The organism is Paraburkholderia sp. BGA-UO-ETr-F21, from assembly GCF_059567925.1.
In genome coordinates this window covers 227,973-455,750 of sequence record NZ_JCAQOY010000040.1, presented here as the reverse complement: position 1 = coordinate 455,750, position 227,778 = coordinate 227,973, and the positions used below count along the sequence as shown (strand labels likewise).

Here is a 227,778-nt window from a genome sequence, read left to right as displayed (position 1 = left end):
GCGCCGCCGACAGCCAGCGCTGCGTATACGGCAGCGGCCACGGCATCCGGGTTCAGGCGCGCCGCAAGATCGTTGAAGTCCGTTCCAGCCGAAGGGCGTTTCTCGCCGAAGTCAGGGACGGCCACCGTACCCCCGACTGCGTCGGCCGCCGCGCGCGCCTTCGTCAGCCCCGGATTTCCCTTTGTCCTGTGATCGTCGTCCGCACACAGCACAATGCGGGCGTGAGGGTACCGCGCACGTAGCGCCGTGGCGACGGCGAGCAGACTGCCGGCGTCGAACGCCACAGCGGCTGGAAAGCCGGTCGCGGCTGTAAGCGTCGCGCACGTCGCATAGCCTTCTGCAATCAGCAGCGTTGAGGTGACAGCGCCGCCCACCCAGCTAAAGCAACCCGCCTTGCGACCATCCGGCAGAAAGCGCTTCTGTCCATCTGGCAGGATGAACTCAAGCGTCCAGAGCTTGCCGGATTCGTCCCGAGCTGGAACGATCAATGCGCCATCGCACGCGGCCTTGCCAATTACCAGCTCGCCGCTAAACACACGCAGCTCGCCAGCGCCTACGCCTTTGCGATCAAGGTAGGCGTGATCGGCTGGCGCAGGCGCGGCGGCCTCCCAGATCTGCAGTGCAACCAGTGCCGCGGATTCATGCTTCGCCGCATTGGCCTGCAGTTCGGCGGCTTCACGGGCCGCGCGTTCCGCTTCGCGGCGCATACGTTCGGCCGCATTGACCGGTTTCGCTTTATGGGCGCGCGGATCGAAGCCGTATTTCTTGGCTTCGAAAAAGAGTGTTGCCAGCTTTGTTTTACCGATCTTGACGGACTTCCACACGTCGCGCGTGTCGGTCTCGTTGTAACCCTTCGCCTGTCGGCTCCAGTCGCTCCAGAGGGCGAATGCTTCATCGCCAAATTCTGCCTTGAGCGCCATCGCCATCCTGACCCAGGTATCACGGTCGTCAGGCGGGATATAGCCGAGCGCGATTCTCGCGCGCTCGAATTCAGACATGGATTTATCGCTCATAGATTCCCTGTATGCGCGGGCCCGCGTCCACCTGCGGCCCGCCATGCGTCCGGCCAATGCCACGCGATTAGTAGTGCAGATCACACTGATATCAGCACGGCGTGTCAATCGTTTAACTTCGGTTGCCGTTACACGCCTTGCGGAGGCGGGCTTTGACCTCTGTTGCGCGCTTTGTGGGCGGCTTCGTACAATGCCATTGCGTCTGACATCAGCACGGCGAGCGCGCCCATCGCGCCAGCCAGAATCTCAGTACCGCCCTCATGCGCGTCAACAAGGCAGAATGCCTGTGCAAGTGCCCTCGCCGTGTCCAGCCGCAATTCAGCCTCGTTGTGCATGGCGTTTGCGTCGCCGCCCATCGCCCATAGCACCTGATCAACGCCAAGACACGGAACGGCGGTAGCGTCAGCGGGGCGCATTGCTGACCTCCGTCGAGTCCACACGAACCTTCATAGCGTGATGCCGCAGCATTGCGACCATATCTTCAAGATCACGGGCAAGAAACTGCGCCATCTCCGGCTCGACGCCCGCAAATGAGCGGTGCCTTGTGCCGTCGTCACACAGGAAAAGAGTCACGCTGGCGACGGGAGGGGCTGCGGTGTCCAGCACGATGCCCAGCACCTGATTGCGCACACGGCTTTGACGCCTTGCGATGTTCTTTGCACCATGGTCCGGCATTGAAATAACGTGGGCCGCACCTGACGGCGGTGTGAGCGGCCGTCCAGCACGTTCCCGGAAGGCCGACAGCTCGACTATCCGCATGCCCGGTGCGGTCGTTCGTGGAGCAGAAAGGAACTCGGACACAGGCAGGTTGTTCGTTGTTTTTGCCATGGTCAGCGCCCTCAGTGCGTGGTGCGCCGATCGCGCATAACGAGGCCGAGAGCGGCGAGCAGGTGTTGCTGCACCCGTCCCATGAGTCCAGCCGCGAATGCCTGCCGGCTGACGGTCAGTCTGTGCGGGTCGAACGTGCCCTCATCCTGCATGCCTGCCGTGAGGCCGCGTGAGAATGCGTCGGTTTGATGAGCCGCATAGTTGTGCAGCAACACAGCGCCCTTCAGCTCCAGCCAGGCATCTGCGCAGATCGCGCCGAGGTTGACGGCGAATTGCAGCTCGATAGGAGCGCCGGTATCGAGCGGCGGCGCATTGTCGAATCCTTCAACGATCGCGGTACGGGTCGTTCTATCAACCATGGCGCACCTCACCACGGACAAGGGCCGAGATAGCAACGAGCGCCGCGCCGGTGACATCGAGCGCGGACTGATACGTGTTGGCTGTCACCGCGGCGCGCAACGCCTCACGGATGATCGATTGAATGAGGGGGGAGTTTTGCCCGGTAGGGGCGAGCGTGGACTGGCGCATGATGCGACCTCTTACGTGAGCGGTTAACCCGCTCCCCACTGCTAAATGGGGTGGACGGGCGCAAGGCAGGGTTAGCAGACCGGTCACGTAAGCACCCGGCGAGCCCGAAGGCTCCCCCACCAAGGCCCGCCCATTGAAAGAGGCGCGCAGAGGCGACACGCACAAAAAAGCCGCTCTGCGCGGCTGTGCGCTTACATGGATCGGGCCGCTAAACCCGGTCGCTTTTGTTTCAGCGACGATCGCAGGATACTGCTCGCCGCCGACACACGCAAGACCCTGTTCAACTCTAACTTCAGACAACGCGCCGCGAGGCGTGCCGGCGGACACTGCCGCGACGAACAACCCGGCGGCAGCGCGGCGAAACTTTCTGACGCAGGCATGCCGCATCGCTTCAAAGTAACTTTGTGCCCCGCTCATGTCGATGCCCTGCCAAGCATGTGCAGCGCGAGCCGCATCGCATCGACGGCCCAGCCAATACCCGTGGGAGAGCCCGCAGCCTGTTTCTCGAAGACTGACGCTACCGCATAAAGGTTTCGTGCCTGCTCGCATCGCGAGCCGTCCTGACATTGGCCGAACTTCTCTGCGTAACCGTCTCGAAGTTGCGAAAGCGTTTCGAGTCGAAGGGCCGCCGTCGCTGCGCGCTTTTCCCGCTTCGCCGTTCGCAATGCTTCGCGCGCCTCTTTGGCGGCGCGTGTCGCGGGTGTTGAGGGGGGCAAGGTGGCAAGGGTCATTGCACACCTCGTTGTGTCAGCGAATCGAGCCATTCATCGATCGACGATGAAACAAAGCCGATTGCACGAGGACCAAGCTTGACCGGAGCGGGAAATGTGCCGGCCTTGATCCGCCGCCTTACTTCGCTTTCGCTCAGTTGCACGCGCGCCAGTACGGACGGCATCCGCTCGATGCGCTTCTGCTGAGTTGTTTGCGGTTTTGCTTTTGCTGTCATGTAACCTCCGTAGATACCCGCAAACAACTTCGCGGGTTCGGAAGCATTCTTCTATTTTCGGGGTTTACGGTCCACGGAGTCTTCTGCTTGCTTTTTCAGTTCGAAGTTTCCAGGTAGCCAACAAGTAGCCACAAAGGTGGTCAGGCTTCGAAATCACTCACCCTACCGGGCTCGCGAGCCTTTCGTATGCGATCGTTTAAGCCATCCATCGGATAAGGAAAACCGAGAGCCACGGCGCATTGGATGGCTAGGAGTCGATCGGGAATTCTGTGGTGATCGCCAAATACAGGCGTCTCAATCGAAGACATGCCGGACGCTAGCTGTTCGCCGAACGTCCACCCATGTACCGACATTTGCTCGTCGAACCATCTTACGTACTGAGGAACGGCCATCGCCTGGCGCGATGACATGGCAGCCTCTTCCGCCGGATTGCTCCAGTTGGCGTCCGCTGCGTCTAGCCAACTGGAGGCCAAACCTGCCAAGTATGCAGCAGATCTGACGCGTTTGGAAAATAGCGAAGGTCATAGGGGAAAACAGCTTTCGCGACCTTCGCGCCAACCTCTTCATACCGTAAGGCGACGCGTCCGCGCGTTGAGTCTTGAGCAGCGCGACCAACTAGCCGGAACGGGTCGGAGAATTCAAGCAGGCCATCTAGCGGCGAGTCTTCGCTAGCATCACGCGCTAGGTCCATGGCCTGCGCGGCGGCTTGCAAATGCAGCCGTAGGGCCTTCATTGCCTCAATGTGTTTTCGCCTGGCATCGCGGCCGGCGTTATATTCATACGTGGACGCATGCCAGGCGTAGTCAAACCAGATGCTCCAGCAACTGGCGTGCTTCCACTTTTTAAACCAGGTATCCGTGAAAAAATCTCGCATCGCGTCGTTAAAGACGAGGCGGCGAGCTGCTCCCAAGTCACTTTGCGAGTAGATGGATGGGGCACGCTCCATAAGCCTCAGTTCATCGAGGACAGACGGAGGCACCCACGGCGGAGTGTCGGTTTCCAAAGCGCAGCCTTCGAATGCGCCCTTCCTGAAGGAGTCAAGCCAGCCGGTGAAGGAATCCGGTTTTCGGGTGGCCGCCCTAGGCTTGACCATCGTTAGCTTATCGGATTACCCGCGCAACGGTATATCAATCATCCTCGAAATTCTCCTCGACGAATTCGGTTTCGGCGAACCCGATTGCCGTCCTGCGTAGATGTGGATATAAAGATTCCTTCATATAGTCTCGCTCGTTGAATCCGACAAGTCCGGAGCAAATAGCAAGCACGGTACAACTGATCACCAAATCTCCGTTGTCGCGATCAATGTCTTTAATCTGGCAGAAGCTACCAACGACATGCCTGCCAGATAACCATTCAGTGCGTGCGGAGCTTGATGTCGCGAGCCATCGGTCGAATGTGTAAGTTACGCGGACACGGTTAGCTGATCGCGTTCCACGCGTTGTTTGCCCTGGTCGACGCTCGAAGTTGAGAACTGTCCGCTTGCCGACGAGTGTGCAACGGGAGGCGCCAGGTCGAAACCTGCGGCGGAATAATCGGAAGGCGGCTGTCAAAGGAACCGCCACCCCGCCGCCATTTGGTGCACCCGGCCCTAGTCGACGCAATTCATTCGTTTAGCTAAAGACCGCGAACGTCTCCAGTTCGACACGGTTCGGGGCTCCTCGTTGCTCCTTCCTCGGCGCGAGACGGCGACGCCATTTCGGACAAACTCGTCTCTGGGCGCCGGCAGTTCACGGCACGCTACTAAACATCTGCTCCCACGTCCTGGGCCTATTTCCGCTGCGTCAAATTCCGGTCGGTTAGCCGAATTCGAGGTGGATTCCTCCGGAGGCAGGCATAATAATGCCTACATGGCATTGCAGGTTGGTTACGAGTCGTTGCCCAATTATTATCGCCCGAATCGACGGAACGTGATCGATGGATATGTTGCAGGCTATCCGTGCCTTTGCTCAAGTTGCATCAGTTGGCAGCTTTACCACGGCAGCGCAAAAACTCAACCTCGTTACGTCTCAGGTTTCACGCGCTATAGCAGACCTTGAGGCGCACCTGAACATACGTCTATTGCATAGGACAACTCGGCGCGTAGCATTGACTGAAGCAGGTGAGCGGTATCTTTCACACTGCGAAGCAATCCTCATACATTTAGCACAGGCAGAAGCCGAGGCGATGGGTGTGAGCGCAGAGCCTTCCGGGACGCTTAGAATCGGCGTATCCGCCAGCTTTGACCGGTATCACCTACCGAATCTAATCTCAGGCTACATAGAGCGTTTCCCGCAGGTTTCGGTGAGCGTGACACTCGTGCAGCAGATAGAAGAAGCGAAGCTCGACGATCACGACGTCGTCCTTCTTTGCTCATCAAAACCGCCCGAGTCCGGTATAAGCTCTGAGTGTCTTGGTGCGATGTCTACCATCCTCTGTGCATCACCTGTGTATCTGGCGCGTTACGGGACGCCGAAGACACTCTTTGATCTTAAGCAACATCAATGCATTGATCTCGCCGGGGACCTATCATCCGGGCAATGGCAATTTGACGGGCCATTTGGTGATGAAACGTTCTCGGTAGAACACACAGTTCTTCAGAGCGACCTATGCGACGTACTCAAAGATGTGATTCTGGCTGGCCTTGGAATTGGCCCATTGCCCTTTCGGGTCGGAATGCAAGAACTGCGTGCTGGGTCGGTAGTCCGCGTCCTGCCTGAGTACAGGATGAAGGCGCGTAATGTGCACTTGATTTACTTGTCTCCTGCGGATCTCGATAAAAAAATAAGGTCATGGGTCGAGTTTCTACAGGAAGCGTTGCCCCGACGTCTTGCTAGTGACGAGGCCGTGTTCGCGCCTCTTGCGGCGGTGTTGACTGACAACGGCATAGTGCCCGCAAACGACACAGAAAACTGAGGTGCTCAGGATACCTCGAAATAAGCACGACTTTTCGATCAGAGGACGCAGAGCTAATAAGAGTCGAAATTTGAGGAGCGGTTGCCGCTCACGGGGACGCGCCCTTCTTTAAGTGCTCAAGGAGCATGACAAAAGAAAAAAGCCAGCCTTCGGCTTGCGCCTCTGGCTGGCTTCGGGGTATGGCTCGACGTCTCGAGTCGTACGTCATGTTTTTCTATTAGAACTTGTGACGGATACCCAAACTGACGATTTCCTGGCTGGTCGAACCGGCCTGGTAGCCATACGATCCAACCGATGCGCCTGCATCGACCACCGAGCCGGTGGCTGCATCGCGCTGGTGGCCGCTTGCGTGCTGGTATGCGCCGATCAGGTACAGGTCGGTGCGCTTCGACAGCGAGTAGTCGCCGCCTAGCGAAACCTGGTGATAGTTCGCCGACGTGTCGCCCGCGCCGTGCGTGTACGTGTAGCCGAGGCCGAGCAGCATTGCCGGCGTGAGCTGGTAGCCAGCGAACGCACCAGCAACGTGGTACTTTTCCTGCTCGGTAAAGCCCGAGAATGCGTCCGGCTTGTACTGTGCGAAGCTGTAGCGGACGTTGAACGTGAACGGGCCCGTCACATACTGTGCAGCCAACGACGTGATGTCGATCTGCTTGGCCGACTGGTATGCGCCATTGATGTTCGAACCATCGAACGTGCCGTCTGACGTCCCGCCCGCATTCCACGTGCCACCCACATTAGTCGGGGTCACGCCACGGCTTGCTGCCGTGTTGCCGTTTTCCATGCGGAAGTAGCCAGCTGCAACGCTGAACGGACCGCCCGCCCACGTTGCTGCGCCTCCCCACGATTGGCCTGCGCCCGTTGCGCCAGCTACACCGCCCAGAGCATACATGCCTTCGACCTGGAAGCCGCCCCACACCGGCGAGACATACTTGATCGCATTGTTCGTACGAGAGCTGTTGTCGTTGTTGTCCACGTCGCCCGGCGTCGCGAACGTGCTGCCGAAGTAGTTGTCAGCCGTCAGCGGCTGGACCAGGTCGACGAGCGGGTCATACTGGCGACCCAGCGTGAACGTACCGTATGCGTCCTGCGTCAAGCCGACAAAAGCCTGGCGCCCGAACAGTTTCGTGCCCGTGCCGTATGAGCCCATCTTGCCGTTGTTCGGGTTGAAGCCGCTTTCCAACTGGAAGATCGCCTTCAGGCCACCGCCTAGGTCTTCCGTGCCTTTCATACCCCAGCGACTGCCTTGCAGGTTACCCGCGGCGAGCTGCCACAGGTTGTTATCAGACGGGTTGGCGTTGTGAACGTACTGGATCGAGTCATCGATCAAGCCATAGAGCGTCACGCTGCTTTGCGCATGTGCTGCGCCTGCAGCGCCGAGCAATGCCAGCGAGAGAGTCGACAGTGCGATTCGTTTCATCCATTTCTCCACGCAGAATGATTACGTTGTTGTTGCTGCAACAGGCAGCGTAACTCCACATTGTTGGATATCCGAAGCAAAACAAAATAGTGTGTCGCGAAATTCCGACACGTTGTGTAACCCATTTGGCTGGGACAGGCACTCGTTCTTGCAAATCCGTGACGAGTTTTGCCTATTCTTTCTGTGGCCGCCCGCCTATCTCGATGCGGCTCACTGGCCAGTTACAGGGGGACAGAAGCGGAACGAGAGCGGCGCGACGCTTAGGTTGGCAATGGCCGGAGCGCGGAAGTGATGATGGCGTCGTCGTGGTCTCCCGTCGATCCGCTAACGTACGTCCGCAAATCTTCTTTTGGCGGCCGCACCTGGCCGCACTAAGAACCTACCTTCGGCCACCACTACCGCCGGATTGCCCTTCTCAGGTGGCACAATTATTTCGCAGCTGAAAACTCTTGCAGGACCGTCAGCGCGATCCGGTCGTGAATTGGCACATTTATTGTGTCCAACGTTGACAGTAATGGGATGGTCCCTCCCGCCCTCGCCGAGTGCGCTACGCTTGCGGCATCAATTCCGGATTGGAGACTGTCATGCAAGACGTCACGATAGTTGGCATCGATTTGGGAAAGAACACCTTCCACCTCCACGGTCAGGATAGAAGGGGCAAAGCGGTATTTCGCAAGAAGCTCGGACGCAGGCAACTGGTCGAGTTCTTCGCGACTTTTCATGCATCCACGGTTGTAATGGAGGCTTGTGCCGGTGCCCATCACATGGCTCGCCTGCTGACGACGTTCGGACATGAGGTCAAATTGATCTCGCCGCAGTTTGTACGTCCGTTCGTAAAGAGCAACAAGAATGACTTTGTAGACGCCGAGGCTATCTGCGAAGCTGCCTCCCGGCCTACCATGCGGTTTGTCACCGCGAAAACCGAATCACAGCAGACGCTCTCCGCCCTACATCGCCTACGGGAGTCATTCGTGCGGGATCGCACGAGAACCATCAACCAGATGCACGGCTTATTGCTCGAATTCGGCGTTAGCTTGCCAGTTGGAAAGGCTTCCGTTGCCCGTCTTCCGGCCTTCCTCTCTGAGCATTCACTGCCACCGCGCCTGATCGCGATCCTTCAGCGTCTGCACGAGCACTACAAGTACCTCGACAGCGAGGTTGGCCATATTGAGAAAGAAATTAACGCCCAGCTCGCAGACGACGAGCTCGGCCAGCGCCTGCTGACGATCCCGGGCATCGGCCCCATCACCGCCAGTGTTCTGGCCGCAGAAATGGGAGACGGCAAGCAGTATAGGTGCGGTCGCGATTTTGCAGCGTCGGTCGGTCTCGTTCCCAGGCAGTACAGTACCGGTGGGAAGGCGACGTTGCTTGGTATCAGCCGACGTGGCGACAAGAATATTCGGCGGCTGCTCGTCACGTGCGCTCGAGCCTACATGCTGCGGCTCGAGGGACGGACAGGCCAACTCGCGGACTGGGTTCGTGCCATGCTCACCCGACGACATTCAAACGTTGTAGCGTGCGCGCTGGCTAACAAGCTGGCTCGAACTGCGTGGTCAATGGCAGCCCACGGCACTCCGTACTGTGCGGGATTGACGGTCGCTGCGGACTGACTGCGCGGCTCAACTTCTGGCCAATCACCCAACTGGTTTTGCGACGACTGAAATTTGATGACATGAACGGCACATCGGCCTGAAGGACAACCTGGGTATTAAATAGGCTTTCACAAGCCGAGACAGTTTTTAGGACCTTCAGGCGCGAACCTCATCGTGGCGCGGGGCATGATCCCCACAATCGACGCCGGATAGATTTAAGCGAGCCTGCAATGACATCGAAAATCGTGGTTGCAAAAATGGGAGGGACCATAGATTTAATACGCTCTACGCCACGTGAGTCCGGTGCTTTGTCGATGACGAAATGCACGTACTGCCTGCCGCGCAGGATCACACCCGGCAAGGCCTGTACCACTCCACCGTCGGAGGCGCGGTTGACAATCAGCGCCTGTGCAAATTCCCGCCTTTGAGGGTCAGTCTTGAAGCGAAAACGCTAGACAGATGGGCCCGGTCGACCCGCGGCGGCAGGGACCGCGACACGTTTCAGCACGGACATCGGACCGAGCCGTCTAATGACTTCCATCTGAGCTGCGTCACGCACGAAGAGCGATCCGGCAAACCCCAGAGCATTCACCGAAATGCCTTCGACGCATTCCGAATGCCGTGGTACGAGCAGCATCCATCGGCGGGTGACAAGCAGGTTGTACGGTGCCGACTGATGCAATTCGCCATTCACCTTGATCGCTCGTAGGCCCGTAGCTTCGAGCAACGCGTGGTAACAATCGATCGCGGCGTTTGCTGCGTGCGGCGACGCGGCAGGAGCCAGTTCCAGACGACCAAACGCGTGCAGGAAAGGCAGGCCAGGTACAGTGCCGATCAGACCTTCTATGCCCCCGGGCCTAATAACGGATTCAATGGGGAGCGGCGGACCTGATTCTCCGAGCGGCAACGGCACGATCTGCAGATGCTTGTGGCGTTGACTCGCGCCGGATTCCGCTCCGCCATTGTAGAAGCCGAGGCCGTCGAACTCGGCCATGCAGGCGGCAAATGCAACAAAGTCCGCGAACTCGAGCAACGCTTCCTGCGGTTTGAAGCAACGGGTGACGATCAGTAGATGATGGTCGATGACGTTGAACTTGTTGAGCAAGGCGACGTGAGTGTCCGAAAGATCGGCCACAAAGAGGTCGGGGTCGTAAGGAAGGAACGGGTTCACCGCGCTGCACGCCCCCGCCTCGACCTTGCGCGACTGTCGGGTTTCCTCCTTGCGCGCGAGGCTGGAGACCTGACGGACGAGAAAGCATATACCGCGTTCTTCGAGCAGCGTCTGGATTGTCTCGATCGGCCGCAGTGCGCCAACACGCAGCGCATGCTCAGTCTGACGCAGGATGGCCGGCCACAGCGTGCCGGGGTGCAGATGGAGATGTTCCATGGTTCGATGGGCACGCGGGTCGCGCGGGGAGAGCAGCCGCACCTATGCTTTGTAACCGATAGCACGTAACAGATCCTTGCGCCATTGAACGTCCTCCTCGTTTTCCACGCCGAGCGGCGGGAACCCGTCAACCACACCCAGGATGCCGCGCCCCTGCTCTGTCTCGGCAACCAGAATCTGCGTGGGATTCGCCGTCGCACAGAATATCCGGCATACCTCCGGCAGAGCTTTTATCGCATTCAGAACATTGACGGGGTAAAAACCATCGCCGAGAAAAATCACGAAGCTGTGGCCCGCACCGATGGCCGTGGCATTCTGGCACGCCAACTCGACCAGGTCGGCGTCGGTGCCAGACCGGCGCACGAGGCGCTTACCTGACGCTTCACGAAAGGCCAAACCAAACTTGATACCCGGAACGGTTCCGACCATTGCCTCGTGCAGATCCTCGACAGACTTGATGAAGTGGCTTTGCCCCAGGATGAAGTTCATCGCTTCGGGTTTGATGATTGTTACCGTGAGCACTTGCATATGGGACCTCGCTCTGTGCCGCCAGGAACACCGCGGAGAGGCGGTATTCGCCAGCAGGCGGGGATCGGGTTCATCACGTCTCGCGGGACCGCGACCGCCCTGACCATAATCAAGCCTAGTACGAACCGAACACGCATGCTTGCGCATTTCCTGCACTAGAATGGATTTTCATAGTGCCGGACAGTGTTGGTGAGGGGTATTAGCCCGGCTAGGTGGATTCATGTTGGAGAAGTGCAAATGCCAACGTATCAATATCGTTGCGAGAAGTGTGGCCATGTGTTCGAGCACGCTGAACATCTCGCCGAACACGAGAGCGCCCACACGCGTTGCCCGAAGTGCGCCAGCGAGAAGTGTCAGCACGTACCGACGCCATTTATCGCAAAGACATCAAAAAAGAGCTGAGATCTCACCTCGCGTCAGTTCGTCCATGGAGCGGATGATTAATTGCCGGCGCGATTTTGTCGCGACGAGAGGCAATGATGACCGTCTCAGGTCGCCCCGTTTCTGCCACCCGGCCCAAGATTTCAATCATCCCGCTTTCGAACGGCATGAGAGGTTCAAAGATGGCGCCGATAACCTCTGATGAATAGCGCTGGCCTTCTGTCCGGTCGGCCCGTCGCCGATCAGAGCCGGTCAGGACACCTTTCGCGTTGTTAGTCACTGCGGCTTCGCCTATATGACCCCAACGCAGTCTAGACCACGCATGCCCACATTCGAAGGCGGGAAGATGTAGTCGATAGCGAGTTGTCGTTTGGAGGGGTGCCAGCCGTCGACTTCATCTCTCTTCGAGTCAGATTTAGCGGCAGAGTTGGAATGATCGGAGAGGTCACCCATGCCAACCCGCCGTATAGGACCAAAGTCTGATTGAATCAGAGTGCCCGCGTAACACAATGTGCTGTCGGTCCACGAGCGCTGCGAGCCCGTGATGCGATTGCGTGACCTAGAGGTCGGCACAACGGCCAATCGAACTGGAGGTGCGATCGCGATACTGCACGATATAGAGGCTCCATATGCTGGATGACTGCAGAGAGTACTCGACGCAATCGCGCCAATTTACACGTTGGGCAGTCAAAATTCATCTGCGGGCGCAGGCGGACCAGACTCTTTCGATACATCAGGAACAGTCTGGGCTGTCAAAGACGTACGGGACGGCGCCCGCGTCACTTGTCAGATCGACGCTGCCCCACGGTCGGCTGGCGAATTGACTTGTCTTGAGTCGCCCATGCTTTGCGGGATCTAATGCGGAGCCACTAACATGGAATATCCCTTGATTGTGTTGGGCACTGCAGTCTCCGCGTGCGCCAGTCAATCATCGCCGGACCTTCAATCCGTCGGCCAAAGCCAGCTTGCCCCCAAACCGGTCGCTCAATGCGTCGCTGTGAAATGGGCGAACAACTCTGGGCAGACGGTCTATCTGCAGTACATGCTCGCCAACGAACAGGCATTCGATGTCTACGTTCCTGGCCAGCAACCACTAGGCGGCGCGTCCGCCATCGTACGTCGGTCCACAAGCGGACCTGGTTCATCGGTAGGTTTGCGCGGCGTTGACAGCAATGCGGCCAGCACCGTCAGCTAGTGCCTGTGAGTCGGAGAACCAGCGTTATTTAAGTACCAACGCCGCACTCCATGAGCATCAGGGGGCTATCATGAACCGTCGCATACTGATGCTTGCGTTGGCCTGCTCAATGGTCTCGCCGGCCATCGCGCTCGCCGCAAGCAAGGCACAAAAGCAAGCGGAGGTACGCAAGGCGGCGCAAGGCGCGCTAGCTGCGCTCTACAGGGCCCAACCATCGGCGCGCAAGGCAGTAGAGTCAGCTGCGGGCTATGCGGCCTTCAGCAACTTCGGCATGAAGATCCTCCTTGCTGGCGGAGGCTCGGGCGAGGGCGTCGCGGTCAACAACAAGACCAAGGCCATGACCTACATGAAAATGGCCGAGATCCAGGCCGGCTTGGGTATGGGCATCAAGAAGTTCCAGTTGGTCTGGGTGTTTGAGAACGTGAGCGCCCTGACCGATTTCATCTCGTCCGGCTGGGCGTTTGGTGGGCAGGCGACTGCCGCCGCAAAAACCGGTGACACGGGCGGCGCGCACCAGGGAGCAATAGCCGTGGGGCCTGGCGTCTGGCTCTATCAGATTACCGACACAGGTTTAGCGCTCGAACTCACCGCTAAAGGGACGAAGTATTACAAAGACGAGAACCTGAACTGAGCCTGGACGCGCAGTGACCCCGGTGAATTGCAGCCGGGACTATACGCATGTGTCGGCCTGCGCAAATGCGCGAGAAATAGTGTGCTGCCTTTTGCCATTCGGACAATACGGCAAGTTGTTTGCATGTCGAGGACGCCGACCTCAGGCGCTTGTCACGCTTGAAGTGGGGCGGAAGATACCTGGAGGTTTTCGAGCGCTGCATCACGCCCGGTCTTCGCGGCCGCGACCCCACGTCCGTCACTGGGGAAAGATGAACGCAGCGCTACAGAGTTCGCCGTAAGGTCCAGTTGGCGCATGCCCACTGACAGGAGCGCCGCCCTGGCTTGCGGCCATGAGGTTACGCGATGAACCCCATCGTGAATCGACTGCTTGCCGCAATTGTCATCACCTGCGTCTTGTCTGGTTGCGCCACAACGCCGCCTTCCACGGAGGCGCCCGCTTACAGAGCCCGCGCAGTGACACGCTCTAACGGCGGGGTGCGGGTGTCGGCGGCAGTACTTTCGGCTGAAGAAAGCGAGGCGGTTTATGGCGTACCGCTGGCAAAGAAGATGATTCAGCCCGTCTGGATCGAGGTCCAGAACGACAATGCGCACAGCTACTTTCTGATGTCGCCCGGTCTTGATCCAAATTTCTTTCCGGGCTCGGAAGCGGCCGAGGCGTTTGCCCGCAACGATTCACCTGGTGTGAGCGATGAACTCGACCGCCGCTTCCGCCAGCTTGCGTTCCACAACCCCGTCCTGCCCGGCCAGACCATATCGGGGTTCGTGCTGACAAACCTTAGCGAGGGCGCGAAGCCGGTCCAGATAGACCTGATTGCGAACGCGCAGGCAAGAACATTCTCGATCCTCATCGTCGTGCCTGGTTTCTATGCGGACTACCACGTCAGCGAAGTTTTTCGCCGGGAAATCTATTCGCCTGAAAAGATCCTCGACTACACGGATGACGACGCGTTTCGCGTTGCACTCGAAGCTCTTCCTTGTTGCGCAACGAATGAGGACAGTTCGAAGAACGGCGATCCACTCAATCTGGTCATCGTCGGCGACCTTGACGACGCCTTTCCCGCACTGGTGCGCCGCGGATGGAGCCCGACCGAGCAAAGGTGGTCGGGCGCAATCATGAAGACGATCACCTCCGCAGTTTCCGGCGAGCGTTACGTCAACGCGCCGGTGAGCGATCTATTCCTGTTTGGCCGGCCTCAGGATCTCGCGTTGCAGAAAGCACGTGACACGATTCACCAGCGTAATCATCTGCGACTCTGGCTAAGCCCTATGCGCTACCGGGGCAAGCGCGTATGGGTGGGTCAAATCAGCCGGGATATCGGCGTCCGTTTCACGTTTCACTCACCGACGTTTACAACACACAAGATCGATCCGGATGTAGACGAGGCACGCACAGCGCTAGCGGAAGACATGGCGTATTCCCAGAACCTCGCAAAGATCGGGTTCGTAACGGGAGTCGGCGCCGCCCCGCAAAGCGCCCCACGCGAAAACCTGACGACTGATCCGTACTACACCGATGGATATCGCGAGATACTCGTATTTGATCGCTATCCCTCCTCGCTTTCAGAGATTGAATTCTTTCTTGTGGAGGCGGGCGCCAGGCACAAGCGCGTGCCTGTGGGAGAGAAACGATGAGCGGGCTGCCTGTGTTACTACGTACATTGAGAAATTCTGCAGGCGGTGTCATGCTCTCGCTGGCTTTCACCGGCTGCGGAACCTGGTCGGCCCCGAACAGCCGCAACGATGCGCCGTTACGTGAGCGTGCGGTCAGCGCGTCCAGGCAGGACGTGAAAGTGAGTGCTGCCGTGCTGGGATCTGAAGACGATAAACGCATGTTCGGCGCCGACATCAGTAAGAATAACGTACAGCCGTTATGGATCGAAGTTCAGAACCGGACTTCGCAACCATTATGGCTGCTTCAATCAGGAACCGATCCGGATTACTATTCGCCACTCGAAGTAGCTTGGTCCTTGCACACGCTTCTTGGTGGAGCCACGAACGAGAGCATCGACAAATACTTCAACGCGTTAGGCTTCAAGAACCCAATTCCGCCGGGCGAAACGCGGGCGGGGATTCTATTCACCAATCCGGATCGAGATCCCAAACTCGTGAATATCGATCTGTTTGGGAGCAAGACGCTAATTCCCTTCACCCTCTTCGTGAACGTGCCGGATGACGTCGCGGACTCCCGCCTCGCACTGAACCTGGTCCAGTATCCCGATTCGGTAGTCACTAACTGCCACGACCTTGCTTCGCTACGTGCCGCGCTCGAACGGTTGCCATGTTGCGCCAGTGACCAGCACGAAACGACCGGCGCCGATCCGCTGAATGCCATCGTCGTAGGCGAACTTAGAGACGTCGGGGCGGCAATGGTGCGACGAAGTTATCACCGCGACTTGCGTGAGAGCGATCTCGCACAATGGGTCTTCGGCCGGAAACCGGACGTCGTCCTGCGCAAGGAAGCGCAAGCTGGTGCGCCCGCAACCTCAATACGCGCGTGGCTCGCGCCCATTCGTTTCAACGACGATAACGTGTATGTGGCTCAAGTCGGACGGCCAGTCGGCGGCCGCTTCGCGCGCCGGGGAGTTGGCGACGAAGTGCTGCACGGAGACGTCGATGAAGCAAGAAATTTTTTTGTTCAGGACATGATGTATTCCGGTGGTCTGGAAAAACTCGGCTTCGTCAACGGCGTTGGTTCGGTGCCGCAGGCGCGCTCCCGGACAACGTTCAGCGGTGCACACTACTTCACCGACGGGCTGCGCGCTGTGATGTTTTTCGCGAGGCGTCCACTGAGTTTTTCGAACGTGGAGTTTCTCGACTGGGCGCCTTACCTGGAAGGGCGCGAATCCACTGTACGTGAGGGGAATGGCGATGCCGGCAAATAACCGGGTGACAGCATTGCGCGGTAGTCTTGCGCACCGGGTAATTCGTTATCGTTGCGCGTGGCGCAATCGCGGCATCAAGAGTGCTCTCGTCGCGACCTGTCTCGCACTGGCGGCATGCGCGACGAAACCTCTAATCCCTTACTCGACCGACACGCCCCCGCTTGTTCTCGTTCCAGCATTTCAGGCAGGCGTTCTGGACAAGAGGGCGCGATTCCGCGAGATCTATTGTGCGGTGCTGGAAGCGCGCGGCGCGACGCTTCCTGATTCCCGCCCCTGCGAAGACGCGCTGACACGTGTCGGCGCCGAGCCTGCCGGCACCAACATGCCTGTCGATCTAGGGCAATCCCGGCGCCATCTCATTGCGGTAGTGGTACCAGGCATTGGATACGACTGCTTCAAGACGTGGCTGAATTCACCGGGCACCGTCACTAAGCATCTTCAGCAATTTGGATACGACGCAATCATGCTTGACGTTAGCGGGTTGTCGAGTTCCGCGCACAATGCACGCCAGATTCGCGACGCCATCATGGCCATGCAATTGCCAACGGGAGCGTCGCGGCTTGTGCTGGTCGGTTATTCCAAGGGTGCCCCGGACATCCTGGAGGCGGTGGTCGCATATCCGGAGATCCGTAGCCGCGTGGCGGCGGTAGTCAGCGTGGCCGGAGCAGTCGGCGGCTCGGCGCTCGCCAACGACGCCGAGCAATACCAGGCTGACCTCCTGAGGCACTTCCCTGGCGCGACCTGCACCTCGGGTGACGGAGGCGCCGTGCAAAGCCTGCGACCGGCAACACGCCAGGCCTGGATGGCGCAAAACCCGCTTCCCCCCGCACTGCACCTCTACTCGATCGTGACGTTCCCTAAGCCGGAGCGCATTTCGTCGATACTCAAATCGAGCTATGACAAACTCTCTCGCGTCGATGCGCGCAACGACAGCCAGGTGACCTTCTATGATCAGGTCGTGCCTGGGAGCACCCTCGTCGCCTACGTCAATGCCGACCACTGGGCACTCGCGGTGCCTGTTGCCCGAACCCACACGACAATCGGCTCACTGTTCGTCACGCAGAACGCTTACCCTCGCGAGGCGCTGATGGAAGCGTTTCTGCGCTTTCTGGAGGAAGATCTAGCCATGTCTTCAAAGTGACACGGCGCACGCGCTTGACTGCGAACGTCGGCCATTGGCCTCGAAGCTGTCAACAGCAGCTATATCGCGACAGTCTCTTCATGGCCCAACAACTGACCGACGCAACCGGTGACGGCGGCCATTAGCTGCCGCTCGGCTAAGCTGCGCCTTATGGGAACTCTCTATTAAGGCCAACATTCGCGAATATCGTCGCGCGGGTTATGCGCCGAATGAGGCGGGATTTCGCTCGATTCGGCGTTAGCGACCGAATGGCATCGAGTTCGAATCAATTGCAGACCTCGGATTAAAAGCCGTGCCGAACAGAGAGCGTCGCGCCCGTATCGTGTGAATGGAGAATAGCGAGACGCGCCGTGGCGGAAAATACCCAGTCATTGACTGTTAGCGACAGCCTTCGTTGCGGTTGCGCACGGAGCGTCAAAGCCGTGTTCGACAACTGGACGATCGAGAGTTGCGGCGCGGGTGACGGACCCGGATGGAGAAACTCTGACGCTTGCGGGCGCGCCGGCTCAAGTGTCGGTGTGGCTTTCCCGGCACCGAATCGAAAGTTGTGCGTCACCTGCGCGCTATAAAAGTCCTCGATTTGCGCGTAAAACGGCTTGCCTTGATTCGACTGAAATTCCATTTCATGCCGCTGCAGAAAGCGTTGCAGGTTCGGAATGGGCGGAACAGACGCCACGGGCAGACGCTCGATGCTCGCAAGCGTCATCTCTTCGGGCGAATCGATGACGAGGCTCCCCGCGAGCGCATATCCGCTCAGCATACAAAGTATTACGCCGACAATCCTTTCGTTCAGGCACGTCATGGCATGCCTCCAATGAAGGAATCGAAACGTCACAGTACGGACCAATATTTCTGACCAAACCGCCTTTGTAGCTTCGCTTGCACCCACGTATTGTAGTCAGCCCTTCGAGTCTGGCTACCCCAATGCGTGCTGCGACCGCCATGCTCCGGAGATCGATGCGTGAGGGGAAACGGCGCATCGAGCCGCACAATAACGCGTTCTAATATGACGAGGCCGACGACGAGGCAACTGACTTATCGGTTGGCGCGCAGGCTGGCCACTTGGGGCTATGTAGCACTGCTCGTTGACAGCTTTGGTCCACGCAACGCCAAGACGTTATGTAACCGTGGACGAAAGGTGCCGCCCGAGTTCCGTGAGCAGGACGCGATTGGCCGCCCCCAAATTATCTGAGCACACTGCCGGGCGTGCGTAGCGATTCTGGCGTTGAGGTCACGTGCCCCATGAACGCGGACACGCTGACGATCGGCAGTGCCGATGACTAGGCGCCCCTCTTGGAGATGCGGGCGCTGGCGCATTACCGTCGAAATGCGGACTGCCAGTCGCGAAGCCGACGCCAGCATGTCATGCCACTGCCGAAACTCATTTCCTGCGGCAAGTCATTCCTATGGAATGCGTGCGCAGCGAATACATTTTACTGGCTCATGCCGCGGTGAGTGACCTCAACCGCAGCGTCGCGCTTCTTTTTCGCTTCCGCTTTCTTGTGGTCATAGACCCTTTTTGCAGCCGCGACTTCCCTATCATATTCGCGATTCGCCGCAGCAACCTGCTGGTGCATTCTCACGATCTCATCCGGGTGTTCAGTTGCTGGCGATGGGTTCGCTCCGGGATTGCCTTGCGCCCAAACGCACGAAAAGGATGCGAGTGCGAGGGATACGGTCATCACGGCCGCAATCTTGTTCTTCATGACGAACTCCCGATGTTGAGTCTGCGTCAATGGTCTGTCGGTGCAAAGCTCGCGAACTTCCAGCCTATACACGTAAAAACATTCGGTGTATTGGACCTTGGTCCTATATGGCTGCTCGTGTGCCTTTTGCTACGTTAGACGGCTCGACCGGCCGCAATCCGCGCCGCTTTCTGGTCGAGCCGTTAAGAAGGGAGGTCTTCAAGGTTGCACGGGCGCTGAAGCTGCGCGTGATCCATGCAGGGTCCGGTCGCAGAGCACTGTTGCATGGATGTATGTTCGTGACCTCATGGGCGACGAGCAGTTGATGTCTGGCATCGACGGCTACCCGAGCGTGGCAGACAACCCAACGCCAATAGCATCGTAGGTGGGTCGACCAGCGGCTCAGACAGCACAGTGGTTATTGCTTGCTGGGATTTGCGACACCGCCAGCCGCCCGGCGCGCAGCTTCCTGCACGCCCCGCACGGCTGCGGCAACGATCAGCCCCGTGAACACCATGCCGATCAGGCCCAACAATATCGCATCAATCCGGCCAAACGTTGAGGTGGGGACCACGTCGCCGTACCCGATCGTCAGCGCCGTGATCGCGCAGAAGTACCAGGTTTCCTCCATCGTCGAAGGCGTTCGCTTCACCGTCTCCACGGGGCCCCCCATGTAATACATTGCGACCGTTAGCAGCACAAACAGCACTAGCAGGCTAGCCAGGACTGCACGCAGGTACCAAAGGGTCCGGCCTGATTCCTGCAAGATCTCACGCGCCCGCAGGCGGACGACCGCGTCGCTTGTCGCATTTCCCATTTGCAGGTACCTCCTACATTGTGCTCACCCCGTTACACGTGGGTGAATGTCGGTCCCACCCCGCTTTCGGCATCACATCAGCAGGGACTCCAATAATTGCGTTGGGCTGAGGCACGGCTGCGCGCGGCGTCATCACGCGCGGTGGCTTCGCTCGAAAATCAGCAACATCAGACAGGCGTAGACCGTGACGGCCACAAAGAGTCCCATACGTACCGCGAACGCCGTGTAGACGTCCTTTCCCGCCGCGCTGTCTTGCACCGATTGGCCTAGCAGAATGATCATGGTGACGAGGCTGTTCAGCCAGAAACCCGCTGAGTAACGCGTTATGTTGATGCGATAGAGCTTGCGACCCACCAACAGGCCAAACAGCAGCATCCAAAGGAAGAGCATCCACAGGTCCGCAAAGAGCCTGAGCGCAAGCCAGAACACGATCGCCAGCAAGCCACCTAGCAACGTGGAGCCGATCAGATCGCGCGCTGCGCTACGGGCTGTCGTGGTACAGCTTTGTCGACCGAGGCTTACGGACTTCATGATGATCGGCATGTAGCTCGCGGGATCGGCGATGGCGAGCAGATATGCTGGCATGACAACGAGTGCGGCGCGCAGCGCGATGCGTGCCGCCTGCCCGTCGGGCATGGCCTGAGCGGCAGGTTGTGGCCCCGTGCTCACGGGCTCGGGAAACAGCATGTGAGTCAATCCTGCCACCAGCACGGCTAGCACAAGTCCCTTCACCAGCGCGCCAACAACCGTCACGGCCGACTGGAAGTCAGTGGTTCCGGCAGCGGAGATCATCGTCAGGCCGGCCACCAGAAAGGTCGAGACCAGATTATTCCCGCCGCGCAAACCATAGCGAAACGCGAGGAAGAGCATGAGGCCAACCACCATCACGCCAGCGAAAGCGTAATGGCGAAGCAACGGCACAAGGAGCAAGCCGCTGCCCGTGGTCAATGCCACGATCAGCGCGAACGCTACGCCGGCCTTGAACGACAGTGGGCGGTTTTGCGTCGCGAGAAGAAAGACGGCGAACACCGGCGCGATGACGGGGACCGACAGGTCCAGCGCGAAGCTGATCGTCAGGCAAAGTGCCGTCCCTGTGGCAACGCGTAGCGTACGTGGACCGAGAAGCTGAAGCCTGTGTCCCATAGATGCAGTAGTTAGCCATTCAGTAAAGGTACGAGACCCAACTCATCACGCGCAGAAACAAGCGACCCAGCGGATTGAGCGGATTACCCGGATCTGGAAACCCCATCACCTCTGCCTGCCCACCGACACGAACGTTGTGAAGGCGCGCCCTCTCACCCGGGTCGAACTCGACGACGACCGGAAAGCGTTGCGCGGGGCGCAGCCAGTCGCGGCTGTTCTGTACGGTGGGCAGACCTCCGGGCGGCGCGCTCTGCCCCACACTCACGCCATAGCCGATACTGCGAAGCCGTCCATCGAAAACTTCGCCCGGCAGCGCGTCCAGCGCAATCATCACGGGCGTGCCGGGCCGTAGATGCCCCAGGTTGTTTTCGGTCATATCCGCACTGACCCACACGTCGCGGATTGCAATCAGCGTCATGACCGGATTGCCCGCCGCTGCGAACTGGCCGATCTCCGTGCGCAGATCCGTGATGACGCCATCTGAGCGCGCTTTGATTCGCGTATTCGCAAGATCGAGTTCCGCCTTTTCGAGCGCTGCGGCAACGGCGCGCAACTGCGCGTTCTCCTCCCCATTGCCGCCCTGCTGCTCGCGAGCGCGTTCCACTTCGGCACGCGCAGCGGCAACCTCGCTCTGGGCCTGCTCGTGCGTCGCTCGCGCCACCTCGAGGCGCCGCAGCGAGACGGTGCCCTCATCGTCGCGATACAGCCTTTCGAGGCGCTCGCTGTCCTGGCGTGCCTTGACTTCATTCGCGACGGCCGCGCGCAACGATGCGAGCGCCGAATCGACCCCGGCCGTGCTCGCGCCGACCTGCCGGCGCGTCGACTCGAGCTCGGCCCGCGCGCGATCGACGGCGATCCGGTATTGCGCGCTATCGACCTCGAAGAGCACGTCGCCCGGCTTGACTTCCTGGTTGTTATGCACGAGGACGCGGGTCACCCGCCCCGATGCTTCCGCGGCGACGGATACGACGTAAGCCTGAACGCGTGCCTGTTGCGTATAAGGGGTGAAGCGATCGGCGAACAAATACCAGATCAGGCTGACGACGATCACGCAGACGACCCACTTCACCGCTCTGCCGGACGGGTCGGCGACAGGCGCCGGCGCCTCCCGCGGCGTCACGGGGGTGGGCTCGGGCTTGTCGCTCATGGGGACGAACCTCTAGGCGAACTGGCGGCAGCGGAAGGAACATCCGACTCGTTCAGCAAGTCGCCCCAGTCGGTGCGCTGCTGCATCTGCTGGCGCGTCGCGGGATCGACGAGCGGCTGTTCCGAGTACCAGCCTCCTCCGAGCGCCTTATAAAGCGCAATCAGACTGCCCACCGCGTTGCCGCGGTTGACGATGTACGCGTCCTGCTGCGCGAACAGGGTCCGTTGCGCGTCGAGGACTCGCTGGAAGTCCGAGTACCCTTCCCGGTAGATCGTATTGGCGAGCTTGAGCGAGCGCCGCGCAGCCCCTTGCGCGTCGTTCAGGATCGTGTCGCGCTGCAACGCAGCGATGATTGTTGTGGCGGCGTCGTCGGCCTCACTGGCCGCCTCGCGCACGGTGTTCTGGTACGCGACCGTCAGCTCCTGCAGCCGGGCGTCCTGCACGCGCACGTTGTCGGTTATTTTGCCGTGATCGAACAGGTTCCACGTGACGCTCGGGCCGCCGACCAGGGCCAGCGTGCTCGGTGCGCCAGTGAGCGAACTGGCGCTCCAGACAAGGGAGCCCAGCAACGACACGGACGGATAAAAATCGGCCTCCGCCACGCCGATGAGCGCGGACTGCGCGGCCATCTGCAATTCGGCAGCGCGTACATCCGGGCGGCGCAGCAAAAGATCCGCCGGGACATCCTGCAACACGGCCCGATCCACGAGCGGCACCACTTCCTCTTTGCCCGCTCGCACATTCAGTTCCGGCAATAGCCCGGGCGGCCGTCCGATCAGCACGGATAACGCATGATGCGCGAGCACGATCTGGCTCTCGAAATCGGGAATGCTGCTCAGCGTGCCGAGATACTGCGTCTTTGCCTGCTGGAGGTCGAGTTCATCGGTCTCACCGCTTTTAAAGAGCTTTAGCGCGATCTCGTAGCTGCGCTTTTGCAACTGGGCGTTCTCGCGCGCAATGCGCAGGCGCGCCTCAGCAGTGCGTAGCGCGAAATAGGTATCGGCGACCTGTGCGTGCAGCAAGACCAACGCGTCATCCCGGTTGGCTTGCGCCGCGAAAAACGCGGCATTGGCAGATTCGATTGCGCGGCTGAAGCGCCCCCAGAAATCCAGCTCCCAGCCGACACTAAAGCCCGCCCCGTACTGCCAGAAGCCACCTGAGCGCGGGTTGAATCCATCCGAGCGCTTTTGCACCGAGTACAGGGCGTCGGCATTGGCCTGTTGCACCTGCGGATAGCGGCCCGCGATCGCGATGCCCAGTTGGGCGCGCGCCTCGAGCACACGCAGGCCGGCAATCTTCACGTCGCCGTTGTTGGCATCGGCCTGTGCGATCAGACTCTCGAGGTTCTGGTCCGCGAATACCTGCCACCATTGCCGGATGTCAGGCTGTGTTGCCTGCTGTGTTACCTGCTCGATTGACGCGCTGCTCCAGTGCTCAGTCCAGCTCTCATGCTGCGGGTGAAAGTCGGGGCCGACGCGCATGCACGCGCTCAGGCAACTGGCGGCGAACAGCAGCCAGTACCAGCGCGCGTGCAGTGCTGCAGAGAACACGATCGTCCCCGGAAGCATCAGACGTGCTGATCTTCTTTTAACTGCTTCGGCTTCGGCTGGTCTTCTACCCATCGCCAGAACAGTTGATACCCGACCGCGAGCATGACAGGTCCTATGAACAGGCCAATGACGCCGCCTGTCACCATGCCTCCGAGCGCGCCGATCAGAACCACTGGCATCGGCACGGCGACGCCGCGGCCCAGCAGCAAGGGCTTGAGCACGTTATCGGCAAGCCCCGCGACGAACACATAGACCGCGAAGATGATCGTGATTGCGCTCACACCTTGCGTGGCAATCACGAAGATAATCACCGGAATGGTGATCAGGGTGGCGGGCAACTGCATGATGCCAAGCAGCAGCACCGCGAGCGCTAGCAGACCCGCTCCTGGAATACCCTTGACGACGAACGCGACACCAATTAGTAGCATCTGGATGAACGCGATCCCAACCACCCCTTGGGCGACCGCACGAATAGTGGATGTGCAAAGTTCGGCGATTTGCGGGCCGTTTTCCGGGCCGGAGATGCGCGAGGCGATCTCCACCGCACTTTTATGGCCTGTCTCGCCATGGGCCATGAGTATGCCGGCGACAATCAGGGCGGCGAAGAACAGCAACAGCCCGGCGCCGAGACCGGTCACCGTTCCGAGCAGAGCGAGCCCGGTATCCTTGAGTTGTGGAGCAAACTTCAGCACAAGACCAGTAAGGTCGAGCGAGGCCCGCTGCCAGAAGTCATGCACACGCTGCCCAACCACCGGCCAACTGGCAACCGAATCGGCGGGAGGCGGAATGCTGAAGCTGCCGCTTTTGAAAATGGTCATCGCGTTATCGATCGATTCGGCTACCGCAACGCCCAACAGATACGTCGGCACGAGGATGACACCAAACGCGACGAGGATGATCAGCGTGGCGATCAGACCGTCCTTGCCGGCGAGCGTGCGCCGAAGTCTGACTTGAAGCGGATACAACGTAATCGCGAGGATCAACGCCCAGACCATGAGATTGAGGAATGGGACGAATATCCGGAAACAGAAAATGGCCAGAACAGCTACGAGTCCAGCACGGATCAGTACATCGAGCAACTCTCTGGACAACACCCGTTGGGTAATCGGTGTGAGCAGCATAACTTGTCTCCCGGCAGGTCACCTCGAGGATCTGCCGGCGACAATCCTGGGCACGCCCCCAACCATGGTTGCCGGCACAGAACCATGCCACTGCGTCCGTCGACTTCCGAAAGAAGTAGATTCATCGACCCGCTACTTGTTCATGCTGGGCGTGACGGATATCGCAACCGCCTCCGTGTACACGACCTCAACCTGATCTCCCTTGCGAATATTCGTCACCTGCTCAGGGTCCTGCACCGTTACAGCCACCGTGTCGCCTTGCGGTCCCTTTAAGGTGACGGTTTTCGCCTTTGCATTCACGGCGACGACATCTGCCATTACCGTTATTTCCCGACTGGTCGTGCCGCCGGGCTTGGCACCCGGAGCGGCCCGCTGTTCTGTCAGGCGCTACGTGGCCGAACGCGGGCCGCTCGTTTTCGTGAGACTCAGCGACATCGCTTCCCTGTATCCGGTCGTGACCACATCGCCAACCTTGAGCTGGGCAAAGTTGCGCGCCTCTTCGCCCACCTCCACCTCGATGACCCGGCCTCTCTTGTCCTTCAGGGTGGCGGTCCGGGGAGCCGGATCAATTGCGACAACCGCGGCCGTGACAGTTGTCGTTCCAACCACGGTGGCCTTATCCGTACCTTTTTTTTGTGACCTCCACCGACGTCTGTGGCTGGGCAACTGCCGGACGCGCCATCATGGCGACGGCGGCCACCATAAGGAGAGTCTTGATCTTCATTTCAGCCCCTGATCATCTGTGTGCATGCGCGCGTGATGGAATGGACGCCTCGATAGTCGTGCGGTGCCGTGCCGGTATTAGATGTCGAGCTTGCTGACCTTCGTGCCTTCGAAGCTAAGGTTGGCCATCAGGCCGGAGTTCGTCAGCACGAAACCGACGATCGGCGCACCCGTCGTTGCGGTGTCGAGTGCACCGTTGGCGCCCGTCTTCGCCACCGCAACCGAGCCATCCACGCCCGCTGTCCAGCCCTTGTCGCTCGTCCGGAATTTATCAAGCGCGTCCTGGGTCATAAACATCAGGAACACCGCCTTGGACTGGGCGCCAATCTGCAGGCCAAACGAGGCGGTACTGGTCTTGTAATAGCCGACGGACGCGCCTCCCTCGCGCAGCGCGCCTTCGCCGTATTCGCCACCGACCACCAAGCCTGCGGCGAGCACCGACGGGAAGACGAGAATGCCCTTGGCCGTGCTGGCCTGCGCCTGCGCGCCCGGCGTCGAACTGTACAGCTTGCTGAGAGCGCCATCGACGCCGGCATCGATTTCATGACGCTTGCTGGCCGCTTCCGTCGGATTCGAGGTCGTGCCGCAAGCGGCGAGCGAGCTGGCCAGTGCGATGGCACTCAGCGAAAAGAAGGTACGACGGTTCATGAGCCTCTCCTCGATTGAAGTGCGGCAGATTTGCGCCTGACTCACCTGAAATTGCGATCCATATCCGTCGAAGCAACGAGGTAACGAAGTAACGCAGAGTGACGCGCCGCCTAGAGGCAGCCTCCAACATCTCCGCTGGTGTTGCTGCCGCCCCCGCTGCCCGCGCGGAAGCCGACCCACGTTTGGCTGTTACCCGTCCACGACGGCCGCACGACGGCGGCTGCACCACTCGGAGGCTGCTGACCTGGAACATAGACATCCATCGCCTGGTTGTTCGCCACAATCACCTGCGATATGACTTGCTGTTGCGATTGGTCTGCCCATTTCTGAGCAATGCATTGCGCGACTGCGGAGGCCGGCCGTTGACTTTCTCCGAGCGATTGCGCGCTTGGCGGCATAGGTTGGCTTGCACAGGCTGACACAGCAACGGTCACGGCGAAAAGCAATAACGGTTTCATTTTTCACCTCAAGTTGATTTCGCGCGTCGAAGCGCAGGCGCGTCGATCTGTACGCCGCAGCGGGAAACGTGCCGGCTCTGGGAAATGTGATGAAGCGGGCTCGAGATCGAAGGTAACGGCCAACCAGCCGAAGGGACCATGGTCGTCAAAAGGTCCGTTGACGTTGTCATGGCAATCTCCGAACGGGAGTACATCAGGTCAAGAATAGGCCTGACGCACACTGGCAGATATAGGACCTTGGGCCGATGTCACGCGGAGCGACAATCAATTACTGTGACTAAGGAACCGAGCCTGTTTTCACCAACGGTGTGTGGACCGCTGGCCTACGAGACGACGACGCGATTGGCACGCTAAAGGCGTACTGTCACCATCTATGCCTCTCATGCGTCTGTAGGTGTGAACCATGCGGATCGACAGTCGCATTCGCTCGGGGCGTGGCACATAAAGCGCACAACGATGCCTTCGCTCGTTGCCCGGCATTCAGGTCATTAAAGGGTATCAGGCAGGCTGCCGAAGGATCTGGCCGCAGGCCTAGTGCTGACCACGATGTTAGTGCCGGTCGGCACCGCTTACGCGGAGGCATCGGGCGCTCCAGGAGTATGCGGCCCATACGCGACGATTGTTCCGCTGCTCGCCGGGGCAATATTCGGGCCAAGCCGAATATTGGTGCTCGGGCCGGACTCTGGGCTCGCTGCACCCATTTTGGCGGTGGTTGCGCAGGTCGCCTGCCGACGATCCCTCTCGCACGATCGCGATGGCCAGCATGATGGCCATCGTGTCCGGTGTGGTCTGCGTTGTGATGGGAAGCTTGCGGCTGGGCTTCATCGCCGAATTGCTGTCCAAGCCGATCCGCTACGGCTACATGAACGGCACTGCGCTCGCGGTACTGATCAGTCAGTTGCCCAAGCCGTTCGCCATTTCAATCGAGGAGCAAGGACCGCTGCGCGATCTCGTCAGCCTTGCGCAGGCCATCGCCGTGGGCAGGGCCAATTGGGCCAGCTTCGCAGTGGGCGTAGCAAGCCTCATGCTCATCCTCTTTCTGACGCGTTTCGGAAAGCTTCCGGGCATTCTTGTCGCGGTCGTGCTGGCGACGCTGTGTGTCAGCGTATTCGGCCTCGACGGTCTTGGCGTCAAGGTGCTCGGCAAGGTTCCGCAGGGTCTGCATATGGCCGGCTATCGCCCCACGATCGAGCCTCCGACCGCCGCAGATACGGCCTTTCATGCAAAGGGCCGAAGCGGTTATGAAAGCGATGCGGGCGTGAAGCCCATGGGGCTTGTTGAGCCATCGCGATGAGTGCGGCTGTGATTTGGCGTTCGGCTTGCTGTAATCCACAAGCGGCGTCCTACGCCGGGCCTGGTTTCGGCAATTCCCTGTGTCTACGCGTTTTGACACGGTCTGGGCCGATCCGCGCCTCATGCCACTGCACGTGATCGGCCCCCTTTGAGCCTTCCTGAAACGGCTCCTGAGCGGTCATTGCTGACTCAACATGAGGCAATTTTCGATGTCATCTGATTAGCCCGGTACACACAGGGCAATCATCGCCGCAAAACCCGGCATCAAAATACCTGCGAGCGTCGATGCTGTTGCCATAAACCGATTCGAGACGGTCTATAGCTCGATCCGAGGACACACCAAGGTCGCGTTGTTCACGACCGAGCAGGTTTGCACAATATTGATCGTAGCTAAGAAGGGTATTCATATGCACGGCTAATTTCCTTGTCGCGGCCCTTCGATAAGTCCCTCGTAAAAAGCGAGCCCGAGCGAACCGGGATCAACATGCTAGTCCTCGGGATGCCCCGCCGCGTACAAAAGCTATTCCGTCGCCGCGCACCCACCCTTGCGATAGATCAAGGCGTCGTAGTTCGGGAGAATTGAGGGAAGGCGCCCTATCAGCCCGACCGGAAGAGCCGCCTCCGCAGGTAAACCCTACGCCATAGTTGTACCGCTCTCGACCCTGTGCAGTCTGGCGTCTTTCTCAATTGCAGACGTCGGCAGAAACTTCAGTCAGGTACCGGTCCACCTTGGGATTCCGCGATCTCATAGCGGTTTTTCCGGCTTTGGAAATCGCGCTTTCGTGGGCGTTAAGTGGTGCCAAATTATGGATTCTTAAAAGATCTAGAAAATCGACCCTGCTTTCCCTGAGTGCGCAAATCCTAAAAAAAAGCCTACCGTGAGAGTCGGCAGGCTACGAAAACACACGCCGGGAAGTGAGGACATCCATCCCGGACCGACCAAGATATCCAGATATCATTTCCGAGTCAACGTGAAACGCTGTTGGATGACAAAACAAACTGCCGCAGGAAAAATCTACGAGTCTGGGTGTTTGCTCACGAGGTGAAACAGTCTGATTTTACAGTGGGAGCGGCCAGTTCACCCCCGGCCCACCGATATTTTGCGCGTTCCGAGCCGCGCGCTCCGCCATGCAAAGGGCAGACAAAAACGCCCTGCAAAATCTCCGTGCGCTATCGGCATGGCGTGACATTCAGCGCATAGACAAACTTTCCGGCGGCGCTGTCGCAGTCCTGCAACTGCCAAAGAATGTCAGCGCCCCATTCCCATCTCCGGCCGTTATGCCCGTCATCCCTGCTGTATCCGACACGTCGCCCTTCCACGTGAGTGCCGCATCGTCGCGGAAACGAGTCAGAAAAATAGGCTAACGGAAGGGGAAGTCCATCGCGATAGAGACACAGGAACCATACGACATCTGCAACGCTTTCATTGTAAAGATCGGCGCGCACGGGACTGCGCACCAGCGCACTCCATGCCACTTCGAGACTGTCAGGTTCGGATGAACGAATTTCAACCTGGAAATCCTGCAACGTCGTCATCCAGCGGTTGCCGGCAAGTGCGATACGGCCGAACCTGAACAGAACGCCTGTCGGATCGCTCAGCCGGATTGGTGGGCCGAGGGAAGCGACCGGATAGTCCCTGGTCGCAACGCCACCACTTGCAAACCCCGCCCCCTTGATGTTCCGGCCATGTGTCATCGTCGTACCCGAGGTCCATCCAGCATTCGAGAGTATCCCCGGATAACCTAACCATGATGATGCATATCAATGCGGCAGCTTGCGCCCAGCCAGATCGGCCGAGCACGCGATCACCGGCGAGATCTCGTGCCACCCTCCGTTATTCAGCCGGGGAATGCGATGGTAGCCTGACGACCGAACCTGGAAATCCGCAGACCGACACAGTGCCGCCATCCAGCGTCGATCGTTCAGCTAACGCGGCCAATGCACTTCTGCCTCGCAGAGCCAGGATGCTTCCCGCCGCAATCAATATCGCGAGCTTCCGCGTTGCCTATCGTCATACTTAAGCAGCTTATGTGGAAAGGTAACAGTGACCACAAGCGAAAATGACGGCATTACAATATCCTTTCATATTAGGTGTTGTCAGTTCTTTCGCGTTGTTATGAGACGTACGCCGGGTGGGCGGCTGCAATGCAGTGGACGAAGCGTCCCCTGAGCAAGAAAAAATTACATCAGTAGCGAATTTTTTGCACTCTCCAAACCTAAGCTAGTTTTCCGTGACGCTAGTCAGGCGTTAGCCTAACCTCCTGCCGGGTGCTCATTGCCGGCGGTCGGCCGACAATGTCCAGTCTGCCCGGCGCAGCAGTCCTCGCATTGCGAAGCAAAGGGCGCGCCACCTCGACCTTCCACTGCGGTTGAGATGTGTCTTGCAAAAGCTGGAGCGACATAAGCCAACGTTAGTGCTTGAGGGCCGCATTGCATCCGTCAGCCGCCATTCGGCGGCAGGGCGCGACCGTCGCCTTCTGGCCGGTTTGCGAAGATCGCGGCGCCCCGGGTACGACCCAATCAACTGCCCTGTAGGTCCTTTCAAAGTCACTTTTCTAGGCCTTGTGGCCCGATCTAATTTGGCGACGGAAGATGGGTGGCGCGGGAGTCTTTTGCGCGCAACGTTCCAGAGCAGCGGCATTTGAGCGAAGAGCAGAGCTAGCCGTCCTCGTAGGCAAGTCTCAGTGCTGGCGACGCGCAGTGGTTGACTGGCATCTGTCTCCAAAGTGTCTCCAAGAAAATATGTGTGTTGGAGACACACTCGGAGACAGCCAAAGCCTTACCAAATAAGGGTTTCGGGAAAAAATTATACCTATCTCCATGTCTCCACGGCTTTCTTGCGTGGGAGTGATATTGCCGCAAAGAGCCGAGGACACTTGACGAGACGCCACATTCGCAGTCGAGTAGATTTTCGATATTTCGTCTGAGAGCCGCGTGATATATCGGTGTCTGGCGCAAAACTAGGCGGTGTGGCTCGACCGACCTTGCCAAAGCCTCATCTGACGAAATACTCTCGGAATTCGGGTACTTTTCCGGGTACTTTTCCAACAAGAATCCACGTAACTCAATCAAATAAAGGTCTGTAGGCGGACACCGCCTCCGCCAGGACATCAATGAAACGGGCCTTTGGGCCCGTTTTCATTTGTACCGCATCTGCACGGTCCTGGCTGATCAGCCTTCGTTGCACGAGCGCTGCATGCGCGACAAGCGCCACCAGAAGGTCTAGACTTCACAAAATCCGATTTGCCATCCAGCCCGCCTTGAGCGGGCTTTCGCACATTCAGCTATCGAAATTGAGGTGCGAAATGGCAGGTACAGCGCGGCGCCGGGCAGACCGGGCGCGAATCATGAAAAATCGGCGCTTCTATTGGTGGGGACGTCGCCTGACTTCCGAGGAACTCGGTAAGGTCGTTGATACACCTACCCCATGCAGTTGCTGGATGTGCGGCAATCCGCGGCGGCGTCTGAAAAAAGACAGGCTCTCCGTATGGGAGAAACGGTGGTTTCAGGAGGTTGAGGACGTGTCTTAGCAAACAGAAATCCGATCCTTGGGATAACCACTGCGAACACGGAAGCCGCAGGGAAAGCCAGATGGCGGTTTGAACCGGGCCTTTCCTATAACGCCACAATGACGCCACAACGCAACGGAAGTTGAACAGTGATGTGACGTGAACTAGCCTTAACGTCTACCCGGAAGCAAGACTGCCGCGTCGAACCTGCGCAAGAGGTCCGAGCCCTCGCAGCGAACGTTCGACCCACGTGGTCTCAGCCCGCGCTCCGGGACGCTGACAAAGGAAATCCATTCGATTCAGGATGTCCGCAGTGCCGCGCTCCCCTGGATTCCTTCGCGCCGGCACTTCAGCAGGCGAGGTCGTCACCTTGATGGCGAGATAACGGAGGCAGCATGTCACTGGACAACATCAAGACCATCATCGTCGTGATGATGGAGAATAGGTCGTTCGACCATGTTCTCGGCTACCTGAGCCTCAAGGAAAAGGACGTCAACGGACTCTCGGCCGATCCCGCCTGGCAGCAGAATTTCACGAACCTCTACGACGGCAAGACCTACCCCATCCATGCTCTTTCACCGTCAACCCAACTCATCCCCGACCCTCCGCATGACCGCACGCCGATTTCGACACAAATAAACACCCCCTGCGCGAACGGAGGCTGCCCGGAACTGGGCGGATTCGTCGCGAGCTACGCGACACGAAATCCTCCGCCAGCCGACCTTTCGATGGTAATGGGCTACTACGCCGCCGACGCACTGCCTGTTTTCGATTTCTTCGCCAGGAATTTCATGGTGTGCGATAGCTGGTTTGCGCCGCTTCCCACGGGAACCCAGGCAAATCGCCTGATGGCAATGTCGGGAGAGAGCGCGATTAGCGACAACGTTTCGGGTTTTCTTCCTGAGCAGTCCCTGGTTTATGACTGGCTGACCGCACACGCTGCGAGTTGGTGCGTCTACCAGTCGGGAGGGTTTTTCCCGTTCTTCAGCCTGATGCCCAAGTGGCTACCTGAAATCGTGACTTCTCTCGCCTTGCCGCTAAAAGGCAACGGAGGCAGGTTCAGGCGATACTCGCGCTTCAAGGCAGACTGGACGAATGGTGCGAACGTGCCTCAGGTCATTTTCATCGAGCCGGAATACACCGATGGCCCGCATCTCGCACCGAATGACGATCACTCACCCACCGGCGTCGCTCCGGGGCAAGCGTTCCTTGCGGGCATTTATCAAACCATCTCCGCGTCCAAACGCTGGGATGAGACGCTGATGATTGTCACGTATGACGAGCATGGGGGATTTTTCGATCACGTCAGTCCCCTTGCGATTCCCACCGACGTCGCCGGCTATCAGTTCCAAACCACCGGGCTGCGGGTGCCGGCGTTCCTGATCTCGCCCTATGTGACACCAGGCGGCGTCTATTCCGGCAACCTGGACCATACGTCGATACTTCAGCTTCTCGCGGACAAGTTCAATGCGGGTGGCACGTACTCCGCTCCAGTCAGCGCGCGCACACAGCTTTCGAAACTCAGCTCCGCGCTTTCTGAAGTAAAAACGCCGGGCCCTGCTCCCAAACTGAATCTGCCGACACCAAAGAGCTCGCCTGTCGCGCCGCCCGTCACGCCGCCAGCCGACCTCTCCGCATGTGCGCAAGCCTTTCGCAGCGTCGCGCTGAAGGTTCAACAGGACCATCCGGAGCTGCTGTCTTCGCCGAACTGGGGAGACCTTGCTGGCGTTGTTGCAACCTATAAAGGCGGGTCGTGAAAGAAGCTGGCGCCGACTATTGATTGATCACACAGAGCAACCTAGTCCCGTGGATGGCGCTGACAGTTTGCCGCAATGCGCGCAACCAATGGCGCCACGCGAGGATTGAATACCGGGATTGAACTGCCACGACATTCAGCGCGTGCAACGATGGCATCGATCGTGACTCGTGCGACCGCGCGTTGCGCCCGTCTCGCGAAGTGCTTCAAGCGACGGTCGCTGACTGGATACCGCGCCCACACCAGCGCAGCGAACCAACCGATCACCGTCCACCCGAGCAGGATATTCACCATGGTTACCGCGAACGCATATTCCCGATCTCTGGCGTCCGCAATCATGGATGGAACCAGATAAAGCATCAGCGCACCCAACAGAGCCGCACCTTCAATAAACTTCAGCATTTCGACACCTCGCTACAGCCTTGGCCAGCAAACCACGCTCAAGTTAGTGACGTGAGTACACGCCACCAACCGCCACGTCAGGTTGACGACTGCCCGACGCGAATGTTTGCGCCACCACACCGCCATACGAATCACTGACAGAACCGAGCGCATCGTTGCGTTCCACTGCAATGGTTTGCGCGCTCTGGCCTCGTTGTGAAGCAGGAGCCCCGACTGAAGGACGATAGGAAGGTGCCGGCCCGTAGCCGCTGGCGAACGCGGGCGCAGCGATCGCGCTGGTAACGGCGATCAGCAACGCCGCAAGAAGTTTGCTTTTCATGGTGAATCCCCAATCCGGTTTCAAGAGCGCCGCACGCCGGTTAAGACGCGCGCCGCTGACAAGATTGAGTTTAGTTGGGACCTATCTTTTTTCTATGCCGATAGCGTGAAATCACAATTGCTACCAGCCGAACAATGTGGCGCGGGCCTTGGCATGTGGAGCGTGCGGGTATGACCAGGCGGTTAGCCGATTTGCGCAAGCGTTTTGTCGATTTCGTCTGCTTGCGGGACCCGTTGCAGGTCCCGCTTTCACGCGCACGGTCGAAAGATTCAGCGACCACGCGGCTTGATATCGCTCATTGCCGATGTTTTGCCGTCACCTAAACCAGCGCGGTCGCCTCGACCTCGATCTTGAAACCGTAATGCAGTTGAGGAACCGGCACGACAGCACGTGCGGGTCGAGCCTCGCCCGCCCACCGCGCGTAGATCTGATTGAAGCTCATCCAGTGCTCGACATCGACAATGTAGACGCGCACCTGAACCAGTTGCGCGATGCTACTGCCCGCGCTTTCGAGCGCAGCTCGCACATTGGCCAACACCTGTTCGGCCTGAACCTCGAACGAGGCCTCGGAGAGCTTGTCGCCTTGCGCGGTGATCGGCAGTTGTCCCGAGACGAACACGAAACCATTCGCGATTGCGACGTGGCTGTAATGACCGCCCGGCTTGGAGAGCGTAGCGGGATTTTCTGTATGCGGAAGATGCGAGTCGTGTTGACTACCAGACATGAAGACCACTCCAGATGTGACGGCGCATGACGTTGCACGCGGCACATTCGCGCGAGAGCATGCCATTACGCCTAAGCGATGAAGCGACGACGCGAGAATCATGCGACGTGCAAGCGCTGGCCGTTTCCGGCACAACACCTCACACGATTGGCACACCTCGATGCGAGAGCCGCTCGACCGCGCACGTCACGCGTTGGACATCACACGCCGAGCATCTCGAGTTTCTCGCGCGCATCCGCGCAACGGCGATTCAGGTCGCGATGCATCAGTTGGCTGTCGAGCAGCGCTGATACATCAGACAAACCATAATCAAAGCGCAAGACGTATTCGATGTCCGTGTAATCGTGATAGGCGCCGCTGTCTGCCAGCTTCTGCGCTTCAGCGAAAGCAGCGTGTTGCCGTTCGCCGTTCATCAAATCTCTGATCGCCATGATTGCCGCTCCGAGGAACAGTGGCTCCATCATAGCAATGCAAATTGAAACGCACGGTCGCGCGCACGCAACACCTGGTGTTTTCCGTAGACGCCGCGCGGTTCGCGCCTCATTGCCCTTTAAACGGCCGCAACAGGCGCCTTGGTTCCATGCCACCTGACAACCAGGATCCGGCCGAGATAACAGAGCAGCCCTGCCACTCCCACCGTGACGCCCATGCCTTTGGGCGAGCCGTCCTGCCAGAGTCCGACCGCGAGGCTCGACAAAGCGCCGAGCGCCAACTGGACGGCGCCGAACACGGCCGCCGCGGCGCCGGCATTCACAGGATAGCGATGCATCAGATCGGTCGTGCAGTTGGCCGACAGAATACCAACCACGCCGACCACGAAGAACAGGCCGAACACGATCGACCACAGACCGCCCCACCCGGTCAGCGATACCAGACAGACAAACAGCGAGGCAATGCAGCTCACGGTTGCGGCGAACGATATGATCGGCAGCGAACCGAGCCGGCCGACGAGTCGCGTATTCATGAAGTTGCCGAACATGATGCCGACGATATTCAGCGCGAACAAAAACCCGTAGTGCTGCGCGGACACATGGAAATATTCGATGTAGACGAACGGCGTCGCCGTGATGTACGCGAACATCGACGCGAACGCCATGCCGCCGCACAGCATGAGCCCCCACGCAACCGGATCGCGCAACAACTTGCCATACGCGCCGAACGATTTCAGCAGCGCCGACTGGGCGCGCTTCTCGCGCGGCCACGTTTCCGGCACCTTGAGAAACGCGGTGACCGCGCACAACGTGCCGAACAGCGTGAGCACGACGAAGACGACACGCCAGCCGCCGAGCAGCAACAACTGCCCGCCGATCAACGGCGCAAGCAACGGCCCGATCGACGTGACGATGGCGAGCATGGACAGTACGCGGGCGGCATCGGTCGGACCGTGGGCGTCGCGTGCGATGGCGCGCGCCAGCACCGAAGCCGCGCCCGCGCCCAGCGCCTGAACGAAACGGAACGTGACCAGGGAACCGATCGAGAAGGACATTGCACAGGCCACGCTGGCCAGCGCATACATGACGATGCCGCCGAGCAGCACCGGCCGGCGGCCATATGTATCCGACAACGGACCGTAGAGCAGCATGCCGATCGAAAAACCGAACATGAAGCTGGTGAGCGTGGTCTGCGCGGCGCCGGTGCTGATAGCGAATGCCTGCGCGATAGTAGGCAGGCTCGGCAGATACATATCGATCGAAATCGGCCCGCACGCGGCGAGCGCACCGAGCAACAGAATCAGCCGGCCATCGGGCCGGCTTCTGGTGACGTGAGACATGGGATTCCAGATGAAGCGCCGCGCCGCCATCGGCAGCGCAACAGGTGAAACGGGGACAGCAGCAGCTTGACGGTCTCGATTGTACTCGACGGTTAACCGCCTGCGGCTTCGGGGACGATGGCGACGGTGGGCGCGGGTCGGGTACGGCCGCGTCGAGGAAGCGGTCGGTTACGTCGTTAGGCGGACCGGGGGACTTCTCACGACGCAGCCCGCCGCACATCGGCCACGCACGGCAGGCGCACCGCCGATCGGCTATGCTGCCGCCTGAACGGCTGCGGCCAAATTCCAAGTGTTCGCGGCGCTCTTCCCCACTATTCCGCTCATTCTGCGATGACCGCATTCCTGCTGATCTGGAGCCCCAAAAAATGGCCTTGGCCCGAGTTGCCCGACGTGGCTAAACGCGTCTCTACTGGCGTCGCGGTGGCTGACGTGTGGGGCTGCGGATTTGCGCGCAGCATCCTGCCAGGCGACCGAGTCTTCCTGCATCGGGTCGCGCAGGAACCAAAGGGCATTTTCGGCTCTGGTTATGTGACGCGTGCACCGTACGAGGTTCCGGATGCGGCGACGAAACGGGGCTACCGTTTATGCATCGACTTCGTATACGACTGGCTGGTCGATGCACACGAAGGCGTGGTGATTCCGCGTGAGACGTTGCGCACGCATCCTTTCTCGGTACAGACGTGGGACGCACAGAGTTCGGGCACCGTGATCAAGCCGATCGCCGAAGGCGCCTTGGAAAAGCGCTGGGCGGAGCTGACCGGCAAGCGCAAACCGCCGAAGTTCGATACGCCGGCGGGCCCAACCCATTCGAGCAAGGTCACGGCTCACGCGGCAGCGAAAAAGCGCACGGCCACCAAAGGCCCGCGTACAAACTGAGTGAGCGGCACGCGCCACGAGCGCGTGCGGGAAACCTGTTCACGCTGACTCCGGTACAATTTCTCCACTTATCCCAGCGCCGCGCGACTCGCCGACAGGCGATCTGCGCCGCTGCGCAACCCCAATTCCAGTCATCGCCATGTCCAAAAACGAAACCCTCTTCGAACGCGCGCAACGCACCATTCCCGGCGGCGTGAACTCGCCGGTCCGCGCTTTCCGCTCGGTTGGCGGCACGCCTCGCTTTATCGAACGCGCGCAGGGCCCCTACTTCTGGGACGCGGACGGCAAGCGTTATATCGACTACATCGGCTCATGGGGCCCGATGATCCTCGGCCATGTCCATCCGGAAGTTCTCGAAGCCGTGCAGCGTGTGCTGGGCAACGGCTTTTCGTTTGGTGCGCCGACCGAATCGGAAGTGGAAATCGCCGAAGAAATCTGCAAGCTGGTGCCCTCCATCGAACAGGTGCGCATGGTGTCGAGCGGCACCGAAGCGACTATGAGCGCGCTGCGCCTTGCTCGCGGCTTCACGAACCGCAGCCGTATCGTCAAGTTCGAGGGCTGCTATCACGGCCATGCGGACAGCCTGCTGGTGAAGGCCGGTTCGGGCCTGCTGACCTTCGGCAATCCGACTTCGGCGGGCGTGCCGGCGGATATCGCCAAGCACACTACCGTGCTCGAGTACAACAACGTCGCCGAACTCGAAGAAGCGTTCAAGGCGTTCGGCAACGAGATCGCCTCGGTGATCGTCGAACCGGTGGCCGGCAATATGAATCTGGTGCGCGCCACGCCCGAGTTCCTGCAAGCGTTGCGACGCCTGTGCACCGAGTACGGTTCGGTGCTGATTTTCGACGAAGTGATGTGCGGCTTCCGCGTCGCCCTGGGCGGCGCGCAAGAGGTCTATGGCATCACGCCCGATCTGACATGTCTTGGCAAGGTGATCGGCGGCGGCATGCCGGCGGCGGCTTTCGGCGGCCGGCGCGACATCATGGCCCACCTCGCGCCGCTCGGCGGCGTCTACCAGGCGGGCACGCTGTCGGGCAACCCGATCGCGGTGGCGGCCGGCCTGAAAACATTGCAACTGATCCAGGCACCGGGCTTCTACGACACGCTCGCCGCGCGCACCACGCGCCTCGTGCAAGGTCTCGCGGGTGCCGCGCGTGAAGCCAAGGTGCCGTTCGCAGCCGATTCGCTCGGCGGCATGTTCGGCCTCTACTTCATGGAGTCGATCCCGACGAGCTTCGCCGAAGTCACGAAAAGCGACGTGCCGCGTTTCAACACGTTCTTCCACAAGATGCTGGACGCCGGCGTGTACTTCGCGCCGTCGGCCTATGAAGCGGGCTTCGTTTCGATCGTTCACGACGACGCGATCGTCGACACCACGATCGAAGCCGCTCGCGGCGCGTTCGCCTCGCTTGTGGCCTGAGCGCGGCGAGACGACGCATCGTTAAAACTGCAGCTCATGACAGCCTAGTCACCGTACCCGACCGGACACCGATGTTTTCGCAAACCGATTTCGTCCATATGGAACGCGCGCTCGCGTTGGCCAAGCGCGGCATGTACACCACCGACCCGAATCCGCGGGTCGGCTGCGTGCTCGTCAAGAACGGCGAGGTGATCGGCGAAGGCTTCACCCAACCGGCCGGTCAGGATCATGCCGAGATTCGCGCATTGAAAGATGCACGCTCGCGCGGCCACGATCTGCGCGGCGCCACGGCTTACGTGACCCTTGAGCCATGCAGTCACTTCGGACGCACACCGCCGTGCGTCAACGCACTGATCGAAGCTCAGGTCGCGCGCGTGGTCGCGGCGATGGAAGATCCCAATCCGCTCGTATCCGGACGTGGCCTCGCCATCTTGCGCGACGCCGGCATCGAAGTGCGCTGCGGACTGCTCGCCACCGAAGCATACGAATTGAATATCGGCTTCGTCTCGCGCATGACCCGCGGCCGCCCTTGGGTTCGCATGAAAGTCGCGGCCTCGCTGGACGGCCGCACCGGCTTGCCTTCAGGCGTCAGCCAATGGATTACCGGCGAAGCGGCACGCGCCGACGGCCACGCCTGGCGCGCTCGCGCGTCGGCGATCCTGACCGGCATCGGCACCGTGAGAGAAGACGATCCGCGCATGACGGTGCGCGCCGTCGACACGCCGCGCCAGCCACAACGCGTATTGATCGACAGCCAGCTCGATGTGCCGCCGCAGGCGCAGATTCTGGCCGGTGCGCCGACGCTGATCTTTTGCGGCAATCTCGATCAGCGCCATGCCGAGCGCGCCACCGCGTTGCGTGAGCGCGGCGCCGAAATCGTGCAACTGGCGAACCCGGCCGGCAAGGTCGATCTGCCCGCAGTGCTGAAAGTACTCGGCGAGCGCAACGTGAACGAGTTGCACGTCGAGGCAGGCTACAAGCTGAACGGCTCGCTGCTGCGCGAAGGCTGTGTCGACGAACTGCTGGTATATCTCGCGCCGAGCCTGCTCGGCATGGATTCGATGAGCATGTTCAGTCTGGGCGCGCCCGAAACACTCGAGGCCCGCGTCAAACTGAACTTCCACGCGGTCGACCGGATCGGCGACGATTTGCGGATTCTCGCGCGCTTCATGGCCGAGCCCGCGCCGGAGGCAGCACCCGAACCCGAACCCAAGCCCGGCGGCGATCCCGCGTCCCAACCCGTTTCGAAATGATCAAGGATTAGCACGATGTTCACAGGAATCGTCGCGGCCGTGGGCCGCATTGAATCAGTCAAGCCGCTCGGCACGGACGGCGACGCGGGCGTGCGCCTGAACGTCGAAGCCGGCGGCCTCGATCTCGGCGACGTGCAGCTCGGCGACAGCATTACGATCCAGGGCGCCTGCATGACCGTGGTCGCCAAGACCGGCCATTCGTTCGAAGTCGACGTGTCGCGCGAAAGCCTGAACTGCACGGCGGGCCTCGGCGAAACCGGCGAAGTCAATCTCGAGAAGGCGCTGCGCGCGCACGACCGGCTCGGCGGCCATATCGTCTCCGGACACGTGGACGGCCTCGGCACGGTCACGCATTTCGCGCCGGTCGGCGAATCGCACGAACTGCGCGTGCTGGCGCCGCGCGAGATCGGCCGCTATCTGGCGTACAAAGGTTCTATCACTGTCAACGGCGTGAGCCTGACCGTCAACTCGGTTAAAGATCGCGACGACGGCTGCGAATTCTCGATCAACCTGATTCCGCACACGGTGGAAGTGACCGCGCTCAAGCGACTGCGTGAAGGCACACAGGTGAATCTGGAGATCGATCTGATCGCGCGCTACGTGGAGCGCATGCTGAACGCGCCCAAATAACGGCCACAAGCCCGGCCACGCATGGGCTGGCGGCGGCGCCCTGCCGCTTTCAGCCGGTTCATGCGTCTATCGTTTTCAACGAGCATAGCAACGGCGGACGGCTCATCGCCAGTCGGCCAAACGGCCTATGCCGTTCGGCGGAGGCGACTTGGGCTCGCGCGTGGCGTAAAATACGCGCTTTCTTCGAAACTCTCGCCAACATGACGCTCGCCTCCACTCCAGAGATCATCGCCGAACTGAAAGCCGGCCGGATGGTGATCCTCGTCGACGAAGAAGACCGCGAAAACGAGGGCGACCTCGTGATCGCCGCCGAATTCGTCACGCCGGAAGCGATCAACTTCATGGCCCGCTACGGCCGTGGCCTGATTTGTCTGACGCTCACGCAGGAACGCTGCAAGCTGCTGAACCTGCCGCTCATGACCTACCGCAACGGCACTCAGTACGGCACCGCGTTCACCGTGAGTATCGAAGCGGCTGAAGGCGTCACGACCGGCATCTCGGCGGCCGACCGCGCCCGCACGATCGCCACCGCGGTCGCGCCGGACGCCAAGGCCGAGCACATCGTTCAGCCGGGCCATGTGTTTCCGATCATGGCCCAGCCCGGTGGCGTGCTCGTGCGCGCGGGCCACACCGAGGCGGGCTGCGACTTCACCGCGCTGGCAGGCCTCACGCCGGCCGCTGTGATCTGCGAAGTCATCAACGACGATGGCACGATGGCGCGCCTGCCGGACCTGCTGGAATTCGCCAAAGAGCACGGCCTGAAAATCGGCACGATCGCGGACCTGATCCACTATCGCAGCCGCACCGAGTCGATCGTCGAACGGATTTGCGAGCGCACCATGCAGACGGCGCACGGCGCGTTTCGCGCGGTCATGTATCTCGATCAGCCGAGCGGCCAGCCGCATATCGCACTGGTGCGCGGCACGCCCTGCGCGGATCAGGACACGCTGGTGCGCGTGCATGAGCCGCTGTCGGTGCTGGATCTGCTCGAAGTGGGCGAATCCACCCACTCATGGACGCTGGACGCGGCCATGAAAGAGATCGCCAGACGCGACTGCGGGGTGATCGTACTGCTGAACTGCGGCGACTCGAAGGACCATCTGATCGACGTTTTCAAGGCGTTCGACTCGAAGGAAAGAGCGGAAGCACTCAAACGCCGGCCGGTCGACTTCAAGACGTACGGCATCGGCGCGCAGATTCTGCGCGAGCTCGGTGTCGGCAAGATGCAGGTGCTGTCGAACCCGCGCAAGCTGGGCAGCATGTCGGGCTACGGTCTCGAAGTCACGGGCTTCGTACCGATGCCGGGCAGCACCGCGCAGGCTACGCAACAAGGCTGATCCGACCATTCACGCGCTTTGCGCCCACTCAAAACACTACGGAATTCTCATGGAAATCGGACAATACCAACCGAATCTCGACGGCGACGGACTGCGTATCGGCATCGTCCAGGCGCGTTTTAACGAACCCGTTTGCAACGGCCTCGCGGACTCCTGCATCGAAGAACTCGAACGCCTCGGCGTGACGGGCGAAGACGTGCTGCTGGTCACCGTGCCGGGCGCGCTGGAAATCCCGCTGGCGCTGCAAAAGCTCGCCGAAAGCGCGCAATTCGACGCACTGATCGCACTCGGCGCGGTGATTCGCGGCGAAACGTACCACTTCGAACTGGTTTCGAACGAAAGCGGCGCGGGCATCACCCGTATCGGGCTCGACTTTGGCATTCCGGTCGCGAACGCCGTGCTGACCACCGAAAACGACGAACAGGCGGTTGCACGCATGACCGAAAAGGGTCGCGACGCAGCGCGCGTGGCCGTCGAAATGGCGAATCTCGCCGTCGCGCTCGAGCAACTCGGCGGCGACGACGAGGAAGAAGAAGACGAAGAGGAAGAGGCATGAAGAGCGCACGCCGACGCTCCCGCGAACTGGCCACGCAGGGGCTTTATCAGTGGCTGCTGTCGGGCTCGCCCGGCGGTGAAATCGACGCGCAACTGCGCGGCGCACAAGGCTTCGACAAGGCCGACCACGAGCATCTGGACGCCATCCTGCACGGCGTGATCCGCGATTCGGAAGCATTGTCCGCGGCCATCGCCCCGTGTCTCGACCGTCCGATCGAGCAGCTCTCGCCTGTCGAACGCGCCGTGCTGCTGGTGGCCGCGTTCGAGCTGAAGAATCACATCGATATCCCCTATCGCGTGGTGATCAACGAAGCGGTTGAACTCGCCAAGACTTTCGGTGGCTCGGACGGCTATAAGTACGTGAACGGCGTGCTGGACAAGCTGTCGGCGCAACTGCGCGTGGATGAAACGCAGGCGGCTCGCAAGCGTTGAGCGCAAGGCGCATGGCTTGCTGTCTGAGTCTTGCCGTGCGCCCTGCTGAACGCAGCGAAACAAAACCGCTTGCAAGGACGACGTATCGCGCGTGAATACACGCGCAATACGTAGTCCCGTTTTTTGCTCCTGAACTGGATTTGATCGTATGAACTCCGTGACCGAACCCTTGGTACGGCTTGCCGCACGCGTGGACGCCATCCAGCCTTTCTATGTGATGGAGCTGGCCAAGGAGGCCGCGCTTCTCGAGCGCGACGGACGCGACATCATTCACATGGGAATCGGCGAACCCGATTTCACGGCGCCCGAGCCGGTCATCGAGGCCGCAGCGAGCGCGCTGCGCCGCGGCGTCACGCAATACACCAACGCGCTTGGCCTGCACGCGCTGCGCGAAGCGATCTCGGCGCATTACGCCGACTTCTATGGCGTCAGCGTGGATCCGGCGCGCATCGTCGTCACTGCCGGCGCCTCGGCAGCGTTGCTATTGGCTTGCGCGGCGCTGGTCGATCGCGACGACGAAGTGCTGATGCCCGACCCGTGCTACCCCTGCAACCGTCATTTCGTGATCGCGGCCGAGGGCAAGCCGGTGATGGTGCCGAGTGGTCCCGCAGAGCGTTTCCAGCTAACCGCCGCCGACGTCGAGCGGCTCTGGAACGAGCACACCCGTGGAGTATTGCTCGCGTCGCCGTCGAATCCGACCGGCACGTCGATCGAACCGGCTGAACTGGAACGCATCGTCAAGGCCGTGCGGGCGCGTGGTGGCTTCACTATCGTCGATGAGATCTACCAGGGCCTGAGTTACGACGCCAAGCCCGTCTCGGCGCTCTCATTCGGCGACGACGTGGTGACCGTCAACAGCTTCTCGAAGTACTTCAACATGACGGGCTGGCGCCTGGGCTGGCTGGTGGTGCCGCCCGGCATGGTGAGCGCATTCGAAAAGCTCGCGCAAAATCTGTTCATCTGCGCCTCTGCGCTCGCCCAGCACGCGGCGCTCGCCTGCTTCGAGCCGGAAACGATCGCGATTTACGAAGCGCGGCGCCTGGAGTTTAAGCGTCGCCGCGACTTCATCGCGCCGGCGCTGCAATCGCTCGGCTTCTCGGTACCTGTCATGCCCGACGGCGCGTTCTACGTGTACGCCGATTGCCGCACGGTCGCGCATCCGGCAGCCGGCGACAGCGCGGCTCTCACGAAGGCCATGTTGCACGATGCCGGCGTGGTGCTGGTGCCGGGCATGGATTTCGGTACGCATGCGCCGAAGGACTACATCCGGCTTTCGTACGCCACCGCGTATCCGAAACTGGAAGAAGCGGTCGAGCGATTGGCGAAGCTTTTCGGAAAAGGCTGAGCGAAGCAACGCGCTTCTCAATCAGCAGACGAAAAAAAGGACACTCAACCGAGTGTCCTTTTTTGTTGCGGCTGCTGCGTCGAGCCGCCAGCGCTGCCAGAGTTACGCTGCCAAGCTTCGGCCCAACCTCAAGCGCCCAACTCCGAAGCCGACGCCACGTGCTTCGTGACGTTGGAGCTCGCATCATCCTGCTCGGAGGAAACCGGCGTCTTCACCGAAGTCGCCGCGCTCAACGGATGGCTACCCTCGAGTGTCACCTGCACGCGCCTGCCGCTGCTGGCAGCCGCGCCGCTGCTGGTCGACGCGGTCAGAACCGGCGCCTGCGGTGCGTTGATCGGCACCTTGCGGCCACGCGCCACGTCGCGCAGACGGCCACGCTCGGCCATCACCTTGGCGCCGTAGCCGCCGTCGTCCTGCGAGGTCGAGCCGACATACAGGCGCAAGCCGCCCGGCAGCGAGCCGCCGCGTGCGATGCAATCCTTCAGCACCAGTGCGCCGACCTTGATGTTCGCGACCGGTTCGAGGGCCGCGCTCTGGCCGCCGAAATACTGAAATTTGTCCGAGTGCACCTTTGACATGACCTGCATCAGGCCTTGCGCGCCGACACCGCTCTCGGCGTACGGGTTGAAACCCGATTCGATCGCCATCACGGACAGCAGCAGCAGCGGATCGAGACCAACTTCGCGGCCGGTGTCGAACGCGGCTTTCACAAGCTCGCTGACGGGCTCCTGAGCGACGCGATAGCGCCGTGCCAGATACGATGCGACCAGATCCTGCTCGCGGGTCGAGACCAGCACGCGATCGTCACGCGCGTCGGCCGACACGCGTTGCGACGGAATAAGCCGCGCCAGCGCGGTGACGCTTTGCATGGTGCGCGGGTCGAGGCCGTTCAGCGCCGCAACGCCCATACCGGTCGAGCCGGAGGCGTCGAACGCGCCGTCAAAACCGGTGTTGCTCGCAATAACGGCCGTGTTGCCGTTGCTAGCGTTGTTCGTGCCGCTGGCGGCATCCGAAACGTTCGAGCTGGCCGACAGCGAGTCGTCAGAGGGCGCGCCCGCGGGCGGTCCGAAAGCCGGCAGCGGGTTGCCCTGCAGCAAACGGGCGGGACCGGCTTGCACAGCGGCGGAGATGACCGGCATCAACTTGGCGGCAAGCGTGCCGCGCAGGGCCGGCATCAGCCACAGTGCGACTGTCAGCACGACGGCGATACCGCCCACGATGCTGAACAGGTGATGACTCATTCGCGTCCCGCGACGCAGCACACCACGCACAAATTGCGCAATACGCTCATCGGGACGCCACGATAACCAGGCGTTCATTCAGATCTCCCATGTTGCATGATCCGCGAACCCCGCCAGATAAAAAGGCGGTACAGCACATTCGCAGAGTCAAGACATCGCGTGCTCTGTCTGGTTAGGGCAGCAGCGACGTCGGGAAAACGGCAAATACCGTTTGTGGGGAGCCATCCTGAAACGGGTCCGCGGCATGTCAAAAAAGCATGCGGGCGGTGGCTCCCACGCGAAAAACCAGCGTCAGTTGGCGCTGGCGAGGACTTCAATAAGGCCGTCAGATACCGTGCAGGGGTTCGGTAAACGGTGACGCGTTGCGTCTGGTGGGACCGGGGGCAGTGGTAAAAAGGTTCACGCCCTGCAACCAATGTGGACGGATTCTATGCAGGGTTTTATAGATCGTCAACACTATAGATAGGCAAAAGTATAACTAATTGTAATAAAGAACGGCGTTCAGCCGGTCCAGAACCACGCGGCATGCGCCTTTTGAGGCATCGCCGGTCCTCCGTCTCGCCTAGCCCGTTTAGCCGAGCTACGTGCGCCAGCCAACACAGGTAAAATCGACAATCGTTCTGGCGCCGCAAAGCCTGCCGCGCCCCCCTTTTCGCCGCCTGCGCGGCAATGAACCGCACCAGATGAAATACAAAGACCTGCGCGATTTCGTCGGCCGTCTCGAGACGATCGGGGAACTGCGCCGCATCTCACAAAACGTCTCACCTGTCCTGGAAATGACCGAGTTGTGCGACCGCGTGCTGCGCGCCGGCGGTCCGGCTTTGCTGTTTGAGAGCAAGGCGCAGCATGGGTTCCCGGTGCTCGGCAACCTGTTCGGCACGCCCCGGCGGGTCGCGCTCGGCATGGGTGTCGACGCGCAGGCGGGCGAAGGTGACGGCGCCGCGCTCGAGTCGCTGCGCGACGTAGGCCGGCTGCTCTCCGCGCTGAAGGAACCGGAGCCGCCGAAAGGGCTCAAGGACGCCGGCAAACTGTTCTCGCTTGCGAAGGCGGTGTGGGACATGGCGCCTAAGACCGTGAGCGCGCCGCCCTGCCAGGAAATCGTCTGGGAGGGTAACGATGTCGACCTCGCCAAGCTGCCAATTCAGACCTGCTGGCCGGGCGACGCCGGCCCCCTGATTACATGGGGCCTGACCGTGACAAAAGGTCCGAATAAGCCCCGACAAAATTTAGGCATATATCGCCAGCAACTGATAGGGCGCAACAAACTGATCATGCGATGGCTCGCGCATCGCGGCGGCGCGCTCGATTTCCGCGAGTTCGCACTACAGAATCCGGGCAAGCCTTATCCTGTGGCGGTCGTTCTGGGCGCCGATCCGGCAACCATCCTCGGGGCGGTCACGCCGGTGCCCGACACGCTTTCCGAATACCAGTTCGCCGGCCTGCTCCGTGGCGGCCGCACGGAACTCGCGAAGTGCATCACGCCGGGCGTCGACGGATTGCAGGTGCCCGCGCGCGCCGAAATCGTGCTGGAAGGCTTCATCTATCCGCAGGAAGGCACGCCTTCGCCCGCTCCGGCAGGCGCGCCGCCGCGTCCGGTCAAGGGCGCGTCGGCGGCCTACGAGCATGCGCTCGAAGGCCCGTACGGCGACCACACCGGCTACTACAACGAGCAGGAGTGGTTCCCCGTCTTTACGGTCGAGCGCATCACCATGCGGCGCGATGCGATCTATCACTCCACCTACACCGGCAAACCGCCTGACGAACCCGCCGTACTCGGCGTCGCGCTCAACGAAGTGTTCGTGCCGCTGTTGCAGAAGCAGTTCACCGAGATCACGGACTTCTATCTGCCGCCCGAAGGCTGTAGCTACCGCATGGCCATCGTGCAGATGAAGAAGAGCTACCCCGGTCACGCCAAACGCGTGATGTTCGGCGTATGGAGCTTCCTGCGGCAGTTCATGTATACGAAGTTCATTGTCGTGGTGGACGAGGACGTGAACATCCGCGACTGGAAGGAGGTGATCTGGGCGATCACCACGCGCATCGATCCGGCGCGCGACACCGTGCTGGTGGATCGCACACCGATCGACTATCTGGATTTCGCCTCGCCCGTCGCCGGGCTCGGATCGAAGATGGGTCTCGACGCGACCAACAAATGGCCGGGCGAAACCGATCGCGAATGGGGCCGCCCAATCGTGATGGACGAGGCGGTCAAACACCGTATCGATATTTTGTGGAACGAGTTGGGCCTCTAAGGCAAGCCGTACAACAAGACTGAAATAACAAAGCTAACGGAGCAGTTGCGCGGATGCATGCCTTTTCAATGATGTCGGATGGATTCTTTCTGTCGTTGTCGCTGTGCCTGGATATCGGTCTCGTGAACGTCGCCATGATTTCGCTGACGCTCTCGCATGGCTTCAAGCCGGGCTTCTGGCTCGGCCTCGGCTCGTGCATCGGCGATCTGATTTATGCGGCGCTCGCGCTCGCGGGCATGGCGGCCCTGCTGCAGTTCGAATCGGTGCGCTGGGTGGTGTGGATTGGCGGCGCCGCGATTCTGCTCTTCCTGACCTGGAAGATGGCGCGTGAAGCCATGTACCCGGCCACGGCGCCGGCGGTGGCCGGCGAGGCGGACGCCAATGCGCCGCATCTGTCAGCGTGGCGCGGCTTTTTGCGCGGCGTCTTGCTGGCGGTGTCGTCGCCTTCGGCAATTCTCTGGTTCGCTGCAGTGGGCGGCGCGCTAATCGCGAAAGCGGGCGCCACGAGCGTGAACACCGCGCCGGTGTTTCTGGGCGGATTCTTTCTCGGCGGTCTGTGCTGGACGATCTTTATCTGCGGGCTCGGCAGCCACGGACGCAAGCGCGCCGGCACCGGTTTGCTGCGCGCCTGTCACGTGCTGTCCGCGTTGCTGTTTGCTTACTTCTCGTACAGCGTGATCGTCAACGGGTATCGCGATCTGATCGTGCAAACCGCGCACGCGGCAAGCTGATGCAAAAACGGCTCGCATTGTGCGAGCCGTGTTCGATCAGATATCACGCACCACGTTCGGCAAGCGCAACGACCGGCCGACGCGCTCTATCAGGCCAGATACTGCGCGAGCTTTTCCAGGTCGACGTTGCCGCCGCTCACCACCACGCCGACACGCTTGCCCTTCACAGGCACGATGCCATTGAGTACCGCGGCCGCGGCGAGGCAGCCCGTCGGTTCGACCACGATCTTCATGCGCTGCGCGAAAAAGCGCATGGTCTCGATCAATTGCGCGTCGCTAACCGTTTCAATACGCGCGACCAGCTTCCGGATGATCGCGAACGTATAGTCGCCGAGATGCGTGGAAGCGGCGCCGTCGGCAATTGTGCGCGGCGTGTCGATATGCACGATCTCACCACGCGCGAGCGACTGCTGGCCGTCATTGCCCGCTTCCGGTTCAATGCCGATCACCGTGCAAGCCGGGCTCAATGCCGACGCGGACAACGCGCTGCCACCGATCAGTCCGCCGCCGCCGAGGCACACGAAAAGCATGTCGAGCGGGCCCGTTTCGTCTATCAGTTCTTTCACGGCCGTGCCCTGCCCGGCGATCACATGCGGATGGTCGTACGGCGGAATCAGCGTCATGCCGCGTTCCTCGGCGAGCCGCCGGCCGATTTCTTCGCGATTTTCCGTATACCGGTCGTAGGTGATCACCTCTCCGCCGTAGCCTTTGGTCGCCGCGACTTTGGCCGCGGGCGCGTCGTGCGGCATGATGATCGTCGCGCGAATGCCGGCGAGGCGCGCGGACAATGCAATCGCCTGAGCATGGTTGCCCGACGAATACGTCAGCACGCCGGCTTTGCGTTGCTCCGCGTCGAAATGCGAGATCGCGTTATAGGCGCCGCGAAACTTGAAGGCACCCATGCGCTGAAAGTTCTCGCACTTGAAAAACACCGACGCACCCGTTCGTTCGTTGAACGTGCTCGAGGTCAGAACGGGGGTGCGGTGGGCGACGCCTTCGAGATGCGCTGCGGCGTCGAGTACGTCATCGAAAGTGGGAGCGGGAAGCGCTTGCATCGGCGAAACTCTCCAGGAGCGGTGGCGAAACAACCATTCTCCCAGCTTCGACCGAGGTTTGGAACGTTGGCAGCGAAGCGAAAACACAAACGGCGTAACCCGGCATTCAAGCCGGCGTTACGCCGTCGATACAGCTACCGCCCTGTCTTCCGCAATTAGCGGCGATAGTAACCGTGGCCGTAGTAACCGCGATAATAGCCGTGGTGATAATAGGGACGGCCGTAGCCATATCCACCCACTACCACTGCGGGAGGCGGCGCGTAATAAACCGGCGGCGGCGCATAAACCGGCTGCGGCGCGTAATACACGGGCGGCGGCGCAGCATAAACGGGGTAGGCGGGCGCAATCGGCACACCAATGCCGATCCCGACAGAAACGTGCGCCTCAGCAGCACCGGCAAGTCCCAAGCCGAGTGCTGCGGCAACGACAAACGGAACGATCTTTTTCACTTTATTCTCCTGGCGCGGCCTACCGAGGTCGCCGACTTCGCATGCCCTGCATGCCATGAAATCAATGTATCGAAAAAGATCAGGCCTATCTGTTCGCATTTGTTGCAAATTGCAATCGGCCAGAAGCGTTCGTAATTTTCGCCGAGGCAATGCGCCGCGCACGAGCTTCGCAAAGCGCTGAAAATTCAGGGATTCACCGGCTCGAACGCATGGCAAACTGGCGCGATCTTGGCTTGCCGCCAAGACGCATTCGCGTTCCAGTAATCTTTGATTACAAATTAGATTCAATCCTGACGGCATCGATTGATGCCTCAAAATGAAAAATGCCCGGCCAACGGACCGGGCATTCGTTATTGGCGAAGGGCGCTATGTCAGCCGACCTTCACGTAGGCAAATTCGCGGGACACACTCGGCGGCACGTAGGCACCGCTGATCCGCACGCGCGGCGTCAGGCGCTTTTTCTGGTCCCACCAGCGGCGGCGTTGTGCGTGCGTCAGGAACCGCAAGTGCTTTCGGTAAGAAAAAATATTCATCGTGAACCTCCCGAATCTAACTGCGAGACGAAATACCCAGAACAGCAACTGCCAAACCGGCTAACCAGACTAATGCAGCAATTGTGAGCAGCTTTCAAGCCTGCGGGGCGCATCGCGGCGGATGACCGGCCAAACGCGCCATATCGCGCTCGCACCGAGCGGAGCAAAGTCGCCGCCAAACCGCGCCGCAGGCGTAATGGATGCGCGATACTTCAGCTTTCCCGGTTAAATATTCCGTCTGGAGCAGGCAACCATGACCCAGTCCTCTTTGCCGCGCCTCGGTTTCATCGGCGCGGGCCGACTCGCGCGTTGTCTTGCGCTGAGCTTTTCACGGGCCGGTTACCCGGTCACGGCGGTAGCCAGCCGCTCGGCGGCCTCGGCCGGCAGGCTTGCCAGTCAAATCGAGCATTGCACGGCATTCGAGAACCCTCAACAGGTGGTCGACGCCGCCGACATCATCTTTTTAGCCGTTCCCGACGACAGCATCGGTACGTCAGCGCACACACTCCGGTTCAGTCCGGACAACGCGGCTGGCCCGCACGGTAAGGCGCTCGTTCATTGCAGCGGCGCTTCGTCCATCGAACTGCTTGCCCCGGCGCGGGACCAGGGCGCCGCGATCGGCGGCTTTCATCCACTGTACCTGTTTAGCGGCGACCTCGCCGATCTCGAGCGCATCGCAGGCTGTTCGGTGACGATCGAGGCCGATAGCGCGCTCAAGGACGAGCTCACGGCGCTGGCCGTCGCGCTGCGCTGCCATCCGCTGTCGATTCCGGCGGGCGGCCGCATGCTTTATCACGCGGCGGCCCACTACGCCGCCAGCTTCGCGCTGTGCAGCCTCGCGGAATGCGTCGCGCTGTGGCGCACGCTGGGCTTTGCCGAAGACGACGCGCTGCGTGCTTTGCTGCCGATGCTCTCCGGCACCATCGAAACCGCGCGCGACAAGGGTCTGCCCAATGCGCTCGCCGGCCCCGTGTCGCGGGGAGACACGGGCGTCGTGCAGAAGCAGTTGGCGTTGCTGGAAGGCCTCGGGGGCGACCACGCGGCACTCTACGGATTGCTCACGCGGCGCGCGGTGGGGCTGGCGGAACGCCGCGTCACGCCGCCCATCGCGATCGAGGCGATCTCCGAGGCCGTGGAAGAATCGCTCAACCGGTCGCTGAATCAGGCCGCAGCAGGTGCAAGCGTCAAGTAAGCCGTGATAATGTGACGTCCGGCGCCGCGCGCAATCCGCCAGCGCCGCGCATCGGGACCAACAGACGAGAACGCACAATGATCAAGGTCAGCATCCTCTATCCGTATCGGGAAAACGGCCATTTCGACGTGGACTATTACTGCGTCACGCATATGCCGCTCGCGGCCAGGCTGTTCGGACCGGCCCTGAAGGGCTGGTCGGTCGATGTCGGCATCAACGCCGGGCCGCCCGGAACGCCGCCGCCGTACGTCGCCGCGGGTCATTTCCTGTTCGACAGCGCGGACGACTTCTACACAGTCTTCAAGCCGGCTTCCGAGCAACTGTTAGCCGATATTCCCAACTACACCGACGGCGGCAACGGCGCGATTCTGATCAGCGAGATCAGGATTTCCGTGTGATGCCCAGCGGAAGCGGAACGAATGGCGGCCTTTAATACTGACAGGCGTCGTCGAACGTGAAGCCGCAGCCGCGCACGGCTGCTCGAGACAACGCATCACGCGCTCCACAGCGGCAAGGGCGCGGGCAATCCAGATGAAACCGCCGGCGCGCCGCTCGGAAAGCGCCGGTATCCTGCGGCCGATCGGCGGCCGTCATACGAAGGAAAAGGACACGAGATGTTTGGCGATATCGCCCGTTTTCTGCTCAATACCGTCTTCACGCTGTTCGGCGCGGCGCTGTTGCTGCGCGCATGGCTGCAGGTCGTGCGCATGCCGCCCTACAACCCTGTCACGAACGCCGTGCTGCAAGCCACCAACTGGATCGTGCTGCCGTTGCGGCATATTCTGCCGAGCACGCGCAAGATCGATTGGGCGAGCCTAGTCGCGGCGCTGCTCGCGGCTATCGTGTATGTAGTGCTGATGGTGGTCCTGACCGGCGCCGATCCGCTCACGCTGTTGCCGACACTGCTGATCGTGGCGGTGCTGACGCTGATCAAGTGGGCGCTGAATCTGATCATCTGGATGACGATCCTGATGGCGCTGCTGTCCTGGCTCAATCCGCGCTCGCCCGCCATGCCGATTCTGTACCAGTTGACGGCGCCGTTTCTGAATCCGTTGCGCCGCGTGGTGCCGCAACTCGGCGGCATCGACCTCTCACCGATCCTGCTGTTCGTGATCGTGCAGGTACTGCTGATGGTGGTCACCCGCGCGGCCGTTCAACTGACTTACTTCGTGATCTGAACCGCCCGTTGCAAGCCGCAATCAGCCGCCGCCACCTGGAAAGGTGGCGGCGGCTTTGCTTTCTGCGTAGCTTAGGCGCCCTGCATCACGCAGACTCTCTGGAGCAAGGCGGCCGGCAGGTTGGCAGAGATTCATCACGTGGTCGGCGCCGAACAAGGTATTCACCTCACAAGTGTTTCCTTGGCGAACACACTCCTCGGCAGCGCATCAATCTCTCCGGTTTGCCAAACCGCGCGAATCCCGCGTAGAATGGCGTGCTCTGCGGGCGTCGTATAATGGTAATACCCTAGCTTCCCAAGCTAGAGCCGTGGGTTCGATTCCCATCGCCCGCTCCAGATATCTTCCATTCGCCCTGTGAACAATCGGGCAACTCCGCGAAAGTATCTGCCTTTATCGCTCCTCCGGTCCGGCCCGCCTAACAAAGCTTTTTCCTCATCATCCCATTCAACAATTGATTCGCTTGCCATAGGGGGCGAGCAGACGCGGAAGCGCAATGACGGCGGCGATCGGAATTTCACTCGTCCAGATAATCGTCCTGCGAAAATACCTTACACAATTATTAAATTGATTGGACCGGGCTCTTTATTATTAAAACGTACTGTTTTAGCCTGTTTCCCTAACCCACCGCCGCGCGCTTCGTCTGGACGCACCCTTTTCGGGTGTGCTACCTTACGCGCACTTGCAACGCCCGCTCCACTTTCCTGCTGATGCGTTCAGCGGAAATCCAGCACGAGCCGCCTCCATGAAGGCGGCTTTTTTGTCGTGGCGGCGGCCCCGCGCTGCGCTTCTTAGGCGCTGCGTGTGCCGGTCGCGCGTGCGACTCGCGCCCACTGCCACGCGAGCGCTTACAAGCGCCGCGCGGCACGCCAGGCAAGCCGCATAGCCCTCACCCTTGTAGCAGTATCGAAGATGATCCACGATCCAAACGAAGCCGCCCCGCCGGACGAACTCCCGACGCCGTCCACCGAAGCCGAAGACGCACTCGCCGGCGAAGCCGCGCCGCAAGAAGAAGCCTTGCATCGGCGCCGCATCCGCAGCTTTGTCACGCGCGCCGGCCGCGTCTCGACCGGCCAGCGCCGCGCGATGGACGAACTCGGCCCGCGCTTCGTGGTGCCCTTCGCGCCGCAGCAGCCGGACTGGAACGCCGTGTTCGGCCGTAAGGCGCCACGCGTGCTCGAAATCGGCTTCGGCATGGGCGCGACCACGGCGGAAATCGCCTCGCACCGTCCCGACGATGATTTCCTCGGCGTCGAAGTGCACGAGCCGGGCGTGGGCGCGCTGCTGAAACTGATGGGCGAGCAGAACGTGTCGAACATCCGCATCATTCAGCATGACGCGGTCGAAGTGCTCGAGCAGATGATCGCGCCCGACAGCCTCGACGGCGTGCACATCTTCTTCCCCGACCCGTGGCACAAGGCACGTCACCACAAGCGCCGGCTGATCCAGCCGAAATTTGTCGCGCTGCTCGTATCGCGGCTGAAGCCCGGCGCCTATCTGCATTGCGCGACCGACTGGCAGAACTACGCGGAACAGATGCTCGAAGTGCTGGGCGCCGAGCCGGCGCTGGAGAACACCGCCGACGGCTATGCGCCGCGTCCCGAATACCGTCCGGTGACGAAATTCGAGCGGCGTGGGCTGCGGCTCGGCCACGGCGTGTGGGATCTGGTCTACCGCAAACGCGGCGCCGAGTAAGACTGGCAATCCGCCTGATCCGGCGATAAGGAAAGGTCCGGGAAGGGTCCGCAAAGGCAAAGGTCCGCGAACACGGACCTTTTTTCATGGCGCGAGCAAAACGAAGCGGCTCACTCCGTCCAACTCAACGCGCCGCTATAGCCGACCAGCAGAATCAGCAATCCGAAGGCGATCCGATACCACGCGAACGCGGTGAAGTCGTGCGCCGCGATATAGCGCAACAGCCAGCGCACGCAGGCAAAAGCACTGACGAACGCGGCCAGGAAGCCGAGCGTGAAAGTGCCGAGTGCGTCGACGGAAAGCAGATGCCAGTCTTTGTGCAACTCGTAAGCGGTCGCGCCGAAAATGATCGGAATCGCAAGGAAGAACGAAAACTCGGTGGCGACGCGCCGGTCAAGACCGAACAGCATCCCGCCGATGATCGTCGAGCCCGAGCGCGACATGCCTGGAATCAGCGCGAAACACTGCGCGAGGCCAACTTTCAGCGCGTCAAGCGCGCTAAGGTCGTCCACGCTCTGCACGCGCGCCGCCGTCTCGCCACGGGTGCGCTGACGCGCTTCCGCCCACAGAATCACCACGCCACCCACCACCAGCGCGAACGCGACCGGCACGGGCGAGAACAATGCGGCCTTGATGGTCTTTTCGAATAGCAAGCCAAGCACGATCGCCGGAATCGTGGCGATGATCACGTTCAGTGTGAAACGGCGCGCATCGGGCCGGCTCGGCAAGCCCGCCACCACACTGCCGATGCGCCGGCGAAACTCCCAGCACACGGCGAGAATCGCGCCGAGCTGGATCACGACATCGAAGGTTTTCGCGTGCTCATCGGTGAAGTTCAGCAGACTGCCCGCGACGATCAAATGCCCGGTGCTCGACACGGGCAAAAACTCCGTCAACCCTTCGACGACGCCCAGAATCAGCGCCTTGCAAGCCAATAGCCAGTCCATCCCTGCCCCTTTATCGCTGTTTATAGTCGGAACGAACAGGGCCGACACGGAATGGCGCGGCCCTGCCGGCCGCGCACCGCGTCATTTTTCGACGATTTGTACGCGTATGCCGTTTGTAAGGATGGTAATTGTACCGGGTTCGTAATTCACACCGGCAAATTGCAGCTGTTCAGGCTTGAAGGTGTAGATCGGATAGTTGGCCAGCAACTGCGTGGCGAGCAGCCCCGCCGCGGCATTGATCTGCTGCGTATAGGCCTGCGCCTGCCCGCTCACGCTGACGTTGTCGACGTTCGGCGACCTGAGCACGACCGATTTGCTGGCGGCGTCGTAGGCCAGTTCGCTCGACAGCATGAACACGCCATCCACCGGCTGAGGCATGAAGGGACTGGCGAAACGTGCGTCGAGCTTCACCGAGACGCGGTTTGCATCCGGCAGAAAACCGACCACAGGGTTGGCCAGCGCGACTTCGAACACCTGCGAGACGGTGCGCTGATACGGGAATTTGCGCTGCACCGCGTCCTGCACCTGCTGCTGCGAGAACGTGTAGTGCGAAGGGATGAACGGAAAAGTCGGCGTTGCGCAGGCCGTAAGCGAAACGGTGATGCCGAGCGCGCTGGAGCCTGTCAGCGCGGCAAGCAGGAAGCGGCGCCGGGCCGGCGCAGCGGGTCGAGTCATGCGAAATCTCCTGTGGAAACCCTTTCGGACATGCGATTGCGTGGTTCGTTTTCGGCATGCGGCGCTTCGCTCATGCGTGCGCTCGCGCACGTTTATCAGCGGGCCGACGGTTGAACGTGCGGTTGAGTCTGAGCTTCGAGTTGCGTGAGCCACGCGAGTGCGTCGCCGCGACTCGTGCCGCACATTTCCGTCTGCGGTTGCAAACCGGAACAGCACGCCGGCCGCTCCGGCCGGCCGAAGATCGCGCAGCGCAGGTCGTCGCCGAGTTGTACGCAGCGCACGCCGGCCGGCTTACCGTTCGGCATACCCGGAATGGGACTCGAAATCGACGGCGCAATACAGCACGCACCGCAATCGGGGCGGCACGCATGATCGGCCACATGGAACGCGGACTCGCCTTTCACCGCCTTTTTCGAGATTTCAGACACTTCATTCACCGCATTCTTCCTGAACCCGACAACGGGCAATGCATTATCAGACCCGCATTGTGCCACCGCATTCCATGCGACCTTTTTACGCAATCGCGCGCGTGCGCGCTCACGTACACTCGAGGCATCCTAAAGGCCATGTTCAAGAAGCGTCCGCGCTGTTCGATCCGGTCTCGCGAATCACACCGGTTCCGCCTCTTCCTCGATGGCCGTCTGCCCTCGAGCCCCTCATGTCCACCGACAACACGCTGTTCCGCCCCGACCTGCTCGCCAAATACAGCGCGAACGGCCCACGGTATACGTCCTATCCCACCGCCTTGCAGTTCCGCGACGATTTCGATCCCACCGACTATTTGCGCGCCGCCGCGGACCCGGGCGCATCGTCGACGGATCTCTCGCTGTATTTCCACATTCCGTTCTGCGACACCGTGTGTTTCTACTGCGGCTGCAATAAGGTCGCCACGAAAAACCGCGCCCACGCGCGTCCGTACCTCGATCAATTGAAGCGCGAGATCGCGTTGCAGGCGGCCTGTTTCGACACGCGGCGTCCGGTATCCCAACTACATTGGGGCGGCGGCACGCCGACGTTTCTATCGCACGATGAAACGGCCGAACTGATGGCCGCCACACGTGAGCATTTCACACTGCTGCCCGACGCCGAAGCCGAGTATTCGATCGAAGTCGATCCGCGCGAAGCGTCACCCGAGACGATCGCGCATTTGCGCAAGCTCGGTTTCAACCGTTTGAGCCTCGGCGTGCAGGATTTCGATCCGGTCGTGCAGCAGGCCATCAACCGTATTCAACCGCTCGAGATGACCGCGTCGGTCATGCAGGCCGCGCGCGACACCGGCTTTCACTCGATCGGCGTCGATCTGATTTATGGGTTGCCGCATCAAACGGTCGAGAGCTTCAGCCGCACGCTCGACACGATGATCGAACTCGCGCCCGATCGCCTCTCGGTATTCGCCTATGCCCACATGCCGCAACTCTTCAAGATGCAACGGCAGATGGACCCCGCCACACTGCCCTCGCCTGATGCCCGGCTCGCGATCCTGCAGCGCGTGGTCGAACGGCTGACGGGCGCGGGCTATGTGTACATCGGTATGGATCACTTCGCGCTGCCCACCGACGAACTCGCGCGCGCCCAGGCGCAGCGAACCTTGCATCGCAACTTCCAGGGCTACAGCACGCGAGCCGACTGCGATCTGATCGGCTTCGGCGCATCGTCGATCGGCAAGGTCGGCGACGTCTACGCGCAGAACGCCAAGGACCTGCCTGGCTACGCGGCGGCGGTCGATTCAGGCAAGCTCGCCATCGCGCGCGGTGTGCGCCTGACCGCCGACGACCGATTGCGCCGGGACGTGATCACCCAATTGATGTGCAACCTGGAGTTGCGCTTCGATGAATTCGAAGCGGCGTATGGCATCCACTTCGCCAACGCGTTCGAGCCGGAGCTGGAGCGTTTGCGCGGCTTCGAAGAGGACGGCCTGGTGTCGCTCGGCGCGCATAAGCTCGAAGTGCGAATGGCCGGCCGCATGCTCGTGCGCAACATCGCGATGGTGTTCGACCGTTACCTCGGCCAACAGGCACTCGAACGGTTTTCGCGTACGGTGTGAACGCTTTGACGCGGATGAAAGCAACTGGCTTGCCCGTCGTCCAATTTTCGGCCATAATCTGCGTCTTCGCCGCGTGCCAGCTTCTGACGCGTGCGCTGCAAGACCTGCCCAGGTGGTGAAATTGGTAGACGCAGGGGACTCAAAATCCCCCGCCGCAAGGCGTGCCGGTTCGATTCCGGCCCTGGGCACCATAGAATTCGAAACCGCAGCGAAAGACCGCAGTTTCAGCATCGCCTCGAACCCCGCCAGCACATGCTGCCCGCGGGGTTTGTCGTTTCTGGCCGGCATGAAAACCTTGGCTGGCCTCGACAAAGACCTCGAAGAATTTCAGTGGCGTGAGCGCGACCATCGCCTCTCACGCCATTCGCCCACTTTATCGCCCCACGATTCCCGCGCCGCCGTGTACCGCGGCGCGCCGGCGCTTGAACACATACCCGGCCCACATCACCACGAGCCACGCCGGCACTAGCCACACGGACACGGAAAGACCCGGCGTCATCGCGAGAATTACGAGGATCAACGCCATGAACGCGAGGCAGATCCAGTTGCTGACCGGGAACCAGAACGACTTGAACACGAGCGTCTCGCCGGCCGCGACCATCGCCTTGCGCGATTTGAGATGCGTCAGGCTGATCAGCGCCCAGTTGAGCACCAGCGCCGCCACCACCAGCGCCATCAGCAAGCCGAGCGCTTCGGCGGGAATCAGATAGTTGACGATCACGCACGTGAACGTGGCGAGCGCCGACAAACCGATCGCCATATAAGGCACGCCGCGCCGGTCGACCTTCATCAGCGCGCGCGGCGCATTGCCCTGCTCCGCGAGACCATAGAGCATGCGGCTATTCGCATAGACGCCGCTGTTGTAGACCGACAGCGCCGCAGTCAACACCACCACGTTGAGGACGTTCGCGGTCAGCGTCGAACCGATCTGCGAGAAGATCATCACGAACGGACTGCCACCGGCCGCCACCTCGTTCCACGGATACAACGACAGCAGCACCGTCAGCGAGCAGATGTAGAAAATCAGAATCCGGTAGATCACCTGATTCACGGCCTTCGGAATGCTCTTCTGCGGCTCGTCGGCTTCCGCCGCCGTAATGCCGATCAGCTCCAACCCGCCAAATGAGAACATGATGACCGCGAGCATCATGAACAGGCCATGAAACCCGTGCGGGAAAAAACCACCGTGGCTCCAGAGGTTGGCGATCGACGCTTGCGGGCCGCCGTGTCCGCTGATCAGCAGATAGCCGCCGAACACGATCATGCCGATCACCGCCACGACCTTGATGATCGCGAACCAGAACTCGGTTTCCCCGTAGGCTTTGACGTTGGTGAGATTGATCGCGTTGATGCCGGCGAAGCAGACCAGCGCCGACACCCAGGTCGGCACGCCCGGCCACCAGTAGTGAACGTAAGTGCCGACGGCGGTCAGCTCGGCCATACTCACGAGCACATACAGCACCCAGTAATTCCAGCCGGACAGAAAGCCCGGGAAGTCGCCCCAATACTTGTAGGCAAAGTGGCTGAACGAACCGGCCACGGGTTCCTGCGCCACCATTTCGCCCAACTGCCGCATGATCATGAAAGCGATGATGCCGCCGATCGCGTAGCCGAGAATCATCGACGGGCCGGCAGCCTGCAACACGCTGGCGGAGCCGAGAAACAAGCCGGTGCCGATCGCGCCGCCCAGCGCGATCAGCTGGATATGGCGATTCTTGAGCCCCCGCTTCAGGCCGTCTTGCTGCTGTGCACTATTCAAATTGCGCCCCAGTGTATGGATATCGATCACCCGATCGGACTTATGGTCCGGCCCGGCAGAACCTGAAATTTTAACGTGGCCGATATTACCTAAATACTGGGAGCAACCCGCGCTTGGTTCTGCGCCGCACGCAACGTCGAGGATAGTGATTGTCACTGGCGCAGGGCTTCTGTATGTTGCCCTAGTCGAGCTTTCAGCCTCCGGAGATTCAACATGTCGCCCAAACGCCTGCTTTGCGCCGCTGCTGTGTGTCTCTGCTTTCCGTGGGCTGTTGCTCTCGCCCAGACCAACGCACCGGTCACGGCACCCACTGCCGCGCCCACGGTGGAACCCGCTGCCGAGCCGCCGAGCCAGCCGGGCATGGAGACGGCCGCACCCGAAGCGCCGGCGCCTGCACCCATGGCGCCTGCCGCCCCGCCCGCCAAGGCCGCCGCCGCACCGCCTTCCGCCGCGCCCATGACCGGCCCGGTGCGCAACGTCGTACTGGTGCACGGCGCGTTCGTCGACGGATCGAGCTGGAATGGCGTGGTCGCCAAGCTGCAGCAGAAGGGCTATCACGTGAGTTCGGTGCAGAACCCGCTCACCTCCCTCGCCGACGATGTCGCCGCGACCCGCCGCGTCCTCGCGCGCCAGGAAGGACCGACCATGCTGGTCGGGCACTCGTGGGGCGGCGTCGTGATCACCGAAGCGGGCGCGAACGCGCCGAACGTCGCCGGCCTCGTCTATATCGCGGCGATCGCGCCGGACCTGCACGAGTCGGCCGTCGATCTGATGAAGCGTGCCGCGCCGATGCCCGCGGGCGCAAGCATCATCAAGGATCCGAGCGGCTTTCTCTGGCTCGACCGCACCAAATACCACGCCGACTTCGCGGCGGACGTTCCCGAGAACCTGACGCGCGTGCTCGCCACCGCGCAGGTGCCGATCGCGGCGACGGCCTTCAGTGAAACGGTCAGTCAGGTCGCATGGAAAGAAAAGCCGTCGTGGTATGTGATCACGACGCGCGACCGTGCGGTCTCGCCGGAAGTCGAGAGATTCATGGCTGAGCGGATGGGCGCGAAAGTCGTGCCGATGGCGTCTAGCCACCTGGCTCCGGTGTCGCACGCAGGCGCGATTGCCGACGTGATCGATCGCGCGGCGCGCGAACTGAGCCGGCAGCAATAGGTCTGTTCAGGCGTATGCGCGACTGTTCTCGCCCATACGCCGGCTCGATGCGCTCCGGGGATTTGGTTCGGATTCCGTAGATTCCCGCGCTTAGCGTAATCAGCGCGCTCAGCGCAACATGAACGACATCGCCGACAGGCAATTCAGCATGCGCACCACGTGTTCCGCCGACGCCGCGCTAAAGCGCAATGTGACCGCGTCGACGCGCGTGAGCGTCGGCCATTGGCAGAACAGATCCGCGAGCCCGCTGGTTTGCACGCGCAACTCGCATTCCACCGGCTTGACTTCGGCGCGTGTGGATTCCCGCGCATGCCCGTCGGCCAGATGCTGCTGAACCACCTCACGCGCGGCACTTTCTATGGCCGTGCGAGCGCTTGCCGGCGATTGCGTGACGCCGCTTGCCTGCCCCGTCGCGTGCTTGGTGACGACAAAACGCGCGCCCGGAAAACGCGGCGCGGTTTCTTGCGCGAACACATCGTCACCGGATAACAGCGCGACGCGTGCGCCATATTCTTCCGCCAGCGCGCCATATAGGCCCGCCTCGCCCACCTCGACGCCGTTCAGCGAAACGCGCGCGAACGCAAAACTGTTGATCGTGTGCGCGAGGATGCCGTGCGTTTGCGACATGGCGTGATAGCCGATCATGAAGACCAGCGCCGCGCCGTATTCGAGCCCGGCCATCATGCCGAGCGTGCGCGGCTTGCCGAGCACCACCTGAGCGCGTGCATCGAGCAGGTCCGGAAGCAGATTGCGAAAGCCCCCGTGAGAATCGTTGACCCACACCTGTGTCGCGCCGCCGGCGAACGCGCCTTCGATTGCGGCGTTGGCTTCGAGCGTCATCCAGCGGCGCGCGGCTTCGTATTCGCCGTTGCCCGCGCGCGTTTGCTCAGGATGAAACACGCCGGCAATGCCTTCGATGTCGGCGGAAATGAGGACTTTCATCAGGGAGTGCGCTTGAGTAGTTGAGCAAGATCGGGAACGCTGTCACGCAGCGACAGCCGCCGATGGCCATCGCGCCCGGTCACGGACGCGGCACGCCACAAGGCGTCGAGAATCGCCTGCTCGACGCTGTCCGCGCAAGCGCGAAAGAGCGGATCCAGACGCTCGTCCGCGAGCAACCGTGGCGGCGTCATGAAGTCGGCCCCGTGAGGCACGGTATGCGCCGTTGAAAACGCCAGCGCGATATCGCCGCTGCCGTGGCCGTACACCGAGCCGGTGCGCGCGAGACCCGCTGCCGCGCGCAACGAGAGGCGCTTGAGCTGGCGCGCGTCGAGCGGCGCGTCGGTGGCGACGATCATGATGATCGAGCCTTGCTCGGGTTTCGTCGCCGGCGTGGCTGACAATGCCGTGGCCTCCGCTTTGGCCGCGCGTTCGGCGAGCACGCGGCCGAGCGGCGTGCCGTCGATGGTCAGCATCGGCAGGCGGCCGAAGTTCGCCAGCACGAGTGCGCCGACGGTATAGCTGCGGCCTGCCGCGCTCGCCACACGCGACGCGTTACCGATACCGCCTTTCAGATCGAAGCACGACATGCCACGGCCCGCGCCGACCGAGCCGCTCGCGACATTCGCGCTGGCGGCCGCATAAGCGTCGTCGAAATGCTGTGCAGTGACGGCCAGCGCCTGAATGTCGTTCAGGTAGCCGTCATTGCATTCGAACACCACCGGATTGACTGTCGACCACTCGCGTCCGATCCGCGGATTCGCGCGCACGGCCGCGCGAATCTGCGCCTGCGCGACGGCCGCGACGCCGAATGTATTGGTCAACGCAATCGGCGTTTCCAGCGTGCCGAGTTCCTCCACTTGCACGAGCCCGATGCTTTTCCCGAACCCGTTGATCACCGACGACGCCGCGGGCACCTTGTCGAGAAACGGATCGCCACGATGCGGGCGGATCACGGTCACGCCGGTTTGCACGGCGCCTTCATCGAGCGTGCAGTGTCCGACTGTCACGCCCGGCACATCGGCAATCGTGCCGAGCGGACCTGCCGGCAACGTGCCGATATGCGGCGCGTTTTCAAACTCGGGCGAATTCATGGCCGGTCGAGCTTCGGATCGAGCGCGTCGCGCAGACCGTCGCCGAGCAGGTTGAACGCCAGCACGGTCAGGAAAATCGCCAGACTCGGAAACAGCGCGATATGCGGCGCCGTCACCATGTCGGCGCGCGCTTCATTGAGCATCGCGCCCCACTCGGGTGTCGGCGGTTGTGCGCCGAGGCCGAGAAACGACAGGCTTGCCGCCGTGATGATGGAGGTGCCGATACGCATCGTGAAGTACACCACCACCGAAGAAATCGTCCCCGGCAGAATGTGCCGCACGATGATCGTCCAATCCGACGCGCCGATGCTGCGCGCCGCTTCGATATACGTGAGTTGCTTGAGCATGAGCGTATTGCCGCGCACGAGCCGCGCGAACGCCGGAATGCTGAAGATCGCAACCGCGCAGATCACGTTGATCATGCCGTTGCCGAGAATCGCCACCACGCCGATGGCGAGCAGAATGCCGGGAAACGCGAACAGCACATCGGCGACGCGCATCGTGATGCGATCCCACCAGCCTTCGTAGTAGCCGGCCAGCAGGCCGAAGAACGTGCCGATCACCGCACCGATCGCAACGGACAGAAAGCCCGCTTCGAGCGAAATGCGCGAACCCGCCAGAATGCGGCTGAAAATATCGCGGCCCAGCGAATCCACGCCGAACCAGTGCGCCGCGGACGGCCCCGCGTTCAACGCGTCGTAATCGAAGAAATTCTCCGGATCGTACGGCACGATATGCGGCGCAATGATTGCAACCGCAATCAACAGCAGCACGAAGATGCCGGCGGCAAGCGCTACATGCTGCTTACGGAATTTGCGCCAGAACTCGCTCCACGGCGTGCGGATCGCGCGTTCGGCTTTGACGGTGCTGGCCGCATTCGGCTCGGTGGCGGTCGTGCTCATGCGGGCCTCACTTGAAACGGATAGTCGGGTTGATCACGGCGTACAGCACGTCCACGACCAGATTGATAATGATGAATTCCAGCGAGAACAACAGCACTTCGGCCTGAATCACCGGATAGTCGCGCATCGACACGGCATCCACGAGCAGGCGTCCGAGGCCCGGCCAGTTGAACACCACTTCGACCACGATCGAGCCGCCCAGCAGAAAGCCGAATTGCAGGCCCATCATCGTAATGACGGGAATCATCGCGTTACGCAGGCAATGTTTGACGATCACGAGGCGTTCGGGCACGCCCTTGGCGCGCGCGGTGCGCACGAAATCTTCATTCATCACTTCGACGAACGACGCGCGGGTGAAGCGCGCCATCACCGCCGCAACCGCCGCGCCGAGCGTGAGCGACGGCAGCACGTAGCTCTGCCACGAACCGTCGCCGACAATCGGCAGCCAGCCGAGCTTCACCGAAAAAATTTCCATCAGCAGCATGCCGAGCGCGAATGCGGGAAACGAAATACCCGACACCGCGAGCGTCATGCCGAGCCGGTCCGGCCAACGGTTACGCCACACCGCGGAGACGATGCCGATGCCCATGCCCAGCACGACCGCCCACACCATGCTGGCGAGCGTGAGCAGCAGCGTCGGCATGAAGCGCTCGCCTATTTCCTGGCTGACCGGGCGCTTGCTGCGCGTCGAGATGCCGAAATCGCCGTGCGCGATCTTCACGAAGAAGTTGGCGAACTGCTGCGGCATCGGCTTGTTCAGGCCGAGGTCGGCACGCACCAGCGCGACCGTCGCCTCGTCCGCATCGGGACCGGCGGCGAGCCGCGCCGGATCGCCCGGCAACAAATGCACGAACAGGAACACCAGCACGGCGACGATGAAGAGCGTCGGCAGCAGGCCAAAGAGACGTTTGACGAGAAAGTTCAGCATGAAACCCAATCCGGCAATGATGCGGGCAACGAAAGATTCTGTGCGGCGGTCAAGCGACCGCGCGTGGCGGCGTGCCAGTGAAACACGGCACGCCGCCACGCACGGTCAGCTCATCACTTGATCGCGATTTCGTCGAAGTTGAATGAACCGTCCGGCGCCACGTAGGCACCCGACAGACGCTTGCTGCGCGCGTACACCACCTTCTCCTTGACGAGGAAGATCCACGGCGCGTCGGTCCAGATGCGTTTTTGCGCGTCGGTGTAAAGCTCGGCTTTCTTCGCGCGGTCGGTGGTTTCGAGCGCCTGCTTCAGATCGCTGTCGACGGTGTCGTTCTTGTAGTAAGCGGTGTTGACCATCTTCGGCGGGAACGAGACGGACGCGAGCAGCGGCGTGATCGCCCAGTCGGCTTCACCCGTCGACGACGACCAGCCCGCGTAGTACATGCGCACCGGCGCGGTCGCCGCGTCCTGCGCGCTTTCCACCTTGGCGACGCGCTGACCTGCTTCGAGCGCTTCGACCTGCGCCTTGATGCCGACCTGCGCGAGTTGCTGCTGCACGAACTGGATCACCTTCTGCGCGGTCGAGTAGTTATACGCGGACCACAGCGTGGTTTCGAAACCGTTCGGATAGCCCGCTTCCTTCAGCAGCTCACGCGCCTTGGCCGGATCGTACGGCCACGGGCCCTGCTTCACCGCATAGTCGACGCCTTGCGGCACCACGCCGTCGGCCGGCGTCGCATAACCGGCGAACACGACCTTGGTGAGCGCGTCCTTGTTGACCGCATAGTTCAGTGCTTCACGCACCTTCGGATTGTCGAACGGCTTCTGGTTCACATTCAGGCTGATATAGCGCTGAATGATCGACGGCGACGCGATCAGATCGACCTTCGGGCTCGCCTGCAATTGCGCGGCCTGTTCGAACGGCACCTGGAATGCGAAATCCGCTTCGCCGGTACGCATCAGCGCTGCGCGCGTGTTGTTGTCGACCACCGGCTTCCAGTCGATCGCGTCGACCTTCGGGTAGCCCTTCTTCCAGTAGCCGGCGAACTTCTTCACCGTCAGATCGCCCGCCGGGTCCCACTTCACCAGTTCGAACGGACCCGTGCCGACCGGATGGAACGCGATGTCCTTGCCGTACTTCTTCAGCGCGTCCGGCGAAATCATCACCGCCGACGGATGCGCGAGCACGTTGACGAACGCCGAGAACGGCGCCTTCAGCGTGATCTTCACCGTGTACGGATCGACCACTTCGGTCTTCTCGATACGGTTGAACATGTTGTAGCGCTTGAGCTTGTTCGCCGGATCGGTCACGCGGTCGAAGTTCGCTTTCACGGCGGCGGCGTTGAAGTCGGTGCCGTCCTGGAACTTCACGCCGTGGCGCAGTTTGAACGTGTAGACCTTCGCATCCGGGCTCGCTTCGTAGCTATCGGCCAGCACGTTGACCAGCTTCATGTCCTTGTCGAAGCCGAAGAGTCCCTGATAGAACGACTTCGCGACAGCTTGCGAGAGCGTGTCGTTGGCGTCGTACGGATCGAGCGTCGTGAAGGTCGAGGCGACGGCCATCACGGCCGTGGTGTCGGCGTGCGCCGCATTGCCCGCGAGCATCGCGAACACCACCGCGCCGCCGCTGATCAGCGCGCGCAAACGAAACGGAGAAGACGGGACCAGCAGGTTCATGAGGTTGGCTCCAGGCTGCGAAATGAAAACAGGTTGTGATGCTGCGAGAAGAAGTGTGTGGCTGGGGTTTTCTGTATTGCTCTTTGGTAAGGCTCTTTGGTAAATCTCTTTAATACCGCTCTTTAGTACGCACCGCCCACGCGATGCTGGGCGACGAAATGATCCGGCCCGACCGCGACGAGCGGCGCCACGACCGGTTCATCGCTCAGCGCGCGGATCGGGCTCGGAATCTCGTCGGCGGCGAGCATGCGTTTCGCGTGACGGCGCGCCGGATCGGCGACCGGCACCGCGCCCATCAGCTTGCGCGTGTAGGGATGCTGCGGCGCTTCGAACACCGCGCGGCGCGGACCGATCTCGACGATCTGGCCGAGATACATGACCGCGACGCGATGACTGACGCGTTCGACCACGGCCATGTCATGCGAAATGAACAGATACGCGACGCCCAGTTCACGCTGCAGATCGAGCATCAGGTTGACGATCTGCGCCTGCACCGAAACGTCGAGTGCGGAGACGGATTCATCGGCGATCACGACTTTCGGGTTCAATGCCAGCGCGCGTGCAATCGCAATGCGTTGCCGTTGACCGCCGGAAAATTCGTGCGGATAGCGCCGCGCGGCTTCGGGCGGCAGGCCGACTTTTTCGAGCAGCCAGGCCACGCGCGCCTGCGCTTCGGCGCCCTGCGCGACGCCGTGCACGAGCAGCGGCTCCATGATCGAAAAGCCCACTGTCAAACGCGGATTCAGCGAGGCGAACGGGTCCTGAAAAATAAACTGGATGTCGCGACGCAGCGCCTGTAACGCGGGGCCCGACAGCGAACTGATTTCCTTGCCGTTGAATTCGATCGACCCGCTTTGGCTTTCCACGAGGCGCAGCAGCGAGCGGCCCGTGGTGGATTTGCCGCAACCCGATTCGCCGACCAGCGCCAGCGTTTCGCCGGGCCGCAAATCGAAGCTGACTTTTTCCACCGCGTGCACGCGGCCCGTTACGCGTCCGAACAGCCCGCTCTTGACTGGAAAGCGCGTAACCAGATCGCGCACGCGCAGAATCGGCGGCGTGGTTTCCCGCACCAACGGTTGGGTTTCTTCGGCGACGGCGGCAGCGGGACGCACGGCTTGATCGGCGCCGCTCAAACTGGCCTGCTCGACAGTCAGGATCGGAAATTTGGCCGGCTGATCCGTGCCTTGCATCGCGCCAAGACGCGGCACGGCAGCGAGCAACGCCTTCGTATAAGGATGCGACGGCGCGGCGAACAGCGCGTCGGACGCGCCCTCTTCCACCTTCTCGCCGCGATACATCACCAGCACGCGGTCCGCCACTTCGGCGACCACGCCCATGTCGTGCGTGATGAAGATCACGCCCATGTTCATCTCGTCCTGCAAGCCGCGAATCAGTTGCAGAATCTGCGCCTGGATCGTCACATCGAGTGCGGTGGTTGGCTCGTCGGCGATCAGCAACGCGGGCTTGCACGACAGCGCCATCGCGATCATCACGCGCTGGCGCATGCCGCCCGACAGTTGATGCGGGAAACGCGCCGCCACGCGCCGCGCTTCCGGAATACGCACGAGTTCGAGCAGGCGCAGCGTTTCCGCATGCGCGGCGGAACGGCTCTTGCCCTGATGCAAGGCGATCGCCTCGCTGATCTGATCGCCCACCGTGAAGACCGGATTGAGCGAGGTCATCGGCTCCTGAAAGATCATCGCGATGTCGGCGCCGCGAATCGAGCGCATCGTGCCCGACGACGCTTTCGCGAGGTCGAGCACGCTGCCGTCGCGGCGCCGGAAAGCGATGCTGCCGCCGGCAAGGCGCCCACCGCCGTGCTCGATCAGCCGCATCAACGCGAGTGAAGTAACTGATTTGCCCGACCCCGATTCGCCAACGATCGCGAGCGTCTCGCCGCGCTCGACCGTCAGCGACAGATTGCGCACCGCGTTGAACGTGGTCTCGCCGCTGCGAAAGGCGACTGACAGATCGTCGACCGCGAGCACGCGCTGCGGCGGCAAGGTGTCGATAAGCGGACGGGCGGTGTGCGATGGAGTCGGCACGGTGGTTCCTTTGAATTCGAACGCGGCTGACGAAATGTCAGGCGAAGGGTCAGGCGCCAAGCGGACGCACGACTAGCGGTAAATCGCCGTCACCGGCGTTTCACCGAGCCGCGCAAAACCGCGATACATGCCTTCGGTATTGAACGGCAGCGTGACGTTGCCGCGTGCATCCACGGCGATCAGTCCGCCGCGGCCGTCGATTCTCGGCAGGCGGTTCATCACCACGTCGTCGGCCGCTTCCTGCAGCGACACATTGCGGTAGGCCATTTGCGCGGCGACGTCGTACGCCGCGACCATGCGCATGAACATTTCGCCCGAGCCGGTGGTCGAGACGGCGCAGGTCGCGTCGTCCGCATAGCAGCCCGCGCCGATCAGCGGCGTATCGCCGACCCGGCCGACCTGCTTGTTGGTCACGCCGCCCGTCGATGTCGCCGCCGCCACGTGGCCGTGCTGATCGAGCGCGACCGCGCCGACGGTGCCGAACTTGCGGTTCGGGTCGATCGGTTCATGCGGTGTCGGGTCGTCGTCATTCGCCGACGGTGCGGCGGCCAGCGTCGCGCCGTCGTGATCCAGCATGGCGCGCTGCTGATCGCGCGCGAGCAGCCATTGACGATGGCGCGCTTCGGTATGGAAATACTCGGGCTCGACGAATTCGAGCCCTTGCGCGGCGGCAAATGCTTCCGCGCCTTCGCCTGTAAACAGCACATGCTCGCTGCCTTCGAGCACGCGCCGCGCCGCCAGAATCGGATTGCGCACGCGCTTCACGCAGCAGATCGCGCCGGCGTCGAGGGTGCGGCCGTCCATGATCGCGGCGTCGAGTTCGTGCGTGCCCGCCGCCGTATAAACGGCGCCGCGGCCCGCGTTGAAGAGCGGACAGTCTTCGAGCAGGCGCACGGCTTCGCTGACGGCGTCGAGCGCGCTGCCGCCGTCGGCGAGCACGCGCTGGCCGGCGCTCAGCACGGCATGCAAGGCGGCGTGGTATTCGGCTTCGGCGTTAGCCGACATCGACGCGCGCAGGATCGTCCCTGCCCCGCCATGAATGGCAATGACTGCGTTGGAGTTCATCGTTTGGTTTTGCTTGTGCGAGTAGTACGGGCGGTCCGAGTGGTCCGAGTGGTTCGCGTCGCGTTGCGCGCGGGCCGTGCGTTCGTGCCGGCGGATTCGGCTTGCGGGTCGACGAGCCACGGCAGCAGGAATTCGCTGACCTCGGCGGCGGCTTTCACCGAGCGTTTGGCCCGATACGCCACCGCGTCGCACAGCGCTTCGATGACGGCGAGCACGGCCGAATCGGCGTTCGCCGCAAGCCGCCGATCCGCGCGGATGTAGAGCGAAAGGTCGGCGAATTGTGCGAGCGGCGAGCGCGGACTGTCGGTCAGCGCGAGCACGCGAGCGCCACGGCCTGCCGCACGGTGAGCGAGCTCGATCGTGTCTTCGACGTAGCGCGGAAACGCGATGCCTATCACCAGATCGCCCTCGTTGCAGGCAAACAGACGCCGCGCGGCATGCGAAGGTCCGCCCATCAGCGCGAGCGACTGCACGTTGTCGTGATACGGCATCAACCCGTGTTCCATCAGGCCCGCGAGGAACGCGCTCGCGCCGTAGCCGAGCACGAATACGCGGCGCGCGGCGATGATCGCTTCGACGGCGGCTTCGGCCGCGACGCTGTCGATTGCCGTGCGGGTGGCGTGCAGGTTATTGGCGGCCTGTTCGAGCGACGCGTCGACCACGTCGTCACCGGCTGCGAGCGACTCCTGCGCACTGCGCAAACGCTCGACCGGCGCGAGCGTTGCCTCGAAGCCGCGAACCAGCCCCTCGCGAAACTGCGGATAGCCATCGAAACCGAGCGCGCGTGCGAAGCGATTCGCCGTCGCCACCGACGCGCCGACCACGCTGGCCAGTTCGTCGATCCGCATGGTCGCCGCGCGAAACAGATTGGCCAGCACGTATTCGCCCATGCGCCGATGAATCGGCGTCAAGGTCGGCATGGCGGCGGCGATACGCGCGGCGATGGCCTGCTCGGCGGGATTGGTGGCCACGGACGGTTGATGAATCATGCGAGCGGTGCGGTGTCCCCGGCAGGACTTCCCGCCGGGCGTAATGAAAATGAATGAAAGTATATTTACATAGAAATCCCATCAGAAAAAATTCATTTTCATTTTTGAGGGTTTTCACGGATGAACCGCGTCCGAAAGACGCATCCCATCCACGCAGGCGCGCGGCCGCCTGAAAATCGGTTTTCAGCAAACCGCGGCGCTTTGCTCTGGAATGCGCGCGAGCCGCGCCGCCGGCGACATGAAGATGATCAATGCCTGCGCGAGGAAGGCTGCCGCCGCCGCGACCAGACACGCGTCCATGCCCCAGCGCGAACTGATCGCCGCGCCGAGCAATGCGCCGAGCGGCCGCGCGCCGTACGTCGCGGTACTGTTGAGCGCGGACACGCGGCCCATCATCCGTTCAGGCGTGATCGCCTGGCGCAGGGTGGTCGAGCCGACCACCCACAGAATCGGTCCCGCGCCGAGCAGAAAAAAGCTCGACATGGCCAGCCAGAACGACAGCGCAACGAGCGTCGCCACCATCACGAGCGAGGCGAGCAATCCGCACGACGGCCCGATGATCAGCACACGGCCGAACGCAAGGCGTCGCGCAATGGCGGGTGCGGCCAGCGCGCCGCACACCATGCCGACACCGTAGGCGCCGAGCGTCACGCCAACCGCGGAAGCGGTCAGCCCCAGCCGATGCACCGCGTAGGGCACGTACACCGCTTGCAGTACGAAGAAGCCGAGGTTGAAGAACACCGCCGTCGCGAGCATGGGACGCAGCAGCGCATCGCGCAGCACGAAACGCGTACCGTCGCGCAGTTCCAGCATGAAATGTCGCTGCGGCGCCACCACGCGCGGCGGTTCACGCAAGCCCGCCAGCAACGCGACGGCCAGTGCGGACAGCGCGGCCGCGCAGCCATACGCCCAACCCGCGCCGATCCAGCCGACCAGCAGCCCGCCGAGCGCCGGCCCGGCCGAATACGCCACGCTGCGCGCGAGTTCGAGCCGGCCGTTCGCGCCAGCGTACGCTTCGCGCGGCACGAGCGCGGGCACCAGTGAAGGCGCGGCGACGTTGTAGGCCACCGTGCCGGTCGCGGCGATGAAACCGAGCGCGGCGAGAAGCGGCAGGCTCAGCGCGTGAGTCATGACGAGCAGCAGCACGCACAGCATGGCGAACACGCGCACGCTTTCGGCGAGCGTCATCAGCGTGCGGCGCGAGCGGCGGTCGGCCCAGACGCCGAGCGGTATGGACAGCAACAGGAACGGCAACGTCTGCGCGGTTTGCAACAGGCCCGTGTCGCGCGCGTCGGCGCCGAGTGCGAATACCGCCACGAGTGGCGCGGCGGCGAGGCTGATCTGCTCGGCGGATTGCGCGACGAGGTTCGACCACGCGAGCCGCCTGAATGCGGCCGGCAAACGCTGCGCGGATGAGGTGGAAGAGGTAGCGAGCATCGATGAACTCCGGCGACGTGAGTGAAGTGAAGCAAAGGCGTTCATCGTGGTCCGACTCGCGCAGCGGGGCGCTCCGCTTCTTGCGGTGTTATTCTTCGCTCGCCATGAATCTCGAAAGCATTCTCTTCACTCAAGGGTTCGGCTCGCGCCGTCAATGCCGCGCGCTGATCGCCGACGCGCGCGTGAGCATCGGCGGCGCAGTCTGCACCGATGCCGACGCCGATTTCCCCACCGGCGACTCCACGTTTTCCTTCAGCGTGGACGGTGTGGTTTGGCCGTATCGCGAGCACGCCTATCTGCTTCTGAACAAGCCGGCGGGCTACGAATGTTCGCGCGATCCGCAGCATCACCTGAGCGTGTTCAGCCTGTTGCCGCCGCAGTTCGCCGAGCGCGGCGTGCAATGCGTGGGACGGCTGGATCAGGACACGACCGGCCTGCTGCTGCTCTCTGACGACGGCAAGTTCGTGCACCTGTTCACCTCGCCGAAACGCAAGGTGCCCAAGGTGTATGTCGCGACCACGCGCCATCCAGTCGACGACGCGCAATTGAGCGCGCTGCGCGACGGCGTGCTGCTGCACGGCGAGGCCAAACCGATTGCCGCTGTGGACGCCCAGGCGCGCGGCGCTCACACGCTCGCGCTCACCGTGATGGAAGGCAAGTATCACCAGGTCAAGCGGATGATCGCGGCAGCGGGCAATCGGTGCGAGGCGCTGCATCGCGAGCGGATCGGCGGCCTCGCGATGCCCGAAGCGCTCGCACCGGGCGCATGGCAATGGCTCGACGAAACCGACCTCGGATCTTTACGGAGCGGGTAAACCGGTAGTGGCCCTTTAAGGCCTTGATGCAACAGGAAAACGCGTGCGCGTCTGTGCACTCAGCGTGCATGCCGCGGGCCCAGGCGCTGCGCCGCAGCATGATCTTGCTTACATGTCGCCCTATACTCGTTTAAACAAAGACTACAAAGAGTTCAGGGAGGGCACCATGGTCATCCACGACAGCTTTCAGATTTCGTCCGTGATGGTTGCTTTTCTGTGCTTCGGGCTGGTCCTGATCGGCGGATTGCTGGTCATGATGCGACTGCGGCACAACTATCAGCCGAACCTGATCGGCGCACTGATCGGCGCGATGCTCTGTTTCGTGCTGCTGGAAGCATTGCCTGCGCTGACGTAGGCATCGCGAAGCCGCGCGGCGCCGAGGCAGCGCGCACGGCGCGGGCGGAATTGTCCGGGCGATGCCTGGGAGGATGGCTTTTTGCCGTGCTTTTCTTCCTTCTGTTGCGTGCAGGCTGTCACGCCTTCACGCCTTCACGCCTTCACGCAAAAAATCTTCGACGCTCGGATAGCGTAAGCGCACCCTCAATTCCTGTTTGAGACGCCGGTTCAGGAGCCGCCTCGACTCACGCATGAAAGACAGCAAGGTCGGCTCGATCTGCCGCTCCGCTTCGGCCCGCGTAATGCGCGGCGCGCGCGGCAGGCCGAACGCATCGGCCACCTCGTCGAAGTACTCGCCCATTTTTAGCGATGAGTCGTCAGACGCGTGGACCACCCGCCCCGGCCGTCCGTGCGTGGCGAGTCGCACGAGGATCGCAGCCAGATCGTCGGCGTGAATGTGATTGGTGTAGACGTCGTCGGCATCGATCAGGGCCGGCGTGCCTCTTTCGAGCCGCGCGAGCGGCAGACGATTGCCCGCATAAATACCTGGAATTCGCGCGATGCTCGCCGCAACAGCGCCGCGCGCCGTCGCGCGCCGCAATTGCCGCTCGGCCGAGACACGGCGCTTGGCGCGCGCGTTGGCCGGCTGCGTCACACGCGTCTCGTCGATCCACGCGCCGCCGCAGTCGCCATAGACGCCCGTCGTGCTCGCGTACACCAGGCGCACGGGTGCGTGCGAACCAGCGGTCCGGCGCACCCCGTCGGGTACAATATCGGCTGTTTCAGATCCCGCCCACGAGGCACGAACGCGGCGCAACCGCCCAACTGGCGCCACCATGCCACGCGCGGCCCGTAGCGCTGAAGCGCGGCGCGCGCCTAGCGTAGCGAGCAAGGCGCGGGTACGGCGGTCGTCGTCGCCGGATTTCTGCGGCGGCGCGAGATGCAGCACCGTCGGCGCGAGGCCCGCGAGCCGTTTCAGGCTGCGGCGCACATCGAGATCGCCGACCAGCGGCGTGACGCCCGCCGCGCGAAGTTCGGCGCTGCGCCCGGCATGACTGGTCAGTGCAAAGACGTGCGCGCGCGGTTGCAGCAAGGGCACGCAGCGCATGCCGACATCGCCGCAACCTACGATCAACACTCGCGGCCGGCGGAAGTTTCGTGTCGCTTTCATGGTGGACGCATTGTAGCCGTCAAGCGCGACAGGTATCGCGTGGTGGATACGGCAAGTCCGATAACGATTACCGACTTTTCGATTTCGAACACTCTATGGCATTTAACGTCACGCTCCGGCAAAGCGGCCGGCAGTTTCAGGTGGAACAGGACGAACCGGTGCTGAGCGCCGCCTTGCGCCAGGGCATCGGCCTGCCCTACGGTTGCAAGAACGGCGCCTGCGGCTCATGCAAGGGCACTGTGGTCAGCGGCGAAATCGAGCAGCGCGCGCATTCGTCGTCGGCTTTGTCGAACGACGAAAAGACGCGCGGCATGGCGCTTTTCTGCTGCGCGACCGCCTGCACCGATCTCGAAGTGGATATTCGCGAAGTGGCCGGCGTCGGCGACGTGCAGGTCAAGAAACTGCCGTGCCGCGTGAACGCAATCGAGCGCAAGGCCGACGACGTCATCGTGCTGAAGCTGCAATTGCCCGCCAATGAGCGTCTGCAATATCTCGCCGGTCAATACCTGGAATTCATTCTGAAAGACGGCAAGCGTCGCAGCTATTCCATGGCAAATGCACCGCACGCGGAAGGCCCGATCGAATTGCACATCCGTCATATGCCCGGCGGCGCTTTCACCGATCACGTATTCAACACCATGAAAGAGCGCGACATTCTGCGCTTCGAAGCGCCGCTCGGCACGTTCTTCCTGCGCGAAGATTCGGACAAGCCGATCGTGCTGCTCGCGTCGGGTACGGGCTTCGCGCCGCTGAAGGCGATCATCGAGCACGCGGTGTTCAAGAACCTGAACCGGCCGATGACGCTTTACTGGGGCGCACGCCGCAAGAAAGATCTGTATCTGCTCGAACTCGCCGAACAATGGGCGCGCGAGATTCCGAACTTCAAGTTCGTGCCGGTGCTGTCGGAGCCGGACGCGAGCGACGCATGGACGGGCCGCGTCGGCTTCGTGCACCGCGCGGTGATCGAAGACTTGCCGGACCTGTCGGCGTATCAGGTGTATGCGTGCGGCGCGCCGGTGATGGTCGAGTCGGCGCAGCGCGATTTCACGCAGCATCATGGACTGCCGGAAGACGAGTTCTACGCGGATTCGTTCACGAGCGCGGCGGATCTGGCCAATCCGGTTTGATGGGAGGTGCGTCGGCGCGTGAGCGTCGGTGCTCGCCGTGTGCGTTTCTGGAAGCGCGGCTATGCAGACAGCCGCGCTTCGCGCAAGGATGCCGCGCACCGGCACAGGTCTCGATTCTGATTTGCAGAGCGCGCGCCTGATTCTCAAGCGCGGCATGCTCGATCCGCAACATTTTATGCAATGCGGTGCAGCCATCGCTGCCGGCCGCACCCAGCCTTGACGCCAGAAAATCCACCGCGTTCAGCGTGTCGAATAGCCTGTGGCCGTACACAGGTTCATGGTGCGCGACTCGATTGCGTGTCTGATAGATTCGCTCCAGTTGACCAGCAATAGCCGAACGGTCGATCCGCTTGTCCGGGAAAATCGATTTCAGCGCTGGTTTCCATAGGGTCTGTTCGTAATCGCGGGAAAAGAGGCGCTTCCAGAAATACATCGTCAGTTGGGTAATTACTTGCCCGCTTCGAACAGCGATCGCTTTCTGCCGTGCGCCGACGCGAAACTCATGCTCCAGACCAGGCGGCACGCCGCCACGAAACGCGGCCTGATCGAGTGCACGCTTGTCAGAAGGTTTCAGCTTTGCATACGCCGCGCGTTGCGCACCGCGAACCGCCGCTTCGATCTTGCCCCGCTCCTCGTCCTTCCAGGCGAACGGCTCTGGCGGACGACGCAACCAGCCGTCCACGCCGAAGTGCTCGCGCAGCTTGTCGCACACCGCGTTGCGCAGCGCTATTTCGACGACTGCCGTGACGCTCATCAAGGCCCCAGCGAGTTGCAACATCTGCTGATGAAGCGTGATGGCCGCGCGAGTCGTACCCACCATCGCGTGAAAAGTACTAAGGCGCTCTCCGGAAAGCAGCGTTGCGATGGCTGAAATTTCCCCGTCTGTGAGATGGTCCATTGACGTATGCCTCCTCGGCTTTTAGAATCGTTAGCGATAAGTCGGGATCAGCGTCGGCAGCTATCTTCGGATGGGCGGACCCCCGGCTTCCTGCTTCAGAATGGGCGCTCATTTGAGCGCCCATTTGCATTTGGTGATTGTTCGTTGCATGCCGCCTTGTCCGCCCGACAAGCGGTTCAAGCGATCACCGTCGCATCATGGCCGTCACATTTTAGTCAGCCAGACATCTCACAATTGGCGATCAACACGGCTTTGCACGGCAGAAAATATCCGCCCGACGCAAATTCATGGTTTACACCAGCGCTTTCCTTGTCGTATTCTTTCGCGCATGAACCGCATCCAGTCCGAACTTCGACGTCGCCGCTCGCCGCTTCCCTAGGGACGCCGCTGGCTTCGTCACGGATTCGCGCCACACAAAGGCGCAAGCTGTTCGAATCATGAAAGCCACGGCATGCCGTGGCTTTTCTGTTTTTCCGGCTCTTATTTCGTAGTTGGCCAACTTCATCCACCCTTTACCCCCGCTGTCTGGAGCCTGCCGTCATGAATTTCAATGAGTATCCGATCGAGTCGCTGATGTACATCACGAACCGGCCCGAAATCGTTTTCACGCACGGCAAAGGCTCGTGGCTCTACGACAACAACGGCAAGCGATATCTGGACTTCATCCAGGGCTGGGCGGTGAACAGTCTCGGTCACTGCAACGACGGCATGATCGAAGCGCTGAACAAACAGGCGCAATTGCTCATCAACCCGTCGCCGGCCTTCTACAACGAGCCGATGGCAAAACTTGCCGGCCTGCTCACCCAGCACAGCTGCTTCGACAAGGTGTTCTTCGCGAACAGCGGCGCCGAAGCCAACGAAGGCGCAATCAAGCTCGCGCGCAAGTGGGGCAAGAAGTTCAAGGACGGCGCGTTCGAGATCATCACGTTCGACCACAGCTTCCACGGCCGTACGCTGGCCACCATGTCGGCCAGCGGCAAGCCGGGCTGGGACACGATCTACGCACCGCAAGTGCCTGGCTTTCCGAAGGCGGACCTGAACGACATCGCGTCGGTGGAGAAGCTCATCAACGCGAAAACCGTTGCCGTCATGCTCGAACCGATCCAGGGCGAAGGCGGCGTGATTCCCGCCACGCGCGAGTTCATGCAGCAACTGCGCGAACTGACGAAAAAGCACAACCTGCTGCTGATCGTCGACGAAGTGCAAAGCGGCTGCGGCCGCGCGGGCACGCTGTTCGCGTACGAGTTGTCGGGCATCGAGCCGGACATCATGACGCTCGGCAAGGGCATCGGCGGCGGCGTGCCGCTCGCGGCGCTGCTCTCGAAGGCGGAGGTCGCCATTTTCGAAGCGGGCGACCAGGGCGGCACCTACAACGGCAATCCGTTGATGACGGCAGTCGGCTACTCGGTGATCTCGCAGCTCACCGCGCCGGGCTTCCTCGAAGGCGTGCGGGCGCGCGGCGAATATCTGCGCTCGAAACTGCTGGAGTTGTCGGAAGAACGCGGCTTCAAGGGCGAACGTGGTGAAGGCCTGCTGCGCGCGCTGCTGCTCGGCAAGGATATCGGCAACCAGATCGTCGAAAAGGCGCGCGACATGCAGCCTGACGGCCTGCTGCTGAACGCGGCGCGTCCGAACCTGCTGCGCTTCATGCCGGCGCTGAATGTAACCACCGAAGAAATCGACCAGATGATGGCGATGCTGCGTTCGATTCTCGACACGCTGTAATCGACCAGGACCGCGTATATGACGTCGAGCGCAACATTATCGATCCGGTGCTTCGACGCGAGCGACACTGATGCCGTGGTCACGCTGTGGCAACAAGCCTTCCCTGAGTATCGGGACGTCACGAAGCCGCAGCGCAATCCGCATCTGTCGATCGCCAACAAGCTGGCGACGCAGCCGGAGCTGTTCTTTGTCGCGGCGCTCGGCGAACGCATCGTCGGCACGGTGATGGGCGGCTACGACGGCCATCGCGGCTGGCTGTATTCGCTCGCGGTGGATGAGTCGCTGCGCCGTCATGGAATCGGCACGCGTCTCGTCGCCCATGTCGAAAACGCGCTGACGCAGCGTGGCTGTCCGAAGCTGAATCTGCAGGTTCTATCCGCGAAGGCCGAAGTGCGCGCGTTTTACGAGGCGCTCGGTTATCGCGCCGACGCGGTAATCAGTCTCGGCAAACGCCTGGGTGAATTGGCGGATCCTGTGGCCGCCAGCGCCTAGATTAGCGTTGCGCCCAATGAAAAAGGTCGCATGCGAAAACGCATGCGACCTTTTTTCATATGCACGGCAAACTAACCAGGCTTATTCACCCAGATAAGCCGCCCGCACCTTCGGATCATCGAGCATCTGCTTCGCGTCACCCGACATCGTGACCAGACCCGAGTCCATCACGTAGCCGCGATTCGCCGCCTGCAACGCCAGGCGCGCGTTCTGCTCGACCAGCAGCACGGTCATGCCTTCAGCCGAAATCGCCCGCACCACTTCGAAGATCTTCTCGACCATGATCGGCGACAGACCCATCGACGGCTCGTCCAGCAGCAACAGCTTGGGACGCGAGATGATCGCGCGCGCCATGGCCAGCATCTGCTGTTCGCCGCCCGAGAGCGTGCCCGCGTATTGCGTGGCGCGTTCTTTCAGACGCGGGAAGAAGCCGAACATGCGATCCACGTCTGCCTTGATGCCGTCCGTGTCGGTACGCAGATAAGCGCCCATCTGCATGTTCTCGACGATCGACATGCGCGCGAAGATGCCGCGCCCTTCCGGCACCATCGCGAGACCGCGCTTGAGCAACAGATGCGGCGGAATGCCCTTGATCGACTCGCCCATGTACTCGATGTCGCCGATCGTGTACGGCTTAAGACCCGTGATCGCCTTCATCGTCGTGGTCTTGCCCGCGCCGTTCGCGCCGATCAGCGTGACCAGTTCGCCCTGCGCGACTTCGAGATCGATGCCCTTGACTGCCTGAATGCCGCCGTAATTGACCTGCAGGCCCTTGATTTTCAACATTGCCGTTGCCATTAGTGGACCCCCGCACCCAGATAAGCTTCGATCACCTTCGGATCCTTCTGCACGTCCTGCGGCAGACCTTGGGCAATCACCTTGCCGTAGTCGAGCACCGTCATCTGGTTGCACAGACCCATCACGAGTTTCACGTCGTGTTCGATCAGCAGGATCGTCTTGCCGTCCGCGCGGATCTTGTCGAGCAGCTTGGTCAGCTCGACTTTTTCCGTCGCGTTCATGCCGGCAGCCGGTTCGTCCAGCGCGAGCAGCTTCGGATCCGTTGCCAATGCGCGGGCGATCTCCAGACGGCGCTGGTGACCGTACGACAGATTGCGCGACGTGTAGTCCGCGTACTGCGCAATGCCGACGTACTCCAGCAGTTCGATCGCGCGTTCCTTGATCTCGCGCTCTTCCTTGCGCTCGGCCGGCGTCTGGAACACCGCGCCCAGCAGACCGTGCTTCGTGCGCACGTGGCGCCCGACCATCACGTTTTCCAGCGCGGTCATGCCGCCAAAGAGACGGATGTTCTGGAACGTACGCGCAATGCCCGCCTTCGCCACCTGATACACAGCGGTCGGCGTGTACGGCGTGCCGTCGAGCTTGAACTCGCCCGAATCCGGCGTGTACAGACCCGTGATCACGTTGAAGAAGGTGGTCTTGCCGGCGCCGTTCGGGCCGATCAGACCGTAAATCTGGCCCGACTTGATCTCGAGACCGACATCGGACAGCGCCTGCAAACCGCCGAAGCGTTTGTTCACGCCTTTGACGGACAGTCGAATGTTATCGCTCATATTTATTCTCCCAGTCCGTTAGGCCCGCACCGGCTTCTTGCCGTTACGCTTCGACAGTTTCGCGATCTTGTCTTCATGCTTGGGCGACGGCCACAAGCCTTCCGAGCGGTACAGCATGATCAGCACCATGGCGAGTGCGTAGACCAGCTGACGGATCACTTCCGTATCGACGATTTCGTGGCCGAAGATCATGTTCTGCAGCGGACCCATCGTCGAGCGCAGGAATTCCGGCAGCACCGCGAGCAGCACCGCGCCGAGAATCACGCCCGGGATATGGCCCATACCGCCCAGCACCACGCACGCCAGCACCACGATCGATTCCGGCAGCGTGAACGATTCCGGCGACACGAAGCCCTGGAACGAACCGAACATCGCGCCCGACAGGCCGCCGAACGACGCGCCCATCGCGAAAGCCAGCAGCTTCACGTTACGGGTGTTGATGCCCATTGCCTTGGCGGCGATTTCGTCTTCGCGGATCGCGGCCCATGCACGGCCGATACGCGAGTGCTGCAAACGCGTACACACCCAGATCACCAGCAGCGCGGCGAGCACGAACAGGTAGTAGTACGAGTAGACCGACGGGAACTGGAAGCCGAACAGCGAGTGCGTCTGCGCGAGGCTGAAGTCGCCCACGTGCACCGGGTCGATCGCCGTGATCCCCTTCGGACCGTTGGTGATGTTCACCGGACGGTCGAGGTTGTTCAGGAAGATCCGCACGATTTCCCCGAAGCCCAACGTCACGATGGCGAGGTAGTCGCCCCGCAGACGCAGCGTCGGTGCGCCGAGAATCACGCCGAAGAACGCGGCAACCGCCATCGCACAAGGCACGATGATGAGGAACGGCACATGCAGGCCATTCGGCGCGAGATGCGCGATCCACTCGAACTGCGACGCCAGGTGCGGTGAGCTCAGCAACGCGGACGTATAGGCGCCGACCGCGTAGAACGCGATGTAGCCCAGGTCGAGCAGGCCGGCGAAGCCGACCACCACATTGAGGCCGAGCGCGAGCATCACGTACAGCATCGCGAAGTCGAGCACGCGGACCCAGTAATTGCCGCCTGCCGCGCCGATGATCATCGGCGCCGCGATCACGAAGATCGCGGTGATGATGCCGACCGTCAGCGTCTTGGTGAGGTTCTTCTCAGGGATGAGCGTCGTGGACGGCTCGATCGGTTGAATTGAGGTCATGTTTGCTTTCTCCCAGGATCAGGCGCGATCCGCAACGCGTTCGCCGAGCAGGCCCGACGGACGGAACACCAGCACGATGATCAGCACGATAAAGGCGAACACGTCCTGATAGTTACTACCGAACACACCGCCGGTGAGGTTGCCGATATAGCCGGCGCCAAGCTGTTCGATCAGGCCCAGAATCACGCCACCGACCATCGCGCCGCCGAGATTGCCGATACCGCCGAGCACTGCCGCGGTAAAGGCCTTCAGGCCGGGGATGAAGCCCATATAGAAGTGTGCGTTGCCGTATTCCGACGCGATCATCACGCCGGCCAGAGCGGCAAGCGCCGAGCCGATCATGAAGGTAGCCGAGATCACGAAGTTCGGGTTCACGCCCATCAGCGACGCGTTACCCGGGTTCTCGGCGATCGCCCGCATCGCACGGCCGAGCTTGGTCTTGTGAACCAGCAGCAGCAGGCCGCCCATCACGAGGAACGCCACCACGATGATCACGATTTCGGTCATCGAGATCACGGCGCCAGGCGTCGTGTCCGTGGCCTTGATCACGTTCAGCGGGTCGGTGGGCAACAGCTGCGGGAACGGCAGCGGATTGCGCGACCAGATCATCATGGCCAGCGTCTGCAGCAGGATCGACACGCCGATCGCCGTGATCAGCGGGGCGAGACGCGGTGCTTTACGCAACGGCCGGTAGGCCACGCGCTCGATCGTGTAACCGACCGCCGCGCACACAATGGCCGCGATGATCAGTGCGATGACGAGCGTCGGCACATTGCCGAGGCCGGGGAAGTGGTTCTGCAGCACGCCTATGGCTGAGAGCGCAACCATCGCGCCCACCATCAACACATCGCCGTGAGCGAAGTTGATGATGCCCAGAATGCCGTAAACCATCGTATAGCCCAGTGCGATGATGGCGTAAACGCTGCCAAGCACCAGCCCGTTGAGAACCTGCTGGATGAAGATATCCATTTAATGCTCCTTAGCCCGTGCGACTGGATTCGCGTTCTTCATCAGCCGGTGGGCGGTGATGCGGTACGCCAATCTCAACGGCACTGCGGGTACTGATGTAAAAGACCGGTAAGGGTTATCCGCTGCCGGTTCGCCTTGGCGACTGGATGACAGTCGCGGGCTCGCCTTGGGCGGATGCAAAAACGGCACCGTTGGGTGGTTTCGGTGCCGTCAGGCTGAACGTCCCGTCATCACATCTTCACGACGTCGAGGACCGTTTTTTTACCGTCCTTGAAGTCGTAAAGCGTAATGGCGCCCTCTTTCAAATCACCCTTGTCGTCGAACGCGATGTGACCGATTAACCCGTTGTAATCAGTCGACGGCATCGCAGCCAGCACCTTGGGCGCCTCGATCGAATTAGCGCGCTTCATTGCATCGACAATCACGTACACAGCGTCATACGTGAACGGTGCGTAAATCTGCACCGGTGTGTGGAAGCGGTCCTCGTACTTCTTTTCGAAGTCCGCTCCCTTGTCCATCTTCGAAAGCGCGAGGCCCGCTTCCGAACAGACCAGGTTTTGCACGGCGGTTCCCGCCAGCTCACCCACCTTGTCGGTACACACACCGTCGCCGCCAAGGATTTTTGCCCTGATACCGAGCGCTGCCGCCTGCTTCGTGAACGGCCCGCCCGTCGCGTCCATGCCGCCGAACATGATCACGTCCGGCTGAACACTCTTGATCTTTGTGAGGATGGCCCGGAAATCCGTGGCCCGGTCGTTCGTCGCTTCCCGCGCGACGATCTTCGCTCCGCTCGCCTGTACGGTCTTCGCGAATTCGTCCGCGAGCCCCTTACCGTAGGCGGTTGCATCGTCCACTACCGCGATGCGTTTGGCGCCCAACGCCTTCGTGGCGTAATCGGCGAGCGCCGGACCTTGCTGCGCGTCGGTGGCGACGACCCGGTAGGTCGTCTTGAAACCCTGCTGCGTGTACGCCGGATTCGTCGACGACGGCGAGATCTGCACGATGCTGGCATCGCTATAGATCTTCGAAGCCGGAATCGACACGCCCGAATTCAGGTGACCGACCACGGCCACCACATGATCGTCGACCAGCTTTTGCGCGACCGCCGTGCCCGTTTTCGGGTCAGCGGCGTCGTCTTGCGCGTCCAGCACCAACTGGATCTTGTGGCCGTCAATGGTCAAACCCTGCGTATTGATTTCCTCGACCGCCAGCCGTGCGCCGTTTTCGTTGTCCTTACCGAGATGCGCAATCCCGCCCGTCAAAGGGGCCGCATGACCGATCTTCACGATAGTCGCTTCAATAGCGGGTGCCGATACCGCCTTCGCCGCCGATGCACCCGCTCCCGCCTCGCCATCCTGTTTCTTGCCGCACGCAGTCAACAACACGACCGCGGCCGCGATGGACACGGCGTAAGCAAACTTGACTCGCATTAAGTAGGTCTCCTGCGCCTTGCAAAATCTATTGTTCGGGGACCCTAAGGCCTTGAGAACGCGCGCATTGTAACTCCAATTTTGCGACGGGCAATATTGTTGAACCGGTGGGGTTTTCCTGCATTGCAACCTTATTTTGAGAACGAAACCCACTAAAAGGCGCAACCCGGTTGCGACTGTTTTTCGTGCATCAGTTGCACCATCGTCGCACCCAATGGCATCAACTGTTGCGGCGAATTTCCTGCACGCCCGATTTCACCGAGCCTCGCGTTAGGTATTACGTTTCTACCGATATCGAGATACACGCACTATCTTAGTGCGTCAAAAAAACACGCAGTCCGTTTGGCCTCTATAAAACGGGGCCGCATCACAGTTAAAGGTATAAAAATTCGGATCACATTTCAAAGAAATTTGTGTGAGAGGACACCAAAACAGGTTGAAACCGATGATCTGACACCTTTATTCTTGCGTGCTGTCTGAGGTTCGGACATAAAAAAAGCGCGCCCTTGGGCGCGCTTTTCTTTCAGCAGTCAGCGGATTGTCAGGCTGGCAGACCCAAACCACGCGGCAGCGGAAATGCGATGTTCTCCTCGATGCCTTCCAGCGCGCGCACGTTGCGCACGCCGAGCTCGCGCAGACGGGCGATCACTGCCTGCGCCAGCACCTCCGGCGCCGAGGCGCCAGCCGTGACACCAATGCGGCGCTTGCCTTCGACCCACACCGGGTCGATCTGATCGGGCGAGTCCACCATATAAGCAGGCACGCCGAGCTTTTCGGCCAACTCGCGCAGCCGGTTGGAATTCGAGCTATTCGGGCTGCCGACCACGATCACGACGTCGCACTGCGGCGCCATGAACTTCACCGCATCCTGGCGGTTTTGCGTGGCGTAGCAGATATCCTGCTTTTTCGGTTCGCGGATGGACGGGTATTTGGTCTTCAAGGCGTTGATGATCTGCGCGGCGTCGTCAACCGACAGGGTGGTTTGCGTAACGAAGGCGATCCGCTCGGGATCGGCCAACTGCAACGCCTGCACGTCTTCGATGTCTTCCACCAGATGCATGCCCTCGCCCGCCTGGCCCATCGTGCCTTCCACTTCAGGATGACCCTTGTGGCCGATCATGACGATGTCGAAACCGTCCTGGCGCATCTTCGCGACTTCGATATGGACCTTGGTCACGAGCGGACACGTAGCGTCGTACACACGCAGCCCGCGAGTCTCGGCCTCGGAACGCACAGCCTTCGACACGCCATGCGCGCTGAAAATGACCGTATTGCCGGCCGGCACTTCTTCCAGCCGCTCAATGAAGATCGCACCCTTCTTGCGCAGATCCTCGACTACATAGGCGTTATGGACGATTTCATGACGCACGTAGATCGGCGAGCCATGGAGCTTGATAGCCCGCTCGACGATCTCGATCGCCCGGTCGACGCCGGCACAGAACCCGCGCGGCTGCGCCAGCAGGATCTCGGTTTCAGCAAGAGTCGTGTCCGTGATGCTCATGTTTACAGAATCCCGATGATTTTCACTTCGAACGCCAGCGTCTGGCCGGCAAGCGGGTGGTTGAAATCGAACAGGGCCGACGTTTCGCCGACTTCTTTCAGGACGCCCGCGTAACGACCGCCACCCGGCGCGTTGAATTCGACCAGATCACCCGGCGAAAAATCCTCGCCGATCATGCTGTTTTCTCGCAGCGTGGCGAGAGAAACGCGTTGGATCAATTCCGGATTGCGGGGACCGAACGCTTGGTCCGGCGCTAGCTGAAAGGTCGAATGGTGGCCCACCTTCAAACCCAGCAGAATGTCTTCCAGCGGCGGCGCCAACTGGCCGGCGCCGAGCAGCAGCGTGGCCGGCTTGTCGCTGAAGGTACTGATGACTTCGGCGCCATCGGCAAGGGAAAGCCGGTAGTGAAGCGTCACGTGTGAACCGGGTTTCACTTCGGAAATGTCGATGATGCTCATGCAATGCTCGCTCAGTCGAAGCGCGCTGCACGCGTGCGCCGCTGGCGCAGTCGACGCGTGTGGCAAACCGTCGGGGTGCCGTGCGCAAAGCGCCTATTGTAAGCCACATAGCGGGCGGCGGCTTGCGCGCGTCGCGCGCATTGCCGCGCGGCCGCAGCGCAGGGCCATACCCCAAACCCCAAGCGGAGGGCACTATATATATGGCAGATCACGCCACCCTGATTGACGATGCACCCGTTGTCACGACTGCACCCAACCCCGAACTGCCCGACCCGGAGGCTTGCGGCGCGCCTGCGGCGAGGCCGCTAGTGCGAGGTAAATGGCTTAAAAACGACATGCCGCGCGAGCGACTGATCGAACAGGGGCCCGGCGTGCTGTCGGATACCGAGATGATCGTGCTGATACTGGGCTCGGGACTGCCGGGCCACGACGTTTTCAATGTCGCGCGTGCGTTGCTGGATCGCTTCGGCTCGCTGCGCGCGATGCTCGATGCGACCTACACGGACTTCGACGGCCTGCGCGGCATTGGCCCGGCGAAAAAAGCACAGCTGCTCGCCATCATGGAAATGGCGCGACGCTCGCTAGTCGGTAAAATGCGCACGCGCTCGCTAATGAATTCGCCCGAAGCCGTGGAAAGCTACCTGCGCCTGCTGATTGGTGGCCGTGCGCAGGAGGTTTTCGTGTCGCTTTTTCTCGACGCCCGGCATCGGCTGATTCGCTGCGAAGAAAGCGCCCAGGGCACGCTCACGCGCATGGCGGTGTATCCGCGAGAAATCGTGAGGCGCGCACTGTGCCTGAATGCGGCCAGCCTGATCGTCGCGCATAATCACCCCTCGGGCGCCGTCCAGCCAAGCGCAAGCGACTGCCGGTTGACGCACACGCTGCGCGACGCCCTCACGCTGATCGATGTGCAACTGGTCGATCATCTGGTGATCGGCGCCGACAGCGTCTACTCCTTCGCCCGTGCTGGCTGGTCGTGACACGACCCGAACCGGGTCGCGCAGAGGTCGCGCCATATGCGGCATCGCAAATAAGGTTTGATTTTGCGGCTTTTTTTCTGCTAGAATTCCGGTTTGCCTATTTCCAACCCCCTGTTCCGAAGCCACCAAGGCGTTCCGGAAAGGAAACGTGTCTAAAGTTGTATCAACAACTCGGCGCGGCTCTTTTCGGGAAACTTTCACGGCGTTCGAACTCAGAATTAGCGTATTAGGAGTGCTCTCATGGCACGCGTATGCCAAGTAACTGGGAAAGCGCCGATGAGCGGCAACAACGTTTCCCACGCGAACAACAAAACCAAGCGCCGGTTCCTGCCGAACCTGCAAAACCGCCGCATTTGGGTGGAAAGCGAAAACCGTTGGGTGCGTCTGCGCGTTTCGAACGCCGGCCTGCGCCTGATCGACAAGAACGGTATCGACGCTGTGCTCGCAGATCTGCGCGCACGCGGTGAAGCCTAAGGAGTAAATCATGGCGAAAGGCGCACGCGACAAGATCAAGTTGGAATCGACCGCAGGCACGGGTCACTTCTACACCACGACGAAGAACAAACGCAACATGCCGGAAAAGATGCTGATCAAGAAGTTTGATCCGGTCGTCCGTAAGCACGTTGAGTACAAGGAAACCAAGATCAAGTAAGTCTTGGCTCCTGCCTGACGAAGGCAAAAGATATGCAGAAAAGCCTCGCACTCGTGCGAGGCTTTTTTGTTTTTGGCAGCCGTCTTTATCCTTGTCTTTGCGTTGCCGCATCTTCATTTGCGTCGCCGTCTCTCCATATTCTCCCACGCGAACAGTCTTATGCCGTTCGGCCAGCTTTCCCTCGTCCGTCGCGGCGCGTATCCTTTCTCGTTTTAGCGGCGAGCGAATCGCACGCCGTCAACGCAAAACGAAAGACGGAGATGTAGGCAATGGAATTCGATGTGGCGATTGTCGGTAGCGGTCTGGCGGGGTTGAGCGTGGCGCTCAATCTTGCGCAGAACCGGCGGGTTGCAGTGGTCGCCAAGCGATCGATGACCGAAGGCGCGAGCGACTGGGCGCAGGGCGGCATCGCGGCGGTTCTGGACTCGGCGGACAGCATTGAGAATCACGTGAGCGATACGCTGATCGCCGGTGGCGGCCTGTGCGACGAGGCGGCAACGCGTTTTATCGTCGAACATGGGCGTGCCGCAATCGAATGGCTAATCGCGCAAGGCGTGCCGTTCACCAAAGACGACGCCGCCGAGCTCGGCTTCCACCTCACGCGCGAAGGCGGCCATAGCCATCGCCGGATCATTCATGCAGCGGACGCCACGGGCCATGCGGTAGTGGCCACGCTCAGCGAGCGGGTGCGCCGTCATCCGAACATCACACTGCTCGAGGATCACTACGCAATCGACCTCATCACGTCCGACCGCCTCGGTTTGCCAGGACGGCGCTGCCACGGCCTTTACGCGCTCGATCTGCAAAGCGGCCGCACCGTCACGATCGAGGCGCCGCATACCGTGCTCGCCACTGGCGGCGCCGGCAAGGTTTATCTCTACACCACGAATCCCGACACCGCGACCGGCGACGGCATTGCGATGGCGTGGCGGGCCGGTTGCCGCGTGTCGAATATGGAGTTCATCCAGTTCCATCCGACCTGCCTGTTTCATCCATATGCGAAGTCGTTTCTGATTTCGGAAGCAGTACGCGGCGAAGGCGGCATTCTCAAACTGCCGGACGGCACGCGCTTCATGCCGAACCACGACGAACGCGCCGAACTCGCGCCGCGCGATATCGTCGCGCGGGCGATCGACTTCGAAATCAAGAAGCGTGGCATTGATTGCGTGTATCTGGACATCAGCCATCAACCGGCGGAATTCCTGCGTGAACACTTCCCGACAATTCTGGCGCGCTGCCTGGAATTCGGCATCGACATCACCAAGGAAGCGATTCCGGTCGTGCCGGCCGCGCACTACACGTGCGGCGGCGTCGTAACCGATCTGGCAGGACGTACTGACCTGGCCGGGCTCTACGCGGTCGGCGAAACGTCGTGCACGGGCCTGCATGGCGCGAACCGGCTTGCCAGTAATTCGCTGCTGGAGTGCCTCGTGATCGGACGCTCCGCAGCACAGGCTATCGAAGAAGAAGGTTTTAGCGCCGCCGTCCATGCGCCGCTGCCGGATTGGGACGAGAGCCGCGTGTCCGATCCCGACGAAGAAGTCGTGGTCGCGCATAACTGGGACGAACTGCGCCGGCTGATGTGGAATTACGTCGGCATCGTACGGACCGACAAGCGCCTCGCACGAGCCAAGCACCGGCTCGCCCTGCTGCGTGACGAGATCCACGAGTATTACGCGAACTTCAAGGTGAGCCGCGACCTGCTCGAATTGCGCAATCTGGTCGATGTAGCGTCGTTGATCGTCGAGGGCGCGCGTTCGCGGCGTGAGAGCCGCGGCTTGCACTTCAGCCGTGACTGGCCGGCGACATTGCCCAAGGCGCTGCCGACGGTGCTCTCGCCGGAGCATGTCCGCAACCGCAACGTGTGACTGGGGTGAGCTGAAACGAAAAGGCCATCGCCGGCGTGATGCGGCGATGGCCTTTTCGCGATTCACTACAACCGGCTACTTTTGAACGTCAGACGATCCGCATTGAGTAATCCGTTGCGCGCACGTCTTTGGTCAGCGCGCCGATCGACACACGATCAACACCGGTTTCCGCAATCGTGCGCACCGTATCGAAGTTCACTCCGCCCGACACCTCCAGCACCGCTCGCCCTGCCGTAATGCGCACTGCTTCGCGCATCGCATCGAACGAAAAATTGTCCAGCAGAATGGATTGCGCGTGATGTGACAGTGCGGATTCCAGTTGCTCGAGCGTCTCGACTTCGATCTGGATCGACACACCGGCATTCAGGGCCAGCGCCGCGTCCATGGCCGCGCCCACGCCGCCAGCCGCGGCAATGTGGTTTTCCTTGATAAGAATGCCGTCGTACAGCGCGAGACGTTGATTCGCCCCGCCGCCCACGCGAACCGCGTATTTCTGCGCGAGCCGCAAGCCCGGCAACGTCTTGCGCGTATCGAGTACGCGCGTTCGCGTGTGAGCGATGGCGTCGACATAACGGCGTGTCGCGCTTGCCACGCCCGAGAGCAATTGCAGAAAGTTCAGCGCGTTGCGTTCCGCCGTCAACAATGCGCGCACGGGTCCGCGCATTTCACAGACCGTTGTATCGGCCTTCATGGCGTCGCCTTCACGATAGCGCCACTGGACTTCGATACGCGGATCGACCTGGCGCATCACCGCGTTGAACCACGGCACGCCGCATAGCACCGCATCCTCACGCACGATGATGCGCGCGTCGCGCACTTCTTCCGCGGGGACGAGCCGGCCCGTCTGGTCGCCCGCGCCGACGTCTTCGGCCAGTGCATCGGCGACGTTGCGCGCCAATGCGGCGTCGAATGCCGCACCATACTGCGCCTGAATTTCAGCGAACAGCGGCGACACCGCGTCGACTTGATTGCGCTCAACCGCCCCCATTACGCTGCTCCCACATTCGAATACAGTTGGGTGTCGCGTGCAAGATCGCCGCTCGCCTGCACGCGCTTCTTGTGACGCGCCGCGAAGTCCAGCATCCGGTCGATCGGCAAACGCGCCCGCTCGCCGATCGCACGATCGACGAAAATCTCGTTGTGCCCGCGCTCGAGCACATCGGCCAGATTGGCGAGGCCATTCATCGCCATCCACGGGCAGTGCGCGCAACTCTTGCAGGTCGCGCTATTGCCGGCGGTCGGCGCGGCAATCAAGGTCTTGCCGGGCGCGGCGAGCTGCATTTTGTGCAAGATGCCGAGATCGGTCGCCACGATGAAATGCGTCGCGTCGAGTTTCTGCGCGGCGTCGATCAACTGCGTGGTCGAGCCGACCACATCCGCCTGCGCAACAACGTTGGCTGGCGACTCCGGGTGGACCAACACTTTCGCGCCCGGATATTCGGCGCGCAGCAAATCGAGTTCGATGCCCTTGAATTCGTCGTGCACCAGACACGAACCTTGCCACAGCAGCATGTCCGCGCCAGTCTTGTTCTGGATATAACTGCCGAGGTGGCGGTCTGGCGCCCAGATGATCTTTTCGCCGCGCGCGTGCAGATCGGCAACGATCTCCAGCCCGATCGACGACGTCACCATCCAGTCAGCGCGCGCCTTCACGGCAGCGCTCGTGTTCGCATAGACGACCACGGTGCGATCCGGGTGCGCGTCGCAAAAAGCCGAGAATTCATCGACCGGACAGCCCAGATCGAGCGAGCAGGTCGCATCCAGGTCCGGCATCAGAATGCGCTTATCCGGACTCAGAATTTTCGCCGTCTCGCCCATGAATCGCACACCCGCGACGACGAGCGTTTGCGCCTCATGATCACGCCCGAAGCGCGCCATCTCCAGCGAGTCGGCCACGCAGCCGCCGGTCTCGTCGGCAAGCTCCTGTAATTCCGCGTCGACATAATAGTGCGCGACAAGCACCGCTTTCTCGCGCTCGAGCAATGCGCGGATGCGTGCCTTCAGCGCCGCCTTCTGTTCCGCCGACGGCATGTCGGGCACCTTCGCCCACGCCTGCCCGATTCCGCAGGTTGTGCCCTGCGCCTGCGGCCGGTCGTATTCGACGGTCCTGATCGCCTGCTGATCCATGATCTCCTCTGCCTTCGCTCTGCCGCCGCGGACTTTCAATCGCGTGTCGTCGCAGTTTCCACGGCCCAAAAAGCAAAACCCCGCCAACGCGGGGTTTTGTGACGTACTGAGATTTTAATGGATTTCGCTATCAGGCATAACGGCGCAATCTCATCGCGAACTCTTGCAGCGCTTTAATGCCGCTTTGCTCAGCGCGATGACACCAGTCCTGCAACTGGATCAGCAACTGATCGCGCGATGCATTGGAGCGTTCCCACATGGCGGCCAGCTCATTGCGCATGTCGATATACGTCTTGAGTTTCTGGCTGCTCGCGAAAATTTGCGGCAGTTGGCGCTTCTGCGGTTCGTCGAGACCGGCTTCTTCTTTGTGGAACCAGCTACGCGCACCGCGCATGAGCTGATATTTTTCGCGCGCACCGACTTCCTTCAAATGCGCCAGCTCCTGACGATAGGCGCGCTTGAGCGCCTTGCCGTAACGCGCCATGACTTCGTAGCGGTTGGCCAGCACGGCTTGCAGCGTGTCCTGATCGAGCACCAGCTTACCCGTGGTCAGGCGCGGCGTAGGCGCAACCTTCTTCACCTTGGCCAGACGGAACGCCGACAGGATACGGATGTACATCCAGCCGATATCGAACTCATACCATTTGTTCGACAGCTTGGCCGACGTCGCATACGTGTGATGATTGTTATGCAGTTCTTCACCGCCGATGATGATGCCCCACGGGAAAATGTTGGTGCTGGCATCCGACGAATTGAAGTTGCGGTAGCCCCAGAAGTGCGCAAGGCCATTGACCACGCCGGCAGCCCAGAACGGGATCCACACCATTTGCACGGCCCAGATCGTCAGACCGACGACGCCGAACAGCGCGACGTTCAGCACCATCATCAGGCTCACGCCGAGGATCGGGTACTTGGTGTAGACGTTACGCTCCATCCAGTCGTTCGGCGTGCCGTGACTGAACTTGCGCATCGTTTCTTCGTTTTTCGCTTCGGTGCGATACAGTTCCGCGCCTTCGAGCAGCACCTTCCAGATGCCGCGCGTTTGCGGGCTGTGCGGATCTTCTTCCGTCTCGCATTTGGCGTGGTGCTTACGGTGAATCGCAGCCCATTGGCCGGTCAACATGCCCGTGGTCATCCACAGCCAGAAACGGAAAAAATGACTGACGACCGGATGCAGCTCCAGCGCGCGGTGCGCCTGGCAGCGATGCAGATAGACCGTCACGCCGATGATCGTGATGTGCGTCGCGATCGCCGTGTACAGCACGAGTTGCCACCACGAGAAGTGCAACAGACCGTGGGCAAGAAAATCGAGCAAAGAATTCAACAAGGCAATTTACCTGTGGAACGAGAGGTACGAGATACACGCAAATTGCGCGTGTCAAGAAAGTGAAAGCATACAGCGGGATTGGACGATATTCTACTGGAACCGTTCCAAGTGTTTGTAACAAATAGGGATTTTTTGTGCGGCATCAACAGAAGCCGCGCCCCCAAGGTCTCTCAAGGACCCGGCGGCGCGCTCGAAGTGCCCGTCAGTGGGCGCTGTCCGCCTTACCGACCGACGAGTCGGTCATTGTTACCGGATGCGGCATGCCGTCGCGTACGTTGCCGACGATTCGCACTTCGCGCTGAGCGAACGGAATCGAGATGTCGTGCTCGGAGAACAGACGCCAGATATTGCGATTGATGGCCGAGCGCACGCCCGAGGTCCCGGTGGCCGCGTCCTCGATCCAGAAACCCAGTTCGAGGTTGATGCCATCTGCACCGAAGCTCGCCAGATACGGGGTCGGCGCCGGCTCCTGCAGCACCCGCGGCACGTCGGCGGTGGCCTGCGCGAGCAGCGCCATGGCCTGCTCGACATTGCACGTGTACGCGACCTGCACCGCCACCTTCGCGTAGCCGCGCGTGAGGTATGACGACTGGTTCTGCACCACGTCGGTAATCAGTTTCTCGTTCGGGATCAAGGTTTCGATGCCGTCGAGCCCACGCACCACGGTGTAGCGTGTGCGGATCTGCGTGACCATGCCCTGCAGGCCGCTCACGTTGATCGTGTCGCCAATGCGCAGCGACCGGTCAATCAGGATGATGAATCCCGACACGTAGTTGCTGGCGATCTTCTGCAGACCGAAGCCCAGTCCAACACCCAGCGCGCCGCCGAACACGCCCAGCACAGTGATATCGATGCCGACCAGCGACAGACTGATCAGCACAGCCGCCAGCACGAATGCCGCCCGGCCGACCCGCGCCACCACCACTTTCAGATTGGCGTCGAGCGTTTTCGAGCGCATCAGGCGGTCTTCGAACGCGGATCCGAGCCACATCGCGACGATCATCGTCACGCACACCCACAGCAAGCCCGTGTTGAGCGAGAGCAGCGTCATGTGCGCGTTGGCGACGCGAAACTGGACGCTCCCCATCCACGCGATCACGTCGTCCTGGATGCCGATGACGGTCAGCACCATGCCGACCCAGACGATCAGCGAGACGATCTTCTCGACGAGGAAGAGCCACGGATGAGTCTCGCCGTCATGGCTGAAAACCCGCCGCGCGAAGAAAAACACAATGTAAATCAAGCCGATGCCGAACAGGGGCACCAGGGCCAGATCCAGCAGCGCCGTGTGCATGAACTGGCCGGTGATCGAGCGCGCGAGCCAGACGAGGCTCGCGCCAATCAACGGAAAAAAGGCGCGGTTCAGGCTTTCCGCGCCGAAGCGCAGGGTCTGGTAACGCGTCTGGCGACGCAGATCCAGCGCGCGGCGCAGCAGGCGGGCGAGCAGCCACGCGATTGCCAGCGTCCCGAGCAGGACGCCGACTTGCCACAGCATGACCGGCTGACCGAAGTCGCGCGCGAGGTCGCTGAACATATGAGGAAAAAGACGGTTTTGCATGATGTCGCTGAACTCGCCGACGCCCTGCCGGGTTCAGGAAACGAACCCGCGAGCGCCGGCAAAAGCCTCTTGCGCTTAGCTCTGGCGTTCCAGCACGGCGGCGAAGAAGCCGTCCGTTGCGTGGCGGTGCGGCCACATGGAAAGGTAATCGCCCATTTCCAGATCGATGCGCTGCTCGGCCAGCACGTCGCGCGCAGGCACCAGAGCGAAATCCGGATGATCGGCGAGGAACTGCTGCACCACCGCTTCGTTTTCTGCTTCCAGAATCGAGCAGGTCGCGTAGACGAGACGGCCACCCTTCTTCACCAGCCGGGCGGCGCTCGCCAGGATCGACGCCTGCTTCGGCGCCAGCTCGGCCACCGATTCCGGCGACTGGCGCCACTTCAGGTCGGGGTTGCGGCGCAGCGTGCCGAGGCCGCTGCACGGCGCGTCGACCAGCACGCGGTCGATCTTGCCCGCAAGGCGCTTGATCTTGGCGTCGTGTTCGCTGTCGATCAGCACGGGGTTCACATTCGACAAGCCGCTGCGCGCGAGGCGCGGCTTGAGCTTGGCGAGACGCCGCTCGGAAATGTCGAACGCATAGAGCCGCCCGGTGGAGCGCATCGCCGCGCCCAGCGCGAGCGTCTTGCCGCCCGCGCCCGCGCAGAAGTCGACGATCATCTCGCCGCGTTTGGGCGCGACCAGCGAGCACAGCAGTTGGCTGCCTTCGTCCTGCACTTCGACCCAGCCATGCTGGAACGCGTCGAGCTTGGTGAGCGGCGGCTTGCCGACCACGCGCACGCCGAACGGTGCGAACGGCGTCGGGCCGGCCTCGATACCGGCCTTCGACAGCGCGTTCAGCACGTCGTCGCGGCTCGCCTTGATCGGGTTCGAGCGCAGATCCAGCGGCGCCGGATAGTTCAGCGCCGCGGCCAGTTGCGCCAGCTCATCGGGTTCGAAACGCTTGCTGAGCGCCTGATAGATCCAGTCGGGCAGATTCAGGCGAATCCGCAGCGGCAGGCTTTCCGGGTCGATCTTCGCGACGTGTTCGAGCCATTTCGACTCGGACTCGGACACGAAAGGCTTGAGCGCCGTGCGCCCCGCCGTCTGCATCAGGCCGAGCAAAGCCATACGGCGCGCCGGGCTGCCGGCGCCGCTTTCGGCCAGATGAGCGAATTCCATCCGGCGGCGCAGCACCGCGAAAACCGCCTCGGCGATCACGCCGCGTTCGCCGTGCCCGAGCTTCGGGTGAGCGCGGAAGAAACGGCTCGTGGTGGCGTCGGCCGGGCCGGTGAATTTCAGGACTTCAGCCAACAAAGTCTCAGTTTGTCCAATCAGAAAACCATGCAATCTCATGCGCCCTCTCCGGCGGTGTGACCGGCAAAGAGCCATTGCGGCTCCGGCGGCGTAAGCGTGACACGCAGGCCGTTCAGAGCAAGGCGCCCTTCGACGAACCAGCGCACCGCGCGTGGATAAATGATGTGTTCGGTTGCCAGCACGCGTTCGGCGAGCGTGGCGGGGGTATCGCCCGTCTCGACGGGAACCGCCGACTGCACGACGATCGGCCCGTGATCCAGTTGCGACGTGACAAAATGCACGGACGCGCCGTGCAGCCGCACGCCAGCGTCGAGCGCCTGCTGATGGGTTTTCAGACCCGGAAAGCTCGGCAGCAGCGAAGGATGCACATTCAGCATGCGCCCGGCGTAGCGGTCGACGAAACCGGCTGTCAGCACGCGCATGAAACCGGCGAGCACCACCAGATCGGGCGCGAAACTGTCGATTTGCCGGGCCAGGTCGGCGTCGAAGCTGTCGCGATCGGGAAACTGGCGGTGGTCGACCACCGCCGTGGCAATGCCGTGCGACGCCGCGAACGCAAGGCCCGCGGCATCAGGACGGTTGGCAATCACGGCGGCGACTTGCGCGGGCCAGGCCTCGTCCGAGCAGGCTCGAACGATGGCTTCCATGTTGCTTCCCCGTCCGGAAATCAGGATGACGAGTTTTTTCATCCGCGGATTTTATCATTCGGGGACACCGAAACCGTGACGCGCCGCCGTCCACTGCGCTGAACGTTTATAATCGTTTGTTTTGCGGCACCCCGGCCGCGTCACCTCAAACCCGCTATCGTGAGAGTCTTCCGCGGTCTTCCCAATGCTGAAAGCCGTGCGCCCTGCGCACTGACCATCGGCAACTTCGACGGTGTCCACCGCGGCCATCAGGCTCTGCTCGCCCATGTGCGGGCGGCTGCCGATGCGCGCGGCCTGCCCGTCTGCGTGATGACCTTCGAACCGCACCCGCGCGAATTCTTCAACCCGGCGGGCGCGCCGCCGCGTATCGCCATGCTGCGCGACAAGCTCGAGGCACTGCGCACCAACGGCGTCGACCGGGTGGTGGTCGAGCACTTCAATCACACGTTCGCGAGCCAGTCGCCGGACGCGTTCGTCGAGCGGATCATCGTCAACGGGCTGCATGCGCGCTGGGTGATGATCGGCGACGACTTCCGCTACGGCGCAAAACGCGCGGGCGACTTCGCGTCGCTCAAGGCCGCGGGGCGGCAACACGGTTTCGAAGTCGAACAGATGGCCACGGTGGCCGATCCGTCGGGCGCGCGCATTTCCAGCTCGGGCGTACGCGCGTCGCTGGTGGCGGGCGACCTCGACTCGGCGCGCGCCGCGCTGGGCCGTGACTATGTGATCAGCGGCCACGTCGTGCACGGCATGAAGCTCGGCCGCGATCTCGGCTTCCCCACGCTGAACCTGGCGATCGCCCACAAGCGCCCGGCGCTCATGGGCATTTTCGTGGTGCGCGTGCATGGCGTCGCGGACGAACCGCTGCCGGGTGTCGCGAGTCTCGGCCTGCGTCCCACGGTCGACGATTCCGGCCGCGTGCTGCTCGAAGTCCATCTGCTCGACTGGCATGGCGACGCTTATGGCAAACTCGTGCGCGTCGAATTTCTGAAGAAGCTGCGCGACGAGGAAAAGTACGTCGACCTCGAAACGCTGACCGCTGCCATCAAGCGCGACGTCGTCAACGCCCGCGCGTGGTTCGCGGCCGTCGGCGCGGGCACGCCGGGCAGCCGTTCTACCGGCTTCGCCACCTCGGCCACTGACCGAATTAGATAGCCGCCGCGGTACCCGCGGGCGCACCGAGTGCCCAGGGTACCCTCGCCGCGCGCATCGAAGGGCGTCCGTGAATCACGCGACATGCCTGCCGGGCGCGCCCAACGCCCTCGCGCATCGTGCGCATTCCGCGCCTTGGCGCGCATAGAAAGAATTCACCGCGACCTCATCATGAGCAACAAGAAAGCCGATTCGAAACCGCAGTCACGCTACCCGGTCAACCTGCTCGACACGCCGTTCCCGATGCGCGGCGACCTCCCCAAGCGCGAGCCGCAATGGGTCAAGGAATGGCAGGAGCGCAAGGTCTACGAGAAGATCCGTGCCGCCAGCAAGGGCCGCAAGAAGTTCATCCTGCACGACGGCCCGCCGTATGCGAACGGCGACATCCACCTCGGCCACGCGGTGAACAAGATCCTCAAGGACATGATCGTCAAGGCGCGCAATCTGGCGGGCTTCGACGCGGTCTACGTGCCGGGCTGGGACTGCCACGGCATGCCGATCGAAATCCAGATCGAAAAGCAGTTCGGCAAGTCGCTGCCGGCCGCTGAAGTCATGCAGAAGGCGCGTGCCTACGCGACCGAGCAGATCGAGAAGCAGAAGGTCGGCTTCCGGCGTCTGGGCGTGCTTGGCGACTGGGACAATCCGTACAAGACCATGAACTTCACGAACGAAGCCGGCGAAATCCGCGCGCTCGCGAAGATCATGGAAAAAGGCTACGTGTTCCGCGGCCTGAAGCCGGTGAACTGGTGTTTCGACTGCGGCTCGGCGCTCGCCGAAGCGGAAGTCGAGTACAAAGACAAGACCGATCCGACCATCGACGTGCTGTTCAGCTTCGCCGAGCCGGAAAAGACCGCGCAAGCGTTCGGCCTGAACGCGCTGCCGCGCAACGAAGGCGGCATCGTGATCTGGACCACCACGCCGTGGACCATCCCCGCCAACCAGGCGCTGAACCTGCATCCAGAAATCGTCTACGCGCTGGTCGACACGCCGCGCGGCCTGCTGATCCTCGCCGAGGAGCGCGTTGAAGCCTGCCTGAAACTGTATGGCCTGGAAGGCAAGATCGTCGCCACCACGCCGGGCGCGAAGCTCGTCAATCTGCGCTTCAATCACCCGCTTGCGTCCGCGCACCCGGGTTACAAGCGCACCGCGCCGGTCTATCTCGGCGACTACGTGACGACCGAAACCGGCACGGGTGTCGTCCACTCGTCGCCGGCATACGGTGTGGAAGACTTCGTGTCGTGCAAGGCGCACGGCATGGCGGACTCGGACATCATCAATCCGGTAATGGGCGACGGCCGCTATATCGAATCGCTCGCGCTGTTCGGCGGCCTGTCGATCTGGGCGGCCAATCCGCAGATCGTCGAAGCGCTGCAAGGCGCGGGCTCGCTGATGCGCACCGAGAAGTACACGCACAGCTACATGCACTGCTGGCGCCACAAGACGCCGATCATCTACCGCGCCACGTCGCAATGGTTCGCGGGCATGGATGTGAAGCCGAACGATACCGACAAGACGCTGCGCGAAACGGCGCTCGAAGGCATCGAGAACACCGCGTTCTATCCGGCGTGGGGCAAGCAGCGCCTGTTCAGCATGATTGCGAATCGCCCGGACTGGACGCTGTCGCGCCAACGCCAATGGGGCGTGCCGATGGCGTTCTTCGTGCACAAGGAAACCGGCGAACTGCATCCGCGTACGCTGGAATTGCTCGAAGAAGTCGCGCAACGCGTCGAGAAGGCCGGCATCGAAGCGTGGCAATCGCTCGACCCGCGCGAGCTGCTCGGCGACGACGCCAACATGTACGAGAAGAACCGCGACACGCTGGACGTATGGTTCGATTCGGGCACCACGCACTGGCACGTGCTGCGCGGCTCGCATAAAGACGAACTGCAATTCCCGGCCGACCTGTATCTGGAAGGCTCGGACCAGCACCGCGGCTGGTTCCACTCGTCGCTGTTGACCGCCTCGATGCTCGACGGCCGTCCGCCGTACAACGCGCTGCTCACGCACGGCTTCACCGTGGACGGCGAAGGCCGCAAGATGAGCAAGTCGCTCGGCAACGGGATCGATCCGCATGAAGTGGCGAACCGCCTCGGCGCGGAAATCATCCGCCTGTGGATCGCCTCGACCGATTACTCGGGCGAACTGGCGATCTCGGAAGAAATCCTGAAGCGCGTGACCGAAGGCTATCGCCGCATCCGCAACACGCTGCGCTTCCTGCTCGCGAACCTGTCGGACTTCGACTTCGAGAAGAACGCGCGTCCGGTCGAAGACTGGCTGGAAATCGATCGCTATGCGGTGGCGCTGTCGGCGAATCTGCAAAACGACATCCTCTCGCACTATGAGAAGTACGAGTTCCACCCGGTGGTCGCCAAGCTGCAGACGTTCTGCTCGGAAGACCTCGGCGGCTTCTATCTGGACGTGCTGAAAGACCGTCTGTACACGACCGCCGCGGACTCCGTGGCGCGCCGTTCGGCACAGACCGCGCTGTATCACATCGCGCACGGCCTGCTGCGTCTGATGGCACCGTTCCTGTCGTTCACCGCGGAAGAAGCATGGAAGATCTTCGAGCCGAACAGCGAGACGATCTTCACCGAAACGTATCACGCGTTCCCGGCCGTGCCGGACGCCGGCGCGCTGCTCGACAAGTGGACGCTCCTGCGCGCCGCCCGTAGCGACGTGACCAAGGCGCTGGAAGAAGCGCGCGTGGCGAATCTGATCGGTTCGTCGTTGCAGGCGGAAGTGGAAATTCGCGCGAGCGGCGCGCGTTACGACGCGCTCACGAGCCTGGGCGACGACCTGAAGTTCGTGCTGATCACCTCGGCGGCGAACGTCGCGATGGTCGGCAGCGAAGCGGAAGAAGGCGTCGAGGTCATCGCCTCGAAGTATCTGAAGTGCGAACGCTGCTGGCATTACCGCGCGGACGTCGGCGCGAACGCCGAACACCCCACGCTGTGCGGCCGCTGCTTCAGCAATCTGTTCGGCAACGGTGAAACCAGGAGCGCGGCATAATGGCGAGAACCATGTCGAAAACCGCGTCGAAAACATCTGCTGCAAACGGTTCGCTGGCGCCCTGGCTCGGGGTCGCGCTGATCGTCATCCTGTTCGATCAGTTGACGAAAATCGCGGTCCAGAAGGTGTTCGCCTACGGTGTCGCGCATGAGGTCACGTCGTTTTTCAACCTGATCCTCGTGTACAACCGCGGCGCGGCATTCAGCTTCCTCGCCATGGCGGGCGGCTGGCAACGCTGGGCGTTCACCGCGCTCGGCGTGGTGGCCGCGCTGGTGATCTGCTACCTGCTCAAGCGTCACGGCGGCCAGAAAATGTTCTGCACGGCGCTTGCGCTGATTCTCGGCGGTGCGCTCGGCAACGTGATCGATCGGCTCGCGTACGGCCACGTGATCGACTTCCTCGATTTCCACGTACGCACGTGGCACTGGCCGGCGTTCAATCTCGCCGACAGCGCGATCACGGTCGGCGCGGTGCTGCTCGTGCTCGATGAACTGCGGCGCGTACGCGGCAGCGCACGCTAAGACAGCAGGCGCTAGCGCTCAAGCTTGCGCGCCAGTACGGCTTGAAAGGCGCGGCGGCGGGGATGCATCGCCCCGCCCCGCTGACCGCCACCACGCTTTGTCGGAGGCTTTCGTTGGCAACCGCAGAACTCGCAGGAAAACATCTCGTCCTCGGCATGACGGGCGGTATTGCCTGCTACAAGATCGCCGAACTCACGCGTCTGTTGACCAAGGCCGGCGCGACCGTGCAGGTCGTCATGACCGAAGCGGCCACGCAGTTCATCACGCCCGTCACCATGCAGGCGTTGTCCGGCCGCCCGGTCTACACGAGCCAGTGGGACGCGCGCGTACCGAACAACATGGCGCACATCGATCTCTCGCGCGAAGCCGATGCGATCGTGATCGCACCCGCCTCGACCGACTTCCTCGCCAAACTCGCGCACGGCATGGCCGACGACCTGCTGGCGACGCTGTGCGTGGCCCGCGATTGTCCGCTGCTGGTCGTGCCGGCCATGAACCGGCAGATGTGGCAGAACCCGGCGACGCAGCGCAACGTCGCCCAATTGCGCGCGGACGGCGTCGAAGTGCTCGGCCCCGATTCCGGCCCGCAAGCGTGCGGTGAAACCGGCGACGGGCGCATGCTCGAAGCCGCCGCCACTTACGAAGCCATCGCCTCGTTCTTCGCACCGAAAATCCTGGCTGGCCGGCGCGTGCTGCTGACCGCCGGGCCGACGTTCGAACCGCTCGATCCGGTGCGCGGCATCACCAACCGCTCCAGCGGCAAGATGGGCTTTGCGCTGGCGCGTGCCGCGCAGCAGGCCGGCGCCGAGGTGCATCTGGTGGCCGGCCCGGTCGCACTGGAAACGCCTTGGGGCGTGTTCCGTCAGGACGTGCAAACCGCCCAGCAGATGCATGACGCGGTAATGCACTCGGTCGCGGATGCCGATATCTTCATCGGCGTGGCCGCGGTGGCCGACTGGCGCGTCGATCACGCCAGCGAGCACAAGATCAAGAAAACGGCGGATCGTGCGCTGCCGAGCTTCGCTTTCGTCGAAAATCCGGACATTCTGGCCTCGGTGGCCAAACTGCCTCATCCGCCGTTCGCGGTCGGCTTTGCCGCCGAAAGCGGCGACCTCGAAGTCCACGGCGAAGAAAAGCGCGTGCGCAAGAACGTGCCGCTGCTGATCGGCAATCTCGGCCCGCTGACTTTCGGCCTCGACGACAACGAGGTGATCCTGTTCGAAGCAAGTGGCGTGACCAAACTGCCGCGCGCCGACAAGCAGACGCTCGCGCGCGCCCTGATCGCGGAAATCGCGAAGCGTCTGCCCGACACAAGTCTGATTCGCTGAGCCATTCCAGCGGCACGTCAGTGCGGTCGCCGGGAGTCGCGGTAGCGAATTGAATCATCTGGAGCGGTACTGACATGACGCGACTATCCGTACTCGATCAAACGCCGGTGATCGCCGGGCACTCGGTGGCGGATGCGATTGCCGCCACGGTCGAACTCGCGCAACTCGCCGACGACCTCGGCTACACGCGTTACTGGTGCGCCGAACATCACGGCCTGCGTGGCGTGTCGAACCCCTGCCCCGAAGTCATGCTGGCGCGCCTCGGCAGTGTCACGACGCGCATCCGGCTGGGCTCCGGCGGCGTGATGCTGCCGTACTACAGCCCGTTCAAGGTCGCCGAGCAATTCATGATGCTCGAGGCGTTGTTCCCCAATCGCATCGATCTGGGCGTGGGACGCGCGCCGGGCGGCGACATGCGCACCGCGCAGGCGGTCGCTGCCGGCGACTACAATCGCGGCGATATTTTTCCGCAGCAAGTGGCCGATCTGATCGGCCTGATGAACGGCACGTTGCCCGACGATCACATTGCGAACGGCGTACTGCTGCAGCCGCAAATCGATACGCGCCCGCAAGTGTGGATGCTCGGGTCGAGCGAATTCGGCGGACTGCTGGCGGCGCAACTCGGCATTCCGTTTGCGTTTGCGCACTTCATCAACGCGCACTTCGGCCATCAGGTCGCGCATGCCTATCGCGAGCGCTTCAAGGCCGGCCAGGGCATACAGCAACCGTATCTGGCGGCTGCCGTGTTCGTGATCTGCGCGGACACCGAGCAGGAAGCCGCGGACCTGGAAAAAGCCGTCGATCTGCGCCGCGTGCAAATGGCCTATGGTCTGAACGAGCCGATTCCGTCGATCGAACAAGGCATCACGCAGGAGTATGGCGAGCGCGAGCAGCTGGTCATCTCGCGCGAAAAACCGCGCAGTATCATCGGCACGCCGGGAACCGTCACCGAACGGCTCCATGCGCTCCAGGAACAGTTCGAAGCCGACGAGCTGATCGTGCTCACCGTTGCGGGCAGCTATCGCGCCCGGCTGCGTTCTTATGAACTTCTTGCCGAAGCGTTCCAGCTCGAACGCGCGGCCTCCACTCCGTAACTTCCGAACCTGCATGAAACTCGACCTGAAAATCCTCGACGCGCGCATGCGCGACCAGCTCCCGGCTTACGCCACTACCGGCAGCGCGGGCCTCGACCTGCGCGCGTGCCTCGACGAACCGTTGACGCTCAAACCCGGTGAAACCGCGCTAGTGCCGACGGGTCTGGCCATTCACGTCGGCGATCCCGGCTATGCCGCATTGATTCTGCCGCGCTCGGGATTGGGTCATAAGCACGGGATCGTGCTAGGCAATCTCGTCGGGTTGATCGATTCGGATTACCAAGGTCAACTGATGATCTCGACATGGAACCGTGGCGAGAGCACGTTCGTGCTGAATCCGATGGAGCGCCTTGCGCAACTGGTGATCGTGCCAGTCGTTCAAGCGGAGTTCAATATCGTCGACGACTTCGAAACCAGCGAGCGCGGCGCTGGCGGTTTCGGCAGCACGGGCAAGCATTAAGCTAGATTTCCCTAAAGCCGTGCTGGCTTAGCCCGATCCAGCACGGCTCTCTCCCCCGCCTCAAGCCTTCCTCGCGCGTTTCCGCGGCGCGAATCAAATTCGGAGTTATCCGATTTGGACCTTCACGCCCCCCACCTATAAATCAACCACCAGCAGCACCGATCTATCCGGCCACATTCACTGATTCATTGTCGGCCACCTCACGCTTGCGCTTCCCCGTTCCATCAAAGCCAGATATAGGAGGTTCGCGTCACGAGCAGTGTTTTCAATTTATGGATTTACTTAGCTATCCCTATCATAGTCAGCGTGGTACGGATAGTTACTCTTCCGGACAGCTCTTTTCTTCGCCCACGCCGGCGATCAATCAGTGCTCGCCGGATAAACCTGAATGGAGCCAGTATGAAGATCGAATATGATGCAATCGTCGGCCCGGGTGCCAATGAATGGTATGGCACGATCATCGTCTCCAACCTGCGCTATGAAGATGGCAGCGCGGTCAGCGTCAACCAGTTCCTTGCATTCAACTTCCATTCGCCGGCCAACCTGGACGCCACGGCCATCCAGCCTCAGTTCATCAGTTGGGTGGTCGGCGCGACTACCGTGGAAGCGTCGCAAGTCGGCGACAGCGACTTCAACGTCACTGCGAAGATGGCGTTCACGACGTCATATACGATGCAGCCGCCCGATCAGATCACTATTGGTATCAACGGCAATCTTGTTGCCGATCCGCACACCTGGCTCGATTCATTCGTATTCGCGGCCGATCAGGCGCCGACCATCTTCGGCACGGTGTCCGCCGCGTGCGCAACCGCGCCAGACCAGGCTCTCGCGAGCGTGACGCCCGTTCTCACGCTCGCCCAAGGCAGTATGGTCTCCACCTTGCCGCTAAGCTATGGCGAAAGCGTCACTGCGAGTCTCCAACAAGGCGTCTATACGGTGAGCGGTGACAGTGTCTCTACTGACGATGAGACTGTCGTCGCGCCGCTTGTCATCGATCCTACCTCGCTTGAAGTCGCATCCGGCAATACCTCGACGATCGAAGCATCCTTCGGCCCGGTCGAACGCTATTGCGCGCTCGATATTTCGATCGGTTCGCTCACCGGTCTGTCGAGCGAAACGCTCAGCGTCACGCTGATCGACAGTAAGACCGGCAACACGCTCGCCGAATTCGATGCAAAGACCAACAGCGTGACGTCGCTGCGCAAGCTGCCGCCCTCGGGCACCGCGCGTGTTTCGCTACAGAACGTCGCGCTGAACGATGTCAACTACTCGTTCAAGGTGCCGGATATCACGCTGACGAACGCACTGCAGAAGGTGAGCATCAACGATTCCATGGTGACGAGCAAGCCTGTCAACACGTCGGGATACGTCAAGGTAGCGATCAAGATCACGGCCGAACAGCCACTCGATCGTGAGATCGACTTACGCCTGATCGGCAGCCATATGAATTACCTGCAGACGGTCACCGTCAAGTCGCAGCAAACCGCTTTCTCGGCGCTCGTGCAGTCGGGCCACTACACGGTGGAGACCAGCGATTTCCTGTCGGCGGGCATCGTGTATGCGGTTAACGCGCCAGCGCAATTGGCCGTGAGCGATGGCGGCAAAGTTGAACTCGACGTGAGCGTCGATGCATCCGCGAACCTCCGCGTGCGCGGTTTCCCAGCGTACCTGTGCTTCGGCGGTTGCGCCGATTTGCAGCCGAGCAATCTGGCGGACTTTGCCGCGGCGCGCGCGACGTCGCTGTTCGATTACGCCGGCACAGACGGCGCTGGCGACTCGAACGTGTACCTGGCCGACGACGTCCAAACGCGCACGACGATCACCCTCGCCCGCAACGTCGAAGCGCAACTGGATAGCATCCAGCCCGTGCTGCCGGTGATGGTGTCGTACACCTGCAACCTGTCGCTCGGCAACACGCCGGGGATCCTCGCGAACGCCGACGCTCACGCGCACAGCTTCGCGAACTACATCCTGGCGCTGAACATCGCCACCGAGTCGATCGACGACGAGCACCCGGTTCCGGCAGGCTTCATCGTGAACCCGGACTTTCTCGGTGCGTGCGAGCAGGCCAACTTCGGCCCGACCTACTCGATGCCGGTGCGCGGGCCGCTGCAAACCGCGCTCGACCATTGGTCGCTCTCACTGGAGATTCCCGGCAATATCACCGAAGACATAGCCGGTTACGTCCTCGCTGTGAACTGGCTGACGCGCACAGTGGCGCCAAGCGTGACTTTCGGCTGGCAGATCAATCTCTGGGGCGTCGGCTACTCGGAGTGGATTTATGAGGATACCGACATAACGTCGCAAATGGCACAGCAGACGGCCAACTATGTCGCCAGCCTCGGCGTGTACGACGGGCCGTACGCCCCCGACTTCCTCGCGATCGATCGCTACGAAGCCGACGATTTCACACAACGCGCGTACGTGAACGGCTATTGCTATGGCCCTCGCGAATGGCAACGCTATTTCGCCTTCTGCAAGACGGTTAGCCGCGCACTCAAAGTGCCGGTCATGCCGTGGCAGATTCCCGCGAGCCGCATTCCGAACACGACCGACCCGGTCGCGGCAGATTTCGACTCCCAACACTGGGGAACCGGCGGCAGTTGCCTGCTCGGCGATCCGGCAATCGGCTCCGACTACCGGAACGTACACCCGACCATTCTGGCGTTGACATTCCCATCGGTGTTCCAGCAATCCATGGGCGTTACCGCCGAGGATATGTTCCTGCGCTCCGAACCGTTCGACATTTCGAATCCGATGTACGGCGACTTTCCGCTGCGCGGCATCTTCACCGTCCTGCTGGGCGGTGGCGCAACAACCGGCATCGTCTCGGCAATCGGCAACCCCGAGGCGTGGGCACGAGACAAACTGAACGCCTACATGAACAGTCCAGTTAGTTTCGATCAATAGCATCTGCCCAAAAAAAACGGCGTGGACCTGAGGTCCACGCCGTTTTTTAGTACTACCGCGTATGCGTCTATTCGACTTCCACCGCTTCCGGGTTCGGATTGCGCGGCGCCGGATGTTCGTCGAAGGTCAACTGCACCTTGTCTTCCGCATCCACGTCGACCGTCACGCGACCGCCATTCATCAGCTTGCCGAACAGCAATTCGTCGGCCAGCGCACGACGAATCGTGTCCTGGATCAGTCGCTGCATTGGCCGCGCGCCCATGAGCGGGTCGAAACCGTGCTTGGCGAGATGCTTGCGCAGCGCGTCGGTGAACAGCGCGTCGACCTTCTTCTCGTGCAACTGATCTTCCAGTTGCATCAGGAACTTGTCGACCACGCGCATGATGATTTCTTCATCGAGCGAGCGGAAGCTGATCACCGCATCCAGACGGTTACGGAACTCAGGCGTGAACATGCGCTTGATGTCGACCATTTCGTCGCCGGTTTCCCGACGATTCGTGAAGCCGATCACCGACTTGCCCATCGCCTCGGCACCCGCATTCGTCGTCATGATGATGATGACGTTGCGGAAATCTGCCTTGCGGCCGTTGTTGTCCGTCAGCGTGCCGTGGTCCATGACCTGCAGCAGCACGTTGTAGATGTCCGGATGCGCCTTCTCGATTTCGTCGAGCAGCAGCACGCAATGCGGCTTCTTCGTGACAGCCTCGGTCAGCAGACCACCCTGGTCAAAACCGACATAGCCCGGCGGCGCGCCGATCAACCGGCTGACCGCATGACGTTCCATATATTCGGACATGTCGAAGCGGATCAGCTCAATGCCCAGCGTGAACGCCAGCTGCTTCGCCACTTCCGTCTTGCCAACGCCGGTGGGGCCGGAGAACAGGAACGCACCGATCGGCTTGTCCAGCTTGCCGAGACCCGCACGCGCCATCTTGATCGCAGCCGACAACGCGTCGATGGCCGGGTCTTGCCCGAACACCACGCTCTTCAGATCGCGATCCAGCGTTTGCAGCTTGCTGCGATCGTCTTGCGACACGCTTTGCGGCGGGACACGGGCGATCTTCGAGATGATTTCCTCGATCTCGTTCTTGCCGATGGTCTTCTTCTGCTTCGACTTCGGCAGGATGCGTTGCGCCGCGCCCGCTTCGTCGATCACGTCGATCGCCTTGTCCGGCAGATGACGATCCGTGATGAAGCGTGCCGACAACTCAGCCGCCGCCGACAGCGCGCCCGACGAATACTTCACGCCGTGATGCTCTTCGAAACGCGACTTCAGGCCACGCAGGATCGCCACCGTCTGTTCGACGGTCGGTTCGGTCACGTCGACCTTCTGGAAACGGCGCGACAAAGCCGCGTCTTTTTCGAAGATGCCGCGATATTCCGTGAACGTGGTTGCACCGATGCACTTCAGCGTGCCCGACGACAACGCCGGCTTCAGCAGGTTCGACGCGTCCAGCGTACCGCCCGACGCAGCGCCCGCGCCGATCAGCGTATGAATTTCGTCGATGAACAGGATGGCGTGCGGACGTTCCTTCAATTCCTTGAGGACCGTCTTCAGGCGCTGTTCGAAGTCGCCGCGATACTTGGTGCCGGCGAGCAGCGCGCCCATGTCGAGCGAATACACCTGCGCATCCGCCAGAATGTCCGGCACTTCGCCGCGCGTAATTCGCCACGCGAGGCCCTCGGCGATCGCGGTCTTGCCGACGCCCGCCTCACCCACCAGCAGCGGATTGTTCTTGCGGCGACGGCACAGCACCTGGACCACACGCTCGACTTCCGACTCGCGCCCGATCAGCGGATCGATGCGGCCGTCTTTCGCCATCTGGTTCAGATTCTGGGTGAACTGCGCGAGCGGAGTTTCCTTCTGCGCGGCGGCTTCGTCGGACTCGGCATTCGCGTCGCTCGCTTTCGCGGCGTCCGTGCTGCTCGTCTTGGCGATGCCGTGCGAGATGAAATTGACCACGTCCAGACGCGTCACGCCCTGCTGTTGCAGGTAGTACACCGCGTGCGAATCCTTCTCGCCGAAGATCGCGACCAGCACGTTGGCGCCGGTCACTTCCTTCTTGCCATTCGAGGTGGACTGAACATGCATGATCGCGCGCTGGATCACACGCTGGAAACCCAGCGTGGGCTGCGTGTCGACGTCGTCCGTGCCAGGCACGGTCGGCGTGTTGTCATGAATGAAGTTGCGCAGGTTCTGGCGCAGATCCTCGATATTGGCCGCGCATGCACGCAACACCTCAGCCGCTGTCGGATTGTCCAACAGTGCCAGCAAAAGATGTTCGACCGTTATGAACTCGTGCCGCGCCTGGCGTGCTTCCATGAACGCCATGTGCAGGCTGACTTCCAGTTCCTGGGCAATCATGCTTCCTCCATCACACACTGCAGCGGATGCCCGGCCTGCCGTGCGTGGGTAACGACTTGCTCGACTTTGGTCGACGCGATGTCCCGCGTATAGACCCCACAAACTCCCCTGCCTTCGCGATGCACCTTCAACATAACCTGTGTTGCGGTTTCACGATCTTTATTGAAGTATTCCTGCACGATCATCACGACAAATTCCATTGGCGTGAAGTCGTCATTCAGCAGCACCACCTTGTACATGGATGGCGGCTTGAGCTTTTTCTCCTGCCGCTCCAGTACGGTGCCGTCCTGCTTGTCCGGGATAATCGCCATACACCCATTCTAAACAACTAGGACAGGCCCGCAATCCTGTCAAAACCCGGCCGACTGGCCGTGAGCCCGTTCGCGACCGCCTGATGGGTGATTCCCCCCTCGAGCGTGCGTTAAATCGACGAGCCGATTGCGGAGCCGGCCCCTATCCTGTGATGCTTGCGGCCGTGCTGCGCCGCAGTCGGATCGAGTATCGCACAACCTGCCGTAGCTGGCTGAGAGCTCGCCCGGCCTCGTTGGCACCGGGGCAACCCGCTGAACAGCATGTGAGTCGATTATGCGACTTTTCAAGACAGCCCGCTTGCGCAACCGCACATAACGAAAGCGGGAAAAACCCTGGAAAGTGCCTGTTTGCAACGCGGCAACGGCATCTCAAAATTTTCTTGACACCCGAATAAAGAGCCTCAACAATCAAGCTGGCACTTTTTTCACCAAGCCATAATTTCGAAAAAATGCCGATGGTGAGCTTGTGAGGAGGGAGCGGCTGCATCGCGCGGTCGTCGAGCTTTTCGAGGGCTCGTGGTAGTGACATGAGTTACAGGGGAAGTTGGAATGGCAACTGGTACGGTCAAATGGTTCAATGACGCAAAAGGTTTCGGATTCATCACGCCTGACGAAGGCGGCGAGGATCTGTTTGCACACTTCTCGGCCATCCAGATGAATGGGTTCAAGACCCTCAAGGAAGGCCAAAAGGTAACCTTCGAGGTCGTGCAAGGCCCGAAAGGCAAACAGGCATCGAACATCCAGGCGCCTGCCTGAATCTGGTCGATTCCCGTCCTTTGAAACCCGGCTTCGTGCCGGGTTTCTTTTTTTGAGCGTCGCATTCTGACTGGGCTGGTTGTCCTCGGGTTGAGCTCGGCGCACGCACGTCCCATATATCGGGTAATCGTTCGGTCTGCTGTCGACTGAGGCGCCTCGCGCCGGACCAATGCGGCATCGCAAACGCTGACGCGCGCAGCCCCGCGCGAGCCAAAAACAAACAACCCCGGCCGCCTTGCGGCGCCGGGGTTGGAAGTTAGAACCGGGTCAGGCCAACGCGAACCGCTTACAGATTCTCGATCAGCACCTGACCAAAGCCGGAACACGACACCTGCGTCGCGCCTTCCATCAAGCGCGCGAAGTCGTATGTGACGCGTTTTTGCAGAATCGATTTTTCCATCGACTTGATGATCAGATCCGCCGCCTCAGTCCAGCCGAGATGGCGCAGCATCATTTCCGCCGAGAGGATTTCCGAGCCCGGGTTCACGTAGTCCTTGCCGGCGTATTTCGGCGCGGTGCCGTGCGTGGCTTCGAACATCGCGACCGAATCGGACATGTTCGCCCCAGGCGCGATACCGATACCGCCGACCTGCGCGGCCAGCGCATCCGACACATAGTCGCCATTCAGGTTCAGCGTGGCGATCACGTCGTACTCAGCCGGACGCAGCAGGATCTGCTGCAGGAACGCGTCGGCGATCACGTCCTTCAGAACGATGTCGCCACCCGTCTTCGGATTCTTGATCTTCATCCACGGGCCGCCGTCGATCAGTTCCGCTGCAAACTCTTTTTGCGCCAGCGCATAACCGTAGTCGCGGAACGCGCCTTCGGTGAACTTCATGATGTTGCCCTTGTGCACCAGCGTGACCGAGCGGCGATCGTTATCGATCGCGTACTGGATCGCCTTGCGCACCAGACGCTCCGTACCTTCACGCGACACCGGCTTGATGCCGATCCCCGATGTTTCCGGGAAGCGGATCTTCTTCACGCCCATTTCTTCGCGCAGGAACTTGATGACCTTCTTCGCCTGTTCGGATTCAGCCGGCCACTCGATACCCGCGTAGATGTCTTCCGAGTTCTCGCGGAAGATCACCATGTTGGTCTTCTCCGGCTCACGCACCGGCGAAGGCACGCCCTTGAAATACTGCACCGGCCGCAAGCACACGTACAGGTCCAGTTCCTGGCGCAGCGCGACGTTCAGCGAGCGGATGCCACCACCCACCGGCGTGGTGAGCGGGCCCTTGATCGAAACGACGTATTCCTTGAGCACCTGTAGCGTCTCTTCGGGCAGCCACACGTCCGGACCGTACACCTTGGTCGACTTCTCGCCGGCGTAGATTTCCATCCAGTGGATCTTTCGCTTGCCTGCGTATGCTTTTTCCACCGCGGCGTCCACGACTTTGAGCATGACCGGCGTGATGTCGAGGCCGGTACCGTCGCCTTCAATGTACGGAATGATCGGCTGGTCCGACACGTTGAGCGAGAAATCGGGATTGACGGTGATCTTGTCACCACCGGTCGGAACCTTGATGTGCTGATACGACATGATCGGACTCCAATGAAGGCTGTGCTGAAAGCTGATGGGAGACTGCGAAAACGGAACGCTCCTCGCTACGCGCAATGCCGCACGCCGGCAAGCGGCCTGGCCGCTATTCTAGCCCACGCAACCGCCACGCCGAGCCCGCAACGGCTCGGGGTTTTCCAACATGCACGAACGCGGGCCGGTGAGCTGCGAGTCTTATGTCTTATATAAGACAAGGAACGTGTCACGGGGCATTATGCTTTATTATCCCGCCATTTACTATCGGTCCGGCACCGCTCGAGGCGCAGCGGCCTCGCCCGCCGCCCCGGCGTCTCGTACCTCTTATTTCATCACTATGCGCCTTCTCGCCCTGAACAAACCGTTCGGCACCATTTGTCAGTTTTCGCCGCACGAAACGCGCGCGTCGCTGGCCGACTGGATCAAGGAGCCCAACGTCTATCCGGCGGGCCGACTCGACTCCGATAGCGAGGGTCTGCTGCTTCTCACCGACGACGGCGCGCTACAAGCACGCATCGCCGAACCGCGTCACAAACTCGTCAAACGTTATTGGGCGCAAGTGGAAGGCGCGGTCGATGCGGCCACGCTCAAGAAGCTCGCACGCGGCGTCGACCTCGGCGATTACGTCACGCGGCCCTGTCGTGCCGAATACGTGGAGCCGGCTGACACGCTCTGGACGCGCACGCCGCCGATTCGTTATCGCGCCGCGATACCGACCACATGGATCGAACTGTCGATCACCGAAGGCAAGAATCGCCAGGTGCGTCGCATGACTGCCGCCGTGGGGTTCCCGACCTTGCGCCTCGTGCGCGTGGGCATTGGCGCGCTCGACGTGTTTTCGCTGGGACTGCAACCGGGCGAAAGCGTCGAATTGCCGCTGAAGGCGCCGTGGGAAGGCATGGCGTGATCATGCGCACGCGCATGGCCGGGTGCTGCTCGACAATGCGCCACACTCTCGTTTCACGCTGCGCTTCGCATTCGGCTTGAAATCGCTAACTCGTTGTATCCGCAAACAAAATAACGCGTGAAACCATCGCAAAAAAAGCGTGAAACAATCGCGAATGCGGCAACGCTGCCGCACGTGATTTGAATCAATCCATCGGCATATAAGTTTTCCACGAAATTCGCGTCAACCGGTGCGCGAGCTCAGGCGTTATTCGACGCAGATGCCGCCCGAAGCTATCCGGCATTCAGCCTTAAGGGCCTTTGTGCAAGCCGCTCTTGCGGTAAGTGCTGGGAGTCTGAGCGCTAACGCAGACGTGTCGAAAATTTGTTCGATACGGCTGTCAACCGAAAGGTGGATGGCACGTTTACCGACATGACTCCATATATAACCGGGTCATTTGGTTAATTAACTAAAGCTGAGGATTCACAAAATGAACAAACTGATCGCCGCTCTGGTCGCTGGTCTCTTCGCAACGGCAGCATTCGCACAAGCTTCGGCACCGGCAGCAGCTTCGGCAGCTCCGGCAGCAGCAGCTTCGTCGGCAAAGAAGACCACGAAGCACGCTCACAAGAAGTCGCACAAGAAGGCAGCAGCAGCAGCTGCAGCTTCGGGCGCTTCGGAGTAAGTTTGTTGTAGAAACGCAGTCAAGAACTAGCTTCATTGCCGTTCTTACGGCGTTGAAAGGCAGATCACCGCAAGGCGATCTGCCTTTTTGTTTTTGACGCGCTCGCGTAACATTCGCGGGTTAATTTCCAGCAAGGAGTCATGCCGTGCGATTTCCCATGCGCTCGTTGATTGCGCGTTTCGCTGTTGCCGTTGCACTGCCGCTCGCCGCGTTGTCCGCCTCGCTCACATTGGTTGCGACCACTGCCGCGCCTGCTCACGCGCAGCAAATGCCGGCCGGCGCGAAACAGCCGAGCGAATTTCCCCGCGCGAAGCTGACCGCGGGCATGTTCGTGATCGACGCTGCTGTCGCCGCGAACGACGCTGACCGCGAGCAAGGCCTCATGTATCGCACGAGCCTCGCGCCGAATGAAGGCATGCTGTTCGTCTTCAACGAAAACGCCGTGCACTGCTTCTGGATGAAGAACACGTTGATTCCGCTGTCGATTGCGTTCATGCGCGCCGACGGCACGGTTACCGACATCGACGAAATGCAGGCCGAGACCACCAACAATCACTGCCCGAAGAACAACGGCGTGTATGCGTTGGAGATGAGCAAGGGCTGGTTCACGTCGAAGGGCATCAAACCCGGGATGAAAATCCAGGGCCTGCCCGCCGCGCAATAAGACGCGCCGGCAGCGCGCGATTATTCGCGAGCGTTGCCGCTGTCGTTTCGTCACACCGCTTTCCGGGAAGCCGGCGCCTTGTCATGAGGCGCCGGCTTTTTTGTTGCCGCGCCGCGGCAACGGGGCGTTGCCATATTGCGTCGTCTCGCCGAATCGCGTCGCTTGGCCGTATCGCCCCGCATGGCGCCGTCTCGCGTCGCACCGCCGCGCCGGGATCAGGCGGCCCGAAGCCTTGCCAGCGGGCGTTCGCGCCCGAGCGGCGAGATTCCTGCAAAAGACGGGCCGACGCGCTATCCTAGTAATCTTAGTAAAGCAGCATCCAAGGCTCCCCGGACAGCACAGACTGCTGCCCGGCAAGCGTTTCAGGCGCGCCATTCCAAGGAGGTTCACGTGCCCCGCAAGACTCCCATCGAGCGCTACCGGAATATCGGCATCAGCGCTCACATCGATGCCGGCAAAACCACCACCACTGAACGCATCCTGTTCTACACCGGCGTGACCCACAAGATCGGCGAGGTTCACGACGGTGCGGCAACGATGGACTGGATGGAACAGGAGCAGGAGCGCGGCATCACCATCACGTCGGCGGCCACCACCGCTTTCTGGAAGGGCATGGCCGGCAACTATCCGGAACACCGGATCAACATCATCGACACCCCCGGACACGTCGACTTCACGATCGAAGTGGAGCGCTCCATGCGCGTGCTCGACGGCGCGTGCATGGTGTACGACTCGGTCGGCGGCGTGCAGCCGCAGTCGGAAACCGTGTGGCGTCAGGCGAACAAGTACAAGGTCCCGCGCATCGCGTTCGTCAACAAGATGGACCGCGTGGGCGCGGACTTCTTCCGCGTGCAGCGGCAGATCGGCGACCGCCTGAAGGGCGTCGCGGTGCCCATCCAGATTCCGATCGGCGCGGAAGAACATTTCCAGGGCGTGGTCGATCTGGTCAAGATGAAGGCGATCTTCTGGGACGAAGAGAACCAGGGCATCAAGTTCGAGTACCGCGATATTCCGCCGGAACTCGCGGCGACCGCGAAAGAATGGCACGACAAGATGGTCGAGGCCGCGGCCGAAGCGAATGAGGAACTGCTCGACAAATACCTCGGCGGCGAAACGCTGACCGAAGAGGAAATCAAGCAGGCGATCCGCGCGCGCACCATCGCCAATGAAATCGTGCCGATGCTGTGCGGCAGCGCGTTCAAGAACAAGGGCGTGCAGGCCATGCTCGACGCGGTGATCGACTATCTGCCCTCGCCGGTGGACGTGCCCGCGATCACCGGGCACGACGAACATGACAACGAGATCGAGCGTCATCCGAACGATACCGATCCGTTCTCGGCGCTCGCCTTCAAGATCATGACCGATCCGTTCGTCGGCCAGCTGATTTTCTTCCGCGTCTATTCGGGCGTGGTGAATTCGGGCGACACGGTCTACAACGCGATCAAGGAAAAGAAGGAACGCCTTGGCCGGATCCTGCAGATGCACGCCAACGAGCGCAAGGAAATCAAGGAAGTCTACGCGGGCGACATCGCCGCGGCCGTCGGCCTGAAGGAAGCGACCACGGGCGACACGCTGTGCGATCCGAACAACGTGATCATCCTCGAAAAGATGATCTTCCCGGAGCCGGTGATCTCGCAGGCCGTCGAGCCGAAGACCAAGGTCGACCAGGAAAAGATGGGCATTGCGCTGAACCGTCTTGCTCAGGAAGACCCGTCGTTCCGCGTGCAGACGGACGAAGAATCCGGCCAGACGATCATCTCGGGCATGGGTGAGTTGCACCTGGAAATTCTGGTCGATCGGATGAAGCGCGAATTCGGCGTGGAGGCCACCGTCGGCAAGCCGCAGGTCGCGTATCGCGAGACGGTGCGCAACAAAGCCGAAGATGTCGAAGGCAAGTTCGTCAAGCAGTCGGGCGGCCGCGGTCAATACGGCCACGCGGTGATTACGTTGGAGCCGGCGGCGCAAGGCAAGGGCTACGAATTCGTCGACGCCATCAAGGGCGGCGTGATTCCGCGCGAATTCATTCCGGCCGTGGACAAGGGCATTCAGGAAACGCTGAAGGCCGGCGTGCTGGCGGGCTATCCGGTGGTCGACGTGAAGGTGACGCTGACCTTCGGTTCGTACCACGACGTGGACTCGAACGAAAACGCGTTCCGCATGGCCGGCTCGATGGCCTTCAAGGAAGCGATGCGCAAGGCCAAGCCCGTGCTGCTCGAACCGATGATGGCCGTTGAAGTCGAAACGCCGGAAGACTTCATGGGCAACGTAATGGGCGATCTGTCGAGCCGTCGCGGCATGGTGCAAGGCATGGAAGACATCGCCGGCGGCGGCGGCAAGCTGGTGCGCGCCGAAGTGCCGCTCGCGGAGATGTTCGGTTACTCCACGTCGCTGCGCTCTGCGACGCAAGGCCGCGCGACTTACACGATGGAGTTCAAGCACTATGCGGAAACGCCGAACAACGTCGCTGAAGCCGTGATCAACGCGAAGCACAAGTAAGCTCTCTGCCACGAAGGCGTCGCACGCCAAAGGCTCGAAGCCCGTCCCCTGTGGACGGGCTTTTTTTCGTCCGCTGCACCGCACACAGGGCTTCTTCACACGCACGTTTTTGAACGTGCAAAAATGCCGGACGGCGCCGTGCCGAACGCCGGGACATACGCTCACGAGGAGACACATCATGAGTCAGGATCACGAACATCCGCATTACAAAGACGTGCCGCCGGCCACACCCGATTGGCGCGAGCACGGCGTGAAGGTCATCAAGGGCGATCAGCTCGATAGCAACACGGCGCAAACGCCCGGCATGAATCGCGCGGCGGCGATCAATGCCGCGCGCGTCGGCGCGCAGAAGATCTGGGCCGGCACCGTGACGATCCATCCGAATGCGAAGACCGGCGCGCATCATCATGGCGCGCTCGAAAGCGTGATCTACGTGGTGCGCGGCCAGGCGCGCATGCGTTGGGGCGAGCATCTGGAGTTCACCGCTGAAGCCGGCCCCGGCGACTTCATCTTCGTGCCGCCGTATGTGCCGCATCAGGAGATCAACGCGAGTACCGACGACCCGCTCGAATGCGTGCTGGTGCGCAGCGATAACGAAGCGGTGGTGGTCAACCTGAACATCGACGCGGTGGAACAGCCCGAGACGGTGTTCTGGGTCGATCCGATTCACAAGCATCCGCACGATCATTAACTCCTGCCCACGCGACTCATGACGCCGACCGCTTCGCTGCGCTCTCGCCTTTTCACCCTATACGCCGTGCTGATCGCCGCCAATCTCGGCGCATGGGCGTGGGCGCTGATCGCGTTTCGCCATTACCCGCTATTGCTCGGCACGGCGCTGCTCGCCTATGGCTTCGGCCTGCGCCATGCGGTCGACGCCGATCACATCGCGGCAATCGACGCCGTTACGCGCAAGCTCATGCAGGCCGGCAAGCGGCCGCTCGGCGTCGGGCTGTCGTTTTCGCTGGGGCATTCGACGATCGTGATCGTGGCGACGATCGGCATAGCGTGGACCGCGCATTCGCTGCACGGCCGTTTCGAGTCATTCAAGGCAGTAGGCGGCACGATCGGCACGCTCGTCTCCGCGAGCTTCCTGCTGGTGCTGGCAGCCGTCAATCTCGTGATTTTGCGTGATGTCTGGCGCCGCTATCGGCTCGTCCAACAGAGCGGCGAATTGCCTGCTCAAATGGCGGATTCGATTGCGCCGGCGGGTCTGCTGTCGCGCGCGTTGCGCCCGCTCTTCAGGCTCGTGACGAAAAGCTGGCACATGTACCCTGTTGGCGTGCTGTTCGGCCTCGGCTTTGATACCGCAACCGAAATCGGCTTGCTGGCGATCGCCGCATCGGAAGCGGGTAAAGGTCTGCCGCTTTATTCGATTCTGGTGTTTCCCGCCCTCTTCACCGCCGGTATGACGCTGGTGGATTCGACCGATAACGTGCTGATGGTCCACGCCTACGGCTGGGCCATGGACGACCCGAAACGCAAGCTCTACTACAACGCGAGCATCACATTCGTGTCGGCGGTGGTGGCGATCGTGATCGGCGGCGTCGAAGCGTTGGGTCTGCTGTCGGACAAGCTCGGTCTGAACGGCGGCTTGTGGGATGCGCTCGCCAGTGTCAACGAACGCTTCGGCATGCTGGGTTACGGCATCGTCGCCGTGTTCATGGCGTGCTGGATCGGCTCGGTGCTGTTCCATCGCTGGCGGCGTCCGGGCGCGCTCGCGCGGTAAATCCAACAGCTTTTACGTGCCGCGATCGGTAACGTTTCCATCGCGGCATCGGCCATCGCGCTGCAGCGGCGGCAAGTACATCCTCCGCTCGCCGCATGGGAACCCGGCATGCCTCGCGCTGCCGGAGCGTCGAGCGTTGTGATGACGATACACAGCGGCCCTTTTATCCGCGAATCGTGAACCTCGCGGCGCCGCAAGCGCGCCGAATCCATGAGCAATCGCTTACACTGAGACCGCTTCGCATTGCCGCTTTCGTCATTGCAATAGCTTCACCGTGTCGCGCATCGGCGCGGCCCTTCAGAACCGGCAACAGAACGGACTGGACACTCCATCGATGAAGACTCCCGCGACCCGACTTCCCGCACTCGACGCAGCCCGCCTCACCGCCGACGCTTACGGCAACCACGCCATCGACGAATTCCTCGCCGGCCGCATTACGCGCCGCGATCTGCTGCGCTATGCCAGCGTGATCGGTTTGTCGCTGGCCGGCGGCGGCGTGCTGAATGCGCCGCAAGCGCGTGCGCAGGGCACCGCGGCCGCGTCGAATCAGACCATTCGTGTCGCGCACCTGACGCCTGCCGGCGCGGTCGATCCGCTCACCGTGACGGACGCCGCCAGTCTTGCGCTGCTGAATCAGACCGGCGAATTCCTGATCGACGACGACGGCGAAAAGCTCGTGCTGAAACCGGCACTCGCGCTGTCGTGGAAGCCGAACGACAAAGGCGACGTGTGGACCTTCAAGCTGCGTCCGAACGTCAAGTTCCACGACGGCCAAACGTTCACCGCCAAAGACGTAGTCGCCACGTTCGACCGTCTCGCCGATCCGGCGAGCGGCTCGGCGGCGCTTTCCGTACTCAAGGGCGTGCTGTCCAAAGGCGGCGCCAAAGTGGTCGACGACCACACGGTCGCGTTTCATCTGGATGCGCCGAACGGTAACTTCCCGTATTACGTTTCCTCGGACAATTACAACGCCGTGATTCTGCCCGCGAACTACGCGGGGGGTTATGAAAAGAGCTTCATCGGCACGGGTCCGTTCAAGCTTGAAAAGTATCAGGCGAAGGTCGGTGCGTCGTTCGTGCGCAATCCCGATTACTGGGGCGACAAAGCGTTACCGCAACGCGTACAGTTCTCCTTCTACGCCGACGAACAGGCTCAACTGCTCGCACTACAAGGCCATCAGGCCGACGTGATGGGCACCTTCACCGTGCAGGGCGGCGCGGGCATTCTGAACAATCCGGATTACAAGGCCGTGGGCGTAAAGTCGAGCGCGCATCGGCAAATTCACATGCGCAACGACAATCCGCTGTTCAAGGACAAGCGCGTGCGTCAGGCGCTGGCGTTGTCGCTCGATCGCGACGTGCTGGTGCGAGGCCTCTTCAAAGGTCGCGCGCAACTTGGCAACGACAGTCCGTTTGCGCCGGTGTTTCCGTCATCGGATGCAGGTGTTGCGCAACGCAAGATCGACGTCGCGAAGGCGAAGCAATTGCTTGCACAAGCCGGTGTGCCGAACGGCTTCGACGTGACGCTGACCACCGAAAAATACATGGAGATTCCCGATCTCGCGGTGGTCGTGCAGAACGCGGCGAAAGCCATTGGTGTACGTATCAATCTGAAGGTCGAAAGCCAGTCGCTGTATTACGGCGCGGGCACGCCGGGCAAATCGGATTGGCTCGATTCGCCGCTCGGCATTACCGACTACGGTCATCGCGGCGTGCCGAACGTTTTCCTGAATGCGCCGCTCACCAGCACCGGCACGTGGAACGCGGCGCACTTCAAGAATCCGCAATACGATCAACTGGTCGCGCAATTCGTCGCCGCCGTCGATCTCGGCTCGCAGAAGAAAATCTCCGGGCAGATCCAGACACTGCTGCTCGATGAAACGCCCATCATCATTCCATTCTTCTACGATCAACTGATCGCCATGCGCAAGGGCGTGAACGGCGTGCGCTTCACCGCGCTCGCGCAACTCTATTTCGACCGCGCGGTGTTGAGCGCGTAATGTTGAAGCGCCCGCGCGCATTCGGCAGGAGAGCACGATGTCGACCACGGTGACCCCTTCCGCACCGCCTGCGTCGAGCGGCAACGCGGGCCGCGTCGTGCGGTTTCTGGCGACGCGTGTCGGCTTGTCGTTGATCACGCTATGGCTGCTGTCGGTGATCGTCTTCGCGGGTGGACAACTGCTGCCCGGCGACATCGGCCGCGCGGTGCTCGGCCCGCTCGCCGATGCGCGCGCGGTCGCCGCGCTCAATCATCAACTCGGCGCGGACCGTCCGCTAACGACGCAATACATCGAGTGGATTTCGCATTTCGTGCGTGGCGATATGGGCATCTCGTATGCGTATCGCGAGCCGGTCGGACCGTTTATCGCCGACGCGCTCGCGCATTCCGCCAAGCTCGGTTTGCTCGCGTTCATCGTGGTCGTGCCACTCGGCATTGCGGGCGGCGTGTGGTCGGCTATGCACGCGGGACGCTGGCTCGATCGCACGATCAGCATCGCGGGACTGTCGGCGACGGTGGTGCCGGAATTCGTGTCGTCGATCGTGTTGATCCTGGTGTTCGGCGTGTGGCTGCGCTGGCTGCCGATCGAAGCGTCGTATCCGCCCGAAGCGAGCGCACTCGAACAGTTGCGTCATCTGGTACTGCCGGTATTGCCGCTCGTACTCGTGTTCTTCGGCTACATAGCGAGAATGGCGCGCGCCGGCACCGTCGAGGCACTCGATGCCGACTACACACGCACCGCGATTCTCAAAGGCCTGCCGCGTCATATCGTGATCTGGCGGCATGTGTTGCGCAACGCGTTGCTGCCCACCATCACGGTCGCCGCCACGCAACTCGGTTATATGATCGGCGGCCTCGTGGTGGTCGAGACGCTGTTCCACTATCAGGGCATCGGCTCGCTGATCTACAACGCCGCCAAGGCCAAAGACTTTCCGATGCTCGAAGCAGGCGTACTGACAATCGGCGTGGTCTATACCGCTGCCAATCTCGTCGCGGATGCGCTGCATGTCCTGCTCAATCCGCGGCTGCGGGTGAGGAGCGCCGAATGAGCGCCATCGTTCCGCCGGCCGCGCCGCCGACTCCAGGGCCGAGTCCAACTCCAGGCCCGGCTACCGAGCCGCGCTTCGACCAGTTGCGTGTGCTGCTGCGCTCGCCCACGTTCGTGGTGGGCGTGGTGATTGTCGCGTGGTGGATCGTTTGCGCCATCGCCGGGCAATGGATCGTGCGCATCGACCCTTACGCGTCCGATCCGCTCAACTCGCTGACGCCGCCTGACAGCACGCACTGGTTCGGCACCGATCAACTCGGCCGCGACGTGTTCTCGCGCGTGATCGTCGGTGCGCGCGACATCCTCACCATTGCGCCGCTCGCCACGCTGCTCGGCACGGTGGCGGGCACGGCGCTGGGATTGATCGTCGGCTACTTTGAAGGCTGGGTCGACAACGTGGTTGGACGCGCGATCGACGCCGTGCTCGCACTGCCGCTCGTGATCGTCGCGCTGCTCGCGCTGGCCGCGGTCGGCGCGTCGAACTTCACGGTCATCCTCGTGATCGGCATCACCTTCACGCCGATCACCGCGCGCACCGTGCGCGCCGCCGTGTTCGCCGAACGGCACCTCGACTACGTCGCGGCGGCGCAACTGCGCGGCGAGCGCGCCCCCTACATCATGTTCGCCGAGATTCTGCCGAACGTGCTGCCACCCATCATCGTCGAAGCGACGGTGCGGCTCGGTTACGCGATCTTCGCGGTCGCCACGCTGTCGTTTCTCGGCTTCGGCATTCAGCCGCCGTCGGCCGACTGGGGTCTCGCGCTGTCCGAGTCGTACACGCTAATGGCGGGCGGCGCGTGGTGGACCGTGGTGTTCGCGGCCGGCGCGATTGCGAGCCTGGTGGTCGGCGTGAATCTGATCGCCGACAGCGTGCAAGGCGTGCTCGAATGAACGGCCCGCCGCCCTCCTCGTTCCCCGCCTTCGACGTTTCGAAGAGCGATCGCACGGATGCGCTGACCGTCATCGGACTGACGGTCACGTACCGCATGCGCGGTCGCGACCGCGAGGTGCTGCAGGACATTTCGTTTCGCGTGCGGCGCGGCGAAGCGTATGGTCTCGTCGGCGAGTCGGGCTGCGGCAAGTCGACCGTGGCAATGGCGACGCTGCGTTATCTGCCGCGCAACGGCAAAGTGAAGGCCGGCAAGATCATCATTGCCGGCGAGGACGTGCAGAAGCTCGATGCCGACGCGCTACGCAACATGCGCGCCAAAGCGATTTCGATGGTCTATCAGGACCCGGGGCGCGCGCTGAATCCGTCGCTGACGGTCGCGCGGCAAGTCTCCGAGGCGTTCGAAGCCGCCGGCGTCGCGAGCGACGAAGCTTTGCGGCGCACGCTTGACATGCTGCGGCGGGTGCGCATCGCCGCACCCGAGCGCGTGATGGACAGCTATCCTCATCAATTGTCGGGGGGCATGCAACAGCGCGTGGTGATCGCCATGGCGCTCGCCTCGAACCCCGCGCTGCTGATTCTCGATGAACCGACTACCGGGCTAGACGCTACTGTCGAAGCCGAAGTGCTCGACCTCGTTGCGCAGTTGCGCGCGGAACTCGGCACGGCCGTGCTCTTCATCAGCCACAACCTCGCGGTGATCGGGCGCATGTGCGAACGCGTCGGCGTGCTTTACGCGGGCAAGCTGGTCGAAGAAGGCGCGACTCAAGATGTCTTCACGCGGCCGCGCCATCCCTATACGGTTGGACTGTTGCGTTGTCTGCCCACGGCCGGGCGCAGCAAAGATAGCGAGCGGCTCGACACGATTGCCGGCAGCCTGCCGTCGCCGGGTTCGGCGACGCAGGGCTGCATTTACGCGGACCGCTGCCGCCTCGCCGACGACCGCTGCCGCCGCGAGGCGCCGCCGCCGCATCGCGTTAGCGCCGCGCACGGCGATCAGATGTCACGCTGCCATTACCACGAACGCGCGATCGAATTGCCGCGTGCGAGCGCGCAAACGCTGCCCGAGCACGACGGTGCGCTGTTCGACGGCAAGCGTCCGGCTATCGTGCTGCGCGCGCAAAACCTCTCGAAGACGTTCCATGTGTCCGGCACTCCGCTGCGCGCGGTCGACAATGTTTCGATCGAGCTCGCCAGCGGCGAAACGCTCGGCCTCGTCGGCGAATCGGGTAGCGGCAAGACAACGCTTGCCAAGCTGATGCTCGGCCTGCTCACACCGGATCCGGGCAGCGTGCTCGAACTCGACGGTGCACCGCTCGCCGCGCGCGTTACACGGCGCAACGACGCTCAGGTCAAGTCGCTGCAGATCGTTTTCCAGAACCCGGACTCGGCGCTCAATCGCGCGCATTCGGTGAAACGGCTGATCGGCCGCGCGCTGTCGCGCCTCACCACGTTGCGCGGGCCGGCAATCGATGAACGGCTCGCCTCGCTGGCGGCGGCCGTGCGATTGCCGCAGCGCTATCTCGGCTCGCGCACGCGGCAACTGTCCGGCGGACTCAAGCAGCGCGTGGCGATAGCTCGCGCGTTTGCAGGCGAGCCGCGCGTGGTGGTTTGCGACGAACCGACTTCCGCACTCGATGTCTCTGTGCAGGCCGCGATTCTGAACCTGCTCGCCGATCTGCAACGCGAACGCGGCGTGAGTTACGTTTTCATCTCGCACGATCTGCATGTGGTTCGCTATCTGTCGGATCGCATCGCCGTGCTGTATCTGGGCAGGCTGCTGGAAATCGGACCGGCTGCGGAGGTGTTTGGCGGACCGCATCATCCTTATACCGAAGCGTTGCTGTCTTCGGTACCGACGCTCGATGGCCACGGCGGCACAACCCGCATCCGGCTCTTTGGCGAGCTGCCGAGCGCGGCATCGCCGCCGTCGGGTTGCGTGTTCCACACACGCTGCCCGCGTAAGCTCGGCGCGATCTGCGAACAGCAGGATCCGCCTTTCCTCGACGCCGCTGTGGGCAACACCACAGGGCCGTCCGCGCATCGAATCCGCTGCCACATTCCTGTCGATGAATTGCGTGCGCTGCAAGCCGTTTCGCGCGATGATGCGGACCTCGCCAGGAAGATCCCGGGCAACGGCTCGGAAAACGCGCCCGAGAATGCCGGGCGCAACGAATAGCGCCACATGATGCGGCTTGACGGCCGCATATTTCATCGCCGAAACGTTTTCGCCTGTTTTTCGCGCGTGCGCATCGCACCCATCCAGTACCTGCTCAACGAGCGCGCCCGTGGCGCGGCCATTGCTCGAACAATCAGGCGCGCAAACGCACGAGACCGGAACCAAACCGGGGCGATCGCCTCATATCAGATTCAACGTTCGATATGAGGGCACCACAACATGCAACGAAATACCCTACCCTGCGCGGCACACGCGGCCTCCGGCCTGTTGATGGCCGCCGCGCTCGGCCTCGCATCGCTCGCTCATGCGCAAACACCGGCGCAAAAAACTCCCGCACAGACGACGGCACAGACGGCGCAAACAGCGCAAGGGGCACAAGCCGCACAGCCACTGTTGCCGACGCTGTCACAAGCCGCACCGCCAGTCGATCCCACTTTCTCCGCCTATTCGCTCGCGCAGACCTGCAAGCAGAAAAACGACAACGTCGCGCAAGGCCAATGTGTCGGCGCGATTCGCGGCATCATCCACGGCTATCAGTACGGCGTGCTGTTCCTCGGTCAGCGCGCCGCCCTGCCGGCCAATGAAACGCAGCGCGTCTCGCTGTGTCTGCGCAATATGCAGGTGTCGTCGATCGTCGACGAATTCGTCGCGGACGCCGCCCAGGTCAACGAAGATTCGCTCAAGCACACCCCCGCCGAAGTCGCGGTGCTGGGCTCCGTGCACATGCACCACAGCTGCAATTGATCGCTCGCGCGCAGCGTGGCCGTTGCATGTCAATCCGAATCGATGACACGCCGGCAGCGGCCTGTTGCGCACCAGACGATCGCCGCGCCTACAGCATTTCTAGCGGACGCTTGCCGCGTGGCGGCTTGAAGTAAGCGTCGATAGCAGCAAGCTCATCGGCGCCGAGTTGCAGTTGTGACGCGCGGTGGTTGTCGCGCACATGCTCGACCCGCCCCGCCTTCGGAATCGCGAACACGCCGGGCTTGAGCAACACCCATGCGAGCGCCACCTGGAACACCGAGACGCCGCGCGCATCGGCAATATCGTCAAGCGGTGAACGTTTCGGCAAGCGGGCGTGATCGATCGGGCTGTACGCCATGGCCGGCATCTTGCGCGCGGCGAGCCACGGCAGCAGATCGAATTCCGGCCCGCGCCGCGCCACGTTGTAGAGAATCTGATTGGTCGCGCAAGCATCGCCGCCCGGCGTGTCGGCGAGTTCTTCCATGTCCTCGGTGTCGAAGTTGCTGACGCCCCAATGGCGAATCTTGCCCGCCCGCCGCAACGCCTCGAATCCCTCGACCGTTTCCGCGAGCGGCACCGAGCCGCGCCAGTGCAGCAGATACAGATCGAGCTGCTCCGTCTGCAAACGCTTGAGGCTCTGCTCGCAGGCCGCGATCACGCCGCGCCGGCTGGCGTTATGCGGATACACCTTGCTGACCAGAAACACCTTGTCGCGCAACCCGTTCAGCGCGGCGCCCAGCAGCGATTCGGTCGCGCCATCGCCATACATTTCCGCCGTGTCGATCAACGTCATGCCGAGTTCGACGCCGCAGCGCAGCGCGTCGATTTCAGCGGCCCGCCGCGCCGGTATTTCCCCCATCTCCCAGGTGCCCTGCCCCAGTTTCGGAATGCGTTCGCCGTCGGGCAGGCTCACGCTTGCGATATCGCTCGTCATGCTGACTCCTCGAAGTGGCTCAATGGTCGGCAATGCCGCGGCGCAGGTGGATGCGCGGCGCATGCCACGAAGAACATAGCGACGAGTTTAGCGGTTCGATGGGCATTGGATCGGGCACCAGGCAAAAGCCCGCTATAACGCGGCGCGCCGATGTCATAGAATTGCCCCTTGCCCTTCTTGCGTGAGCTCCATGACCTCTGCCTCGGAAGACCGCTGGCGCGACCTGCGCCCGGACCCGGAAAACGACACGCCGCTATACCTGCAACTTGCTCGCAAGCTCGGCGCCGCCATCCACGAGAACCGCTGGAACGCCGGCGAGGCGCTGCCCTCGGAACGCGTGCTCTCGGAGGCGCTGGGCGTATCGCGGATCACTTCACGCAAGGCCATTGCCTTGCTGGTCGAGCAGGGTCTGATTCGGCGCACGCAGGGCGCGGGCAGTTTCATCACGCCGCGCTATGAAGATCCGCTGTCGCGTCTGTCGAGCTTCAGCGAAATGCTGCGGCGGCGGGGTTTTACACCGAGTTCGAAGTGGCTGTCGCGCGAAATCCTGCCAGCGAACCGCGACGAGGTGATTCAGCTCGGCTTGTCGCCGGCCGCGGCGGTCACGCGCCTGCGGCGCTTGCGACTGGCCGACGGCATCGTGATGGCGGTGGAGAATTCCACGTTCCCCGCCGCGGTGATTCCCGATCCTCAAGCAATCGGCGATTCGCTTTACACGTACCTCGAGAATCGCGGTCTGTCGATTGTCCGCGCGCTCCAGCATTTCCGCGCGGTGAACGCGAGCGAGGAAATCGCGCAGCAGATGAGCATCGCCCCGAACGAGGCGCTGCTGCTGATCACGCGCGTGGGCTACACCGCCGACCAACGGGCTATCGAGTTGACCGACACTTACTGCCGCAACGATTACTACGACTTCGTGGCGGAATTGAGGAAGTAGGTTTTCAAGTCTTCGTGCCGTGGGCGGGTTGTTTGCCGCGCAGTTTCCGCGCAGTTTCCGCGCACGCCCTCGCGAGCACTTCAGGTCTCACATCCACGCTGCCTCATGTGCGCCCACTCGGGTCGGCGGCAGCGCAAAATACGCAGGCGTCTCATCCAGCACTTCGGCCGGCTGGACGCCCAGCACACGTCCAAACTCCGACTCCACGGTTGCGAGACAATCACGCACATCTTCGAGCGCGACGTCGGGCGCTTTCCAACCCTCGGGCATCTGCCCGAACGACTGCAACCACCGGCCTGTTTGTGCGAGCGAGACGCGCACATGCCAGCTTCCCCCTTCAGTAGCCCGCCGCGCCAACGCGGCCATCGCACCGAAGGCAGCCAGATACCCGGTCGCATGATCCAGCGCCTGACACGGCAAATGCTTAGGCTCGTTCCACCCTGCCGCCTGCCGCTCGGTAAAGGCAATTCCGCTTGCCGACTGGACCAGACTGTCGAACCCGCGCCGCTGTGCCCAAGGCCCCTCGTGACCGTAGGCCGACACCGAAACGTAGACGATCCCTGGCCGCACACGCGCCAGTTCCTCGGCACCGAAACCGCGCGCGGCCAGCGCCCCCGGGCGATAGGCCTGGAGAAATACATCGGCGTCGCCGGCGAGAGCCCGCAACGCCTCGCGCTCCGCCGGCTCGCGCAGATCGACGAGCGCCGAACGCTTGCCGCGTCCGTTGTCGATCACCAGCGGCGCGATATTCGGCAGATGCGGCCCGTTGATCATCAACACGTCCGCGCCATGCTGCGCGAGCGCGCGGCCGGCGACAGGCCCGGCAATGATGCGCGACAGATCCAGCACGCGCACACCCGCCAGCGGCCGGTCCGCGCCGCGCTCACGCGGCGGCTCGACCGGCGCGTCGCCGATGCGCTCGATCTCGAAGAGCGGCAAGCTCGCAATCGCTTTCGCCTGATCGAGCGCGGCCCACTCCTGCGGCGTGCGAATCAATGCGGCGCATAGGCCCGCATCGGCGAGCGTCTGGTCGAGCGTCGCGCCGTCCCAACCGCGAATCGCCGAGGCCACCGCCTCCCGATCGTTCGCGCAGCCGAGCACCGTCAATACACCCTGCAAGTGGTGCGGGAAGTTCGTATGCAGCTGAATCCAGCGGCCGTCGCGTGTCTCGTAGAAACCCATGACCGGATCGCGCAGGGCAGGCGGCGGCCCATCGTTGATTCGCAAATAACGTTCGCTGCGAAACGATGCCAACGCACGTCGCATCTCCACCGTCACGTGTTGCCGGCGGCCCGTGCGCAGACGGTGATATTCCGCGGCCACCAGTCCGGTCGCGGCGATGCTCGCCGAGGCCAGGCCGCCGACCCGGTAGACCGATGGCAAACCAGGATCGGCGCCGGTCAGCGTAACCGACCTCAGCGCAGTCGGGTCGCATCCGGCAAGCGTCCAGATATGTTTGAGAGCAAGTTCGGGCGTCATGGCGTTTCATCACGGAGCGGGAGGAAGTGAGCCGAGTCTAGAAGTCCGCGACGTCGCAATCAATCTTGATTATGATAATCAATATATATTGATTTCTTCGGTTTCCGTCGTTTCCCATGCCGACCTCGAATTCCCTCACCGCCGCTGAAGCCGCCGCCGCGCTCGGCATCAGCTTGCCGACGCTCTACGCCTATGTGAGCCGAGGCATGCTGAGTTCGTCGCCGGATGCGCAAGGCAAGCATCGTCTCTACGACGCCGGCGAAGTGCGCCGCCTCGCGCGTCGCAAGGAAGACGGCAAGCGCGCGGGCAAGGTCGCGCAGAAGGTGCTGGATTGGGGCGTGCCGGTGCTCGAATCGTCGATCACGCTGGTCGCCGAGGGCCGTCTGCTATATCGCGGGCACGACGCCATGGAACTGGCGCGAAGCGCGTCGCTGGAGGACGTCGCCGCGCTGCTGTGGGAATGCAGCGTGAAGCGGATCGCCGATGCGCCGGCCGTGCCGTTCGCGACCGCGCAGTGGGCCGCGTGGCTCAAGCTGTGGAGCGACAGCACGCCGCTCGATCGCGCGCTCGTGCTGTTGCCGGCCGCGGCGGCGCAAATGCCGCGGGTGTGGGCGCTCGGGCGTGACGCGCAACTCGATACGGCTTGCGCCGTCACGCGTCTGCTGGCTGCCGCGATGATCTCGGCGACGCCGTCGAACGAGCCGCTGCACCGGCAACTGGCTTCAACGTGGCAGGTGCGTAACCGCCAGCAGGCCAACCTGCTGCGCGCGGCGCTGGTGGCTTGCGCGGATCACGAGTTGAATGCGTCGACTTTCACGGTGCGCTGTATCACGTCGACAGGAGCGCATCTGTTCGGCGCGGTGGCGGGCGGCCTCGCCGCTTTGTCGGGTCCGCGTCATGGTGGCGAAACGGTGCGCATCGCCGCGCTACTCGAAGAAGCGTCGCGCGCGCCCGATCTCGACCGTTATCTGGCGAACCGGCTCGCGCGTCATGAAAATGGCGTGCATGGGCCAATCCTGTCGGGCTTTGGTCATCCGCTTTATCCGGAGGGCGACCCTCGTGCGCGGCTGCTGCTCGGCATGCTCGCCGACTGCGCGCCGGCTCGTTCGCCGTTAGCGGATGTGCTCGGATTGGCTCGCGCGGTGCGCGACACGACCGGCGCGGAGCCGACTCTGGACTTCGCGCTCGCCGCCATCGAGCGGGTGCTGGCGCTGCCGGCCGGCAGCGCCTTCACGCTGTTCGCGGTAGGCCGGACCGTCGGCTGGATTGCCCACGCCATGGAACAGGCGCGCGACGGCCGGTTGATCCGGCCGCGGGCGCGCTACATCGGGGAATACGAGGCTGCCGGGCCGAATTGAGGCGCAGCGCCCTCAGTGCTGATACTCGACGAATCGTCAGGCCGTGCCCAGCCAGCGCGGCAGCCAGCTCAGCACCGGAAACCCCGACGCCGTCCTGTTGGCGGGACGCTCGGAACCGCTTGCCAGCGCAAAGCGCGCGCCGGTCTGCCCCGCGCTGATCCACGCCACGACCCGGCGCGGCAACTCGATCGACTCGCCGGCGGCAAGCCAGTGATCCTCGCTGTCACCCTCGACGGTCAGCCAGATCTCGCCCGAGATCACCTTGAAGATCGACGGACGCGCGACACGCCAGGCCGACGCGGGCTCGCCATGTTCCAATTCGAAAATCCGGACTTCACGCATCGCTTTTCTCCTTCAAAGAGCTTTTCTGTTGTACCGATTATTGACGTGCGATGATTGAATACCCATGCACAGTTCCGAACACTTTGGTCGGAACTGTTCAGTCAAAAAACCGGACAGTTGGCGTGAACCGCGTGTCGTTCGCGAGTGGAAAGCCCGTGCTCACCCGCCCTGCTGTCCGGCGAAGGAAGAAATCCGCATGAAACTCGAAATCCAGCTTGATCGGGACAACGGCGTGCCGCTGACCGAGCAGATCGTCACAGGCGTCACGGCGTGGATCCGCTCGCGTACCGCCCACCCAGGTTCGAAGCTGCCGTCGATTCGCCAGTTCGCCACCGACTACGGCGTGAGCCGCTTTCCGGTGATCGAGGCTTACGACCGGCTGGTGTCGCTCGGCTATATCGACTCGCGCCACGGCTCGGGCTTTTACGTCTCCGACCGTCAGCCGGCGAGCACGCATTGCCAGGGCACGACGGATCCGCGCCGCGCCGAAGACGAATCGGACCATCTGCTGCAGCAGTTCAACCACCCCGGCGAAACGCTCAAGCTGGGTAGCGGCTTCATCCCCGAAGCGTGGCGCGACATGGATGGGATCGCACAGGCGATCCGCCACGTCTCGCGCACTGACCCGGCGAGCATGGTCGACTACGCCACGCCGCTCGGCAACCTGACTTTGCGCGAGCACCTGCAAAGCCGCATCGGCCAGTTGGGGATTCAGGCGGATGCGTCGCAGATCCTGATCACCAACGGCGCAAGCCAGGCATTCGACCTGCTGATGCGCTACATGCTCAAGCCAGGCGACACGATCTTTGTCGAAGACCCCGGCTACTACAACCTCTACGGACTGCTGAAGCTGCATGGCGTGAAGCTGATCGGCATTCCACGCACGCGTAACGGTCCCGACCTGGACGTGATGCAGGAGCAGTTGAAGTCGCACCGGCCGAAGCTGCTGTTCATCAACACCGTGTTCCACAATCCGACCGGCACCACGGTCGCGCCGCAGGTGGCTTTCCGGCTATTGCAGCTCGCGCGCGAGCACGGGTTCTCGATTATCGAAGACGATATTTACGCCGATTTTCAGACCGACCTCACCGACCGCCTGGCCACGCTCGATCAGCTCGAACACGTGATCTATCTGGGCGGCCTGTCGAAGACGCTGTCGTCGTCGCTGAGGATCGGTTGTGTGGTGGCGAGCCACGCGATCATCAAGGATCTGGTCGATATCAAGATGCTGACGAGCATCGGCGGCTCGCGTTTTGCCGAAGCGGTCGCCGTGTCGATGCTGGAACGCGGCGCCTATCGCAAGTATCTGGAACGCCTGCGACGGCGCATGCGCGACGCGCTCGGCTCGACGATTCAGACGCTCGAAGACGTCGGCTGGGACATTTTCGACAAACCTGTGGGCGGCAAATTCGTGTGGGCTCGCGTGCCGCACGTGGCCAATGCGGAAAGATTGGTGGAGTGCGGTGCGCCGCTGGGCGTGACCGTGGTGCCCGGCAACTACTTCCGGCCGAATATGGAGGTCAGTCCGTGGACCAGGATTCATATCGCGTTTGGTAACGACCCACGCGCGCAAGCGTTCTTTCGTGCTGCGGTGGCGTTGCCGGCTTCGGGGTGAGGTCTCGGCGTGAAGTTTTGGGTGAAGCCCCGCAATGAGGCCTCGGAGTGAGGCCTCGGAGTGAGACGCTGAACCGAGGCGCGAAGGTGAGCAATCGCCGCGCTTCTGGCCCGCTCCAACTTCCCCGCCCTGCGCCGCGCGGCGCTTTTCCCTAGAATAGCGAGTCCCCAGCCCGTCCTGCGCGCCCAGCCGCCCTCCATGTCCACGCCGACTCCGCCCGCCCTCGCGCCCACTACGCCCAGCGCGCCTTCGCCCCGCTCGCTCACCGTGATGCTGTGGGTCGTCGCCACCGGCTTCTTCATGCAGACGCTCGACTCGACCATCGTCAACACCGCGCTCCCGGCAATGGCGACGAGCCTCGGCGAGTTGCCGCTGCGCATGCAATCGGTGGTGATCGCCTATTCGCTGACCATGGCCGTGATGATCCCGGTATCCGGCTGGCTCGCCGACAAATTCGGCACGCGCCGCGTGTTCTTCAGCGCGATCCTCGTGTTCGCGGTCGCGTCGTTGTTGTGCGCGAACGCGCACACGCTGAATCAACTCGTGGCCTTCCGCGTCATGCAAGGCGTGGGCGGTGCGATGCTATTGCCGGTCGGACGCCTCGCGGTGTTACGCACTTTTCCGGCTGAGCGCTATTTGCCGGCGCTCTCATTCGTGGCGATTCCGGGCCTCATAGGACCGCTAATCGGCCCCACGCTCGGCGGCTGGCTCGTGAAGATCGCATCCTGGCACTGGATCTTTCTGATCAACGTGCCCGTGGGCATCGTCGGTTGCATCGCTACGTTCATCTTCATGCCGGACAGCCGCAACGAGCACGTCGGCAAATTCGACATGAAAGGCTACTTGTTGCTGATCGTGGCCATGGTGGCGATTTCGTTCGCACTCGACGGCCGTACCGAATTCGGCATTCAGCACGCCACGGTGCTGGTGCTGCTGATCCTGAGCCTCGCCTGCTTTGTCGCCTACGGCTTGCATGCGGTGCGCGAGCCTTCGCCGATTTTCTCGCTCGACCTCTTCAAGATCCACACGTTCAGCGTCGGCCTGCTCGGCAATCTGTTCGCGCGAATCGGCAGCGGCGCGATGCCCTATCTGATTCCTCTGCTATTGCAGGTGAGTCTCGGCTATAGCGCCTTCGAAGCCGGCATGATGATGCTGCCGGTGGCGGCCGCGGGCATGGCATCCAAACGTCTCGTGACCACGTTGATCATCAAGTACAGCTACCGGCGCGTGCTGATCATCAACACAGTTCTAGTCGGCTTGACGATGGCAAGCTTCGCGCTCACCTCCGCGAACCAGCCGCTGTGGCTGCGGCTCGTGCAACTGGCATTCTTCGGCGGCGTCAACTCGATCCAGTTCACCGCAATGAACACGTTGACGCTCAAAGACCTGGGCACCGGCGGCGCGAGCAGCGGCAACAGCCTCTTTTCACTGGTCCAGATGCTGTCGATGAGTCTGGGCGTGACCGTGGCCGGCGCCCTGCTCGCCACGTTTACAGGCCTGTTGCCGCGTGTGACGGCCGCCAATTCGCTGCCCGCGTTTCACGCGACGTTCCTGTGTGTCGGCATCATCACGGCAGGCTCGTCGTGGATCTTTGCGCAACTGTCGCCGGACATCCGCACGCCCGCGAAAAAGACCGATCCGTCCGAACGAACCTGATACGTGTCGCCCCAGCCGCGCGCTCCGCCGCCGACCCTCAAAGGGGCGCGGGCCGCACCAGCGAAGTGCGAATCGTCGCGTTCGCGCCCGCGCTGGCGCACAATCGTCTTATCTGAGTGTGACAGTCGGGCATGCGTGCTGTGTTTCCAGACGCGCATAGTTCTTGCTCGCCTATCCTGTAAACTGACGCTTTGCGCGTGCGGACTCATGTCGAGCATGCAGGCGCGCCGCCACCCCACACGACTGACATGATGAGCATGATCGAACTCGATCCTCCCGGTTTCCAGCCGCCGCGCCCAATGGCCGGCGACGAGGGTTCCCGGCGCACCGTTCTGTACGGCGGCTACACTGTTTTCAGCGTGTTCCAGCCGGTTTTCTCCGTGTCGCACCGGCGCGCGATCGGTTATCACGCGTCGCTGCGCGCCCGGGACGAACACGGGTTGCAAGTGCCGTCGCACGAGGTGTTCACACAGGCCGCGCGGCGCGGCGATCTGCTCGAACTCGGGCGGCTCGCTGAATCACTGCATCTGGGCAACTTCAACGCGTTCGACAGCCACGACGAATGGCTCTTTCTGAGTCTTCACCCGGCCGCACTGATGGACACCAGTTACGGCGACGCGCTGCTTGCCGGCCTCAAGGCGCTCGGCCTGCCGCCGCAGCGCGTGGTGCTGGAAGTTTCCGAACAGGCGGGCGGCGAAACCACGCGCTTTGCCGAAATCATCGATGCGCTGCGTAAATCCGGCTTTCTGATCGCGCTCGACGGTTTTGGCGCGAAGCATTCGAACATTGACCGCGTGTGGAATCTGCGGCCGGACATCGTCACGCTCGACCGCTGCATTCTCGCGCAAGCCAGCGAACACTCGCACATTGAGCGCGTACTGCCGGGCCTCGTCTCGCTGCTGCACGAATCTGGCCAACTGGTGCTGATGGGCGGCCTGAGCACCGAACGCGACGCGCTTATTGCGCTCGAATGCAACGTGGACTTCGTGCAAGGCGCATTCTTCGCTGGTCCGAGCGTCGAGCCGGTCAAACCGCAAGCGGCGGCCGGCTTGATGGACTCGCTCTCCGCAGCGCTACGTGAACGGGTCGGCGCACGTGAGCGCGCACAATCCGCGCGGCTCGCACCGTACGTTACCGCGCTCGAAACGGCAGCCGCGCAACTGGTGGCCGGCGAGTCTGTTGCGCAAGCCACCGCCTCACTCCTCACGCTCGGCGAGACGGCACGCTGCTTTGTGCTGGACGGATCGGGCCGGCAGATCGGCGACAACGTGCTGCCGCCAGGGCGCGCCTCGCAACGCGCCAAGCGCTTCCGCCCGCTGCTGCATTCGGAAGGCGCGAGTTGGGAGCGCCGGCCGTACTTTATCCAGGCGATGCGCATGCCCGGTCAGGTGCATCTCACCCCGCCCTACCTGTCGATCAACGAAGCACACCTGTGCGTGACTGCCTCGATCGCCGCGCACACGCCGACTGGAACACAGGTGCTATGCGTGGACATCAACTGGGAAGTCGCGGCCCACCGAAATTGAGGTCACGGCGGTCTGCTGGATCCGCGCAAGCAGTTGCCTGACCGCTGCGCGGCCCAGCATGCGGTTAATGGCACGCAAGCGCGCCGCGCTAGTCACCACGCGCATGGCGATGATTCTTGTGGAGCCGTCCGCAAGGCTATTCGTGGACACGTCGAGGACCCCCACGACCTCGCCCTCGAAGAACAGAGCGACACACAATGTGCCCGCGACCGACACCGTCCCGGCGTTGCTAGCACGCTCGACCAGCGACGTTACCGTGTCCATCCACCCTGCCACTGCCGTTTCCGAGGTGCCGACCGGCGCGTCGCTGAAGACCTCCGGCGCGTCACTAAAGAGCCGCAACAGGCCGGCTCGATCCTGCGCCTCCAGCGCCGCGCGCAAGCGCTCCACGATCTGTGCATGCGCGGCCGGATCAGGCCGCTCAACCGGGGCACCCGCCCGTTGCAAACGCGCCTTGGCCCGATGGACGATCTGCCGGCAGGCGGCCGGCGAGCGCTCGAGAATGGCCGCGATCTCCGCATAGTCGCAGTCGAAGGCTTCGTGCAGCACGAACGCCGCTCTTTCGTCGGGCTTGAGGCGCTCCAGGAGCAGCATCACGCCATACGACATCTCCGCTGCACGCAAGGCCAATTCCTCTGCCGAGAGCGCGACCTCGTCGAGCCACGGTTCCGGCAACCAGCCCGCGGCTTGCGACGCGCGTTCGCGCTGCACGTGCCGCAGCCGGTCGATCGCCGCGCGCGTGGTGATCGTGGTGAGCCAGGCAACGGGTGTCTGCACGTCTCGCGTGTCCGCGAGGTGCCATTTCAATCCTACGTCTTGCACCACGTCTTCTGCTTCGGCGCGGCTGCCGAGCATTCGGTAGGCCAGCGCAAACAGGCGGGCACGCGCGGCCTCGAAACTGGATGCCTTCTCGATTGCTTGTTCCGTCATGTATAGACCTCCAGTTCGTGCGTGGTGTAAAGCGCGCGGCGCGCTGCCTGCGAACTTGTCCGGGCGCGCACCAACAACGTCATTCTTTTCATCTTGACGGCTGGGCATCGAACGATGTGACAGCTTCGCGTAGAAAAATTTCTGTCACGTCGCCCATTGCCGCGCCGTCATAGGGACAACAACCAGCGCAATGAATGCGCTGGCGCTCCTGCACCCGCCGTCACCCATGCGGCATAAACGAGGTCGACATGCATTCCAGCTATCCAGCCATCACCGGCCTTGGCCTGGTGCCAACCGTGATCGAACAATCCGGCCGCGGCGAGCGCGCTTATGACATTTATTCGCGTTTGCTGCGCGAGCGCATTGTGTTTCTGGTCGGGCCCGTGAACGAGCAGTCGGCCAGTGTGATCGTCGCGCAACTGCTGTTTCTGGAATCCGAGAATCCCGACAAGGATATTTCTTTTTACATCAATTCGCCGGGCGGTTCCGTGTACGACGGCCTCGCGATCTACGACACCATGCAGTTCATCAAACCGGAGGTGTCCACTTTATGCACGGGCTTCGCCGCGAGCATGGGAACCTTTCTACTCACCGCCGGCCAGCGTGGGAAGCGGTATGCGTTGCCAAACGCACGCATCATGATTCACCAGCCGTCCGGCGGAAGCCAGGGCACGGCCGCAGACGTCGAAATTCAGGCGAAGGAGGTGCTTTATTTGCGAGAGCGCCTGAATACCATAATGGCTGAGCGCACCGGGCGCAGTATCGAGGAAATCGCGCGCGACACCGACCGCGACAATTTTATGTCGGCACATGCGGCCCGGACTTATGGTCTCGTCGACGAGGTGCTGGAAACGCGCGCGGCGCTCTCTACTACGTCGCTTTTACACGAACGCTAGTGCGGTGGTCCCGTGGTCCCGTGGTCGAGCCATCGCGCCGTGTCGGACCGCTGCGCCGAACCGTTTCGGCACTGCGCGTGCCGCAGCGTAAACCGCGCTGAAAAAACCCTTGGAAAACGTCGCAAGGAGTGTGGGCCGGTGCGGGTTCGCACCGTCCGCATCAGTGCGAGTGGAACACAAAAGCTGATCACCTCCGCTGGAATCGCTATCATGGTCGCGATTCGTCGAATTTGACGATCGCTTCAATGGAGATATACATGGCGTCATCCAACGAAACCGTCAGCATGGCGCTATTCTGCGACTTCGAAAACGTCGCGCTTGGCGTGCGCGATGCGAAATACGACAAGTTCGATATCAAGCTGGTGCTCGAACGGCTACTGCTCAAGGGCAGCATCGTCGTGAAGAAGGCGTACTGCGACTGGGACCGCTACAAGAGTTTTAAAGGCGCGATGCACGAGGCCAATTTCGAATTGATCGAAATTCCGCACGTGCGCCAATCGGGCAAGAATTCGGCTGACATCCGGCTCGTCGTCGACGCGCTCGACCTTTGCTACACGAAGTCGCACGTCAATACGTTCGTCATCATCAGCGGCGACTCCGACTTCTCGCCGCTGGTGTCGAAGCTGCGTGAAAACGCCAAGCAGGTGATCGGCGTCGGTGTGCAGCAATCCACGTCGGATCTGCTGGTTGCGAACTGCGACGAGTTCTTTTTTTACGATGACCTTGTGCGAGAGAGTCAGCGTACGGTCGCCAAACGCGAGTCGTCGCGTCCGCCACACGCCGCCCAGCCGACGGCCAAACGCGCGCCCGACGAAGAAAAGACTCGCAACAAGGAAGACCTCGAAAAACGCCGTACCAAGGCGGTCGAAATTGCTGTGCAAACGTTCGACGCGCTTGCGTCGGAGCGCGGAGACAGCGGCAAGATCTGGGCGTCGGTGCTGAAGAACGCGATCAAACGCCGCAAGCCGGATTTCAACGAAACGTACTACGGTTTTCGCGCCTTCGGCAATCTGCTAGAAGAGGCGCATGCTCGCGGGCTGCTCGAATTCGGCCGCGACGAGAAGTCGGGCGCATATGTGTATCGCAGTACGGCCGCGAACGTCGCGGGGGAAAATGCGAGCGAAACCACCGAAGCTTCCGAGTCGGCGGAACAGTTGTATGAAGCGCAGGTAGCCGAAGTCGTGAGCGCCGAGTCGGGCGGCAAACACGAGTCGCGCCGTCGTGGGCGAGGCAATCGCAAAGCGGGCCGCGTCCAGCAGGAAGCCGTGCATGAAGAGCGTGTTGCTGTCGAACACCTCGCCAGCTCCCAGACTCAAACGGAAAACCTGCCCACGCAAACGCCGAAGAACAGCGAGTTCATTTTTGAACTACCGGAAGCGCCGATAGCGTCGGCGGAAACTTCCACGGCTGAAGGGGCAGGCGGCGTTGACAGCGGAGCCAACGAGCCGCACGCAGGCGACAAGCAACCCGCGCGCCGCAAAGAGCGCGCCCCCCGCAAGACGGCCGCGAAAAAAGCAAAGAAGGCTGCGCCGAGAAGCATCGAAGATATTCCGGAGATTGCAGCCCCTGCCGAAACGGTGGCCCCTGCCGCCACAGCGGAAGAAGCGGCAGCGCCAGCAAAAAAGACCGCACGCAAAACCGCGGCGCGTAGTCGTCGTCCGCGCAAGTCGGCCGCGACGAGCGACACGCAATGAGGGTCGCAAAACCGGCGCGCTGCGCGCCGGTTTGAAGTGGGTTCAACGCGAAAATGAACGCTCTTGCCCTGAACGGGCGGAACGTGCCCCGCACACGGTGTGATGCGTCGCAACGTGAGTGAACCACGCATCAAGCAATAGGCCGAGTTTGAACTGCATCACTAATCGTCGGGCGGAGGTCCAACTTTTGGAGTGCAGTTCAGTTCGCCGAAACCGAACAGGGCTCTTTCGCACGCGCCCCGAACCGTCACAACCTGCTAACCGCCGACGCTACGTCTCGTCGCCCATGCGAGCAAGCTCGACCGCAACCACGCCGCGCCGCCCCATGTAAGCACCTCCTCCGCTCACAGCAACCCGAACACCGCCACGCCATTGGTCGCGCCCACGTACACCTTGCCGCGCGCGATCATCGGCGTGATGAATTTGTTGCCCGCGCCCCATTGGTCGCGCGTGCCGGCCTGATTGCTGTTGTACAACTCGACGGCAAGATTGCCCGCGTTGTAAGCGTGTAATGCGCCCGTCGTGCCGTTTTCCGCCGCCCAGACGATGCCGTTGCTCGCACCGTTCGCCGACACGGCCGGCGTCGCACCCGGATAAGCGAAGGTAGTCGGACTCTTCGACGCGGCGGTCGTCGCGAGGAACGCCCCCGCGACCGGCAACGCCTTCAGGTTGTCGTTCAGACCGCCGTAATAGACCACACCGTTGTAGTAAGCCGGCGATCCCCAGATGCCGCCCGCCAGCGTGCCGATCAACTCCTGCCAGATGTTGTTGGCGCTCGGGCTGAATTTGCCCATCGCATCACGATCGACGACGTAAATGTGGTTGTCCTTGCCGGCCGCCACCGCGAGATGTTTGACCACCCCGCCCGCTGTTGTCTGGTCCGGTAACACCATCGCGCCTCCCGAGCCAAAATCGTTGTCCGTGCCCGCTTCCTCGACCACGTTGGACATCGCGAAGTAATCGGTCACCTGCAGGTTGCCCAAGGAGAGCTTCATCATAGAGTTGCCAAGGTCGCCGTCGACAGGAAAGCCCTGTGCATTGAGCGTGGTGCCAAACGTACCGTTGCCGTCCACGACATAGAGCGACGTGCCGTCCGACGCCATGCCGGAGCCGGCCATCCAGATCGAGCCCTGACTGCCGTTCGGCGTGATGTTGAGCGCACTGGTCTGTTTCAGCGTGTCGGCGCTATACGCCATCAGCCAGCCGGTGTACGCGCCCGACATGCAGTGCGCGGTCCAACCCATGTAGATGTTGCCGCCAACCAGCGTGAGCGCCGCGCGTTCCGTGTGCAACGAAGGGTTGAAGGTAATCACACCGTTAATGCTGCCTGCGCCGTTACCCGGGTAAGTTGCCGAAATCTCAGTCGGGCCGCCCAGCACTTCAGCGCCGGTCGTCAGATCGAGCGCATGCAGCCGGTGATGGATGCCGCCGCCACTGTCTTTCGTCATGGCCACGGCATACAGCACGCCATTCGCGCCGCGACTGCGGTCGATAACCGGCGTCGACGTAATGCCAATCTCCGGGGTGATGTCCTGGCAACCGCGGTCGTCGCTGGACGTTTCGCCGCTGCCGGTCAACGAGACCTTCCACAGTTGCACGAACGATGTGGCGTCATAGGCGTAGACGCTGTTGTGTTCGGTGACCACGTACACCACGTCGCGCGATGCACCGCCGATCGGCAGGTTCGTGACAAAAAGCGGCTGAGCGTCGACCTTGCCGTCTGCTGCAAGAAACGCGACTTTGCCGAAGTTTGTCGAATTGACGTTCGCCGGCGTGAGCGTAGTCTCGGCGAGCATCTGACCGGTACGGCCGAGATCGTTGTGATGCATGAGGACGTCGGTGGAGTAGGCCGTCGCTGCGGCCGCAGCAGCGCCCGTACTGCTCGTTCCAGTGCCTGTGCCCGTTCCGGCGCTGGTGGTCGAGCCAGTGCCGGTGCTACTCATTCCCGCGCCGGTGCCGCTGGTCCCGGTGCCACTGGTGCCCGTACTGCCCGAACCTGAGCCGCTCGTCGATCCGCTACCACTTCCCCCCGCCGCCCCCGAAGCCGTAGCGGGCGCGCCGCCGCCACCGCCACCGCCACCGCACGACACGAAACAGGTGGCAACGGCGATCAGAGCCACCACTGTCCCTCGGCGGGACCATACGCCCAGCACGGACGTCTCAACGCCAGCTTGCGAGATTCGCATATTCGCCTCGTCTCCTGAACGATGCGACGGTCAGCTCCGCACAACGAACGGTGTGCGTGGAGAAACACGTCGCGTGCCGTAAGAGAGGAGTTCGCCACGTGCGTCTTCCGATCGTTGAATGCGTTGGTTGCCCTTACGGTGGAATAACCGTACGCTGTTTGCAAAGGTGTTTGACGCCATCGTTTCGCCTCTCACCGCCATACATGGCAATACCTGAGGGGAACGCGGCCTGGCTGCAACAGGCGCTGGACGGAACTCGATCAGTAGTACGGATAAGGCGCATACATTACCGGCGGCGGCCCGTAGTAACGGGGCGGCGGAGCAACATATACCGGCTGCGGCGCATAGACCGGCATCTGCGGCTGCGCGATCGTGTTGCCCTTCGATGTCATGCACTGCGCGTACGCTGCGTCGTACCGCGCCTGCATGCTGTTGGCCGAATACTGTGCGCCGTTTGCGCCGGCCGCGCCGCCGAGCAGCAAGCCGCTGCCTGCGCCAATGGCCGCGCCCGCGCCAGCATTGCCCGCCGCCGCGCCGATGAGCGCGCCGACCGCGGCACCGCCCAGCGTGCCCACCGCAGCGCTATTAACGCTGTTCGTAGTCGAACTCTGCGCCGCGCCGGCCGCGTCAGACGAATGGTAGGCGTAGTCGCGGCAACTATAGTCGTCCTGCTGGAACTGATTGAGCGGCTCGCCGCTGCGCGGCAGCGCGACAATGGAAGGACCGCTCGGCGGCACTACCGCACAGCCGCCGAGGAGCGCCAGAGCGACCGCGCCCGCAGGCAGCGCGACGCGTATCGGTTTAAGACTTGAGATCATGGGGGCGCACGTTTCGTCATGAGAGAAACATACGGTAGGCCAATTTGCGTGCGCCTTGTTTACGAGATAGTTACCGTATTTTTACCGCGTATATCGAGATGCGCCGCCGACAGGCTGAAAACGCTTTGAGCGCCTGATAGCCGTTACCAACTGTGACAAAGATGATCCGGCTCGCCACATGCGTCAAAAGGCCCCGTCAGAAGAACTGAGCTGACGGGGCTATTCGACCTATCGGGCGATGTCGAAGCGGTCGAGATCCATCACTTTGGCCCAGGCTGCAACGAAGTCGCGGATGAATTTTTCCTGTGCGTCTTCGCTTGCATAGACTTCGCACAGCGCTCGCAGTTGGGCATGCGAACCAAAGACCAGGTCGACGCGCGTGCCCGTCCATTTGAGCTCGCCGGTCTTGCGATCACGCCCCTCAAACACATCACGGGCGGAGGAAAGCGGCTTCCACTCCGTACCCATATCGAGCAGGTTACGGAAGAAGTCATTGGACAGCGTCTCTGGCCTGTGGGTGAATACGCCGTGCGAATCCTGCCCCGCGTGAACATTCAACGCGCGCAAGCCGCCGATCAGCACCGTCATCTCCGGCGCGGTCAACGTCAGCAATTGCGCCTTGTCGATCAGCAACGCTTCCGCCGGGGCGCGGTACTTGCCCTTGAGGTAGTTGCGAAAGCCGTCGGCAAGCGGTTCGAGCGCCGCGACGGATTGCACGTCGGTCTGCTCCTGCGAGGCGTCCATGCGGCCCGGCGTGAAAGGCACGCTCACCTGATGACCGGCGCTCTTCGCCGCCTGCTCGACGGCGGCGCCACCGGCCAGAACGATCAGGTCGGCCAGCGAAATTTTCTTGCCGCCAGCCTGCGCGCCATTGAACTCGCTCTGGATGCCTTCGAGAACTTTCAGCACCTTCGCCAGCTGCTCAGGCTGGTTCACCGCCCAGTCTTTCTGCGGCGCGAGGCGAATGCGCGCACCGTTGGCGCCGCCACGTTTGTCCGAGCCACGGAACGTGGAGGCCGACGCCCATGCCGTCGACGCCAGTTGCGAAACCGACAGTCCCGACGCGAGAATCTTCTGTTTGAGCGAGGCGATGTCCTGCTCGTTCACCAGCGGATGGTCAACCTCCGGAATCGGGTCCTGCCAGATCAGTTTTTCGGCCGGCACTTCCGGTCCGAGATAGCGGGCGTGCGGCCCCATGTCGCGGTGAGTCAGCTTGAACCAGGCACGAGCGAACGCATCGGCGAGTTGGTCCGGGTTCTCCAGGAAACGTCGCGAAATTTTCTCGTAGGCGGGATCGAAGCGCAGCGAGAGGTCCGTGGTGAGCATCGTCGGGCGCAGCTTCTTCGAGGGATCGTGAGCATGCGGAATCGTTTCGCCGGCATCCTTGGCGACCCACTGATGCGCGCCAGCGGGACTCTTGGTCAACTCCCATTCGTACTTGAAGAGGTTTTCGAAGAAGCCGTTGCCCCACCTGGTCGGCGTGGTGGTCCAGGTCACTTCCAGACCGCTGGTGATCGTGTCGCCGCCCTTGCCCGTGCCGAAGCTGTTCTTCCACCCAAGCCCCTGGTTCTCGAGATCGGCGGCCTCGGGTTCAGGGCCGACGTTGTCGGCCGGACCTGCGCCATGCGTCTTGCCGAACGTGTGACCGCCGGCGATCAGCGCGACGGTCTCTTCGTCGTTCATGGCCATGCGCGCGAAGGTTTCGCGAATGTCGTGTGCCGCGGCGAGCGGATCCGGATTGCCGTCGGGACCTTCCGGGTTCACATAGATGAGGCCCATCTGCACCGCACCCAGCGGATTTTCCAGGTTTCGCCCGCTGGTGTCGCGGCTCACCTCTTCGCCGTGCTTTTCTTCGTCAGCGACGATCACGCCACCGTCGTCGTTGTCGCCAGCTGCGCCTTTGCCATAGCGGACGTCGCCACCGAGCCAGGTCTTTTCATTGCCCCAGTAGACGTCCTGGTCCGGCTCCCACGTGTCCTCGCGACCACCCGCGAAACCGAACGTCTTGAAGCCCATGGTTTCGAGCGCGACGTTGCCGGTGAGAATCAACAGGTCGGCCCAGGAAATCTTCTGCCCGTACTTTTGCTTGATCGGCCAAAGCAGGCGGCGAGCCTTATCCAGGCTGACGTTGTCAGGCCAGCTGTTGAGCGGCGCGAACCGTTGCTGGCCGCGCCCTGCGCCGCCGCGGCCGTCGCCGATTCGATACGTGCCCGCGCTGTGCCACGCCATGCGGATGAACAGCGGGCCGTAGTGGCCGAAGTCCGCGGGCCACCAATCCTGCGAGTTGGTCATCAATGCCGCAAGGTCCTTCTTCACTGCCGCCAGGTCGAGGCTCTTGAACGCCTCGGCATAGTTGAAGCTGCTGTCCAACGGGTTCGACTTGCCGGAGTGCTGGCTGAGCAGATCCAGCCGCAACTGCTTCGGCCACCAGTCACGGTTCGTGGTGCCGCCGCCGGCGGCATGATTGAACGGGCACTTTGCTTCGCTTGACATGCGTTACCTCCTTGGGAGACGTAAACCGGGATGTTCTACTGTGGCGTCAGACCGCCAGGCGCGACCACGATCCGGCGCTGGCGGGTCTGCCTTAAAACTCGTGGTGCGCGCTTTCTGACCTACCGCTGCTGCTCACCCTCGGCACGTGGCCGTGCTGCGACGCAGGCTATCGTGGCGTGCAATTGGACGAGAATGGCTCACCGTTTCAGATCTGTTGGGATCTAAAATATACGTGAGAGTTTCTCGCAATAGAAAGCGTTTCCTGCAATGGTATTGATAGGTCGTGACTATAACGTGGCCACCGGAAAGGCGTTTGCTCGGTGCCAGGATCGAAAACGCCCCGGCCGCAATGAGCACACTGCACGGCAGCACCGATAAGACAACGCCCCCGGAAACGGCACTCCCGCATCATGTGTCGGGTCGGGCCGACGACATGACCGCTCGCCCAATCAAAGCGCATCGTTCTTTCCGGGCAACGCGAAGTGTGCCTGGATGCTCGGCAATCGCTCGCGCTCCCTTGCGAGCCATCGCGCATGGCAAACTGCGTGGATTGCATTAAATCCTGGCGGATCGTCCTGAGCATTTGATTAGGCATCCGATACTTCATTGACGCCCAAACACACGCAAGGCCCGTGCTCCTGCTAGCCCGTTGAACGGCCAAACAGGGAAAAATGCTTTGACGCTTTGTGCGAGATGTCGTCGCCGATCACACCGAATTCGATCGGAAAGCGCATGTAGAAGACGTGCACGTTTTCGGCGCGCACAATATCGAGAAGCTGCTGCGCTTCCGCCTCCGTCACGGCAAGAATGATCTGCACCGGCTGATCGTCGAGTTTGAGCATATGCGCCGCGTGACGCGAACCGGCGTGGCCGATCCCTTCGGCACAATTGATGACGGTCGCGCCGCCGATCCCGAGTCGACGCACCTCATGCAACAGCCATTCGCATACGGTCTGATGGCCGTGCTTCCGGTTGTGTTCCGTATAGAACGTCAGTTGATAGCCGTTCATCGTGCCTCTCCGCTGCCGGACGCGGGGTCGCGCCCCGCTTGATTCATTCTAGTCTATCGCCCACGCGACACACGAGCATGCCCGGCACTGTCGCGCCCGCGCGGCGACCGGTGTCTCTGCAGGACATCGGCATAAAAGCGGACGCTACTCGCCGCCCTCTTGTGCGTCTGCGCCAAGCACTTCGTATTCGATGGGACAACGCGTGTAGAAGAGGTGAACACCGCCATGCCGCAGGCTATCGAGTAGTGCGTCGATGCAATCATCCGCCGCCGCCACCGTGACGACCACCGGTTGGTCGACCAATTCGAAAAAACGCGCCGCGTGGTACTTGCCGTGCGCGTCGATGCTTTCGCTCACTTCGATCACCGTCGCACCCTCGATGCCGGCCGCCTTCGTCCTTTCGAGAATCCAGTCGACGATGGTCATGTGGCTCTTGCGGTGGCTCTGGTTGGCTGCAAACAGCGTCAGTTGACTGCCTTTCATGAGGAACTCCGATTGGGCTCCATGAGAGCATGCAGAATCGTCGTTTCGTGCGGAACGCCGCGACCAACTACGACTTCCTGATCGACGCAACTCGCAGACTTCAACCGTCGATTCTCTCGACACTCATACTACCCCCCGAGCAACCGCCTCGCTCGAATGCCGTGTGAAATGAATCGTGTGACACCAATTGTGTGAAACGAATCGCGGGCACAAAAAAGCCCTCTCGCGGAGGGCTTTCATATTGGCGACAGTTTGCAAAGCTTATTGCGGCAGACCGCATCAACCTTTGCTCAACCGCAAACTCACGCGAAGTTCTTCGACGCGAATTCCCAATTGACGATGTTCCAGTACGCTTCGACGAACTTCGGACGCGCATTGCGGTAGTCGATGTAGTAAGCGTGTTCCCACACGTCGATCGTCAGCAGTGCTTTCGCGTCGGTGGTCAGCGGCGTGGCGGCGTTGCTCGTCGACACCAGGTCGAGCGAACCGTCAGCCTTCTTCACGAGCCATGCCCAACCCGAGCCGAACGTGCCGACTGCGGTCTTGGCGAACTCTTCCTTGAACTTCTCGAACGAACCCCACTTGGCGTTGATCGCTTCAGCCAGCGCGCCGGTCGGAGCACCGCCACCTTGCGGCGACAGGCTGTTCCAGAAGAACGTGTGGTTCCACACTTGAGCCGCGTTGTTGAACACGCCGCCCGATGCCTTCTTGACGATTTCCTCGAGCGACAGGTTCTCGAACTCCGTGCCCTTGATCAGATTGTTCAGGTTGGTCACATAGGTCTGGTGATGCTTGCCGTAGTGAAACTCGAGCGTCTCTTCCGACATGTTCGGAGCGAGTGCGTTTTTCGCGAACGGCAGCGGCGGGAGCGTATGTTCCATGGTGCTTTCCTTCTGTCTGTATCTGTTGTGGGGGAGTCTGCGGATAACGCTTTAGAGCACTCGATTGTAGGCGAGTTGGAAAAACCCCGCAAACCAACGGACTTTATGTCCGGCATCGGCGAACATGCCGCACACATAGCGTGATTAATGCCTTCGCACACGGTGTGCCCGATCGTTGCCATCGTCAAAAAGTACGTCCGCTCACACCGTCGGCGAAGTGTCAGAAACCGTCCGTCAGGCGCGGCTGCACATCCGCGAGCGCAATGTCCGCGCTGCCTTCGGCGAGATGCACCGTCAAACGCCGCCCCGGCTTCAACGACGACGGCGCGCGCACCGCGCGCCCGCTCTGGGCGTCCAGCACGGCAGCATAACCACGCTCGAGCGTACGCTGCGGACTGAGCACTTCGAGACGCGCGGCAAGCGTGTCGATGCGCGCGGTCTGACGTTCATGCTGGCGTAACAAAGCCGCGTTCAGACGCTGCGCGAGATTGCCAATCTTCGCCTGATGCCCGGCGAGATCCGGACGCCAGCGCTGCCAGCGCATCTGTAGCAGCGAAAACCGCGCTCGTGCGTCGCGCACCGGGCGCGCGCCCGCCGATGCGAGCCGCACGCTCAACTGCTGCACATGCGTGCGCTGCCGCGCAAGACGTTCGGCCGGCGACACCAGCCGGCGCGCGAGCCAGTCGAGCTGCTGGGCGCGCCGCTCCATCATGCGGCCGAAGCCGCGTGCGAGCGTCGCATGACGATGGTCGAGCTCACGCAGCAGCAGCACGCGCTGCGGACTCACCAGTTCGGCGGCGCCGGTCGGTGTCGGTGCGCGCACGTCGGCGGCGAAATCGGCAATCGTGAAATCGGTTTCGTGACCGACTCCGCTCACCACCGGAATGGCGCTTTCCGCAATCGCGCGCGCCAGGACTTCTTCGTTGAACGCCCACAGGTCTTCGATCGAGCCGCCGCCACGGCAGACGATCAGCACATCGACTTCGCGCCTTGCGTTGGCGGCATCGACCATGGCGGCGAGCTTGGCGCTCACGCCCACACCCTGCACCGGCGCCGGATAGACGATCACCGGAATGTGCGGCGCGCGGCGCGACAGCGTGGTCAGGACATCGCGCAAGGCCGCGGCCTGTAACGATGTGACAATGCCGATCGCGCGCGGATGAGGCGGCAACGCGCGTTTTCGCTCGGCGGCAAAGAGACCCTCAGCTTCGAGCTGCGCTTTCAGCCGGAGGAACGCTTCGTAAAGACGCCCCTGCCCCGTGCGCCGCACCGCTTCCACATTCAATTGCAGTTCGCCGCGCGGCTCGTACATCGTCACCAGCGCGCGCACTTCGATGCGATCGCCTTCGCGTGGCGTGAATTCGGCGTATTGCGCCCGCCCGCGGAACATCACGCAACGCATCTGCGCCTGCGCGTCCTTGATCGAGAAATACCAATGGCCGCTTGCGGCGCGGGTGAAGTTGGACACTTCGCCGGCAACCCAGACGAGCGGAAACGAGCGTTCGAGCATCGTGCCGATCGCGCGATTAAGCGCCGAGACGGGAACGACGACTTCACCGCCGGGCGCGGCCGACGAGGAAAAAGGGCTTTCGGGATTCATGCGAGGAATAGGGGTGGCTGGCCGGACAGACGATAGACCGAGCGGCCATCGCCGTCCAGCGTGGCGCTCGAATTGTTAAAAGTGTCCACATGGCGGGACCTGCCAGACGAATCCCGCCAGACTGCCCGCGCAAGCGCATGAATTCAAAGCATGTCGTTGATTTATATGGCGTTTACATCTCACCAAAGAGAATGATTACCGATCACGAGCGCGCGGACCGGCACTCTCCGCTCATCGGATGGCAGGTTCTCCACAAAGTTATCCACAGGCGGTGCCCGACATCGTCAGGGTCGTTTCGACGCGCGCCGCCCCGCAGGCGACTTGCCGGGCGGGACGCACGCGCGCTAGAGTGGCGGGTTCGACGGCATGCCGAACGTCCTCGCGGCGTCCGGCATTGCGGCGCCCTCGCCCTGTGCCGCCCCTGTTTCGCCTTTGGCCTCATTCTCGACAGTCCGGAGAACCGCGTTGATGCTTGCCCCGCGTTTTGCGCCTAGCTCCTTCATGCCGCCGTCCCGGCGCTTTCCGACGGGCGGCGCGCCGTTCGTCCGTGCGACCCGCCCATGAGCGAAATTCACAACCGTCTCGAAGCACGCCTCGCGCGCGAATGGCAGCAGCGTGGCCCGCTTGCATGGGCGCTGACGCCGTTCGCCTGCGTGTTCGGCGCGATCGCCGCCGCGCGCCGCGCCGCCTTTTCGTTCGGCTGGTTGAAATCGGTTCGCGTCGGTGTGCCCGTGGTGGTGGTCGGCAATGTGACCGTCGGGGGTACCGGCAAGACGCCCACGGTGATCGCGCTCGTCGAAGCGTTACGCGCCGCGGGCTTCAAGCCCGGTGTGGTGTCGCGCGGTTACGGCGCGCGCGTGACGAGCCCGACACGGGTCACGCCCGCATCGGCGGCGAGCGTGGGCGGCGACGAGCCGCTGCTGATCGCCCGCCGTACCGGCGCGCCGGTCTGGGTCTGTCCGGATCGCGTGGCGGCCGCGCAGGCGCTGTGCGCCGCGCACCGCGAAGTCGACGTGATCGTGAGCGATGACGGCTTGCAGCATTACCGGCTCGAACGCGACGCCGAACTGGTCGTGTTCGATCACCGGCTCGGCGGCAATGGTTTCCTGCTGCCGGCCGGCCCGCTGCGCGAGCCCTTGTCGCGCCGCCGCGATGCGACGCTCGTCAATGATCCTTACGCGCGCACGCTGCCCGCGTGGCCGAACACCTTCGCGTTGAAACTCACGCCCGGCGACGCGTGGCATCTGGACAATCCCGCGTTGCGCCGACCGCTCGCGCAATTCAGCGGCGATCGCGTGCTGGCCGCGGCCGGCATCGGCGCGCCGGAGCGTTTTTTCGCCACGCTGCGCGCCGCCGGCCTGACGCCGGCCACCCGCGCGTTGCCGGATCATTACGCGTTCGAACGCAATCCTTTTACCGACGTGGACGCCGACGCCATCCTGATAACAGAAAAGGATGCGGTAAAATTAGGGTCCTGGCACGACGCGCGCATCTGGGTAGTCCCGGTCGAAGCCGCGCTCGATCATCGCCTCATCGCATTAGTTGTGGAGAAAGTCCGTGGACGCTCGCCTGCTTGAAATTCTCGTCTGCCCGATCTGCAAGGGCCCGCTCAGCTACGACCGCGCCGCGCAGGAACTGATCTGCAACGCAGACAAGCTCGCCTATCCGATCCGCGACGGGATTCCCGTCATGCTCGTCGACGAAGCGCGGCAAACCGTGGAAGGCACGCCGGTCGATCTGAATCCGGGTTCCGTGGCCTGAAGCCGGGCCGACTCGCACCGGGCGGCCGCCATGCGGGCGCCCCTTGTGTTTCGATCCGCATCCGCCGTCTTTCCGGTCCGCGCCCTTGCAGTTTGCGCGGCCACCTTCCCGCGGTTTCATCGCCGCCCGCCGTTCCGCCCGTCTCTGCGCCTGTCCTGCCGATGACCCACGCCAACACCACCACGCCTCCGTTCATCGCCGTCGTCCCGGCCCGGCTCGCCTCGACGCGTCTGCCCAACAAGCCGCTCGCCGATATCGGCGGCAAGCCGATGGTGGTGCGGGTCGCGGAACGCGCGCGCGAATCGGGCGCGCAGCAGGTGCTGGTCGCCTCGGACGCGCAAGCGGTGCTCGACGCCGCCCGCGATCACGGCTTCGAAGCCGTGTTGACGCGCGCGGACCATCCGTCCGGCACGGACCGCCTCGCGGAAGTCGCGGCGCAATTCGGCTGGAGCGACGACACGATCGTGGTCAACGTACAGGGCGACGAGCCGCTGATCGATCCAGCGCTCGTGTGCGGCGTGGCGTCGCACCTTGCGGCGAGCAGTGGTTGCGCGATCGCCACTGCTGCCCACCCGATCACCGACCCCGCCGAAATTTTCAACCCGAACGTCGTCAAGGTCGTGCTCGACGCGCGCGGTATCGCGCTGTACTTCTCGCGCGCGCCGATTCCCTGGGCACGCGACGCGTATCAGCCGCACTGGCCCAATGTCGCGTCGATGCCCACTCCGCCCGCGCCCGCGGTGGTTCATCGGCATATCGGCCTGTACGCGTATCGCGCGCAATTCCTGCGCACCTACCCGAGCCTCGCGATCTCGCCGATCGAACAGGTCGAAGCGCTCGAACAACTGCGCGCGATGTGGCATGGCGAGCGGATCGCGGTGCTCGTCACCCACGACGTGCCGCTGCCCGGCGTCGACACGCCCGCCGATCTCGCGCGCGTGCAGGCTTTATTCGGGTCTTGAGCGCAAAAACCCATGGCATAATCGGACGGTTGTGCGCGCCTCCCGAGACAAATGAGGTTCAGGGTTTGCCCGGTCGCGCCGTTGCGGTCCTGCAGCGCCGTTTCTTTAACGTGCAGCGCGAGACTCGTACCGGCGCCGACGCGGAGCCCTTCGAGACATCGTGGGACGGCTGCAGCGCCACCAAAGAATTCACATAGATCTGGAGATAGCACATGCGTTTGATCCTATTGGGTGCGCCCGGCGCGGGTAAGGGCACTCAGGCGACCTTCATCAAGGAAAAGTTCGGCATTCCGCAAATTTCCACCGGCGACATGCTGCGTGCGGCCGTCAAGGCAGGCACGCCGCTCGGCCTCGAAGCGAAGCGCTTCATGGATGCCGGCGAACTGGTCACGGACGAGTTGATCATCAACCTGGTGAAGGAACGTCTGCAGCAGGCCGACTGCGCGAACGGCTATCTGTTCGACGGTTTTCCGCGCACCATTCCGCAAGCCGAGGCGATGAAGCAGGCCGGCGTCGCGATCGACTACGTGCTGGAGATCGACGTGCCGTTCGACGAGATCATCTTGCGTATGAGCGGTCGCCGCTCGCACGCCGCGTCGGGCCGTACTTACCACGTCAAGTTCAATCCGCCGAAAGTGGAAGGCGTGGACGACGTAACAGGCGAACCGCTGATCCAGCGCGACGACGACAAGGAAGAAACGGTCAAGAAGCGTCTGGAAGTGTACGAGGCGCAAACCAAGCCGTTGATCGAGTACTACAACACCTGGGCGAAGAATGGCGATTCGTCGACCTCGTTGAAGGCGCCGCAGTATCGCCGCATTTCGGGGCTCGGCAGCGTCGAGGAAATTCGTGAACGCGCATTCGAGGCATTGAAGTAAGCGCGTTGTCGTTTGCGTTTGTTTCAATAGGACCCGCCCTTGCCGGCGGGTTTTTTATTGCATTGCGCGGATGCAGTGCCCGTTCTCTGCGCGCTGCACCCCGTATTACTTAGCGATCCATAATGGTTTGCTTTCAGCCCGTCGCGCTTTCCGCGTTGCAGCATAGTCGTTACAATCGATCATCGAAAAAATATTCGATCTAGACACTACTGAACCGTAGCAAAGGAGAAGACATGGAGATTCGTGACAATGTGTTCCTGATCACCGGCGGTGCGTCAGGCTTGGGCGCAGCCACCGCACGCCTGCTCGTCGAAAATGGCGGCAAGGTGGTGCTCGCCGATCTGAACGTGGAGGCCGGCGAAGCGCTGGCCAGGGAACTCGGCGGTGTCTTTGTCAAATGCGACGTCAGCCGTGAAGACGACGCCACGCAAGCTGTCGAAGCCGCCACCAAACTCGGCACGCTGCGCGGCCTCGTCAATTGCGCGGGTGTCGCGCCTGCCATCAAAACGGTCGGCAAGGACGGCCCCCATCCGCTCGATTCGTTCGCGCGCACCATCTCGATCAACCTGATCGGCACGTTCAACATGATCCGGCTTGCCGCCGCGGCCATGTCGAAGAACGAGCCGAATGCGAATGGCGAGCGTGGCGTGATCATCAATACGGCGTCGGTGGCCGCCTATGATGGCCAGATCGGCCAGGCGGCTTACGCCGCGTCCAAGAGCGGCGTGGTCGGCATGACGCTGCCCATCGCCCGTGACCTGTCGCGCAACGCGATCCGCGTGATGACCATTGCGCCGGGCATTTTCGAAACGCCCATGCTGCTCGGCATGCCGCAGGAAGTGCAGGACGCCCTCGGCGCAATGGTGCCGTTCCCACCGCGTCTCGGCAAACCGGCAGAGTACGCGATGCTGGCCAAGCAGATCTTCGACAACCCGATGCTCAATGGCGAAGTGATCCGTCTGGACGGCGCGATCCGCATGCAGCCGAAGTGAGCGTCCATGCGGCGTGCCGTGTGAAAGGGGCGCATTAATGAAAAACGCCTGCATACGAATGTATGCAGGCGTTTTGTTTTGAGCCGTACCAGCGGGCGCTACCCACACTGCACACTGCCTACTCGCGATCGTTGTGCTGGGTACGCTGCCGCAGTTCGTGCAATTGCGACTCAACCACCGTTGCGTCTTCGGCATCCGGCCGGTCGCCGAGATAACGCTCCAGGTCTTCGAGCGCGGGGCGCAGGTAATCGAGCCGCGCATACGCGAAGCCGCGGTCGCGCACTTCTTCGATACTCTCCGGCAGCAGAATTACGAGACGCTGCTGCACCGCCAGCAAACGCTGCCAGCGTTCCGTCTGAAGATACGTGGACTTCAGGTTGCGCAGCATGCGGGCGATGATCTCGCGGCGCGTGGCCGGTTGCAGCAGCATGCGCAGCGCCCTGCTCACCGATTCGCCCGCCGACGCGACATAAGGCTCCAGCATCTCCACCATCTCCGACTCGGACAGCGAATGTCCGCTGGTCGGATCGAGCATCACGTCGCCGTCGGGCGTGGTCACGCGCAACAGGAAGTGGCCGGGAAAAGACACGCCGCGCGCCGGAACGCCGATCTGCTCAGCCATCTCCAGATACAGCACGGCCAGCGAAATCGGAATGCCTCGGCGCCGCTTGAGCACCGCGTTCAGATGGCTGTTGTCCGGGTCGTAATAGTCGTTGAGATTGCTGGCGAAACCCAGCTCGCGAAAGAAGAACCGGTTCAGAATGCCGACTTTCTGCTTGATGTCGGCGTCGTCCGGCATGCGCCGCTGCAGACGCACCACCAGCTCGTCGATCTCGGCGAGCGTGGCTTGCAGATCGAGGTCGGGATAAGCATCCTGCGCGAGCGAGAGCGCCGCCTCGGTCAACGGAAGACTGTCGTCTTCGGCAACCAGCGTGCTGAAATAGTCGAGAACTCGCGTCATCGTGATCACTTCGCTCGCCTTTTGAAATACGCGTACTTGAAGCCCATCAGCCAAAGCATACCGAAATATAGCGCGGCGAACAGAACGAGGCACGCCGCGAGCAACACCATGCGGTCCACCGGCCGGCTATGCAAGCCGATCCAGTCGAAGCTGATCGCCAGCCAGTGCATCGCGCCAGCCAGCACCAGACAGGCGCCGAGCAACTGCACGAAGAATTTCAGCCAGCCGCTCGACGGCGTATAGATGCCGCGTTTGCGCAGGCCAAGAAACAGCAGCAGCGCATTACCGCAAGCGCCGAGCCCGACGCTCAGCGTCAAACCCGCATGCGCGAAAATCGGCACGAACAGATAGTTGCTCAACTGCGTGAGAATCAGCACACCGACACCGATCTTCACCGGCGTCTTGATGTCCTGCTTGGCGTAGAAGCCCGGCGCGAGGATCTTGATGAGAATCAGGCCGATCAGCCCGACGCCGTACGCGGACAGCGCGCGGGAGGTCATCACCACCGAGTTGCCGTCGAACTTGCCGTAGTGGAACAGCGTGGCGGTCAGCGGCTCTGCGAAGAAGAACAGTGCGACGGCGCTCGGCGCGGCGAGCAGAAAGGTGACGCGCAAGCCCCAATCGAGCAGCGACGAATACTCGTGCGGATCGGCGTCGACGTGCGCCTTCGAGAGGCTCGGCAGCAGGATCGTGCCGAGCGCGACACCCAGCAGCGCGGTCGGGAACTCCATCAGCCGGTCGGCGTAGTTGATCCAGGACACCGCCCCCGGGCCGATGCGCGACGCGATATTCGTGTTGATGATCAGGCTGATCTGCGCGACCGAGACGGCGAACATCGCGGGCACCATCTTGGACAGCACGCGCTTCACGCCGCGATGCGCGAGCGCCTTCACCGGATTCAGGCCGATGCGCGGAATCATGTCGATCTTCTTCAGACCCGGCAGTTGCACGACGAACTGCAGCACGCCGCCCGCGATCACCGCCCACGCGAGCGCATAGACCGGCGTTTGCAGGCGCGGCGCGACAAACACGGCGGCGACGATGAACGCGACGTTCAGCAGAACCGGCGCGAATGCGGGCAGCGAGAAGTTCTTGTACGTATTCAGCACGCCCGACGCCAGCGACGTCAGCGAAATGAAAATGATGTACGGGAACATGATGCGCGTCATGGTGACCGCGAGCGCGTACGCCTGGCCCTCGTGCGCGAGGCCCGAAGCGACGATGAACACCACGCCCGACGCGCCGACCACGCCGATCAGCGAGAGGACGGCGAGCGCCCAGGCGAGCACCGTCGACGTGGCGTCGACCAGTGCCTTGGTGGCGTCATGGCCTTGCTGATTCTTGAACTCGGCGAGAATCGGCACGAAGGCCTGCGAGAACGCGCCTTCAGCGGAGATGCGGCGCAGCAGGTTCGGAATGCGGAAGGCGACGTAGAACGCGTCAGTGTATTGACTGGCACCGAACGCGCGTGCGATCAGCGTTTCGCGGGCCAGTCCGGTCACGCGCGACAGCAGCGTGAAGCCGCTGACCGTCAGCAGGGCTCGGAATAGATTCATGGGGCGCTTATTATACGGGTGCCGCAAGTGCGGACGACGAGCCGGAACGCGATTCGGACCGATTTGCCGCTCAGACGTTCGATCCGACAGGCGGATTGGCGCGTTTTTTGTGGCCCGCCCGCGCGGCGGCGCCCTGTCGGACATGCCCCGCAGCCCACTTTCAGACGGACTCCGGCCAGACTTCGGGCGGCGGCCCCAGCATCGCCGCCAGCCGGGTGCCAGGCTTTACGCCACGGGGCGGCAGGACTTCGTAGCGCTTTCCCGTTGCCACGTGCCTGATTTTGTTGCTATAATCGCCGGTTTCGAAGCTCGCTCAACTTTCGGTCTACTTCCAGACGAGGTCGCGGCCGGCGACACGCCACCTGCGAACACCCTCGAATAGCCCGAAAACACAGGCCAGCCTTCACGTAGTCCGATCGATTTTTTTCGACACTTTTGCGCTCTTGGGCAATCGCTTCCAAGAGTTCGATCTAAAAGCAGCACCTCACCACTTGAAGGTCAGGTACTGGAAACAGGAACAGGATAAGGAACCGTCATGGCTAACTCCGCACAAGCACGCAAGCGCGCCCGCCAGGCCGCCAAGGCAAACTCGCACAACTCGGCACTGCGCTCGAAGTTCCGCACGGCTATCAAGGCTGTCCGCAAGGCGATCGACGCCGGCGACAAGGCTAAGGCCGCAGAGATCTTCCAGGCATCGTCGAAGACCATCGACATCATTGCCGACAAGAACATCGTTCACAAGAACAAGGCTGCTCGCCATAAGAGCCGTCTCGCTGCAGCCATCAAGGGTCTGCAAGCGTCCGCAGCGCAGTAATTCCGGTCAGCCCGCTTCGGTGGGCTACCTCCTGTTTCCGCTGCACAGAAAGGCCCGCCTCGGCGGGCTTTTTTGCTTGGCACCGGCGCAGGCCGATGGTGTGCCCCACTCGCCGATGCCGATGCTTCGGCCGCAAAAAAACCCGCTGCTGGCGGGTTTTTGTTTTAGCCGACTTGACTGGCTTGCGCCTTAGCGCGTGTTCTTGGTCTGCTGCGTGCCATGCTCCGGCGGCAACTCGCAAGCCTCGGTCACGACAAGGTCGTTGTCTTTCGCGAAGTTGAGGACGAAGTCGAAAGCCATCGGCTCGATGTCACGCAAGCGCGAATCGAGAATCACGCACTTGAGGTCGCCGAGCATGGTCGGCCGGACGTAAAGCGAGTACTGCATATAAGCGTTCGGCCCCTTCCTTGCACCGGGGCCGAAGCACGCCATGACGCCTGCGAGGCGCTCCGACCAGTCGCTCGGCCGAAACTTTTTTCCCGTCGACGTAATGCCCTGAATGAAATATTCGGTTGGAGCTGCTTCGGCCATGTAGGAATACCTGTGTGACTGCCCAGCGGGATGACGGCAAAGCGAACGGCGAAGCGGCTTTGAATTGCCTGGACTCGCCGACCGTGCCGCGATGGCGAACCACACCACCAGAACCGCGAAGGGCCGGCTGAGCCGCCTTTGCGCTTGTCATGACGGCACACCGCGAGCAGGCCTTTCCGAGCCGCGCGAGCCGTGTCCCGCAAGCGAAATACCGGCCTGCTGGGCTTTGGGATAACCCGTAGATTATAGCGCAGCGGACCTTTTTCCGCACCGCACACAAGACAAGTCTGATGTATCGACGAGGCTTTCGGCCAGCTTGCCCGGCCTTTTGGCCGACTCGTCAAATCGGGCGAAATCCTTTATGCTGCATTGAGTTACCACAAACGACGGCGGCGCCGTCCGGCAATCCTGCCGGGTGAGACCGCCGTATTTGTTTCATGACCGCCAAGAAAATTCGCCACTACCTGCAGTTCAAGGATTTCTCGCTGGAAGACTACGAGTACGTGCTGGAACGCGCGCGCATTCTGAAACGCAAATTCAAGAACTACGAGACCTACCATCCGCTGCACGATCGCACGCTGGCGATGATCTTCGAAAAAAATTCGACGCGCACGCGCCTGTCGTTCGAAGCCGGCATCTTCCAGTTGGGCGGTCACGCCGTTTTCATGAGCACGCGCGACACGCAACTCGGCCGCGGCGAACCGATCGAAGACGCAGCGCAAGTGATCTCGCGCATGGTCGACATCATCATGATCCGCACGTTCGGCCAGGACATTCTCACCCGCTTCGCCGAGAATTCGCGCGTGCCGGTAATCAACGGGCTGACCAACGAATATCACCCGTGCCAGGTGCTGGCGGACATCTTCACGTACTTCGAGCATCGCGGTCCGATTCGCGGCAAGACGGTTGCGTGGGTCGGCGACGCCAACAACATGCTGTACACGTGGATCGAAGCCGCGCAGATTCTCGGCTTCAAGCTGCGCCTGTCCACGCCGCCAGGCTACAAGCTCGACCGCGCCATGGTCGCCGCCGAGAGCGCGCCGTTCTACGAAGAATTCGACGATCCGAACGAGGCCTGCACGGGCGCCGACCTCGTGACCACCGACGTCTGGACCAGCATGGGCTTCGAGGCCGAGAACGAAGCGCGCAAGAAAGCCTTCGCCGACTGGTGCGTCGACGCCGACATGATGGCGCGCGCCAATGCAGATGCGCTCTTTATGCACTGCCTGCCTGCCCATCGCGGCGAGGAAGTCAGCGCGGAAGTGATCGACGGCCCGCAAAGCGTTGTGTGGGACGAGGCGGAAAATCGTTTGCACGTGCAAAAGGCCTTGATGGAATATCTCCTGCTCGGCAAGCTGAATCACTGAGCGAGCCGCTGCCCGGCACTTAATGCAGCACCTAATGCAGCACCTAAGCAGCACCCAATGCAGCATCTGCGTGTAGCGCGACGGGGCCTTGAATACGAGGCAAGGCATCCACGTTTAGCGCCGCGCATCGAGCCGGCGTCCACTGCGTCAAGCGGACCCGGCTTCATCACCGCACTGCCCCAAAAACGCGGGCAGCCGGCGGTTTAGTGTCAAAATAGTGGTTTTCCGCGCTCCGGGACCGCCGGCGCGCCTTGTTTTCCCGCTTTCTCCAGCTACGAGTTCACCATGAGCGATATCAAGAAAGTCGTGCTCGCCTATTCGGGCGGCCTCGACACCTCCGTCATCCTGAAGTGGTTGCAGGACAATTACGACGCCGAAGTCGTCACGTTCACGGCCGACATCGGCCAGGGCGAAGAGCTGGAACCGGCGCGCAAGAAGGCCCTGCAACTCGGCATCAAGCCGGAAAACATCTTTATCGAAGACCTGCGCGAAGAGTTCGTGCGTGACTTCGTGTTCCCGATGTTCCGCGCCAACACGATCTATGAAGGCGAGTATCTGCTGGGCACGTCGATCGCGCGTCCGCTGATCGCCAAGCGTCAGATCGAAATCGCGCGCGCCACCGGCGCACAAGCGGTTTCGCACGGCGCAACCGGCAAGGGCAACGACCAGGTTCGCTTCGAACTCGGTTACTACGCGCTGGAACCGGGTATCAAGGTCATCGCGCCGTGGCGCGAATGGGATCTGCTGTCGCGTGAAAAGCTGCTCGCGTACGCCGAAAAGGCTGGCATTCCGATCGAAATGAAGCACAAGCAAGGCGGCGCGCCGTATTCGATGGACGCGAACCTGCTGCACATTTCGTTCGAAGGCCGTCACCTGGAAGATCCGAAAGCGGAAGCGGAAGCCGATATGTGGCGTTGGACCGTGTCGCCGGAAGAGGCGCCGGACCAGGCTGAATACCTCGACATCGAGTACGAGCACGGCGATCCGGTTGCGATCAACGGCAAGCGTCTGTCGGCCGCGGAAATGCTCACCGAGCTGAACCGCCTGGGCGGCAAGCACGGCATTGGCCGTCTGGATCTGGTGGAAAACCGTTACGTCGGCATGAAGTCGCGCGGCTGCTATGAAACGCCGGGCGGCACGATCATGCTGAAGGCGCACCGCGGCATCGAGTCGATCACGCTCGACCGTGAAGTGGCTCACCTGAAAGACGACCTGATGCCCCGCTACGCGGCGCTGATTTATAACGGCTACTGGTGGAGCCCGGAGCGCCGTGCGCTCCAGGTGCTGATCGACCATACGCAAGAGAAGGTCAACGGCTGGGTGCGCGTGAAGCTGTACAAGGGCAGCGTGTCGGTCGTCGCGCGCGATTCGAAGGAAACGCTGTTCGACAAGACCATCGCCACTTTCGACGACGACGGCGGCGCTTACAACCAGGCCGACGCTGGCGGGTTCATCAAGCTCAACGCACTGCGTATGCGGATTGCGGAAAACGCTCGCCGTCAGCGCGATTGATGAAGCGCGGCTTGGCAGCAGGCTAACTTCGCGCTAGCGAAGTTCAGCGCCGAAAGGCGCGGCCGAAGCCAAACGCAAAAAAGGCGCCGGGAGGAAACTCCCGGCGCCTTTTTTATCACCAACACGTCCGCATCAACACGTCCGCACCGACCAACCCGACTCAACCCATCACAAACAAACCGGTTCCGCCTCCAGTTCCACCCCAAACCTCTCCAGCACATCGCGCTGAATCGCTTTCGCCAGCGCCAACACCTCCGCGCCGCTCGCGCCGCCGCGATTCACCAGCACCAGCGCCTGCCTCTCGTGCACGGCCGCCGCGCCCATCGCGCGGCCTTTCCAGCCGCATCGATCGATCAGCCAGCCGGCGGCGAGCTTCACCCGGCCATCCGGCTGCACATAAGACACGACTTCCGGCTCCCTGAGCTTGAGCGCCTCGAACTGCGCCGCCTCGACCACAGGATTCTTGAAGAAGCTGCCGGCATTGCCGAGCTCCAGCGGATCGGGCAGCTTGGCGCGCCGCACCGCCACCACCGCATCGAAGATGGCCTGCGCGGTCGGCGGGGTATCGGCGTGGCCGTTCGCAGCCAGTTCGCGAGCAAGATCCGCATACCCGGCGCGCGGCTGCCAGACCTTCGGCAAACGGAACGTCACCGACGTAATCACGAAACGCTCGCGCCCTTCCCGCTTGAAAAAACTGTCGCGATAGCCGAAGCGGCAAGCCTGCGCGTCCAGCTCGACCACGGCGCCCGTGGCCAGCTCCACCGCGCGCAGCGACGCGAAACGCTCGCACATCTCCAACCCGTACGCGCCGATGTTCTGGATCGGCGCCGCGCCCACCGTCCCCGGAATCAGCGCGAGGTTCTCGAGGCCAGCCATGCCTTGCGACAAAGTCCAGGCCACAAACTCATGCCACGGCTCGCCGCCGGCCGCTTCGACGTACCATGCATGATCGTCTTCACGCACGACGCGGCGGCCCCGCAGCGCGACCAGCAGCACCAGGCCGCCAAAGTCGCCGGTCAGCACGACATTGCTGCCGCCGCCGAGCACGAGGCGCGGCAGGCCGGCTGCGCGCGGATCACGCACCGCGGCCATCAATTGCTCTTCTCGCTCAATGCGGCACGCAAACTGCGCGCGAACATCGAAGCCGAAGGTGTTGTGCGGCTTGAGCGGATAGCCGGCAACGAACGCGGCGGATTCGGAGTGGGACATCGGAATGAGAACAGTGAAACGACGAATGAAACAACGAAATAAGCAGCCTATGAAAACGGCTTCGGACCCGGGCTGCGCGGCAATGCGCGGCGGCCTTGGGCAAAAGGGAGCGGCGTCGGTAAAATGACGTCCGGTCCGTGATTATAGCGAGTGCCTCATGAGCAGCCGGCCGGCTGCGTCGCGCACCGCAGCACTATTGGGAGAAAGCAATGCCATCGTTTGACGTCGTCTGCGAAGCGAACATGATCGAAGTCAAGAACGCGATCGAGCAGTCCAACAAGGAAATTTCAACGCGCTTCGACTTCAAAGGGTCGGACGCGCGCGTCGAACACAAGGAAAACGAAATCACGGCCTACGCGGACGATGATTTCAAACTCGGCCAGGTAAAAGACGTGCTGCTGTCGAAAATGGCCAAGCGCAACGTGGACGTGCGCTTCCTCGACTACGGCAAGATCGAGAAGATCGGCGGCGACAAGGTCAAGCAGGTCATCAAGATCAAGAAAGGCGTGTCGGGCGATCTGTCGAAGAAAATCGTGCGCCTCGTGAAGGACAGCAAGATCAAGGTCCAGGCGAGCATTCAGGGCGACGCGGTGCGCATCACCGGCGGCAAGCGCGACGATCTGCAAAGCGTGATCGCCATGCTGCGCAAGGACGTGACGGACACGCCGCTCGACTTCAATAACTTCCGCGACTGATGCTTCGGCGCGCGAACGCCGCGCGCCAATGCATCAACCCGTCAGACGTCGCTCCCCGCCGCCGGCTTTGCCGCCGCATCCGTCTTCTTCTTGTCGCCAATGCGGCTCTCCTGGCCGCGCATCAGCTTGGCGATGTTGCCGCGATGGCGCCACACCAGCAGCGAGCTCATCACGACGATCGCCAGCGCGATAATATGCGGCCCGAACAGGAAGCCGTCGAAGATCGGCGCAAATACCGCCGCGGCCAGCGCCGCCAGCGACGAATAGCGCGTGAAGAACGCCACGATCAGCCAGGTCAGCAAGGTCGCCACGCCGAGGATCGGATTGATCGCGAGCAGCACGCCCGCTGCGGTCGCCACGCCCTTGCCGCCTTTGAAGCGGAAGAAAACCGGGTACAGGTGACCGAGAAACACGGCAACCGACGCAATCGCCACCGAAGTCTCGTCGAGCCCGTAGCGCGCGCCGAAATGCACGACGAACCACACCGGCAGCCAGCCCTTGAACGCGTCGCCGATCAGCGTGAGAATCGCGGCCTTCTTGCTGCCGCTGCGCAGCACGTTGGTGGCGCCCGGGTTGCCCGAGCCATAGGAGCGGGGGTCGTCGAGGCCCATCGCGGCGCTCACGATCACGGCGAACGACACCGAACCGATCAGGTAGGCAACGACAGCAACGATCAGGTTTTGCATCTGGGACTCTTATAAGGATCGGCGGTCTGAAACTCGATACCCCAACCGCAACAGGGCGCGCAACTCGGAACAAAGCGGCGCACATTCTACCGAACGCGCGCGCCCGGAAAACATTCAGGCAAACGTCAATCGACGCTCGCGCACTGAACCGCCTTTGCCGCCAGCAACGCCGTCAACACCTTCGGTTCGATGCTGACCAGGAAACCGCGCCGCCCGCCGTTCAACCAGATCTTGTCCATCTCGAGAATGCTCGACTCGACATACACCGGCATCTGCTTCCTGGTGCCGAACGGCGAGGTGCCGCCGATCAGGTAGCCGGAATGCCGGTTCGCCACTTCAGGCTTGCACGGCTCGACGCGCTTCGCGCCAATCTGCCGCGCGAGGTTCTTGGTGCTGACGGTGCGGTCGCCGTGCATCAGCACGATCAGCGGCTTGGCGTACTCGTCTTCCATGACCAGCGTCTTCACGACGTGATGTTCGTCCACGCCGAGCTGACGCGCCGATTCCCCGGTGCCGCCATGCTCGACATAATCATAAGGATGTTCGCCGAAAGTGACGCCGTGGCGGCGCAGAAACTGCGTGGCCGGCGTTTCGGAGACGTGTCGGGATTTGCTCATCGGCGCATTGTAATGGCGACTTTCCGCAACGGCTATTTGCTGAATGGTCAATTGTGCGGGACCGGCGATTATGGCACGATCGTTCGAAAATATTCCGGCGCACCGCACGCCGGGCAACGAGCCGTTCCAAGGAGACAGCGTTGAGCCCAGATTCGTCCACCCGTTCCACGATCGACATTCCCGCGCTGCTGGCCGCCCTGCCCGCGCGTATCGCCGACATTCCGGCGCTCGCCGCCGCGCGCGATCCGCAACATATCGCCTTGATCGAGGATGCGCGCCGTTTGAGCAGCGCGCAACTGCTGCAAGCCGTCGACGCCGCTACCGCGCTGCTGCGCGAATGGGGCGTGCGTGGCGGCGATCGCGTGATGATCGTCGCGGAGAACAGCATCGCGCAGATCGTCCTGCTGTTCGCAGCCGCGAGGCTCGACGCGTGGGCGCTGGTGTCGAACGCGCGCCTGTCGGCGGGCGAACTCGATTCGATCCGTGCTCATGCGCAGCCTCGCGTGGTCGCCTATGCCACCGAAAGCTCGACCGATGCCCAGCAGCACGCGCAGCGGCATCAAGCCAGCGCGGCGCCGGCTATCACGCCGGACATCGGCGCGTGGTCCTACACCGTGGACAACGCGGCGATAGCCGAACCGGTCGAAGCCGAAAACCACCGCCAATGCGCCGCGCTGATTTACACCACCGGCACCACCGGCGCACCGAAGGGCGTGATGCTCTCGCATCGCAATCTGCTCTTCATTGCCGCAATCTCGAGCCGCCTGCGCAAAGTCGGCCCGGACGATGTCGTTTATGCCGTGCTGCCGATTTCGCATGTCTATGGCTTCGCGTCGGTGTGCCTGGGCAGCCTGCACGCAGGCGCAACTTTGCGGCTCGTGCCGCGCTTCGCGCCGGAAGCCGTGCGCCGCGCTCTCGCCGAAGAACGCGTATCGATCTTCCAGGGTGTGCCCGCCATGCACGCCAAATTGCTCGAGCATCTGCACACGCACGGCCACCCGTGGTCCGCGCCGCAATTGCGCTTCGCGTATTCCGGCGGCTCGCCGCTCGACGCCGCTCTGAAAGCGCAGGTGGAGAGCGTCTACGGTCTGCCGCTGCACAACGGTTACGGCATGACCGAGAGCAGCCCGACCGTGTCGCACACCATGCTCGACGCGCCACGCAACGACTGCTCGGTCGGCGAGGTCATTCCGGGCGTCGAGGTGCGTTTCGTGGGACTTGACGGTGTCGATGCCGCGAAAGGCGAGATCGGCGAGCTATGGGTGCGCGGTCCGAACGTGATGCTCGGCTACTACCGCGGCCCCGAGCAGACACGTGCGGTCGTGACCGAAGACGGCTGGCTCAAAACCGGCGATCTCGCGCGCCAGGACGCGGACGGCGCCTTGCATATCGTAGGCCGCAGCAAGGAGCTGATCATCCGCTCGGGGTTCAATGTGTATCCGGCCGAGGTCGAGCATGTGTTGAACGCGCATCCGCAGGTCGTGCAGTCGGCGGTGGTCGGGCGCGCGGTGGAAGGTAACGAGGAAGTGGTGGCGTTCGTGGAGTTGACGGCCGGCGCGAACGTCACGCCCGCCGGCTTGATCGACTGGTGCGGCGAGCGTCTCGCGCCGTACAAGCGGCCTGCCGAAGTCAAGGTACTCGCCGCGTTGCCGGCTGCAGCGACCGGCAAGATTCTGAAGCATCGGCTGCGCGAGTTTCTCTGAACGAGAGCCAAGCCAGGCGAAACGCAAATCACCCTCGCGGATGATGCTGCGCATGCAGTGACTTCAACCGTTCGCGGGCCACGTGCGTGTAGATCTGCGTGGTCGAAATATCCGTGTGGCCGAGCAGCAGTTGCACGACACGCAAATCGGCGCCGTGATTGAGCAGATGCGTGGCGAACGCGTGCCGCAACGTATGCGGCGACAAAGGTGCATTCACACCGGCCGCCAACGCGTGGCGTTTGATGATGTTCCAGAACTGCTGGCGCGTCATGCCCTCCGCACGGTTCGTCACGAACAGTGCATCTGTTGCGCGCGCGCCGAGCAACCCGGGCCGCGCCTCGCGCAGATAGCGTTCGATCCAGCCATGCGCCTCTTCGCCGAACGGAATCAGGCGCTCCTTCGAGCCCTTGCCCATCACACGGACCACGCCCTCGTTCAGTCCCACTTCCACGGTCTTGAGCGTGACCAGTTCGGTCACGCGCAAACCGCTCGCATACATCAGTTCAAGCATCGTGCGATCACGCAGGCCCAAAGGCGTATCGATGTCGGGCGCGCCGAGCAGTGCTTCGACTTGCGCTTCGGTGAGCGTCGACGGAAAACGCGGCGGCTGTTTCGCCGAGCGGATGCGCACCGTCGGGTCGACCTTCGTGCGATGCTCGCGCACGGCCCAACCGTAGTAGCGGCGAAACACCGAAAGCCGCCGGTTCGCCGAAGTCGATTTGTCCTTCTGGCGTGCAGCGCTATACGCGTTCAGATCGGCTTCGCTCGCGGTGTCGAGTGAAGCGTCGCGGCTCTGCGCGAGCCATTCGCAAAAGAGACGCAGATCGCGGCGGTATGCGTCGAGCGTGTTGCGCGACAGGCCATGTTCGAGCCACAGTGCGTCGCAGAACGCATCGATCGATGCCGAGCTTGCAACAAAGAGAGGGGACGCGGCGGGCGCGTCGTCGATCAAGGTATCGCTCATGCGTAGGGAATGCCTTCATGCGCCAGCAGCCAGCGCTTGACGTTGCGGAAGAAACCATCTTCGGCGTGATTCGCAAAACCGCCGATACCGCTCGAACTTACCACCCGATGGCAGGGAATCACGATCGGAAAGTAATTCGCGCCGCACGCCTGACCGACCGCGCGCGGCGCGCTGCCGAGTTGCCTCGCCAATTGCCCATAGGTCAGCACGACGCCCGGCGCAATGTCGCTGATGGCCTGCCAGACGCGCTTCTGAAATGCGGTGCCGACCGGGGCAAGCGGCAACTCGAATTTCGCCGAAGCACGTTCGAAATACCGTTCGATCTGTTCGGCCGCCAGCCTCGCCAACGGCGTGTCGGGCGCGACGCTTTGCATGGAATCCGGCAGATAGACGATCTCGCGCACGGCCTCGCCTTCGAGACGGATGCCGACCTTGCCGAACGGCGCATCGATCACTGCGTTGAACATGATTGCCTGCTCCTTGCTGGCGCGGCGCTCCGGTTTGCAAAGTTGGCGCACTTGCATGTCGTGCAGCACGCTGCACACGCCGAACCCAATAGTGTGCCGCTACTTTACGCCGCTTCCAACGCCCATTCCACATGCTCGCGCACAACGGCCGAAGCGTCGCCGGCTCGCGATTTCAGCGCCTGCACGATCGCCGCGCGCGCCGGCTCGCTCAAAGTATCGCGCGAAGCACGCAGCGCGTTGCCCATGCCCACCGCGAGATTGCGCAGCCAGCTCTCATGGCCGATCCGGCGAATCGCACTGCCCTGCATGCGCGTATCGAACTCGTCCGCGCTCCACGAGAAAAGCTCGACGAGCGACGCGCGATCGAGCCCATGCCGCACGTCGAAATCGGCGACCGGCGCGGCCTGTGCGAACTTGTTCCATGGGCACACGAGCTGACAATCGTCGCAACCGTACACGCGATTGCCGATCAGCGGCCGCATTTCCAGCGGAATGCTGCCCTTCAATTCGATCGTCAGATAGGAGATGCACAAACGCGCATCGACCTTGTAAGGCGCGACGATCGCGCCGGTCGGACAGGCGCCGATGCAGCGCGTGCAACTGCCGCAGTGCGAGCCCGGTGTTTCGGGCGCGACCTCGGGCACGGTTTCGGCATCCGTCGGCAACGGCACGTCGACATAGATTTCGCCGAGAAAAAACAGCGACCCGGCGTCGCGCTGCAACAGCAGCGTGTGCTTGCCGCGCCAGCCGATGCCGGCCTTCTGGGCAAGTTCTACCTCCAGCACCGGCGCCGAATCGGTAAATACGCGGTAGCCAAATGCGCCGATCTCCGCCTCGATTTTTTCGGCGAGATGTTGCAGACGGTTACGCATGACCTTGTGATAGTCGCGGCCGCGCGCATAGATCGACACCACCGCCGCCGACGGGTCCGCGAGCCGCGCATGCTCGGCTGCGCGCCAGTCCCGGCTGTCCTGCATCAGCGGGCCGTCATGCAAAGCGCTTTCGGGCGCCTTTCCGCTCAGTGTCTGAGCGGGCAAATAAGCGATGCGCGCGGTAATCACACGTCGCGTGCCGGCCACAAGCTCGGCGGGCCGCGCGCGTTTCATCCCGTGTTTCGCCATATAATCCATCTCGCCGTGGCACCCCGCTTCCAGCCAGGCTGCAAGCGGCGCTTCGGCCGCGGAGAGATCGGTGTCGCTAATGCCGATTGCTCCGAAACCCAGTTCACGGCCCCACGTTTTGATGTTCAGCGCGAGCGCATTCAGCGCCGTTTCATCGAAATGACGCTCGGCACGCGCATCGTCGTCAGACGCAGGCGGGCAGGAAACAGGGGACTCCGGACTTCGGTTCATCACGCCATTTTACGAGAATGCCTGACAATCCCGATCTCGCGATCCAACCGCCCGCCAATGTCCTGCTCGAACGCACCTTCGCGCTCGCGGACGAAGCCGCCACACTCGCGTTCGGCGAGCGCTTCGCGAAGGCGATTGAAAGCGTGCGTGAAGCGTCGCAACACGCGCCGGGCGTTCAGGACAACACGGCATTCCACGGGCTGCAAGTGCAACTCGTCGGCGATCTTGGCGCCGGCAAAACCACCCTCGTGCGCGCCACCTTGCGCGGCCTCGGCCACACCGGCCGCGTGCGCAGTCCCACCTACACACTCGTCGAACCCTACGTGCTCGAACGCCCCAGCGGGGAACTCGCGCTCTATCACTTCGATCTGTACAGATTCACCGATCCGGCCGAATGGGCCGACGCGGGCTTTCGCGAATACTTCGACAGCGGCGCCGTCTGCCTCGTCGAATGGCCGCAACGCGCGGGGCGTCTCCTAGGCGTGCCGGATCTCGTCTTCTCGCTCGACCTCGACAATGAGAACCAAGGCGACGGCCGTGTACTCGTCGCACGGGCATACAGCGAACCAGGAAAGGCATGTCTCGAAAGATGTTGATCAAACCGTTCCGCTCGATCGAATCGGCGGCTACCGCAACGCATAACTGGCGGCGCCGGCAGATTCTGCGCGCGGGTGCGTCCACGCTCGTGCTCGGCCTCGTCGCGCCGCGTCTCGCGTGGGCCAGCTCGGTGCTCGGCGTGCGGGTCTGGCCCGCGCGCGACTACACGCGCGTCACGATCGAATCCGATCAACCTTTGCAGAACGCCCAGCAGTTGCTGCAGGGACCTGACCGGCTGGTGGTCGATCTGAGCGGCCTCGATCTGGATCAGGCGCTCAAGGACCTCGTGTCGAAGATCACGCCGAACGATCCGCAAATTCAATCGGTGCGTGTGGGGCAATATCAGCCGCATGTGGTGCGCATGGTGTTCGACCTGAAGGGCTCGGTGAAGCCGCAGGTGTTCACGCTGCCACCGGTCGGCGCATACAAATACCGGCTTGTGTTCGACCTGTATCCCGCGGTCGCGCCCGATCCGTTGATGGATCTGCTCGCGCAGACAGAACGCAAGCAGCAGACGTTGAACGACCAGAACGCCGCGCCACCGCCCGCCACCTTGAGTGGCCCGGGCACCACGCCGCCCGCCGCCGACAACAGCGAGGCATTCTTCGAGCGTTACGCGCAGAACGGCGGCAGCGGGTCCACGCCGAGCGTGCCGCGTCCGCCGGTGCATGTCACGCCAACGCCCGCACCGCCGATCGTCGGCAAGCCCGCCACGCCGCCGGCGCCGTCCACGGCCATCGCGCGCAATAAAGGCAACAGCGCCAGCACGCTGGGCGCGGACGACGCCGGCAGCGACGATACCTACGCATTCACCACGCCCAAATCCGGCAAGAGCAACACGGTGCGTTTGCTGACCGTCGCGATCGATCCGGGTCACGGCGGCGAAGACCCGGGCGCGATCGGCGGCTCGGGCACCTACGAGAAACACGTCGCGCTCGACATCGCCAAGAAGCTGCGCGCGAAGATCGACGCGCAACCGAACATGCGCTCCATGATGACGCGCGACGCCGACTTCTTCGTGCCGCTGAACGTACGTGTGCAGAAAGCGCGCCGCGTCGGCGCGGACCTGTTCGTATCGATCCACGCCGACGCGTTCACCACGCCCGACGCCAAGGGCTCGTCGGTGTTCGCGCTGTCCGAGCATGGCGCGTCGAGTGCCGCGGCGCGCTGGATGGCGAACAAGGAGAACTCGTCGGATGAGATCGGCGGAATCAACATCAAGTCCGCCGACGCCACCGTCAACCGCGCACTGTTCGATATGTCCACTACCGCGCAGATTCGCGACTCGATGCGCTACGGCAACTTCGTGCTGAAGGAAATTGGCGGCATCAACAAGTTGCACAAGGGCTCGGTCGAACAGGCGGGGTTCGCGGTGCTGAAGGCGCCGGACATTCCGTCGATCCTCGTGGAAACCGCCTTCATCAGTAACCCGGACGAAGAGCGCCGCCTGAACGACGACGCGTATCGCGACAAGATGGCCGATGCGATCATGACCGGCATCAAGCGCTATTTCGCGGCGAATCCGCCGCTCGCGAAGAACCGCATGACGTGATGCTTTCGCTTGCAACGATGCAATGAAATACGGCCGCTCGATGCGGCCGTAGTTTCGTTGGCGGTATGGTTGTCGGCGCTGTGCCGTGCTCTGGTTTGCGCTCTGGTTCGCGTTTTGTCGTCCGCGCTTTTTTGTCCGCTTTTTCGTCCGCGTTTTCGTCCTCAATCGGACGCGCCGGTTGCCCGGCGCGCCGGTGAAAACCGCTGCACGACCCAGCCGCCGAACACGTTCACGGCCAACCCTGCCATCACCAGCAAAGCGCCGGCGATCTGCGCCGCGGACAGTTGCTCGTCGAGAAACAGCGACGCCGACGCGAGCCCGACAATCGGCACCAGCAGCGAAAACGGCGCGACCTGGCTCGCCGGATAGCGCGACAGCAGGCGGCTCCACAATCCGTAGCCGATCAGCGTCGCGATGAACGCGAGATACACGATGGCGAAGATCGACATCGCGCTGATGCCAGAAAGCGCCGCGACGATCCGCTGCGGCCCCTCGAACGCATACGACAGCGCGAAAAACGGCAGCGGCGGAATCAGGCTGCCCCACACCACGAGTCCGACGAGATCGACCTTGCCGACCTTCTTCGTGACGATATTGCCGAGCGCCCACGAACACGCGGCGCACAAGGTGAGGACAAAACCGGCCAGCGTCATGGCATGGCCGCCTTGCAGGCCGATCACGGCAAGCCCGCCCGCCGCGATCACCAAACCCACGACATTCGGCAAGCGGAACCGCTCATGCAGGAAGATAGCCGCGAATATCAGCGTAAAAAACGCCTGCGCCTGCAACACCAGCGACGCGAGTCCGGCTGGCATGCCGACATACATGGCCGAGAACAGAAAAGCAAACTGCCCGAATGAAATCGTCGCGCCGTACGCGAGCAGCCAGCGCCACGGCAGGTTGGGCCGTTTGATGAAAAACACCGCCGGCACCGCGGCGAGCGTGAAGCGCAGCGCACCGAGCAGCATGGGCGGCACGCCATGCAGGCCGACCTTGATCACGACGAAGTTGACGCCCCACGCCACGACGACAACCAGCGCGAGCAGCAAATCCTTGGGCGACATCCCGGTCTCCAATTGATTGTTCGATCCGGCAGTTTAGCGGAGCCGGCAACGGCAAGCGACGGGCCGCGCTACGGATTCCCGGAGCGTCGACAGGGCGCTCAGCCCTCATCATTGCGTCCTCCGCAGTAGAATCGTCCATTCAGCAAAAATTTCCTCTCACCTTCCCAGCCGAGTCTGCCCATGTCTTCCTCGATCAAAGCAGTCCTCAAGCCGCACCTGCGCGACGTCGGCAGTCTGACCGTGCGGCGCGTGCTGCCGGCCATGGCGGCGCGTCTAATCGGTCCGTTCATCTTCTTCGACCATATGGGCCCGGCCACCCTGGAACCCGGTGTCGGCCTCGACGTGCGCCCGCATCCGCATATCGGCCTTGCCACGGTGACCTATCTGTTCGAAGGCGCGATCATGCATCGCGACAGCCTCGGCTCGGCGCAGAAGATCGTCCCCGGCGACGTCAACTGGATGACGGCCGGGCGCGGTATCGTCCACTCCGAGCGCACGCCGGAAGAGGACCGCGCGAGCGGCCTGACCATGCACGGCATTCAGACGTGGGTCGCGCTGCCGCTCGAAGACGAAGAGATCGAGCCATCGTTCGCCCATCACGCGGCGGACACGCTGCCGGTGGTCGAGCGCAACGGCGTGACGCTGCGGGTGATCGCGGGCACGGCATTCGGCGCGACCTCGCCGGTCGCGACGTTTTCGGGCACGCTGTATGTCGCCGGCGAATTCGCGCCGGGCGGCGCCTTCGCGCTCGAACCGGAGCACGAGGAACGCGGCGTCTATCTCGTGGACGGCGATCTGGAAATCGACGGCACGCCGCTCGAAGTCGGCCAGATGGCCGTGCTCGCGCTCGACGAAACGGTCACGCTGGCGAGCACCCACGGCGCGCGCGTCATGCTGCTCGGCGGCGAGAAGCTGGAGGGCGAGCGCTTTATCGAGTGGAATTTCGTCGCCAGTTCGCGCGAGAAAATCGAAGCCGCGAAGCTCGCATGGACCAATCAGGAAATGGGCAAGGTGCCGGGCGAAACCGAATGGATTCCGCTGCCCCAGCGTAAATGATCGCCAAGGCGCGCAACTGAGCGCAACTGAGCGAGAATCGGCGCAAGCGCGCTCGGCCCGCATTGAATCCGCGGCGTTCGGCCCCAAATAATCAATAGACCGTTTTATCGACGAGGACGCAATGGACACCACTCTGGCCACTTTCGAACAGGACGTCATCACGGCGTCGACACTGGCCCCCGTGCTGGTCGATTTCTGGGCGCCCTGGTGCGGCCCGTGCAAGACCCTCGGCCCGATGCTCGAAAAGCTCGAAGCCGAAGCCGCCGGCAAATGGAAGCTGGTGAAAGTCAACGTAGACGAAAACCAGGAACTGGCCGCGCACTTCCAGGTGCGCAGCATTCCGCACGTCATGGCCTTTGCTGACGGACAGCCGGTCGATCAGTTTGTCGGTGTGCTGCCTGAAGGCCAGTTGCGCGAGTTTATCGAGCGGCTCGTGCCGCAGGGCGCTGACGCCGCGCGTCTGGAGGCGCAAACCGCGCTGGCCGAAGGCCGCCGCGACGATGCCTACGACGCGCTGCAAGCCGCCCTCGCCTACGACCCGGGTTTCGACGAAGCGCGCATGGATCGCATTGAAATGCTGCTCGAAGACAACCGTATCGACGAGGTCGGCAACGAAATCGATCTGCTATCGCCGAAAACCACGCAAGGTATCGACGCGCGTTTCAACGCGATCAAGACGCGCCTCGACGCGGTAGACGCCGCCGCGGACTTGCCGCCGACAGACGCGCTGGAAGCCAAGGTCGCCGCCGACCCAACCGATCTCGAAGCGCGCTTCGATCTGGCCAGCGCGTTCATCGCCCGCCTCAAATACGCGGAAGCGCTCGAACAACTGCTGGCGATCGTGCAACGCGACCGCACGTTCCGTGACGATATCGGCCGTAAGATGATGCTGTCGGTGTTCGATCTGGCCGCGCATCAGCCGGAGCTGGTGGCGCAATGGCGGCGCAAGCTGAGCGCCGCGCTGTACTGATCCGCCTGATCAGTGTTCGGGCGTGGCCGCTGTGCCGCGCCTGAATGCCCACAGGTCTCAATTCCCGAAGACGCCGCGGCATTTGCCGCGACGTGAATCACCTCAAGCCGTCGCCTGCTTCGCCAACGCCCGCAGCACATGCGCGGCCGCGGCAAAACCGAAGCTCGCCGTCACACACACGCTCGAACCAAATCCCGCGCAGTTCAAACCGACCGGTCCCGTGTGTCCCGGCGACGTGCTCACGTGCTCGGCTTCCGCGTCGATATCGCAGACGGCGGCTTCCGGATAGATCAACGGTTCGTCGGAATACACCGCGCTCACCTTGAACCTGGCCTTCGGCCCGCGCGGAAAACCATGCTGCTTGCGCAACTGTCCGCGCACTTTCGACAGCAACGGGTCTTGGATCGTCAGCGCGAGATCGTCGATGCGAATGCGCGTCGGATCGAGTTGACCGCCCGCGCCGCCAATCGTGATCAACGGCTGTTTCCTCTCCACGCACCATGCGATCAACGCGGTTTTGGTGCGCACGCTGTCGATCGCATCGATCACGTAGTCGAAGCCGCCGCCGAGGGTGGCGTCGAAATTGTGCGGCTCGACGAAGTCTTCGATCAGGCGCACATCGCAAAACGGATTGATCGCCGCGATGCGTTCCGCCATCGCTTCGACCTTCGGTTTCCCGTAGTTGCCGTCGAGCGCGTGGATCTGCCGGTTAGTGTTGCTCTCGGCGACGTTGTCGAGGTCGATCAGTGTCAGCGTGCCGACCGCGCTGCGCGCGAGCGCCTCGGCCACCCACGACCCCACGCCGCCAATGCCGATCACGGCCACGTGCGCGCCTTCGAAGGCGGCGAGCGCCGGTGCGCCGTACAGGCGGGCAATGCCGCCGAAGCGCCGCGCGCGGTCGGCGGTTTCACTCCCGTCGAGGCTGGTAGTAAGATCGGATGGCGCGGTGGTGCTGGACATGATGGCAGGGCTCGTTGGTCAGGCAAAAACACAAGGTGGCGACGCGAATGCATACGCAGCCCCGTATTTTGCCTGAACGCACCAAGTTGCATCGCCGGGTAGAGAACAACTCAAAGGCTCGCGGCGCGTCGGCATGCTCCGCTCACCACGCTGGACCTTGACTTGGCTGCGCGCAAAAAATTAGCGCCTTGGCTATACTGATTGAACTGTAGCGTTCGCATAAGAACATGACCTCACTCGCCGAACTTCGAAAAAACTATTCGCTGGGTTCTCTGGACGTCGGCGATGTCGACCGCAACCCGTTTCGTCAATTCGATACGTGGTTTAAACAGGCCGTGGACGCTCAATTGCCCGAACCGAACACCATGACGGTGGCCACGGTCGACTCGCGCGGCCGGCCTTCGGCGCGCATCGTGTTGATCAAAGGCGTCGACGAGCGTGGCTTTGTGTTCTTCACCAATTACGAAAGCCGTAAAGGCCGCGAACTGGCGGCCAATCCTTACGCAAGCCTGCTGTTCTACTGGATCGAACTGGAGCGGCAGGTACGCGTCGAGGGGCGCATCGTCAAAACCAGCGCGGAAGAAAGCGACGGGTATTTCGCGTCGCGTCCGCTCGGTTCGCGTATCGGCGCGTGGGCATCGAATCAAAGTCAGCCAATTGAAAGCCGTTCGCAGCTCGAAACGCGCGAACGCGAATTCAGCCTGCAATACGGCGACCAACCGCCGCGTCCGCCACATTGGGGCGGCTATCGTTTGGTGCCCGAAGCAATCGAGTTCTGGCAGGGCCGGCCGTCACGTCTTCACGACCGTTTGCTCTACACTCGTTCGAACGAACATAGCGACTGGCAAATCTCCCGCCTGTCGCCCTGAATCGGAATACAACGCCGGCAAGTGCGCTGCCAACGCAGCAGCGCGCGCCGGCCGGATGGCATCTCGCGGCATGGGAGCTGCGCCGCATCGAGCTGCAATCCACACAAGCTTTGCTTTAATTCAACGGACACGGAGAGATCACATGTTCTGGGAGAAGAAGCTGGCGCAGTGGGTGGAAGATGTAAAAACCAAAGCTAACGTTCCGGCGCGCCTCGTGCTCTGGGACGGTCAGCAACACGACTTCGGGCAGTTCGCCGCGCCTCAGGTCACGCTACATGTTAAAAGCGCCACGGCGCTGCCCTATCTGCTCGAACCGAGCCTCGACAATCTTGGCGAGGCGTACGTGAAAGGCAAGATCGACATCGAGGGCAAGCTGTCGGACATCATCAATGTCAGCTACGAATTGGCGCGCAATACCGTCACGACCGCGGGCAAGCTGGCGCGCGTGCGGCGCTACTTCAATCATTCGAAGGCGTCGGACAAGAAGGCGATCGAGTATCACTACGACGTCTCGAACGAGTTCTACAGACTCTGGCTCGACGAGAACATGGTGTACTCGTGCGCGTACTTCGAGAACGGCGACGAAGATCTCGCCACCGCGCAGATCAAGAAGATCGACCACATCCTCACCAAGATCCAGTTGCAACCGGGGCAGCGCCTGCTCGATATCGGCTGCGGCTGGGGCGCGCTCGTTTTGCGCGCGGCGCAGAAGTTCGGCGCGAAGTGTGTGGGCGTGACGCTCTCGCAGAACCAGTTCGACCTTGCCACCGCGCGCGTGAAAGCCGCGGGCCTGGAAAGCCAGATCGAGATTCGTCTGCAGGATTACCGCGACGTGCAGGGGCAGTTCGATCGCATTACGAGCGTCGGCATGTTCGAGCACGTGGGCCGCAAGAATCTGCCGGGCTACTTCGAGAAAATCCGCGATCTGCTGGTCGACGACGGCGTCGCCATGAATCACGGCATTACCTCGAGCGATTCGGACAGCGGCGAGACCGCGCTCGGCGGCGGCGAATTTATCGACCGCTATGTGTTTCCCGACGGCGAGCTGCCGCATATCAGCCTCGCACTCGAAGCGATGCAGCGCGGCGGGCTCGAAGCGGTTGACGTCGAAAGCCTGCGCCGTCACTATGCGCACACGCTGAACATCTGGGCGGAAAATTTCGAAACGCATGCGGAAGAAGCCCGCAAGCTGGTCGACGACGAGAAATTCCGTATCTGGCGCGTGTATCTGGCGGGTTGCGCCTACGCGTTCGAAAACGACGACGTCTCGATCTACCAGGTGGTGTGCCGCAAAGCCGGCCGCAGCGCGAAAACCCTGCCGTGGTCGCGCCGCTATATGTACGACAAACCGCTGTAATCCGGTTGCGCCGCGGCGCCGTGCATGAGCGGGCGACGCGGCGCAACCTTTGAACAGCAGGTCGAACATCGATGGACCAGAGCGGGACAAGCGAAGTTGAACAGCCGGTTGAAGGCGAATCGGGCGCCGCAGGCGAAGCCGTGCAGTTCGATCTGTTCGGAATGCCGGTGGAGCCGCCGTCGCAGAAGGCCGATGCCCGAGTCAAGCAGGCGCGCCGCAGCGCTGGGGCCGCCGCCGTATCGCAGCCAGACGATGGCGACGCCGCGCCTGAAACCGACACCGCGAACGTCCCTGCCGACGCCCCGAAAAAGCGCCGCACCCGCGAAATCCTCGCCGCCCCACCCTCGCCCGAGTTGCTCGCACTCGCGGCCCAACTCCCTGCGCAGATCCACCTCGGCACGTCCACATGGTCGTTTCCGGGCTGGAACGGCATTGTCTACGGTGACGAATACAGCAACAGCAAGCTCTCCCGCGAGGGTCTCACGGCCTACGGCGCGCATCCGCTGCTGAAAACGGTCAGCATCGACCGGTCGTTTTATCAGGCGCTCACGGTCACCGAATACTTGCGCTACGCGCAGCAGGTGCCCGAGCACTTCCGCTTCATCGTCAAAGCGCCGATGACGATCACCGACGCCACGGTGCGCGCCGAACGCGGCGAGCCGGTCTCGATGAACCCGTGTTTCCTGAACGCGCAAATGGCGATCGACGACTTCGTCACGCCTTGTCTCGAAGGCCTCGGCGCCAAGGCCGGCGCACTGGTGTTTCAGCTCTCGCCATTGCCGGATCAGATGCTGGCGCAGCCGGCGGCGTTCATCGAACGGCTGGCCGAATTCCTGACGGCCTTGCCGAAGCTGCCGGAGGGCACCTGCTACGCAATCGAGATCCGCGACGCGAGCCTGCTCACGCCGCGCTTCATCCGGACGCTCAAGACGGCGGGCGTGCGCTATTGCGTGGGCATTCACGCGCGTATGCCCGATCCGCTGCGCCAGGCCGCAGCGCTCGCACTGCTGGACGGCGAACCGGCCGGACCGCTGATCGTGCGCTGGAGCCTGCACGGTGGCTTCAAATACGAACAGGCGAAGGCCAAGTACGAGCCGTTCAACCAGTTGGTCGACCCGGATCCCGCAACCCGCGCGTCACTCGCCGAACTGGCCGCGCGCTATGCGCTGGCCGGCCAGCCGGTGGTAATCGCGATCAACAACAAGGCGGAAGGCTCGGCGCCGCTGAGCTGTCTGGACTTGGCGCGGGCCATTATCGAGGCGTATGCGCGGCTGGCTCATGAACATGAGCATGAACCTTCGCACGACCATGCGTCCGCGCCGCCCAACGAAAACGACTGCCCGCCACACTCGGAAACTTAACAAGCAGCATGTGACCGGCGGCTCAGCTAGTTAACCCACCCTGACCCGGTGAGCAAACTTCTGACGAAACTTCGCCACTTTCGGCGCCACCACGAACGAGCAATACCCTTGATTCGGGTGGTGCGCGAAATAGTTCTGGTGATAGGCCTCGGCAGGCCAGTAGTTGCCGTCGAGCGGCAGGACCTGAGTGACGATCTGCCCGTCGTAAATCTGCTGTTCGCCAATCTCGCGGATCGCCTGCAGCGCGGTTTCCCGTTGCGCTTCGGAGTGCGCAAAGATGACCGAGCGGTATTGCGTGCCGACGTCGTTGCCTTGCCGATTCAACTGCGTCGGATCATGGATCGCGAAGAAGATGTCGAGAATCTCGCGGTAACTGATTTTGGCCGGATCGAAGTCGACCTTCACGACTTCGGCGTGGCCCGTCTCGCCGTCGCACACCTGCTCATACGTCGGTTGCCGGGTCCGGCCGCCCGCATAGCCCGACTCCACCGCGTTCACGCCTTCGACGCCCAGGTACACCGCTTCGAGGCACCAGAAACAACCGCCGCCAAGAGTGGCGACTTCGCCTGTCTGACTCATGCTGCCCGCTCCTTGAACTCACAATCGCACAATCGGCCGATGCCGGTCCACGCTTCGCCGCAACACTCGTTCCACCCACGAGCTTTCCAGCTTAGCGGTTTTTTCATACAACGGATGGGGTCGCGGCCAATCCGCCGCGATTGCAGTTAAAATTGGGACAAATCGACGATTTTCACTATGACTTTCGAATCATTTGTTTTCGGCCGCGCGCGCGACAGCTTCATCCCGGGCTTTAGCCGGTTTGCGCCAGAGGCCTGCGCCCAATGAAGCGCGCCAGCCCGCCCAACTTCGACCAGAACGCCTTTAAACAGGCGCTCAGCCAATTCGCCACCGGTGTCACCGTCATTACAACGCGCGCGGCATCCGGCCAATTGATCGGCATCACGGCCAGTTCGTTCAACTCGGTTTCGCTCAATCCGCCGCTGGTGTTGTGGAGTCTCGCCACGCGCTCGGCGTCGATGCCCGTCTTCCGCGCCAATAGTCACTACGTGGTCAACGTGCTGGCCGCGTCGCAGCTGGATCTGTGCAAACGCTTTGCGACCGTCAAGGGCGACCGCTTCGAAGGCGTGTCGCATGCGGAAGGCGACACCGGCATGCCGGTGCTGGACGGCGCACTCGCCTGGTTCGAATGCCATAACCGCAGCCGCTACGAGGAAGGCGACCACGTGATTTTCGTCGGCGAAGTGGAGCGCTGCGGCGTGCATGAGAATGCCGCCGAGATCTCGCCGCTCGTCTTTCAGAACGGCCAGTTTCACGGTCTCAAGCCGCTTTGACCGCGCGGCCGCCCTCGCACTCAGCGATCGTTATGCGTGGCGCCGTGCCCGCTGCTTTTCTTCACTAACGAGACGGGCACGCCCGAATCTTCCTTGAGTGTCTGCAGCACGATATTCGAACGAATATCCATCACGCCCGGCGCTTTATAGAGCCGCTGCAGCACGAAATCCGAATAATGCTTGAGGTTGTGCGCGAGAACTCGCAGCAGATAGTGCGTCTCGCCGGTCACCACGAACGCGCCGACCACTTCCGGCCAGTCGCGCACCGCTTCCGCAAAGCGCTCATGCCAGTTCTCCTGGTCGTTGCGCATGGACACCTGCACGAACGCTTCCAGTTCAAAACCCAGCACTTCGCGGTTCAGACACGCGCGGTAATGTTCGATGACGCCCTGCTCTTCGAGCAGCCGCAGGCGTCGCAGGCACGCTGACGGCGAGAGCGAGATGCGCTCCGCGAGGTCGAGATTGCTGATCCGTCCTTCTTGCTGAAGCACCGTCAAGATACGGCAATCGGTGGCGTCGAGCGAGATCGCGTTCATATTCGGTCTCCCTTTCCCATTTATATCAAATTATGTTCCAAGACACGGCGTAGAAGGAGATTTTTTCGCAATCACATTTCGCGGCAAGCCACCTATCATTCCCTGATAGACACAAACCGCCGATGCGACTATGCCAACACTTTGGGACATCACCCCCGCCGTCGATACCGCCACGCCCGTCTGGCCGGGCGATACGCCGGTGGGTATCGAGCGCGTGTGGCGCATGGAGGCGGGCTCGCCCGTCAACGTCGCGCGGCTGACGCTGTCGCCGCACACGGGCGCGCACACCGACGCCCCGCTGCACTACGACGCCGAAGGCGCCGCGATCGGCGAAGTCCCGCTCGATGCGTACCTCGGCCGATGCCGCGTGATTCATTGCATCGGCGCCGCGCCTGTTGTGACGCCACAACACCTGACTGGCTCGCTCGACGACCTGCCGCCGCGAGTCTTACTGCGCACTTACAGAAACGCGCCGACTACGGCTTGGGACAGCGCGTTCTGCGCGGTCGCTCCGGACACGATCGACCTGCTGGCTTCGCGCGGCGTGAAGCTGATCGGCATCGACACGCCGTCGCTCGACCCGCAGGAGTCGAAGACGATGGACGCTCACCACCGGATCCGCGCGCATCGCATGGCGATTCTCGAAGGCATCGTGCTCGACGACGTCGCCCCCGGCGACTACGAACTGATCGCGCTGCCGCTCAAGCTGACCACGCTCGACGCAAGCCCCGTGCGCGCAATATTGCGCGCGCTGCCCGAGTCTCACTGACTACCTCTGATCTGACTGACGGAATCACCATGAACCACCGTGAAGAAGCATTGGCGCTCGATAGTGCCGACCCGCTGGCGGCGTTGCGCGACCAATTCGCGCTGTCGTCGACGACCATCTATCTCGACGGCAACTCCCTCGGCGTGCCGCCGGCCACCGCCGCGCAACGCGCGCAGACCGTGATCGCCGCCGAATGGGGCGAAGGCCTGATTCGCAGCTGGAACACCGCGGGCTGGTTCGCGCTGCCGCGCCGCCTCGGCAACAAGCTCGCGCCGCTGATCGGCGCGGCGGAAGACGAAGTAGTCGTCACCGATACGATTTCGATCAACCTGTTCAAGCTGCTGTCCGCCGCGGTGCGGGTGGCGGATACGCGTGATCCGAAGCGTCGCGTGATCGTTTCCGAACGCTCGAATTTCCCGACCGACCTGTACATTGCGCAGGGGCTGATCGAACAGCTCGACCGAGGCTATGAATTACGTCTGGTCGACGATCCTTCCGAATTGCCTGCCGCGATCGGCGACGACACCGCGATTGCGATGATCACGCACGTGAACTACCGCACCGGCTACATGCACGACATGGCCGCGCTCACCCAACTGATCCACGACAAAGGCGCGCTCGCGCTGTGGGACCTCGCGCATTCGGCAGGCGCGGTGCCGGTCGATCTGAACGGCGTCGGCGCGGACTACGCGGTCGGCTGCACGTACAAGTATCTGAACGGTGGCCCCGGTTCGCCCGCGTTCGTCTGGGTGCCCAAGCGCCATCAAAACGAATTTTCGCAACCGCTGTCCGGCTGGTGGGGACATCGCGCGCCGTTCAAGATGGATCCGGCGTATCAGCCCGACGAGGGCATCGGCCGCTTTTTGTGCGGCACGCAGCCGATGGTGTCGATGTCGCTCGTCGAATGCGGACTCGACGTGTTCCTGCAGACCGACATGCAGACGATCCGCCAGAAGTCGCTGGCATTGACCGATCTGTTCATCGAACTCGTTGAAACGCGTTGCGGCGAGTTTCCGCTGAAGCTCGTGACCCCACGCGAGCATGCGCAGCGCGGCTCGCATGCGAGCTTCGAACATCCGCATGGTTATGAGGTGATGCAGGCGTTGATTGCACGCGGCGTGATCGGCGATTATCGCGAACCGCATGTGCTGCGGTTTGGTTTTACGCCGCTGTATACGCGCTTTGTCGACGTGTGGGATGCCGTGGAAACGTTGCGCGATGTCCTGACGCAAGAGATCTGGCGAGCGCCTGAATTTGCCGCACGCGGCGCTGTGACCTGAGGAGCGCGCGATGACCGATCACATGCAAACACCGGGGTTGCCGGAAGAGAAACCGGCACAGGGATGTCCGTTCGGGCATGGGAGTGTGGCTTCACATTCGGCCGCCCCGGCCGTTTCCGCCGCTAAGTCGGGCGATGGCTGGCACGACGCGCAGCTCGATTTTTCGGAGTCGATGAGTTACGGCGATTATCTGTCGCTCGGGACGGTGCTCGATGCGCAGCATCCGTTGTCGCCGGATCATAACGAGATGCTGTTCATCATTCAGCATCAGACGAGCGAGTTGTGGATGAAGCTCGCGTTGTATGAGTTGCGCGCGGCGTTGCAGTCCGTGCATCGCGATGAGTTGCCGCCGGCGTTCAAGATGCTCGCGCGTGTGTCGCGGATCATGGAGCAGCTCGTGCAGGCATGGAGTGTTCTCGCGACGATGACGCCGTCTGAGTACACAGCGATGCGGCCTTATTTGGGGAGTTCTTCCGGGTTTCAGTCGTATCAGTATCGGCAGATCGAGTTTTTGCTCGGCAATAAGAATGAGCTGATGCTGAAGCCGCATGCGCATCGGGCTGATGTGTTGGCTGAGGTGACAGCTTCGCTGGAGGCGCCTTCTTTTTATGATGAAGTGGTGCGGTTGCTGGCGCGGCGTGGGTTTGCGATTTCGCCTTCCCGGCTTGAGAGGGACTGGACACAGCCTACTGTGCACGATGCTTCTGTTGAAGCAGCCTGGCTGGAGGTTTATCGGAATCCTTCGCAGTATTGGGAACTGTATGAGATGGCTGAGGAGCTTGTCGATCTCGAGGATGCGTTTCGGCAGTGGCGGTTCAGGCATGTCACTACCGTTGAGCGGATTATTGGGTTTAAGCAGGGCACCGGTGGGACTAGTGGGGCTACTTATCTGCGCAAGATGTTAGATGTGGTTTTGTTTCCTGAGCTTTGGCATGTTAGGACTATGCTGTAGTTAGGGCACTTGCCTGGGCGGCTGGCCTTTTTTGGGGTGTGCTCTTTGGGGGTTGGCCTTTTCTTGATTTGTTTGTGGTCTATTGGCGTTGCCCCTGTGCGGGGCGGCACCTACTTTCTTTGCCGCGGCAAAGAAAGTAGGCAAAGAAAGCCGCTTTGAACCGCCAGCCCTTAAGCGGGTCCCCCGCGCAGCCACGGTAGTGGTCCATCTGGAATTCGTGTTCTCGCACATTCGGCGCATGTGACAAGGCCGTCATTCTTCCCGCCTCGCACTGCGCGCTCGCCGGACGGGTCTGTTCAAAACCAAGGGCTCTATCGGTGTGCGGTGGGGTCCGTCGGCTTCGCCTCGGCGATGCCACGGAATGGCCTCGGCTTAACGGCGTCCCATGCACTCGAACCGTTCGGTTCAAGCCTTAAAATCTCAAGGGTCGTGACGCAGATAGCCGCGCTTGAATGATCGCGCGAGAGGATGATCGTCACACGCCCCAAACAGCCGGCTCGCTATTTCATAATCAACGCGTTTCTGCCCTGACACTTCTCGGGCGCTGTAGTCTTTTATTCGCGCACTCCTCCAGGAAATTTCAGAAATCGACGTGGTGCGCGCGTTTTAGCTTGTTCAGGTGCTCACGTGCGAAGCGATGTGATTAAACTCATTCTTGTCGTGTGCTTCACGACAGCAGGTATAGCAGCCTGTTAAGCGTAGTATCCCGTGCGTTTGTGCAAGCAAATGTGCGGCTGCCTTTGCACGCCTTTCTTCGATGGGCGGGCCGTGGTGGGGGAGCCTCGCGGCTCGCCGGTTTCTGGTACTACGCACCGGTCTGCTAAACCCATCAATGTGCCCGCTCACCACCGCGCAAGCGACTGTCGGGCGATCCAGTCAAGTTTCAGGGAGATCGCGCCATGAGTAAATCAGCCAAGCATTCACGAACCACATCGCGCCCACCTGTTGACGCACTTCAATACGAGAAACTCGCGCTGTCCGCATTCGGACTGATTGAAAGGCAACTGAGTCAACTGGACAAGTTAGTCACGCTTTTGGCTTCGATAGTTAGGAGTCCGTCTGTGACGAGAGAGGAGAGGCAGCAACAGCGAAAGTTGCTGGAGTTACTGCTCGACACTGGCGAGGATTACCAGCGCGAGGTTGAGATTGACCGTGAACTGTACCAGGTGATCGCGCTGGACGCGAAGGGAATCCCTCAAAGCCGGATTACGGCACGTCATGCAGCAAACCTGTTGATGAAGGCGACGCGAAGGGCGTCAGAAGGCCGCGAACGTATTGGCGCAACGAAGCTGATGGAGAACGGGCGAATGCGATTCAAAACGCTCGCGTGTCGAACTGCGGCGGCACATTGAGAGCGGCCCACTCCTCGCAGACCGGAAGGCATAAAGGCCTTTTCGCCGAGTCGAAGCCGACGGCCCCCACCTCTCCCCGACAATCGAGCAGGTTTTGAGCCACCCGTTCCGGCGAGCGCGGAGCGCGAGGCGGGAAGTATGACGGCCTTGTCACACGCGTCGAATGTGCGAGAACACGGATTCCAGATGCACCACTACCGTGGCTGTGCGAGGGACCCGCTTAAGGGCTGGCGGTTCAAAGCGGCTTTCTTTGCCTACTTTCTTTGCCGCGGCAAAGAAAGTAGGTGCCGCCCCGCACAGGGGCAACGCTAATAGACCACAAAGAAAGCAAGGAAAGGCCAAAACCCTAAAACCAGAAACCCGAAGCCCGAAACCAGCAGTCATCACACATCCCCTGCCGCATGCCCCCACCTCAACCAACCATCGACCGCCCCACCCCTCCTTCTGAAGCATCACGACTAGCCCCATTCAACTGCTGATAACGCCGAAACTTCGAAGGCGCCATCCCCTTCACCGCCAGAAACTGCCGGTTGAAATTCGACAAATTATTAAACCCCGCCTTGAAACAAATATCAGTGACGCTCAACTCATCTTCGGTGAGCAACTGACAAGCCAGATTGATCCGCATCCGATTCACATACTGCACAAACGGCAACCCAGTATGCCGCCGAAAATACCGCGAAAACGCGCTGACACTTTGCCCCGCGAGTTGCGCGAGATCCGACTCCCGCAACTCATTAGCGAGATTCCCCCCGATATAAGTGAGCACATGATTGATCCGAGTCGAAGCAAACCCACCAGGATCGGCCTGATAAGCAGGACTCGCCAACATCTCACGATCTTCTGCGTTCACCAGTATGTCGAGCATCGACATGAACAGCACGAGCCGACGCAACCCACGCGCCGCCAGCAACTCAAGAAACAGCGGCTGGATCGCCGCGCTCGTCTGCGCACCGAACGACACGCCACGCCGTGAATCCGCGAGCAGTGCCTCGACCTGACGCCACTCCGGAAAACTCTCAACGCAGCTCGACACGAACTCCTGCCCGAACTGCACGACCAGATTGCGCTGCGCAATGCTTTCCCCTTGCGGCACTTCACTCACCCAGTTGTGCGGCAAGTTCGGTCCGATCAGCACCAGATTGCCAGGCGTGAAGCTGCTGATGTGATCGCCGACGAACATCTTGCCGGTCGTCGCCACGATCAGATGAATCTCGTATTCGGGATGAAAGTGCCAACGCACGGTGCGATACGGATAACCGTGCGACCACACTTTGAACGATTCGTCGCGGCGCACGGCCACGAGTTCGAGATCGGGTTGCACTGTCTGCCTCCATGAAGCGGCCTGCCGAAGGCGCCGCCGGTCTTTGTCTTATATAGCGAACCGTAACCCGCTAACGCGCTCTTCACCACTAAAAATGAAACCGCGGATCGATACTTTTTTGCATTCGGGTTAGTCCTGGCGCATCGCCTGTCAAATTTGATGCAACGCAATACATGCGGCAACGCACTTCCACCACACAACGGCGTCCCGCGAGCCACGTCGAAAAGCCCCGCCGCGCCGCGCTGCGCCACAAAAAAGCCTGTGGCTCCGCCTTGACTTTCGTTTCAGCCGGTACGATCATTCGCTCACACACAGAGCAAATGCTCCATACCGAGACAACGCTAGGCCTTCCAGGTTCCTTCGCTACCCGGGGGCGCGGACGCGAAGCGCCTGGTTGGAGGCACTCACGAAAAAACGCACGCTTCGAGTCGTGCGAGCAAGGACATTCAGGAGACGCACATGAACAGCGGGCAAGGCAGCGGCGCTGCCGCACACGTGATCCTGCACATCGGCGCGGGATCGTTTCATCGCGCGCATCAGGCGTGGTATCTGCATCGGTTGAACGAGGCCAAGGTGCCCGGCGAGCCGCACTGGTCGCTGACGGTCGGCAACATCCGCAGCGACATGAATGCGGTGCTCGAAGCGCTCGCCGCGCAAAACGGCGTCTACACACTCGAGACCGTCACGCCCCAAGGTGAGCGCGCGTACGAAACCATTCGCTCGATCGAGCGCGTCGTGCCGTGGACCGAAAGCCTCGACTCGCTGATCGAAGCGGGCGCCGACCCGGCCTGCAAGATCATCGCGTTCACCGTCACCGAAGGCGGCTATTACCTCGACGAAGATGACGAACTCGACACCGCCAACGCCGATCTCGCCGCCGACCTCGAGGGCGGCCACACTACCATTTACGGCGCGCTCGCAGCGATTCTCGACGCGCGCATGAAGCGCGGCGCGGGCCCCGTCACGCTGCAGACCTGCGACAACCTGCGCAGCAACGGCGAACGCTTCCACGCGGGCATGAGCGAGTTTCTCGAACGACGTGGCGCGGAGGAACTCGCGCAATGGTTCGACGACAACACGGCCTGTCCGAGTTCGATGGTCGATCGCATCACGCCGCGTCCCACGCCGGATGTGCGCGAACGCGTCAAGGCCGCCACCGGCGTCGACGACGCCTGCCCGGTAATGGGCGAAGCGTTCATTCAGTGGGTGATCGAGGACCGGTTTATCGCGGGCCGCCCGGCATGGGAAAAGGTCGGCGCGGAACTGGTCGACTCGGTGATGCCGTACGAGGAAGCGAAGATCCGCATTCTCAATGCGCCGCACAGCTGCATCGCATGGGCGGGTACGCTGGTCGGGCTGGACTACATTCACGAAGGCACGCTCGACGCGGACATCAATCGATTCGCCTTCGACTACGTCACAGAAGACGTGATTCCGTGTCTCACACCGAGTCCGCTCGATCTCGAACGCTATCGCGACGTGGTGCTGGAGCGCTTCAGCAATCCGTATATCCAGGACACGAACCAGCGCGTGGCGGCGGACGGCTTTTCGAAGCTGCCAGGCTTTATCGCGCCGACGTTGACGGAGTGCTTCGAGCGCGGCGCCACACCGGCGGCGACGGCAATGCTGCCCGCGCTGTTCTTCCGCTTTCTCGAACGCTGGAACGCCGGCAAGCTGCCGTACACGTATCAGGATGGCGTGATGGACGAGCGCGTGGCGCGCGGCTTTTTCGCGGCGCCCGATCCGTTGAAAGCGTTCGCCGCTGACCGGCTGCTATGGGGCAGCATGGCGCAGACGCCGGAACTGGAATCGGCGCTGGAGGGCGCACTGGCGCGTGTCGATGTATGGCTGGCCAAACGCGGCGCGATTTGAGCGCCGACCGCGCCAGCCACATCCATTGAGCTCAACAAGCGCCGCGCGTCGCGCGGCATCGAAACACGCGCTGCCAGGCTTAATGCGCATGGCAGCGCGCGCCATGTGCGGCTAAAGTAGCGCATCTCTAACGACGAAGGTTCCGCGCCCATGTATCTCGGCATCGACCTCGGCACGTCCGAAGTGAAAGTTCTGCTGCTCGCCTCCAACGGACGCGTGATCGGCACCGCAGGCTCACCGTTTACCGTTTCACGCCCTCATCAGCGCTGGGCCGAGCAGAATCCCGAAGACTGGTGGGCAGGCACGCGCAGCGCGCTCGCCGCCCTGCGCGCCAAACATCCCGACGAGTTCGCGCAGATTCGCGGCATCGGCCTGTCCGGTCAGATGCACGGCGCCGTGCTGCTGGATGCACAGGACCGCGTGTTGCGGCCCGCGATCCTATGGAACGACATGCGCAGCGACAAGGAATGCGCGGAATTGACCGAACGCGCGCCGGAGTTGCACAGCGTGGCCGGCAATCTCGCCATGCCCGGTTTCACCGCGCCGAAGCTGCTGTGGGTCGCGCGCCATGAGCCGGACATTTTTGCGCGGACCGCCTGCGTGCTGCTGCCGAAGGATTACTTGCGCCTGCAATTGACCGGCGGCAAGGTATCCGATCCATCGGACGCGGCCGGCACGCTGTGGCTCGACGTCGCCAAACGCGACTGGTCCGATTCGCTGCTCGCGGCCTGCAACATGTCACGCGCGCAGATGCCGAGCCTGTGCGAAGGCAGCGAGCCGTCCGGCACGCTGCTGCCCGAGGTGGCGCGCGAATTCGGCCTGAGCGACGGCGTGATCGTCGCGGCCGGCGGTGGCGACAACGCCACCAGCGCGATCGGCATCGGCGCGACGCAACCCGGCGACGGCTTCGTTTCGCTCGGCACGTCGGGCGTGTTGTGCGTGGTCGGCGACAGCTTCCGGCCGAATCCGGCTTCGGCGGTGCATGCGTTCTGTCACGCGATTCCGGATCGCTGGCATCAGATGAGCGTGGTGCTGTCCGCCGCGAGCTGCCTGCGCTGGGTCTGCAAGCTCACCTCCACCGACGAGCCGACTCTGCTTGCCGAAATCGAGGCGCTCCCGGCCGACGCGTTGAACACCGCGCCGCTCTTTTTGCCCTATCTGTCCGGCGAACGCACGCCGCACAACGACCCGTATGCGCAAGGCGTGTTCTTCGGCATGAATCACGCAACTGATCGCGCGCTACTCGGCTACGCGGTACTCGAAGGCGTCACGCTCGCGCTCACCGACGGCCTCGACGCGCTGCGCGCGGCCGGCACCGAAGCGAAGGCGCTATCCCTGCTCGGCGGCGGCGCCCGCAGCGACTACTGGGCGCAATTGCTGGCCGACTCGCTCGATACGGCGACGCGCAAGCACGGCGGCGGCGAAACCGGCGCGGCGCTCGGCGCGGCACGTCTCGGCTGGCTGGCAGCCGGCGGCGATCCGGCCACGGTGCTGACCAAGCCGCCGATCGAAAGGGAGTTCACACCGAACCCGCGCCGCCACGCCGAATTGCGCGCGCGACTCGAAGCGTATCGCGCACTCTATCGCCATGTGCGGCCGCTGTTCGACCCCGCGCGGCAGCCGCTTGCCTGACCGGCAATCCGCAGCCGGTTTGCGCGCCAGGTTCAGTTAAAGCGCGCAGACCGGCTGCTATCATCGGCGCACTTCAAGCGAACCGTCACCGTGCCCAAGTCCACAGAAAAATTAGATCTTGCTACCCGCGCCGCGTGGCTCTATTACGTCGCCGGCAATACCCAGAACGAGATCGCCGAAAAGCTCCAGGTGTCGCGTCCGGTCGCGCAGCGGCTGGTCGCCTTCGCAGTGGAAAAGAATCTGATTCGCGTGCGCGTCGATCATCAACTCGCCGATTGCCTCGCGCTCGCCGATCAACTGTCGAAGCGCTACGGTCTGAGCATGTGCGAAGTGGTGCCGGTCGACAGCGATACGTCGGAGGAAGTCGACCGCAAGCTGGCGGTGGCCGGCGCGCAGGTGATGGAGCGCTATCTCGGCGAAGAGAAACCGATGGTGGTCGCGGTGAGCAGCGGCCGGACGCTGAAGGCGGCGGTCGATCAGATCGCGCAACTGGACCGTCCGCAACACCGGTTGGTCTCCATGGTCGGGGCGATCGCCCAGGACGGCTCCTCGAACCGCTACGACGTCGCGCTGCACATTTCGGAGAAGACCGGCGGCAAGCATTTTCTGCTGCCCGCGCCGCTGCTCGCCGATAGCGAAGCGGAGCGCGCACAGTGGTGCAATCACCGGCTGTACCGGATCGTCGAATCGCTGTCGGCGCAGGCAGACGTGGCGTTCGTCGGCATCGGCAATATCGGGCCGAATTGTCCGTTGCACGAAGACGGCTTCATTACGTCGGCGGAAGTGAAGGAATTGATGCAGAACGGCGCGGTGGCCGAAATGCTCGGACTGCCGATCGATTCGGCCGGCGCGCACGTCGAATCGCCGATCGGCCGGCGCGTGACGAGCATCGCACTGGATTCGCCGCCACGGCGTCCCACCATCGGCTTCGCCGGCGGCGAGCGCAAGCGCGAGGCGCTGATTGCGGTGCTCAAAGGCGGCTGGCTCTCCGGACTGGTCACTGACGAGTCGTGCGCGCGGGCCGCGCTCGAAGCCTGAGCGGAAGTTGGCACACCGTCGGACGCAGCGCTGAAAGCGGTCCACGTTCGTCTTACATGACCGGCAAGCCTTCGGTGATGATGATGCGATAGTCGGCGCCTTGCAGGCGCGTATCGCTGACGGCCTGATACTCCGGGCTGTGATACCAGGCGAGCGCTTCATCGTAGCTGGTGAATTCGAGGATCAGAATGTCTTCGATCGCCGGACCTTCCACCACTTCCCTGCGCCCATGGCTCGCCAGCATCATCACCGGATGCTGCTCGAAGGTTGCAGGCGCAACCTGTTTGTACTCTTCCAGTTTAGCGGGATCGAGCGTTTTCTCGCGCGTAATGACGACGTAGGCGGGCATGAGCGTTCCAGAGCGTGATTGAAAAGGAAAGCGGCGCGCCCGCCGCTTTCCCAATCGTCACGCGGCTAGCACTTCAACGATCTTACGCTGGAATGCTTTGCCTGCGCTGTCGGACAAATCGCAATGCTCGGGCGTCGTGCCGGGATTTTGCCGCTCGCCGGTTCGCCGCGAAACAACAACATCATCGGACATGACCGACTGCGCATGCCGAAGGGATCAGGCCCGCGCCGGGGACGTGCTGCCGGACAGCCACTCGTGCTCGAAGTGGTAGTTCGGCGAGCCGGTACCGCCTAGCGCCCGACCCATACCGGCGACCGCCTTGGAAACGGCATAACCCGCCAGATCGGGTAAGACGTGGCAAATCCGCCCGCAGGGGCCGGCCAGGTTAAACAACTTCCCGACCGAGGAAATGAGCGGCGTATTCAGAAAGTCGTTGCTCTTGGACACGCAGTCGATCATCGCTGAGCCGATCAAACTCATCGCGCTCTTCGTGTTCGAGTCCGCGGATTGGTCAGGCTTGCCGCATCTGGAAGGATATGAAGCCATCGACATCTCGTTCCGGCTGGTGACCATCGAGGTTGAGCTCATGGCATCTGAGTCGCGTACCCTTTCGCGAGTGGCGCCGGAGCCAGCGTAGTCACGTTCCGTGTTGCTGAAGGTGGCGTTAAACCCGGACATCCGCTGCTCCCGCCCGTGTCCGCCGCACGTGGACCGGGCAGATGGCACGTCCGAAGCATTCGAATTGCTGAATCGCGCACTGGAAAAATACGTGTCGATTTTCGTCGACGTGAGTCGTTGCATTCTGATTTCCTCTGTTGATTTTGCGTGCCAGATAACCCGTCTGGCCGGGTATTGGTCAGCGGCTCGCGACGAGTCGCCGTTCAATGCTGGAGCCGGTTGAGAGCGTGTCCGCTGCCGATCGCGCGGACACGCTCGCCGCCTGCGTTAAGGGAGCAGACAGTCAAGCAGCGTGGAAGAAAAGATGCGGTGCGGATCGTGGCGGTTAAGCGTATTGCGCGCCGTGTTCCAGGTGGCCCCTGACGGCTGTCCCTCGGAATACAGATTCGGAATCGTGCTGCCAATCATCACGCTGTCCTGCCACGCGGCGGCATTTGTATAGGCCCAGCCTTTCGACCATTCGGGGCGCACGGTCGCATATGAGCCTGCGTAGTTCGACATCATCCATTGCTCGATTTCGCGATAGAAACCGTTCGCCGCCGGCGTGCCGGGCATCGTCAAAATATCGAAGTAGACGGCGATGCTCCACTCCGGATGGTCTGGACGCGGCTTGAGTGCGGCAAGCGACGGTATGGCGGTACCCGGCCCGACATCGGCCGGTTGGTCGAGCCCGGTCACGCGGATTTCGACAGGGCCATTCATTGGGTATTCGCCGCGTTGCCTGTAGGCCTCGACCCGGTTCTGGTAGAACTGCACGAACTCGTAGATGACGCGTTGCACGTCAGCACGCCGGGCAAGCACGGCGTAGCCGTTTGCGGTCACGCGCAGCGTCGAAGGACGGACGTATTGCAGAACGTTGCGCGACCAGCCCCAGATGTCGCCACTGAACGTGACGCCCAGCCCCGCCATGACGATACCCATCTGCAGCTGCCCAAAAGCCGGCGTCAGGTGGCGTTCCCCCCCGATCACGATGCGTTTGATCAGCTCCGCCAGCGGCTGCGGGATGGAATCGGAAAATGAATAGTTATAGGGCTTCGTTACCTCCCGCGAGAAGAGCGGCTTGCGGGATTGCACCGTCCACACCTTGAGCCACGGGCAACTCGTGAACGGAAACCAGATCGCCTCCATCCGGCCTGTGCGCTCGAGGAACGATTCGATCGTACGTCCCCCGGACTTCGCCGGGGCGAACAGTTCGGATGCCGGAATATCCACGAAACTCTGGCAGCGCAGCCGCTGGTTGACGCCCGCTTCGAGCGTCGCCTCGACGATCAACGCGCGGCCGAGATGAACGAGGAACGCGCCGATGTCCGGATCGGTTCGCTTGAACGTGCGCAGCGCATACTGCTGTTTCTGGGCATCGAACACGACCGCCGTAAGCGACAGGATCAGATTGCTCAGCGAGCCATAGGTATGCCCCTTCAAAGCGGTTTCGCCGGAAGCGGGTATCGCTGTTCCGTGCGCACCGATCGCAAGAGCGCCGCCTAGCGTAATGTCACCTGGAGCTGGCGAGGCCGTCACGCCCAGACCGAATTTTTCCAGCGTGGCGAGTAACGCTTCCATCGAAATGCCGGTTTGCGCCGTGACGCGTGCGGGCTGAGATGACGTGTCCACGGTTACTGCGTTGAGCGACCTCGTCATGTCGAGCAGGACGACTTGCGACGCCCCACTGGTCCGGTCGATCGTTAGCGGGGACCAGTTGTGCATATAGCCGCGCGGCCTGATGCGATATCCGTTCGCGCGCGCCCAATTGACAATCGTGACGACAGCAGCGGGCGTGTCGGGCGACGCTGTCCAGACGTCCGCTATCGCGATTTCACCGCTCCAATTCTGGAATGCCTGTTTATACAGCGGAATACCGGTGGGAAAATTGGCCGGAACAGGCGCGGCGCCTTGCGCGTGCGCGGCGATCTGATAAACCGGCGTCCATCCGGTCACGACTCCAGCCACCGAGAGCCGGGCGACATCGGCAATGAATTTACGTCGTGGCGGTGGTGTAAGAAGATCTTGAAGAGAGTGGGTCACGTTCGCTCGAATGCCTGTTGATGGGAAGAAGATTGCAGTCCCCATGCTATTTTCTTTAGGCGTTCGCGAGGCGATGACTATTCATGACATGACCATAACGATCACGATAAGCGCGGTTGACCGGATGCGGCGAGCTGTTGCGTTGAGCAGATGGGATAGGCGGGACGTTAGCGCTTGCGCGTCACTCGATTGATCAGGATGGATCTGTCGACCAACGCAGCCACGCATTACTGATGAAAAAAATGCCGCGCTCGAAGGGCGCGGCATAGAGTCGTTGCAGCGTTCGGAAGTCAGGGCCGCAAGAAGGCGGCCCTTGGAAAACTCACGCGGCCAGCACTTCGACGATCTTTCGCTGAAATGCTTTCCCAGCGCTATCGAACAAATGGCAATGCTCCGGCGTCGCGCCGAGTTTTTGCGTCTCACCCTTGGTATGCCGCTCGAGTGGCGGAATCCGCGCGATCAGCCCGTCCGGCGCAACGCTCGACTCTGCATACAGATACGCCGCGTCGCCGAGCGATTCGACCGCCATGGTGCGGGCCGAAACGCCGTCCTCGGCCATGCCGACATGCAGATGCTCGGGGCGAATGCCGACCGTCACCTTGTCGCCCTGTTTGACCGCGGCCGGTTCCACCGCGACGCGCTGTGTCTCGCCGGTTTCGTAGCGCACCGTGACACCGTCGTGCGTGACCGACTGCACGACACCTTCCATGAAATTCATCTTCGGCGAACCGATGAATCCCGCAACAAAACGGTTGGCCGGCGCGTGATACAGCATGGTCGGGCTGCCGACCTGTTCCAGATTGCCCGCCGACAGCACGACGATCTTGTCCGCCAGCGTCATGGCTTCGACCTGATCGTGCGTCACGTAGATCATCGTGGTCTTCAGTTCGTCATGAAGACGCGCGAATTCGAGGCGCATTTTCACGCGCAACGCGGCGTCGAGATTCGACAGCGGCTCGTCGAACAGAAATACTTTCGGCTTGCGCGTGATCGCGCGGCCGATCGCCACGCGCTGACGCTGTCCGCCGGACAACTGCTTCGGCTTCCGGTCGAGCAGATGGTCGATGTGCAGGATCTTCGCCGCGTTGCGCACGGCCGCGTCGATTTCCGGCTTCTTGGTGCCGGCGAGTTTCAGGCCGAACGCCATGTTGTCGTACAGCGTCATGTGCGGATATAGCGCGTACGACTGGAACACCATCGCAATGCCGCGCTTGGCGGGTGCGACGTCGTTCACGCGCATGCCGTCGATGGTCAGATCGCCGCCGCTGATATCTTCGAGGCCGGCGATCATCCGCATCAGCGTTGATTTACCGCAACCGCTCGGGCCCACGAACACGACGAACTCGCCGTCGGCGATATCGAGGTTGATGTCGCGCATCACTTCGTTGTCGTCGTACGCCTTCCGGATGTTGCGCAGAGTTACGCTTGCCATGATGTGTCTCCGTGTAATGCTATGTGTTGCTTGTCCGTTGCTTCGGTTGCCTGAATTTCCCCAGACTGCCGCGTTGATTCGTATCCCGGTGTCTCGCTTTCCCGTTCCACGTATGCCGTCTACGGCGCGGCGGCCGTCACGCTCAGCGTCCATTGCGCGACCAGTTCCGGCAGCTGCTGCATGTCGTCGAATACGTGACGCGCGCCCGCCGCATGGAGCTTGTCGATCTGCGCATCGCTCGCATGACCGCCGCCTATGAAACCGAGCACCGTCATACCCGCCGCGCTCGCCGCCGTCACGCCCGTGACGCTGTCCTCCACCACGAGGCACCACGAGGGCGCGAGGCCGAGCCCCCTCGCCGCCGCCAGATAAACATCGGGCGCGGGCTTCGGATTCGGCACCGTATCGGCGCAAAACAGGCGGTCGCCGAAAAACCTCACGAGGCCCGTGCGCGCCAGCACCGATTCCACATACGGGCGGAAGCTGTTGCTCGCGCAACCTTTGGTGAGCGGCACCTGAGCCAATGCGGCCTCGATGCCGTCGACTGTCGGTGCCTGCATCGCCGCCGCTTCCACCGCGCGGCGGATCGCATCGATATCCTCGAGCGTGAGGCTTCTGCCGAGCTGCGCGGCGGTGCCTTGCAGCACTTTCTCGATGCGTAGTCCAAGCAACGGCAGCACCACCGGTTCGACATCAGTGCCGGGCCACAGTGTTTCGAGTTCGCGCACCAGCATGCGCGCCGCCACGGCTTCACTGTCGATCAACACGCCATCGCAATCGCAGATCAGCGCGAAATTGCCGACCGTCGTGCTTCCACTCGCGCCTGACGTCATTTGACCGCCCCGAATGTGAGGCCGCGCACCAGTTGCTTCTGCGACAGCCAGCCGACAATCAGGATCGGCGCGACCGCCAGCAGCGAAGCGGCGGACAGCTTGGCCCAGAACAAGCCCTCAGGACTCGAATACGAGGCGATGAACACAGTCAGCGGCGCGGCGTTCGAACTCGACAGGTTGATGCTCCAGAACGCTTCGTTCCACGACAGGATCACGAGGAGCAGCGCAGTGGAAGCCAGTCCCGGCAGCGACATGGGCATCAGCAGATAAACGATTTCCTGCCACGTCGCGGCGCCGTCGATCCGCCCGGCTTCGAGAATGTCGCGCGGAATTTCGGCGAAGTACGTGAACGACATCCACACCGCGATCGGCAGATTGATGAGCGTGTAGACGATCACGAGACCGGATACCGTATCGAGCATGCCGCTGTTTTTCCAGAGCAGATAGATCGGCACCAGCACGCCGACCGACGGCATCATCTTGGTCGAGAGCATCCACAGCAGCACTTTCTGCGTGCGGCGGGTCGGGAAAAACGCCATCGCATACGCGGCCGGCACGGCGAGTATCAGGCACAGAATCGTCACGCCCGCCGAGATCAGCACCGAATTCAACGCGAACGAAAAATAATTGCTGCGCGCGAACACCTCGCGGAAGCTATCGAGCGTCGGGATGAAAAACAGCGATGACGAATAGGCTTGCTGCTCCGTCTTGAACGCGGTGATCGTCATCCAGAAGATCGGAAAGAACAGCAGCAACGCGACGAGCCAAGCGATCACGCCGGGGATGCCGCGGCGAATTGCGGCGAACGGCGACTTGGCCGGCACGGTCATGGGTGTCGTGCTCGACACCGGGGTAGAGGCAACCTGGCTCATTTTTCGTACTCCCCTTTCAGGTTCTTCGCGAGCATCCGCACAAGGAAGAACGACACGATATTGGCCAGCACGACAGCGAGAATGCCGCCCGCGGAGGCGAGACCGACGTCGAACTGTTGCAGGCCCAGCGAGTAGATCAGGTACGACAGGTTGGTGGTCGCGGTGCCCGGACCGCCGCCCGTGGTCGTATAGATTTCGGCGAAGATCGACAGCAGGAAAATGGTTTCCATCATCACCACCACCGCAATCGCCCGTTTCAGGTGTGGTAGCGTGATATAGAAAAACATCGAGAACGGACCCGCTCCGTCGATCCGCGCCGCTTCCTTCTGCTCCTGATCGAGCGACTGGATCGCCGTGAACAGAATCAGGAACGCAAACGGCAGCCACTGCCACGCCACGATCATGATCACCGCTGTCAGCGGATATTCGGCGAACCAGTCGATCGGCTGCATGCCCATGGCGCGCATGCCCTGCGCGATCAGGCCATACACCGGATGCAGGATCATGTTCTTCCAGATCAGCGCGCTCACGGTCGGCATCACGAAGAACGGCGCGATGGCGAGCAGCCGCGCGATCCCTTGCCCGTAAAACTTGCGGTCGAACAGAATCGCCATCAGCACGCCGCCGACCACCGTGATCACGAGGACCGAGATGATCAGTTCGAGCGTGTGTCCGATCGAAGGTCCGAACGACGGATCGCTGGCAAGATACTTATAGTTGTCGAAACCCGCGAAGCCTTTGAGATCCGGGTTCAACAGGTTGTAGCGCGAGAACGAAAACCAGATCGTCATCGCGAGTGGAATCGCCATCCACAGCACCAGCACGGCAACCGAAGGCGAGACTAGCCAGCGGGCGGAGTTGGCTTTGCGAGTTTCGCGTTCTTTTTCTGTCTGGGGATGGGCATGCATGAGAGGTAGGCGCAAAGGACGCATGATTGACCACCTGTTCGGTAATGCGCGGGCCGCCGCCTGAAGCCGCATGAAAACCGCAGCGACACCCTGCGATGTCGCGGCGCCCGCGCGGCGGAAACGGCCCGCTGTGCTGCGTGGGCCGGCTGACGGGCGTCAGCCGGCGCGTGCCACGTAACGCTCGTGGCTTACTTCTGGTAGCCGGCCTGCTTCACGGCGCGATCCGCCGTGGCGTTGCCCGCTGCCAGCGCCTGGTCGACCGTCATCTGACCGGCAATCGCGCCGGAGATGCTCTGACCGACCACGGTGCCGAACGACTGGAACTCAGGAATCCCGACGAACTGCACACCGGTGTACGGCACCGGCTTGAGGGTCGGATGCTCCGGATCCGCCGTTTCGATCGCCTTCAGCACGAAGTCGCCGAACGGTGCTGCCTGCTTGTACTCGGGGCGAGCGTAGGTGGATTGACGCGTTCCCGGCGGCACCGAGGCCCAGCCTTCGTCCTTCGCAACCAGTTCGATGTACTCCTTCGACGTGGCCCACGTGATGAACTTCTTCGCCGCGTCAGCCTGCTTCGACGACTTCGGAATCGCCAGCGCCCAGGCCCACAGCCAGTGCGAGCCTTTTGGCGTGACCGCGATCGGCGCCGCGGCGAACCCGACCTTGTCGGCGATCTGCGACTGCTGCTTGTTATAGAGCATGCCGGCAGCGACCGTCGCGTCGATCCACATTGCACACTTGCCGGACGACATCAGCGTGAGGTTCTCGTTGAAGCCGTTCGAGCTCGCTCCCGGAGGGCCGTCTTTCTTCAGCAGATCGACATAGAACGTGATCGCCTTCTTCCATTCCGGCGAGGTGAGCTGCGCGTTCCACTTCTCGTCGAACCAGCGGCCGCCGAACGTGTTCACCACCGTCGTGCCGTAGGCCATGTTCTCGCCCCAGCCCGCCTTGCCGCGCAGACAGATGCCGTACATGCCGTTGGCTTTGTCGGTGAGCTTGTCGGCGAATTGCGCGATCTGGTCATAGGTCGGTTGATCGGGCATCTTCAGGCCCTTGGCCGCGAACAGGTCCTTGCGGTAATACGTCATCGAACTTTCGACGTAGAACGGCAGCGCATACAACTGGCCGCCGCTCGAGAGGCCGTCGCGGGCCGTCTTCACGACGTCGTTCAGATCGTAATCGGCGGGCAGATTGGTGAGCGGCGTGAGCCAGCCGCGCTTGCCCCATTGCGGCGTTTCGTACGCGCCGATCGTCATCACGTCGAACTGGCCGCTGCCGGTCGTGATGTCGGTGGTGGCGCGCTGACGCAGCACGTTTTCTTCGAGAATCACCCAGTTCAGCTTGATGTCCGGATTCGCCTTTTCGAATGCGGGCGAGAGCTTCTTCAGCTCGATCATGTCCGGATTGTTCAGCGTGGCGATCGTCACCGTGGCCGCCGACGCGCTCAATGCAAAGCATGCGACAGCGCCGGCACTGACCGCCTTTAGCGTGGATTTGAGAGCTGGCTTCATGTGTTGTCTCCTTTCTCGTACGTTATGTAGTGCAGCGTTTGTTCTACGAAAATGACGATGAACGGCGCGGACTCAGCTCATCCAGTTGCCGCCGTCCACGTTCAGGGTTTGCGCGGTGATGTAGTCGGCATCCGCCGACGCGAGAAACAGGGCGGCGCCGGTCAGATCGTCCGGCACGCCCATGCGGCCGAGCGGCACCGCTTCGCCGACAAGGCGTTTCTTCTCGCCGAGCGGCCGGTTTTCATAGCGTGCGAAAAGTGCGTCGACTTCGTTCCACATCGGCGTATCGACGACGCCCGGCGCAATACCGTTCACATTGATCTTGTGCGGCGCGAGCGCCAATGCCGCGGACTGCGTGTAGCTGAGCACGGCCGCCTTGGTCGCGCAGTAGTGCGAGACGAGCGCCTCGCCACGCCGGCCGGCTTGCGACGACATATTGATGATCTTGCCGCCACGGCCCTGCTCGACCATCTTCTGTGCGACGGCTTGCATCAGGAAGAACATGCCCTTCACGTTGACCGCGAAGAGGCGATCGAACACGTCCCAGGATTCGTCGAGGATCGGGCGCATGTCGAAGAGCGCCGCGTTGTTGAACAGAATGTCGACCTGGCCGAAGCGCTCCAGCGTGCTCGCCACGATGCGCTGGATATCCTCGCGGCGCGTGACGTCGGCGCTCACGCTCAGCACGCGTTCGCCGTAAGCGGCACGCAGCGCGTCGCCGAAACTGTCTGCCGGCTTTACGTCGACCAGCACGCAGCGCGCGCCTTCGTCGAGATATCGGCGGGCCACAGCTTCACCGATTCCGCTTGCCGCGCCCGTCAGAATGGCCACCTTGTCTTGCAATCGTGCCGCCACTGCTTGTCTCCGGTTCGTTTCGCTTCTTGAGGCGCGGTGAGCGAACGCTCGTTGCGCGAACAATTGCTCTGTTTGTGATCGAATGATCGGATACGCACCGGGTCATGTCAAGGCGCCCGAGCACATTTCGATGGTGCAGCGCGGCAGGACATCAGGTGGCCTTCCCTGCTTCGAACCACACTAATACGAGAAATCGAAGACAGCCAATCTCCATTCCACTCAACCCGCTGACAAAAATTCGAGATACGTTATATCATTGCGACCTCGCTTCGCTTCGAAGCCTTCGCCGCTTGATCGCCTTTTCGTCAGGAGCTCCTCGCTGATGGCTACATCGATTGCAGAACGCCATGCCGTGCGGCTCGCGCATGCCGAAGCGCATGCCACGTTGCACGGTCTCGCGCTGACGCCGCTGCGTCGTCAGGTGTATGAGGCGATCGTCGCCAACGAGCGGCCGATCGGCGCTTACGAGTTGCTTGACGCGCTCGAACCGCAGCGCGGCCGCATGCCGCCCACAACCGTGTACCGCGCGCTGGACTTTCTGCTCGCGCATGGCTTCGTCCATCGGATCGAATCGAAGAATGCATTCGTGGCCTGCTGCGAAGTCGGCGTGCCGCATCGCAGCCAGTTCCTGATGTGCGACGGCTGCGGTGCGACCGTCGAGATTCCCGGCGACGATCTCGCCGAACAGTTGTCGCATAGCGCGCCGGCACATGGCTTCGAAGTGCATCGCCAGGTCGTCGAGCTCAGCAGGCTGTGCGCACTGTGTGCCCGCGCGGTGCGGCCAGCGGGTGGTTCGGCATGAGACGGTGCGTCAAGCCGGCATAAACCAGGCACACCCTTCCCAACGTTTGTGGTTCTTTCAACTCTCACGCAGCAGGACAGAACAATGAAGAAATTCGGCTCGATGTTGAACGGGGCGCAGCGAGCGCTGAAGCTGTCGAAGTACCTCGCCGCGAGTGCCGCGGCGTTCGCGTTCGGCCACGCCGCAATGGCCGCGGATGCAAAAATTCCGGTGGTCGCCGCGGAAAATTTTTACGGCGACGTGGTGCAGCAACTGGGCGGAGATCGCGTCGACGTGACGAGCATTCTCAGCAATCCGGACCAGGATCCGCATCTGTTCGAAGCCAGCCCCAAGACGGCGCGCGCGTTGCAGCATGCAAGCCTTGTGGTCTACAACGGCGCCGACTACGATCCGTGGATGGCAAAATTGCTGGCTGCGTCGAAGGGCACGAAGCGCGTCACCATCGTCGCCGCCGATCTCACCGGCAAGAAGAGCGGCGATAATCCGCACCTCTGGTACGACCCGGCCACCATGCCGAAAGTGGCGCGCGCGGTGAGCGAAGCGCTCGTCGCGGCTGACCCGGCGCACAAGTCGGCGTACGATGCGAACCTCGCGAAGTTTCTCGATTCGCTGAAACCGGTCGACGCCAAGGTCGCCGAGCTGCACGGCCGCTACGCGGGCGTGCCGGTCACGGCGACCGAGCCGGTGTTCGGTTATATGTCCGACGCGGTGGGCTTGACCATGCGCAATCTGCGCTTCCAGCTCGCCACCATGAACGACACTGAAGCCAGCGCGGCGGATATCGCTGCGTTCGAAGGCGATCTGCGCGAAAAGCGCGTCCGTGTTCTGATCTATAACAGCCAGGCAACCGAGGCCCTGACCAAACGCATGTTGAAGCTCGCGCAGCAATCGAAGGTGCCGACCATGAGCGTCACCGAGACCGAACCGGCCGGCAAGACCTACCAGACGTGGATGCTCACGCAGCTCGACGCGCTGGGCACGGCGCTGGCCGCGGGCGATGCCAATGCGGCTGCGTCGGGCGCGAAAGGAAAAACCCAATGACTCAGACTGGCCGCAGCGCGCCAGCGCCTGCCCCCACCACCACACCCGTGCTCGAACTCGAGCACGTGACGCTCGAACTCGGCGACCGCACGATTCTGCGCGACACCGGCTTCGTGGTGAATCAGGGCGAATTCATCGGCGTGCTCGGGCCGAACGGCGCGGGCAAGACCACGCTGATGCGCGCCGTGCTCGGTCTCGTGCCCGCCGCCCGCGGCGTGATCCACGTGCTGGGTCAACCCGTCGAGCGCGGCCACGCGTCGATTGGCTATATGCCGCAGACGCGCAGTGCGCTCGCCGGACGCCGCGTGCGCGGCCGGGATTTCGTCGCGATGGCCGCCGACGGTCATCGCTGGGGCTTGCCGCACGCGGACGCCGCCACTCGCGCCGACGTCGAGCGTGTGCTGGATCTGGTCGGCGGCCGCAAGCTCGCCGAGCGGCCGCTGTCCGAGCTGTCGGGCGGCGAGCGTCAACGGCTGCTGCTCGCGCAATGTCTGCTCGGCAATCCGAAACTGCTGTTGCTCGACGAACCGCTGATCAGCCTCGACCCGCATCATCAGAAAAGCGTGGTCGAACTGGTGCGGCGCGTGCAGCAGGAACTCGGCATCGCCGTGCTGTTTTCGGCGCATGAACTGAATCCGCTGCTGAACTCGATCGATCGCGTGCTGTATCTCGGCAGCGGCGTGGCCGCGCTCGGCACCGTCTACGAAGTGATTACCCGGCCGGTGCTGTCGCGTCTCTATGGCTCGCCGATCGACGTGATGCGCGTGAATGGCCGCATCTTCGTGATGTCGGGCGATGTGGAAGTCGAGAAACACGATCACGAGCACGAACACGACGAAGACGGCGGCCACAGCCACTCGCACGCGCATCCACATTCGCATGGCCGCTCGCACGGCCACTCACACCAGCACGACTCAAGCGACGGACACACGCACGATGTTTGAATACGATTTCATGGTGAACGCATTCGCGGCGTCGGGGATCGTCGCGGTGCTGGCCGGCGTGGTCGGATATTTTCTCGTGCTGCGCGGGCAGACCTTCGCGGGCCACGCGCTCTCGCACGTCGGCTTCACCGGCGCGACCGGCGCGGTGCTGATCGGCATCTCGCCGATCTGGGGAATGATCGGCTTCACGCTCGCGGCGGGCGTCGGCATGGGCGCGCTCGGCGAACGCCTTGCCGGACGCGATGTGGCGATCGGCGTGATCCTTTCGCTGTCGCTCGGCTTCGGCTTGCTGTTTCTGCACTTCTTCACCGCGTATGCGACGCAGGTCACCGCGCTGCTGTTCGGCAACGTGCTCGGCGTGAATGCGTCGACGCTCGTGGTGCTGGCGGCCCTGGGCGTGGTGAGTCTGCTGGCGCTCGCGGCGATCATGCGACCGCTGCTGTTCGCTTCGTTGCAGCCGGAACTAGCCGAGGCCAAGGGCGTGTCGTTGCGCCTCGTGTCCGTGCTGTTTCTCGCGATTGCCGCGCTCGCCGTGGCGGCATGTACGCAGATCGTCGGCGTGCTGTTGGTGTTCACGCTGATGGTCGGCCCGGCCGCCGCCGCGCAAAACATGACGACGCGCTTATCGGCCGGCCTCGTGCTCGCCGCTGTGTTTGCGTTGTTGCAGGCGTGGCTCGGCTTGACGCTCGCGTTCTACACCGATTGGCCCACGAGCTTCTGGATCACCGTGTTGTCGGCGCTGGTGTATGGCGGGAGTTTGTTGAGGCGGCGTTGAGCGAGGACGAGGACTGTGGCGGTGGCGCACCGGCACACCGGCACACCGCCGCCATCGTCCTGCGAGAGACTTCAGCCGAGCAGCACCTTCGCGTGATGCGCGAGATGATCCTCGATGAACGTCGAAATGAAGTAGTAGCCGTGGTCATACCCAGCATGACGGCGCAATGTCAGCGGCTGACCGGCTGCCTGGCAAGCGGCTTCGAACACGTCCGGATTCAGCTGCTCCGCGAGGAACTGATCCGCGAGGCCCTGATCGACCAGAATCCCCGCCGAAAACTTGCGTGACGCCTGCGCCACCAGCTCGCTCGCGTCATACTGTTTCCACGCTTCGCGGTCGTCACCCAGATAACCGCTGAACGCTTTCTCGCCCCACGGACAGCGCGTCGGCGCGGCGATCGGCGCGAACGCCGACACCGATCGATAGATCTCCGGGTTGCGCAACGCGAGCATCAACGCGCCGTGACCGCCCATCGAATGCCCGAAGATGCCGAGACGCGCGCCGTCCACCGGCAGATTCGCGAGCACCGTTTCGCGCAGCTCGTCGCGCACGTACGAGTACATGCGATAGTGCTGCGCCCACGGCTGCTGCGTCGCGTCGACGTAAAAGCCCGCGCCCACGCCGAAGTCCCACGCCGCGCTTTCGCCCGGCACGCCCGCGCCGCGCGGACTGGTGTCCGGCGCGATGAGCGCAATGCCGTGCTGCGCCGCGAAGCGCTGCGCGCCGGCTTTGACCGCAAAGGTCTCTTCCGTGCACGTGAGTCCCGCGAGGTAGAACAGCGCGGGCACGTTCGCGTTGGCTTGCAAAGCCTGCGGCGGCAGATAGATGGAGAAGCGCATCGGCAGGCCGATGGTCTGCGAGTCGTGTTTATAGATGCGCTGCTCACCACCATGACAGGCGTGCGACGACAGAAGTTCAAGCATGCCGATGCTCCTCGTTATGCCGCGTTAGTACAGCACGACCGAGCGGATCGACTCGCCCTTCTTCATCAGATCGAAGCCCTCGTTGATGCGTTCGAGCGGCAGACGGTGCGTGATCAGATCGTCGATGTTGATCTTGCCTTCCATGTACCAGTCGACGATCTTCGGCACGTCCGTGCGGCCACGTGCGCCGCCGAACGCCGAGCCCTTCCACTCGCGGCCCGTCACCAGCTGGAACGGACGCGTGCTGATCTCCTCGCCCGCCGCCGCGACGCCGATGATGAACGACTGGCCCCAGCCCTTGTGCGTGCACTCCAGCGCCTGGCGCATCACCTTCGTGTTGCCGATGCATTCGAACGAATAGTCCGCGCCGCCATCGGTGAGTTGCACGATGTGATCGACCACGTTCTCGACTTCGTTCGGGTTGATGAAGTGCGTCATGCCGAACTTCTTCGCGAGTTCGACGCGGCCCGGATTGATGTCGACGCCGATGATCTTGTCCGCGCCGACCATCTTCGCGCCCTGGATCACATTCAACCCGATGCCGCCGAGGCCGAACACCACCACGTTCGCACCCGCTTCGACCTTCGCCGAATACACGACCGCGCCCACACCCGTCGTCACACCGCAGCCGATGTAGCAGATTTTGTCGAACGGTGCGTCTTCACGCACCTTCGCGACCGCGATTTCCGGCACGACGATGTAATTCGAAAACGTGGACGTGCCCATGTAGTGAAACAAAGGCTTGCCGTCGAGAGAAAAACGCGAGGTGGCGTCCGGCATCAAGCCCTTGCCTTGCGTCGAACGGATGGCCTGACAGAGGTTGGTCTTGCGCGACAGACAGAACTTGCATTGCCGGCACTCCGGCGTGTAAAGCGGAATGACGTGGTCGCCCTTTTTCAAGGTGCCGACGCCCGGACCCGTATCGACGATCACGCCCGCGCCTTCATGGCCGAGAATCGCCGGGAAGATGCCTTCAGGATCCGCGCCGGAGAGTGTGTAGTAATCGGTATGGCAGATGCCCGTGGCCTTCACTTCGATCAGGACTTCACCGGCGCGCGGACCTTCCAGATCGACTTCCTCGATCGTCAACGGCGCGCCGGCTTTCCATGCGATTGCTGCTTTGGTCTTCATCGTGAATGCTCCTGTGAGTCTGTCAATGCAAGGCGCGTTGCGCGCCGACATCATTGCGGCGCGCACGTGCTGCGATTCGGTACTGCGGTTGATGCGTGTGTCAGGCTCAGGGCGCACAGTGGCGCCGCCACCCGGCGCAGTGCGCCGAGCGACACCTTAGCGTGCGAAACACGTCATGGTATTGCAAAGTGCGTCACGGCATTGTCTGAACTCGACATGGTTTCGCTCAGCGCTGAGGTTTGTCGGCGAACCATGTCTCGACACGTCCGTAGAGATCGAGAAAGCGGGCGTAGCGTTCTGCAAGCGCTGCATCGCCTTGCGGACCGGCGACACGAGTCGCGCCGGGCGCGAGCGCCGCGAGATCGCTCGCGTGCCAGTGCCCGCTTGCGAGACCGCCGAGCATGGCCGCGCCGCGCGGCGCCGCGTTCGGACAATCGACCGCGTGCAGCTCGACATTCAACGCATCGGCCAGCAACTGGCGCCAGCGCGCGTCGATGGAACCGCCGCCCGCCAGCTTCAATGCGCTCACCGTCGCGCCGCTCGCGCGAATCGCGTCGAGCCCGGCGCGCAGCGAGAACGCGACGCCTTCGAACGCGGCGCGCATCATCGTGCCGCGCGTATGATCGAGCGCGAGGCCGAGCCAGCCGCCGCGCGCCATCGGATTGAGCCAAGGCGTGCGTTCGCCCGTGAGGTAAGGCAGGAACGTGAGGCCGGATGCGGCCGTTGGGCTCGCAACCGCTGCGTCGCCGAACGCATCACGATACGCATCGGCCCACTCATAGGAGAGCCAACCGCGTACACGTTCGAGCGCGATGCCGACGTTCTGCATCGCCGCCATCCGATACCAGTGATCGCTCGCTGCCCGATAGCGGTGCAAGCCCCTGACTGCAGCGGGCGCGTGTTCGGCCAGCACGACGATTTGTCCGCCGGTGCCGGTGGTGAGCAAGGCGTCGCCGTCGCGAGCGAGTCCGCTGCCGAGAGCGGCGCAAGGCGTATCGGCAGCGCCGGTGGCGAGCACGATGCCGGCGCGCAGACCCAGCGCCTGCGCAGCCTGCTCCGATAGCACGCCCCCTGCGGCGTAAGACGGCGCGAGCGGCGCGAACCACTCATGCGGAATTCCGAGCCGGGCGAGCAGCGCCGCGTCCCACACGCCGGCGGGATCGGCGAGCGCGGTGGCGCAGGCATCGGAGGGATCGGTCGCGATCGCGCCGCCCAGCGCGACGCGCAGCCAGTCTTTCGGTTGCAGCGCCCAACGAGTGCGGCTCGCGGATTGCGGTTCGTGCAACACGATCCAGCGCAGCAGCGGACCGGCCATGCCGGGCGCAACCGGATTCGGCTGCGGCTCGGGCCACTCGCCGAGCAAGGCCAGCGCGCGCGTGTCGGGCCACAGCATGGCGGGCCGCACGGCTTCGCCCGCTGCGTCGATCAGCACGACGCCGTGCATCTGCCCGGAAAAGCCGATGGCCCGCACATCGCGGCGCAATCCGTCAGGCAAACGCGCGGCGGCTTCGCATAGCGCGCGCCACCACGTTTGCACCGACGTCTCGGCCCAACCCGCATGCGGCGTTTCGATTGCATAAGCGACGCTCGCCACCGCCCGCTCGCGACTGTTTTCGTCGACGATCGCTACTTTGAGAGAGCCGGTGCCGAGGTCGATGCCGAGAAAACTCATGGATGATTGTGCGTGAAATTGTGGACCGAGATGGGCACGCGAAAGCGTGCTCAAAAAGCGTATTTTCTCTGCCCGGCGCACCGCTTCGGAAACGCGCCCGAATGCACGCAAAAAATCCCGAATCGCGGGTTAACCCGTCTACGCTGCGAGCCGCGTCAAAACAGGACTATGCGCCCAGTGAGATACACCTCATTGATTCTCACACATATCGCGTCAAGTCGGGTTCGCGCGGCGCGCGGCCTCGCATCGCTGCTGCAAGGGGCTGACCGCCGATGGACGACGTTCACACCTTTATATTGGCTTTCAAAAGGCGCGCTCGCATATCGTCACCGGGAATGCCGGAATAGGCCCCAGTGGTCTTGTTGCACCTTTTCGTCCCCGATACCTTGGAGCCATCCCAAAAACCAGATGGTGGAGACAGACGATATGCAATCGAACACGGTTCACCCGTGCGACGAGCGACTGCCCGCAGGCCAGTTGCTCACCCTCGGTATTCAGCACGTTCTGGTGATGTACGCCGGCGCGGTCGCGGTCCCGCTGATCATCGGCGCGGCGCTCAAGTTGCCGAAAGATCAGATCGCGTTCCTGATTAGCGCCGACCTGTTTTCCTGCGGCATCGCCACGCTGATTCAGACACTCGGTCTGTGGATTTTCGGCATCCGTCTGCCGGTCATCATGGGTTGCACGTTCGCGGCAGTCGGTCCGATGGTCGCGATCGGCACCAATCCTTCGCTCGGCATTCTGGACATCTTCGGCTCGACCATCGCGGCCGGTGTGGTCGGCATCCTGCTCGCGCCCGCGGTAGGCAAGTTGCTGCGCTTCTTCCCGCCGGTCGTGATCGGCGTGGTGATCTCGGTGATCGGTCTGTCGCTGATGGAAGTCGGCATCAACTGGGCGGCTGGCGGCGTAGGCAATCCCGATTACGGCAACCCGGTCTATCTCGGTCTCTCGCTGATCGTGCTGATGCTGATTCTGTTGATCAACAAGTTCGCCAAGGGTTTCCTCGCCAATATCTCGGTGCTGCTCGGTATCGTCGCGGGCTTCGTGATCGCGCTGGTGCTCGGCCGCGTGAACATGGAAGGCGTCACGCATGCGCCGTGGGTCGGCTTCGTCATGCCGTTCCACTTCGGCCTGCCGCACTTCGACCCGCTGTCGATCGCAACGATGGTCACCGTCATGTTCGTCACCTTCATCGAATCGACCGGTATGTTTCTCGCGGTCGGCGACATGGTGGATCGTCCGGTCGATCAGAAGACGCTGGTGCGCGGTCTGCGTGTCGACGGTCTGGGCACGTTGATCGGTGGCATCTTCAACTCGTTCCCGCATACCTCGTTCTCGCAGAATGTCGGCCTGATTGGCGTGACTGGCGTGAAGAGCCGTTTTGTGTGCGCCATGGGCGGCGTGATCCTGGTGCTGCTGGGTCTGTTCCCGAAGATGGCGCAAGTGGTCGCCTCGGTGCCGCCGTTCGTGCTCGGCGGCGCGGGCATCGTCATGTTCGGCATGGTCGCGGCGAACGGCATCAAGGTGCTCTCGAAGGTCGACTTCGTGAAGAACCACCACAACCTGTTCATCGTCGCGGTCAGTATCGGCCTGGGGCTCGTGCCGGTGGTGTCGCCGCACTTCTTCTCGAAGCTGCCGCCGGCGCTCTCGCCGCTGCTGCATAGCGGGATTCTGCTGGCTTCGGTGTCGGCGGTCGTGCTGAACCTGATCTTCAACGGCGTGAAGAGCGAGAAGAAGGCACGCTGCGAAATTCGCAGCGCCGGTCACGATTTCGACGGACGCGGCGGCAATGAACCGCGAAGCGACGAGATGCTACGCGCCGCGGACCTGCACTGAGCGGCACGCAATCAGGCGCCGCGCGAGCCACTTCGCGCGAGCGCCGCGGATAAAAAAAGCCACGGCATGCCGTGGCTTTTTTATGATCGGCTGCGCAAGACGGTTTCGGTGAAACAGAAAACCACCGTGCGCGCCTCAAACTACAAGACTTAACCCGCCGTAGCCGCCGAAGCCGCCACCGGCGCACTCGCTGCGCCGTAGTCAACCGGTGCGTCGGCCGGACGCGGCTGATCGCCGTTATGCTCGACCCAGCCGCCACCAAGCGCCTGATACAACGTCACGAGGTTCTGCAGACGTTCCATCCGGGCAGTGACCAGCAACTGCTGCGACGAATACAGATCCGTCTGCGCAGTCAGCACAGACAGATAACTGTCGACGCCGTTCGTATAGCGCAGATTCGACAGATCCAGCCGGCGTTGTTCCGCAAAGGTATTGCGCTCCAGCGCCTGGATCTGCTGATCGTACGTGCCGCGCGCCGCCAAGGCATCCGCCACTTCGCGGAAGGCCGTCTGGATCGCCTTCTCATACGTGGCGATCTGGACTTTCTTCTGGATGTTGGCGAGATCGAGGTTGGCGAGATTCTGTCCGCCCTCGAAGATCGGCAGCGTGATCGACGGCGCGAAGCTCCACGCCGCCGACCCCGGCTTGAACAGACCGCCGAGCGATGGGCTCAGCGTGCCGAAGCTGCCCGTCAGCGACACCTTCGGGAAGAACGCGGCACGCGCTGCGCCAATGTTCGCGTTGGCGGCCAGCAGATTCTCTTCGGCCTCCATGATGTCGGGACGACGCGTCAACAGATCGGACGGCAAACCCGCCGGAATGTCCGTGAGCAGATTCTGGTTGTCCAACGTCATGCCCGGCGGCAGATCCTCCGGCAACGGCTCGCCGAGCAACAGCACGAGCGCGTTATCCGCCTGAGCCCGCAGACGCTGCTGCTGCTGCAGGTTGGCCAAAGCCTGCTCGACCACCGTTTGCGACTGACGCAGATCCAGTTCCGAACCCGTACCGTTGTCGAATTGCAGCTTGGCGATCCGATACGATTCCTGCGAAGTCTTCAGCGTGTTCTGCGTGACCTTCAACAGATCGTCGAGTTCGAGCACCGTCATGTACTGGTTCGCGACCTGCGAGACCAGCGAGATTTCCGCCGCCTTGCGGGCTTGGGCCGTGGCCAGATACTGCGCCAACGCCTGATCCTTCAGGCTTTGAATCCGCCCGAAGAAGTCGATTTCCCACGACGCATTCAGACCCACCGAGTACGAGTTGGAAATCGTCTGGCCGAAGGTCGACAGGTCCTTCGGTGTACGCGATTTGCTTTGCGAAGCCGCAGCGTCGAGCGTCGGCAGCAACTCGGCGCGAACGATCCGGAACTGCGCCGCCGACGCCTGCATGTTCAGCACCGACACGCGCAGATCGCGGTTGTTCTTCAGCGCGATCTCGATCAACCGCTGCATGCGCGGATCGACGAAGAAATCGCGCCAGCCGATATCCGCCGCGGCCTGGCCGTTGGCGGTGCGCGCGGCGCCGGTTGCGCCGGGCTGTTGCTGGCCCGGCTGGGTCGCGCCCGGCTGCGTGTCGTACACGCCGCCGGTCGGGAAGGTGCTCGTCGTGGGCACGGCGGGGCGCTCGTACTTCGGCGCCATCGTGCACCCAGCGGCGAACAGCGCGACCGCCACTGCAATCAGAGAGTGTTTTTGCATCTCAATGTCCGTCCTTGCCCGAGCCTTCACCAGTTGAACCGCCACCTTGCGGGTCATGCGGATGGTGCTGGTTGTAGTGTGCGAGCGCCTCATCCGGGTCTTCCTTCTCACCGCCGAATTTCGCGCGGATCACCACGAAGAACATCGGGATCATGAAAATCGCGAGGAAGGTCGCCGTCAACATCCCGCCGATCACGCCGGTACCGATCGCGTGCTGGCTGGCCGAACCCGCGCCGTTACTGATGGCGAGCGGCATCACGCCGAGAATGAACGCGAGCGAGGTCATCAGAATCGGACGCAACCGCAGACGCGCTGCTTCCAGCGCCGCCTCGATCGGCCCCATGCCTTCACCCTGCTGCAACTCGCGGGCGAATTCCACGATCAGAATCGCGTTCTTCGCCGACAGACCCACCGTGGTCAACAGACCCACCTGGAAGAACACGTCGTTCTCGAGCCCACGCAGCGTGGCGGCCAGCAGTGCGCCGATCACACCGAGCGGCACCACCATGATCACCGAGAACGGGATCGACCAGCTTTCATACAGCGCCGCGAGACACAGGAACACGACGAGAATCGAGATGCCGTACAGAATCGGCGCCTGCGAACCGGACTGGCGTTCCTGCAACGACAGGCCCGTCCATTCGTAGCCGACACCCGCCGGCAGCTTCGCCACGAGCGCTTCCATCGCCGTCATGGCCTGACCGGTCGACTTGCCCGGTGCCGCCGCGCCCTGGATTTCCACCGCGGAAATACCGTTGTAGCGCTCCAGCTTCGGCGAACCGTAGGTCCACGTGCCGCTGGCGAACGACGAGAACGGCACCATGCCACCCGCGGTATTGCGTACGTACCACGCGTTCAGGTCTTCCGGCTTCATACGGAACGGCGCATCGCCCTGCAGATACACCTTCTTGATCCGGCCATCGGTATCGAGGAAGTTGTTCACGTACTGCGACGCCCACGCGATCGAGAACGTCTGGTCGATCGCGGACAGCGACACGCCGAGGGCCGAAGCTTTCTCGTGGTCGATGTTCACCTTGAACTGCGGCGTGTCATTCAGGCCGTTCGGACGCACCTGAGCCAGCGTCGGATCTTTCGCCGCCATGCCCAGCAACATATTGCGTGCTTCCATCAGCTTTTCGTGACCGACGCCCGCGCGATCCTGCAATTCGAAGTCGAAACCCGCGGCGGTGCCGAGTTCAGGAATCGACGGCGGATTCACCGGATACACCAACGCGTTCTTGTAGCTGCCGAAGTGCATGAAGAGACGGCCCACCAGCGCCTGCACCTTCTGGTCCGAGTGCTGACGCACGGCGTAGTCCTTCATCCGCACGAACACGAGACCCGCGTTCTGGCCGCGACCGGCGAAGCTGAAACCGTTCACGGTGAAGGTCGATTCGACGATGCCCTTCTCGGTATTGAGCAGGTAGTCGGACACGTCCTTCAGCGCGCGCGCCGTGGTTTCCTGCGTCGAGCCCGACGGCGTTTGCACCAGCACGAACATCGTGCCCTGGTCTTCGTCAGGCAGGAACGACTTCGGCAACTTCACGAACAGCAGGCCAACCGCGAAGATCACCACCATATAGATGATCAGCCAACGGCCCGAGCGCTTGATCACGTGGTGCACGCCCGAGTGATACTTGTCGCGGCTGCGGTTGAAGGTGCGGTTGAACCAGCCGAAGAAACCGGTGGTCTTTTCCTGGTGACCCTTTTCGATCGGCTTGAGGATCGTCGCGCACAATGCCGGCGTCAGAATCAACGCGACGAGCACGGACAGCACCATCGCCGCCACGATCGTCAGCGAGAACTGCCGGTAAATGGCGCCGACCGAACCGCCCGAGAACGCCACCGGCACGAACACCGCCGACAGCACGAGCGCCACGCCGACCAGCGCGCCGGTAATCTGATCCATTGCCTTGCGGGTGGCGTCACGAGGCGATAAGCCCTCCTCCTGCATCACCCGCTCGACGTTTTCCACCACCACGATCGCATCGTCCACCAGCAAGCCGATTGCCAGCACGAGCCCGAACATGGACAGCGTGTTGATCGAGAAGCCCACCAGACCCATGATCGCGAACGTGCCCAACAGCACCACCGGCACGGCGATCGTCGGGATCAGCGTGGCGCGCAGGTTCTGCAGGAACAGGTACATGACCAGGAACACCAGCACGATACCTTCCAGCAGCGTCTTGACCACTTCCTCGATCGACAGGCGCACGAACGGCGTGGTGTCGTACGGATACTGCACGACCAGACCGTGCGGGAAGTACTTCGACAGTTCGGCGACCTTCGCGCGCACCGCCTTGGCGGTGGCCAGCGCGTTCGCGCCGGTTGCGAGCTGAATACCGAAGCCTGCCGTCGGCTGACCGTTGTACTTGGTGTCGAAGTTGTAGTTTTCGCCACCCAGCTCGATGCGCGCGACGTCCTTGATACGAACTTGCGAACCGTCCGTGTTCACCTTCAGCAGCACGTTGCCGAACTGTTCAGGTGTATTCAGCAGCGTGGCTTCCGTGATGGTCGCCTGCAGCACCTGGCCCGGCACCGACGGCGTGCCGCCGAGCGAACCGCCCGCGACCTGCACGTTCTGCGCCGTCAACGCGGTTTCCACGTCCACCGGCGTGAGGCCGAAGTTGGTCAGCTTGTTCGCGTCGAGCCAGATCCGCATCGCGTACTGCGAGCCGAACAGCGTCACCGTGCCCACGCCGTCGATACGGCTGACCGGATCCTGAATGTTCGACGCGACGTAGTTCGCCAGGTCGTACTTGTTCATGCTGCCGTCTTCGGACACGAACGCCATGACCAGCAAGAAGCTGCTGCTCGACTTCGTGACCTTGGTGCCCAACTGCTGCACGGCTTGCGGCAAGAGTGGCGTGGCGAGTTGCAGCTTGTTCTGCACCTGCACCTGCGCAATGTCAGGATTGGTGCCGGCCGCGAACGTCAGCGTAATGGTTGCCGTACCCGAATCGTCCGAGGTGGACGACAGGTACAGCAAGTGGTCGAGACCACTCATCTGCTGCTCGATCACCTGCGTGACGGTGTTTTCCACCGTTTTCGCCGATGCGCCCGGGTACGTCGCGCTGATCTGCACAGCCGGCGGCGCGATGGTCGGGTACTGCGCGATCGGCAACGTAAAGACCGACGCGATACCCGCGAGCATCAGAATGATGGCGATCACCCATGCAAAAATCGGGCGATCAATGAAGAACTTTGCCATGAGGCGGGCTCCCTGTTATTACGCGCCCGATGCGGCGGAGGCAGGTTGTGCCGTCTGCGCAGCACCGCTGGCGGCCGGCGCGCCCTGAGCGGAGACGCCGGAAGCGGGTGTGGCGGGAAGTTGCGCGGCGACGGTCTTGACCTGCATGCCGGGCTTCGCCTTGTCGGTGCCCTGCACGATCACGCGGTCACCCGGATTCAGGCCGCTTTCGACCACCCAGTTCGAACCGTAAGTGCCCGACGTAGTCAACTGACGCAACACGACCTTGTTGTCGTTACCGACGACCAGCGCGGTCGGCTGACCCTTCTGGTCGTGCGTCACGCCGACTTGCGGCACGACGAGCGCGTGGTCGTTGACACCTTCTTCGATGCGCGCGCGCACGAACATGCCCGGCAGCAGCACCTTGTCGGCGTTCTTGAAGATGGCGCGCACCGTGACCGAACCGGTGCCCTGGTCGACGGTCACGTCGGTGAACTGCAGCTTGCCCTTTTCCGAATAGGTGCGGCCGTCTTCGAGAATCAGCGACACCTTGGCGGCGTCAGGACCGCTCGTCTTCAGACGGCCTTCCTGCATCTCGCGGCGCAGCTTCAGGCCGTCGAGGCTCGATTGCGTCAGGTCCACATAGACCGGGTCGAGTGTCTGCACGGTGGCCATCAGCGTGGCGGCGCTAGCCTGCACGTAGGCGCCGGGCGTGACTTGCGACACGCCGATCTGGCCGCTCACTGGCGAGACCACGTCCGTGTAGCCCAGATTGATCTGCGCGGTGTCGACCGCCGCCTTGCCCGCGGCCACGTCTGCCGCGGCCTGGCCTTCCGAGGCCACCGCGTTGTCGTAGTCCTGCTTGCTGACCGCGTTGGCGGCAACCAGCACCTTGTAGCGATTGGCCTGCGCGGTGGTGGACACGAGGTTGGCCTGCGCCTTCGCGAGCGTTGCCTTGGCGTTGTTCAGCGTGGCGATATACGGCGCCGGATCGATCTTGTACAGACGCTGACCCGCTTTGACCTGGCTGCCTTCGGTGAACTCGCGGCGCAGCACGATGCCGTCGACCCGTGCGCGCACTTGCGCGACGAGGAAGGCGCTCGTGCGGCCAGGCAACTCGGTGACGACGGGCACAGCCGTCGGCTGGACAGTGACAACGCCGACTTCGGGCGTTTGTGGCGGCGGCGCAGATTGTTTTGGCCCGCACGCTGCCAGCAATACGGCAGCCGTCGCGGCACTGATTAAGCGGAATGGAACCCGTTCGACGCGCATGGAGCGACCTCTGTCTAAGACTGAGAGAATGAAAAAGTGCGTGCATCCCTACGCCGGGGACGGTTGCGCACACATGCGTCTCGCGACGCTGACCGGATGCCCCATGCACGCAAACCGAACCTGCTGGGCATCCTCAACGAAATGCGCCATACCGGGGAAATGCCGCACGGCGCCGCCCATTCCGGCACGGCGCAAAGAGCGTTTTGAAAGGCAACAGTGACGGATATTAACGTGTCGTCACGGCTTGGGCTATCCGATCGTGGGATGCTATTATATATACATTCACGAATGCATGTAAAAGTGCGTTTACATCTCTTGCGGGCGGGGGGCTCGCAAGATCGCTTCACAATTCGCTCAGGCGTAGTCAGATTGTCATCGGGCGCACTTAAAAGTGCCCGGGAAAACCCCACAGTCAGGGCAGGTCATTCCAATATGGTCCGAAGAACCAAAGAAGAGGCGCTGGAGACGCGCAATAGCATTCTCGACGCCGCCGAGCGCGTTTTTTTCGAGAAGGGTGTTTCGCGTACGTCGCTCGCCGACATCGCGCAGGCTGCCGGCGTTACGCGCGGCGCGATTTACTGGCACTTCGCCCACAAAAGCGATCTGTTTACGGAGATGTTCGACCGCGTGCTGCTGCCGCTGGACGAACTCAAAGCCGCCTCGCTCGACCCCAACGAGCCCGATCCGCTCGGGCGCCTGATGGAAATCTGCAAGGTCTGCCTGCGCGACACGGCTAACGATCCGCGTCGCCGGCGCGTGTTCGACATCCTGTTTCTGAAATGCGAGCTGGTCGAGGAAATGGGCCCGGTAATGGTCCGCTATCAGACCAATATGCGCGAAGGGCTCACGAAAATCGAAGGCGGTCTGCGCAACGCCATCTCCAAGGGGCAAATGCCTGCGGATCTGGATACGAAGCTGGCGGCGGCCATGGTGCACGCGTTTGTCAGCGGTTCACTGCGCGACATGCTGTTCCTGCCCGACGCCACGGATTTCGGCACCCACGCCGTACAAATGGTCGAAGGCATGTTCGACGCGCTGAAGCTGAGCCCGGCGTTGCGCAACGGGCATGCGCGGCGCACAGCCGGCGCTTAGTTACGCCGCGGCCCGCCTCGCTCGGGCCTGCTGATTCGACGCATAGATATTGCCGCGCGGGAGCGCTGCCCCGCCTTGCACTGCCCCGATCCACTCGTCCGTGCTCGCCACCGCCGCGAAGCGCGAGTGCAGCACCACGCTGAATACCCGGTGAATATCTTGCGCGCTGGCGAAACCCGCGCTGTTTTCATACGGCACCGAGCCCGTCGCGTCGTGCAGAAACTCGACGGCGAGCCCGGCGTGAACCGCGTGGTTGATGGTCGACGCGTCGCAGTTGTGTGTCATGTAGCCCGTGACCGTCAGCGTGTCGATTTGACGCGCGGCGAGCCAGTCGGCCAGGTCGGTGCCGGTAAAGGCGCTCGGCAGGGACTTCTCCACATAATGATCGCGAGCCCGCTCGCCCACCACTGGATGCAGTTCCGCCCCGCTGCTGCCACGCGCGAATAACGGCGAACTGGCCGGCGCCAGATTCTGCACGACCACCACCGGCACGCCCGCGGCGCGCGCCGCATCCATTGCACGGCCAATGTTGGCGAGCGAGCTTTGCACGTCCGGGTATTCGATCGGCAGATCGCCGCTCACGTATTCGTTCTGCACATCGATGACGATCAGCGCGCGGCGCGGTGTGGCGGTCATGGCAAGACTCCTCGGTCGGGTAAAGGGATGGTTGGCGCCGCGCAGACTGACCCGGTCGGGGTTGGCCTGAGAACGAGCCGCGGCGGTAACTGCATTGTTCCCCCGCCGCCCACGTCGCGACAGCGACCCGAATGACAAGATTCGCTAGAATCGGGCCATCGTCGGATTTCACGAGGTGACTGATGGCCACGCCCGTTTCCGCTGCCGCGACACACGGCGCACCGCCCCGCCACGTCGTCGCGGTGGTCGCCTTCGACCGCATCAGTCCGTTCCACCTCTCGGTGCCGTGCGTAGTGTTCGGCGAGGACCGCAGCGGCGGCGGCGTGCCGGAGTTCGACTTCCGCGTCTGCGCCGCTGAAACAGGCGCGCTGACCACCACGGCCGGCTTTTCGATCGGCGTCACGCATGGACTCGAAGCCCTGGCCGATGCCGGCACGATCATCGTGCCGAGCTGGCGCGACCCGGCCGAAACGCCACCGGCCGCGCTGCTCGATGCGCTGCGCGCCGCCCATGCGCGCGGCGCGCAACTGGTCGGGCTGTGTCTCGGCGCATTCGTGCTGGCGGCCGCCGGCATCCTCGACGAGCGGCCGGCCTCGACGCACTGGGCATGGGCCGACGACTTCGCGCGCCGCTACCCGCGCGTGCGCCTCGACCCCAACGTGCTCTATGTCGACGACGGCAACGTGCTGACCTCGGCCGGCACGGCCGCCGGCCTCGACTGCTGTCTGCACGTGATGCGCAAGATGTGCGGCGCGCAAGTGGCCAATCATGTGGCGCGCCGGCTGGTGGTGCCGCCGCATCGGCAAGGCGGCCAGGCGCAATACGTTCAGCAACCCATGCCGCCGAATGTGCGCGGCGACCGGCTGTCGGGCCTGCTCGACTGGGTCAGCGGCAATCTGGCATTGCCGCACACGCTCGACTCGCTGGCAGGGCGCGCGCTGATGAGCCGGCGCACTTTCACGCGACGCTTCCGGCTCGCCACCGGCACGACCGTGGGCGCATGGCTGCTGGCGCAGCGGCTCGCACGCGCGCAGCAACTGCTGGAGGGGACCGACGAGTCGGTGGAAGCGATCGCGGGAATCGCGGGCTTCGGCTCGACCGCTTCGCTAAGGCAACATTTCGCGGAGACGTTTCGCACGTCGCCGTCCGCATGGCGGAGAGAATTTCGCGGCGTCTAACCGCGCGAGCGCGGCGCTAGTTGCGCCGACGACGTTTCGTAGCAGCCCACCGGAATTTCGTAGTCGCGCCGGCGCGACAGCAGCGATACGCGCCCCGCGCACCGGAACGACGCCAAAGCGACGCCAGCGACAAATATCAATGTTCGCTGATCCAGCGCGCCACATACAACAGCAGCGCCACCAGAAAGATCATCGCCGCCCAGGCCCAGTTCGGCACTGCGTGCGGACTGGGCTCGTGATGCGAGACCCCGTGAGAGTGTCCATGCGACGCGCTTGCCGCGCGGCCGGGCAACGCATTGCCGTGGTCCGGCCGCACACGCCGCGCCATGCCGCCAAGTGTGATCGGCCGCAGAAACACATGCTGACGGCGCACCGCCGAGCCCCGTGCACGGTTGGGCCCTTGCCCATGCTTGGCGCGCACGACAGCGTCGAACTCGGAGAAGAAGTCGTCGGCCAGTTGATGCAGGGCGTTTTCGAGTTGACGTGTCGGCAATTCGGCGAGCGGGCCGGACGAGGTTGCCCAGATCGTGTAGTCGATCCGCGTGCCGCGCGCCTTGTCGGCGCCATGCACGCCTTCGTCCGCGCGCAAGCGCACTTCGATCTGACCGCGCAACGCGCCGATGCCTTCGGCGCGCGCCTTGAAGTTGATGGTGCGGCGCTGTGCGTCTGCCGGGCCGGAATCCTGCCCGGCCACGTGGGCGCGTGCTTCATAACGCGCGCGCAGCGGGCCGAGCGGCACCGTCATGATCAGCTCGTATTCGCCATGCGCAAGGCGCGTGAACGACTCGCAGTTGTCGAGGCTGGCGCGTAATAGCGCGAGGTCTTGCAACGCCTCCCAAACCTCAGACGGCGCAAGCGGAATCCGTAACGCGTCGTTCAGTTCCATGGCAGCCTCCCCGATGAACGCGCGACAGCGGGATCAGGACGTCTGATCGATGCGGTCGACGCGCGATGCGTAAAACGCGAGATACCCTTTGATCGTGGCCGCCGACTCGAGCGGCGTTTCGTAGCTCCACACGGCGTTTTCGATCAGGCCGTCTTCCGTGCGCAGATGGAAGTACGACGCCTCACCCTTGAACGGGCAGTGCGACGTATGCGCCGATCGTTCGAGCCGCGCCATGTTCACGTCCGAACGCGGAAAATAGAATACGTCCGGCAAACCGGTTTCCGCCAGTGTCAGTCCCGCCTGCGTATCGGCCATGGTCACACCGCCGTGTATCACCCGCACCCGGTGATGGTTGCCGGTGATCACGATGGTGTGTCCGCCCGCACTCGTGCCCGGGCTTCCGTGAGGTGTCAAGGCATCGCTCATGTCTCGGCTCCGTGATGGTGTGCGGTCGTGCAAACAGTAAAGCCACGGGGCGTGCCCGTGGCTTCATTATCGGCCAAAGTCCGGCCGATTGCGCGACGTTCCTGCGCGGGGTACGAAGCTAGTCGCAACTCCGCGCAAAACGGCCTCACGCTTATTGCGTGTTCCAGTAGAACGCGGCCTTGGCGGTACCCTTGGCCGGGATCGTCACCGCCTTGGACTGGTCGCGATCCTTGTATTGCGCATGCACCGTGTAGCGGCCCGGGCGCAGTTTGACGAGCATATACGGCCCGCGTGACGTAGTCGTCAGCACTTCGCCGTTGTGCGCATCGACCACGCGCACGTGGACGTCGGCGAGAAAGTCGGAACCGGGGCCGGTGAAGCGCAGCGACAGGGGCCACTGGCTTTGCGCCTGCTGTAACGCCTTAGATTCGTCGAGGCCGACGCCGCCCGACACGAACGAGACATCGCCTTGCTGCTGGATTTGCGGCAAGCCGCCACCGTTGGCGTTACCCGCGCTGGTTTGATCCGTGGTCGTGCCGCCGGTCGTGTCGCTTGCCTGCTGTGCATACGCGCCACCCGCCAGACCGAGCGTGAGCGCTGCGCACACCGCAGCGGCTACGAGCCTTCGCTGATTGCGTTGGGTTTTCATCGGTTCGCTCCTTGTTGAGGTCTTATCCCTGCTTCTCCGGCACCCCGCGATGGGCCCGGACCAAGGTAGACGCAACCTGCGTGCCAAGCCGCCGGCGCGTCATCTGGAAAACCGCTGCGCGCCACGCCAGGTGGCGCGCAACGCCCTACTTTATAGTTGGCACCAAATGAAAATTGCCGGTCCGCTGGCAGTAAATGCAACGGGACCGGCAAGCATTACTTCAATTGAGGTCGAAGCGGCAAGCCGTCGGTCAAACGGCCGCCCGGCCGCCGACCGGTACAGCCGCCGCGCTCACCCGATCAGCCGAGATCGACCGGAACGAAGATCTGCGCGTTATCGCGCTGGATCAGCAACGCGATGCTGTTGCCGGCACCGGCGATCATCTGCTTCAACTGATCGACGCTCGAAATGGGCCGGCCATTGACCGCCAGAATCACGTCGCCCGGCTGGATGCCGGCGCTTTCCGCCGCGCCGCCTGACTGCTGCACGAGCAGACCGTGCGACACCGACGCACCGCTCTTTTCTTCCGGCGTCAGCGGCCGCACTGCCACGCCGAGGCGGCCTTGCAACTGGGTCGGCTGATCGGCCTTGTCTGACGCCACCTTCGCATCCGACAACGAGCCGATGGTCACCTTCAGGTCCTTGGTGGCCTTGTCGCGCCATACCTGCACGGTCGCCGAACTGCCCGGCGCGAGACCCGCAACCTGCGACGGCAGATCGGACGAGTCGCCAACGGGCTCGCCGTTCACCGACAGGATCACGTCGCCCGGCTGCAGACCGCCCTTGGCGGCCGGGCCGCCCGGATCGACCGAGCTAACCAGCGCACCTTGCGGCTTCTGCATGCCGAACGAATCGGCCAGCGTCTGGTTCATGCCCTGCACCGCCACGCCGAGGCGGCCGCGACTCACGTGACCGGTCTTGACGATGTCGTCCTTGACCTTGATCGCTTCATTGATCGGGATAGCGAACGAAAGGCCCTGGAAGCCGCCCGTCTGCGAATAGATCATCGAATTGATGCCGATGACTTCGCCTTGCAGATTGAACAACGGGCCGCCCGAGTTGCCGGGGTTCACCGGCACGTCGGTCTGAATGAACGGCGTGTAGTTTTCGTTAGGCAGCGAGCGCGACTTGGCGCTGATGATGCCCGAGGTCACCGTGTTGTCGAAACCGTAAGGCGAACCGATCGCGACGACCCACTGGCCGACCTTGCTTTGACGCGGGTCGCCGATCTTCACGGTCGGCAGATTGCTCGCGTCGATCTTCAGCACGGCGACGTCGGACTGCTTGTCGGCGCCGACCACCTTTGCGCGGAATTCGCGCTTGTCGGTCAGCTTCACCGTGACGACGTTCGCGCCGTCCACCACGTGCGCATTGGTCAGGATGTAGCCGTCATTGCTGACGATGAACCCCGAGCCCAGGCTCGCGCTCGGCTGATCGGGCGCGTCGCCGCCGTCGCCGCCCTGCATGCCGGGCATGCCGCCGAAGAAGTGCTTGTAGAACTGGTAGAACGGGTCGCTCGGATCGATCGGCAACTGGTTGCCGCCGCCGTTGCCATTACCGGAATTGCCGCGCAGCGCCGTCTGCTTGACGACATGTTTCGCGCTGATGTTGACGACCGCCGGACCGTAGGTTTCGACGAGGCCCGAGAAGTCGGGAATGCCGGTTTTGGCGGCGGCTTCGGCGGGCATCATCGCGGCTTGCGCCGGCGTGATCACCTGCGGCGCGGGCACGTCGCGATGCCCCGCCACATAGCCGGCGGAGAGCGCCACGGCGACAGCCACTGCAACAGCGCTGCGGGACAAGGTTTTCGCGTTCATCGTGTACTCCTGACTGGGAGAAAGAGACTTTGGATGTCTCGAAGCGTACGTGGCGTCACTTAAAAGAGTCTTAAGCAGCGACAGATCGCTTCCATCCTGTTTTCGAGGCGCTATTGCAGCGTTGCACAAGCCTCGATCAAAGCCTCTTACGAACTGAAAGCCCGTCCTTCAAAAACGCACGCTGACCTGCAAGCCGCCCGCCGGCGATTCGTCGAGCGAGACGGCCGCATGATGCTGCACGGCGATGCGGCGCACGATCGCGAGACCCAGACCGCTACCCGCCACGTCGGTCCGCGTGCGGTTCGCACTGGCGCCCGCGCGATAGAAACGGTCGAACACGCGATCGCGTTCCGCCGGATCGATCCCCGGGCCGCTGTCGGCGATCCGCACGACCGGGTGTCCCTCTTCCACACGCAGAACGACATCCACATGTCCGCCGCGCGGCGTGTATTTGGTTGCGTTATCCACGAGATTGTTGAACATCACGCGCAGCGCGTCGGCGTCGCCGATCACGGTGGCGGATTCCGTCGCCTCGATGCCGAGATCGACGCCGCGATTCTGCGCGAGCGGCGCGTAAGCCAGCACACATTCTTCGAGCAGCGCGCGCAGATCGATCGCGTCGGTGGCGGCGAGGCCGTCCGGCTCGGAACGCGCGAGCGCCAGCAGTTGTTCGGCAAGACGCGTGGCGCGCGTCACGCCCGCTTGCAGATCGGCGAGCGCTTCGCTGCGGCCGGCTTCGTCTTTCGCGCGCGCCACGAGTTGCGCCTGAATCTGCACGGCGGCCAGCGGCGTGCGCAATTCATGCGCCGCGTCGGCGACGAATGCCTTCTGAATATCGAGCGCGGTGGCGAGCCGTTCGAGCAGCCCGTTCAGCGCGCGCACGAGCGGCTGCACTTCGAGCGGCAGACGCTGGTCTGGCAAAGGATCGAGTGCCTCGGGATGACGCGCGTCGAGTGCGCTCGTCACGCGGCGCAGCGGCCTGAGTCCGCGTCCGACGATCACCCACACCGCGAGCCCCAGCAACGGCAGCAGCACGATCAACGGCCACAGCGTGCGCAGCGCGACATTCGCGGCAAGCCGGTTACGCACGGACACCGGCTGCGCCAGCTGCACCACGTTATCGCCGACGATCGCGCCATACACGCGCCACTCGCCGCGATCCGTGTGCTCGGTCGAAAATCCGAGCTCGGCGCGCGGCGCGAGCGGCGCACGCGGACGCGAGTAGTACATCAGCACGCCGTTGCGATTCCAGATTTGCAGCACGATGCCTTCGTCGCCGGTGTCGCGCGAACCCAGCACCTGCGAGAACGGTTCCGACGGCAGCGCCGCGGCGATCTGCTCCAACTGGTAATCGAAGAGTTCGTTGGCTTCGGCAAGCGCTTGCCGGTAAATCAGCCAACCCGCGATGCCGACACCGAGCAGCACCAGCGCCAGCAGCCAGACCAGCAATTGACGGCGGATCGAACGCATCGGCTCAGGCGTCCTTAGCGATCATGTAGCCCAGACCGCGTACGTTGCGGATCAAGTCCGCACCGAGTTTCTTGCGCAGCGCGTGAATGTAGACCTCGACGGTATTGCTGCCGATCTCCTCACCCCAGCCGTACATTTTTTCTTCGAGCTGGCTCTTCGAGAGCACGGCGCCGGGACGCGCGAGCAGCGCCTCGAGCAGCGCGAATTCACGCGCCGACAACGCCACCGGCGAGCCGTCGAGCGTGACCTGATGCGAGGCGGGATCGAGCGTCAGATTGCCCAGGCGGATGGTCGAATCGCTGCGCCCGGATTGACGGCGAATCAGCGCGCGCATGCGGGCGCCGAGTTCGTCGAGATCGAAAGGCTTGACGAGGTAGTCGTCGGCGCCGGCGTCGAGGCCCTTGACGCGATCCGCCACGGCGTCGCGCGCGGTGACGATCAGCACCGGCAACGCATGGCCGCGCGCGCGCAGCGTGCGCAGCACGTCGAGACCGTCGCGCTTGGGCAGCCCGAGGTCGAGCAGTACCAGATCGTAAGGCTGGCTGGCCGCTGCGCTGAGCGCTGCTTCCCCGTCTTCCACCCAGTCGACCGCGAAGCCTTCGCCGCGCAGCGCCTTGCGCACGCCTTCGGCGATCATCCGGTCGTCTTCGACTAGCAAGATGCGCATGGTTATCCGTTCCGAATCGTTCGATGATGCCGCATTCTAGCGCCCGCCTCAGGCATGTGCGGCGCGTGGCGCATTTTCCACCGCAGCCTCGCGGCATGTCACTACAATGGGCGCTTTGCGTCGCGCGTCCGGCGATTCGTCCGTGTATCACGCGACGCCCTGCCGCGACCCGGATTACCGCGTGCCCCACGCCCTGACATTTTGCTTTTTCGCCCGTCCATGACGCACGCTTTTCTGTCTTCTCTCGCACGCCGCGTGCGCCTTGCCGCGCAGCGTCCGGGTTTCCCGTCTGCTTCTAGTGCTTCCACTGTTCCCACTGTTTGCGCATCTCGGCTGCCTCGCCGCTTCGCGCCGCGCGTGAGCGCCTGGCTGCTCGCCTGCGTCGCGCTCGGCTGCAGCGCCTCGCTGCCGCTCGCCGCGCAGGCTCGCGTCAAGGCCGCGCATCCGAGCGTCAACGTCACCACGGTATTGCCGCCGCAAGTGATGGCCGGCTTGCAGCGCGCACACGTGCCGCTGTCGTCGATCAGCGTGGTGGTGGAGAAAGTCGGCGACCGCACGCCGATCGTCGCGCTGAACGCAGGCAAGCCGATGATGCCCGCCTCGACCATGAAGCTCGTCACCACGTACTCGGGCCTGTCCATGCTCGGCCCCGACTACCGCTGGCGCACGAGCGCCTATACGGACGGCACGGTCGACGCCAACGGCGTGCTGCACGGCAACCTCTACATTCAAGGCACGGGCGACCCGAAGCTCGTGCCGGAAGAACTGATCGATCTCGTCCAGAAGATTCACAAGGCGGGCATCAACGGCATAGACGGCGCGCTGGTGCTCGACAAGCGCTACTTCGATCCGTCCACGCGCGACCTGCCGCCGTTCGACGACGACGCCACCGCGCCGTACAACGTCGGCCCCGATCCGCTGCTCTACGCGTTCAAATCGCTGTCCTTCACACTGACGCCGTCGCCCGACGGCAGCGTCGCGATCGACGTGCTGCCCGCGCTCGCGCAGTTACAGATCGACAACCAGATGCACGCTGTCAACGGTCCATGCCGCGGCGACGCGGCCTCCGTGTCGCCCACCGTCACGCCGCAGCCGAACGGCACCGTCGTCGCCTCGTTCGACGGCGACTATTCGGTGCGCTGCGGCCCGCGCACGATCAACGTCGCGGTGCTCGATCACTCGGCATTTTTCGCGGGCGGTTTTCTCGCCCTGTGGCAACAGACCGGCGGCACGTTCAGCGGCGCGACGCGCGAAGGCGCCGTACCCGTGGGCGCCAAACTCGTGGCGACACACCAGGGGCCGATGCTGTCCGACATCGTTCGCGACATCAACAAATTCAGCAACAACACGATGGCGCGCAATCTGTTCCTGACGATCGGCGCGGCCGAGGAAAAGGGTCCCGCCACGCCCGCCAAGTCGGCGCGTGCAATCGAGGCGTTTCTGCGCCGCGACAGCATCAACATGGAGTATCTGACGCTCGACAACGGCTCGGGCCTCTCGCGCGACGAGCACATCACCGCACTCGCGCTCGCCGATCTGCTGCAACGGGCCAACGCGAGTCCGGTCGCGCAGGTGTTCGTGGAGTCGCTGCCGATCGCGGGCGTAGACGGCACCATGCGCAACCGGCTGACCAACCAGGGCGCGGGCGGCAACGCGCATATCAAGACCGGCACGTTGCGCGACGTTCGGGCAATCGCGGGCTATGTGGCCTCGGCTGACGGCAATAGTTACGTGGTCGTCAGCCTGATCAACGATCCGCATTCAGAAGCCGCTCGCGCTGCGCATGATGCGCTGCTCGAATGGGTGTACCAAGGCCCGTCTCAAGGTTTCACCAAAGTTTCCGATCCCGTCGTCGAACCGCGCAGCAGCAAGCCCAGGAAAAACCCGCACCAGCGCGGCGCTCACTGAGTGTTCCTTCTAGCGAAGCCGCGCGCGGCAACGTCCTCTAGCGTGTACGCTGTCGGGCAGTGTTTGAGGCGCGCGTAAAACGCTGGACGTGGCGCCGGGGCCGCACACCGCTGACGGTCCCACTCGAACAATAACGACAACACCGCTCGCGCACGGCGCGGCGGCCAGGGACCACGGAGGAAGACACCATGCAATTCGATGCCGAATTGCTGCTGCTCGCCATGGCGCCAGTCTTTCTCGCATGCATCGGCTGGGAGGCGTGGCACCTGTTGCGCACGCGTCCGGGCGCGCAACTCTATAGCTGGCGCGACACGCTCTGCAACACGGCGCTCGCGCTGATGCACCAGGGCGCCGACAAGCTCGCGTGGCTCGCCGTCATTCCCGTCTACGCGTTCTTCTACGATCACTACCGCATCTACACGTGGCAGGCGAGCTGGGTCTCGTTCGTTGTGCTGTTCGTCGCTCAGGATCTGCTCTACTACGTGTTCCATCGCTGCAGCCATCGCGTGCGCTGGCTATGGGCCGCGCATGTCGTGCATCACTCGTCGGAGCGCATGAATTTTTCGACCGCGTTCCGCCAGAGCCTGATGTATCCGATCGCGGGCATGTGGCTGTTCTGGACACCGCTTGCCGTGCTCGGCTTTCCGCCGAAGCAGATCGTCGCGATCGTGCTGATCAATTTGGGCTTTCAGTTTTTCGTGCATACGCAGGCCATCGGCAAACTCGGCTGGCTCGAATACGTGTTCAACACGCCGTCGATCCATCGCGTGCACCACGCGCGCAACGACCGCTATATCGACCGCAACTATGCCGGCGTGCTGGTGATCTGGGATCGCCTGTTCGGCAGCTATGTCGAGGAAGACGAGCGCGATGCGCCGGTCTACGGCATCGTCGAGCCACTTCACACGTATAACCCGCTGAAGGCGACGTTTCACGAATGGGCGTCGATGGGCGCCGACTTCGCGAGCGTGCGCGGCTGGCGCAACAAGCTGCGCGCACTCTTTGCGCCGCCCTCGTGGGCGACGGATTATCACGCGCGGCGCACTGCCGGTTCATCGGAGTCGCACACGGATTCAAGCGGAAATTCGAGCGAAGCGATTCGCGTGAATCAAGACCATACGGCCGCGTTTCAAACACCGCGCAGGCCGTAGAAGATTCTGTAAGCTGTCGTCACGCCGCCTAAGCGGCGGGCGCTGCCTGCAACACATGGCATAAGGGCCAAACATACGAGGAGATGTAGTCAACATGAAGCAAACAGCATCGCGGAAACAACATTGGCTGCGCGTGACGCAGATCGCCATTGCCAGCACGGCTTTTGCCCTGCTCGCGGCTTGCGGCGGGGGTAGCGACAACAACAATGCGAGCAGCACGCCTGCGGGCGGCGTCAAGTTGCAGGTCGTGTCGTTCGGCGACAGTCTCTCGGACGTCGGCACGTACGCGCCGGTGATTCAGGGGAGCTTCGGCGGCGGCCGCTTCACGACGAACCCGGGTGAAGTGTGGACCCAGAAGGTCGCGGAGTACTACGGCGACACGTTGAAGCCGGCGTACCTCGGCGGCTTCGGCCAGCCGCTGGTTGCAGCGGGCGGCTACGGTTACGCGCAGGGCGGCTCGGACGTCGTGAACGCGCAAGGTCAAGGTTGGGCGCCCAATAACATGGCCGCGACTACCGTGCCGGTCGTGACGCAGGTAGCTAACTACCTGGGTGCGCATACGAGCTTCAATGCGAACCAGCTCGTGCTGATCAACGGCGGCGCGAACGACATCTTCCAGTTCGCGGGGACCACCACCAATCTGACAGCGCTCGGCGCCGCGCTCCAGACGCAATACCCACAACTCGTGCAGGCCGGCAAACTGCCGAACTCGCAGGCGGGCCAGGTCGCGTTTATCGTCGGCTACCTGCAGCAGTTGCCCAACCCGCAGATCGCGCAGGCGGCCACCCAGCTCGCGGCGCAAGTGCAGACCATCGTCAACTCGGGCGCGACCCACGTGGTGGTGTCGACGGTGCCGGACATCGGCAATACGCCGCTCGGCGTGTCGGCCAACGCGTCCACGCCTGGCACGGCTGCGCTGCTGTCCGGGATTACCGCGGCGTATAACTACCTGCTGGTGCAGAACCTGACGGCCCGCGGCCTGGTGGGTACGGGCAAGGTCATCGTGGCCGACGCCTTCACGTGGCTGGATCAGCAGTTGCCGAACTACCAGGCGCTGGGCTTCACGGTGTCCAACACCGGCACGGCGTGTAACCTGGCGTCGATGCAGAGCAACGCAACCGCTTACGCCACGGCGAATCCGAGCGCAACGAACGGACTGACCCCGGCTCAGTACGGCGCACAGTTTGGCTCGTCGCTGTTCTGCTCGCCGCAAACTTACACGGTGGCTGGCGCTGACCAGACTTACATGTTCGCGGACACGGTTCACCCGAGCACGCACCTGCACGCGTTGTTCGCGCAGTACGTGCAGCAGCAGATCGCGGCAACGGGGTTGGGCAAGTAATCAGGTAACGCGGCAGGTAACGCGGCGGATCCGGCGATCCGCCGTCGCCTTTGCGGGGAAGCCAGGCCCGGCTGAGTTCAACCGGGCGCTGTCGACGCTATCCCTGCGCTTCGAACGCAGCGGCCGCCCGACCCAACCGGTCATTCACCGCGATCCACTCGATCGTATCCGGCAGCTTCTCGATAAGAATACGCGAGACGTTCGCGCGGTCGAGAGCCCTCAGCAAGCCATATAGTTCACGCGCATAGACATGCGGATCTTCCGGCGCGGCGATGAAATGCACGCCCTCGGCATCGGCCCAATGTCCCGCACGGGAAGCGCGCGCAACCAATGCCACGCGCTCATCCGCTTGCCGCGCGGCAAGCAAAGTCTCCAGCGCGTTGAACGGCAATAGCGCCAACGGCGTGCTCGGCGCGTAATGCGCCTTCAACGTGCCGGAAGCGCGCGGCGCAGTCGCGTCCGAGCCGTCTGGCAAGCGCGGCGCCTCGCCGAGCACTTCGGCGATATCTTGCGGCGTCACGCGCCCCGGCCTCAACAACGCCGGAAAGCCGCGCGACAAATCCAGAATGGTCGATTCGATACCGACGTCCGACGCGCCGCCGTCCAGCACATGAATCGTGTTGCCGAACTCGTCCCGCACATGTTGCGCCGTGGTTGGGCTCACATGTCCAAAACGGTTCGCCGACGGCGCCGCGACACCGCCATGTCCGCCGCGCAATGCGCTGAACGCCTCGAGCAAGGCTTGCGCGACCGGATGCGACGGACAGCGCAGCCCCACCGAATCCTGGCCGCCGCTGACCGCCGCCGGAATGCGCGCGGCGCGCTTCAGGATCAACGTGAGCGGCCCGGGCCAGAACGCGTCGATGAGCCGCTGTGCCTCCGCGGGCAAGTGCT

General features: G+C 62.4%; 203 protein-coding genes, 2 tRNA genes and 3 pseudogenes (2 of these 208 running past the window's edge). 98 read left to right on the top strand and 110 right to left on the bottom strand.

From position 1 onward, the window contains the following. The 7 genes from AC57B1_RS34460 to AC57B1_RS34430 all read right to left on the bottom strand — a co-directional run. On the bottom strand, positions 1-998 hold the beginning of the coding sequence (locus AC57B1_RS34460; protein ID WP_496419949.1) for a DUF927 domain-containing protein. It extends 1,870 nt beyond the left edge of the window; only the first 998 of its 2,868 coding nucleotides appear in the window; it begins with the start codon at positions 996-998; the stop codon falls past the left edge of the window. Between the two features lie 143 nt (positions 999-1,141). Beyond that, on the bottom strand, positions 1,142-1,429 hold the full coding sequence (locus tag AC57B1_RS34455; protein WP_496419948.1) for a hypothetical protein: 288 nt from the start codon (positions 1,427-1,429) through the stop codon (positions 1,142-1,144). Further along, a complete protein-coding gene (locus AC57B1_RS34450) occupies positions 1,416-1,841 on the bottom strand; it encodes a hypothetical protein (protein WP_496419947.1) in 426 nt (141 codons plus the stop codon). The genes AC57B1_RS34455 and AC57B1_RS34450 overlap by 14 nt, the downstream gene beginning before the upstream one ends. 11 nt (positions 1,842-1,852) lie before the next feature. Beyond that, positions 1,853-2,200 (bottom strand): hypothetical protein, encoded by a 348-nt coding sequence (locus tag AC57B1_RS34445; RefSeq protein ID WP_496419946.1) that lies wholly within the window; start codon positions 2,198-2,200, stop codon positions 1,853-1,855. Further along, entirely contained in the window at positions 2,193-2,369 is a 177-nt protein-coding gene (locus tag AC57B1_RS34440; protein WP_496419945.1) for a hypothetical protein, read from the bottom strand. The genes AC57B1_RS34445 and AC57B1_RS34440 overlap by 8 nt, the downstream gene beginning before the upstream one ends. A 727-nt stretch (positions 2,370-3,096) precedes the next feature. Further along, the gene (locus AC57B1_RS34435) at positions 3,097-3,315 is read right to left on the bottom strand and encodes a helix-turn-helix transcriptional regulator (RefSeq protein WP_496419944.1); all 219 of its coding nucleotides are present in this window, start codon (positions 3,313-3,315) and stop codon (positions 3,097-3,099) included. 454 nt (positions 3,316-3,769) lie between these two features. Continuing rightward, entirely contained in the window at positions 3,770-4,318 is a 549-nt protein-coding gene (locus tag AC57B1_RS34430; protein WP_496419943.1) for a hypothetical protein, read from the bottom strand. A gap of 911 nt (positions 4,319-5,229) precedes the next feature. Here AC57B1_RS34430 and AC57B1_RS34425 point away from each other — a divergent pair. After that, the gene (locus AC57B1_RS34425; protein WP_496419942.1) at positions 5,230-6,207 is read left to right on the top strand and encodes a LysR family transcriptional regulator; all 978 of its coding nucleotides are present in this window, start codon (positions 5,230-5,232) and stop codon (positions 6,205-6,207) included. A gap of 217 nt (positions 6,208-6,424) precedes the next feature. On the opposite strand, the gene AC57B1_RS34420 is transcribed toward AC57B1_RS34425, so the two are convergent. Continuing rightward, positions 6,425-7,624 (bottom strand): porin, encoded by a 1,200-nt coding sequence (locus tag AC57B1_RS34420; RefSeq protein WP_496419941.1) that lies wholly within the window; start codon positions 7,622-7,624, stop codon positions 6,425-6,427. A gap of 584 nt (positions 7,625-8,208) precedes the next feature. Here AC57B1_RS34420 and AC57B1_RS34415 point away from each other — a divergent pair. Next, positions 8,209-9,234, top strand: a complete 1,026-nt coding sequence (locus tag AC57B1_RS34415; protein WP_496419940.1) for an IS110 family RNA-guided transposase — start codon at positions 8,209-8,211, stop codon at positions 9,232-9,234. Positions 9,235-9,667: 433 nt separating this feature from the next. Here AC57B1_RS34415 and AC57B1_RS34410 read toward each other — a convergent pair whose 3' ends face one another. Then, positions 9,668-10,603, bottom strand: coding sequence for an ATP adenylyltransferase family protein (locus AC57B1_RS34410; RefSeq protein WP_496420333.1), 936 nt, complete (start codon positions 10,601-10,603; stop codon positions 9,668-9,670). 42 nt (positions 10,604-10,645) lie between these two features. Beyond that, entirely contained in the window at positions 10,646-11,131 is a 486-nt protein-coding gene (locus tag AC57B1_RS34405; RefSeq protein WP_496419939.1) for an adenosine-specific kinase, read from the bottom strand. 237 nt (positions 11,132-11,368) lie between these two features. Between AC57B1_RS34405 and AC57B1_RS34400 the strand changes: the two genes are divergently transcribed. Continuing rightward, positions 11,369-11,533, top strand: a complete 165-nt coding sequence (locus AC57B1_RS34400) for an FmdB family zinc ribbon protein (RefSeq protein ID WP_496419938.1) — start codon at positions 11,369-11,371, stop codon at positions 11,531-11,533. 4 nt (positions 11,534-11,537) lie between these two features. Here the strand turns inward: AC57B1_RS34400 and AC57B1_RS34395 are convergent, their stop codons facing one another. Then, positions 11,538-11,792, bottom strand: coding sequence for a hypothetical protein (locus AC57B1_RS34395; protein WP_496419937.1), 255 nt, complete (start codon positions 11,790-11,792; stop codon positions 11,538-11,540). 594 nt (positions 11,793-12,386) lie between these two features. Between AC57B1_RS34395 and AC57B1_RS34390 the strand changes: the two genes are divergently transcribed. From AC57B1_RS34390 to AC57B1_RS34370, 5 genes are all read left to right on the top strand, one after another. Continuing rightward, positions 12,387-12,707 (top strand): hypothetical protein, encoded by a 321-nt coding sequence (locus AC57B1_RS34390; RefSeq protein WP_496419936.1) that lies wholly within the window; start codon positions 12,387-12,389, stop codon positions 12,705-12,707. Between the two features lie 70 nt (positions 12,708-12,777). Next, a complete protein-coding gene (locus AC57B1_RS34385; RefSeq protein WP_496419935.1) occupies positions 12,778-13,338 on the top strand; it encodes a lipid-binding SYLF domain-containing protein in 561 nt (186 codons plus the stop codon). Between the two features lie 344 nt (positions 13,339-13,682). Further along, positions 13,683-14,972 carry an LssY C-terminal domain-containing protein gene (locus tag AC57B1_RS34380; RefSeq protein WP_496419934.1) on the top strand — a complete coding sequence of 430 codons (1,290 nt, stop codon included), beginning with the start codon at positions 13,683-13,685 and terminating at the stop codon, positions 14,970-14,972. Continuing rightward, a complete protein-coding gene (locus AC57B1_RS34375) occupies positions 14,969-16,222 on the top strand; it encodes an LssY C-terminal domain-containing protein (protein ID WP_496419933.1) in 1,254 nt (417 codons plus the stop codon). Before AC57B1_RS34380 ends, AC57B1_RS34375 begins: the two co-directional genes overlap by 4 nt. Further along, on the top strand, positions 16,203-17,363 hold the full coding sequence (locus AC57B1_RS34370; RefSeq protein WP_496419932.1) for a lipase family protein: 1,161 nt from the start codon (positions 16,203-16,205) through the stop codon (positions 17,361-17,363). Before AC57B1_RS34375 ends, AC57B1_RS34370 begins: the two co-directional genes overlap by 20 nt. A 283-nt stretch (positions 17,364-17,646) precedes the next feature. On the opposite strand, the gene AC57B1_RS34365 is transcribed toward AC57B1_RS34370, so the two are convergent. From AC57B1_RS34365 to AC57B1_RS34320, 10 genes and pseudogenes are all read right to left on the bottom strand, one after another. Next, on the bottom strand, positions 17,647-18,165 hold the full coding sequence (locus AC57B1_RS34365) for a hypothetical protein (RefSeq protein WP_496419931.1): 519 nt from the start codon (positions 18,163-18,165) through the stop codon (positions 17,647-17,649). Positions 18,166-18,796: 631 nt separating this feature from the next. Further along, positions 18,797-19,069 carry a hypothetical protein gene (locus AC57B1_RS34360; protein ID WP_496419930.1) on the bottom strand — a complete coding sequence of 91 codons (273 nt, stop codon included), beginning with the start codon at positions 19,067-19,069 and terminating at the stop codon, positions 18,797-18,799. Between the two features lie 397 nt (positions 19,070-19,466). Then, positions 19,467-19,865, bottom strand: a complete 399-nt coding sequence (locus AC57B1_RS34355; protein WP_496419929.1) for a potassium channel family protein — start codon at positions 19,863-19,865, stop codon at positions 19,467-19,469. Between the two features lie 132 nt (positions 19,866-19,997). Continuing rightward, complete coding sequence (locus AC57B1_RS34350) at positions 19,998-21,008, bottom strand: DUF2955 domain-containing protein (protein ID WP_496419928.1); 1,011 nt, start codon at positions 21,006-21,008, stop codon at positions 19,998-20,000. A gap of 19 nt (positions 21,009-21,027) precedes the next feature. Further along, positions 21,028-22,155: an HlyD family secretion protein gene (locus AC57B1_RS34345; protein ID WP_496419927.1), complete on the bottom strand. Its 1,128-nt coding sequence runs from the start codon at positions 22,153-22,155 to the stop codon at positions 21,028-21,030. Beyond that, complete coding sequence (locus AC57B1_RS34340) at positions 22,152-23,723, bottom strand: TolC family protein (protein WP_496419926.1); 1,572 nt, start codon at positions 23,721-23,723, stop codon at positions 22,152-22,154. Before AC57B1_RS34340 ends, AC57B1_RS34345 begins: the two co-directional genes overlap by 4 nt. Beyond that, positions 23,723-24,826 (bottom strand): AI-2E family transporter, encoded by a 1,104-nt coding sequence (locus AC57B1_RS34335; RefSeq protein WP_496419925.1) that lies wholly within the window; start codon positions 24,824-24,826, stop codon positions 23,723-23,725. Before AC57B1_RS34335 ends, AC57B1_RS34340 begins: the two co-directional genes overlap by 1 nt. A 132-nt stretch (positions 24,827-24,958) precedes the next feature. Beyond that, positions 24,959-25,550 (bottom strand): annotated as a pseudogene (locus AC57B1_RS34330) (hypothetical protein). Between the two features lie 77 nt (positions 25,551-25,627). Beyond that, on the bottom strand, positions 25,628-26,197 hold the full coding sequence (locus AC57B1_RS34325) for a BPSL1445 family SYLF domain-containing lipoprotein (RefSeq protein ID WP_496420332.1): 570 nt from the start codon (positions 26,195-26,197) through the stop codon (positions 25,628-25,630). Positions 26,198-26,307: 110 nt separating this feature from the next. Continuing rightward, positions 26,308-26,655, bottom strand: coding sequence for a hypothetical protein (locus AC57B1_RS34320; protein ID WP_496419924.1), 348 nt, complete (start codon positions 26,653-26,655; stop codon positions 26,308-26,310). Positions 26,656-27,124: 469 nt separating this feature from the next. Between AC57B1_RS34320 and AC57B1_RS34315 the strand changes: the two are divergent. Continuing rightward, positions 27,125-27,817, top strand: a pseudogene (locus AC57B1_RS34315) (SulP family inorganic anion transporter); the annotation flags it as partial. Positions 27,818-29,118: 1,301 nt separating this feature from the next. Here AC57B1_RS34315 and AC57B1_RS34310 read toward each other — a convergent pair. Further along, complete coding sequence (locus AC57B1_RS34310; protein WP_496419923.1) at positions 29,119-29,643, bottom strand: hypothetical protein; 525 nt, start codon at positions 29,641-29,643, stop codon at positions 29,119-29,121. A 2,209-nt stretch (positions 29,644-31,852) separates the two neighbouring features. Here AC57B1_RS34310 and AC57B1_RS34305 point away from each other — a divergent pair. Continuing rightward, the gene (locus AC57B1_RS34305; protein ID WP_496419922.1) at positions 31,853-33,214 is read left to right on the top strand and encodes an alkaline phosphatase family protein; all 1,362 of its coding nucleotides are present in this window, start codon (positions 31,853-31,855) and stop codon (positions 33,212-33,214) included. A gap of 41 nt (positions 33,215-33,255) precedes the next feature. On the opposite strand, the gene AC57B1_RS34300 is transcribed toward AC57B1_RS34305, so the two are convergent. The 5 genes from AC57B1_RS34300 to AC57B1_RS34280 all read right to left on the bottom strand — a co-directional run bounded on the left by AC57B1_RS34300 (position 33,256) and on the right by AC57B1_RS34280 (position 36,429). Further along, positions 33,256-33,615, bottom strand: coding sequence for a superinfection immunity protein (locus AC57B1_RS34300; protein WP_408354255.1), 360 nt, complete (start codon positions 33,613-33,615; stop codon positions 33,256-33,258). A gap of 43 nt (positions 33,616-33,658) precedes the next feature. After that, positions 33,659-33,934, bottom strand: coding sequence for a hypothetical protein (locus AC57B1_RS34295; RefSeq protein WP_496419921.1), 276 nt, complete (start codon positions 33,932-33,934; stop codon positions 33,659-33,661). 319 nt (positions 33,935-34,253) lie between these two features. Next, positions 34,254-34,658, bottom strand: a complete 405-nt coding sequence (locus tag AC57B1_RS34290) for a RidA family protein (RefSeq protein WP_408296294.1) — start codon at positions 34,656-34,658, stop codon at positions 34,254-34,256. Between the two features lie 200 nt (positions 34,659-34,858). After that, positions 34,859-35,089 (bottom strand): hypothetical protein, encoded by a 231-nt coding sequence (locus AC57B1_RS34285; RefSeq protein ID WP_038457419.1) that lies wholly within the window; start codon positions 35,087-35,089, stop codon positions 34,859-34,861. 119 nt (positions 35,090-35,208) lie between these two features. Continuing rightward, positions 35,209-36,429 (bottom strand): Bcr/CflA family multidrug efflux MFS transporter, encoded by a 1,221-nt coding sequence (locus AC57B1_RS34280; protein ID WP_496419920.1) that lies wholly within the window; start codon positions 36,427-36,429, stop codon positions 35,209-35,211. Positions 36,430-36,759: 330 nt separating this feature from the next. Here AC57B1_RS34280 and AC57B1_RS34275 point away from each other — a divergent pair, with 330 nt between their 5' ends. The 8 genes from AC57B1_RS34275 to AC57B1_RS34240 all read left to right on the top strand — a co-directional run bounded on the left by AC57B1_RS34275 (position 36,760) and on the right by AC57B1_RS34240 (position 44,280). Continuing rightward, complete coding sequence (locus AC57B1_RS34275) at positions 36,760-37,305, top strand: hypothetical protein (protein ID WP_408354264.1); 546 nt, start codon at positions 36,760-36,762, stop codon at positions 37,303-37,305. Positions 37,306-37,444: 139 nt separating this feature from the next. Next, on the top strand, positions 37,445-38,728 hold the full coding sequence (gene hemL, locus AC57B1_RS34270) for a glutamate-1-semialdehyde 2,1-aminomutase (protein WP_408354267.1): 1,284 nt from the start codon (positions 37,445-37,447) through the stop codon (positions 38,726-38,728). A gap of 71 nt (positions 38,729-38,799) precedes the next feature. Beyond that, positions 38,800-39,981, top strand: coding sequence for a bifunctional diaminohydroxyphosphoribosylaminopyrimidine deaminase/5-amino-6-(5-phosphoribosylamino)uracil reductase RibD (gene ribD, locus AC57B1_RS34265; protein WP_496419919.1), 1,182 nt, complete (start codon positions 38,800-38,802; stop codon positions 39,979-39,981). 15 nt (positions 39,982-39,996) lie between these two features. Further along, positions 39,997-40,611, top strand: coding sequence for a riboflavin synthase (locus tag AC57B1_RS34260; RefSeq protein ID WP_091799818.1), 615 nt, complete (start codon positions 39,997-39,999; stop codon positions 40,609-40,611). Between the two features lie 200 nt (positions 40,612-40,811). Beyond that, positions 40,812-41,948, top strand: a complete 1,137-nt coding sequence (ribBA, locus tag AC57B1_RS34255) for a bifunctional 3,4-dihydroxy-2-butanone-4-phosphate synthase/GTP cyclohydrolase II (protein ID WP_408354272.1) — start codon at positions 40,812-40,814, stop codon at positions 41,946-41,948. A 49-nt stretch (positions 41,949-41,997) separates the two neighbouring features. Further along, positions 41,998-42,504: a 6,7-dimethyl-8-ribityllumazine synthase gene (gene ribH, locus AC57B1_RS34250; protein ID WP_091799812.1), complete on the top strand. Its 507-nt coding sequence runs from the start codon at positions 41,998-42,000 to the stop codon at positions 42,502-42,504. Then, positions 42,501-42,935 (top strand): transcription antitermination factor NusB, encoded by a 435-nt coding sequence (gene nusB / locus AC57B1_RS34245; protein WP_496419918.1) that lies wholly within the window; start codon positions 42,501-42,503, stop codon positions 42,933-42,935. Before ribH ends, nusB begins: the two co-directional genes overlap by 4 nt. Positions 42,936-43,083: 148 nt before the next feature. Beyond that, positions 43,084-44,280, top strand: coding sequence for a pyridoxal phosphate-dependent aminotransferase (locus tag AC57B1_RS34240; protein ID WP_091799808.1), 1,197 nt, complete (start codon positions 43,084-43,086; stop codon positions 44,278-44,280). A 128-nt stretch (positions 44,281-44,408) separates the two neighbouring features. Here the strand turns inward: AC57B1_RS34240 and AC57B1_RS34235 are convergent, their stop codons facing one another. Then, complete coding sequence (locus AC57B1_RS34235) at positions 44,409-45,599, bottom strand: transglycosylase SLT domain-containing protein (RefSeq protein ID WP_496419917.1); 1,191 nt, start codon at positions 45,597-45,599, stop codon at positions 44,409-44,411. Positions 45,600-46,204: 605 nt separating this feature from the next. Here AC57B1_RS34235 and AC57B1_RS34230 point away from each other — a divergent pair. Together AC57B1_RS34230 and AC57B1_RS34225 are read left to right on the top strand one after the other, a co-directional pair. Next, positions 46,205-47,773 (top strand): UbiD family decarboxylase, encoded by a 1,569-nt coding sequence (locus AC57B1_RS34230; RefSeq protein WP_408354284.1) that lies wholly within the window; start codon positions 46,205-46,207, stop codon positions 47,771-47,773. A gap of 53 nt (positions 47,774-47,826) precedes the next feature. After that, the gene (locus tag AC57B1_RS34225) at positions 47,827-48,504 is read left to right on the top strand and encodes a LysE family translocator (protein WP_496419916.1); all 678 of its coding nucleotides are present in this window, start codon (positions 47,827-47,829) and stop codon (positions 48,502-48,504) included. Positions 48,505-48,593: 89 nt separating this feature from the next. Here AC57B1_RS34225 and AC57B1_RS34220 read toward each other — a convergent pair whose 3' ends face one another. From AC57B1_RS34220 to AC57B1_RS34210, 3 genes are all read right to left on the bottom strand, one after another. Then, entirely contained in the window at positions 48,594-49,559 is a 966-nt protein-coding gene (locus tag AC57B1_RS34220; protein ID WP_496419915.1) for a threo-3-hydroxy-L-aspartate ammonia-lyase, read from the bottom strand. 155 nt (positions 49,560-49,714) lie between these two features. Then, the gene (locus tag AC57B1_RS34215) at positions 49,715-50,008 is read right to left on the bottom strand and encodes a hypothetical protein (RefSeq protein WP_091799798.1); all 294 of its coding nucleotides are present in this window, start codon (positions 50,006-50,008) and stop codon (positions 49,715-49,717) included. Between the two features lie 371 nt (positions 50,009-50,379). Next, positions 50,380-50,541 carry a hypothetical protein gene (locus AC57B1_RS34210; protein WP_007180743.1) on the bottom strand — a complete coding sequence of 54 codons (162 nt, stop codon included), beginning with the start codon at positions 50,539-50,541 and terminating at the stop codon, positions 50,380-50,382. 253 nt (positions 50,542-50,794) lie between these two features. Between AC57B1_RS34210 and AC57B1_RS34205 the strand changes: the two genes are divergently transcribed. From AC57B1_RS34205 to trmB, 5 genes are all read left to right on the top strand, one after another. Next, on the top strand, positions 50,795-51,733 hold the full coding sequence (locus tag AC57B1_RS34205) for a Rossmann-like and DUF2520 domain-containing protein (protein ID WP_408354287.1): 939 nt from the start codon (positions 50,795-50,797) through the stop codon (positions 51,731-51,733). Positions 51,734-51,810: 77 nt separating this feature from the next. Continuing rightward, positions 51,811-52,131, top strand: coding sequence for an EthD family reductase (locus AC57B1_RS34200; RefSeq protein WP_408354290.1), 321 nt, complete (start codon positions 51,811-51,813; stop codon positions 52,129-52,131). Between the two features lie 216 nt (positions 52,132-52,347). After that, positions 52,348-52,911: a YggT family protein gene (locus AC57B1_RS34195; protein ID WP_091799790.1), complete on the top strand. Its 564-nt coding sequence runs from the start codon at positions 52,348-52,350 to the stop codon at positions 52,909-52,911. A 261-nt stretch (positions 52,912-53,172) separates the two neighbouring features. Beyond that, positions 53,173-53,246, top strand: a tRNA-Gly gene (locus AC57B1_RS34190). 574 nt (positions 53,247-53,820) lie between these two features. Then, positions 53,821-54,603 carry a tRNA (guanosine(46)-N7)-methyltransferase TrmB gene (gene trmB / locus AC57B1_RS34185; protein WP_496419914.1) on the top strand — a complete coding sequence of 261 codons (783 nt, stop codon included), beginning with the start codon at positions 53,821-53,823 and terminating at the stop codon, positions 54,601-54,603. Between the two features lie 110 nt (positions 54,604-54,713). Here trmB and AC57B1_RS34180 read toward each other — a convergent pair whose 3' ends face one another. From AC57B1_RS34180 to AC57B1_RS34170, 3 genes are all read right to left on the bottom strand, one after another. Continuing rightward, positions 54,714-55,550 carry an undecaprenyl-diphosphate phosphatase gene (locus tag AC57B1_RS34180; protein ID WP_408354364.1) on the bottom strand — a complete coding sequence of 279 codons (837 nt, stop codon included), beginning with the start codon at positions 55,548-55,550 and terminating at the stop codon, positions 54,714-54,716. Positions 55,551-55,631: 81 nt separating this feature from the next. After that, positions 55,632-56,225: a DUF1439 domain-containing protein gene (locus tag AC57B1_RS34175; protein ID WP_408354367.1), complete on the bottom strand. Its 594-nt coding sequence runs from the start codon at positions 56,223-56,225 to the stop codon at positions 55,632-55,634. Between the two features lie 95 nt (positions 56,226-56,320). Continuing rightward, positions 56,321-56,662, bottom strand: coding sequence for a YkgJ family cysteine cluster protein (locus AC57B1_RS34170; RefSeq protein WP_408354370.1), 342 nt, complete (start codon positions 56,660-56,662; stop codon positions 56,321-56,323). 221 nt (positions 56,663-56,883) lie between these two features. On the opposite strand from AC57B1_RS34170, the gene hemN reads away from it, so the two are divergent. Further along, on the top strand, positions 56,884-58,269 hold the full coding sequence (hemN, locus tag AC57B1_RS34165) for an oxygen-independent coproporphyrinogen III oxidase (protein WP_496419913.1): 1,386 nt from the start codon (positions 56,884-56,886) through the stop codon (positions 58,267-58,269). Between the two features lie 106 nt (positions 58,270-58,375). Then, positions 58,376-58,460: transfer RNA gene (locus AC57B1_RS34160), tRNA-Leu, on the top strand. Positions 58,461-58,642: 182 nt separating this feature from the next. On the opposite strand, the gene AC57B1_RS34155 is transcribed toward AC57B1_RS34160, so the two are convergent. Continuing rightward, on the bottom strand, positions 58,643-60,028 hold the full coding sequence (locus AC57B1_RS34155; protein ID WP_408354419.1) for an amino acid permease: 1,386 nt from the start codon (positions 60,026-60,028) through the stop codon (positions 58,643-58,645). A gap of 213 nt (positions 60,029-60,241) precedes the next feature. Here AC57B1_RS34155 and AC57B1_RS34150 point away from each other — a divergent pair, with 213 nt between their 5' ends. After that, positions 60,242-61,189, top strand: coding sequence for an alpha/beta fold hydrolase (locus AC57B1_RS34150; RefSeq protein WP_496419912.1), 948 nt, complete (start codon positions 60,242-60,244; stop codon positions 61,187-61,189). A 108-nt stretch (positions 61,190-61,297) separates the two neighbouring features. Here the strand turns inward: AC57B1_RS34150 and AC57B1_RS34145 are convergent, their stop codons facing one another. The 9 genes from AC57B1_RS34145 to AC57B1_RS34105 all read right to left on the bottom strand — a co-directional run bounded on the left by AC57B1_RS34145 (position 61,298) and on the right by AC57B1_RS34105 (position 72,264). Continuing rightward, positions 61,298-62,131 (bottom strand): M55 family metallopeptidase, encoded by an 834-nt coding sequence (locus AC57B1_RS34145; RefSeq protein ID WP_408354422.1) that lies wholly within the window; start codon positions 62,129-62,131, stop codon positions 61,298-61,300. After that, positions 62,131-63,222 (bottom strand): DmpA family aminopeptidase, encoded by a 1,092-nt coding sequence (locus AC57B1_RS34140; RefSeq protein ID WP_496419911.1) that lies wholly within the window; start codon positions 63,220-63,222, stop codon positions 62,131-62,133. Before AC57B1_RS34140 ends, AC57B1_RS34145 begins: the two co-directional genes overlap by 1 nt. Then, entirely contained in the window at positions 63,219-64,124 is a 906-nt protein-coding gene (gsiD, locus tag AC57B1_RS34135; protein WP_091799766.1) for a glutathione ABC transporter permease GsiD, read from the bottom strand. Before gsiD ends, AC57B1_RS34140 begins: the two co-directional genes overlap by 4 nt. A 7-nt stretch (positions 64,125-64,131) precedes the next feature. After that, positions 64,132-65,052: a glutathione ABC transporter permease GsiC gene (gene gsiC, locus AC57B1_RS34130; protein WP_091799763.1), complete on the bottom strand. Its 921-nt coding sequence runs from the start codon at positions 65,050-65,052 to the stop codon at positions 64,132-64,134. A gap of 113 nt (positions 65,053-65,165) precedes the next feature. After that, the gene (gene gsiB, locus AC57B1_RS34125) at positions 65,166-66,728 is read right to left on the bottom strand and encodes a glutathione ABC transporter substrate-binding protein GsiB (RefSeq protein ID WP_496419910.1); all 1,563 of its coding nucleotides are present in this window, start codon (positions 66,726-66,728) and stop codon (positions 65,166-65,168) included. Positions 66,729-66,850: 122 nt separating this feature from the next. Next, entirely contained in the window at positions 66,851-68,773 is a 1,923-nt protein-coding gene (locus AC57B1_RS34120; protein WP_091801057.1) for a dipeptide ABC transporter ATP-binding protein, read from the bottom strand. Between the two features lie 72 nt (positions 68,774-68,845). Beyond that, positions 68,846-69,838 (bottom strand): isoaspartyl peptidase/L-asparaginase family protein, encoded by a 993-nt coding sequence (locus tag AC57B1_RS34115; RefSeq protein ID WP_408351394.1) that lies wholly within the window; start codon positions 69,836-69,838, stop codon positions 68,846-68,848. Continuing rightward, the gene (locus AC57B1_RS34110; RefSeq protein WP_496419909.1) at positions 69,835-70,827 is read right to left on the bottom strand and encodes a MurR/RpiR family transcriptional regulator; all 993 of its coding nucleotides are present in this window, start codon (positions 70,825-70,827) and stop codon (positions 69,835-69,837) included. Before AC57B1_RS34110 ends, AC57B1_RS34115 begins: the two co-directional genes overlap by 4 nt. A 183-nt stretch (positions 70,828-71,010) precedes the next feature. Further along, on the bottom strand, positions 71,011-72,264 hold the full coding sequence (locus AC57B1_RS34105) for an MFS transporter (RefSeq protein ID WP_496419908.1): 1,254 nt from the start codon (positions 72,262-72,264) through the stop codon (positions 71,011-71,013). 104 nt (positions 72,265-72,368) lie between these two features. Here AC57B1_RS34105 and AC57B1_RS34100 point away from each other — a divergent pair, with 104 nt between their 5' ends. Together AC57B1_RS34100 and AC57B1_RS34095 are read left to right on the top strand one after the other, a co-directional pair. Next, the gene (locus tag AC57B1_RS34100; protein WP_408296189.1) at positions 72,369-73,079 is read left to right on the top strand and encodes a pseudouridine synthase; all 711 of its coding nucleotides are present in this window, start codon (positions 72,369-72,371) and stop codon (positions 73,077-73,079) included. Positions 73,080-73,245: 166 nt separating this feature from the next. Then, entirely contained in the window at positions 73,246-73,434 is a 189-nt protein-coding gene (locus tag AC57B1_RS34095; RefSeq protein ID WP_091799746.1) for a hypothetical protein, read from the top strand. Between the two features lie 126 nt (positions 73,435-73,560). Here AC57B1_RS34095 and AC57B1_RS34090 read toward each other — a convergent pair whose 3' ends face one another. Continuing rightward, the gene (locus AC57B1_RS34090) at positions 73,561-74,586 is read right to left on the bottom strand and encodes an NAD-dependent epimerase/dehydratase family protein (RefSeq protein WP_408185234.1); all 1,026 of its coding nucleotides are present in this window, start codon (positions 74,584-74,586) and stop codon (positions 73,561-73,563) included. A gap of 95 nt (positions 74,587-74,681) precedes the next feature. Between AC57B1_RS34090 and AC57B1_RS34085 the strand changes: the two genes are divergently transcribed. Next, positions 74,682-75,713 carry a CDP-6-deoxy-delta-3,4-glucoseen reductase gene (locus AC57B1_RS34085; protein WP_496419907.1) on the top strand — a complete coding sequence of 344 codons (1,032 nt, stop codon included), beginning with the start codon at positions 74,682-74,684 and terminating at the stop codon, positions 75,711-75,713. On the opposite strand, the gene AC57B1_RS34080 is transcribed toward AC57B1_RS34085, so the two are convergent. Further along, positions 75,679-76,611: a hypothetical protein gene (locus tag AC57B1_RS34080; protein ID WP_496419906.1), complete on the bottom strand. Its 933-nt coding sequence runs from the start codon at positions 76,609-76,611 to the stop codon at positions 75,679-75,681. The genes AC57B1_RS34085 and AC57B1_RS34080 overlap by 35 nt on opposite strands. 540 nt (positions 76,612-77,151) lie before the next feature. Here AC57B1_RS34080 and AC57B1_RS34075 point away from each other — a divergent pair. Together AC57B1_RS34075 and AC57B1_RS34070 are read left to right on the top strand one after the other, a co-directional pair. After that, complete coding sequence (locus AC57B1_RS34075) at positions 77,152-78,336, top strand: acetylornithine transaminase (protein WP_091799738.1); 1,185 nt, start codon at positions 77,152-77,154, stop codon at positions 78,334-78,336. A gap of 18 nt (positions 78,337-78,354) precedes the next feature. Continuing rightward, a complete protein-coding gene (locus AC57B1_RS34070) occupies positions 78,355-78,828 on the top strand; it encodes a GNAT family acetyltransferase (RefSeq protein ID WP_496419905.1) in 474 nt (157 codons plus the stop codon). An 81-nt stretch (positions 78,829-78,909) separates the two neighbouring features. Here AC57B1_RS34070 and AC57B1_RS34065 read toward each other — a convergent pair whose 3' ends face one another. The 7 genes from AC57B1_RS34065 to AC57B1_RS34035 form a co-directional block, all read right to left on the bottom strand. After that, positions 78,910-79,626, bottom strand: coding sequence for an ABC transporter ATP-binding protein (locus tag AC57B1_RS34065; RefSeq protein ID WP_011489615.1), 717 nt, complete (start codon positions 79,624-79,626; stop codon positions 78,910-78,912). Continuing rightward, positions 79,626-80,399, bottom strand: a complete 774-nt coding sequence (locus AC57B1_RS34060) for an ABC transporter ATP-binding protein (RefSeq protein ID WP_091799729.1) — start codon at positions 80,397-80,399, stop codon at positions 79,626-79,628. The genes AC57B1_RS34065 and AC57B1_RS34060 overlap by 1 nt, the downstream gene beginning before the upstream one ends. Before the next feature lie 18 nt (positions 80,400-80,417). Further along, on the bottom strand, positions 80,418-81,587 hold the full coding sequence (locus AC57B1_RS34055) for an ABC transporter permease subunit (RefSeq protein WP_408351418.1): 1,170 nt from the start codon (positions 81,585-81,587) through the stop codon (positions 80,418-80,420). An 18-nt stretch (positions 81,588-81,605) separates the two neighbouring features. Next, positions 81,606-82,556 carry a branched-chain amino acid ABC transporter permease gene (locus tag AC57B1_RS34050; protein WP_091799725.1) on the bottom strand — a complete coding sequence of 317 codons (951 nt, stop codon included), beginning with the start codon at positions 82,554-82,556 and terminating at the stop codon, positions 81,606-81,608. A gap of 230 nt (positions 82,557-82,786) precedes the next feature. Then, entirely contained in the window at positions 82,787-83,986 is a 1,200-nt protein-coding gene (locus AC57B1_RS34045; protein WP_091799723.1) for a branched-chain amino acid ABC transporter substrate-binding protein, read from the bottom strand. Between the two features lie 541 nt (positions 83,987-84,527). Then, positions 84,528-85,487: a 4-hydroxy-3-methylbut-2-enyl diphosphate reductase gene (ispH, locus tag AC57B1_RS34040; protein WP_408351421.1), complete on the bottom strand. Its 960-nt coding sequence runs from the start codon at positions 85,485-85,487 to the stop codon at positions 84,528-84,530. A 2-nt stretch (positions 85,488-85,489) separates the two neighbouring features. After that, positions 85,490-85,945, bottom strand: a complete 456-nt coding sequence (locus AC57B1_RS34035; protein WP_091799719.1) for an FKBP-type peptidyl-prolyl cis-trans isomerase — start codon at positions 85,943-85,945, stop codon at positions 85,490-85,492. A 200-nt stretch (positions 85,946-86,145) separates the two neighbouring features. On the opposite strand from AC57B1_RS34035, the gene radC reads away from it, so the two are divergent. The 4 genes from radC (at position 86,146) to nadB (ending at position 89,445) form a co-directional block, all read left to right on the top strand. Then, a complete protein-coding gene (gene radC, locus AC57B1_RS34030; RefSeq protein WP_408351424.1) occupies positions 86,146-86,925 on the top strand; it encodes a RadC family protein in 780 nt (259 codons plus the stop codon). A gap of 240 nt (positions 86,926-87,165) precedes the next feature. Further along, complete coding sequence (gene rpmB, locus AC57B1_RS34025; RefSeq protein WP_007180631.1) at positions 87,166-87,399, top strand: 50S ribosomal protein L28; 234 nt, start codon at positions 87,166-87,168, stop codon at positions 87,397-87,399. A gap of 10 nt (positions 87,400-87,409) precedes the next feature. Beyond that, positions 87,410-87,577: a 50S ribosomal protein L33 gene (gene rpmG, locus AC57B1_RS34020; protein ID WP_007180630.1), complete on the top strand. Its 168-nt coding sequence runs from the start codon at positions 87,410-87,412 to the stop codon at positions 87,575-87,577. 269 nt (positions 87,578-87,846) lie between these two features. Beyond that, positions 87,847-89,445: an L-aspartate oxidase gene (gene nadB / locus AC57B1_RS34015; RefSeq protein WP_408351427.1), complete on the top strand. Its 1,599-nt coding sequence runs from the start codon at positions 87,847-87,849 to the stop codon at positions 89,443-89,445. A gap of 88 nt (positions 89,446-89,533) precedes the next feature. Here nadB and nadC read toward each other — a convergent pair whose 3' ends face one another. From nadC to purN, 6 genes are all read right to left on the bottom strand, one after another. Further along, on the bottom strand, positions 89,534-90,433 hold the full coding sequence (nadC, locus tag AC57B1_RS34010; RefSeq protein WP_496419904.1) for a carboxylating nicotinate-nucleotide diphosphorylase: 900 nt from the start codon (positions 90,431-90,433) through the stop codon (positions 89,534-89,536). Continuing rightward, positions 90,433-91,572 (bottom strand): quinolinate synthase NadA, encoded by a 1,140-nt coding sequence (gene nadA / locus AC57B1_RS34005; RefSeq protein ID WP_496419903.1) that lies wholly within the window; start codon positions 91,570-91,572, stop codon positions 90,433-90,435. Before nadA ends, nadC begins: the two co-directional genes overlap by 1 nt. A 130-nt stretch (positions 91,573-91,702) precedes the next feature. Continuing rightward, positions 91,703-92,899, bottom strand: coding sequence for a DesA family fatty acid desaturase (locus AC57B1_RS34000; RefSeq protein ID WP_091799705.1), 1,197 nt, complete (start codon positions 92,897-92,899; stop codon positions 91,703-91,705). Between the two features lie 202 nt (positions 92,900-93,101). Further along, complete coding sequence (locus AC57B1_RS33995) at positions 93,102-94,457, bottom strand: mechanosensitive ion channel family protein (protein ID WP_496419902.1); 1,356 nt, start codon at positions 94,455-94,457, stop codon at positions 93,102-93,104. Between the two features lie 75 nt (positions 94,458-94,532). Continuing rightward, a complete protein-coding gene (locus AC57B1_RS33990; protein WP_091799699.1) occupies positions 94,533-95,792 on the bottom strand; it encodes an RsmB/NOP family class I SAM-dependent RNA methyltransferase in 1,260 nt (419 codons plus the stop codon). Further along, on the bottom strand, positions 95,789-96,442 hold the full coding sequence (gene purN, locus AC57B1_RS33985; protein WP_496419901.1) for a phosphoribosylglycinamide formyltransferase: 654 nt from the start codon (positions 96,440-96,442) through the stop codon (positions 95,789-95,791). The genes AC57B1_RS33990 and purN overlap by 4 nt, the downstream gene beginning before the upstream one ends. 117 nt (positions 96,443-96,559) lie before the next feature. On the opposite strand from purN, the gene AC57B1_RS33980 reads away from it, so the two are divergent. The 7 genes from AC57B1_RS33980 (at position 96,560) to AC57B1_RS33950 (ending at position 106,874) form a co-directional block, all read left to right on the top strand. Beyond that, positions 96,560-97,555 (top strand): bifunctional riboflavin kinase/FAD synthetase, encoded by a 996-nt coding sequence (locus tag AC57B1_RS33980; protein ID WP_408351438.1) that lies wholly within the window; start codon positions 96,560-96,562, stop codon positions 97,553-97,555. A 168-nt stretch (positions 97,556-97,723) separates the two neighbouring features. Continuing rightward, positions 97,724-100,561, top strand: a complete 2,838-nt coding sequence (gene ileS, locus AC57B1_RS33975; RefSeq protein ID WP_408351441.1) for an isoleucine--tRNA ligase — start codon at positions 97,724-97,726, stop codon at positions 100,559-100,561. Positions 100,562-100,572: 11 nt separating this feature from the next. Beyond that, a complete protein-coding gene (gene lspA / locus AC57B1_RS33970) occupies positions 100,573-101,082 on the top strand; it encodes a signal peptidase II (RefSeq protein WP_091801052.1) in 510 nt (169 codons plus the stop codon). A gap of 113 nt (positions 101,083-101,195) precedes the next feature. Beyond that, complete coding sequence (gene coaBC, locus AC57B1_RS33965; protein ID WP_408185241.1) at positions 101,196-102,410, top strand: bifunctional phosphopantothenoylcysteine decarboxylase/phosphopantothenate--cysteine ligase CoaBC; 1,215 nt, start codon at positions 101,196-101,198, stop codon at positions 102,408-102,410. A 74-nt stretch (positions 102,411-102,484) separates the two neighbouring features. Further along, complete coding sequence (locus AC57B1_RS33960) at positions 102,485-103,504, top strand: LLM class flavin-dependent oxidoreductase (protein WP_496419900.1); 1,020 nt, start codon at positions 102,485-102,487, stop codon at positions 103,502-103,504. 13 nt (positions 103,505-103,517) lie between these two features. After that, positions 103,518-103,964 (top strand): dUTP diphosphatase, encoded by a 447-nt coding sequence (gene dut / locus AC57B1_RS33955; RefSeq protein ID WP_091799679.1) that lies wholly within the window; start codon positions 103,518-103,520, stop codon positions 103,962-103,964. 399 nt (positions 103,965-104,363) lie between these two features. Beyond that, a complete protein-coding gene (locus tag AC57B1_RS33950) occupies positions 104,364-106,874 on the top strand; it encodes a hypothetical protein (RefSeq protein ID WP_496419899.1) in 2,511 nt (836 codons plus the stop codon). A 67-nt stretch (positions 106,875-106,941) separates the two neighbouring features. Here the strand turns inward: AC57B1_RS33950 and clpA are convergent, their stop codons facing one another. Together clpA and clpS are read right to left on the bottom strand one after the other, a co-directional pair. Beyond that, the gene (gene clpA, locus AC57B1_RS33945) at positions 106,942-109,239 is read right to left on the bottom strand and encodes an ATP-dependent Clp protease ATP-binding subunit ClpA (protein ID WP_011489636.1); all 2,298 of its coding nucleotides are present in this window, start codon (positions 109,237-109,239) and stop codon (positions 106,942-106,944) included. Then, a complete protein-coding gene (clpS, locus tag AC57B1_RS33940) occupies positions 109,236-109,550 on the bottom strand; it encodes an ATP-dependent Clp protease adapter ClpS (protein ID WP_006050100.1) in 315 nt (104 codons plus the stop codon). Before clpS ends, clpA begins: the two co-directional genes overlap by 4 nt. Positions 109,551-110,099: 549 nt before the next feature. Here clpS and AC57B1_RS33935 point away from each other — a divergent pair. Continuing rightward, a complete protein-coding gene (locus tag AC57B1_RS33935; RefSeq protein ID WP_007180614.1) occupies positions 110,100-110,306 on the top strand; it encodes a cold-shock protein in 207 nt (68 codons plus the stop codon). Positions 110,307-110,592: 286 nt separating this feature from the next. Here AC57B1_RS33935 and icd read toward each other — a convergent pair whose 3' ends face one another. Next, positions 110,593-111,849, bottom strand: coding sequence for an NADP-dependent isocitrate dehydrogenase (icd, locus tag AC57B1_RS33930; RefSeq protein ID WP_091799670.1), 1,257 nt, complete (start codon positions 111,847-111,849; stop codon positions 110,593-110,595). Between the two features lie 331 nt (positions 111,850-112,180). Here icd and AC57B1_RS33925 point away from each other — a divergent pair, with 331 nt between their 5' ends. From AC57B1_RS33925 to AC57B1_RS33875, 11 genes are all read left to right on the top strand, one after another. Beyond that, a complete protein-coding gene (locus AC57B1_RS33925) occupies positions 112,181-112,750 on the top strand; it encodes a pseudouridine synthase (protein WP_496419898.1) in 570 nt (189 codons plus the stop codon). A 469-nt stretch (positions 112,751-113,219) separates the two neighbouring features. After that, positions 113,220-113,414 carry a hypothetical protein gene (locus tag AC57B1_RS33920; protein WP_011489640.1) on the top strand — a complete coding sequence of 65 codons (195 nt, stop codon included), beginning with the start codon at positions 113,220-113,222 and terminating at the stop codon, positions 113,412-113,414. 145 nt (positions 113,415-113,559) lie between these two features. After that, positions 113,560-114,078, top strand: coding sequence for a DUF192 domain-containing protein (locus AC57B1_RS33915; RefSeq protein ID WP_091799663.1), 519 nt, complete (start codon positions 113,560-113,562; stop codon positions 114,076-114,078). Between the two features lie 390 nt (positions 114,079-114,468). Continuing rightward, complete coding sequence (gene fusA, locus AC57B1_RS33910; protein ID WP_091799660.1) at positions 114,469-116,574, top strand: elongation factor G; 2,106 nt, start codon at positions 114,469-114,471, stop codon at positions 116,572-116,574. Positions 116,575-116,752: 178 nt separating this feature from the next. Continuing rightward, positions 116,753-117,265, top strand: coding sequence for a cupin domain-containing protein (locus AC57B1_RS33905; protein ID WP_408186071.1), 513 nt, complete (start codon positions 116,753-116,755; stop codon positions 117,263-117,265). 18 nt (positions 117,266-117,283) lie between these two features. Then, positions 117,284-118,303, top strand: a complete 1,020-nt coding sequence (locus AC57B1_RS33900) for a HoxN/HupN/NixA family nickel/cobalt transporter (RefSeq protein WP_496419897.1) — start codon at positions 117,284-117,286, stop codon at positions 118,301-118,303. A 334-nt stretch (positions 118,304-118,637) separates the two neighbouring features. After that, positions 118,638-120,302, top strand: a complete 1,665-nt coding sequence (locus tag AC57B1_RS33895; RefSeq protein WP_496419896.1) for an ABC transporter substrate-binding protein — start codon at positions 118,638-118,640, stop codon at positions 120,300-120,302. A gap of 37 nt (positions 120,303-120,339) precedes the next feature. Then, entirely contained in the window at positions 120,340-121,350 is a 1,011-nt protein-coding gene (locus AC57B1_RS33890; RefSeq protein ID WP_408351453.1) for an ABC transporter permease, read from the top strand. Continuing rightward, positions 121,347-122,240 carry an ABC transporter permease gene (locus tag AC57B1_RS33885; RefSeq protein WP_496419895.1) on the top strand — a complete coding sequence of 298 codons (894 nt, stop codon included), beginning with the start codon at positions 121,347-121,349 and terminating at the stop codon, positions 122,238-122,240. Before AC57B1_RS33890 ends, AC57B1_RS33885 begins: the two co-directional genes overlap by 4 nt. After that, positions 122,237-124,417 (top strand): ABC transporter ATP-binding protein, encoded by a 2,181-nt coding sequence (locus AC57B1_RS33880; RefSeq protein ID WP_496419894.1) that lies wholly within the window; start codon positions 122,237-122,239, stop codon positions 124,415-124,417. The genes AC57B1_RS33885 and AC57B1_RS33880 overlap by 4 nt, the downstream gene beginning before the upstream one ends. 219 nt (positions 124,418-124,636) lie before the next feature. Beyond that, positions 124,637-125,161, top strand: a complete 525-nt coding sequence (locus AC57B1_RS33875; RefSeq protein ID WP_496419893.1) for a hypothetical protein — start codon at positions 124,637-124,639, stop codon at positions 125,159-125,161. Between the two features lie 88 nt (positions 125,162-125,249). On the opposite strand, the gene AC57B1_RS33870 is transcribed toward AC57B1_RS33875, so the two are convergent. Continuing rightward, complete coding sequence (locus AC57B1_RS33870; RefSeq protein WP_408351465.1) at positions 125,250-126,095, bottom strand: aldo/keto reductase; 846 nt, start codon at positions 126,093-126,095, stop codon at positions 125,250-125,252. A 190-nt stretch (positions 126,096-126,285) separates the two neighbouring features. Here AC57B1_RS33870 and AC57B1_RS33865 point away from each other — a divergent pair, with 190 nt between their 5' ends. Then, positions 126,286-127,032, top strand: a complete 747-nt coding sequence (locus AC57B1_RS33865; protein ID WP_091799633.1) for a GntR family transcriptional regulator — start codon at positions 126,286-126,288, stop codon at positions 127,030-127,032. A gap of 87 nt (positions 127,033-127,119) precedes the next feature. Here the strand turns inward: AC57B1_RS33865 and AC57B1_RS33860 are convergent, their stop codons facing one another. After that, entirely contained in the window at positions 127,120-128,511 is a 1,392-nt protein-coding gene (locus AC57B1_RS33860) for a CoA transferase (RefSeq protein WP_496419892.1), read from the bottom strand. A 116-nt stretch (positions 128,512-128,627) separates the two neighbouring features. Here AC57B1_RS33860 and AC57B1_RS33855 point away from each other — a divergent pair, with 116 nt between their 5' ends. Continuing rightward, entirely contained in the window at positions 128,628-129,869 is a 1,242-nt protein-coding gene (locus tag AC57B1_RS33855; protein WP_408296122.1) for a citrate/2-methylcitrate synthase, read from the top strand. A 36-nt stretch (positions 129,870-129,905) separates the two neighbouring features. On the opposite strand, the gene AC57B1_RS33850 is transcribed toward AC57B1_RS33855, so the two are convergent. Further along, on the bottom strand, positions 129,906-130,211 hold the full coding sequence (locus tag AC57B1_RS33850) for a DUF2917 domain-containing protein (RefSeq protein WP_408186062.1): 306 nt from the start codon (positions 130,209-130,211) through the stop codon (positions 129,906-129,908). 196 nt (positions 130,212-130,407) lie between these two features. Between AC57B1_RS33850 and AC57B1_RS33845 the strand changes: the two genes are divergently transcribed. The 3 genes from AC57B1_RS33845 (at position 130,408) to AC57B1_RS33835 (ending at position 135,008) form a co-directional block, all read left to right on the top strand. Continuing rightward, positions 130,408-131,826, top strand: coding sequence for an aminotransferase-like domain-containing protein (locus tag AC57B1_RS33845; protein WP_091799621.1), 1,419 nt, complete (start codon positions 130,408-130,410; stop codon positions 131,824-131,826). Between the two features lie 198 nt (positions 131,827-132,024). Continuing rightward, positions 132,025-133,482, top strand: coding sequence for a multidrug transporter subunit MdtD (gene mdtD / locus AC57B1_RS33840; protein WP_408351475.1), 1,458 nt, complete (start codon positions 132,025-132,027; stop codon positions 133,480-133,482). Between the two features lie 251 nt (positions 133,483-133,733). Beyond that, a complete protein-coding gene (locus AC57B1_RS33835) occupies positions 133,734-135,008 on the top strand; it encodes an EAL domain-containing protein (protein WP_091801047.1) in 1,275 nt (424 codons plus the stop codon). Here AC57B1_RS33835 and AC57B1_RS33830 read toward each other — a convergent pair. Then, on the bottom strand, positions 134,964-135,938 hold the full coding sequence (locus tag AC57B1_RS33830; protein WP_496419891.1) for a sigma-70 family RNA polymerase sigma factor: 975 nt from the start codon (positions 135,936-135,938) through the stop codon (positions 134,964-134,966). The two genes, AC57B1_RS33835 and AC57B1_RS33830, sit on opposite strands and share 45 nt — an antisense overlap. Before the next feature lie 248 nt (positions 135,939-136,186). Between AC57B1_RS33830 and clpP the strand changes: the two genes are divergently transcribed. Then, positions 136,187-136,834 carry an ATP-dependent Clp endopeptidase proteolytic subunit ClpP gene (gene clpP / locus AC57B1_RS33825; RefSeq protein WP_408351481.1) on the top strand — a complete coding sequence of 216 codons (648 nt, stop codon included), beginning with the start codon at positions 136,187-136,189 and terminating at the stop codon, positions 136,832-136,834. Positions 136,835-137,091: 257 nt separating this feature from the next. After that, positions 137,092-138,528: an NYN domain-containing protein gene (locus AC57B1_RS33820; protein ID WP_496419890.1), complete on the top strand. Its 1,437-nt coding sequence runs from the start codon at positions 137,092-137,094 to the stop codon at positions 138,526-138,528. Between the two features lie 344 nt (positions 138,529-138,872). Here the strand turns inward: AC57B1_RS33820 and AC57B1_RS33815 are convergent, their stop codons facing one another. The 7 genes from AC57B1_RS33815 to xseA all read right to left on the bottom strand — a co-directional run bounded on the left by AC57B1_RS33815 (position 138,873) and on the right by xseA (position 147,999). Further along, positions 138,873-140,714: a pyrrolo-quinoline quinone gene (locus AC57B1_RS33815; RefSeq protein ID WP_496419889.1), complete on the bottom strand. Its 1,842-nt coding sequence runs from the start codon at positions 140,712-140,714 to the stop codon at positions 138,873-138,875. Positions 140,715-140,974: 260 nt separating this feature from the next. Further along, positions 140,975-141,532, bottom strand: a complete 558-nt coding sequence (locus AC57B1_RS33810; RefSeq protein WP_408351490.1) for a glycine zipper family protein — start codon at positions 141,530-141,532, stop codon at positions 140,975-140,977. A 228-nt stretch (positions 141,533-141,760) separates the two neighbouring features. Continuing rightward, positions 141,761-144,025, bottom strand: a complete 2,265-nt coding sequence (katG, locus tag AC57B1_RS33805) for a catalase/peroxidase HPI (RefSeq protein ID WP_496419888.1) — start codon at positions 144,023-144,025, stop codon at positions 141,761-141,763. Positions 144,026-144,666: 641 nt separating this feature from the next. Then, positions 144,667-145,035 (bottom strand): DUF190 domain-containing protein, encoded by a 369-nt coding sequence (locus AC57B1_RS33800; protein ID WP_496419887.1) that lies wholly within the window; start codon positions 145,033-145,035, stop codon positions 144,667-144,669. 144 nt (positions 145,036-145,179) lie between these two features. After that, positions 145,180-145,518, bottom strand: coding sequence for a DUF190 domain-containing protein (locus AC57B1_RS33795; protein WP_496419886.1), 339 nt, complete (start codon positions 145,516-145,518; stop codon positions 145,180-145,182). A gap of 302 nt (positions 145,519-145,820) precedes the next feature. Next, a complete protein-coding gene (gene sodB, locus AC57B1_RS33790) occupies positions 145,821-146,399 on the bottom strand; it encodes a superoxide dismutase [Fe] (RefSeq protein ID WP_408186054.1) in 579 nt (192 codons plus the stop codon). Between the two features lie 220 nt (positions 146,400-146,619). Then, positions 146,620-147,999 carry an exodeoxyribonuclease VII large subunit gene (xseA, locus tag AC57B1_RS33785; protein ID WP_496419885.1) on the bottom strand — a complete coding sequence of 460 codons (1,380 nt, stop codon included), beginning with the start codon at positions 147,997-147,999 and terminating at the stop codon, positions 146,620-146,622. 560 nt (positions 148,000-148,559) lie between these two features. Here xseA and lpxK point away from each other — a divergent pair. The 5 genes from lpxK to AC57B1_RS33760 all read left to right on the top strand — a co-directional run bounded on the left by lpxK (position 148,560) and on the right by AC57B1_RS33760 (position 152,592). Next, entirely contained in the window at positions 148,560-149,576 is a 1,017-nt protein-coding gene (lpxK, locus tag AC57B1_RS33780) for a tetraacyldisaccharide 4'-kinase (protein WP_091799583.1), read from the top strand. Next, positions 149,557-149,760, top strand: a complete 204-nt coding sequence (locus AC57B1_RS33775; RefSeq protein WP_007180583.1) for a Trm112 family protein — start codon at positions 149,557-149,559, stop codon at positions 149,758-149,760. Before lpxK ends, AC57B1_RS33775 begins: the two co-directional genes overlap by 20 nt. Positions 149,761-149,921: 161 nt before the next feature. Next, on the top strand, positions 149,922-150,722 hold the full coding sequence (kdsB, locus tag AC57B1_RS33770; protein ID WP_091799580.1) for a 3-deoxy-manno-octulosonate cytidylyltransferase: 801 nt from the start codon (positions 149,922-149,924) through the stop codon (positions 150,720-150,722). Positions 150,723-150,934: 212 nt separating this feature from the next. Next, entirely contained in the window at positions 150,935-151,600 is a 666-nt protein-coding gene (gene adk, locus AC57B1_RS33765) for an adenylate kinase (protein WP_091799577.1), read from the top strand. A gap of 233 nt (positions 151,601-151,833) precedes the next feature. Further along, on the top strand, positions 151,834-152,592 hold the full coding sequence (locus AC57B1_RS33760; protein ID WP_496419884.1) for a 3-hydroxyacyl-CoA dehydrogenase: 759 nt from the start codon (positions 151,834-151,836) through the stop codon (positions 152,590-152,592). Between the two features lie 118 nt (positions 152,593-152,710). On the opposite strand, the gene AC57B1_RS33755 is transcribed toward AC57B1_RS33760, so the two are convergent. Both AC57B1_RS33755 and murJ read right to left on the bottom strand, forming a co-directional pair. After that, a complete protein-coding gene (locus tag AC57B1_RS33755; protein WP_408186049.1) occupies positions 152,711-153,553 on the bottom strand; it encodes a SirB1 family protein in 843 nt (280 codons plus the stop codon). 5 nt (positions 153,554-153,558) lie between these two features. Further along, positions 153,559-155,109, bottom strand: coding sequence for a murein biosynthesis integral membrane protein MurJ (gene murJ / locus AC57B1_RS33750; protein ID WP_408351504.1), 1,551 nt, complete (start codon positions 155,107-155,109; stop codon positions 153,559-153,561). 535 nt (positions 155,110-155,644) lie between these two features. On the opposite strand from murJ, the gene rpsT reads away from it, so the two are divergent. Then, a complete protein-coding gene (gene rpsT, locus AC57B1_RS33745) occupies positions 155,645-155,923 on the top strand; it encodes a 30S ribosomal protein S20 (RefSeq protein WP_012434165.1) in 279 nt (92 codons plus the stop codon). A gap of 189 nt (positions 155,924-156,112) precedes the next feature. Here rpsT and AC57B1_RS33740 read toward each other — a convergent pair whose 3' ends face one another. Continuing rightward, entirely contained in the window at positions 156,113-156,454 is a 342-nt protein-coding gene (locus AC57B1_RS33740; RefSeq protein WP_408351507.1) for a DUF3579 domain-containing protein, read from the bottom strand. Between the two features lie 437 nt (positions 156,455-156,891). On the opposite strand from AC57B1_RS33740, the gene argF reads away from it, so the two are divergent. Then, positions 156,892-157,821, top strand: coding sequence for an ornithine carbamoyltransferase (gene argF, locus AC57B1_RS33735; RefSeq protein WP_091799565.1), 930 nt, complete (start codon positions 156,892-156,894; stop codon positions 157,819-157,821). A gap of 285 nt (positions 157,822-158,106) precedes the next feature. After that, complete coding sequence (locus AC57B1_RS33730) at positions 158,107-159,333, top strand: argininosuccinate synthase (RefSeq protein WP_091799562.1); 1,227 nt, start codon at positions 158,107-158,109, stop codon at positions 159,331-159,333. A gap of 168 nt (positions 159,334-159,501) precedes the next feature. On the opposite strand, the gene murB is transcribed toward AC57B1_RS33730, so the two are convergent. After that, positions 159,502-160,542, bottom strand: a complete 1,041-nt coding sequence (gene murB / locus AC57B1_RS33725; RefSeq protein WP_408186047.1) for a UDP-N-acetylmuramate dehydrogenase — start codon at positions 160,540-160,542, stop codon at positions 159,502-159,504. Positions 160,543-160,751: 209 nt separating this feature from the next. On the opposite strand from murB, the gene AC57B1_RS33720 reads away from it, so the two are divergent. Then, on the top strand, positions 160,752-161,237 hold the full coding sequence (locus AC57B1_RS33720; RefSeq protein WP_007180572.1) for a YajQ family cyclic di-GMP-binding protein: 486 nt from the start codon (positions 160,752-160,754) through the stop codon (positions 161,235-161,237). A gap of 41 nt (positions 161,238-161,278) precedes the next feature. Here AC57B1_RS33720 and plsY read toward each other — a convergent pair whose 3' ends face one another. Together plsY and ybaK are read right to left on the bottom strand one after the other, a co-directional pair. Further along, positions 161,279-161,923 carry a glycerol-3-phosphate 1-O-acyltransferase PlsY gene (plsY, locus tag AC57B1_RS33715; protein WP_408351513.1) on the bottom strand — a complete coding sequence of 215 codons (645 nt, stop codon included), beginning with the start codon at positions 161,921-161,923 and terminating at the stop codon, positions 161,279-161,281. Positions 161,924-162,048: 125 nt separating this feature from the next. Continuing rightward, positions 162,049-162,540: a Cys-tRNA(Pro) deacylase gene (gene ybaK / locus AC57B1_RS33710; RefSeq protein ID WP_496419883.1), complete on the bottom strand. Its 492-nt coding sequence runs from the start codon at positions 162,538-162,540 to the stop codon at positions 162,049-162,051. A gap of 140 nt (positions 162,541-162,680) precedes the next feature. On the opposite strand from ybaK, the gene AC57B1_RS33705 reads away from it, so the two are divergent. Beyond that, positions 162,681-164,243 carry a class I adenylate-forming enzyme family protein gene (locus AC57B1_RS33705; RefSeq protein WP_496419882.1) on the top strand — a complete coding sequence of 521 codons (1,563 nt, stop codon included), beginning with the start codon at positions 162,681-162,683 and terminating at the stop codon, positions 164,241-164,243. Between the two features lie 28 nt (positions 164,244-164,271). Here AC57B1_RS33705 and xerD read toward each other — a convergent pair whose 3' ends face one another. From xerD to queG, 3 genes are all read right to left on the bottom strand, one after another. After that, a complete protein-coding gene (xerD, locus tag AC57B1_RS33700; RefSeq protein WP_408186044.1) occupies positions 164,272-165,207 on the bottom strand; it encodes a site-specific tyrosine recombinase XerD in 936 nt (311 codons plus the stop codon). After that, on the bottom strand, positions 165,204-165,674 hold the full coding sequence (locus AC57B1_RS33695) for a methylated-DNA--[protein]-cysteine S-methyltransferase (protein ID WP_408296062.1): 471 nt from the start codon (positions 165,672-165,674) through the stop codon (positions 165,204-165,206). Before AC57B1_RS33695 ends, xerD begins: the two co-directional genes overlap by 4 nt. A 104-nt stretch (positions 165,675-165,778) precedes the next feature. Continuing rightward, positions 165,779-167,026, bottom strand: a complete 1,248-nt coding sequence (gene queG, locus AC57B1_RS33690; protein ID WP_496419881.1) for a tRNA epoxyqueuosine(34) reductase QueG — start codon at positions 167,024-167,026, stop codon at positions 165,779-165,781. 17 nt (positions 167,027-167,043) lie between these two features. Here queG and tsaE point away from each other — a divergent pair, with 17 nt between their 5' ends. Both tsaE and AC57B1_RS33680 read left to right on the top strand, forming a co-directional pair. After that, positions 167,044-167,622: a tRNA (adenosine(37)-N6)-threonylcarbamoyltransferase complex ATPase subunit type 1 TsaE gene (gene tsaE, locus AC57B1_RS33685; RefSeq protein ID WP_091799537.1), complete on the top strand. Its 579-nt coding sequence runs from the start codon at positions 167,044-167,046 to the stop codon at positions 167,620-167,622. Next, entirely contained in the window at positions 167,604-169,175 is a 1,572-nt protein-coding gene (locus AC57B1_RS33680) for an N-acetylmuramoyl-L-alanine amidase (protein ID WP_091799534.1), read from the top strand. The genes tsaE and AC57B1_RS33680 overlap by 19 nt, the downstream gene beginning before the upstream one ends. Before the next feature lie 161 nt (positions 169,176-169,336). Here AC57B1_RS33680 and AC57B1_RS33675 read toward each other — a convergent pair whose 3' ends face one another. Next, positions 169,337-170,239, bottom strand: coding sequence for an EamA family transporter (locus AC57B1_RS33675; protein WP_408351525.1), 903 nt, complete (start codon positions 170,237-170,239; stop codon positions 169,337-169,339). 180 nt (positions 170,240-170,419) lie between these two features. Between AC57B1_RS33675 and AC57B1_RS33670 the strand changes: the two genes are divergently transcribed. Further along, a complete protein-coding gene (locus AC57B1_RS33670; protein ID WP_408186039.1) occupies positions 170,420-171,295 on the top strand; it encodes a pirin family protein in 876 nt (291 codons plus the stop codon). 121 nt (positions 171,296-171,416) lie between these two features. Continuing rightward, complete coding sequence (trxA, locus tag AC57B1_RS33665) at positions 171,417-172,265, top strand: thioredoxin (RefSeq protein WP_496419880.1); 849 nt, start codon at positions 171,417-171,419, stop codon at positions 172,263-172,265. A gap of 102 nt (positions 172,266-172,367) precedes the next feature. On the opposite strand, the gene tcdA is transcribed toward trxA, so the two are convergent. Continuing rightward, positions 172,368-173,225, bottom strand: a complete 858-nt coding sequence (gene tcdA, locus AC57B1_RS33660; RefSeq protein WP_496419879.1) for a tRNA cyclic N6-threonylcarbamoyladenosine(37) synthase TcdA — start codon at positions 173,223-173,225, stop codon at positions 172,368-172,370. Positions 173,226-173,452: 227 nt separating this feature from the next. Here tcdA and pdxH point away from each other — a divergent pair, with 227 nt between their 5' ends. The 3 genes from pdxH to AC57B1_RS33645 all read left to right on the top strand — a co-directional run bounded on the left by pdxH (position 173,453) and on the right by AC57B1_RS33645 (position 176,812). Next, positions 173,453-174,094, top strand: a complete 642-nt coding sequence (gene pdxH, locus AC57B1_RS33655; RefSeq protein ID WP_091799519.1) for a pyridoxamine 5'-phosphate oxidase — start codon at positions 173,453-173,455, stop codon at positions 174,092-174,094. A gap of 142 nt (positions 174,095-174,236) precedes the next feature. Then, on the top strand, positions 174,237-175,451 hold the full coding sequence (locus AC57B1_RS33650) for a class I SAM-dependent methyltransferase (RefSeq protein WP_091799516.1): 1,215 nt from the start codon (positions 174,237-174,239) through the stop codon (positions 175,449-175,451). A gap of 71 nt (positions 175,452-175,522) precedes the next feature. Next, positions 175,523-176,812: a DUF72 domain-containing protein gene (locus tag AC57B1_RS33645; protein ID WP_496419878.1), complete on the top strand. Its 1,290-nt coding sequence runs from the start codon at positions 175,523-175,525 to the stop codon at positions 176,810-176,812. A gap of 30 nt (positions 176,813-176,842) precedes the next feature. Here the strand turns inward: AC57B1_RS33645 and msrA are convergent, their stop codons facing one another. Next, the gene (msrA, locus tag AC57B1_RS33640; protein ID WP_496419877.1) at positions 176,843-177,391 is read right to left on the bottom strand and encodes a peptide-methionine (S)-S-oxide reductase MsrA; all 549 of its coding nucleotides are present in this window, start codon (positions 177,389-177,391) and stop codon (positions 176,843-176,845) included. 263 nt (positions 177,392-177,654) lie between these two features. Between msrA and AC57B1_RS33635 the strand changes: the two genes are divergently transcribed. After that, a complete protein-coding gene (locus AC57B1_RS33635; RefSeq protein ID WP_091799506.1) occupies positions 177,655-178,164 on the top strand; it encodes a flavin reductase family protein in 510 nt (169 codons plus the stop codon). A 20-nt stretch (positions 178,165-178,184) separates the two neighbouring features. Here AC57B1_RS33635 and AC57B1_RS33630 read toward each other — a convergent pair whose 3' ends face one another. Continuing rightward, a complete protein-coding gene (locus tag AC57B1_RS33630) occupies positions 178,185-178,700 on the bottom strand; it encodes an Lrp/AsnC family transcriptional regulator (protein WP_091799504.1) in 516 nt (171 codons plus the stop codon). Between the two features lie 130 nt (positions 178,701-178,830). Here AC57B1_RS33630 and kynB point away from each other — a divergent pair, with 130 nt between their 5' ends. The 4 genes from kynB (at position 178,831) to AC57B1_RS33610 (ending at position 183,053) form a co-directional block, all read left to right on the top strand. Further along, positions 178,831-179,469: an arylformamidase gene (kynB, locus tag AC57B1_RS33625; protein ID WP_496419876.1), complete on the top strand. Its 639-nt coding sequence runs from the start codon at positions 178,831-178,833 to the stop codon at positions 179,467-179,469. A 29-nt stretch (positions 179,470-179,498) separates the two neighbouring features. Then, positions 179,499-180,749, top strand: a complete 1,251-nt coding sequence (kynU, locus tag AC57B1_RS33620; RefSeq protein ID WP_496419875.1) for a kynureninase — start codon at positions 179,499-179,501, stop codon at positions 180,747-180,749. Positions 180,750-180,759: 10 nt separating this feature from the next. Further along, positions 180,760-181,701: a tryptophan 2,3-dioxygenase gene (gene kynA, locus AC57B1_RS33615; RefSeq protein WP_408351544.1), complete on the top strand. Its 942-nt coding sequence runs from the start codon at positions 180,760-180,762 to the stop codon at positions 181,699-181,701. Between the two features lie 899 nt (positions 181,702-182,600). Next, positions 182,601-183,053 (top strand): hypothetical protein, encoded by a 453-nt coding sequence (locus tag AC57B1_RS33610; RefSeq protein WP_496419874.1) that lies wholly within the window; start codon positions 182,601-182,603, stop codon positions 183,051-183,053. A gap of 427 nt (positions 183,054-183,480) precedes the next feature. On the opposite strand, the pseudogene AC57B1_RS33605 reads toward AC57B1_RS33610, so the two are convergent. Then, positions 183,481-184,377, bottom strand: a pseudogene (locus AC57B1_RS33605) (AraC family transcriptional regulator); the annotation flags it as partial. 459 nt (positions 184,378-184,836) lie between these two features. On the opposite strand from AC57B1_RS33605, the gene dalD reads away from it, so the two are divergent. From dalD to AC57B1_RS33590, 3 genes are all read left to right on the top strand, one after another. Further along, the gene (gene dalD / locus AC57B1_RS33600) at positions 184,837-186,249 is read left to right on the top strand and encodes a D-arabinitol 4-dehydrogenase (RefSeq protein WP_496419873.1); all 1,413 of its coding nucleotides are present in this window, start codon (positions 184,837-184,839) and stop codon (positions 186,247-186,249) included. A 150-nt stretch (positions 186,250-186,399) separates the two neighbouring features. Continuing rightward, positions 186,400-187,881, top strand: coding sequence for a xylulokinase (xylB, locus tag AC57B1_RS33595; protein ID WP_408351553.1), 1,482 nt, complete (start codon positions 186,400-186,402; stop codon positions 187,879-187,881). Positions 187,882-187,971: 90 nt separating this feature from the next. After that, entirely contained in the window at positions 187,972-188,919 is a 948-nt protein-coding gene (locus AC57B1_RS33590) for a sugar-binding transcriptional regulator (protein WP_091799490.1), read from the top strand. A 52-nt stretch (positions 188,920-188,971) separates the two neighbouring features. On the opposite strand, the gene AC57B1_RS33585 is transcribed toward AC57B1_RS33590, so the two are convergent. From AC57B1_RS33585 to AC57B1_RS33545, 9 genes are all read right to left on the bottom strand, one after another. After that, entirely contained in the window at positions 188,972-189,268 is a 297-nt protein-coding gene (locus AC57B1_RS33585) for a DUF1330 domain-containing protein (protein WP_011489704.1), read from the bottom strand. 216 nt (positions 189,269-189,484) lie between these two features. Next, complete coding sequence (locus tag AC57B1_RS33580; protein WP_496419872.1) at positions 189,485-190,069, bottom strand: hypothetical protein; 585 nt, start codon at positions 190,067-190,069, stop codon at positions 189,485-189,487. Positions 190,070-190,213: 144 nt separating this feature from the next. Beyond that, the gene (locus tag AC57B1_RS33575; protein WP_496419871.1) at positions 190,214-191,968 is read right to left on the bottom strand and encodes a cholesterol oxidase substrate-binding domain-containing protein; all 1,755 of its coding nucleotides are present in this window, start codon (positions 191,966-191,968) and stop codon (positions 190,214-190,216) included. A 322-nt stretch (positions 191,969-192,290) separates the two neighbouring features. Further along, positions 192,291-193,400 (bottom strand): ABC transporter ATP-binding protein, encoded by a 1,110-nt coding sequence (locus AC57B1_RS33570; RefSeq protein ID WP_091799482.1) that lies wholly within the window; start codon positions 193,398-193,400, stop codon positions 192,291-192,293. Between the two features lie 119 nt (positions 193,401-193,519). After that, positions 193,520-194,233 carry an HAD family hydrolase gene (locus AC57B1_RS33565; protein ID WP_408351568.1) on the bottom strand — a complete coding sequence of 238 codons (714 nt, stop codon included), beginning with the start codon at positions 194,231-194,233 and terminating at the stop codon, positions 193,520-193,522. Further along, entirely contained in the window at positions 194,230-195,063 is an 834-nt protein-coding gene (locus AC57B1_RS33560) for a carbohydrate ABC transporter permease (RefSeq protein ID WP_286162061.1), read from the bottom strand. Before AC57B1_RS33560 ends, AC57B1_RS33565 begins: the two co-directional genes overlap by 4 nt. A gap of 38 nt (positions 195,064-195,101) precedes the next feature. Next, complete coding sequence (locus tag AC57B1_RS33555) at positions 195,102-196,037, bottom strand: carbohydrate ABC transporter permease (RefSeq protein WP_091799472.1); 936 nt, start codon at positions 196,035-196,037, stop codon at positions 195,102-195,104. 164 nt (positions 196,038-196,201) lie between these two features. Beyond that, complete coding sequence (locus tag AC57B1_RS33550; protein ID WP_091799469.1) at positions 196,202-197,524, bottom strand: ABC transporter substrate-binding protein; 1,323 nt, start codon at positions 197,522-197,524, stop codon at positions 196,202-196,204. A gap of 72 nt (positions 197,525-197,596) precedes the next feature. Next, positions 197,597-198,379 carry an L-iditol 2-dehydrogenase gene (locus tag AC57B1_RS33545; protein WP_408296013.1) on the bottom strand — a complete coding sequence of 261 codons (783 nt, stop codon included), beginning with the start codon at positions 198,377-198,379 and terminating at the stop codon, positions 197,597-197,599. Between the two features lie 322 nt (positions 198,380-198,701). On the opposite strand from AC57B1_RS33545, the gene AC57B1_RS33540 reads away from it, so the two are divergent. The 4 genes from AC57B1_RS33540 to AC57B1_RS33525 all read left to right on the top strand — a co-directional run bounded on the left by AC57B1_RS33540 (position 198,702) and on the right by AC57B1_RS33525 (position 201,941). Continuing rightward, positions 198,702-199,181: a Fur family transcriptional regulator gene (locus tag AC57B1_RS33540; RefSeq protein ID WP_496419870.1), complete on the top strand. Its 480-nt coding sequence runs from the start codon at positions 198,702-198,704 to the stop codon at positions 199,179-199,181. An 84-nt stretch (positions 199,182-199,265) separates the two neighbouring features. Then, positions 199,266-200,222 (top strand): metal ABC transporter solute-binding protein, encoded by a 957-nt coding sequence (locus AC57B1_RS33535; RefSeq protein WP_496419869.1) that lies wholly within the window; start codon positions 199,266-199,268, stop codon positions 200,220-200,222. Beyond that, positions 200,219-201,166, top strand: coding sequence for an ABC transporter ATP-binding protein (locus tag AC57B1_RS33530; protein ID WP_496419868.1), 948 nt, complete (start codon positions 200,219-200,221; stop codon positions 201,164-201,166). The genes AC57B1_RS33535 and AC57B1_RS33530 overlap by 4 nt, the downstream gene beginning before the upstream one ends. After that, on the top strand, positions 201,159-201,941 hold the full coding sequence (locus AC57B1_RS33525) for a metal ABC transporter permease (protein WP_408186535.1): 783 nt from the start codon (positions 201,159-201,161) through the stop codon (positions 201,939-201,941). Before AC57B1_RS33530 ends, AC57B1_RS33525 begins: the two co-directional genes overlap by 8 nt. Positions 201,942-202,012: 71 nt before the next feature. Here AC57B1_RS33525 and fghA read toward each other — a convergent pair whose 3' ends face one another. The 3 genes from fghA to AC57B1_RS33510 all read right to left on the bottom strand — a co-directional run bounded on the left by fghA (position 202,013) and on the right by AC57B1_RS33510 (position 205,667). Continuing rightward, positions 202,013-202,864, bottom strand: a complete 852-nt coding sequence (fghA, locus tag AC57B1_RS33520) for an S-formylglutathione hydrolase (RefSeq protein ID WP_091799451.1) — start codon at positions 202,862-202,864, stop codon at positions 202,013-202,015. A gap of 24 nt (positions 202,865-202,888) precedes the next feature. Next, a complete protein-coding gene (locus AC57B1_RS33515; RefSeq protein WP_020069206.1) occupies positions 202,889-203,995 on the bottom strand; it encodes an S-(hydroxymethyl)glutathione dehydrogenase/class III alcohol dehydrogenase in 1,107 nt (368 codons plus the stop codon). Positions 203,996-204,221: 226 nt separating this feature from the next. Next, positions 204,222-205,667 carry a xylulokinase gene (locus AC57B1_RS33510; protein ID WP_496419867.1) on the bottom strand — a complete coding sequence of 482 codons (1,446 nt, stop codon included), beginning with the start codon at positions 205,665-205,667 and terminating at the stop codon, positions 204,222-204,224. Between the two features lie 426 nt (positions 205,668-206,093). Between AC57B1_RS33510 and AC57B1_RS33505 the strand changes: the two genes are divergently transcribed. Beyond that, entirely contained in the window at positions 206,094-207,503 is a 1,410-nt protein-coding gene (locus AC57B1_RS33505; protein WP_091801041.1) for a nucleobase:cation symporter-2 family protein, read from the top strand. Between the two features lie 149 nt (positions 207,504-207,652). Here the strand turns inward: AC57B1_RS33505 and AC57B1_RS33500 are convergent, their stop codons facing one another. Genes AC57B1_RS33500 through AC57B1_RS33490 form a run of 3 tightly spaced genes read right to left on the bottom strand, consistent with a single transcriptional unit; the run spans position 207,653 to position 213,662 of the window. Then, complete coding sequence (locus AC57B1_RS33500; RefSeq protein ID WP_408351588.1) at positions 207,653-209,200, bottom strand: efflux transporter outer membrane subunit; 1,548 nt, start codon at positions 209,198-209,200, stop codon at positions 207,653-207,655. 1 nt (position 209,201) lies between these two features. Next, positions 209,202-212,411, bottom strand: coding sequence for an efflux RND transporter permease subunit (locus AC57B1_RS33495; RefSeq protein WP_091799442.1), 3,210 nt, complete (start codon positions 212,409-212,411; stop codon positions 209,202-209,204). Positions 212,412-212,429: 18 nt separating this feature from the next. Beyond that, positions 212,430-213,662, bottom strand: a complete 1,233-nt coding sequence (locus tag AC57B1_RS33490; protein WP_408351592.1) for an efflux RND transporter periplasmic adaptor subunit — start codon at positions 213,660-213,662, stop codon at positions 212,430-212,432. Positions 213,663-214,094: 432 nt separating this feature from the next. Here AC57B1_RS33490 and AC57B1_RS33485 point away from each other — a divergent pair, with 432 nt between their 5' ends. Continuing rightward, complete coding sequence (locus tag AC57B1_RS33485) at positions 214,095-214,754, top strand: TetR family transcriptional regulator (protein WP_408351595.1); 660 nt, start codon at positions 214,095-214,097, stop codon at positions 214,752-214,754. On the opposite strand, the gene AC57B1_RS33480 is transcribed toward AC57B1_RS33485, so the two are convergent. After that, positions 214,755-215,390, bottom strand: coding sequence for a cysteine hydrolase family protein (locus tag AC57B1_RS33480; protein WP_408351598.1), 636 nt, complete (start codon positions 215,388-215,390; stop codon positions 214,755-214,757). Between the two features lie 182 nt (positions 215,391-215,572). On the opposite strand from AC57B1_RS33480, the gene AC57B1_RS33475 reads away from it, so the two are divergent. Next, on the top strand, positions 215,573-216,568 hold the full coding sequence (locus AC57B1_RS33475) for a helix-turn-helix domain-containing protein (RefSeq protein WP_408351601.1): 996 nt from the start codon (positions 215,573-215,575) through the stop codon (positions 216,566-216,568). A 136-nt stretch (positions 216,569-216,704) separates the two neighbouring features. Here AC57B1_RS33475 and AC57B1_RS33470 read toward each other — a convergent pair whose 3' ends face one another. The 6 genes from AC57B1_RS33470 to AC57B1_RS33445 all read right to left on the bottom strand — a co-directional run bounded on the left by AC57B1_RS33470 (position 216,705) and on the right by AC57B1_RS33445 (position 222,483). Beyond that, entirely contained in the window at positions 216,705-217,454 is a 750-nt protein-coding gene (locus AC57B1_RS33470) for an SRPBCC family protein (RefSeq protein ID WP_496419866.1), read from the bottom strand. 33 nt (positions 217,455-217,487) lie between these two features. Next, positions 217,488-217,880 (bottom strand): DUF427 domain-containing protein, encoded by a 393-nt coding sequence (locus AC57B1_RS33465; RefSeq protein ID WP_408295980.1) that lies wholly within the window; start codon positions 217,878-217,880, stop codon positions 217,488-217,490. 151 nt (positions 217,881-218,031) lie between these two features. Beyond that, positions 218,032-218,529: a peptidase associated/transthyretin-like domain-containing protein gene (locus AC57B1_RS33460; protein ID WP_408186544.1), complete on the bottom strand. Its 498-nt coding sequence runs from the start codon at positions 218,527-218,529 to the stop codon at positions 218,032-218,034. Between the two features lie 299 nt (positions 218,530-218,828). Further along, the gene (locus AC57B1_RS33455) at positions 218,829-220,346 is read right to left on the bottom strand and encodes a DegQ family serine endoprotease (protein WP_408186545.1); all 1,518 of its coding nucleotides are present in this window, start codon (positions 220,344-220,346) and stop codon (positions 218,829-218,831) included. 168 nt (positions 220,347-220,514) lie between these two features. Continuing rightward, complete coding sequence (locus AC57B1_RS33450) at positions 220,515-221,816, bottom strand: ATP-binding protein (RefSeq protein WP_408351604.1); 1,302 nt, start codon at positions 221,814-221,816, stop codon at positions 220,515-220,517. A 4-nt stretch (positions 221,817-221,820) separates the two neighbouring features. Then, positions 221,821-222,483, bottom strand: coding sequence for a response regulator (locus AC57B1_RS33445; protein WP_408186547.1), 663 nt, complete (start codon positions 222,481-222,483; stop codon positions 221,821-221,823). A gap of 219 nt (positions 222,484-222,702) precedes the next feature. Here AC57B1_RS33445 and dacB point away from each other — a divergent pair, with 219 nt between their 5' ends. The 3 genes from dacB (at position 222,703) to AC57B1_RS33430 (ending at position 226,884) form a co-directional block, all read left to right on the top strand. Next, positions 222,703-224,391 carry a D-alanyl-D-alanine carboxypeptidase/D-alanyl-D-alanine endopeptidase gene (gene dacB, locus AC57B1_RS33440; RefSeq protein WP_496419865.1) on the top strand — a complete coding sequence of 563 codons (1,689 nt, stop codon included), beginning with the start codon at positions 222,703-222,705 and terminating at the stop codon, positions 224,389-224,391. A 188-nt stretch (positions 224,392-224,579) separates the two neighbouring features. Continuing rightward, positions 224,580-225,542, top strand: a complete 963-nt coding sequence (locus AC57B1_RS33435; RefSeq protein WP_496419864.1) for a sterol desaturase family protein — start codon at positions 224,580-224,582, stop codon at positions 225,540-225,542. 94 nt (positions 225,543-225,636) lie between these two features. Next, the gene (locus AC57B1_RS33430) at positions 225,637-226,884 is read left to right on the top strand and encodes an SGNH/GDSL hydrolase family protein (RefSeq protein ID WP_091799399.1); all 1,248 of its coding nucleotides are present in this window, start codon (positions 225,637-225,639) and stop codon (positions 226,882-226,884) included. A 97-nt stretch (positions 226,885-226,981) separates the two neighbouring features. Here the strand turns inward: AC57B1_RS33430 and AC57B1_RS33425 are convergent, their stop codons facing one another. Next, positions 226,982-227,778, bottom strand: partial view of an L-threonylcarbamoyladenylate synthase gene (locus tag AC57B1_RS33425; RefSeq protein WP_496419863.1) — the 3' portion only. The gene runs 244 nt beyond the window's last position; only the last 797 of its 1,041 coding nucleotides appear in the window; its start codon lies beyond the right edge, outside the window — the gene reads right to left on this strand; it ends in the stop codon at positions 226,982-226,984.

What these genes read in the sequence shown, in the direction of transcription:
- AC57B1_RS34455 (WP_496419948.1), bottom strand. Translation starts at nt 1,429, where the DNA reads ATGCGCCCCGCTGACGCTACCGCCGTTCCGTGTCTTGGCGTTGATCAG.
- AC57B1_RS34450 (WP_496419947.1), bottom strand. Translation starts at nt 1,841, where the DNA reads ATGGCAAAAACAACGAACAACCTGCCTGTGTCCGAGTTCCTTTCTGCT.
- AC57B1_RS34445 (WP_496419946.1), bottom strand. Translation starts at nt 2,200, where the DNA reads ATGGTTGATAGAACGACCCGTACCGCGATCGTTGAAGGATTCGACAAT.
- AC57B1_RS34440 (WP_496419945.1), bottom strand. Translation starts at nt 2,369, where the DNA reads ATGCGCCAGTCCACGCTCGCCCCTACCGGGCAAAACTCCCCCCTCATT.
- AC57B1_RS34435 (WP_496419944.1), bottom strand. Translation starts at nt 3,315, where the DNA reads ATGACAGCAAAAGCAAAACCGCAAACAACTCAGCAGAAGCGCATCGAG.
- AC57B1_RS34425 (WP_496419942.1), top strand. Translation starts at nt 5,230, where the DNA reads ATGGATATGTTGCAGGCTATCCGTGCCTTTGCTCAAGTTGCATCAGTT.
- AC57B1_RS34420 (WP_496419941.1), bottom strand. Translation starts at nt 7,624, where the DNA reads ATGAAACGAATCGCACTGTCGACTCTCTCGCTGGCATTGCTCGGCGCT.
- AC57B1_RS34415 (WP_496419940.1), top strand. Translation starts at nt 8,209, where the DNA reads ATGCAAGACGTCACGATAGTTGGCATCGATTTGGGAAAGAACACCTTC.
- AC57B1_RS34410 (WP_496420333.1), bottom strand. Translation starts at nt 10,603, where the DNA reads ATGGAACATCTCCATCTGCACCCCGGCACGCTGTGGCCGGCCATCCTG.
- AC57B1_RS34405 (WP_496419939.1), bottom strand. Translation starts at nt 11,131, where the DNA reads ATGCAAGTGCTCACGGTAACAATCATCAAACCCGAAGCGATGAACTTC.
- AC57B1_RS34400 (WP_496419938.1), top strand. Translation starts at nt 11,369, where the DNA reads ATGCCAACGTATCAATATCGTTGCGAGAAGTGTGGCCATGTGTTCGAG.
- AC57B1_RS34390 (WP_496419936.1), top strand. Translation starts at nt 12,387, where the DNA reads ATGGAATATCCCTTGATTGTGTTGGGCACTGCAGTCTCCGCGTGCGCC.
- AC57B1_RS34385 (WP_496419935.1), top strand. Translation starts at nt 12,778, where the DNA reads ATGAACCGTCGCATACTGATGCTTGCGTTGGCCTGCTCAATGGTCTCG.
- AC57B1_RS34380 (WP_496419934.1), top strand. Translation starts at nt 13,683, where the DNA reads ATGAACCCCATCGTGAATCGACTGCTTGCCGCAATTGTCATCACCTGC.
- AC57B1_RS34375 (WP_496419933.1), top strand. Translation starts at nt 14,969, where the DNA reads ATGAGCGGGCTGCCTGTGTTACTACGTACATTGAGAAATTCTGCAGGC.
- AC57B1_RS34370 (WP_496419932.1), top strand. Translation starts at nt 16,203, where the DNA reads ATGGCGATGCCGGCAAATAACCGGGTGACAGCATTGCGCGGTAGTCTT.
- AC57B1_RS34365 (WP_496419931.1), bottom strand. Translation starts at nt 18,165, where the DNA reads ATGACGTGCCTGAACGAAAGGATTGTCGGCGTAATACTTTGTATGCTG.
- AC57B1_RS34360 (WP_496419930.1), bottom strand. Translation starts at nt 19,069, where the DNA reads ATGAAGAACAAGATTGCGGCCGTGATGACCGTATCCCTCGCACTCGCA.
- AC57B1_RS34355 (WP_496419929.1), bottom strand. Translation starts at nt 19,865, where the DNA reads ATGGGAAATGCGACAAGCGACGCGGTCGTCCGCCTGCGGGCGCGTGAG.
- AC57B1_RS34350 (WP_496419928.1), bottom strand. Translation starts at nt 21,008, where the DNA reads ATGGGACACAGGCTTCAGCTTCTCGGTCCACGTACGCTACGCGTTGCC.
- AC57B1_RS34345 (WP_496419927.1), bottom strand. Translation starts at nt 22,155, where the DNA reads ATGAGCGACAAGCCCGAGCCCACCCCCGTGACGCCGCGGGAGGCGCCG.
- AC57B1_RS34340 (WP_496419926.1), bottom strand. Translation starts at nt 23,723, where the DNA reads ATGCTTCCGGGGACGATCGTGTTCTCTGCAGCACTGCACGCGCGCTGG.
- AC57B1_RS34335 (WP_496419925.1), bottom strand. Translation starts at nt 24,826, where the DNA reads ATGCTGCTCACACCGATTACCCAACGGGTGTTGTCCAGAGAGTTGCTC.
- AC57B1_RS34325 (WP_496420332.1), bottom strand. Translation starts at nt 26,197, where the DNA reads ATGAACCGTCGTACCTTCTTTTCGCTGAGTGCCATCGCACTGGCCAGC.
- AC57B1_RS34320 (WP_496419924.1), bottom strand. Translation starts at nt 26,655, where the DNA reads ATGAAACCGTTATTGCTTTTCGCCGTGACCGTTGCTGTGTCAGCCTGT.
- AC57B1_RS34310 (WP_496419923.1), bottom strand. Translation starts at nt 29,643, where the DNA reads ATGACACATGGCCGGAACATCAAGGGGGCGGGGTTTGCAAGTGGTGGC.
- AC57B1_RS34305 (WP_496419922.1), top strand. Translation starts at nt 31,853, where the DNA reads ATGTCACTGGACAACATCAAGACCATCATCGTCGTGATGATGGAGAAT.
- AC57B1_RS34300 (WP_408354255.1), bottom strand. Translation starts at nt 33,615, where the DNA reads ATGCTGAAGTTTATTGAAGGTGCGGCTCTGTTGGGTGCGCTGATGCTT.
- AC57B1_RS34295 (WP_496419921.1), bottom strand. Translation starts at nt 33,934, where the DNA reads ATGAAAAGCAAACTTCTTGCGGCGTTGCTGATCGCCGTTACCAGCGCG.
- AC57B1_RS34290 (WP_408296294.1), bottom strand. Translation starts at nt 34,658, where the DNA reads ATGTCTGGTAGTCAACACGACTCGCATCTTCCGCATACAGAAAATCCC.
- AC57B1_RS34285 (WP_038457419.1), bottom strand. Translation starts at nt 35,089, where the DNA reads ATGGCGATCAGAGATTTGATGAACGGCGAACGGCAACACGCTGCTTTC.
- AC57B1_RS34280 (WP_496419920.1), bottom strand. Translation starts at nt 36,429, where the DNA reads ATGTCTCACGTCACCAGAAGCCGGCCCGATGGCCGGCTGATTCTGTTG.
- AC57B1_RS34275 (WP_408354264.1), top strand. Translation starts at nt 36,760, where the DNA reads ATGACCGCATTCCTGCTGATCTGGAGCCCCAAAAAATGGCCTTGGCCC.
- hemL (WP_408354267.1), top strand. Translation starts at nt 37,445, where the DNA reads ATGTCCAAAAACGAAACCCTCTTCGAACGCGCGCAACGCACCATTCCC.
- ribD (WP_496419919.1), top strand. Translation starts at nt 38,800, where the DNA reads ATGTTTTCGCAAACCGATTTCGTCCATATGGAACGCGCGCTCGCGTTG.
- AC57B1_RS34260 (WP_091799818.1), top strand. Translation starts at nt 39,997, where the DNA reads ATGTTCACAGGAATCGTCGCGGCCGTGGGCCGCATTGAATCAGTCAAG.
- ribBA (WP_408354272.1), top strand. Translation starts at nt 40,812, where the DNA reads ATGACGCTCGCCTCCACTCCAGAGATCATCGCCGAACTGAAAGCCGGC.
- ribH (WP_091799812.1), top strand. Translation starts at nt 41,998, where the DNA reads ATGGAAATCGGACAATACCAACCGAATCTCGACGGCGACGGACTGCGT.
- nusB (WP_496419918.1), top strand. Translation starts at nt 42,501, where the DNA reads ATGAAGAGCGCACGCCGACGCTCCCGCGAACTGGCCACGCAGGGGCTT.
- AC57B1_RS34240 (WP_091799808.1), top strand. Translation starts at nt 43,084, where the DNA reads ATGAACTCCGTGACCGAACCCTTGGTACGGCTTGCCGCACGCGTGGAC.
- AC57B1_RS34235 (WP_496419917.1), bottom strand. Translation starts at nt 45,599, where the DNA reads ATGAACGCCTGGTTATCGTGGCGTCCCGATGAGCGTATTGCGCAATTT.
- AC57B1_RS34230 (WP_408354284.1), top strand. Translation starts at nt 46,205, where the DNA reads ATGAAATACAAAGACCTGCGCGATTTCGTCGGCCGTCTCGAGACGATC.
- AC57B1_RS34225 (WP_496419916.1), top strand. Translation starts at nt 47,827, where the DNA reads ATGCATGCCTTTTCAATGATGTCGGATGGATTCTTTCTGTCGTTGTCG.
- AC57B1_RS34220 (WP_496419915.1), bottom strand. Translation starts at nt 49,559, where the DNA reads ATGCAAGCGCTTCCCGCTCCCACTTTCGATGACGTACTCGACGCCGCA.
- AC57B1_RS34210 (WP_007180743.1), bottom strand. Translation starts at nt 50,541, where the DNA reads ATGAATATTTTTTCTTACCGAAAGCACTTGCGGTTCCTGACGCACGCA.
- AC57B1_RS34205 (WP_408354287.1), top strand. Translation starts at nt 50,795, where the DNA reads ATGACCCAGTCCTCTTTGCCGCGCCTCGGTTTCATCGGCGCGGGCCGA.
- AC57B1_RS34200 (WP_408354290.1), top strand. Translation starts at nt 51,811, where the DNA reads ATGATCAAGGTCAGCATCCTCTATCCGTATCGGGAAAACGGCCATTTC.
- AC57B1_RS34195 (WP_091799790.1), top strand. Translation starts at nt 52,348, where the DNA reads ATGTTTGGCGATATCGCCCGTTTTCTGCTCAATACCGTCTTCACGCTG.
- trmB (WP_496419914.1), top strand. Translation starts at nt 53,821, where the DNA reads ATGATCCACGATCCAAACGAAGCCGCCCCGCCGGACGAACTCCCGACG.
- AC57B1_RS34180 (WP_408354364.1), bottom strand. Translation starts at nt 55,550, where the DNA reads ATGGACTGGCTATTGGCTTGCAAGGCGCTGATTCTGGGCGTCGTCGAA.
- AC57B1_RS34175 (WP_408354367.1), bottom strand. Translation starts at nt 56,225, where the DNA reads ATGACTCGACCCGCTGCGCCGGCCCGGCGCCGCTTCCTGCTTGCCGCG.
- hemN (WP_496419913.1), top strand. Translation starts at nt 56,884, where the DNA reads ATGTCCACCGACAACACGCTGTTCCGCCCCGACCTGCTCGCCAAATAC.
- AC57B1_RS34150 (WP_496419912.1), top strand. Translation starts at nt 60,242, where the DNA reads ATGTCGCCCAAACGCCTGCTTTGCGCCGCTGCTGTGTGTCTCTGCTTT.
- AC57B1_RS34145 (WP_408354422.1), bottom strand. Translation starts at nt 62,131, where the DNA reads ATGAAAGTCCTCATTTCCGCCGACATCGAAGGCATTGCCGGCGTGTTT.
- AC57B1_RS34140 (WP_496419911.1), bottom strand. Translation starts at nt 63,222, where the DNA reads ATGAATTCGCCCGAGTTTGAAAACGCGCCGCATATCGGCACGTTGCCG.
- gsiD (WP_091799766.1), bottom strand. Translation starts at nt 64,124, where the DNA reads ATGAGCACGACCGCCACCGAGCCGAATGCGGCCAGCACCGTCAAAGCC.
- gsiC (WP_091799763.1), bottom strand. Translation starts at nt 65,052, where the DNA reads ATGCTGAACTTTCTCGTCAAACGTCTCTTTGGCCTGCTGCCGACGCTC.
- gsiB (WP_496419910.1), bottom strand. Translation starts at nt 66,728, where the DNA reads ATGAACCTGCTGGTCCCGTCTTCTCCGTTTCGTTTGCGCGCGCTGATC.
- AC57B1_RS34115 (WP_408351394.1), bottom strand. Translation starts at nt 69,838, where the DNA reads ATGAACTCCAACGCAGTCATTGCCATTCATGGCGGGGCAGGGACGATC.
- AC57B1_RS34110 (WP_496419909.1), bottom strand. Translation starts at nt 70,827, where the DNA reads ATGATTCATCAACCGTCCGTGGCCACCAATCCCGCCGAGCAGGCCATC.
- AC57B1_RS34105 (WP_496419908.1), bottom strand. Translation starts at nt 72,264, where the DNA reads ATGCTCGCTACCTCTTCCACCTCATCCGCGCAGCGTTTGCCGGCCGCA.
- AC57B1_RS34100 (WP_408296189.1), top strand. Translation starts at nt 72,369, where the DNA reads ATGAATCTCGAAAGCATTCTCTTCACTCAAGGGTTCGGCTCGCGCCGT.
- AC57B1_RS34095 (WP_091799746.1), top strand. Translation starts at nt 73,246, where the DNA reads ATGGTCATCCACGACAGCTTTCAGATTTCGTCCGTGATGGTTGCTTTT.
- AC57B1_RS34090 (WP_408185234.1), bottom strand. Translation starts at nt 74,586, where the DNA reads ATGAAAGCGACACGAAACTTCCGCCGGCCGCGAGTGTTGATCGTAGGT.
- AC57B1_RS34085 (WP_496419907.1), top strand. Translation starts at nt 74,682, where the DNA reads ATGGCATTTAACGTCACGCTCCGGCAAAGCGGCCGGCAGTTTCAGGTG.
- AC57B1_RS34080 (WP_496419906.1), bottom strand. Translation starts at nt 76,611, where the DNA reads ATGGACCATCTCACAGACGGGGAAATTTCAGCCATCGCAACGCTGCTT.
- AC57B1_RS34075 (WP_091799738.1), top strand. Translation starts at nt 77,152, where the DNA reads ATGAATTTCAATGAGTATCCGATCGAGTCGCTGATGTACATCACGAAC.
- AC57B1_RS34070 (WP_496419905.1), top strand. Translation starts at nt 78,355, where the DNA reads ATGACGTCGAGCGCAACATTATCGATCCGGTGCTTCGACGCGAGCGAC.
- AC57B1_RS34065 (WP_011489615.1), bottom strand. Translation starts at nt 79,626, where the DNA reads ATGGCAACGGCAATGTTGAAAATCAAGGGCCTGCAGGTCAATTACGGC.
- AC57B1_RS34060 (WP_091799729.1), bottom strand. Translation starts at nt 80,399, where the DNA reads ATGAGCGATAACATTCGACTGTCCGTCAAAGGCGTGAACAAACGCTTC.
- AC57B1_RS34055 (WP_408351418.1), bottom strand. Translation starts at nt 81,587, where the DNA reads ATGACCTCAATTCAACCGATCGAGCCGTCCACGACGCTCATCCCTGAG.
- AC57B1_RS34050 (WP_091799725.1), bottom strand. Translation starts at nt 82,556, where the DNA reads ATGGATATCTTCATCCAGCAGGTTCTCAACGGGCTGGTGCTTGGCAGC.
- AC57B1_RS34045 (WP_091799723.1), bottom strand. Translation starts at nt 83,986, where the DNA reads ATGCGAGTCAAGTTTGCTTACGCCGTGTCCATCGCGGCCGCGGTCGTG.
- ispH (WP_408351421.1), bottom strand. Translation starts at nt 85,487, where the DNA reads ATGAGCATCACGGACACGACTCTTGCTGAAACCGAGATCCTGCTGGCG.
- AC57B1_RS34035 (WP_091799719.1), bottom strand. Translation starts at nt 85,945, where the DNA reads ATGAGCATCATCGACATTTCCGAAGTGAAACCCGGTTCACACGTGACG.
- radC (WP_408351424.1), top strand. Translation starts at nt 86,146, where the DNA reads ATGGCAGATCACGCCACCCTGATTGACGATGCACCCGTTGTCACGACT.
- rpmB (WP_007180631.1), top strand. Translation starts at nt 87,166, where the DNA reads ATGGCACGCGTATGCCAAGTAACTGGGAAAGCGCCGATGAGCGGCAAC.
- rpmG (WP_007180630.1), top strand. Translation starts at nt 87,410, where the DNA reads ATGGCGAAAGGCGCACGCGACAAGATCAAGTTGGAATCGACCGCAGGC.
- nadB (WP_408351427.1), top strand. Translation starts at nt 87,847, where the DNA reads ATGGAATTCGATGTGGCGATTGTCGGTAGCGGTCTGGCGGGGTTGAGC.
- nadC (WP_496419904.1), bottom strand. Translation starts at nt 90,433, where the DNA reads ATGGGGGCGGTTGAGCGCAATCAAGTCGACGCGGTGTCGCCGCTGTTC.
- nadA (WP_496419903.1), bottom strand. Translation starts at nt 91,572, where the DNA reads ATGGATCAGCAGGCGATCAGGACCGTCGAATACGACCGGCCGCAGGCG.
- AC57B1_RS33995 (WP_496419902.1), bottom strand. Translation starts at nt 94,457, where the DNA reads ATGCAAAACCGTCTTTTTCCTCATATGTTCAGCGACCTCGCGCGCGAC.
- AC57B1_RS33990 (WP_091799699.1), bottom strand. Translation starts at nt 95,792, where the DNA reads ATGAGATTGCATGGTTTTCTGATTGGACAAACTGAGACTTTGTTGGCT.
- purN (WP_496419901.1), bottom strand. Translation starts at nt 96,442, where the DNA reads ATGAAAAAACTCGTCATCCTGATTTCCGGACGGGGAAGCAACATGGAA.
- ileS (WP_408351441.1), top strand. Translation starts at nt 97,724, where the DNA reads ATGAGCAACAAGAAAGCCGATTCGAAACCGCAGTCACGCTACCCGGTC.
- lspA (WP_091801052.1), top strand. Translation starts at nt 100,573, where the DNA reads ATGTCGAAAACCGCGTCGAAAACATCTGCTGCAAACGGTTCGCTGGCG.
- AC57B1_RS33960 (WP_496419900.1), top strand. Translation starts at nt 102,485, where the DNA reads ATGACGCGACTATCCGTACTCGATCAAACGCCGGTGATCGCCGGGCAC.
- dut (WP_091799679.1), top strand. Translation starts at nt 103,518, where the DNA reads ATGAAACTCGACCTGAAAATCCTCGACGCGCGCATGCGCGACCAGCTC.
- AC57B1_RS33950 (WP_496419899.1), top strand. Translation starts at nt 104,364, where the DNA reads ATGAAGATCGAATATGATGCAATCGTCGGCCCGGGTGCCAATGAATGG.
- clpA (WP_011489636.1), bottom strand. Translation starts at nt 109,239, where the DNA reads ATGATTGCCCAGGAACTGGAAGTCAGCCTGCACATGGCGTTCATGGAA.
- clpS (WP_006050100.1), bottom strand. Translation starts at nt 109,550, where the DNA reads ATGGCGATTATCCCGGACAAGCAGGACGGCACCGTACTGGAGCGGCAG.
- AC57B1_RS33935 (WP_007180614.1), top strand. Translation starts at nt 110,100, where the DNA reads ATGGCAACTGGTACGGTCAAATGGTTCAATGACGCAAAAGGTTTCGGA.
- icd (WP_091799670.1), bottom strand. Translation starts at nt 111,849, where the DNA reads ATGTCGTATCAGCACATCAAGGTTCCGACCGGTGGTGACAAGATCACC.
- AC57B1_RS33925 (WP_496419898.1), top strand. Translation starts at nt 112,181, where the DNA reads ATGCGCCTTCTCGCCCTGAACAAACCGTTCGGCACCATTTGTCAGTTT.
- AC57B1_RS33920 (WP_011489640.1), top strand. Translation starts at nt 113,220, where the DNA reads ATGAACAAACTGATCGCCGCTCTGGTCGCTGGTCTCTTCGCAACGGCA.
- AC57B1_RS33905 (WP_408186071.1), top strand. Translation starts at nt 116,753, where the DNA reads ATGAGTCAGGATCACGAACATCCGCATTACAAAGACGTGCCGCCGGCC.
- AC57B1_RS33900 (WP_496419897.1), top strand. Translation starts at nt 117,284, where the DNA reads ATGACGCCGACCGCTTCGCTGCGCTCTCGCCTTTTCACCCTATACGCC.
- AC57B1_RS33895 (WP_496419896.1), top strand. Translation starts at nt 118,638, where the DNA reads ATGAAGACTCCCGCGACCCGACTTCCCGCACTCGACGCAGCCCGCCTC.
- AC57B1_RS33890 (WP_408351453.1), top strand. Translation starts at nt 120,340, where the DNA reads ATGTCGACCACGGTGACCCCTTCCGCACCGCCTGCGTCGAGCGGCAAC.
- AC57B1_RS33885 (WP_496419895.1), top strand. Translation starts at nt 121,347, where the DNA reads ATGAGCGCCATCGTTCCGCCGGCCGCGCCGCCGACTCCAGGGCCGAGT.
- AC57B1_RS33880 (WP_496419894.1), top strand. Translation starts at nt 122,237, where the DNA reads ATGAACGGCCCGCCGCCCTCCTCGTTCCCCGCCTTCGACGTTTCGAAG.
- AC57B1_RS33875 (WP_496419893.1), top strand. Translation starts at nt 124,637, where the DNA reads ATGCAACGAAATACCCTACCCTGCGCGGCACACGCGGCCTCCGGCCTG.
- AC57B1_RS33870 (WP_408351465.1), bottom strand. Translation starts at nt 126,095, where the DNA reads ATGACGAGCGATATCGCAAGCGTGAGCCTGCCCGACGGCGAACGCATT.
- AC57B1_RS33865 (WP_091799633.1), top strand. Translation starts at nt 126,286, where the DNA reads ATGACCTCTGCCTCGGAAGACCGCTGGCGCGACCTGCGCCCGGACCCG.
- AC57B1_RS33860 (WP_496419892.1), bottom strand. Translation starts at nt 128,511, where the DNA reads ATGACGCCCGAACTTGCTCTCAAACATATCTGGACGCTTGCCGGATGC.
- AC57B1_RS33855 (WP_408296122.1), top strand. Translation starts at nt 128,628, where the DNA reads ATGCCGACCTCGAATTCCCTCACCGCCGCTGAAGCCGCCGCCGCGCTC.
- AC57B1_RS33850 (WP_408186062.1), bottom strand. Translation starts at nt 130,211, where the DNA reads ATGCGTGAAGTCCGGATTTTCGAATTGGAACATGGCGAGCCCGCGTCG.
- AC57B1_RS33845 (WP_091799621.1), top strand. Translation starts at nt 130,408, where the DNA reads ATGAAACTCGAAATCCAGCTTGATCGGGACAACGGCGTGCCGCTGACC.
- mdtD (WP_408351475.1), top strand. Translation starts at nt 132,025, where the DNA reads ATGTCCACGCCGACTCCGCCCGCCCTCGCGCCCACTACGCCCAGCGCG.
- AC57B1_RS33835 (WP_091801047.1), top strand. Translation starts at nt 133,734, where the DNA reads ATGAGCATGATCGAACTCGATCCTCCCGGTTTCCAGCCGCCGCGCCCA.
- AC57B1_RS33830 (WP_496419891.1), bottom strand. Translation starts at nt 135,938, where the DNA reads ATGACGGAACAAGCAATCGAGAAGGCATCCAGTTTCGAGGCCGCGCGT.
- clpP (WP_408351481.1), top strand. Translation starts at nt 136,187, where the DNA reads ATGCATTCCAGCTATCCAGCCATCACCGGCCTTGGCCTGGTGCCAACC.
- AC57B1_RS33820 (WP_496419890.1), top strand. Translation starts at nt 137,092, where the DNA reads ATGGCGTCATCCAACGAAACCGTCAGCATGGCGCTATTCTGCGACTTC.
- AC57B1_RS33815 (WP_496419889.1), bottom strand. Translation starts at nt 140,714, where the DNA reads ATGCGAATCTCGCAAGCTGGCGTTGAGACGTCCGTGCTGGGCGTATGG.
- AC57B1_RS33810 (WP_408351490.1), bottom strand. Translation starts at nt 141,532, where the DNA reads ATGATCTCAAGTCTTAAACCGATACGCGTCGCGCTGCCTGCGGGCGCG.
- katG (WP_496419888.1), bottom strand. Translation starts at nt 144,025, where the DNA reads ATGTCAAGCGAAGCAAAGTGCCCGTTCAATCATGCCGCCGGCGGCGGC.
- AC57B1_RS33800 (WP_496419887.1), bottom strand. Translation starts at nt 145,035, where the DNA reads ATGAACGGCTATCAACTGACGTTCTATACGGAACACAACCGGAAGCAC.
- AC57B1_RS33795 (WP_496419886.1), bottom strand. Translation starts at nt 145,518, where the DNA reads ATGAAAGGCAGTCAACTGACGCTGTTTGCAGCCAACCAGAGCCACCGC.
- sodB (WP_408186054.1), bottom strand. Translation starts at nt 146,399, where the DNA reads ATGGAACATACGCTCCCGCCGCTGCCGTTCGCGAAAAACGCACTCGCT.
- xseA (WP_496419885.1), bottom strand. Translation starts at nt 147,999, where the DNA reads ATGAATCCCGAAAGCCCTTTTTCCTCGTCGGCCGCGCCCGGCGGTGAA.
- lpxK (WP_091799583.1), top strand. Translation starts at nt 148,560, where the DNA reads ATGAGCGAAATTCACAACCGTCTCGAAGCACGCCTCGCGCGCGAATGG.
- kdsB (WP_091799580.1), top strand. Translation starts at nt 149,922, where the DNA reads ATGACCCACGCCAACACCACCACGCCTCCGTTCATCGCCGTCGTCCCG.
- adk (WP_091799577.1), top strand. Translation starts at nt 150,935, where the DNA reads ATGCGTTTGATCCTATTGGGTGCGCCCGGCGCGGGTAAGGGCACTCAG.
- AC57B1_RS33760 (WP_496419884.1), top strand. Translation starts at nt 151,834, where the DNA reads ATGGAGATTCGTGACAATGTGTTCCTGATCACCGGCGGTGCGTCAGGC.
- AC57B1_RS33755 (WP_408186049.1), bottom strand. Translation starts at nt 153,553, where the DNA reads ATGACGCGAGTTCTCGACTATTTCAGCACGCTGGTTGCCGAAGACGAC.
- murJ (WP_408351504.1), bottom strand. Translation starts at nt 155,109, where the DNA reads ATGAATCTATTCCGAGCCCTGCTGACGGTCAGCGGCTTCACGCTGCTG.
- rpsT (WP_012434165.1), top strand. Translation starts at nt 155,645, where the DNA reads ATGGCTAACTCCGCACAAGCACGCAAGCGCGCCCGCCAGGCCGCCAAG.
- AC57B1_RS33740 (WP_408351507.1), bottom strand. Translation starts at nt 156,454, where the DNA reads ATGGCCGAAGCAGCTCCAACCGAATATTTCATTCAGGGCATTACGTCG.
- argF (WP_091799565.1), top strand. Translation starts at nt 156,892, where the DNA reads ATGACCGCCAAGAAAATTCGCCACTACCTGCAGTTCAAGGATTTCTCG.
- AC57B1_RS33730 (WP_091799562.1), top strand. Translation starts at nt 158,107, where the DNA reads ATGAGCGATATCAAGAAAGTCGTGCTCGCCTATTCGGGCGGCCTCGAC.
- murB (WP_408186047.1), bottom strand. Translation starts at nt 160,542, where the DNA reads ATGTCCCACTCCGAATCCGCCGCGTTCGTTGCCGGCTATCCGCTCAAG.
- AC57B1_RS33720 (WP_007180572.1), top strand. Translation starts at nt 160,752, where the DNA reads ATGCCATCGTTTGACGTCGTCTGCGAAGCGAACATGATCGAAGTCAAG.
- plsY (WP_408351513.1), bottom strand. Translation starts at nt 161,923, where the DNA reads ATGCAAAACCTGATCGTTGCTGTCGTTGCCTACCTGATCGGTTCGGTG.
- ybaK (WP_496419883.1), bottom strand. Translation starts at nt 162,540, where the DNA reads ATGAGCAAATCCCGACACGTCTCCGAAACGCCGGCCACGCAGTTTCTG.
- xerD (WP_408186044.1), bottom strand. Translation starts at nt 165,207, where the DNA reads ATGAGCGATACCTTGATCGACGACGCGCCCGCCGCGTCCCCTCTCTTT.
- AC57B1_RS33695 (WP_408296062.1), bottom strand. Translation starts at nt 165,674, where the DNA reads ATGTTCAACGCAGTGATCGATGCGCCGTTCGGCAAGGTCGGCATCCGT.
- queG (WP_496419881.1), bottom strand. Translation starts at nt 167,026, where the DNA reads ATGAACCGAAGTCCGGAGTCCCCTGTTTCCTGCCCGCCTGCGTCTGAC.
- tsaE (WP_091799537.1), top strand. Translation starts at nt 167,044, where the DNA reads ATGCCTGACAATCCCGATCTCGCGATCCAACCGCCCGCCAATGTCCTG.
- AC57B1_RS33680 (WP_091799534.1), top strand. Translation starts at nt 167,604, where the DNA reads ATGTCTCGAAAGATGTTGATCAAACCGTTCCGCTCGATCGAATCGGCG.
- AC57B1_RS33675 (WP_408351525.1), bottom strand. Translation starts at nt 170,239, where the DNA reads ATGTCGCCCAAGGATTTGCTGCTCGCGCTGGTTGTCGTCGTGGCGTGG.
- AC57B1_RS33670 (WP_408186039.1), top strand. Translation starts at nt 170,420, where the DNA reads ATGTCTTCCTCGATCAAAGCAGTCCTCAAGCCGCACCTGCGCGACGTC.
- trxA (WP_496419880.1), top strand. Translation starts at nt 171,417, where the DNA reads ATGGACACCACTCTGGCCACTTTCGAACAGGACGTCATCACGGCGTCG.
- tcdA (WP_496419879.1), bottom strand. Translation starts at nt 173,225, where the DNA reads ATGTCCAGCACCACCGCGCCATCCGATCTTACTACCAGCCTCGACGGG.
- pdxH (WP_091799519.1), top strand. Translation starts at nt 173,453, where the DNA reads ATGACCTCACTCGCCGAACTTCGAAAAAACTATTCGCTGGGTTCTCTG.
- AC57B1_RS33650 (WP_091799516.1), top strand. Translation starts at nt 174,237, where the DNA reads ATGTTCTGGGAGAAGAAGCTGGCGCAGTGGGTGGAAGATGTAAAAACC.
- AC57B1_RS33645 (WP_496419878.1), top strand. Translation starts at nt 175,523, where the DNA reads ATGGACCAGAGCGGGACAAGCGAAGTTGAACAGCCGGTTGAAGGCGAA.
- msrA (WP_496419877.1), bottom strand. Translation starts at nt 177,391, where the DNA reads ATGAGTCAGACAGGCGAAGTCGCCACTCTTGGCGGCGGTTGTTTCTGG.
- AC57B1_RS33635 (WP_091799506.1), top strand. Translation starts at nt 177,655, where the DNA reads ATGAAGCGCGCCAGCCCGCCCAACTTCGACCAGAACGCCTTTAAACAG.
- AC57B1_RS33630 (WP_091799504.1), bottom strand. Translation starts at nt 178,700, where the DNA reads ATGAACGCGATCTCGCTCGACGCCACCGATTGCCGTATCTTGACGGTG.
- kynB (WP_496419876.1), top strand. Translation starts at nt 178,831, where the DNA reads ATGCCAACACTTTGGGACATCACCCCCGCCGTCGATACCGCCACGCCC.
- kynU (WP_496419875.1), top strand. Translation starts at nt 179,499, where the DNA reads ATGAACCACCGTGAAGAAGCATTGGCGCTCGATAGTGCCGACCCGCTG.
- kynA (WP_408351544.1), top strand. Translation starts at nt 180,760, where the DNA reads ATGACCGATCACATGCAAACACCGGGGTTGCCGGAAGAGAAACCGGCA.
- AC57B1_RS33610 (WP_496419874.1), top strand. Translation starts at nt 182,601, where the DNA reads ATGAGTAAATCAGCCAAGCATTCACGAACCACATCGCGCCCACCTGTT.
- dalD (WP_496419873.1), top strand. Translation starts at nt 184,837, where the DNA reads ATGAACAGCGGGCAAGGCAGCGGCGCTGCCGCACACGTGATCCTGCAC.
- xylB (WP_408351553.1), top strand. Translation starts at nt 186,400, where the DNA reads ATGTATCTCGGCATCGACCTCGGCACGTCCGAAGTGAAAGTTCTGCTG.
- AC57B1_RS33585 (WP_011489704.1), bottom strand. Translation starts at nt 189,268, where the DNA reads ATGCCCGCCTACGTCGTCATTACGCGCGAGAAAACGCTCGATCCCGCT.
- AC57B1_RS33580 (WP_496419872.1), bottom strand. Translation starts at nt 190,069, where the DNA reads ATGCAACGACTCACGTCGACGAAAATCGACACGTATTTTTCCAGTGCG.
- AC57B1_RS33570 (WP_091799482.1), bottom strand. Translation starts at nt 193,400, where the DNA reads ATGGCAAGCGTAACTCTGCGCAACATCCGGAAGGCGTACGACGACAAC.
- AC57B1_RS33565 (WP_408351568.1), bottom strand. Translation starts at nt 194,233, where the DNA reads ATGACGTCAGGCGCGAGTGGAAGCACGACGGTCGGCAATTTCGCGCTG.
- AC57B1_RS33560 (WP_286162061.1), bottom strand. Translation starts at nt 195,063, where the DNA reads ATGACCGTGCCGGCCAAGTCGCCGTTCGCCGCAATTCGCCGCGGCATC.
- AC57B1_RS33555 (WP_091799472.1), bottom strand. Translation starts at nt 196,037, where the DNA reads ATGCGTCCTTTGCGCCTACCTCTCATGCATGCCCATCCCCAGACAGAA.
- AC57B1_RS33550 (WP_091799469.1), bottom strand. Translation starts at nt 197,524, where the DNA reads ATGAAGCCAGCTCTCAAATCCACGCTAAAGGCGGTCAGTGCCGGCGCT.
- AC57B1_RS33540 (WP_496419870.1), top strand. Translation starts at nt 198,702, where the DNA reads ATGGCTACATCGATTGCAGAACGCCATGCCGTGCGGCTCGCGCATGCC.
- AC57B1_RS33535 (WP_496419869.1), top strand. Translation starts at nt 199,266, where the DNA reads ATGAAGAAATTCGGCTCGATGTTGAACGGGGCGCAGCGAGCGCTGAAG.
- AC57B1_RS33530 (WP_496419868.1), top strand. Translation starts at nt 200,219, where the DNA reads ATGACTCAGACTGGCCGCAGCGCGCCAGCGCCTGCCCCCACCACCACA.
- AC57B1_RS33525 (WP_408186535.1), top strand. Translation starts at nt 201,159, where the DNA reads ATGTTTGAATACGATTTCATGGTGAACGCATTCGCGGCGTCGGGGATC.
- fghA (WP_091799451.1), bottom strand. Translation starts at nt 202,864, where the DNA reads ATGCTTGAACTTCTGTCGTCGCACGCCTGTCATGGTGGTGAGCAGCGC.
- AC57B1_RS33515 (WP_020069206.1), bottom strand. Translation starts at nt 203,995, where the DNA reads ATGAAGACCAAAGCAGCAATCGCATGGAAAGCCGGCGCGCCGTTGACG.
- AC57B1_RS33510 (WP_496419867.1), bottom strand. Translation starts at nt 205,667, where the DNA reads ATGAGTTTTCTCGGCATCGACCTCGGCACCGGCTCTCTCAAAGTAGCG.
- AC57B1_RS33505 (WP_091801041.1), top strand. Translation starts at nt 206,094, where the DNA reads ATGCAATCGAACACGGTTCACCCGTGCGACGAGCGACTGCCCGCAGGC.
- AC57B1_RS33500 (WP_408351588.1), bottom strand. Translation starts at nt 209,200, where the DNA reads ATGCAAAAACACTCTCTGATTGCAGTGGCGGTCGCGCTGTTCGCCGCT.
- AC57B1_RS33495 (WP_091799442.1), bottom strand. Translation starts at nt 212,411, where the DNA reads ATGGCAAAGTTCTTCATTGATCGCCCGATTTTTGCATGGGTGATCGCC.
- AC57B1_RS33490 (WP_408351592.1), bottom strand. Translation starts at nt 213,662, where the DNA reads ATGCGCGTCGAACGGGTTCCATTCCGCTTAATCAGTGCCGCGACGGCT.
- AC57B1_RS33485 (WP_408351595.1), top strand. Translation starts at nt 214,095, where the DNA reads ATGGTCCGAAGAACCAAAGAAGAGGCGCTGGAGACGCGCAATAGCATT.
- AC57B1_RS33480 (WP_408351598.1), bottom strand. Translation starts at nt 215,390, where the DNA reads ATGACCGCCACACCGCGCCGCGCGCTGATCGTCATCGATGTGCAGAAC.
- AC57B1_RS33475 (WP_408351601.1), top strand. Translation starts at nt 215,573, where the DNA reads ATGGCCACGCCCGTTTCCGCTGCCGCGACACACGGCGCACCGCCCCGC.
- AC57B1_RS33470 (WP_496419866.1), bottom strand. Translation starts at nt 217,454, where the DNA reads ATGGAACTGAACGACGCGTTACGGATTCCGCTTGCGCCGTCTGAGGTT.
- AC57B1_RS33465 (WP_408295980.1), bottom strand. Translation starts at nt 217,880, where the DNA reads ATGAGCGATGCCTTGACACCTCACGGAAGCCCGGGCACGAGTGCGGGC.
- AC57B1_RS33460 (WP_408186544.1), bottom strand. Translation starts at nt 218,529, where the DNA reads ATGAAAACCCAACGCAATCAGCGAAGGCTCGTAGCCGCTGCGGTGTGC.
- AC57B1_RS33455 (WP_408186545.1), bottom strand. Translation starts at nt 220,346, where the DNA reads ATGAACGCGAAAACCTTGTCCCGCAGCGCTGTTGCAGTGGCTGTCGCC.
- AC57B1_RS33450 (WP_408351604.1), bottom strand. Translation starts at nt 221,816, where the DNA reads ATGCGTTCGATCCGCCGTCAATTGCTGGTCTGGCTGCTGGCGCTGGTG.
- AC57B1_RS33445 (WP_408186547.1), bottom strand. Translation starts at nt 222,483, where the DNA reads ATGCGCATCTTGCTAGTCGAAGACGACCGGATGATCGCCGAAGGCGTG.
- dacB (WP_496419865.1), top strand. Translation starts at nt 222,703, where the DNA reads ATGACGCACGCTTTTCTGTCTTCTCTCGCACGCCGCGTGCGCCTTGCC.
- AC57B1_RS33435 (WP_496419864.1), top strand. Translation starts at nt 224,580, where the DNA reads ATGCAATTCGATGCCGAATTGCTGCTGCTCGCCATGGCGCCAGTCTTT.
- AC57B1_RS33430 (WP_091799399.1), top strand. Translation starts at nt 225,637, where the DNA reads ATGAAGCAAACAGCATCGCGGAAACAACATTGGCTGCGCGTGACGCAG.